The organism is Mesorhizobium sp. M0698, assembly GCF_040320455.1.
Classification (GTDB): domain Bacteria; phylum Pseudomonadota; class Alphaproteobacteria; order Rhizobiales; family Rhizobiaceae; genus Mesorhizobium.
Genome location: NZ_JAMYPQ010000004.1, coordinates 115,344 through 343,474 on the forward strand (window position 1 = coordinate 115,344; position 228,131 = coordinate 343,474).

209 protein-coding genes and 2 pseudogenes (2 of these 211 cut by a window edge) are annotated in these 228,131 nt (G+C 63.3%); 97 read left to right on the forward strand and 114 right to left on the reverse strand.

The window, feature by feature from the left end; genetic code table 11:
* The 8 genes from NKI16_RS10925 to NKI16_RS10960 all read right to left on the reverse strand — a co-directional run.
* Positions 1-597 carry the 5' portion of a dihydrodipicolinate synthase family protein gene (locus tag NKI16_RS10925; protein WP_031211068.1) on the reverse strand. 288 nt of this gene lie to the left of the window's left edge, so only the first 597 of its 885 coding nucleotides appear in the window; its start codon is at positions 595-597; its stop codon lies beyond the left edge, outside the window.
* A 204-nt stretch (positions 598-801) separates the two neighbouring features.
* A complete protein-coding gene (locus NKI16_RS10930; protein WP_352678213.1) occupies positions 802-2,598 on the reverse strand; it encodes an ABC transporter ATP-binding protein in 1,797 nt (598 codons plus the stop codon).
* Entirely contained in the window at positions 2,595-3,539 is a 945-nt protein-coding gene (locus NKI16_RS10935) for an acetamidase/formamidase family protein (protein ID WP_352692173.1), read from the reverse strand. The genes NKI16_RS10930 and NKI16_RS10935 overlap by 4 nt, the downstream gene beginning before the upstream one ends.
* Complete coding sequence (locus NKI16_RS10940; RefSeq protein ID WP_352922729.1) at positions 3,529-5,172, reverse strand: ABC transporter substrate-binding protein; 1,644 nt, start codon at positions 5,170-5,172, stop codon at positions 3,529-3,531. The genes NKI16_RS10935 and NKI16_RS10940 overlap by 11 nt, the downstream gene beginning before the upstream one ends.
* A gap of 32 nt (positions 5,173-5,204) precedes the next feature.
* Positions 5,205-6,125 (reverse strand): ABC transporter permease, encoded by a 921-nt coding sequence (locus tag NKI16_RS10945; protein ID WP_352635303.1) that lies wholly within the window; start codon positions 6,123-6,125, stop codon positions 5,205-5,207.
* Entirely contained in the window at positions 6,122-6,988 is an 867-nt protein-coding gene (locus NKI16_RS10950) for an ABC transporter permease (protein WP_198023515.1), read from the reverse strand. Before NKI16_RS10950 ends, NKI16_RS10945 begins: the two co-directional genes overlap by 4 nt.
* Positions 6,989-7,007: 19 nt before the next feature.
* Positions 7,008-7,610: an ANTAR domain-containing response regulator gene (locus NKI16_RS10955; RefSeq protein ID WP_352839492.1), complete on the reverse strand. Its 603-nt coding sequence runs from the start codon at positions 7,608-7,610 to the stop codon at positions 7,008-7,010.
* Positions 7,607-8,734, reverse strand: a complete 1,128-nt coding sequence (locus tag NKI16_RS10960) for a transporter substrate-binding protein (RefSeq protein WP_352678202.1) — start codon at positions 8,732-8,734, stop codon at positions 7,607-7,609. The genes NKI16_RS10955 and NKI16_RS10960 overlap by 4 nt, the downstream gene beginning before the upstream one ends.
* Positions 8,735-9,256: 522 nt before the next feature.
* Here NKI16_RS10960 and NKI16_RS10965 point away from each other — a divergent pair.
* Both NKI16_RS10965 and NKI16_RS10970 read left to right on the forward strand, forming a co-directional pair.
* The gene (locus NKI16_RS10965) at positions 9,257-10,372 is read left to right on the forward strand and encodes a hypothetical protein (protein ID WP_352839495.1); all 1,116 of its coding nucleotides are present in this window, start codon (positions 9,257-9,259) and stop codon (positions 10,370-10,372) included.
* A gap of 306 nt (positions 10,373-10,678) precedes the next feature.
* Entirely contained in the window at positions 10,679-12,436 is a 1,758-nt protein-coding gene (locus NKI16_RS10970; protein ID WP_352839498.1) for an adenylate/guanylate cyclase domain-containing protein, read from the forward strand.
* Positions 12,437-12,713: 277 nt separating this feature from the next.
* Here the strand turns inward: NKI16_RS10970 and nadE are convergent, their stop codons facing one another.
* The 8 genes from nadE to NKI16_RS11010 form a co-directional block, all read right to left on the reverse strand.
* Complete coding sequence (gene nadE / locus NKI16_RS10975) at positions 12,714-13,721, reverse strand: NAD(+) synthase (RefSeq protein ID WP_352839500.1); 1,008 nt, start codon at positions 13,719-13,721, stop codon at positions 12,714-12,716.
* Positions 13,718-15,265 (reverse strand): class I adenylate-forming enzyme family protein, encoded by a 1,548-nt coding sequence (locus NKI16_RS10980; protein WP_352922732.1) that lies wholly within the window; start codon positions 15,263-15,265, stop codon positions 13,718-13,720. The genes nadE and NKI16_RS10980 overlap by 4 nt, the downstream gene beginning before the upstream one ends.
* Positions 15,266-15,287: 22 nt before the next feature.
* Positions 15,288-15,551: an acyl carrier protein gene (locus NKI16_RS10985; protein ID WP_352724307.1), complete on the reverse strand. Its 264-nt coding sequence runs from the start codon at positions 15,549-15,551 to the stop codon at positions 15,288-15,290.
* 19 nt (positions 15,552-15,570) lie between these two features.
* Positions 15,571-17,508 carry an asparagine synthase (glutamine-hydrolyzing) gene (gene asnB / locus NKI16_RS10990; RefSeq protein WP_352571383.1) on the reverse strand — a complete coding sequence of 646 codons (1,938 nt, stop codon included), beginning with the start codon at positions 17,506-17,508 and terminating at the stop codon, positions 15,571-15,573.
* A 186-nt stretch (positions 17,509-17,694) separates the two neighbouring features.
* Positions 17,695-18,666 (reverse strand): NAD-dependent epimerase/dehydratase family protein, encoded by a 972-nt coding sequence (locus NKI16_RS10995; protein WP_352455763.1) that lies wholly within the window; start codon positions 18,664-18,666, stop codon positions 17,695-17,697.
* 109 nt (positions 18,667-18,775) lie between these two features.
* Entirely contained in the window at positions 18,776-22,234 is a 3,459-nt protein-coding gene (gene smc, locus NKI16_RS11000) for a chromosome segregation protein SMC (RefSeq protein ID WP_023674159.1), read from the reverse strand.
* 117 nt (positions 22,235-22,351) lie between these two features.
* Positions 22,352-23,077: a DsbA family protein gene (locus NKI16_RS11005; protein WP_352571386.1), complete on the reverse strand. Its 726-nt coding sequence runs from the start codon at positions 23,075-23,077 to the stop codon at positions 22,352-22,354.
* Between the two features lie 129 nt (positions 23,078-23,206).
* The gene (locus NKI16_RS11010) at positions 23,207-23,707 is read right to left on the reverse strand and encodes a DUF721 domain-containing protein (RefSeq protein ID WP_023674157.1); all 501 of its coding nucleotides are present in this window, start codon (positions 23,705-23,707) and stop codon (positions 23,207-23,209) included.
* 49 nt (positions 23,708-23,756) lie between these two features.
* Between NKI16_RS11010 and mutY the strand changes: the two genes are divergently transcribed.
* Positions 23,757-24,869 carry an A/G-specific adenine glycosylase gene (gene mutY / locus NKI16_RS11015; protein WP_023674156.1) on the forward strand — a complete coding sequence of 371 codons (1,113 nt, stop codon included), beginning with the start codon at positions 23,757-23,759 and terminating at the stop codon, positions 24,867-24,869.
* Between the two features lie 11 nt (positions 24,870-24,880).
* Positions 24,881-25,492 carry an HAD family hydrolase gene (locus tag NKI16_RS11020; RefSeq protein ID WP_023674155.1) on the forward strand — a complete coding sequence of 204 codons (612 nt, stop codon included), beginning with the start codon at positions 24,881-24,883 and terminating at the stop codon, positions 25,490-25,492.
* A gap of 65 nt (positions 25,493-25,557) precedes the next feature.
* Here the strand turns inward: NKI16_RS11020 and NKI16_RS11025 are convergent, their stop codons facing one another.
* Positions 25,558-26,691 (reverse strand): site-specific DNA-methyltransferase, encoded by a 1,134-nt coding sequence (locus tag NKI16_RS11025; protein WP_023674154.1) that lies wholly within the window; start codon positions 26,689-26,691, stop codon positions 25,558-25,560.
* A gap of 180 nt (positions 26,692-26,871) precedes the next feature.
* Between NKI16_RS11025 and NKI16_RS11030 the strand changes: the two genes are divergently transcribed.
* Entirely contained in the window at positions 26,872-27,561 is a 690-nt protein-coding gene (locus NKI16_RS11030) for an HAD family hydrolase (RefSeq protein WP_023674153.1), read from the forward strand.
* A gap of 38 nt (positions 27,562-27,599) precedes the next feature.
* Here NKI16_RS11030 and NKI16_RS11035 read toward each other — a convergent pair whose 3' ends face one another.
* The gene (locus NKI16_RS11035; RefSeq protein WP_023674152.1) at positions 27,600-28,298 is read right to left on the reverse strand and encodes a hypothetical protein; all 699 of its coding nucleotides are present in this window, start codon (positions 28,296-28,298) and stop codon (positions 27,600-27,602) included.
* Between the two features lie 128 nt (positions 28,299-28,426).
* Between NKI16_RS11035 and thrC the strand changes: the two genes are divergently transcribed.
* Genes thrC through NKI16_RS11055 form a run of 4 tightly spaced genes read left to right on the forward strand, consistent with a single transcriptional unit; the run spans position 28,427 to position 34,634 of the window.
* Positions 28,427-29,824 (forward strand): threonine synthase, encoded by a 1,398-nt coding sequence (gene thrC, locus NKI16_RS11040; RefSeq protein ID WP_023674151.1) that lies wholly within the window; start codon positions 28,427-28,429, stop codon positions 29,822-29,824.
* Positions 29,825-29,838: 14 nt separating this feature from the next.
* Entirely contained in the window at positions 29,839-31,131 is a 1,293-nt protein-coding gene (locus NKI16_RS11045) for a M16 family metallopeptidase (protein ID WP_352922736.1), read from the forward strand.
* Positions 31,132-31,146: 15 nt separating this feature from the next.
* Positions 31,147-31,743 (forward strand): GNAT family N-acetyltransferase, encoded by a 597-nt coding sequence (locus NKI16_RS11050; RefSeq protein WP_254818464.1) that lies wholly within the window; start codon positions 31,147-31,149, stop codon positions 31,741-31,743.
* 2 nt (positions 31,744-31,745) lie between these two features.
* Positions 31,746-34,634, forward strand: a complete 2,889-nt coding sequence (locus NKI16_RS11055; RefSeq protein WP_023674148.1) for an EAL domain-containing protein — start codon at positions 31,746-31,748, stop codon at positions 34,632-34,634.
* Positions 34,635-34,658: 24 nt separating this feature from the next.
* On the opposite strand, the gene NKI16_RS11060 is transcribed toward NKI16_RS11055, so the two are convergent.
* A complete protein-coding gene (locus NKI16_RS11060; protein ID WP_031211061.1) occupies positions 34,659-35,267 on the reverse strand; it encodes a YqgE/AlgH family protein in 609 nt (202 codons plus the stop codon).
* A gap of 147 nt (positions 35,268-35,414) precedes the next feature.
* Here NKI16_RS11060 and NKI16_RS11065 point away from each other — a divergent pair, with 147 nt between their 5' ends.
* The 3 genes from NKI16_RS11065 (at position 35,415) to NKI16_RS11075 (ending at position 37,431) form a co-directional block, all read left to right on the forward strand.
* The gene (locus NKI16_RS11065) at positions 35,415-36,221 is read left to right on the forward strand and encodes a protein-disulfide reductase DsbD domain-containing protein (protein ID WP_352456894.1); all 807 of its coding nucleotides are present in this window, start codon (positions 35,415-35,417) and stop codon (positions 36,219-36,221) included.
* A gap of 82 nt (positions 36,222-36,303) precedes the next feature.
* Positions 36,304-36,804 carry a peroxiredoxin gene (locus NKI16_RS11070; RefSeq protein WP_352922739.1) on the forward strand — a complete coding sequence of 167 codons (501 nt, stop codon included), beginning with the start codon at positions 36,304-36,306 and terminating at the stop codon, positions 36,802-36,804.
* A 147-nt stretch (positions 36,805-36,951) separates the two neighbouring features.
* Positions 36,952-37,431 carry a DUF2938 domain-containing protein gene (locus NKI16_RS11075; RefSeq protein ID WP_352578603.1) on the forward strand — a complete coding sequence of 160 codons (480 nt, stop codon included), beginning with the start codon at positions 36,952-36,954 and terminating at the stop codon, positions 37,429-37,431.
* A 4-nt stretch (positions 37,432-37,435) separates the two neighbouring features.
* On the opposite strand, the gene NKI16_RS11080 is transcribed toward NKI16_RS11075, so the two are convergent.
* The 12 genes from NKI16_RS11080 to coxB form a co-directional block, all read right to left on the reverse strand.
* On the reverse strand, positions 37,436-38,029 hold the full coding sequence (locus NKI16_RS11080) for a histidine phosphatase family protein (protein WP_352456891.1): 594 nt from the start codon (positions 38,027-38,029) through the stop codon (positions 37,436-37,438).
* A gap of 43 nt (positions 38,030-38,072) precedes the next feature.
* Complete coding sequence (gene rnhA / locus NKI16_RS11085; RefSeq protein ID WP_023674142.1) at positions 38,073-38,600, reverse strand: ribonuclease HI; 528 nt, start codon at positions 38,598-38,600, stop codon at positions 38,073-38,075.
* The gene (locus NKI16_RS11090; protein WP_352839507.1) at positions 38,597-39,559 is read right to left on the reverse strand and encodes a homoserine kinase; all 963 of its coding nucleotides are present in this window, start codon (positions 39,557-39,559) and stop codon (positions 38,597-38,599) included. The genes rnhA and NKI16_RS11090 overlap by 4 nt, the downstream gene beginning before the upstream one ends.
* Before the next feature lie 5 nt (positions 39,560-39,564).
* The gene (gene ispH / locus NKI16_RS11095) at positions 39,565-40,569 is read right to left on the reverse strand and encodes a 4-hydroxy-3-methylbut-2-enyl diphosphate reductase (RefSeq protein WP_254818458.1); all 1,005 of its coding nucleotides are present in this window, start codon (positions 40,567-40,569) and stop codon (positions 39,565-39,567) included.
* A 107-nt stretch (positions 40,570-40,676) separates the two neighbouring features.
* On the reverse strand, positions 40,677-41,432 hold the full coding sequence (locus tag NKI16_RS11100; protein ID WP_352593365.1) for an SURF1 family protein: 756 nt from the start codon (positions 41,430-41,432) through the stop codon (positions 40,677-40,679).
* Positions 41,429-41,815 (reverse strand): DUF983 domain-containing protein, encoded by a 387-nt coding sequence (locus NKI16_RS11105; protein WP_352621654.1) that lies wholly within the window; start codon positions 41,813-41,815, stop codon positions 41,429-41,431. Before NKI16_RS11105 ends, NKI16_RS11100 begins: the two co-directional genes overlap by 4 nt.
* Before the next feature lie 83 nt (positions 41,816-41,898).
* Positions 41,899-42,780, reverse strand: coding sequence for a cytochrome c oxidase subunit 3 (locus NKI16_RS11110; protein ID WP_023674137.1), 882 nt, complete (start codon positions 42,778-42,780; stop codon positions 41,899-41,901).
* A gap of 1 nt (position 42,781) precedes the next feature.
* Complete coding sequence (locus tag NKI16_RS11115; RefSeq protein WP_023674136.1) at positions 42,782-43,414, reverse strand: cytochrome c oxidase assembly protein; 633 nt, start codon at positions 43,412-43,414, stop codon at positions 42,782-42,784.
* A gap of 7 nt (positions 43,415-43,421) precedes the next feature.
* Positions 43,422-43,589 carry a cytochrome c oxidase system small membrane protein gene (locus tag NKI16_RS11120; RefSeq protein ID WP_502896658.1) on the reverse strand — a complete coding sequence of 56 codons (168 nt, stop codon included), beginning with the start codon at positions 43,587-43,589 and terminating at the stop codon, positions 43,422-43,424.
* The gene (locus NKI16_RS11125; RefSeq protein WP_352449885.1) at positions 43,586-44,530 is read right to left on the reverse strand and encodes a heme o synthase; all 945 of its coding nucleotides are present in this window, start codon (positions 44,528-44,530) and stop codon (positions 43,586-43,588) included. Before NKI16_RS11125 ends, NKI16_RS11120 begins: the two co-directional genes overlap by 4 nt.
* A 75-nt stretch (positions 44,531-44,605) precedes the next feature.
* Positions 44,606-46,258 carry a cytochrome c oxidase subunit I gene (ctaD, locus tag NKI16_RS11130; RefSeq protein ID WP_031211058.1) on the reverse strand — a complete coding sequence of 551 codons (1,653 nt, stop codon included), beginning with the start codon at positions 46,256-46,258 and terminating at the stop codon, positions 44,606-44,608.
* A gap of 38 nt (positions 46,259-46,296) precedes the next feature.
* Entirely contained in the window at positions 46,297-47,175 is an 879-nt protein-coding gene (gene coxB, locus NKI16_RS11135) for a cytochrome c oxidase subunit II (RefSeq protein WP_352456886.1), read from the reverse strand.
* A gap of 371 nt (positions 47,176-47,546) precedes the next feature.
* Here coxB and NKI16_RS11140 point away from each other — a divergent pair, with 371 nt between their 5' ends.
* The 3 genes from NKI16_RS11140 (at position 47,547) to NKI16_RS11150 (ending at position 50,386) form a co-directional block, all read left to right on the forward strand.
* Entirely contained in the window at positions 47,547-48,071 is a 525-nt protein-coding gene (locus NKI16_RS11140) for an invasion associated locus B family protein (protein WP_023674131.1), read from the forward strand.
* Positions 48,072-48,199: 128 nt separating this feature from the next.
* Complete coding sequence (gene tldD / locus NKI16_RS11145) at positions 48,200-49,612, forward strand: metalloprotease TldD (RefSeq protein ID WP_352839511.1); 1,413 nt, start codon at positions 48,200-48,202, stop codon at positions 49,610-49,612.
* A 66-nt stretch (positions 49,613-49,678) separates the two neighbouring features.
* Entirely contained in the window at positions 49,679-50,386 is a 708-nt protein-coding gene (locus NKI16_RS11150; RefSeq protein ID WP_352635330.1) for an NAD-dependent deacylase, read from the forward strand.
* 248 nt (positions 50,387-50,634) lie between these two features.
* Here NKI16_RS11150 and NKI16_RS11155 read toward each other — a convergent pair whose 3' ends face one another.
* The 4 genes from NKI16_RS11155 to NKI16_RS11170 form a co-directional block, all read right to left on the reverse strand.
* Positions 50,635-51,162 (reverse strand): RES family NAD+ phosphorylase, encoded by a 528-nt coding sequence (locus NKI16_RS11155; RefSeq protein WP_502897587.1) that lies wholly within the window; start codon positions 51,160-51,162, stop codon positions 50,635-50,637.
* The gene (locus NKI16_RS11160; RefSeq protein ID WP_352578613.1) at positions 51,128-51,499 is read right to left on the reverse strand and encodes an antitoxin Xre/MbcA/ParS toxin-binding domain-containing protein; all 372 of its coding nucleotides are present in this window, start codon (positions 51,497-51,499) and stop codon (positions 51,128-51,130) included. Before NKI16_RS11160 ends, NKI16_RS11155 begins: the two co-directional genes overlap by 35 nt.
* Positions 51,500-51,574: 75 nt before the next feature.
* On the reverse strand, positions 51,575-52,816 hold the full coding sequence (locus NKI16_RS11165) for a class I SAM-dependent RNA methyltransferase (RefSeq protein ID WP_352578614.1): 1,242 nt from the start codon (positions 52,814-52,816) through the stop codon (positions 51,575-51,577).
* Positions 52,813-53,592, reverse strand: coding sequence for a TlyA family RNA methyltransferase (locus tag NKI16_RS11170; protein WP_352635338.1), 780 nt, complete (start codon positions 53,590-53,592; stop codon positions 52,813-52,815). Before NKI16_RS11170 ends, NKI16_RS11165 begins: the two co-directional genes overlap by 4 nt.
* 175 nt (positions 53,593-53,767) lie before the next feature.
* Between NKI16_RS11170 and NKI16_RS11175 the strand changes: the two genes are divergently transcribed.
* Positions 53,768-54,169: a GFA family protein gene (locus tag NKI16_RS11175; protein WP_352839517.1), complete on the forward strand. Its 402-nt coding sequence runs from the start codon at positions 53,768-53,770 to the stop codon at positions 54,167-54,169.
* Between the two features lie 27 nt (positions 54,170-54,196).
* On the opposite strand, the gene NKI16_RS11180 is transcribed toward NKI16_RS11175, so the two are convergent.
* The 7 genes from NKI16_RS11180 to NKI16_RS11210 all read right to left on the reverse strand — a co-directional run bounded on the left by NKI16_RS11180 (position 54,197) and on the right by NKI16_RS11210 (position 59,970).
* Complete coding sequence (locus tag NKI16_RS11180; protein WP_352922745.1) at positions 54,197-54,490, reverse strand: hypothetical protein; 294 nt, start codon at positions 54,488-54,490, stop codon at positions 54,197-54,199.
* A gap of 210 nt (positions 54,491-54,700) precedes the next feature.
* On the reverse strand, positions 54,701-56,614 hold the full coding sequence (dxs, locus tag NKI16_RS11185) for a 1-deoxy-D-xylulose-5-phosphate synthase (protein ID WP_352635342.1): 1,914 nt from the start codon (positions 56,612-56,614) through the stop codon (positions 54,701-54,703).
* Positions 56,615-56,695: 81 nt separating this feature from the next.
* Positions 56,696-57,616 (reverse strand): pirin family protein, encoded by a 921-nt coding sequence (locus NKI16_RS11190; RefSeq protein ID WP_023674119.1) that lies wholly within the window; start codon positions 57,614-57,616, stop codon positions 56,696-56,698.
* 9 nt (positions 57,617-57,625) lie between these two features.
* Positions 57,626-57,892: a DUF2277 domain-containing protein gene (locus NKI16_RS11195; protein WP_023716908.1), complete on the reverse strand. Its 267-nt coding sequence runs from the start codon at positions 57,890-57,892 to the stop codon at positions 57,626-57,628.
* 109 nt (positions 57,893-58,001) lie between these two features.
* Positions 58,002-58,253 (reverse strand): exodeoxyribonuclease VII small subunit, encoded by a 252-nt coding sequence (locus tag NKI16_RS11200; RefSeq protein ID WP_352593338.1) that lies wholly within the window; start codon positions 58,251-58,253, stop codon positions 58,002-58,004.
* 3 nt (positions 58,254-58,256) lie between these two features.
* Positions 58,257-59,183, reverse strand: coding sequence for a histone deacetylase family protein (locus NKI16_RS11205; protein WP_352456880.1), 927 nt, complete (start codon positions 59,181-59,183; stop codon positions 58,257-58,259).
* Between the two features lie 133 nt (positions 59,184-59,316).
* Positions 59,317-59,970, reverse strand: coding sequence for a TetR/AcrR family transcriptional regulator (locus tag NKI16_RS11210; protein WP_352615266.1), 654 nt, complete (start codon positions 59,968-59,970; stop codon positions 59,317-59,319).
* Between the two features lie 118 nt (positions 59,971-60,088).
* Here NKI16_RS11210 and NKI16_RS11215 point away from each other — a divergent pair, with 118 nt between their 5' ends.
* Positions 60,089-61,312 (forward strand): MFS transporter, encoded by a 1,224-nt coding sequence (locus NKI16_RS11215; RefSeq protein ID WP_352922748.1) that lies wholly within the window; start codon positions 60,089-60,091, stop codon positions 61,310-61,312.
* Between the two features lie 59 nt (positions 61,313-61,371).
* On the opposite strand, the gene ribB is transcribed toward NKI16_RS11215, so the two are convergent.
* Positions 61,372-62,472 carry a 3,4-dihydroxy-2-butanone-4-phosphate synthase gene (ribB, locus tag NKI16_RS11220; protein WP_352839527.1) on the reverse strand — a complete coding sequence of 367 codons (1,101 nt, stop codon included), beginning with the start codon at positions 62,470-62,472 and terminating at the stop codon, positions 61,372-61,374.
* Positions 62,473-62,577: 105 nt separating this feature from the next.
* On the reverse strand, positions 62,578-63,687 hold the full coding sequence (aroC, locus tag NKI16_RS11225; protein ID WP_352839530.1) for a chorismate synthase: 1,110 nt from the start codon (positions 63,685-63,687) through the stop codon (positions 62,578-62,580).
* A 275-nt stretch (positions 63,688-63,962) separates the two neighbouring features.
* Here aroC and NKI16_RS11230 point away from each other — a divergent pair, with 275 nt between their 5' ends.
* Positions 63,963-64,226, forward strand: a complete 264-nt coding sequence (locus NKI16_RS11230; RefSeq protein WP_023716902.1) for a DUF1344 domain-containing protein — start codon at positions 63,963-63,965, stop codon at positions 64,224-64,226.
* A gap of 63 nt (positions 64,227-64,289) precedes the next feature.
* Here the strand turns inward: NKI16_RS11230 and NKI16_RS11235 are convergent, their stop codons facing one another.
* From NKI16_RS11235 to NKI16_RS11250, 4 genes are all read right to left on the reverse strand, one after another.
* The gene (locus tag NKI16_RS11235) at positions 64,290-64,877 is read right to left on the reverse strand and encodes a histidine phosphatase family protein (RefSeq protein WP_352839533.1); all 588 of its coding nucleotides are present in this window, start codon (positions 64,875-64,877) and stop codon (positions 64,290-64,292) included.
* 31 nt (positions 64,878-64,908) lie between these two features.
* Positions 64,909-65,727, reverse strand: a complete 819-nt coding sequence (gene fabI / locus NKI16_RS11240; protein ID WP_031211054.1) for an enoyl-ACP reductase FabI — start codon at positions 65,725-65,727, stop codon at positions 64,909-64,911.
* A 524-nt stretch (positions 65,728-66,251) separates the two neighbouring features.
* Positions 66,252-67,409, reverse strand: a complete 1,158-nt coding sequence (locus tag NKI16_RS11245) for a DUF1501 domain-containing protein (RefSeq protein WP_352635352.1) — start codon at positions 67,407-67,409, stop codon at positions 66,252-66,254.
* Entirely contained in the window at positions 67,400-68,767 is a 1,368-nt protein-coding gene (locus NKI16_RS11250; RefSeq protein WP_023674107.1) for a S8 family serine peptidase, read from the reverse strand. Before NKI16_RS11250 ends, NKI16_RS11245 begins: the two co-directional genes overlap by 10 nt.
* A 173-nt stretch (positions 68,768-68,940) precedes the next feature.
* Between NKI16_RS11250 and NKI16_RS11255 the strand changes: the two genes are divergently transcribed.
* Positions 68,941-69,519 (forward strand): hypothetical protein, encoded by a 579-nt coding sequence (locus tag NKI16_RS11255; protein WP_023674106.1) that lies wholly within the window; start codon positions 68,941-68,943, stop codon positions 69,517-69,519.
* A 10-nt stretch (positions 69,520-69,529) separates the two neighbouring features.
* On the opposite strand, the gene NKI16_RS11260 is transcribed toward NKI16_RS11255, so the two are convergent.
* Positions 69,530-71,260 (reverse strand): adenylate/guanylate cyclase domain-containing protein, encoded by a 1,731-nt coding sequence (locus tag NKI16_RS11260; protein WP_031211050.1) that lies wholly within the window; start codon positions 71,258-71,260, stop codon positions 69,530-69,532.
* Between the two features lie 232 nt (positions 71,261-71,492).
* Between NKI16_RS11260 and NKI16_RS11265 the strand changes: the two genes are divergently transcribed.
* Positions 71,493-72,668 carry a YcaO-like family protein gene (locus NKI16_RS11265; protein ID WP_352922751.1) on the forward strand — a complete coding sequence of 392 codons (1,176 nt, stop codon included), beginning with the start codon at positions 71,493-71,495 and terminating at the stop codon, positions 72,666-72,668.
* A 77-nt stretch (positions 72,669-72,745) separates the two neighbouring features.
* Here the strand turns inward: NKI16_RS11265 and NKI16_RS11270 are convergent, their stop codons facing one another.
* Positions 72,746-73,675, reverse strand: coding sequence for a DnaJ C-terminal domain-containing protein (locus tag NKI16_RS11270; protein ID WP_023674103.1), 930 nt, complete (start codon positions 73,673-73,675; stop codon positions 72,746-72,748).
* A gap of 100 nt (positions 73,676-73,775) precedes the next feature.
* A complete protein-coding gene (locus tag NKI16_RS11275) occupies positions 73,776-74,237 on the reverse strand; it encodes an RT0821/Lpp0805 family surface protein (RefSeq protein WP_023674102.1) in 462 nt (153 codons plus the stop codon).
* A 39-nt stretch (positions 74,238-74,276) separates the two neighbouring features.
* Here NKI16_RS11275 and pdxH point away from each other — a divergent pair, with 39 nt between their 5' ends.
* Both pdxH and NKI16_RS11285 read left to right on the forward strand, forming a co-directional pair.
* On the forward strand, positions 74,277-74,894 hold the full coding sequence (pdxH, locus tag NKI16_RS11280) for a pyridoxamine 5'-phosphate oxidase (protein ID WP_023674101.1): 618 nt from the start codon (positions 74,277-74,279) through the stop codon (positions 74,892-74,894).
* Positions 74,895-75,150: 256 nt separating this feature from the next.
* Complete coding sequence (locus NKI16_RS11285; RefSeq protein ID WP_023674100.1) at positions 75,151-75,426, forward strand: hypothetical protein; 276 nt, start codon at positions 75,151-75,153, stop codon at positions 75,424-75,426.
* A gap of 72 nt (positions 75,427-75,498) precedes the next feature.
* Here the strand turns inward: NKI16_RS11285 and NKI16_RS11290 are convergent, their stop codons facing one another.
* The gene (locus NKI16_RS11290; RefSeq protein WP_023674099.1) at positions 75,499-76,251 is read right to left on the reverse strand and encodes a crotonase/enoyl-CoA hydratase family protein; all 753 of its coding nucleotides are present in this window, start codon (positions 76,249-76,251) and stop codon (positions 75,499-75,501) included.
* A gap of 53 nt (positions 76,252-76,304) precedes the next feature.
* Positions 76,305-78,068: an acyl-CoA dehydrogenase family protein gene (locus NKI16_RS11295; protein ID WP_352692192.1), complete on the reverse strand. Its 1,764-nt coding sequence runs from the start codon at positions 78,066-78,068 to the stop codon at positions 76,305-76,307.
* A 159-nt stretch (positions 78,069-78,227) separates the two neighbouring features.
* On the opposite strand from NKI16_RS11295, the gene NKI16_RS11300 reads away from it, so the two are divergent.
* The 3 genes from NKI16_RS11300 (at position 78,228) to NKI16_RS11310 (ending at position 80,404) form a co-directional block, all read left to right on the forward strand.
* Positions 78,228-78,608: a type II toxin-antitoxin system TacA family antitoxin gene (locus NKI16_RS11300; RefSeq protein ID WP_352692193.1), complete on the forward strand. Its 381-nt coding sequence runs from the start codon at positions 78,228-78,230 to the stop codon at positions 78,606-78,608.
* Complete coding sequence (locus tag NKI16_RS11305) at positions 78,605-79,108, forward strand: GNAT family N-acetyltransferase (RefSeq protein WP_352635365.1); 504 nt, start codon at positions 78,605-78,607, stop codon at positions 79,106-79,108. Before NKI16_RS11300 ends, NKI16_RS11305 begins: the two co-directional genes overlap by 4 nt.
* 138 nt (positions 79,109-79,246) lie before the next feature.
* Positions 79,247-80,404: a glycoside hydrolase family 25 protein gene (locus NKI16_RS11310; protein ID WP_502897580.1), complete on the forward strand. Its 1,158-nt coding sequence runs from the start codon at positions 79,247-79,249 to the stop codon at positions 80,402-80,404.
* Between the two features lie 22 nt (positions 80,405-80,426).
* Here the strand turns inward: NKI16_RS11310 and purD are convergent, their stop codons facing one another.
* Entirely contained in the window at positions 80,427-81,704 is a 1,278-nt protein-coding gene (gene purD / locus NKI16_RS11315) for a phosphoribosylamine--glycine ligase (protein WP_352692195.1), read from the reverse strand.
* 156 nt (positions 81,705-81,860) lie between these two features.
* On the opposite strand from purD, the gene ubiA reads away from it, so the two are divergent.
* A complete protein-coding gene (gene ubiA, locus NKI16_RS11320; protein WP_352692205.1) occupies positions 81,861-82,844 on the forward strand; it encodes a 4-hydroxybenzoate octaprenyltransferase in 984 nt (327 codons plus the stop codon).
* A gap of 172 nt (positions 82,845-83,016) precedes the next feature.
* Here ubiA and NKI16_RS11325 read toward each other — a convergent pair whose 3' ends face one another.
* From NKI16_RS11325 to NKI16_RS11335, 3 genes are all read right to left on the reverse strand, one after another.
* The gene (locus NKI16_RS11325; RefSeq protein ID WP_352692664.1) at positions 83,017-83,586 is read right to left on the reverse strand and encodes a DUF6101 family protein; all 570 of its coding nucleotides are present in this window, start codon (positions 83,584-83,586) and stop codon (positions 83,017-83,019) included.
* A gap of 186 nt (positions 83,587-83,772) precedes the next feature.
* On the reverse strand, positions 83,773-85,203 hold the full coding sequence (locus NKI16_RS11330) for an FAD-binding oxidoreductase (RefSeq protein ID WP_352839545.1): 1,431 nt from the start codon (positions 85,201-85,203) through the stop codon (positions 83,773-83,775).
* 9 nt (positions 85,204-85,212) lie between these two features.
* Positions 85,213-86,184 (reverse strand): L-threonylcarbamoyladenylate synthase, encoded by a 972-nt coding sequence (locus NKI16_RS11335; RefSeq protein ID WP_352839547.1) that lies wholly within the window; start codon positions 86,182-86,184, stop codon positions 85,213-85,215.
* A gap of 201 nt (positions 86,185-86,385) precedes the next feature.
* Between NKI16_RS11335 and NKI16_RS11340 the strand changes: the two genes are divergently transcribed.
* Positions 86,386-86,766, forward strand: coding sequence for a hypothetical protein (locus NKI16_RS11340; RefSeq protein ID WP_352839549.1), 381 nt, complete (start codon positions 86,386-86,388; stop codon positions 86,764-86,766).
* 29 nt (positions 86,767-86,795) lie between these two features.
* Here the strand turns inward: NKI16_RS11340 and NKI16_RS11345 are convergent, their stop codons facing one another.
* Positions 86,796-89,561 carry a glycine--tRNA ligase subunit beta gene (locus NKI16_RS11345; protein WP_352922755.1) on the reverse strand — a complete coding sequence of 922 codons (2,766 nt, stop codon included), beginning with the start codon at positions 89,559-89,561 and terminating at the stop codon, positions 86,796-86,798.
* A gap of 277 nt (positions 89,562-89,838) precedes the next feature.
* On the opposite strand from NKI16_RS11345, the gene NKI16_RS11350 reads away from it, so the two are divergent.
* Complete coding sequence (locus tag NKI16_RS11350) at positions 89,839-90,012, forward strand: hypothetical protein (protein WP_352724058.1); 174 nt, start codon at positions 89,839-89,841, stop codon at positions 90,010-90,012.
* Here the strand turns inward: NKI16_RS11350 and NKI16_RS11355 are convergent.
* Entirely contained in the window at positions 90,009-91,073 is a 1,065-nt protein-coding gene (locus tag NKI16_RS11355) for a glycine--tRNA ligase subunit alpha (protein ID WP_352724056.1), read from the reverse strand. The genes NKI16_RS11350 and NKI16_RS11355 overlap by 4 nt on opposite strands.
* A gap of 303 nt (positions 91,074-91,376) precedes the next feature.
* Complete coding sequence (locus tag NKI16_RS11360; protein WP_031211039.1) at positions 91,377-93,152, reverse strand: tetratricopeptide repeat protein; 1,776 nt, start codon at positions 93,150-93,152, stop codon at positions 91,377-91,379.
* Between the two features lie 334 nt (positions 93,153-93,486).
* Between NKI16_RS11360 and NKI16_RS11365 the strand changes: the two genes are divergently transcribed.
* From NKI16_RS11365 to NKI16_RS11375, 3 genes are all read left to right on the forward strand, one after another.
* Positions 93,487-94,578 carry a helix-turn-helix transcriptional regulator gene (locus NKI16_RS11365; RefSeq protein ID WP_352839553.1) on the forward strand — a complete coding sequence of 364 codons (1,092 nt, stop codon included), beginning with the start codon at positions 93,487-93,489 and terminating at the stop codon, positions 94,576-94,578.
* A gap of 472 nt (positions 94,579-95,050) precedes the next feature.
* On the forward strand, positions 95,051-95,929 hold the full coding sequence (locus NKI16_RS11370; RefSeq protein WP_352839555.1) for a YadA-like family protein: 879 nt from the start codon (positions 95,051-95,053) through the stop codon (positions 95,927-95,929).
* A gap of 52 nt (positions 95,930-95,981) precedes the next feature.
* Positions 95,982-96,572: a hypothetical protein gene (locus NKI16_RS11375; protein ID WP_352839557.1), complete on the forward strand. Its 591-nt coding sequence runs from the start codon at positions 95,982-95,984 to the stop codon at positions 96,570-96,572.
* A 25-nt stretch (positions 96,573-96,597) separates the two neighbouring features.
* On the opposite strand, the gene NKI16_RS11380 is transcribed toward NKI16_RS11375, so the two are convergent.
* Entirely contained in the window at positions 96,598-96,786 is a 189-nt protein-coding gene (locus tag NKI16_RS11380; protein WP_352922758.1) for a hypothetical protein, read from the reverse strand.
* 33 nt (positions 96,787-96,819) lie between these two features.
* On the opposite strand from NKI16_RS11380, the gene NKI16_RS11385 reads away from it, so the two are divergent.
* On the forward strand, positions 96,820-98,214 hold the full coding sequence (locus NKI16_RS11385) for an MFS transporter (protein WP_352839561.1): 1,395 nt from the start codon (positions 96,820-96,822) through the stop codon (positions 98,212-98,214).
* A 26-nt stretch (positions 98,215-98,240) separates the two neighbouring features.
* On the opposite strand, the gene NKI16_RS11390 is transcribed toward NKI16_RS11385, so the two are convergent.
* Positions 98,241-99,257, reverse strand: a complete 1,017-nt coding sequence (locus NKI16_RS11390) for a polyprenyl synthetase family protein (protein WP_292663011.1) — start codon at positions 99,255-99,257, stop codon at positions 98,241-98,243.
* A 160-nt stretch (positions 99,258-99,417) separates the two neighbouring features.
* Here NKI16_RS11390 and NKI16_RS11395 point away from each other — a divergent pair, with 160 nt between their 5' ends.
* From NKI16_RS11395 to moaB, 6 genes are all read left to right on the forward strand, one after another.
* Positions 99,418-99,642 (forward strand): putative signal transducing protein, encoded by a 225-nt coding sequence (locus NKI16_RS11395; protein WP_023674082.1) that lies wholly within the window; start codon positions 99,418-99,420, stop codon positions 99,640-99,642.
* Entirely contained in the window at positions 99,642-100,442 is an 801-nt protein-coding gene (locus NKI16_RS11400) for a tRNA1(Val) (adenine(37)-N6)-methyltransferase (protein WP_352571417.1), read from the forward strand. The genes NKI16_RS11395 and NKI16_RS11400 overlap by 1 nt, the downstream gene beginning before the upstream one ends.
* An 87-nt stretch (positions 100,443-100,529) precedes the next feature.
* Positions 100,530-101,387, forward strand: a complete 858-nt coding sequence (locus NKI16_RS11405) for a S49 family peptidase (RefSeq protein ID WP_352456850.1) — start codon at positions 100,530-100,532, stop codon at positions 101,385-101,387.
* Between the two features lie 81 nt (positions 101,388-101,468).
* On the forward strand, positions 101,469-101,654 hold the full coding sequence (locus NKI16_RS11410; protein ID WP_023674078.1) for a membrane protein: 186 nt from the start codon (positions 101,469-101,471) through the stop codon (positions 101,652-101,654).
* 26 nt (positions 101,655-101,680) lie between these two features.
* A complete protein-coding gene (locus tag NKI16_RS11415) occupies positions 101,681-102,583 on the forward strand; it encodes a 4-(cytidine 5'-diphospho)-2-C-methyl-D-erythritol kinase (protein WP_352571430.1) in 903 nt (300 codons plus the stop codon).
* Positions 102,570-103,112, forward strand: a complete 543-nt coding sequence (gene moaB / locus NKI16_RS11420) for a molybdenum cofactor biosynthesis protein B (protein ID WP_352540121.1) — start codon at positions 102,570-102,572, stop codon at positions 103,110-103,112. The genes NKI16_RS11415 and moaB overlap by 14 nt, the downstream gene beginning before the upstream one ends.
* 33 nt (positions 103,113-103,145) lie before the next feature.
* Here moaB and NKI16_RS11425 read toward each other — a convergent pair whose 3' ends face one another.
* Positions 103,146-104,120 (reverse strand): phytanoyl-CoA dioxygenase family protein, encoded by a 975-nt coding sequence (locus tag NKI16_RS11425; protein ID WP_352571418.1) that lies wholly within the window; start codon positions 104,118-104,120, stop codon positions 103,146-103,148.
* 188 nt (positions 104,121-104,308) lie between these two features.
* Positions 104,309-104,812: a glycosyltransferase gene (locus NKI16_RS11430; RefSeq protein ID WP_352839565.1), complete on the reverse strand. Its 504-nt coding sequence runs from the start codon at positions 104,810-104,812 to the stop codon at positions 104,309-104,311.
* Between the two features lie 151 nt (positions 104,813-104,963).
* Between NKI16_RS11430 and NKI16_RS11435 the strand changes: the two genes are divergently transcribed.
* Positions 104,964-106,118, forward strand: coding sequence for a PA0069 family radical SAM protein (locus NKI16_RS11435; RefSeq protein WP_254818651.1), 1,155 nt, complete (start codon positions 104,964-104,966; stop codon positions 106,116-106,118).
* Positions 106,119-106,285: 167 nt separating this feature from the next.
* Positions 106,286-106,981, forward strand: a complete 696-nt coding sequence (rnhB, locus tag NKI16_RS11440; RefSeq protein ID WP_352839567.1) for a ribonuclease HII — start codon at positions 106,286-106,288, stop codon at positions 106,979-106,981.
* Positions 106,982-107,228: 247 nt separating this feature from the next.
* On the opposite strand, the gene NKI16_RS11445 is transcribed toward rnhB, so the two are convergent.
* The 7 genes from NKI16_RS11445 to NKI16_RS11475 form a co-directional block, all read right to left on the reverse strand.
* A complete protein-coding gene (locus NKI16_RS11445) occupies positions 107,229-107,720 on the reverse strand; it encodes a F0F1 ATP synthase subunit B (RefSeq protein ID WP_023674071.1) in 492 nt (163 codons plus the stop codon).
* A 10-nt stretch (positions 107,721-107,730) separates the two neighbouring features.
* Positions 107,731-108,306, reverse strand: a complete 576-nt coding sequence (locus tag NKI16_RS11450; RefSeq protein ID WP_352839569.1) for a F0F1 ATP synthase subunit B — start codon at positions 108,304-108,306, stop codon at positions 107,731-107,733.
* 63 nt (positions 108,307-108,369) lie between these two features.
* Positions 108,370-108,594 carry a F0F1 ATP synthase subunit C gene (locus NKI16_RS11455; RefSeq protein ID WP_006206606.1) on the reverse strand — a complete coding sequence of 75 codons (225 nt, stop codon included), beginning with the start codon at positions 108,592-108,594 and terminating at the stop codon, positions 108,370-108,372.
* A gap of 66 nt (positions 108,595-108,660) precedes the next feature.
* Positions 108,661-109,419, reverse strand: coding sequence for a F0F1 ATP synthase subunit A (locus NKI16_RS11460; RefSeq protein ID WP_352635390.1), 759 nt, complete (start codon positions 109,417-109,419; stop codon positions 108,661-108,663).
* A gap of 70 nt (positions 109,420-109,489) precedes the next feature.
* Positions 109,490-109,888 carry an AtpZ/AtpI family protein gene (locus NKI16_RS11465; protein WP_352635392.1) on the reverse strand — a complete coding sequence of 133 codons (399 nt, stop codon included), beginning with the start codon at positions 109,886-109,888 and terminating at the stop codon, positions 109,490-109,492.
* A 255-nt stretch (positions 109,889-110,143) separates the two neighbouring features.
* Positions 110,144-111,328, reverse strand: coding sequence for a cell wall hydrolase (locus tag NKI16_RS11470; protein ID WP_352635394.1), 1,185 nt, complete (start codon positions 111,326-111,328; stop codon positions 110,144-110,146).
* 107 nt (positions 111,329-111,435) lie between these two features.
* The gene (locus tag NKI16_RS11475) at positions 111,436-112,755 is read right to left on the reverse strand and encodes an MFS transporter (protein ID WP_352839571.1); all 1,320 of its coding nucleotides are present in this window, start codon (positions 112,753-112,755) and stop codon (positions 111,436-111,438) included.
* A 120-nt stretch (positions 112,756-112,875) separates the two neighbouring features.
* Here NKI16_RS11475 and NKI16_RS11480 point away from each other — a divergent pair, with 120 nt between their 5' ends.
* Positions 112,876-113,793, forward strand: a complete 918-nt coding sequence (locus tag NKI16_RS11480) for a LysR substrate-binding domain-containing protein (protein ID WP_352635398.1) — start codon at positions 112,876-112,878, stop codon at positions 113,791-113,793.
* A 10-nt stretch (positions 113,794-113,803) separates the two neighbouring features.
* Here the strand turns inward: NKI16_RS11480 and der are convergent, their stop codons facing one another.
* Complete coding sequence (gene der, locus NKI16_RS11485; RefSeq protein ID WP_352839573.1) at positions 113,804-115,237, reverse strand: ribosome biogenesis GTPase Der; 1,434 nt, start codon at positions 115,235-115,237, stop codon at positions 113,804-113,806.
* Positions 115,238-115,243: 6 nt separating this feature from the next.
* Positions 115,244-115,909 carry a tetratricopeptide repeat protein gene (locus tag NKI16_RS11490; RefSeq protein ID WP_023674063.1) on the reverse strand — a complete coding sequence of 222 codons (666 nt, stop codon included), beginning with the start codon at positions 115,907-115,909 and terminating at the stop codon, positions 115,244-115,246.
* A 204-nt stretch (positions 115,910-116,113) separates the two neighbouring features.
* Between NKI16_RS11490 and NKI16_RS11495 the strand changes: the two genes are divergently transcribed.
* Positions 116,114-117,106, forward strand: coding sequence for a polysaccharide deacetylase family protein (locus NKI16_RS11495; protein WP_352839760.1), 993 nt, complete (start codon positions 116,114-116,116; stop codon positions 117,104-117,106).
* Between the two features lie 27 nt (positions 117,107-117,133).
* Here the strand turns inward: NKI16_RS11495 and sbmA are convergent, their stop codons facing one another.
* The 3 genes from sbmA to NKI16_RS11510 form a co-directional block, all read right to left on the reverse strand.
* Positions 117,134-118,411 carry a peptide antibiotic transporter SbmA gene (gene sbmA, locus NKI16_RS11500; RefSeq protein WP_031211034.1) on the reverse strand — a complete coding sequence of 426 codons (1,278 nt, stop codon included), beginning with the start codon at positions 118,409-118,411 and terminating at the stop codon, positions 117,134-117,136.
* 114 nt (positions 118,412-118,525) lie between these two features.
* Positions 118,526-119,641, reverse strand: coding sequence for a YbfB/YjiJ family MFS transporter (locus tag NKI16_RS11505; protein ID WP_352635431.1), 1,116 nt, complete (start codon positions 119,639-119,641; stop codon positions 118,526-118,528).
* A gap of 152 nt (positions 119,642-119,793) precedes the next feature.
* Positions 119,794-120,000 carry a hypothetical protein gene (locus NKI16_RS11510; protein WP_023674059.1) on the reverse strand — a complete coding sequence of 69 codons (207 nt, stop codon included), beginning with the start codon at positions 119,998-120,000 and terminating at the stop codon, positions 119,794-119,796.
* Positions 120,001-120,097: 97 nt separating this feature from the next.
* Between NKI16_RS11510 and NKI16_RS11515 the strand changes: the two genes are divergently transcribed.
* From NKI16_RS11515 to NKI16_RS11525, 3 genes are all read left to right on the forward strand, one after another.
* Positions 120,098-121,012: a LysR substrate-binding domain-containing protein gene (locus NKI16_RS11515; RefSeq protein WP_352569433.1), complete on the forward strand. Its 915-nt coding sequence runs from the start codon at positions 120,098-120,100 to the stop codon at positions 121,010-121,012.
* 80 nt (positions 121,013-121,092) lie between these two features.
* Positions 121,093-122,349: an aminopeptidase gene (locus NKI16_RS11520; protein ID WP_352569432.1), complete on the forward strand. Its 1,257-nt coding sequence runs from the start codon at positions 121,093-121,095 to the stop codon at positions 122,347-122,349.
* 57 nt (positions 122,350-122,406) lie between these two features.
* On the forward strand, positions 122,407-122,763 hold the full coding sequence (locus NKI16_RS11525) for a DUF488 domain-containing protein (protein ID WP_352569431.1): 357 nt from the start codon (positions 122,407-122,409) through the stop codon (positions 122,761-122,763).
* Between the two features lie 191 nt (positions 122,764-122,954).
* On the opposite strand, the gene NKI16_RS11530 is transcribed toward NKI16_RS11525, so the two are convergent.
* Positions 122,955-123,308 carry an ArsC family reductase gene (locus tag NKI16_RS11530; RefSeq protein WP_352569430.1) on the reverse strand — a complete coding sequence of 118 codons (354 nt, stop codon included), beginning with the start codon at positions 123,306-123,308 and terminating at the stop codon, positions 122,955-122,957.
* A 169-nt stretch (positions 123,309-123,477) separates the two neighbouring features.
* On the opposite strand from NKI16_RS11530, the gene NKI16_RS11535 reads away from it, so the two are divergent.
* Both NKI16_RS11535 and NKI16_RS11540 read left to right on the forward strand, forming a co-directional pair.
* Positions 123,478-123,828: an ArsR/SmtB family transcription factor gene (locus NKI16_RS11535; protein ID WP_352569429.1), complete on the forward strand. Its 351-nt coding sequence runs from the start codon at positions 123,478-123,480 to the stop codon at positions 123,826-123,828.
* A complete protein-coding gene (locus tag NKI16_RS11540; protein ID WP_502896663.1) occupies positions 123,825-124,310 on the forward strand; it encodes an SRPBCC family protein in 486 nt (161 codons plus the stop codon). Before NKI16_RS11535 ends, NKI16_RS11540 begins: the two co-directional genes overlap by 4 nt.
* 128 nt (positions 124,311-124,438) lie before the next feature.
* Here NKI16_RS11540 and NKI16_RS11545 read toward each other — a convergent pair whose 3' ends face one another.
* The 7 genes from NKI16_RS11545 to NKI16_RS11575 all read right to left on the reverse strand — a co-directional run bounded on the left by NKI16_RS11545 (position 124,439) and on the right by NKI16_RS11575 (position 131,975).
* Entirely contained in the window at positions 124,439-125,866 is a 1,428-nt protein-coding gene (locus NKI16_RS11545) for an aldehyde dehydrogenase family protein (RefSeq protein ID WP_352569428.1), read from the reverse strand.
* A gap of 34 nt (positions 125,867-125,900) precedes the next feature.
* Complete coding sequence (locus tag NKI16_RS11550; protein ID WP_352569426.1) at positions 125,901-126,986, reverse strand: ABC transporter ATP-binding protein; 1,086 nt, start codon at positions 126,984-126,986, stop codon at positions 125,901-125,903.
* Positions 126,976-127,584 carry a cupin domain-containing protein gene (locus tag NKI16_RS11555; RefSeq protein ID WP_352569425.1) on the reverse strand — a complete coding sequence of 203 codons (609 nt, stop codon included), beginning with the start codon at positions 127,582-127,584 and terminating at the stop codon, positions 126,976-126,978. The genes NKI16_RS11550 and NKI16_RS11555 overlap by 11 nt, the downstream gene beginning before the upstream one ends.
* A gap of 205 nt (positions 127,585-127,789) precedes the next feature.
* Positions 127,790-128,860, reverse strand: a complete 1,071-nt coding sequence (locus tag NKI16_RS11560) for an ABC transporter substrate-binding protein (RefSeq protein ID WP_352922762.1) — start codon at positions 128,858-128,860, stop codon at positions 127,790-127,792.
* A complete protein-coding gene (locus NKI16_RS11565; RefSeq protein ID WP_352569421.1) occupies positions 128,845-129,723 on the reverse strand; it encodes an ABC transporter permease in 879 nt (292 codons plus the stop codon). Before NKI16_RS11565 ends, NKI16_RS11560 begins: the two co-directional genes overlap by 16 nt.
* Positions 129,720-130,607 carry an ABC transporter permease gene (locus NKI16_RS11570; protein WP_352569420.1) on the reverse strand — a complete coding sequence of 296 codons (888 nt, stop codon included), beginning with the start codon at positions 130,605-130,607 and terminating at the stop codon, positions 129,720-129,722. The genes NKI16_RS11565 and NKI16_RS11570 overlap by 4 nt, the downstream gene beginning before the upstream one ends.
* An 84-nt stretch (positions 130,608-130,691) precedes the next feature.
* Entirely contained in the window at positions 130,692-131,975 is a 1,284-nt protein-coding gene (locus NKI16_RS11575) for an NAD(P)/FAD-dependent oxidoreductase (protein ID WP_352634349.1), read from the reverse strand.
* Positions 131,976-132,200: 225 nt separating this feature from the next.
* Between NKI16_RS11575 and NKI16_RS11580 the strand changes: the two genes are divergently transcribed.
* The 6 genes from NKI16_RS11580 to NKI16_RS11605 all read left to right on the forward strand — a co-directional run bounded on the left by NKI16_RS11580 (position 132,201) and on the right by NKI16_RS11605 (position 138,386).
* Positions 132,201-133,358 carry a fumarylacetoacetate hydrolase family protein gene (locus tag NKI16_RS11580; RefSeq protein WP_352621196.1) on the forward strand — a complete coding sequence of 386 codons (1,158 nt, stop codon included), beginning with the start codon at positions 132,201-132,203 and terminating at the stop codon, positions 133,356-133,358.
* 76 nt (positions 133,359-133,434) lie between these two features.
* Positions 133,435-134,229 (forward strand): SDR family oxidoreductase, encoded by a 795-nt coding sequence (locus NKI16_RS11585; protein WP_352569416.1) that lies wholly within the window; start codon positions 133,435-133,437, stop codon positions 134,227-134,229.
* 250 nt (positions 134,230-134,479) lie between these two features.
* On the forward strand, positions 134,480-135,412 hold the full coding sequence (locus NKI16_RS11590) for a substrate-binding domain-containing protein (protein ID WP_352839581.1): 933 nt from the start codon (positions 134,480-134,482) through the stop codon (positions 135,410-135,412).
* 107 nt (positions 135,413-135,519) lie between these two features.
* Positions 135,520-136,506 (forward strand): ABC transporter permease, encoded by a 987-nt coding sequence (locus NKI16_RS11595; protein ID WP_023674041.1) that lies wholly within the window; start codon positions 135,520-135,522, stop codon positions 136,504-136,506.
* A gap of 3 nt (positions 136,507-136,509) precedes the next feature.
* Positions 136,510-137,304, forward strand: coding sequence for an ATP-binding cassette domain-containing protein (locus NKI16_RS11600; protein ID WP_352569415.1), 795 nt, complete (start codon positions 136,510-136,512; stop codon positions 137,302-137,304).
* A 59-nt stretch (positions 137,305-137,363) separates the two neighbouring features.
* The gene (locus NKI16_RS11605; RefSeq protein WP_352569413.1) at positions 137,364-138,386 is read left to right on the forward strand and encodes a LacI family DNA-binding transcriptional regulator; all 1,023 of its coding nucleotides are present in this window, start codon (positions 137,364-137,366) and stop codon (positions 138,384-138,386) included.
* Positions 138,387-138,935: 549 nt separating this feature from the next.
* Here the strand turns inward: NKI16_RS11605 and NKI16_RS11610 are convergent.
* Positions 138,936-139,517 (reverse strand): TetR/AcrR family transcriptional regulator, encoded by a 582-nt coding sequence (locus NKI16_RS11610; RefSeq protein WP_352569411.1) that lies wholly within the window; start codon positions 139,515-139,517, stop codon positions 138,936-138,938.
* 252 nt (positions 139,518-139,769) lie between these two features.
* Here NKI16_RS11610 and NKI16_RS11615 point away from each other — a divergent pair, with 252 nt between their 5' ends.
* From NKI16_RS11615 to NKI16_RS11625, 3 genes are read left to right on the forward strand one after another with little or no spacing between them, the layout of a single operon-like run.
* Positions 139,770-140,042, forward strand: a complete 273-nt coding sequence (locus NKI16_RS11615) for a hypothetical protein (RefSeq protein WP_352569409.1) — start codon at positions 139,770-139,772, stop codon at positions 140,040-140,042.
* Positions 140,036-143,215 (forward strand): efflux RND transporter permease subunit, encoded by a 3,180-nt coding sequence (locus NKI16_RS11620; protein WP_352615187.1) that lies wholly within the window; start codon positions 140,036-140,038, stop codon positions 143,213-143,215. Before NKI16_RS11615 ends, NKI16_RS11620 begins: the two co-directional genes overlap by 7 nt.
* 16 nt (positions 143,216-143,231) lie before the next feature.
* Positions 143,232-144,386, forward strand: coding sequence for an efflux RND transporter periplasmic adaptor subunit (locus NKI16_RS11625; protein ID WP_352634353.1), 1,155 nt, complete (start codon positions 143,232-143,234; stop codon positions 144,384-144,386).
* A 320-nt stretch (positions 144,387-144,706) separates the two neighbouring features.
* On the opposite strand, the gene NKI16_RS11630 is transcribed toward NKI16_RS11625, so the two are convergent.
* Together NKI16_RS11630 and NKI16_RS11635 are read right to left on the reverse strand one after the other, a co-directional pair.
* Positions 144,707-145,180 (reverse strand): cupin domain-containing protein, encoded by a 474-nt coding sequence (locus tag NKI16_RS11630; protein ID WP_352590118.1) that lies wholly within the window; start codon positions 145,178-145,180, stop codon positions 144,707-144,709.
* On the reverse strand, positions 145,167-145,802 hold the full coding sequence (locus NKI16_RS11635) for a TetR/AcrR family transcriptional regulator (RefSeq protein ID WP_036237918.1): 636 nt from the start codon (positions 145,800-145,802) through the stop codon (positions 145,167-145,169). Before NKI16_RS11635 ends, NKI16_RS11630 begins: the two co-directional genes overlap by 14 nt.
* Before the next feature lie 236 nt (positions 145,803-146,038).
* Between NKI16_RS11635 and NKI16_RS11640 the strand changes: the two genes are divergently transcribed.
* The 4 genes from NKI16_RS11640 (at position 146,039) to NKI16_RS11655 (ending at position 150,971) form a co-directional block, all read left to right on the forward strand.
* Positions 146,039-146,764 carry a GntR family transcriptional regulator gene (locus NKI16_RS11640; RefSeq protein ID WP_023674032.1) on the forward strand — a complete coding sequence of 242 codons (726 nt, stop codon included), beginning with the start codon at positions 146,039-146,041 and terminating at the stop codon, positions 146,762-146,764.
* Positions 146,765-146,814: 50 nt separating this feature from the next.
* Complete coding sequence (locus tag NKI16_RS11645; protein ID WP_352839585.1) at positions 146,815-147,921, forward strand: mandelate racemase/muconate lactonizing enzyme family protein; 1,107 nt, start codon at positions 146,815-146,817, stop codon at positions 147,919-147,921.
* A gap of 213 nt (positions 147,922-148,134) precedes the next feature.
* Complete coding sequence (locus NKI16_RS11650) at positions 148,135-149,457, forward strand: NAD(P)H-dependent oxidoreductase (protein ID WP_352590126.1); 1,323 nt, start codon at positions 148,135-148,137, stop codon at positions 149,455-149,457.
* Positions 149,458-149,477: 20 nt separating this feature from the next.
* Entirely contained in the window at positions 149,478-150,971 is a 1,494-nt protein-coding gene (locus tag NKI16_RS11655; protein WP_352692642.1) for a xylulokinase, read from the forward strand.
* Here the strand turns inward: NKI16_RS11655 and NKI16_RS11660 are convergent.
* Positions 150,968-151,930 (reverse strand): sugar-binding transcriptional regulator, encoded by a 963-nt coding sequence (locus NKI16_RS11660; protein ID WP_352621190.1) that lies wholly within the window; start codon positions 151,928-151,930, stop codon positions 150,968-150,970. The two genes, NKI16_RS11655 and NKI16_RS11660, sit on opposite strands and share 4 nt — an antisense overlap.
* Before the next feature lie 308 nt (positions 151,931-152,238).
* Between NKI16_RS11660 and NKI16_RS11665 the strand changes: the two genes are divergently transcribed.
* The 5 genes from NKI16_RS11665 (at position 152,239) to NKI16_RS11685 (ending at position 157,539) form a co-directional block, all read left to right on the forward strand.
* On the forward strand, positions 152,239-153,222 hold the full coding sequence (locus tag NKI16_RS11665; RefSeq protein WP_502897588.1) for an ABC transporter permease: 984 nt from the start codon (positions 152,239-152,241) through the stop codon (positions 153,220-153,222).
* A gap of 150 nt (positions 153,223-153,372) precedes the next feature.
* A complete protein-coding gene (locus tag NKI16_RS11670) occupies positions 153,373-154,311 on the forward strand; it encodes a sugar ABC transporter substrate-binding protein (protein ID WP_254820381.1) in 939 nt (312 codons plus the stop codon).
* A gap of 33 nt (positions 154,312-154,344) precedes the next feature.
* The gene (locus tag NKI16_RS11675) at positions 154,345-155,853 is read left to right on the forward strand and encodes a sugar ABC transporter ATP-binding protein (RefSeq protein ID WP_352621184.1); all 1,509 of its coding nucleotides are present in this window, start codon (positions 154,345-154,347) and stop codon (positions 155,851-155,853) included.
* A gap of 127 nt (positions 155,854-155,980) precedes the next feature.
* A complete protein-coding gene (locus tag NKI16_RS11680; protein WP_352590138.1) occupies positions 155,981-156,745 on the forward strand; it encodes an SDR family oxidoreductase in 765 nt (254 codons plus the stop codon).
* Positions 156,746-156,753: 8 nt separating this feature from the next.
* Positions 156,754-157,539 carry an SDR family oxidoreductase gene (locus NKI16_RS11685; RefSeq protein WP_352590141.1) on the forward strand — a complete coding sequence of 262 codons (786 nt, stop codon included), beginning with the start codon at positions 156,754-156,756 and terminating at the stop codon, positions 157,537-157,539.
* 52 nt (positions 157,540-157,591) lie between these two features.
* Here the strand turns inward: NKI16_RS11685 and NKI16_RS11690 are convergent, their stop codons facing one another.
* On the reverse strand, positions 157,592-158,668 hold the full coding sequence (locus NKI16_RS11690; RefSeq protein WP_352590425.1) for a D-alanine--D-alanine ligase family protein: 1,077 nt from the start codon (positions 158,666-158,668) through the stop codon (positions 157,592-157,594).
* Between the two features lie 560 nt (positions 158,669-159,228).
* Here NKI16_RS11690 and NKI16_RS11695 point away from each other — a divergent pair.
* The 4 genes from NKI16_RS11695 (at position 159,229) to NKI16_RS11710 (ending at position 165,099) form a co-directional block, all read left to right on the forward strand.
* A complete protein-coding gene (locus tag NKI16_RS11695) occupies positions 159,229-160,200 on the forward strand; it encodes an ABC transporter substrate-binding protein (protein WP_352839589.1) in 972 nt (323 codons plus the stop codon).
* Positions 160,201-160,274: 74 nt separating this feature from the next.
* Complete coding sequence (locus tag NKI16_RS11700) at positions 160,275-161,351, forward strand: quaternary amine ABC transporter ATP-binding protein (protein ID WP_031211022.1); 1,077 nt, start codon at positions 160,275-160,277, stop codon at positions 161,349-161,351.
* Positions 161,348-163,330: an ABC transporter permease gene (locus NKI16_RS11705; RefSeq protein ID WP_023674018.1), complete on the forward strand. Its 1,983-nt coding sequence runs from the start codon at positions 161,348-161,350 to the stop codon at positions 163,328-163,330. Before NKI16_RS11700 ends, NKI16_RS11705 begins: the two co-directional genes overlap by 4 nt.
* Positions 163,331-163,488: 158 nt before the next feature.
* Positions 163,489-165,099, forward strand: a complete 1,611-nt coding sequence (locus NKI16_RS11710) for an autotransporter outer membrane beta-barrel domain-containing protein (protein ID WP_352922768.1) — start codon at positions 163,489-163,491, stop codon at positions 165,097-165,099.
* Between the two features lie 69 nt (positions 165,100-165,168).
* On the opposite strand, the gene NKI16_RS11715 is transcribed toward NKI16_RS11710, so the two are convergent.
* The 5 genes from NKI16_RS11715 to NKI16_RS11735 form a co-directional block, all read right to left on the reverse strand.
* Positions 165,169-166,350 (reverse strand): M20 aminoacylase family protein, encoded by a 1,182-nt coding sequence (locus NKI16_RS11715; RefSeq protein WP_352455185.1) that lies wholly within the window; start codon positions 166,348-166,350, stop codon positions 165,169-165,171.
* Between the two features lie 45 nt (positions 166,351-166,395).
* Positions 166,396-167,169 carry an amino acid ABC transporter ATP-binding protein gene (locus NKI16_RS11720; protein ID WP_023674014.1) on the reverse strand — a complete coding sequence of 258 codons (774 nt, stop codon included), beginning with the start codon at positions 167,167-167,169 and terminating at the stop codon, positions 166,396-166,398.
* A complete protein-coding gene (locus NKI16_RS11725) occupies positions 167,156-168,076 on the reverse strand; it encodes an amino acid ABC transporter permease (RefSeq protein WP_352452533.1) in 921 nt (306 codons plus the stop codon). Before NKI16_RS11725 ends, NKI16_RS11720 begins: the two co-directional genes overlap by 14 nt.
* Before the next feature lie 8 nt (positions 168,077-168,084).
* Positions 168,085-168,915, reverse strand: coding sequence for an ABC transporter substrate-binding protein (locus NKI16_RS11730; protein WP_502897589.1), 831 nt, complete (start codon positions 168,913-168,915; stop codon positions 168,085-168,087).
* A gap of 72 nt (positions 168,916-168,987) precedes the next feature.
* The gene (locus tag NKI16_RS11735; RefSeq protein ID WP_352569383.1) at positions 168,988-169,962 is read right to left on the reverse strand and encodes a substrate-binding domain-containing protein; all 975 of its coding nucleotides are present in this window, start codon (positions 169,960-169,962) and stop codon (positions 168,988-168,990) included.
* 109 nt (positions 169,963-170,071) lie between these two features.
* Here NKI16_RS11735 and NKI16_RS11740 point away from each other — a divergent pair, with 109 nt between their 5' ends.
* The 4 genes from NKI16_RS11740 to NKI16_RS11755 all read left to right on the forward strand — a co-directional run bounded on the left by NKI16_RS11740 (position 170,072) and on the right by NKI16_RS11755 (position 179,547).
* Positions 170,072-171,409 carry an aminotransferase-like domain-containing protein gene (locus tag NKI16_RS11740; RefSeq protein ID WP_352569381.1) on the forward strand — a complete coding sequence of 446 codons (1,338 nt, stop codon included), beginning with the start codon at positions 170,072-170,074 and terminating at the stop codon, positions 171,407-171,409.
* Positions 171,410-171,703: 294 nt separating this feature from the next.
* A complete protein-coding gene (locus tag NKI16_RS11745) occupies positions 171,704-172,978 on the forward strand; it encodes an MFS transporter (protein WP_352697860.1) in 1,275 nt (424 codons plus the stop codon).
* A gap of 121 nt (positions 172,979-173,099) precedes the next feature.
* Positions 173,100-174,593, forward strand: a complete 1,494-nt coding sequence (gene cysK, locus NKI16_RS11750) for a cysteine synthase A (protein WP_352569378.1) — start codon at positions 173,100-173,102, stop codon at positions 174,591-174,593.
* 520 nt (positions 174,594-175,113) lie between these two features.
* Positions 175,114-179,547: an alpha/beta fold hydrolase gene (locus NKI16_RS11755; protein ID WP_352839599.1), complete on the forward strand. Its 4,434-nt coding sequence runs from the start codon at positions 175,114-175,116 to the stop codon at positions 179,545-179,547.
* Between the two features lie 63 nt (positions 179,548-179,610).
* On the opposite strand, the gene NKI16_RS11760 is transcribed toward NKI16_RS11755, so the two are convergent.
* The 4 genes from NKI16_RS11760 to NKI16_RS11775 all read right to left on the reverse strand — a co-directional run bounded on the left by NKI16_RS11760 (position 179,611) and on the right by NKI16_RS11775 (position 182,735).
* Positions 179,611-180,441 (reverse strand): alpha/beta fold hydrolase, encoded by an 831-nt coding sequence (locus NKI16_RS11760; protein ID WP_352621159.1) that lies wholly within the window; start codon positions 180,439-180,441, stop codon positions 179,611-179,613.
* Complete coding sequence (locus NKI16_RS11765) at positions 180,438-180,695, reverse strand: YjiS-like domain-containing protein (protein ID WP_198023510.1); 258 nt, start codon at positions 180,693-180,695, stop codon at positions 180,438-180,440. The genes NKI16_RS11760 and NKI16_RS11765 overlap by 4 nt, the downstream gene beginning before the upstream one ends.
* A 124-nt stretch (positions 180,696-180,819) precedes the next feature.
* Positions 180,820-182,046, reverse strand: a complete 1,227-nt coding sequence (locus tag NKI16_RS11770; protein WP_352922772.1) for an NAD(P)-binding domain-containing protein — start codon at positions 182,044-182,046, stop codon at positions 180,820-180,822.
* 104 nt (positions 182,047-182,150) lie between these two features.
* Positions 182,151-182,735 (reverse strand): OsmC family protein, encoded by a 585-nt coding sequence (locus NKI16_RS11775; protein WP_352922775.1) that lies wholly within the window; start codon positions 182,733-182,735, stop codon positions 182,151-182,153.
* Positions 182,736-183,217: 482 nt separating this feature from the next.
* Here NKI16_RS11775 and NKI16_RS11780 point away from each other — a divergent pair, with 482 nt between their 5' ends.
* A complete protein-coding gene (locus NKI16_RS11780) occupies positions 183,218-183,397 on the forward strand; it encodes a hypothetical protein (RefSeq protein ID WP_352922778.1) in 180 nt (59 codons plus the stop codon).
* 25 nt (positions 183,398-183,422) lie between these two features.
* On the opposite strand, the gene NKI16_RS11785 is transcribed toward NKI16_RS11780, so the two are convergent.
* Complete coding sequence (locus NKI16_RS11785) at positions 183,423-184,781, reverse strand: trimethylamine monooxygenase (protein WP_352922781.1); 1,359 nt, start codon at positions 184,779-184,781, stop codon at positions 183,423-183,425.
* Between the two features lie 260 nt (positions 184,782-185,041).
* Here NKI16_RS11785 and NKI16_RS11790 point away from each other — a divergent pair, with 260 nt between their 5' ends.
* Both NKI16_RS11790 and NKI16_RS11795 read left to right on the forward strand, forming a co-directional pair.
* On the forward strand, positions 185,042-185,758 hold the full coding sequence (locus tag NKI16_RS11790) for a helix-turn-helix domain-containing protein (RefSeq protein WP_352922783.1): 717 nt from the start codon (positions 185,042-185,044) through the stop codon (positions 185,756-185,758).
* A gap of 159 nt (positions 185,759-185,917) precedes the next feature.
* Positions 185,918-186,283, forward strand: a pseudogene (locus NKI16_RS11795) (endonuclease domain-containing protein); the annotation flags it as partial.
* Positions 186,284-186,425: 142 nt separating this feature from the next.
* Here NKI16_RS11795 and NKI16_RS11800 read toward each other — a convergent pair.
* From NKI16_RS11800 to NKI16_RS11815, 4 genes are read right to left on the reverse strand one after another with little or no spacing between them, the layout of a single operon-like run.
* Positions 186,426-187,466 (reverse strand): heme-dependent oxidative N-demethylase family protein, encoded by a 1,041-nt coding sequence (locus tag NKI16_RS11800; protein WP_352922786.1) that lies wholly within the window; start codon positions 187,464-187,466, stop codon positions 186,426-186,428.
* 9 nt (positions 187,467-187,475) lie between these two features.
* Positions 187,476-188,441: a PDR/VanB family oxidoreductase gene (locus tag NKI16_RS11805; RefSeq protein ID WP_023673996.1), complete on the reverse strand. Its 966-nt coding sequence runs from the start codon at positions 188,439-188,441 to the stop codon at positions 187,476-187,478.
* Positions 188,438-189,034, reverse strand: a complete 597-nt coding sequence (locus NKI16_RS11810; protein ID WP_023673995.1) for a dimethylamine monooxygenase subunit DmmA family protein — start codon at positions 189,032-189,034, stop codon at positions 188,438-188,440. Before NKI16_RS11810 ends, NKI16_RS11805 begins: the two co-directional genes overlap by 4 nt.
* 14 nt (positions 189,035-189,048) lie before the next feature.
* Positions 189,049-190,182 (reverse strand): aminomethyl transferase family protein, encoded by a 1,134-nt coding sequence (locus NKI16_RS11815; protein WP_023673994.1) that lies wholly within the window; start codon positions 190,180-190,182, stop codon positions 189,049-189,051.
* Positions 190,183-190,468: 286 nt separating this feature from the next.
* Between NKI16_RS11815 and NKI16_RS11820 the strand changes: the two genes are divergently transcribed.
* The 16 genes from NKI16_RS11820 to NKI16_RS11895 all read left to right on the forward strand — a co-directional run bounded on the left by NKI16_RS11820 (position 190,469) and on the right by NKI16_RS11895 (position 208,216).
* Entirely contained in the window at positions 190,469-190,756 is a 288-nt protein-coding gene (locus tag NKI16_RS11820; protein ID WP_023673993.1) for a hypothetical protein, read from the forward strand.
* A 10-nt stretch (positions 190,757-190,766) separates the two neighbouring features.
* Complete coding sequence (locus NKI16_RS11825) at positions 190,767-191,144, forward strand: hypothetical protein (protein ID WP_023673992.1); 378 nt, start codon at positions 190,767-190,769, stop codon at positions 191,142-191,144.
* 16 nt (positions 191,145-191,160) lie between these two features.
* Positions 191,161-191,322: a hypothetical protein gene (locus tag NKI16_RS11830; RefSeq protein ID WP_023673991.1), complete on the forward strand. Its 162-nt coding sequence runs from the start codon at positions 191,161-191,163 to the stop codon at positions 191,320-191,322.
* Between the two features lie 15 nt (positions 191,323-191,337).
* A complete protein-coding gene (locus NKI16_RS11835) occupies positions 191,338-192,738 on the forward strand; it encodes an APC family permease (RefSeq protein WP_292653875.1) in 1,401 nt (466 codons plus the stop codon).
* A 291-nt stretch (positions 192,739-193,029) separates the two neighbouring features.
* The gene (locus NKI16_RS11840; RefSeq protein WP_031211010.1) at positions 193,030-193,719 is read left to right on the forward strand and encodes a hypothetical protein; all 690 of its coding nucleotides are present in this window, start codon (positions 193,030-193,032) and stop codon (positions 193,717-193,719) included.
* Positions 193,716-194,048: a hypothetical protein gene (locus NKI16_RS11845; protein WP_023673987.1), complete on the forward strand. Its 333-nt coding sequence runs from the start codon at positions 193,716-193,718 to the stop codon at positions 194,046-194,048. Before NKI16_RS11840 ends, NKI16_RS11845 begins: the two co-directional genes overlap by 4 nt.
* Positions 194,049-194,132: 84 nt before the next feature.
* On the forward strand, positions 194,133-195,026 hold the full coding sequence (locus NKI16_RS11850) for a class II glutamine amidotransferase (protein WP_023673986.1): 894 nt from the start codon (positions 194,133-194,135) through the stop codon (positions 195,024-195,026).
* A gap of 94 nt (positions 195,027-195,120) precedes the next feature.
* Positions 195,121-195,783 carry a GltB/FmdC/FwdC-like GXGXG domain-containing protein gene (locus NKI16_RS11855; RefSeq protein WP_245274607.1) on the forward strand — a complete coding sequence of 221 codons (663 nt, stop codon included), beginning with the start codon at positions 195,121-195,123 and terminating at the stop codon, positions 195,781-195,783.
* 6 nt (positions 195,784-195,789) lie between these two features.
* Positions 195,790-197,118 (forward strand): FMN-binding glutamate synthase family protein, encoded by a 1,329-nt coding sequence (locus tag NKI16_RS11860; RefSeq protein ID WP_023673984.1) that lies wholly within the window; start codon positions 195,790-195,792, stop codon positions 197,116-197,118.
* A gap of 33 nt (positions 197,119-197,151) precedes the next feature.
* Positions 197,152-198,459: a type III glutamate--ammonia ligase gene (glnT, locus tag NKI16_RS11865; RefSeq protein WP_352634393.1), complete on the forward strand. Its 1,308-nt coding sequence runs from the start codon at positions 197,152-197,154 to the stop codon at positions 198,457-198,459.
* Between the two features lie 35 nt (positions 198,460-198,494).
* Positions 198,495-199,748 carry a sarcosine oxidase subunit beta family protein gene (locus tag NKI16_RS11870; RefSeq protein WP_023673982.1) on the forward strand — a complete coding sequence of 418 codons (1,254 nt, stop codon included), beginning with the start codon at positions 198,495-198,497 and terminating at the stop codon, positions 199,746-199,748.
* A gap of 17 nt (positions 199,749-199,765) precedes the next feature.
* A complete protein-coding gene (locus tag NKI16_RS11875; RefSeq protein WP_352839607.1) occupies positions 199,766-200,041 on the forward strand; it encodes a sarcosine oxidase subunit delta in 276 nt (91 codons plus the stop codon).
* The gene (locus NKI16_RS11880) at positions 200,041-203,025 is read left to right on the forward strand and encodes a sarcosine oxidase subunit alpha (RefSeq protein ID WP_352569360.1); all 2,985 of its coding nucleotides are present in this window, start codon (positions 200,041-200,043) and stop codon (positions 203,023-203,025) included. Before NKI16_RS11875 ends, NKI16_RS11880 begins: the two co-directional genes overlap by 1 nt.
* On the forward strand, positions 203,018-203,647 hold the full coding sequence (locus NKI16_RS11885) for a sarcosine oxidase subunit gamma (RefSeq protein WP_352569359.1): 630 nt from the start codon (positions 203,018-203,020) through the stop codon (positions 203,645-203,647). Before NKI16_RS11880 ends, NKI16_RS11885 begins: the two co-directional genes overlap by 8 nt.
* A gap of 273 nt (positions 203,648-203,920) precedes the next feature.
* Positions 203,921-206,290, forward strand: a complete 2,370-nt coding sequence (locus tag NKI16_RS11890; RefSeq protein ID WP_352569358.1) for a trimethylamine N-oxide demethylase — start codon at positions 203,921-203,923, stop codon at positions 206,288-206,290.
* 216 nt (positions 206,291-206,506) lie between these two features.
* Positions 206,507-208,216: a trimethylamine N-oxide permease gene (locus tag NKI16_RS11895; protein WP_352569356.1), complete on the forward strand. Its 1,710-nt coding sequence runs from the start codon at positions 206,507-206,509 to the stop codon at positions 208,214-208,216.
* A 147-nt stretch (positions 208,217-208,363) separates the two neighbouring features.
* On the opposite strand, the gene msuE is transcribed toward NKI16_RS11895, so the two are convergent.
* The 7 genes from msuE to NKI16_RS11930 all read right to left on the reverse strand — a co-directional run bounded on the left by msuE (position 208,364) and on the right by NKI16_RS11930 (position 219,138).
* Positions 208,364-208,924 (reverse strand): FMN reductase, encoded by a 561-nt coding sequence (msuE, locus tag NKI16_RS11900; RefSeq protein ID WP_352569355.1) that lies wholly within the window; start codon positions 208,922-208,924, stop codon positions 208,364-208,366.
* Positions 208,925-209,039: 115 nt separating this feature from the next.
* Positions 209,040-210,395, reverse strand: coding sequence for an LLM class flavin-dependent oxidoreductase (locus tag NKI16_RS11905; protein ID WP_352569354.1), 1,356 nt, complete (start codon positions 210,393-210,395; stop codon positions 209,040-209,042).
* 133 nt (positions 210,396-210,528) lie between these two features.
* On the reverse strand, positions 210,529-212,022 hold the full coding sequence (locus NKI16_RS11910; RefSeq protein WP_352590229.1) for an aldehyde dehydrogenase family protein: 1,494 nt from the start codon (positions 212,020-212,022) through the stop codon (positions 210,529-210,531).
* 70 nt (positions 212,023-212,092) lie between these two features.
* The gene (locus tag NKI16_RS11915; RefSeq protein WP_352839611.1) at positions 212,093-215,233 is read right to left on the reverse strand and encodes an efflux RND transporter permease subunit; all 3,141 of its coding nucleotides are present in this window, start codon (positions 215,231-215,233) and stop codon (positions 212,093-212,095) included.
* Between the two features lie 208 nt (positions 215,234-215,441).
* Positions 215,442-216,590 (reverse strand): efflux RND transporter periplasmic adaptor subunit, encoded by a 1,149-nt coding sequence (locus NKI16_RS11920; protein ID WP_352828075.1) that lies wholly within the window; start codon positions 216,588-216,590, stop codon positions 215,442-215,444.
* A 62-nt stretch (positions 216,591-216,652) separates the two neighbouring features.
* Entirely contained in the window at positions 216,653-217,261 is a 609-nt protein-coding gene (locus NKI16_RS11925) for a TetR/AcrR family transcriptional regulator (RefSeq protein ID WP_352466058.1), read from the reverse strand.
* 236 nt (positions 217,262-217,497) lie between these two features.
* Positions 217,498-219,138, reverse strand: a complete 1,641-nt coding sequence (locus NKI16_RS11930) for an acyl-CoA synthetase (RefSeq protein ID WP_352824771.1) — start codon at positions 219,136-219,138, stop codon at positions 217,498-217,500.
* Between the two features lie 188 nt (positions 219,139-219,326).
* Here NKI16_RS11930 and NKI16_RS11935 point away from each other — a divergent pair, with 188 nt between their 5' ends.
* The 4 genes from NKI16_RS11935 (at position 219,327) to NKI16_RS11950 (ending at position 223,038) form a co-directional block, all read left to right on the forward strand.
* Positions 219,327-220,292, forward strand: a complete 966-nt coding sequence (locus NKI16_RS11935) for a sugar-binding transcriptional regulator (protein ID WP_352839614.1) — start codon at positions 219,327-219,329, stop codon at positions 220,290-220,292.
* Between the two features lie 85 nt (positions 220,293-220,377).
* A complete protein-coding gene (locus tag NKI16_RS11940; RefSeq protein WP_352697891.1) occupies positions 220,378-222,432 on the forward strand; it encodes a bifunctional aldolase/short-chain dehydrogenase in 2,055 nt (684 codons plus the stop codon).
* A 74-nt stretch (positions 222,433-222,506) separates the two neighbouring features.
* Positions 222,507-222,764 carry a type II toxin-antitoxin system RelB/DinJ family antitoxin gene (locus NKI16_RS11945; RefSeq protein WP_352697893.1) on the forward strand — a complete coding sequence of 86 codons (258 nt, stop codon included), beginning with the start codon at positions 222,507-222,509 and terminating at the stop codon, positions 222,762-222,764.
* A 1-nt stretch (position 222,765) separates the two neighbouring features.
* Positions 222,766-223,038 (forward strand): type II toxin-antitoxin system YafQ family toxin, encoded by a 273-nt coding sequence (locus tag NKI16_RS11950; RefSeq protein ID WP_352575597.1) that lies wholly within the window; start codon positions 222,766-222,768, stop codon positions 223,036-223,038.
* Between the two features lie 28 nt (positions 223,039-223,066).
* Here the strand turns inward: NKI16_RS11950 and NKI16_RS11955 are convergent.
* From NKI16_RS11955 to NKI16_RS11970, 4 genes and pseudogenes are all read right to left on the reverse strand, one after another.
* Positions 223,067-223,908: pseudogene (locus tag NKI16_RS11955) on the reverse strand (acyl-CoA thioester hydrolase/BAAT C-terminal domain-containing protein).
* A gap of 157 nt (positions 223,909-224,065) precedes the next feature.
* Entirely contained in the window at positions 224,066-225,121 is a 1,056-nt protein-coding gene (locus NKI16_RS11960; RefSeq protein WP_352839616.1) for a substrate-binding domain-containing protein, read from the reverse strand.
* A gap of 46 nt (positions 225,122-225,167) precedes the next feature.
* Positions 225,168-226,163 (reverse strand): ABC transporter permease, encoded by a 996-nt coding sequence (locus NKI16_RS11965; RefSeq protein ID WP_352575593.1) that lies wholly within the window; start codon positions 226,161-226,163, stop codon positions 225,168-225,170.
* Positions 226,164-226,246: 83 nt separating this feature from the next.
* Positions 226,247-227,758, reverse strand: coding sequence for a sugar ABC transporter ATP-binding protein (locus NKI16_RS11970; protein WP_352839617.1), 1,512 nt, complete (start codon positions 227,756-227,758; stop codon positions 226,247-226,249).
* A gap of 135 nt (positions 227,759-227,893) precedes the next feature.
* Between NKI16_RS11970 and mtnK the strand changes: the two genes are divergently transcribed.
* Positions 227,894-228,131, forward strand: the beginning of a protein-coding gene (mtnK, locus tag NKI16_RS11975; protein ID WP_352839619.1) for an S-methyl-5-thioribose kinase. Its footprint extends 1,034 nt past the window's final position; the window shows 238 of its 1,272 coding nt (coding positions 1-238); the start codon lies at positions 227,894-227,896; its stop codon lies beyond the right edge, outside the window.

Consider the following 228,131-nt stretch of genomic DNA (forward strand, 5'->3'; position numbering starts at 1 on the left):
CGCCAGATGCCGTTCGTCGCCGATGAGGATCACCAGATCGCCGTGCGCCTCAAGCAGCGCCTCACTGTAGCTCCAGTCCCCGCCGGAATCCTTCACCCCGGCCACCACAGCGGGAAAAGCGGCGCGCAGCCGGCCGATCAGCCCAAGCGGGAGCGGCACCATGGTGACTGAGGGGATGTTATAGAGCAGCACGTCGCGCGCCAGCGGACCGAGTGCGGCGAAGACGGCGGAAAACCATCCGAACAGCCCGTCCTCGCCGACATTCTTGAAGTAGCTCGGCGGAGCGAGCAGAATGTTGCGAACGCCGCGCTGCAAAGCGTGCCGGGCCTGATCGGCGGCATCTTCGGCTGCATCGACCAGCACTCCGGCGACGAGCTGATGTGGCGGAATACCGGCCGCCAGCATGGCCTCGGTGACGATCCGTCGCTCGTCGGTGCCGACCGAGGCTCCTTCGCCGGTGGTGCCGAACAGCGTCGCGCTGCTGCAGCCGGCGCCAAGGCAGGCTCGGGCATGCGCGATCATCGGCGCGAGCGCTATCTGCCCCGACGGGTCGAAGGGTGTGGTCAGGGCAACCGAAAGACCAAAGCGGGAAGCCAATGCGATCTCCGTTGAAATCAATGTGGACGTAGCGTTAGCACGCTAACATGTCAGATGTAAACGGGTGATCTTGCCAACTCGGCATCGCCGAACGGCGCTGCCGCCGGCAGCGCCATCGCCGATCATTTTCGCCGCTCGAACATCACATATGCAGCTGTCCCCGAGCCTCTGCGGGATTGGCTGGACGAGGCAGCCTTAGCTCGATCAAGTGGCGACGAGGTGGCCGTCGCCAACATCTTCGAGCTTGAGTTTCCGAGGCTCGTCACCGATGCGCCGCACAGCGCTTGGAATTTCGCTGTCCAAACGGGCGAACCTGGCGCGGCGCCGGCCTGGATCGGGAACCGGAACGGCTTCGATCAGCCGCTTTGTGTAAGGATGGCGCGGGTTGGAGAAGATCTGGTCGCGGGTGCCCATCTCGACGATCTGCCCCAGATACATTACCGCCACGCGATCGGAGATGTTCTCGACCACCGCCATGTCGTGCGAGATGAAGAGATATGCGACGCCGAATTCGCGCTGCAGCTCCTTCAGCAATCTTAACACGCGCGCCTGCACCGACACGTCGAGAGCAGAGACGCTCTCGTCGGCAATGATCAGCTTTGGTCGCAGCGCCAGCGCCCGTGCAATGCAGATTCGCTGGCGCTGCCCGCCGGAAAATTCGTGGGGATAGCGCTCCATCTGGTCAGCGGAGAGGCCGACGCGTTCGAACAGAGCGGCGATCTGGGCATGCCGTTGCTCTCTGTCGCCGAGGCCGTGGATCAGCAGAGGCTCGGCGACGAGATCGCCGACCCGCATGCGCGGGTCGAGGGACGCGAAGGGATCCTGAAAGATCATCTGCACATTGCGGCGGACAGCCTTGCGCTCCTTGCGGCTGAGCGCCGACAGGTCGTGGCCGCCGATTGAAATGCTGCCGGTGAAGGGCACCAGTCCGGCGATCGCCTTGGCCGTCGTCGACTTGCCGCAGCCCGATTCGCCGACCAGCGACAGGGTTTCGTGCAGCGCGATCGAGAAACTCACGCCTTCGACCGCGTGCACCCTGCGGTCAACGCGGCCGAAGAAGCCGCCGTGCAGGTCGAAGCGGACGTGAAGATCGCTGACAGATACAAGCTCGGCCGGCATGTTGGCGGCATCTTGTCGGTCTTCGGCCGTCCGTCCGCCGCCGATACGCGGCACGGCGGCCAGAAGCTCGCGTGTATAGTCGGCCTGCGGGCGATTGAAGATGTCAGCCGCCCTGCCCTGCTCGACCATCCGGCCGTCGCGCATGATGATGACGCGGTCCGCCATCTCGGCGACGACGCCCATGTCGTGCGTGATCAGGATAACACTGGTGCCGTGCTCGCGCTGCAGGTCGCGCAGCAGCTCCAGCACCTCGCCCTGAACCGTAACATCGAGGGCGGTCGTCGGCTCATCGGCGATCAGCACGTCCGGGTTCAGGGCCAGAGCCATGGCAATCATCACGCGCTGGCGCATGCCGCCTGAGAGTTCGTGCGGATAGTGCTCGAGCCGCCGTTCGGCATCCGGAATTCGGACTGCCTTCAGCGCCTCGAGCGCCCTCAGCCGCGAGTTGGAGCGCGACATCGAGGTGTGTGCCTCGATCGCCTCCGTGAGCTGACGGCCGACGGACAGAACCGGATTGAGCGACGTCATCGGTTCCTGAAAGATCATGGCAATACGGTTGCCGCGGATGGGGCGCATGCGGCTCTCGCTGAGAGCCGCGAGATCCTGATCGCCGAGTCGGATGGAGCCTGATCTGATGCGTGCCGCCGGCTGCGGCAGCAAGCCCATGATGGCCAGCGCCGTCATCGACTTGCCGGAACCGGACTCGCCGGCGATGCAAAGCGTTTCGCCGCGCATCAGGCCGAATGTCAGGTCGGAAACGACGTCGCGCTCGCCCTCCTCGCCGCGCACGGCGACGCTCAGACCTGAGACGCTGAGTACCGGTCTGACAGAGCCACTCTCCGCGGCGGCCTGCCCGGATCGTTTGATGTCCTCCACCTTCATTCAAAGACGCAGCGGGGGAAGTAGAACGAAACCACCCAGTTGGGCATGTCGACGATCTCGCTGATGCGCAGGTCACCGCAAACCGAGACGAGCATATAGGCATCTACCGGATCCATCCCGTAGCGGCCGGAGAGCAGGTCGATCATCTGGGAAACGGCGCTCCTGGCGCCGTGCATCAGATCCGGCCCGATACCGGTTGTCACCTCATAGCCCTTGGCGTCGAGATGCCGCGACACCGGACCAGGCGTTGTGAAACGCGGCGTCCGCAGCCGGGCATCCTTGACCAGATCGAGCGTCAGCACGGCGTTCATGGGGCTCTCGATCGCCGTGCCGCAGACCTCGCCGTCACCCTGCGCGGCGTGCGTGTCGCCGACCGAGAACAACGCTCCCGCGACCTCCACGGGCAGGTAGAGAACCGTGCCGGCGGCGAGATCGCGGATGTCCAGATTGCCGCCCACGCGCCGCGGCGGGACCACCGAATGCAGACCCGGCTCAGCCGGGGCACTGCCGATGGTGCCGGCGAAGGGCTTGAGCGGCACCCGGCCGCTCTTGCCGAACAGCGCCGGTTCGAGCGAGGCGGCGTCGTACTTCCAGATATTCAGTGCCGGTTGAGTGAAGTCATCCGCCAGCAGACCGAATCCCGGGATATTCGCCGTCCAGCCGAAGCCGGACGGCTTGAACGCCTCGATGGTGATTTTCAGGGCATCGCCCGGCTCTGCCCCTTCGACATAGATTGGCCCAGTGACCGGGTTCACCTTGGCAAAATCGAGCAAAGCAACGTCGTCGACGGTGCTCTCCATCGTCAGCTGCCCGCCGGACGAGTCCAGGCACTGGAACTCGATCGTCGACCCTGGCGCCACGCGTTCGGTCGGGACAAAGGAATTGTCCCAGCCGAAATGATGGTGGCGCCCGTGGATGGTGTAGTCGCAGTTATTGCACATCGGTCACATACACATTGTCGTAGTTGATCGGGATGTGGACCGGGTCGACATAGAGGTTGTCGGCACCACCCATGCGGGTTGATTTCATAGTGAAACGCTGCTCGTTGAAGACCGGTGCCCAAGGCGCGTCTTCCATGATCTTGCCGTAGATCTCGCTCCACATCTTGGCGCGTTCGCCAGCCTTGGCCGGGTCGACGATGGAGTCGGCCTCGGCCGCCTTGGCGTCGAGCTCCTTGTTGCAATACCACGACCAGTTCCAGCCGCCCGGGACGGCACCAGCGCAGCCGAGGATCGGGCCGTAGAAGTTCGACGGATCGGGGAAGTCGGCGATCCAGGCCATGCCGCCGGACCAGATCATCGGCGCACCGGCCTTGTCGCCGCCGGCGGCGATGACGTTGGCCTGCGCGAGCGACTGGATGCTGGCCTTGATGCCGACCGCCGCCAGATCCTGCTGAATGGCCTGCGCGATGCGCGGGTTGGGATCGGTGTTCATGGCAAACAGCTGCGTGTCAAATCCGTCGGGATGCCCGGCCTCGGCAAGCAAGGCCTTGGCCTTGGCCAAGTCATAGGGATAGCCCTTGAATTCCTTGTCATAGCCAGGCATCGACGGCGGCAACGGCTGATTGGCCGGCACCGCACGGTTGTTGATCAGCTGGACGATGCGGTCCTTGTTGATCGCCATGTTCACCGCCTGCCGCACCTTCACGTTGTCGAAGGGCGCCATGGTGGTATTCATGGTGATATAGCCGGTGTGCAACTGGCCGCCCTCGACGACACGGGCCTTCTGCTCGGGATCGGCCATCACCTCCTGGAATTTCGCCGGCGGAATGCCGTCGCCGGGAACGTCGATCTCGCCTTTCTGGAGCCGCAGCAGCGCCACGATCGGCTCCTGGCCGATCTCAAAGGTGATCTTGTCGAGATGCGGCAGACCCTTGTGCCAGTAATCCGGGTTGCGCTCGAAGACCACGCGCTGGCCGAGCGTCCATTCGGCGAGCTTGAAGGCGCCGGTTCCGACCGGATGTTTGCCGAAGTCCGCGCCGTATTTTTCGACTTCTTCCTTCGGCACGACATGCGAGAAATTGATCGCCATGACATGCAGGAAGGTGGCGTCGGGCCGGGTCAGCTCGAACTTGATCGTGTAGGGATCGACGACGGTTATGCCCGCCAGGCTTTCCGCCTTGCCGGCAGCGACGTTGTCATAGCCTTTGATCGAGCCGAAGAAGCCGGCACCCGGGCTCTGTGTCTTTGGACTGGTGACCCGGTCGAGCGAATATTTCACGTCGTCGGCGGTCATCTCGCGGCCATTGTGGAACTTCACTCCGTGGCGCAGCTTGAAGGTGAAGGTCTTGCCGTCGGGCGCAATCTCGTAGCTCTCGGCAAGGTCGGGCCGTAGGTTGGTGGTGCCCGGCTCGTAGTCCATCAGCCCGTCGAACAGGCTCTTGATCATCGACCAGTTCTGCCAGTCATAGCCGATGGCCGGATCGAGCGTGGCGACGTCGTCCTTGTAGGTGATGGTGATCGCGCCGCCCTGCTTGGCATTCGGATCGACGGCGTCTTCGGCGCGTACGCTTGTCATGCCAAGCACCAGCGCAAGCGCCGATGCCGCCACAGTCGATATCAGATATTTTCTCATGTCATGTTCCCTTTCTCTGGTTTTCTTGGTTTTCATCTGAGCTTGATGCGTGGATCGATGAACGGTGCGACAGTGTCGGCCAGGAGATTGCCGAGCACGATGGCAAAGGCCGAAACCAGGGTGACCCCCATGATGATCGGAATATCGATGCGCTGAATGGCCTGCCAGGCTAGCTGGCCGATGCCTGGCCAGCCGAACACGCTTTCGACAACCACGATGCCGCCCATGAAGATGCCGATGTCGATGCCGATCATGGCGATGACCGGCAGGATGGCGTTGGGCAGCGCGTGCCGGAAGATAATGGCGCTGCGTGCAAGACCCTTGGCACGCGCGGTACGCACGTAATCCTGGCGCAGCACGTCGATCATCGACGAGCGCATCATGCGGGCGTACCAGCCGGCACCGAGAATTCCCATGGTCAGCGACGGCAGCACCAGATGACGCCAGGTGCCGTAACCGCCGATCGGGAACCAACCGAGCCGCACCGCGAACACATAAAGCAGCAGCAGGCCGACAACGAATTGCGGCGCCGAGACGCCGACGAAGGAGGCGACCATCAGCGACTGGTCGGTGGCGGTGCCACGCTTGACGGCGGCGATGAGGCCCATCGTCAGCCCGATCACGACTTCGCAAGCAATGGCGCCGAGCATCAGCAGCAGGCTTGCCGGCAGCCGCGAGACGATAAGCTCCGTGACCTCCGAGCGCTGGATGTAGGAGCGCCCCAGATCGCCGCTGAGCAGACTGATCAGATAGTGCCAGTACTGGACGACGAAGGGCTGATCGAGGCCGAGCTGCCGGCGGATGTTTTCGACCGTCTCGGGCGTGGCGCTGCGGCCGGCGATCTGGCGGACGGGATCGGCGGGCAGCAGATAGAGCAACGCAAAGGTGATCAGGGAGACGCCGAGCAAGATGAGCACGGACTGGACAACGCGGCGGCCGAGATAGGCGATCATGCCCGCCCCCTTTGCGTCGGATCGAGGATGTCGCGCAGCGCATCGCCGACAAGGTTAAAGGCTAGCGCCAGCGCCAGGATCGCCGCACCCGGAAAGAAAACCAGCCAGGGCGCTGCCTGAAAATAGGTTTGGTTTTCGAAGATGATGTTGCCCCAGGAAGCAGTCGGCGGCTGCACGCCGATGCCGAGATAGCTGAGCGTCGCTTCAAGAAGCACCGTCGTCGAGATGCCGAGCGTGCCCCAGACGATGATCGTCGGCAAAAGGTGCGGCAGGATATGACGAAACAGGATGCGCGGGGCGCTTGCGCCGATGGTGCGCTCGGCATCGATGAACTCGCGCTCGGAGAGCGAACTTGTCTCGGTGTAGATGACGCGGGCGGTCTGCACCCAGTTCACCAATGCGATCACCATGGCGACGATCCATAGGCTCGGCTGGAGCACCGCCGCCAGGCAGATGGCGAGCAGCAGCGCCGGGAAAGCCATCATCAGATCGGTGAAGCGCATAAGCGCGCTGCCGATCCAGCCGCGGAAATAGCCGGCGGTGATGCCGACCAGCGTGCCGATCAGAAGCGCCACGCCATTGGCGACGATGCCGATGATCAGCGACGTGCGCGCGCCGAAGAGGAGACGGGTCAGCAGGTCGCGGCCAAGCAGGTCGGTGCCCAGCCAGAATTGGGCCCCCGGCGGCAGTGGCGCGCCTTCAAGCGTGAGCCCGTCGAACATCTGCTCGTTTGGATCGTAGCCTGTCAGCCACGGCGCAAGAATGGCGCCGGCCAAGACAACGGCAATAATCCCGAGGCCGAGCAAAGCGAGAGGCCGTTTTAGCAGACGTCGCCAGACGCCGGCGCGAGGCTTGGCTGGCATACGCCCGGCGGCTGAAAGCTCAGGCGCGATCGGATTGGTCATCGTCGCCTTCTTCTTGTGTCATCGCCACGATCCTGCGCGCGGCTTCCTCGACACTGATTTGCCAGCTCATCGCCAGCGAGCGGAGCTGCGCATAGGCACGGCCGTCCTCGGCGCCCTTCGACAAGACCTCCACCGCGCGTACGATGGTCCGGCGCTCCGCGACCCGCTGACGAAGCGAGGCAATCTCGCTGGCCAGAAGCTTGCGCGCCTCGAAACTCTGCCTTGCGATCAAAAGCGCGCTATAGACGCCGGCATTGCCGACCGGTTTCAGCAACTGCGCATCGGCCTTGTGCGACAATGCCCATTCGACGCGCCCCGGCGCCTCGGAGCCGATCAGTGCTATCAGCGGCATCGGTGCCTCGCCCGGCTTCCACGGAAATTGCTCGTCAAAGCCGAGATCGACGTCGAAGAAGACGAAGTCCGCCGCCAAGGCTTCGGCCGGCAGTTCCGGCCAGAAGCCAATCGCCTCAAGGCCGATGGCCGACAATTGCCTTGTGATCGCCTGCACGGTCGGATGTGGACGATGCAGGACAAAAGCCCTGGCGCCTCCAAGGTTCGGGATACGCGCCATCTTGCTCACGACACCACCCGCAGGCGTGGCCGCCCGAACGTCTCCGTCCGGTCATAGCGGGAAAGGTAGGGATCGGGTGCCACGCCCTTCGTCAGCGTGACCGTTTTGAACGATGTTCCATCGATACGTCCGATTAGCACCGGCAAGGTAGCATGCTGGGTTTGCGGGTCGATGGCGATGTCGCCCAGTGGCGTTCGAAATGATGTTTCGGTAAAGACCTTGGGAAGGTCCGTCCATTGTGCACCGGGGTTGCGGGTGAGGATCTCGGCGAGCATGCGCACCGAGGCATAAGCCGCCGCCTCGAAGGATGAGGCCGGCATGACGGAAGGCACTGGAGCCGCACCGCGATCCACCCCCGAGATGTCGTGAAAATAGGGCCCAACGGAAAGATGACCATCGCCTGCCCCGTTGAGCGCCGGCAATTCGCATTCCGTGAGATTGCAGGACAGGATCGGGCAACGCTCCGCCCTGAAATGCGGGTCGCGCCGGCCAAGCTCGGCATAGGCCGCGATGAAGGCATAAGAAGAAGGGCCGATGAGATTGTTCAGAATGAAATCAGGTCTCGTCGCCTGTATCTCCGCGATCAGCCGCGCAACATCGACCTCGCCGAGCGGCAGATAGCGTTCGCCCAGCACCTTGCCGCCGGCGTCCGCAATCAGGTCGCGCGCCACGCGGTTGGTCTCCCAACCCCAGATGTAGTTGGAACCGAGCAGGAAGCCGTCGGCGCCGAAACGAGGCACAACATAGGCAAGCAGCGGTACGAGATGCTGATTGGGGCAGGCGTGTGTGTAGACGACATGCTCGTTGGCTTCGAAGCCCTCGTACGGGCAGGCGTACCACAGCGTGCCGCCTGCCCTCTCCAGGATTGGAATGACCTCCTTGCGGCTCCACGAGGTGACGCAGCCAATGATGTGACGCGCGCCGCTGTTGGCGAGAATGTCCGCGCAGCCGCTTGCATAGCGATCGATGTTGCCCTGCGGGTCGCGCTCGACCGGGACGAATTCGAATGGGATAGCGGGATCGGCGTTGACGTCGGCGATGGCGTTCATCGCACCCGCACGGCAGGATTCGGACACCAGCCGGTAGTTGCCGGACCGCGAATAGAGAATGCCGATCTCGATATGCCGTTTCAAGCAATGCCTCAAAATGACAATGCCCCGCAGCCACCGCCGCCAGGCGAGAGCATACGAGGCATTCTTGCCGCCCGGCGGTCAGAGCCGGTATTTGTCCTCACCGTATTACGCCCGCGCTCCCAGTCAAGAGCCGCCACGCGAAACTTTGGCCAGCCGAAACGGTTCGGCGCGGAGCACGCAACCCATGCCGCTGGTCGTGTAGAGTCCGCCAGGAACCAAAATTGCTGATGTCCAGGTATGGGCCCGGACAAACCCGGTTCGCTACCATTCAAAGCAACGACTTTAATATCGGTTTACCTGAATCTGCTAGCAGCAATGACGCCGGTTTTTCGTCGGTCAAGCAAAGGGTTCCACCTTGCCGCAGCAATTCAGCACTCCGTTCGGTCACCGGGGCGATCGCAACTGGCCGAGGTTGCACGGCTTCATGGGCGTCGAGTTGGAACGCGCGCCCGATGTTCTCGTGCCTCGCGTCGCCCTGGCCCGGAAGCTCGGTGGATGGGACTTTGGTGGCGGGAGCCGGGCTTGAGCGTCATTCGCGCCTTGCAAGGCGCCGACCTCCCGGCAGTTGCGAACATGTTTCAGCGCGTGCTGTTGAAGGAGAGGACCGAAGCGCCGGCCTCTCTCGTGGAATACATGAAACGGTTTTATCTGGATGCGCCCGGTTGCGCAGACAACCTCCGGTCGCTTGTCCATGTCAACGACGCCGGTCGCGTCTCCGGATTTGTCGGCGTCCACGTCCTGCCTATGACGTTCAACGGCCGACAACTACGCGCGGCCATCTGTAGCTCGCTCATGGTCGAGGACCATGAGCACGACCCGCTGGCCGGCGCCCGCTTGCTGAAAGCTTACCTGGATGGTCCGCAGGACATCTCCTTCAGCGAGACGGCCAACGATATTTCCGTGAAATTGTGGACCCGGCTGCGCGGCGTGGTCCTGCCGCAATACAGCCTTGACTGGGTCCGCGTGATGCGCCCCGCGGCCTTCATGCTCAGCCTTTCCGCCAATCGCATGGCGCTTGCGCGAATGCTCAATCCGCTGGCGCGTACAGTCGACCGATTTTACTGCAGAAGGATGACGTCCAGCGAACGACGTTGGTCGGGTGTGGCGGTGGACGGGGCAGGCCACGGAGCATTTCGTACATCCGAAATCGACAGCCACGCATTTGCCAGGCTCATCGAACCGTTTACCGCTCAATTCGCCCTGCGCCCAGATTGGACGAAAGGCCAACTCGACCACATCCTGACCGATGCGGCACAAAAGCCGGATCTGGGCGAGCTTGTCTACGTTTGTGTGACGTCGCCAGTCGGCACCAATGTCGGCGCTTTCGCCTATTACGCACGAAAGTATGAAATTGGTCGCGTGCTGCAGATCTTCGCCCTCCCCGGCCAGGCGGGCCCGGTGATTGACTGCCTGATCGATCACGCCGCCGCGCGCGGCGTCAGCGGCCTGCGCGGACGTATTCAACCTGCGCTTCTGGAGGCGATGCTTGGACGACGCATTGCTTTCCTGACCGTTGCTTCAACGGTGGTGCATTCACGTGATCCAGAGCTTTTGGACGCGATGAAGAACTCGCAGGCCTTCCTGAACGGTCTTGCCGGCGAGCAGTGGAGCCGACTTATCGGCAGCCGTTTCAGCTAGAGCGGGATGCGTTCAAGTTGAACCGAGCATTCCGCTCTACGCATTTATTTTAGACGCGTTTTTCCGCTTGGCTGCAAAATGCTTGGGTCAAAACCCAATCACTCTGAACGACCGAGTTCGACCCTTTGCCGTCATCCAGTTGGGAGCGTCGCATGACGCGATCTGACCCTTGTCCGACATTCGGGCTCTCATGCAGCAAGGTACACAGACCCGAAAAGCTGTCTTTCAGGGGCGGCGGCAATGGCATCAACCTGCGACCTGCTGTAAGCTTGGAAAGCGGGTAACAATCCGCGAAGGATTGGGGGGATGGAACGTCATCTCGCAGCCGTCCTGATTGCCGATGTCGTCGGCTATGGCCGCTTGAGCCAGATCGACGACGAGGGTACGCGTGCGCTTTTCCGAACCGACCTGAACGAAGTATTCGAGCCAAGGATCGCTGCGCACCATGGTCGACTGGTGAAAACCATGGGAGATGGGATGCTGGTCGAGTTCCACAGTGTGGTCGACGCCCTACGCTGCGCGGTCGAAATCCAGCAACAGAAGGCGGAGGTGAACGTTCTCACGCAGCCAGAACGGCGGCTTGATTTCCGCATCGGCATCAATCTGGGCGATGTTATCGTTGAGGGTGACGACATCCACGGCGATGCGGTGAACATCGCCGATCGGCTGCAAGGGCTGGCTGAACCTGGAGGAATCGCGATTTCCGCCACCGCCTGCGACCATGTGAGGGGAAAGGTGCCGATCGGCTTTGCCTCACTCGGCGAGCAGAAAATGAAAAGTATCGCCGAACCGGTTCGCGTGTACCGTGTCTTGATCGACCCCGCTACTGCGGGCAAGATCGTCGGTGCCAAACCAGGCCTTTCTGCCGGCGACGACAGTAAGCCGCCGGTAATTGCGGTTTTGCCGTTCGAAAACCTGAGCGCCGACGACGGCTGGACGCGGCTGGCAGACGGCCTGTCGGCCGACATGATCGGCGACCTAGCGCGCTATCCCGACCTTGCGGTCATTTCGCGCCAGACCATGCAGTCCTATCGGGGACGGGCGAGCGACACACGCTCGGTTGGACGGGAACTGAACGCCGATTACCTGCTGGAAGGCACCCTCCAGGCGATCGGACAGCGTGTCCGCGTCGCGGTGCAGCTGGTCGACACCCGGACCGGAGCCAACCTTTGGTCGGCGCGGTTCGACGAGTCGACCGATGATTTTTTTCTCATGCAGGACGGCATCACACAGAACGTCATCAATGCCCTGGCAGGCACTTTCGGCAAGCTCGCCAATCTCGGGCGTGAGGTGGCTCGGCGGAAGCCTCCCTCGAGCCTGGGTGCTTACGACTGCTATCTACTCGGGGTGGAACTGCACGACAGATTCACGACCGATGCGAGGGCAGAAGCCATACGCATGCTGTCCCGCGCCGTGGAACTCGACCCCGGCTTCGCGCGGGCCTGGATGACCTTGGGATTGGCACATGCGGTCGATGCCTTCAATGCCTTCACGCCAGATTCAGCCGCTTCGGTCGAGCGCTGGCGAGAATGCGTGGAAAAGGCTCTGGCGCTCGACCCTACCGATCCGATGACGCGCCTTTACATGGGCGCTCTCCGCGCCATTGACGGCGATATCAGCGGGGCCGCAGAGGAATACGACCGGGCGCTGGCCCTGGCACCCAATGACGCCGATGTGCTGTCGATGCTTGCCTCAAGCCGAGCTCTCGTGTGTGGAAATCCGGAAGAAGGCTGTGCTCTTGCCGAACGGGCGCTTCGCCTCAATCCGCAGGCTCCGAGTTGGTACTACGCGCAGCTCGCCCGGGCGCGGTTCGTCGCCGGTCGCTATGCCGACAGTCTGTCGTCGCTGTGCCAAAGTCCGCCGGATATTCCCGTCACTCTGATGTTCCGTGCCCTGTGTCACGCGCTGCTCGAAGAGCCGGCGCAGGCGCAGTCGATCGCCAGGCGGATTGCCGTCGAGTTTCCAAGGTTCACCGTCGAGAACTTCATCCGAACCTATCCCGTCACCAATCCTCTGGCCCTCGCTGCGATCAAGGAAGGGGCTCGTCGCGCAGGTATAGCGTAGAGCCGAAAACGGTGCCAAGCTGAGGAGGGGGACGCGCTTCCTGGATATGCCACTTGGTAAGCCGGGCCCCGCTTCCGGCACAGGCGGAAGGTCTGCTTCGTAGCGCTAACTGGGCGCTGGCGTGACCCCTGCTAAGCTTCCGCTCCTGGCGCAACGTGCTCGTCTGGCAGATGAGACGAACGGCAACTTCCCGCCCATCTCGGCCATTGGCCGCAGCCTGCTGATTGAGTTTTGACCCTAAGGCGCTTTTTGGGACGTGTGGCGGTCTCGAAGCAGGTCAGGTACCGAGTTCTTCGACTTCCTCGACGAGTTGCGGACGCATGTGCAGATAACGTGTCGCCTTGCGTTTGGCGATGACATCGGCCCAGACGCGTTCCACTTGTGTAGCGGCCAACCCCGCCGCCTGCCCCACCACCTCAGCCGCCACGCCGTTGTTGAGACCGTAAAGGCAAAGATCCATACGGTCATAGGGAAGCGAGAAGTAGAACTCCTCCTGGGTCTGCGCCAGCGAGTAGGTATCGGTGGTCGGAGGCCGGTTCCGGATTTCTTCCGGAACACCGAGATGAGCCGCCAGCGCATAGACCTGCGTTTTATAGAGGTGGGCAATCGGCTTGACGTCCGCGGCGCCGTCACCGTTCTTCACGAAGAAACCCTGATCGTATTCCAGCCGGTTCGGTGTTCCAAGAACGGCGAAGTTCAGACGATCGGCATGATAGTATTCAATCTGCTTGCGGGTGCGCTGCTTCATATTGGTAGCGGCGACGACGCCGAGATAGACAGGCAACGGCATTCTCAGTTTCGTCTGCTTGCCTTCGGGATCCTGCACCACCAGCGACGAGATATTATAGCCTTGGCCCTCGAGCGCGTTCGCGATCACGATCTTCGAGGCCCAGCCTTCGCCGTATTCCGGGACCAATTCGCGGATGAAGGCGTCGCGGCGCTGGTAGCAGCCCATCGCGCGCAAGGCCGGCCCGATATCCTCCGTCACAGCCTCGACACCAAAAGTTTCGGCGACGAGGCGGCCGAGCCGCAGGCTTTCGGGATCAGAATCGCTTTCCGGCATGAACAGGCAAAGCACATTCCGCGGACCGACGGCACGTGCGGCCAACGCGACCGACACGCTCGAATCGATCCCGCCCGAAAGACCGAGCACAAGGCCCCGCTTGCGAAGCCCGCGCAACTGCTGGCGCAAGGCCGTTACGATACGGTCCGTTTCGGTGATCAGGTCGATTGCCAGAGCCTGCGCCAGAAAGGTCCGCGCATCCTCGATCGGGCGAACATTCATTGCGCGGCCTCCATGGTTTCTGCCGCAAGCCGACGGCTGACCTTGCCGGTATCGGTCTTCGGCAGCTCGCGGCGGAACTCGACGATCTTGGGCACCATGAAGTCCTCAAGATGACGTGCACAGTGACGAACGACATCTTTTTCGCCAAGCGCTGGGTCGGACCGTACGACAAATGCGCCGATCGCATGCCCAAGCACAGGATCCGGCACGCCGAAGACAACCGCTTCCGCGATGCCCGGATGAGCGTGAAGCACGGCTTCCACTTCCTTGGGCGCCACCTTCTCTCCCCGTGTCTTTATGATGTCGTCCTTGCGGCCGACGAAATAAAGAAAGCCTTCCTCATCGGCCCTGAACAGATCGCCGGTGTAGAGGACCTTCTCCCAAGGGTTCGGACCCGGGCGCAAGGCTCGTGTCGTCGCAGCTTCGTTTCGCCAATAACCCTGCATGACGTGCGGCCCGCGAATGACCAGCTCACCTGCTACGCCCGGCGGCACCCGTTGCCCCTCGTCGTCGACGACAAAGGCTTCGGTGTTCGGAATGGCTATTCCGACCGACCCCGGCCGGCGGTCTACCTCCTCGGGCGGCAGATAGGTGCAGCGCTTGCATTCCGTCAGGCCATACATCGAATAGAGCCTGACACCGGGGAAAAGGAACCGAAGGCGTTCTATGTGAGGCGGCGGCAAGGCAGCCGCCGTGTTGGAAATATAGCGAAGGCTGGGCAGGAAGCCCGGCGCCAGGTCCCTCATCTGCAGGATCATCGCTGCCATCGTGGGCACGAGCGGAAGCCCGGTGACGCCTTCCTGGCGGATGCGTTCAAAGACCGCCTGGGGAAAAGCGAAGGACTTCTCGAGCACGAGCGTGGCGCCGAGCCTGACAGCCATCAGCAACTGATAGAGGCCGTAGTCGAAAGCGAGGGGCAGAACATTCAAGATGATGTCGTCTGGGGAGTTGCGCAGATAAGTGATGATGGAGCCCGCCGCCGCGTCGCAATTGCGGTGCGTCATCATCACGCCCTTGGGCCGGCCGGTCGAGCCCGAGGTGTAGATCAACATCGCAAGATCGACGTCAACGCCGCGGTGGTCAATCTCCCTGGCTTGGAGCGTCAAGCAATCCGCCAGGGATGTGGCCCCTGCCGGGCATTGGTTATCGGCACCAACGGTGGAGGCCACGAAGATGCCGGTCTTGCCGGACGATCCGCACGCCTCGGCGACCACGGGCATCAGTTTTGCTTGCGTGAGGATCGCAGCTGCGTCGCAATCGGCGATGATATAGGCCAGCTTTTCGGCCTTGGTGGATGCGTTGATCGGACTGAAAGTCGCGCCTGCTTTAAGAACTGCGAAAATCGAAACCGCAGCCTCCCAGCAATTGTCCATGAAGATAAGGACCCGGTCGTCGCGACTGACGCCATTCATGAAAAGGGCGGCGGCCAGACGGCTCGAAAGATCGTCCAGCTCTTCATAGCACAGCCTTTTGTGCTCGGTGATCAATGCCGTTTTGGCTGGATGGGCAGCGGCCTTCGCCGTCAGAAAATGTTCGATCCGCACGGACGCTCCTCGCCGATGGCGCCTACGCTGCCAGCGCTTCTGCCTTTGCCTTGATGAAGGCTGAGATGCGGTCAATCGAATCCAGATTGGCCGGTACGATGTCGGCATCGACCATCGCTATGCCGAAATCATCCTCTATGAATGCCACGAGCTCCAACACGGCCGTCGAGTCGATGATGCCGTTCTCGATCAGTGATACGGAGTCTGCAAGCTCGTAGGACGTGTCCCCGAACAGGAAGTTGTCGACGATAAAGGTTTTGACCTTGTCCTTGACTGCTATCATGATTTTTCATTCCCTCGATTTCTCAGGCCGCTCGTGCTGCACCGACCTTTTCGCCGGTGAAAATCTTCTGCCACAGTTGCGTCGACAAAATGCCGACGAAAGCCGCATTGTCGCGGAATCCGGACGCTGGCTGCAAGCGGCATTTCTCGTGCAGGTTCGCCACCGCCTTGGCGTTGAATAGTCCGCCGGCGGCGATGCTCGCTTCGCTCAGTGAGTCGCGTACGTAGTCCAGTTCTCCCGCTCCAACGAAGGAGCGGGCTTCCGGTGCCCGGTAAGGCTGTTTGGTGCGCTCGCGGATGGCCGTCGGAAGCAGGTGCTTGGCAGCTTTGCGCAATATGTGTTTTTCCACCAGTCCCTTCAGCTTCATCTCCGGCGGAAGTCTGGCCGCAAACTCCACCAAGCGATGGTCAAGGAAGGGGAAACGCCCTTCGATACCGTGCGCCATGGCCATGCGATCGCCCTGGCTAGAGAGGATGTAGCCCGGCAGGAGAAAGCGGGTTTCGAGATATTGCGCCTGATGCAGCGGATGCCACCGGGAAAATGCCTCAGGCAACCGGCTGGCCAGGTCCTCGGCTGCGTCATACCCCTTCAATGTCGCGCGCAGGTCACCGGAAAAGAACATCTTCGCCGCTGATGTGGTCTTGAAACGCGGCCGATGCGAGAACAGCGGATCGTCCAGGGCAGCGCTGCCGGTTCCGAAGAACGCAGCCAGGTACTCCACGGACTGCTGTTGCAGGCCCGGCAGATAGGGATAAAGCTTGCGGAACAGTTGTGGCCTGATGCGCGATGCCGGCTGTCGCGCGCAGAAACGGCGAACCCGCGCTTCCTTGAAGACATCATAACCGGCAAAGACCTCGTCGGCGCCTTCGCCTGTCAGCACCACTTTCAAACCGGCCTGGCGAACGAGGCCAGACAATTGATAGAGGGGGGCCGGGGCGGTGCGGATGATCGGCCGCTCGGTAAAGCGGATGACTTCGGGAAACACACCGGCGATATCGCCGGCACGACACGCAATGGTTCGATGGCGCGTGCCAAGTGCTGACGCCATTTCGGTCTGGAAGGCGCTTTCGTCATGCTCGGCGCTGTCGAACGTCACGGAAAATGTCTGCAGCTTAAGAGGAGTCATGCCGGCCGCGAGTGCCGAAACGAGGGATGAATCGAGCCCGCCCGAAAGGTAGGAACCGACCGGCACGTCGGCGCGCATGCGAAGCCTCACCGCGTCGGTCAAAAGGGCCTGCAGTTCCTCGGCCGCGTCGTCCTCATTGGTGATCTTCGATGGCGTATCCGGATACGGGTAGTCTAGGTGCCAATATGGTTTGACCGTGACTTGCCCCTGTGTCGCGATCATCACGCTTGCCGGCTCCAGCTCGTGGATGTTGCGGAAAGCCGTGCGTGGAGCGATCGGCGCCCACAGCGTAAAGATCTGGTCGAGTGCAATCGGATCGATTTCGGCCGAGACGCCGGGTACCTTCAGGAGGGCCTTTATCTCCGACGCAAAGTAGAGCACCCCGTCCTTGCTGGTGTAGAACAGCGGCCGAACACCCATGCGGTCTCTTGCAAGCACCATCCGCCGCCGCCGGTTATCCCAAATCGCGAAGGCGAAATCACCGTTCAGGAGCGACAGGCAGTCTTCGCCCATCTCGTCATACAGCTGCAGGAGAACTTCGGTATCGCTCGACGTGCGGAAGCGTCGGCCCTTGGCCAGCAGCCCTTCGCGCAATTCCACGTAGTTGAAGATCTCGCCGTTGAACGCAATCGTCAAATTGCCGGTTTCGTCGGACATCGGCTGCTGGCCATCACCAATTCCAATCACCGACAGCCGCGCATGCCCAAGCCCAGCCTCGGGCGCTACGAATTTCCCTTGTTCATCCGGCCCGCGATGGGCGATCGCAGACGTCATGCGCGCAAGCAAAGCTTCCGCATCCCGGACTGAACCGAAATAGCCCCCGAATCCGCACATCCACACAGCTCATACTGAACAGCAAGCCACGAAACATAGCGGTCATAAGCGCCTCAAAGGTTAATCGGATACTTTTCAGCAAGCATGTGGTTAACAGGATGTTAGGACAAAATGGTGCTTTTGCGGACCGACTTGCGCCCCACTCCAAGGTGTCACGCTTGAAGGCGTCACGGCGAGCGATGCAAATCACTGCTTCGAGTACGGCCGGTACCAGTCAACAAACTTCTTCAGCCCGTCCTCTATCGAAACGCTAGGCCTGAAGCCGAAATTCCGCTCCAGCGCGGTCATGTCGGCGTAAGTCTTCTCGACGTCGCTCGCCTGCATCGGCTCGTTGTGGCGGATTGCCTTGACCTCGAGCAGCCTTTCCAGAATGTCGATGAAGTCGCCCAGCCGCACCGGCCGGTTGTTGCCGACATTGTAGAGCCTGTTCGGCGGAACGTCAGCCGCCGGCGGCTTGTCGAGCACGGCGACAACCGCCTTCACAACATCGTCTATGTAGGTGAAATCGCGCCACATTTCGCCATTGTTGAAGACCCGGATCGGCTTGCCCTCGAGCATCGCCTGGGTGAACATCCAATAGGCCATGTCGGGACGGCCCCAGGGACCGTAGACCGTGAAAAACCGCAGGCCGGTCTGCGGTATGCCGAACAGATGGGCGTAGGTGTGGCTCATCAACTCATCGGTTTTCTTGGTGGCAGCGTAAAGCGAAACGGGCTTGTCGACCTGATCGGCTTCGCTGAACGGCACGCTGCGGTTGCCGCCATACACCGAGCTCGACGAGGCATAGACCAGATGCTCGAATGCCGGTTCGGCGCGACAGAATTCGAGCACTTCGAGGTGGCCCATGACATTGGAGCGGATATAGAGCCGCGGATTGTCGAGTGAGTGGCGCACGCCCGCCTGCGCTGCAAGGTGCACGATCCTAACGATGCCTTGCCCGGCCAAAGCGGCTGCAAGCGCGCCCTGTTCGGCAATATCGATCTGGTGGAACGAAAAATCCTTATGGGGCAGAAGGCGGGCAAGCCGCCCCTTTTTGAGCGCCAGGTCGTAATAGTCGTTCATGTTGTCGACGCCGACGACCGCTTCTCCCCGGTCGAGCAGATGGTGGCAAACGTGGCTGCCAATGAATCCCGCGGCTCCGGTGACAAGTATAGGCAACAAGCTTCTCCACGCGCATAGCCGGGCCGGTATCTGGAGCGGCAGATCCGGCCCATTTTGTCGTGCTATAGTCGAAAGCCGAGGTGGAGACCACCATTAAGCTGATGCGTCAGCTTGCCTCGCGCATGGCTTCGGCCGCCTGCAGGTCAACCGACACCAGTTGGCTGACGCCTTGTTCGGCCATGGTCACCCCAAACAGCCGGTCCATGCGCGCCATGGTGATCGGGTTGTGTGTGATGATGACGAAGCGCGTTTCGGTGGTTGCGGCCATTTCGTCCATCAGATTGCAGAAACGCTCGACATTGTGGTCGTCGAGCGGCGCGTCGACTTCGTCGAGCACGCAGATCGGCGCCGGATTGGTCAGGAACACGGCGAAGATCAGCGACATCGCCGTCAACGCCTGCTCGCCGCCGGACAGCAGCGTCATCGTCTGCGGCTTCTTGCCGGGCGGGCGCGCCAGGATCTCGAGCCCCGCTTCGAGCGGATCGTCGGACTCGATCAGTTGCAGCTCGGCGGTGCCGCCGCCGAACAGATGCGAAAACAACCGTTGAAAATGGCCGTTGACCACCTCGAAGGCGGCGAGCAGCCGCTCGCGGCCTTCGCGGTTCAGGCTATGGATCGCCTGCCGCAGCTTGCGGATCGCCTCGATGATGTCGTCGCGCTCGGAGACGATGGTCTCCAGCCGGTCCGACAGTTCCTTCTGCTCCTCCTCGGCGCGCAGATTGACGGCACCGAGCCGTTCGCGTTCGACCTTCAGCCGGTCGAGCTGACGCTCGATCTCGGCCATTTCGGGCATCGGGCTGTCGGATTCGAGGCCGGTGTGGCGGATCACCAGATGCGGCGGCGTGTTCAGCGTTTCCTGGATGCGCGCCTCGACTTCCAGCCGACGCTCGTCGGCGGCGGTCAGCCGCTCTTCGGCGCGAACGCGGGATTCGCGCGCCTCGGCCAGCGACTGGATGGCAGCAGTCGCAGCCTTGTCCAGCTCGGACTGCCGGTTCTCCGCTTCCTGCAAGCGGTCGCCCGCTGCCTTGCGCAGGCTTTCGGCCTCGGCGAGCTGCGACAGCAGGGCGCGCCGCTTGGCGTCAATCTCGTCGGGAGCGTCGGCCAGTTGCTCGCGCTCGGCCTCGGCCTCTGCCTTGCGTTCGCCGAGCGCCGCGATCTGCGTCGAGGCGTTTTCGGCGCGCTCGACCCAGTTGCGCCGTTCAACGCTGATGGCGTCGAGCCGGCGCGCACGTGCCTCGGCTTCCCGCCTCAGGCCCTCGTGAACGGCACGCGCATCGGCAAGGGCGGCGCGGTCGCGGGCGACGTTGGCGGCCGACTGCTCGAGCTGCAATTGCAGATCGCCGAGATCGGGCGCGTCCTGCAGCAGCATTTCCGCCTCGACGAATGCCGCCGCCGTTTCCTCATGGCTGTCGACAATGCGTGCGCGCGCCTCGTCAAGTGCTGCACGCCGGCTCGACAGCTCGCCGCCGGCTTTTTCGGCCTCGGCCAGCGTATTGCGGGCAGCGTCGAGCCCGTGCTGGGCGTCGCGCCCGGCCTGTCGGGCGTTGCGTTCGGCCTCGCTCGCCTGGGCAAGCGCCTGTTCGGCCTGGGCAAGGGCTTGTTCAGCTTCGCGCAGGGTGCGCGTGGCATGGACTGCTTCGGCATCGAGCTCGGCCAGCCGGTTTTTCTGCGCCAGCCGCTGCGCGGCGGCGGTCGGGGCATCGGCGCTGGCGGTGAAGCCGTCCCAACGCCAGAGCGCGCCTTCGCGGCTGACTAGCCGTTGACCGGGAGCAAGCAGCGTCTGCAGCCGTCTTCCGTCGGCGGCTTCGACAATGCCGATCTGGGCCAGCCTGCGGGCCAGCTGTGCCGGCGCACGCACAACGCTGGCGAGGCTCCTTATGCCTTCGGGCAATGCGGCGTCGGCAGGCTGGATTTCGCTCTGGCCCCAATGTACCGGCGCACTGCGGTCGAGCGGCACGTCGAGATCTTCGCCAAGCGCGGCACCCAGCGCCGTCTCGTAGCCGCGCTCGACGCTGATCTGCTCCAGCACCGAGGGAAATAGATCGCCGCTGGCGGCGTTGAGGATCTTGGCCAGCGTGCGGGCCTCGGTTTCGATCCGCGCCAGCTCGGCCTTTGCGTCCTGAACCGGTGGGCGGCCAGCACTTTCGCCTGCACGCGCCTCGGCGACCGCCTGTTCGGCGGCAATGGCGGCTGCCTCAGCCTCTTCGAGCAGCGCCAGCGCCTGATCGACCAGCAGCCGCTTCTCGGCGGGATCGGGCAGGCCGGCGACTCTGGAGACGATCTCCGACAGTTCGCGGTCGACATCGGCAAGCTGGCGGGCAAAGCGGTCGCGGCGCTCAGCGGTGTCGCGCAGCGTCCGTTCGATCTGGTTGCGCGAGGCGGCAGCCTCCGCCCGTTCGGCGGTCAGCGCGGCGAGCCTGGCCTCGCTCGAGGCAAGCGTCGATGCCGCCTGCTCGAAAGCCGCGCGGGTGCTGGCCTCGCGCTCGGCGGCGCCGGCGTTTTCGGCGTTGAGCGCGGCTTCTTCGGCGGCGAGGCGTTCGAGGATATCCGCATTGTCGCGGACCATGCGCTCCTCGCGGGCAAGGTCGCCATCGAGCTGTTGCAGTCGGCGGTCGAGCTCAGCCTGGCGGGCGCGGATGCGGCCTGCCTCTTCCTCGATCTGCGCCTTGGCGATCGATAGACGCTGGAAGGCGGCGGCGGCAGCGGCTTCCGCATCGCGCAGGTCCGGCAGCCGGTGGGCGTTGATGCCTTGTTCCCTGGCGGCAGCCATCTGGGCGGCGGCACGGTCGCCGACCAGCGCGGTGGCAATCGCCAGCGCCGAACGCGCTTCGCCTTCCTGCGTCTTGGCCAGCGTCCAGCGCAGATGCAGCAGCGTCGCTTCGGCCTTGCGGATGTCGGCCGACAGGTTCTTGAAGCGCGAGGCCTGGCGGGCCTGGCGTTTCAGGCTTTCGATCTGACCCTCCAGCTCGCCGACGACGTCGTCCAGCCTTTCGAGGTTCTGTTCCGCCGCCTTCAGCCGCAGCTCGGCTTCGTGGCGCCGTGTGTGCAAGCCGGAAATGCCGGCCGCCTCCTCCAGCAGCGCGCGGCGCGCCTGCGGCTTTGCCTGGATCAGCTCGCCGATGCGGCCCTGGCCGACCATCGAGGGCGAGCGGGCGCCGGTCGACTGGTCAGCGAACAGCAGCTGAACGTCCTTGGCGCGAGCCTCCTTGCCGTTGATGCGGTAGAGCGAGCCGGCCTCGCGCTCGATGCGGCGCGAGACCTGCAATTCGTCGGCGTCGTTGAAGGCGGACGGCGCGGTGCGGTCGCTATTGTCGAGGAACAGCGTGACTTCGGCGGTGTTGCGGGCCGGACGCGTTCCCGAGCCGGAAAAGATGACGTCGTCCATGCCGGACGCACGCATGTTCTTGTAGGAGCTTTCGCCCATGACCCAGCGCAGCGCCTCGACCAGGTTCGACTTGCCGCAGCCGTTCGGCCCGACGATGCCGGTCAGACCGCGTTCGATGACGAACTCGCCGGGTTCGACGAAGGATTTGAAGCCGAGGAGGCGAAGGCGCGAGAACTTCATTCGCGCCGGCCCATAGCCAAGTTTCGCAAAACTGTGCCGCGGTTTTGCAAGGAGAACCCGCGGCAAGACAAAGAAGTGCGCACGCCGAAGCTACGCCGCTTCGGCGCTGCCGAAACGTCAGAGCAGAGGGTCGATGATGGCCGACATTTCCGCAATCGACATCGCCCCTTTGTAGGTCTTTCCGTTGATGAAAAAGGTCGGTGTGGAATCGACCTTGAATTCGTCGGCGCCGCGCTTCTGGACAGATCTCACATCGTCCAGAAGTTTCTGGTCCGTCAAGCAGGCCTCGAAGGACTCCTGTGTAAAACCGGCAAGCTTGGCGATTTGCAGCAGTGCGTCCTTGGTATTGTTCACACCAACCCAGTTCGCCTGCTGCCTGAACAGTACGTCGACCATCGGGAAATAGTTGTCCTTGGAGCAGCGCGCCAGCATGAAACCGGCCTCGGCGCTGGGATCGAACGGAAACTCGCGCAGTATGTAACGGGCCTTGCCGGTGTCGATATATTTCGTCTTCAGCTCCGGAAAAGTGGTCTCGGCGAAATGCGCGCAATGCGGGCAGGTCATCGATGCATATTCGACGATAGTGACCTTTGCATCGTGCTTGCCGAGCTGCATGTCGGGCAATGCGCCGGGCTTCAGCAGTGCCGCCATATCGACCGTGCCCTGAGCCTCCGGCGCCGCCGCGGCGGCCGGAGCGGCCGGCTTCGCAGGTTCCGGAGCCGCAGGCTTCACATCCTGCGCCTCGGCTTTCTCGCCCGAGTCGCTGCAGGCGGCAAGCAGCGCCACCGCTGGTATTGCGGCCAGCGAAGTCAAAAGGTTTCTGCGGGACAAGGAACGGATCATACGAATCACCTGGCAATAGTTGGATTTTGCAATGCAAAGTCTACAAAAAGCGAGAGTTGGCGCGAATTAAGGCATTACCGCCCCTATTCCAATCGCCAAATCCGGGCATACCATCACGATAGCGCGAGATCACGGTTTCTTTTGACCGAGAATGGTGGCGCCAAGCCGCTCCAGCGAGGCGCGCAGCCCGCCGTCCTCGATCAAACCAACGGTGCCCGACAGCTTCGCTTTCTCGGCCGCAGTCAGCGGCCGCAAACTGGGTTTCGGCTTGTCCTTGCCCGCCATTACCGGCTTCTGCACGATCCTGATCCGGCCGATCGCATTGAAACCGAGGAAGGCATTGACCCGGTTGATGATCTCGCCGGTCTCGTGCTGCAGATGCAGTGCCGCTACACCCTCGCAGGCAATCACCAGCACCGCCGGTTCGAAAGGATCGTCCTCATGCATGCGGCGCGGCCACTGGATCTTTTCCGGGCGCGAGCGGCCGGCAAGCCGCGGCCCGGCAATTTCTTCCCATGACTGGACCAGTCCGATCGACATACCGGCCCGCTTGCGCAGCACCGGGTCGAGGATCTCGGTTGCGAGATCGCTCACCGGAACGGGATTGCCGAAGGGCCTTTTCCCTGCCATGTGCGTTCTCCAGCTTCAGCACCAATGGATTAGGGCCGACCCTCGATCAATGGCACTGCACGACCAGACCCGCAAGGCCGTATCCGGAGACAATGTCGAGATCGCCTCCCGGCTGCTTGCCTGGTACGACGCGCATCACCGCGACCTGCCCTGGCGCGTTTCGCCGCGCGCGCTGGCGGGCGGGGCGCGGCCCGATCCCTATCTGGTCTGGCTTTCCGAGGTGATGCTGCAGCAAACCACGGTCGAGGCGGTAAAATCCTATTTTCAGGCGTTCATGCAGAAATGGCCAACGGTCCAGGCGCTGGCGGCGGCACCGACCCAAGACGTCATGAAGGCCTGGGCCGGGCTCGGCTATTATTCCCGCGCCCGTAACCTCAAAGCCTGTGCCGATCTCGTCGCGCGGCAAGGCGGCCGCTTTCCGGACAGCGAGTCCGGCTTGAAGGAACTGCCCGGCATCGGCGCCTATACGGCGGCGGCGATCGCAGCGATCGCCTTCGACCGACCAGCCGCGGTCGTCGACGGCAATGTCGAACGGGTCGTCTCACGGCTGTTTTCGATCGCCACGCCGCTGGGCGAAGCCAAGGGCGAGATACGCGGCCAGGTCGAACGCATGGTTCCCCTGACAAGGCCCGGCGACTTCGCGCAGGCGATGATGGACCTGGGCGCGACGATCTGCACGCCGCGCCGGCCCCGCTGCATTCTGTGCCCCGTTCGCGTGGACTGCAGCGCCACGATCTCGGGCGACCCCGAACGCTTTCCGGTCCGCCTGCCCAAGGCCGAAAGACCCTTACGCCGCGGTGCCGCCTTCGTTGCCGTCAGGTGCGACGGCGCCATCCTTCTGCGCAAGCGCGCGGACAAAGGCCTGCTCGGCGGCATGACTGAGGTGCCGACGACCGGCTGGACGGCGCGCATAGACGGCGCCACCACGGAAGCGGCGGCCCCGCTCCCCGGCAACTGGCAGCAGGCCGGACGCATCGGCCATATCTTTACCCATTTTGCGCTTGAACTCGACGTGTTCAAGGCGGAGACCGACGTTGCCGCCCCGGTCGGGCATTTCTGGTCGCTGGCCCATGAAATTTCCGGGGAAGCGCTGCCGAGCGTCATGAAAAAGGTAATCGAAGCGGCGATGCCGGGCGCGACGAAAAAGCAGCGGCCGCGTTGAAAGAGAGAAGAATGACTGAAATCCGCCACATCGTTTTCGACATCGGCAAAGTGCTGATCCACTATGATCCGGACCTGCCCTTCAGTCGCTTGATCCCCGATCCCGACGAACGGAAATGGTTCTTCGACAATGTCTGCACGCATGATTGGAACATCGAGCAGGATCGCGGCCGCAGTTGGGAAGAGGCCGAAGCGCTGGCGATCGCGCAATATCCCGAGCACGCCGAAAATATCCGCAATTTCCGCCGGCACTGGCACGAGATGGTGCCTCACGCCTATGAGGACAGCGTCGCCATCATGATCGGCCTGATCGACAGCGGCCATGACGTGACGATGCTCACCAATTTCGCTGCGGATACGCTCGCCGAGGCCCGCGAGCGCTTCGATTTCCTCAATCGGCCGCGCGGCGTCACCGTTTCCGGCGACATCCGCCAGATCAAGCCGGATCGCGCCATCTATGACCACCACGTCGCCGCGTTCAGCCTCGAACCGTCAGCGACGCTGTTCATCGACGACAGCCAGAAGAACGTCGACGGCGCCAAGGCGGCGGGCTGGCAGTCGGTGCTGTTCACCGATGCAAAGACGCTCAGGGCGGACCTTGAGCGCCTTGGGATCAAAGTGTGATTTGAATCGGTTCCAGGAGTTGGTTGAGCCTTCGCATTAACCGATCTGTCGCAACTCGGAAGCCGTCAGGCGCCCGCCCGCTCCATGCCTAGCCGAGCAATGCGGCGAAGCTCGTCGATCGGGGTCAGGCCGCCGCTGCGCTCATAATGCCAGAAGGTCCATCCGTTGCAGGCGTCCAGCCCCTGCACCTCGGCGCCGATCTTGTGGATCGACCCGGCACTGTCGCCGATCGCCAGCGTGCCGTCGGCGCGCACTTTTGCCGCCCAGCGCTTCTTGGCGTCGTAAAGCGTGGCGCCTGGCGCCACCAGGCCATTGTCGAGAAGCGTGACGAAGGCGACGCGCGGCTCAGCGCGCTTGCCGGTCAGTACCGTCAAATTGGCGCCTTCCAGCGGCCGGACCGCATCGATACGTTCCATGGCGGCATCGATATAGGTTTGTTCGCGCTCGATGCCGACGAAGTGGCGGCCAAGCCGCTTGGCCACAGCCCCGGTGGTTCCTGAACCGAAGAACGGGTCGAGCACGATGTCGCCCGGCCTGGTCGATGCCGTCATGACGCGGGCAAGCAACGCTTCCGGCTTCTGCGTCGGATGCAATTTGTCACCATTGTCGTTCTTCAGGCGCTCGCCGCCGGTGCAGATCGGAAACAGCCAGTCCGAGCGCATCTGGACGTCGTCGTTCGATGCCTTCAGCGCCTCGTAGTTGAAAGTGTAGCCCTTGCCCTTCTGGTCGCGCGATGCCCAGATCATCGTCTCATGCGCGTTCTGGAAACGGCGGCCACGGAAATTGGGCATTGGATTGGTCTTGCGCCAGACGACGTCGTTGAGGATCCAGAAGCCCAGGTCCTGCATCTTTGCCCCGACCCTGAAAATATTGTGGTAGGAGCCGATAACCCAGATCGTGCCGTTGGGCTTCAACACACGGCGCGCCGCCAGCAGCCAGGCGCGGGTGAAGGCGTCGTAGGCCTCAAAACTGTCGAACTGGTCCCAATGGTCGTCGACGGCATCGACCTTGGATTGGTCGGGCCGGTGCAGATCGCCATCGAGCTGCAAATTATAGGGCGGATCGGCGAAGATCACGTCGATCGACTTTTCCGGCAGCCGTTCGAGCGCGGCGACGCAGTCGCCCTTCAGGATCGTATCCAGCCACTCGGATTGCTGGGGAGCATCGGAAAGCTCGTCGAGAAGACGCACGGCAGACATTGTGACACCCAAGGCACGCGTTACTGTTTACTGTCCGTTATGGTTACCGATCAGCGTAAATATTCAGTGAAGCAGCCCGCCGAATTTGCGAAGCCCGGCCTGTTGGTGTATGCCGCGCCGCCTGAGCCGTTTGGACCAAAGGGCCCTCGGCATTCCCCTCATCCCGCTTTCCGGATCACCATGCCCCAGCCAGACCTTGTCATCTTCGATTGCGACGGCGTGCTCGTCGATTCCGAAATCATCGCCGCGCGGATCGATGCCGAGCTGTTGACCTCGGCCGGCTACGAGATATCGGCCGAGGAGATTTCCGAGGTCTATGCCGGGTTGACTTTCAAGGACATCATGATGCGGGTCGAGGAAAAGTCCCGGATCCCGTTCCAGGCCTCGCTGATCGACAAGGAGGAACAGCTGGTCGATCGTCGGCTGCGCAGCGACGTGCGTGCCATCGACGGGGCGCACGAGGCTGTCGCCGCGGTAGCAGTGCCGCGCTGCGTCTGTTCGAATTCGCGTTCGGAGCGAATCGAATTCATGCTGGAGAAGGTGCAGCTTTTGCCGTTCTTTGCCGGCCGTATCTTTTCCTCGCTGGAAACCCCGACCGGGAAATCCAAGCCGGCGCCGGACGTGTTTCGGTTCGCCGCGGAAAAGCTCAAGGCCGATCCTGCGAACACCTTTGTCATCGAGGATTCGGTGCATGGCGTCACCGGCGCCAAGACGGCGGGAATGCGCGTCATCGGCTTCACCGGCGCGGCGCACAGCTATCCCGGCCACGCCGATGCGCTGACCGAGGCCGGCGCGGAAACGGTCATCCGCCGCTGGGCGGAACTGAAAAGCGTGATCGCCGCGCTGTCGGAATGGTCGGCGGACGCCTGAGAGGCCGCCTCCAACCGCCGTGGCGCGAATGCAGCGGCTCAGTTGGTCGCGGCGGCTTTCTTCTTCCTCGGCTTGTCTGTCGCTACTTTCGGAGCGCCCTCGTCATACCCGGCATATGCCTGGTAGTCCTTCGCCGTCGGCTCCGGAACGACGACGTTGGAATCGGTGAAGACGAACTGCGTGGCACTCGAAGGATCGGTAACCTGGACCTGATAGGAGTGAAGCTGCGAATAGAGAACTTCGGTGCCGTGCATCACCGCGATGCGGATCGGCATGGTGATGGTGCCGGGGGTGAACATCGGGCCAGGCACGACCTTGCCGGCGACGGCTATCTTCATCGACAAGGAGCCGTTGGCGCGGCTGCAGTCGCGGGTCACATCGGTGATCGAAGCCTGATAGATGATCTTGGCGGAATCGTCCGGCTGATCGGCGCCAGCCGCGTCCGCTGCCGGCTGGGCGGCTTCCTCGGCGGCAACATCGGTTTTTTTCTTCGGCTTCGGACCGCTCTTGGCGTAGGTATTGAAGAAGGCAGTGCCGTCACGCAACGTCACTTTCGGGCAATAGGCCTGCAGCTGGCTGGAAAGCACCTTGGGATCGGGTGGCGGTGGCGGTGTCGTATCCTTTTTGCCGAAGCCGAGAATTCCATTGTCGCTCGATTGGCAACCTGCGGCGGCAAGCATAAAGCCGGCGAGCGCCAGACCCGCGACAAAACGACCGTTGAATGAATGAAACGCCATGAACTGCACTTCCCTCTCGCAAAGCCGGTGACGTATATCAACCGCGCGGCAAAAATGCGACTGAGCCTGCGCAGAAATCCACCACCTCGCGGCGGGCGAAAATTCCCGGCAGCAATGGAAACGTGACGATGCAATATGTGAGTACCCGCGGGGAAGCGCCCGCGCTTGGATTTTCCGACGCGGTGCTGGCCGGACTGGCGCGCGACGGCGGGCTCTACCTGCCGAGCGCCTGGCCGCATTTTTCCGCAGCCGAGATCCGCGCCATGCGCGGCCTTGCCTATCCCGATCTTGCCATCCGTGTGCTGTCGCCGTTCCTCGGCGGCGAGATCGCGGCGCCGGTGTTCGAACGGCTGGTGCGCGAAGCCTATGCGACCTTCCGCCATGAGGCCGTCTGCCCGCTCGTGCAGACCGGGCCGAACAGCTTCGTGCTCGAGCTGTTCCACGGCCCGACGCTCGCGTTCAAGGACGTGGCGATGCAGCTTCTTGCGCGGCTGATGGACCATGTGCTGGCCGAGCGCGACCAGCGCGCCACCATTGTCGGTGCCACCTCCGGCGACACCGGAGGGGCCGCCATCGATGCCTTTGCCGGGCGCAACCGCACCGACATCTTCGTGCTTTTCCCGCACGGCCGCGTCTCGCCGGTACAGCAGCGGCAGATGACGACCTCGACCGCCGCAAACGTCCATGCGTTGGCGATCGAAGGCAATTTCGACGACTGCCAGGGCCTGGTAAAGGCCATGTTCAACGACCACGGTTTTCGCGACCGGGTATCGCTGTCCGGCGTCAACTCGATCAACTGGGCCCGCATCATGGCCCAGATCGTCTATTATTTCTCGTCCGGCCTGTCGCTCGGCGCGCCCGACAGGCCGGTTTCCTTCACCGTGCCGACCGGCAATTTCGGCGACATCTTCGCCGGCTATGCCGCCAAGAAGATGGGGCTGCCGATCGAACGGCTGATCATCGCCACCAACGACAACGATATTCTGGCGCGCACGCTGGCGACCGGCGAATACCGCATGAAGGGGGTCTTTTCGACCACGTCGCCCTCGATGGACATCCAGGTGTCTTCGAACTTCGAACGCTTGCTGTTCGAGGCGTCCGGCCGCGATGCCTCGACCGTGCGGCGCTACATGGACGGGCTCAAGCAGTCCGGCGCCTTCACCATCGAGGCCGGGGAAATCGCCAGGATCCGCTCCGAATTCGACGCCGGCCGCGCCACCATGGACGAGGTCGCCGCCACCATCCGCACCACACTTGCGGCGAGCGGCTATCTGCTCGACCCGCATACGGCCGCGGCCGTGCATGTGGCCGCCGGCAAGGCTGCGGGTGAGGTGCCGATGGTGGTGCTGGGCACTGCGCACCCGGCAAAGTTTCCCGCCGCCGTCGAAGCCGCCAGCGGCGTGTCGCCTGCCCTGCCTGCATGGCTAGGCGGGTTGATGAGCGCCGAGGAAAAATACACGGTACTTCCATCCGACCTGAAAATGGTGGAAGATTATCTCGGCCGCCACACGCGGGCGGCGCGTTAGGGAGTAATTGCCATATGGGTGTTGAGGTAAGCCGTCTGTCGAACGGCCTGACAGTCGCCACCGAAACCCTTCCAAGCCTCGAATCTGTTGCCCTTGGCGCCTGGGTCAAATCGGGCGCACGCAACGAGCGTGACGAAGAGCACGGAATGGCGCACTTGCTCGAGCACATGGCTTTCAAGGGCACCAGGCGGCGAAGCGCCTTCGAGATTGCCTCGGAGATCGAGGACGTCGGCGGCGAGATCAATGCCGCCACCAGCGTCGAGACGACCTCCTATTATGCAAGGGTTCTGAGCGACGACGTGCCGCTGGCCGTCGATATCCTTTCCGACATCCTGCAGGAATCCGAATTCGATCCGCAGGAGTTGGAACGAGAGCAGCATGTGATTCTGCAGGAGATCGGCGCCGCGCACGATACGCCCGACGACGTCGTTTTCGATCACTTTACCGAGACCGCCTTCCGCCACCAGACTATCGGCCGCTCGATTCTTGGCACGCCGGAAACCATCAAATCCTTCACTTCGAAGCAGCTGCACGACTTCATCGAACGACAGTACGGTGCCGAGAACATGGTGATGGTGGCGGCCGGCGATATCAAGCACGACGATTTCGTGCGGGAAGTCGAAAAGCGTCTCGGCAGCTTCCGCGGCAAGGCCGACGGCACCATCCCGCAATATGCGCAGTATGTCGGCGGCGATTTTCGCGAGGACCGCGACCTGATGGACGCCCAGATCGTGCTGGGTTTCGAGGGCCGCGCCTATCACGTCCGCGATTTCTATGCCTCCCAGGTCCTGTCGATGATCCTGGGCGGCGGCATGTCGTCGCGACTTTTCCAGGAAGTCCGCGAAAAACGCGGCCTGTGCTATTCGGTCTATGCCTTCCATTGGGGTTTTTCCGACACCGGCGTCTTCGGGGTCCATGCGGCGACCGGACAAAGCGATATTGCCGAGCTGGTGCCTGTGATCATTGACGAGCTGCAAAAGGCCGGTGAAAACATCCTGCAGGAGGAGCTTGACCGCGCGCGTGCCCAATACCGCGCCGGGCTGATCATGTCGGCCGAGAGCCCGGCCAGCCGCGCCTCCCAGATCGCCAGGCAGTTGCTTCTGTTCGGCAGGCCGATCGCCAAGGAAGAGCTGATGGAGCGGCTGGCGGCGTTGACTGTCGAGCGGCTGACGGATCTGTCGTCCCGGCTTTTTTCGACCAAGCCGACGCTTACAGCCGTCGGGCCGGTGGGTACGCTCGCGCCCTATGAGGCAATCCTCGATTCGCTTTCGGGCACGCAGACCACTGCCCGTAAGCTTGCCGTCTAAGCCTATTCGAGCGTCGTGTTCGCGCTCCCTTTCTTTCGCCGCGACCTGCCGGCACTGAAGGGCGAGCTTGTCACGCTGCGCGTACCGCTGACCAACGACTATCGCGAGTGGTCGGTGCTGCGCAGTGAAAGCCGCGCTTTTCTTGAGCCGTGGGAGCCGCGATGGACCCCTGACGAACTCGACCGCACGGCGTGGCGGCATCGTATCGGGCGCTACCGCGAGGACTACGCGCAGGGGACGGCGATCGCCTTCTTCATCTTCGAGAAAAGCAGCGGCAAGCTGGCCGGCGGTATCACCCTCGGCAATATCCGCCACGGGGTCGCCCAAAGCGGCCATATCGGCTACTGGATCGGCGAGCGCTTCAGCGGACGCGGCCTGATGACCGATGCCGTCAAGGTGGTGACGCGTTTCGCCTTCGAAACGCTGCGATTGCACCGGATCGAAGCTGCCTGTATTCCCGACAACGCCCGGTCGATCCGCGTGCTTGAAAAAGCCGGATTCCGGCGCGAAGGACTGCTACGATCCTATCTCAGGATCAACGGCATCTGGCAGGACCATTACCTATACGCCCGAATCGCGGACGATCCGCCGGGCGTTGGAACAAAGGACTGATTTTGACGAATTTTCTGCGCAAGGGGTCGCTGCTTGCCTTTATGCTGGCGGCAATCGTCACGCTCTGCGCGGCATCCTCGGCGTTTGCCGTAGAACCGATCAAGATCGCCCGCGACGACGTTGCGCTCGATCTTTCGGGGGCCGTCTCGATCTACCGGAACCAGGGCGAGAATTTTCAGGTGTCGACCGCGCCAGGCCCGGACGGCATCGTGCGGCGCATCGAGGTCGAGGCAAATGATGCGCGCTCGACCGGTGACTGGGCGGTGTTCGCGCTCGCTAATACCACCGACCAGCAGCTCGACAGGCTGATTGTCGCACCGCATTTCCGGCTGGTGAATTCCGGCCTGTTCTGGCCGGATCTCGGCTCGACCCGTATCGCTGCGATCACGCCCAGCGAAGGCTTTGCGCTCGACCGTCAGACCAGCCCCGACGCCGACGTGTTCCGGGTGACGTTGAACCCCGGAACGGTGATTACCTTCATCGCCGAGCTCGCCTCGCCCAAGCTGCCGCAGGTCTATCTGTGGGATCCTGAATCCTACAAGGACTCGGTCAATTCCTACACGCTGTTTCGTGGCATCGTCATCGGCATCGCCGGCCTGCTGGCGCTGTTCCTGACCATTCTTTTCGTCGTCAAGGGGACCTCGATGTTCCCGGCAACGGCGGCCCTAGCCTGGGCGGTGCTTGCCTATATCTGCGTCGATTTCGGCTTTCTCAACAAGATCATAGAGATCTCACCGGGCAATGAGCAGATGTGGCGCGCCGGAACGGAGGTGGCGCTCGCGGCGACCTTCGTGGTGTTCCTGTTTGCCTATCTCAACCTCAACCGGTGGCACGGCCATTTCAGCTACGGCGCACTGGTCTGGATTCTCGGGCTGGTGCTGATCGCCGGTGTCGCCATCATCGATCCGGCGGTTGCCGCCGGCATTGCCAGGCTGTCCTTCGCCGCCACCGCGCTGACCGGGCTCGGCCTGATCATCTTCCTCGGTATCCGCGGTTACGACCGCGCCATCATGCTGGTGCCCAGTTGGGTGATGGTTCTGCTGTGGCTATGCGGATCGTGGATGGCAATCACCGGCATGCTGGACAACGATATCGCTCAGCCGGCGCTGGGCGGTGGGCTGATCCTCATCATCCTGCTGATCGGCTTCACCGTGATGCAGCACGCTTTTGCCGGCGGCGCGCTGCATCAGGGCCTGTTCTCCGACCTTGAGCGGCAGGCGCTGGCGGTTGCCGGATCGGGCGATACTGTGTGGGACTGGGACGTGCTGCGCGACCGCGTCGTCACTCGTCCCGACGTCAGCATTCAGCTCGGTCTTGCCCCCAACAGCCTCGGCGGCCCTGCCCGCAACTGGCTGCCGGTGCTGCATGCCGACGACCGCGACACGTTTCGCACGACACTCGACGTGGTGCTCGAGCACCGGCGCGGCCGGGTGTCGCAAAACTTCCGCCTGCGCGGCGCCGACGGGCACTATCACTGGTTTTCGTTGCGCGCCCGGCCGGTGATCGGCTCGGACGGCGAGGTCATCCGCTGCGTCGGCACCATGGTCGACGTGACGGAGCAGAAGAAGTCCGAGGAACGGCTGCTGCATGACGCCGTACATGACAATCTGACCGGCCTGCCTAACCGCGAGCTGTTCATGAACCGGCTGGAGGCGATCATTTCGATCGCCCGCACCGAAGAGAAGGTGCGCCCGACCGTCTTCGTCATCGACATCGACCGCTTCAAGCAGGTCAATGACGGGCTCGGCATCTCGGCCGGCGATACCATCCTTTTGACCATCGCGCGGCGGCTGCACCGGCTGCTCAAGCCGAAGGATTCGCTGTCGCGCTTTGCCGGCGACCAGTTCGCGCTGATGCTTTTGTCGGAGCAGGATCCGGCCCGCATCGCGGCCATTGCCGATGCCATCAAGCACGCCATCAACAACCCGATCACCTTCGCCAAGCGCGAGATCGTGCTGACGGCCTCGATCGGTCTGATCACCTGGACCGCCACGCAGACCTCGGCCGAGGACATGGTCAAGGATGCCGAGCTTGCCATGCATCAGGCCAAGCGCTTCGGCGGCGACCGGATCGAACCATTCCGTCCCGCCTTCCGCACCGTCGGCACCGACCGGCTGCAGTTCGAGTCCGATCTGCGCCGCGCCATCGAACGACGCGAATTCACGCTTGCCTACCAGCCGATCGTGCGGCTGGAGGACGGCAGCGTCGCAGGCTTCGAAGCGCTGCTGCGCTGGGACCATCCGCGGCGCGGCATGATCCCGCCGGCGGATTTCATTCCGGTTGCCGAAAACTGCGGCCTGATCGTGCAGCTTGGGCTGTTCGCCATGCAGCAGGCTGCCGAAGACCTGGCGGGATGGCAAAAGCAGATCGGCGATGCGCCGCTGTCAGTCTCGGTCAATCTGTCCAGCCGCCAGCTCATCCGCCGCGACCTGGTCAGCGACGTCCGCTCGGTGATCGCGCGAGCCAACCTGAAACCGCGCTGCTTCCGGCTCGAACTCACCGAATCGCTGGTGATGGACAATCCCGAGCAGACCGCCCATGTGCTGACCAAGCTGAAGCAGCTTGGCATCGGCCTGTCGCTGGATGATTTCGGCACCGGCTATTCATCGCTGGCCTATCTGACGCGCTTTCCGTTCGACACCATCAAGATCGACAAGAGCTTCGTCGACGACGCGACGCCGAAACGCGCGGTGCTGCTCAAATCAATGGTCAACATGGCGCATGAGCTCGGCCTGTCGGTCGTTGCCGAAGGCATTTCGGACGAAAGCGATGCGCTAGAGCTGCGGCAGATGGGCTGCGAATACGTGCAGAGCTTCATGTTCGGCGCGCCGATGCCCGGCGACCAGGTGCTGAAGACGCTGAAGGAACAGTATCCGTTGACTCAAGCGTGACAAGTTTCGGGGACGTGATGAGGCTCAGGCGTGACCGGCAGCCAGGCTGAGATGCGCGAGATCGATGCCGATCGAGGCAAGGATCCGGTCGTATTTGCGGTCGATGTCGGCGTCGAACAGAAGCTCGGCACTTGCCGGGCAAGTCAGCCAGCCATTCTCGACGATCTCGTTTTCAAGCTGGCCCGCACCCCAGCCGGCATAGCCGAGCGCCATCAGAGCCCGCCGGGGTCCGCGGCCGGAGGAGATGGCGCGCAATATGTCGACGGTCGCGGTCAGACAGACATCATCGGACACGGCGAGCGAGGATTCCACCCGGTAGTCGCCCGAATGCAGAACGAAGCCGCGGCTGCGATCCACCGGTCCGCCATTGCGCACGACGAAGTCGCGCGCCGGCGGCGGCAGGCGAATTGCCTCCAGCTCGTTCATGATGCCGAGTTGCACGAGCAGGTCCGGAAACAGCATCTGCTGCGTCTGGTTGATGATCAGCCCCATCGCGCCTTCGTCGCTGTGCGCGCAAATGTAGATGACAGAGCGCGTGAAGCGGTCATCCTTCATGCCGGGCATGGCAATCAGGAACTGATCGTCGAGAAAGCCGGGTCCTGCGGCCGTCCTTTTATGGCGCAACAAATCCATGGCCACAGGGTAACGCGTTTCCGGGGCGTCGAAAAGATGGGCGGCGCCCGATTTGATCAGGCTCGTAAATCGAAGGTCACGCAAATATGATGCTGGCGGCGTCATGAAATCATTGTGCGGCCATCAACAGACGATCAAATCATCGCCATGCAAAGCTTGAAAATCCTGCTGCTTGGTGTGGCCATTGGATCGGCGACCGGCCTCCCCGCCTCAGCCTCCTCATCGGCCTGGTACAACAGCGAAGGCGGCAGGGTGCGGCTGGTAACAAGCGGCAAAGCCGACGAGGCCGGACGTCTCCAGGGCGTCCTCGACATTGCGCTGAAGCCGGGCTGGAAGACCTATTGGCGCGATCCGGGTGATGCGGGCGTGCCGCCACAGATCGACGTCTCGGCCAGCACCAACATTGCCGACGCGACGCTTTCGTTTCCGCCGCCGCAGCGCCACGATGACGGCTATGGCAAATGGGCCGGCTACGACCACCCGGTTTCGTTGCCGGTGACGTTCACGCTTGCCGCGCCCGGCCAGCCGGCCGTCATCGATGCGGACATCTTCCTCGGCATTTGCGAAACCATCTGCATCCCGGTGCAGACAAGGCTGACCGTCGATCCCGGCGCCGATCCCGACAACGCCGAGGATGCGGCACTGGTCAAGGCGGGCCTTGCAACCCTGCCCGCCACGGCAACGCCCGATTTCGGCATAAACGTACTGCCGGGCGACCACGAAACGCTGATTGTCGAAGCGAGCTTTCCGGGCAGCCCCGAGGGCGCCGACTTCTTCGTTGCCGGCGAACGCGACTACATGTTCGGTGCCCCGGCACGCAGCGAAAAGGATGGCAAGCTGATCTTTACGGTGCCGATCCTCGACAGGCCGTCGACAACGCCAACCGATGGCGGCCTGCACTACACACTGACAAGTGCCGCAGGCGCGGTCGAAGGCCTGTTGCCATTCCCGTGATGCCAACGTCTGGACGGTTGCCGGGCGCGCCTTAATTCGCTATCGCAAGGACACTCCCTTCCATTTCCAAGCGAGGACCATCATGACGATCTCCGTTGGCGACAAACTGCCCGATGCGACCTTCAAGACAATGACCGCCGACGGTGCAAGGCCGATCACGACGGGCGAGATATTCTCAGGAAAGAAGGTCGTGCTGTTTGGCGTTCCAGGCGCCTTCACGCCGACCTGCAGCAACAATCATCTGCCCGGCTTCCTGGACAATTACGACGCCATCCTGGCGCGCGGCGTCGACACTATCGCCGTTGTCTCGGTCAACGATGTTCACGTCATGGGGGCTTGGGCCCGCTTCAGCGGCGGTGAAGGCAAAATCCTTTATCTTGCCGATGGCAATGGCGATTTCGCCAAATCGGTCGGCCTCGACGCCGACCTCTCCAGCGGCGGCATGGGGCTACGCTCGAAGCGTTTTTCGATGATCGTCGATGACGGCAAGGTCACCGCACTCAATGTCGAGACAAAGCCCGGCGTCGACGAATCCGGTGCGGCTCACATTCTCGGACAGCTTTCCGTCCTGGCGACAGCCTAGGCCAGGCACGGCAAAGGGCGCCTTCGAGCGCTCAACGTCCAAAGGACGCTGACTTTTGCATCGGCGCATGATCCTTCCGAAAGCCGACCCGGTTTTCGGGGCCATGTGTCGGCCCTTCGGGACTGCTTGCTTTTGGGGACCTCGATTATGTCTGACATCGTCTGGCGCAGCGTCGCGATCGGCATCGGCGCAACCGCGCTTATGGATGTCTGGGCGATTTTCCTGAGCAAGGCCTTTGCCCAACCGCGACCGAACTGGGGGCTGGTCGGCCGCTGGGTCTGGCATCTCAGGGAAGGCAAGGTCTTCCATGACGACATTGGCGAGGCCTCGCCCTACCCGCATGAATCAGTACTTGGCTGGGCCTTTCATTATGCTGTCGGTATCGTCTACGGCATCATACTGGTCGTGCTGGCCGGAACGGCCTGGCTCACCGCGCCGACCTTCCTGCCGGCCTTTGCCCTCGGCATCGTCACCGTCGGCGCCGGCTGGTTTCTGCTGGCGCCCGGCATGGGTGCCGGCTGGGCCGCTTCGAGGCGCCCCAATCCGATGCAGGTCCGCGCCCTCAATCTTGTGTCGCACACGGTGTTCGCGCTCGGACTGTTCGGCACCGCCCTGCTGATCCGATAGGTAATTAACCGTCGCGGCGCTGCGTCGGCCTGTCGATCGGCTGCCATCCATGGATAACGCGACGCGCGCTGATATCGTATGCGAAGTAGTTCCCACCGCCCGCTGGCTGATCCGCCTCGCGGCTGATTTCCCGACCGCTCAAAGAGAGCAGCAGGAGCGTTCCGACACCTCCGTGACCTATGAAAGCAACGTCGACGGCGGCGTCGGTGCGTAGCACAGTGTCTACCTCGCTTAGAATACGACGCTGGGCTTCGATAGCTCGCTCCCATCCACGAATGCTGCTGTTTGGATTGGCGAAGAATTGGTCGGCGACCGCCTCGAACTCCGATGGCGGCAGGAAACCGGTTGCCGATCGGTCATTCTCATGCATCCGTTCCCTCACCTCGACTGCAAGGCGGAGATGCCTTCCGAGTATCCCGGCGGTTTCTATCGCCTTGCGTTCACCCGACGACACGATCCGCCGGATCGACCCAACCCACGGCTGATCGAGCATTGCAGATGTTCTCGCTCGCCCGATGTCGGACAGTCCCCACTCCGGCACTGGAACGTTGGCATCGACCTGAACCTGGGGATGCGTGATGTAGTATGCAATCGGCATGATAACAGCTCTTCCTGCCAGAGAGCGGACCCGCAGCCGGAATTCAATAGCTTTGCGTCGAGCGCCGCGCCTTTGTGGCCGCCGGCTGCTTTGACTGCGAACCTGGTTCTGGCGCCGCAGTCTTGACGAGGCCTTTCTTGAAAGGCGCCATGCCGAGCCGCGCCAATTCGTCGGCGCGCTCGTTCTCAGGATGGCCGGCATGGCCCTTGACCCAATGCCAGGTGACCTGATGGCGGTTACGCGCCGCGTCGAGCTGCTGCCACAGCTCGGCATTCTTCACCGGCTGCCTGGCGGCCGTCTTCCAGCCGTTGCGCTTCCAGCCGTCGATCCAGCTGAAAATACCGTCCTTGACATAGTTGCTGTCGGTATAAAGATCGACGGCGCAGGGCTCCTTGAGCGCATTAAGCGCCGAGATGGCCGCCAACAGTTCCATACGGTTGTTGGTGGTGGCAGCCTCGCCACCATGGAGCTCCTTGATTGCGCCGTTGAAGCGCAGGATTGCGCCCCAGCCGCCAGGCCCGGGATTGCCCGAACAGGCACCATCGGTGAAGATTTCAACGCGCTTGGTCATGTCAGTCCATATTCGGAAGGAGAGTTGATCGCCCGGTGGAAGCGCATCCGGCGGATATACTCGGTCGGGTCGCGTTTCATCACCAGCCCGCCGTCCGGGACCGTCAGCCAGTCATAGAGCCGGGTCAGCATGAAGCGCAGCGCCGAACCGCGCGCCAGCATCGGCAGCGCAGCTTTCTCGTCACTGCTCAACGGCCGCACGCTTTGGTAGCCGGCAAGCAACGCCGTGCCCTTGGTCAGATTGAAAGAAAAATCCTTCTCGAAGCACCAGGCGTTGAGGCACGTGGCAACGTCATAGGCGTAGAGGTCGTTGCAGGCGAAGTAGAAGTCGATCAGCCCGGACAGTTTCTCGCCGAGGAAGAACACATTGTCCGGGAAAAGATCGGCATGGATGATGCCCTGCGGCAGACCGTTCGGCCAGTTCCGCTCGAAATCGGCGAAATCGGCATCGACCTCGGCCGCCAGTCCCGGCTCGACCTCGTCGGCGCGGGCGCGGGCGGCATTCCACAGCTTGCGCCAGCCATCCATGGCAAGGGCGTTGGGGCGGGTCATCGGAAAATCCGCGCCGGCGAGATGCAGTGCCGCCAGCGCCTTGCCGACCTCGCCGCAATGCGCAGCCGTCGGCCGCCGCAGCGACAGGCCTTCGAGAAAGGTGATGATGACCGCCGGCCGGCCGGCAAGTGTTCCGATCACACCGCCATCATGTGCGGTGACCGGGAGCGGGCACGAAATGCCCTTTCTGGCGAGGTGGGCCATAAGGCCGAGAAAGAACGGCAGGTCAGCCTTGTCGACGCGCTTCTCGTAAAGCGTCAGGATGTAGGAGCCGCTGCTGGTGTGCAGAAGAAAATTCGAGTTTTCGGTGCCTTCGGCGATGCCCTTGTAGGACAAGAGGTCGCCGACCGGATAGTTCCTGAGGAATGCGCCGAGCTCGCCCTCGTTGACGTCGGTGTAGACCGCCATCGTTGCTACGCGGCCCCGTTGACGAAGGCCATGTCGGCAGCCGTCAGTTCGACATCGCGCAACACCCGCATCACCGGAAAGTCCTCCGTCTCCGTCGCCGTCACGGCCAGCTCGATGGTCACGTCGAAGCGCTGCCTGAACGCATCGACGATCTCGTCGACGATGATCTCCGGCGCCGAGGCGCCCGCCGACAGGCCGAGCGTCGAAATGCCGGCAATCTCATTCCACGGAATTTCGGAGGCGCGCTGCACGAGAAGCGACATCGAGGCGCCGGCGCGCTCGGCCACTTCGACCAGGCGCCGCGAGTTGGAGGAGTTAGGTGCGCCGACAACCAGGAAGAGATCGGCGCCGGCCGCTGTTTCCTTGACCGCTTCCTGGCGATTGGTGGTGGCATAACAGATCGATTCCGCCGCCGGCGCGTGCAGCTCGGGAAAACGCTGCTGCAGGGCGCGGATGATACCGGCGGTGTCCTCGACCGACAGCGTCGTCTGGGTGACGAAGCCGAGCGCTTGCGGGTCTGCAGGCACGAAGCTTGCGGCGTCGGCCTCGGTCTCGATCAGAGTGACCGCGCCGTCCGGCAACTGGCCCATTGTGCCGATCACCTCCGGATGCCCGGCATGGCCGATCAAGAGCACGTGGCGGCCAAGCCGCTGATGGCGCATCGCCTGCTTATGGACTTTCGAGACCAGCGGGCAAGTCGCGTCGAGATAGAACAGGTTGCGGGACTGGGCGTCGGCCGGCACCGATTTCGGCACGCCATGCGCCGAAAAGACGACCGGGCTCTGGCGATGCTCGGGCGGGATCTCGGAGAGCTCCTCGATGAACACCGCGCCGAGGCTTTGCAGCCCTTCGACGACGTAGCGGTTGTGCACGATCTCGTGGCGGACATAGACCGGCGCGCCGTATTTCTTCAGCGCCAGCACGACGATCTGGATGGCACGGTCAACGCCCGCACAGAAACCGCGGGGCTGGCAGAGCCGGATGGTCAGCGGCGGCTTTGTGTGAAGCATGATTGCATCTTACGCTGATTGTAGGCCGGTTGATCGGACTATGACTTCTGAGCTCAAGGCGCGAAATGAGGTGCGCGGCCCTGCCCTGTCAAGGGTAGTGGCGGCGATCATTGGTCTTTCGCCGGGCGGCGGAGCCAGGAGATCAGGACGCCGGCAAGGGCGGCGGCAAGGCCGTACCAGGTTATCGCATATTGCAGATGGCTGTTCGGCAGGTCGATGACGGTGACACCGCCAACTGGCAGCCCGCCGGGGTTGGGCGTGGCGTTCGCATCGATGAAGATCGGCACCAGCGCCGCACCTGTCGGCAGGCCGGCGCTCGAGGCCATCGCGTCACGATCTTTCCAGTAGAAGATATTCTTCTGTGGATCATTGTCGGGAAGCATCATCGAGGGCTTGGCCGGCAGCGGGTTGCGGGCGAGCCCCGTCACCGTCACTTTGCCCGTTACCTGCCCCTGCGGCCGCTTGGCTGGATCCTTGAAATCGTAAGGCACGAAGCCGCGGTTGATCAGCACGAAACGGCCATCGTCGAGCTGTAGCGGCGTGAAGACGTCGAAACCGGACTGGCCTTCCCAGGTGGCGAGGAAATGCCGCTCGTCTTGATGCAGGAAAGTGCCGGTCACTATCACCGGCGTGTAGTCCACGTCGCCGGCGGCAGCAAACCGCTTTTCGAGCTCGGCCAATGGCACAGGCGCCGAATGCGTGCGCTGGTCTATCGTCTGGAGAAGGCCCTCTTTCCAGTGCAGGCGCTGAACCTGCCAGGTGCCGAGCGCCAGCAGGATCAAAAACACGACGATACCCAGGCCGAGCGCCAATGCGCGCTTCGGCCGCGACCGGCCGGCCACCAAACCGGATGCCTCGCTCATTCGCCGCGGTCCAGCCGGCCCTCGGCCGCCTTGTTGCGGTATTGCAGCGTCAGCAGCACGCCCTTGATCAGCCGGAGCGCCGCCAGGCAAAGCACCAGCGTCAGCGGAATCCACAGCAGCAGATGCAGCCAGAGCGGCGGATTGAGCGTCACCTCCATCCACAACGCCAGGCCGACGACGATAAAGCCGATGATCAGGATAACGAACACCGCCGGCCCGTCGCCGGCATCGGCGAAGGAATAATCGAGGCCGCAATTGGAGCAGCGATCACCGACCGTGAGGAACCCGGAGAACAGCTTGCCCTCGCCACAGCGGGGGCAGCGGCCATGCAAGCCGGCCGAGATCGGATCGATTGGTGGCCAGATCGCCTTGTCGTCGCTCATGAGGTCCATCCTAGGAGCATTTGCCGCAAAAGATAAGGCGGCCACGTCGCCGCAGCCGCCTTGTCGATTTCCTCAGCTCGATCTCAGTGCGGTTCGATCATCGCGCCGTTCGATGCCCAGACGTAGATCGAGGCAAACAGGAACAGCCACACCACGTCGACGAAGTGCCAATACCAGGCGGCGGCCTCGAAGCCGAAATGCTGCTTGGGCGTGAAGTCGCCCTTCATGGCGCGGATCAGGCAGACCAACAGGAAGATCGTGCCGATGATGACGTGGAAACCATGGAAGCCGGTCGCCATGAAGAAGGTGGCGCCGTAGATCGAATCCCTGAAGCCGAACGGCGCGTGCATGTACTCGTAGGCCTGCACCATGGTGAACAGCATGCCGAGGCCGACGGTCAGCACCAAGCCATTGATCAGGCCCTTGCGGTCGCCGTGGATGAGCGAGTGGTGCGCCCAGGTCACCGTGGTACCTGACAGAAGCAGGATGACGGTGTTGTAGAGCGGCAGATGGAAAGGGTCGAGAACCTCGAGGCCCTTGGGTGGCCAGACGCCGCCGGTGAAGGCGGTACGGGCGTATTGATGGACCTCGCCCGGAAACAGGCTGGCGTCGAAGAAGGCCCAGAACCAGGCGACGAAGAACATCACCTCGGAGGCGATGAACATGATCATGCCGTAGCGCAGATGCAGCGACACGACACGGGTGTGGTGTCCCTCATGCGCTTCCTTGATCGTATCCGACCACCAGGCGAACATCGTGTAGATGACGATCAGCAGGCCGATGAAGAACAGCCATGGATTGGCGACATTGAAACCGAAGATCGGGAAATCGCCGCCCTTGAGGTATTGCATGTAACAGACGCCGCCGAACGCGGTCACCAGCGCCCCGACGGAGCCCAGGAAAGGCCACGGGCTCGGGTCGACAAGGTGGTAGTCATGTTGTGGTTTTGCGTGTGCGTCTGCCATATCAACCCCCGAGGCTTGCTTCGGTATCTGAAATCTTGTTGCGGCGGCCGTCGGCCGGCACCGATGATGCGACCGGCTTGGTCTTGTCGACCGGGAACATCGTGTAGGACAGGGTAATCGTCGTCAGATCCTTCAATTCCGGCGCGTTGACGATGTCGGGATCGACATAGAAGACGACCGGCATGTCCAGTGTCTCGCCCGGCTTCAGCGTCGTGTCGGTGAAGCAGAAACACTCGACCTTGTTGAAGTAAGGTCCGGCCAGTTCCGGCTGCACGTTGAAGGTGGCGCGTCCAGTGATGGGACGGTTGAATTTGTTGGTCGCGCTGAAATGCGCCTCGGCGGTTTCGCCGATCTTGATGGTGATCGAGCGGGCGACCGGCTGGAATTGCCAGGGAACGCCGGCGGTGTTGGCGTCGAAGCGGATGGTGATGTCGCGATCGAGCACCCGATCGGCATATTGCTGGGTCGCCCGTTTGACGGTGCCGCCGTAGCCTGTCGCCTGGCAGAACATCGCATAGAGTGGTACCGCGGCGTAGGCCATGCCGATCATGCCGCCGAAAAACGCGATGCAGACGCCAGCGACGACGCGGTTCGTGTTTTTCTTCGTAGGATCGGTGACTGTTTGCCTGGTCATGTTCAGCTCACATCGAGCCGGTGAGGCTGTGACCAAATTTCACGATGGTCGCGACGTAGAATATGACGACCAGCGCCGCCAGCGCGAAACCGATTGCGGCCGATCGATTGCGGCGGGCCTTCTGCTGACGTTCGGTCAGCGTGACCAGTTCAAGCTTCTTTTCGATCATGCTCATGCTCCACCGATGGTCAGCGCGCGCGCGACGACGCAATCGCCAAGGTAGGCGGCGAAGATGGCGAAGAGATAGAGCAGCGAATAGCCGAACAAGGCCTTGGCCGGCTTCATCGCCCGGTCGTCATCGGCCATTTGCAGCACCTTCCACGCATACCAGACGAAGCCGGCGCCGAGCAGCAATGCAACGATGCCATAGACCGGCGTGGTGAACCCGAGAACCCAGGGCAGCACGCCAACCGGCGCGAGGACCAGCGCATAGGCAAAGATCTGGCGTCTGGTCGAGGCCTGGCCGGCGACATTCGGCATCATCGGAATGCCTGCCTTCGCATAGTCCTCCGACTTGAACAGCGCGAGCGCCCAGAAATGTGGCGGCGTCCACAGGAAGATGACCAGGAACAGCACCAAGCTTTCGAGGCTGACCGATCCGGTTACCGCCGCCCAGCCTATGACCGGCGGAATGGCACCGGCAGCCCCGCCGATGACGATGTTCTGCGGCGTCCAGCGCTTCAGCCACATCGTATAGATGACCGCATAGAAAAAGATGGTGAAGGCCAGAAGCGATGCTGCCAACCAGTTGACCAGCACGCCGAGCGTCATCACCGACAGAACCGACAGCACCAGCCCGAAACTCAATGCCTCGCCTGGCCGGATGCGGCCGGCCGGCACGGGACGGCCGGCGGTGCGCGTCATCACCGCATCGATGTCTGCGTCATACCACATGTTGAGCGCACCGGAGGCGCCGGCGCCGATGGCAATAGCCAGGATCGCGATCACCGCCAGCAGCGGATTGATGGTCACCGGGGCGGCGACCATGCCGACAAACGCAGTGAACACCACCAGCGACATGACGCGCGGCTTCAGCAGGGCGAAGAAATCGCCCGCCGTCGCTTCCGACATGCGGAAGCCCGGCTCGTCAATCAGTCTGTCTTCGGCAAGGGCCATGCGTACTTAAAGTCCATCATTCCGTTGGCCAAAACCGCCGGCCGGCCGGCGGTTCCGTATTAAGGAGGCAACCGCCTATTTGATCTTCGGCAACTGTTCCCACTGGTGGAACGGCGGCGGCGAAGGCAGCTGCCATTCCAGCGTGGTCGCACCCTCGCCCCAAGGATTGGCGCCGGCGACCCGCTTCTTCTGGAACGCCTCGAAGACGCCGAACAGGAAGATGACGACGCCGACAGCCGAGATGTACGAGCCGTAGGACGACACCATATTCCAGCCGGCGAAGGCATCCGGATAGTCGATATAACGACGCGGCATACCGGAGAGACCGAGGAAGTGCTGCGGGAAAAAGACCAGGTTGACGCCGACGAAAGTGACCCAGAAGTGGGTGTTGGCGATCACCGGCGAATACATGTAGCCGGTCATCTTCGGGAACCAGTAGTACCAGCCGGCGAAGATCGCGAAGACCGCGCCCAGCGACAGCACGTAGTGGAAGTGCGCGACCACGAAATAGGTGTCGTGCAGCGGGCGGTCGAGGCCGGCATTGGCCAGCTGCACGCCGGTGACGCCGCCAACAGTGAACAGGAAGATGAAGCCGATCGCCCACAGCATCGGGGTCTTGAGCGAAATCGACCCGCCCCACATAGTGGCGATCCACGAGAAGATCTTCACACCCGTCGGCACCGCGATGACCATGGTGGCGAAGACGAAATAGCGCTGGGTGTCGAGCGATAGGCCCGTCGTGTACATGTGGTGGGCCCAGACGATGAAGCCCACCGCGCCGATGGCAACCATCGCATAGGCCATGCCGAGATAGCCAAACACCGGCTTCCTCGAAAAGGTCGAGATGATATGGCTGATGATACCGAAACCCGGCAGGATCAGGATGTAGACCTCCGGATGGCCGAAGAACCAGAACAGGTGCTGGAACAGGATCGGATCGCCGCCGCCGTCCGGGGCGAAGAAGGTGGTGCCGAAATTGCGGTCGGTCAAAAGCATGGTGATGCCGCCGGCCAGCACCGGCAACGACAGAAGCAGCAGGAAGGCGGTAATCAGCACAGACCAGGCGAACAGCGGCATCTTGTGCATGGTCATGCCGGGCGCGCGCATGTTGAAGATGGTGGTGATGAAGTTGATGGCGCCAAGAATCGAGGAGGCGCCGGCGATGTGGATTGACAGGATCGCCAGGTCCATGGCCGGTCCGGGCTGGCCCGATGTCGACAGAGGCGGATAAAGCGTCCAGCCGCCGCCGACGCCGTAGGCGCCGGGCGCACTCGGAACGAAGGCCGAGAAAATCAGCAGGATGAAAGCCGGCGGCAGCAGCCAGAACGAGACGTTGTTCATGCGCGGGAAGGCCATATCCGGCGCGCCGATCATGATCGGCACCATCCAGTTGGCAAAGCCGCCGATCAGCGCCGGCATCACCATGAAGAAGATCATGATCAGCGCATGCGCGGTGGTGAAAGCATTGTACATGCTCTTGCCCCCGTCGATGGCGGCGTCGCCATTCATGCCGTAGACCATCTGCGCCAGGCCAGTGAATATCTGGATGCCCGGCTCCTGCAATTCCATGCGCATGACGACCGACAAGGCGCCACCGATGCAGCCCGCCATGATCGCGAAGATCAGATAAAGCGTACCGATGTCCTTGTGGTTGGTCGAATACACCCACCGGACCCAGCCATGATACGGCTTGTGGTCGTGGTCGTCGTGAGCTGCAGCGTGCGCCATGGTCGGCTCCGTTCCCTGAATCTTTTCTGGTCGCGGCATCAATTGCCGGCGGCCGCTACCTTGTTCGTGCCATCGACCTCGGCCATCAGCGCCTTGTTGGCGCCGGGAAGGTCGGTTTTGGCTGCCGCCAGCCAGGTCTTGTATTGTGCATCGGAGACGACGCGAATGGCGATCGGCATGAAGGCGTGGTCCTTGCCGCAGAGTTCCGAGCACTGGCCGTAATAGAGGCCTTCCTTGTCGGCCTTGAACCAGACCTCGTTGATGCGGCCCGGCACCGCGTCGGTCTTGATGCCGAAGGACGGCATGGCAAAGGCGTGAATGACGTCGGTCGCCGTCACCAGCACGCGGGTCATGGTGCTGACCGGCACCACCATCTCATTGTCGACGGCGAGCAGGCGCGGATACTCGGCGCGATCTTCCTTGCCGGCAGCAGCCCTGTCGGCATCCTGAAGGATCGCGGAATTAAAGGAAAGCGTGTTGTCGACCTGGTATTCGTAGTCCCAGTTCCACTGATTGCCGGTCGCCTTGACGGTCAGCTTGGCTTCTTCCGGCGGCGTGTATTGCGCGGTCAGCAGCTGGAACGAGGGAATGGCGAGACAGAGCAGGATGACCACGGGACCGACAGTCCAGATGACCTCGATCAGCGTGTTGTGGCTGGTGCGCGACGGCGTCGGGTTGACGCTCGCCCGGAACCGCAAAATGCAGTAGGCGATCAGGAAAAGCACCAAGGCGGTGATCACAATGATGAACGCGAAAGAGTAGTTCCCGAACCACTCGATCTGCCGCATAATGTCGGTTGCCGGAGGCTGAAAACTGGTTTCCCAAGGTTGGGGCTGGGCTGCATGAGCGGATGCAGCGGCAAACAACGTGGCGGCGGCACTAGCTACGATTTTGGCGGTTGCCAGGAATTTTCTCATCGCCCTCGTCATCTCCCAGTTCCTCGCGATCGGACCGCAAGAATGTCGAACAATGCCGGGACGGGAATCCCGGACAATTCAAGGCTGGTTCAAACCATACTCTATTTGCCTCCGCAAGAAAGGAGCGCCGGAACCCGTGCGGCATTTTTGCGCGCAAGCGCGGCTGTGGCTTCGTGCGGTGACTGCTTGCCGCGAATCACCGGAGCGGCATCCGGGTAGAATGAGCCGCGCGGCGTGCGGAGCCGTCGCAATTAGGGCGAAATTGGCACTGAAAAGCGCATTGTCGCCTGTGTCGGGGCAGATCGCTGGGGTCTCGTCCTTTACTTGGGTTTAGTGCGGCTTAAAGTGCCGTGATTCGCAATGGAGCCGTCATGAACCCTTGGCTTTCGAGAACCTTGGCGAAGGTCATCTTTGTTGCCGCCGCAATAGCCTTGTCCGGCGCCGGCCTGGCCAATGCCGCGCAGCCAAGCGGCACGGTGAAGTCAACGCATGGGGCGTGGTCGATCATCTGCGATACGCCCGCCGGTGCTACATCCGAACAATGCGTGATGATGCAGAACGTCGTCGCCGAGGACCGTCCGGAAATGGGTCTTTCCGTTGTCGTGCTGCGCACAGCCGACAACAAGGCCGAAATCCTGCGTGTGCTGGCGCCGCTCGGCGTGCTGTTGCCCAACGGCCTCGGCCTCAATGTCGACGGCAAGGATATCGGCCGCGCCTATTTCGTGCGCTGTTTCCAGGACGGCTGCTATGCCGAGGTCATCCTGGAAAAGCCGCTGCTCGACACGCTGAAGACCGGTACGTCCGCCACCTTCATCGTCTTCCAGACGCCGGAAGAGGGCATCGGCATTCCCGTCGACCTCAAGGGTTTCGCCGACGGCTTCGCCGCCCTGCCTTGAGACTGGGTCTTGTAGCATGATCCAGTGATGTTGACCGGCCGAGGTCACGGCAAATCTCATTTCAGATTGTCTGTGCGGGCCTTCGCGCCTACATCGTGGGAAACAATCCTCCTGCGAATGGACCTGCCATGAACAGCCTGATCGGCCAATTTGACATTTCCGACGATCGCATCAAGCAAATCGTTGCCGAGACTATTAACGGCGCCGACGACGGCGAACTGTTTCTCGAATATAGCGAAAGCGAATCGCTGATGTTCGACAATGGCAAGCTGAAGACCGCGAATTTCAACACCGACCAGGGTTTCGGCCTGCGCGCCGTCGCCGGCGAAGCCAGCGGCTACGCCCATTCCAGCGATCTCTCCGAAGCCTCGTTGCTGCGCGCCGCCGATGCCGTTTCGACGGTGAAGAGCGGCTATTCCGGTACGCTTGCCGCAGCGCCTGCCCGCACCAACCGCCATCTCTACGGCGACGGAAACCCTATCCCCTCGCCTTCCTTCGAGGCCAAGGCCAAGCTGCTTCAGGAAATCGATGCATGGCTGCGGGCCGAGGATCCGCGCGTCAGGCAGGTGACGGCGTCGCTCGCCGCCTCCTGGCAGCATGTCGAGATTGTGCGCGCCGACGGCCAGATGGTGCGCGACATCCGTCCGCTGGTCAGGATCAACGTGTCGGTGGTGGTCGGCGACGGCGACCGCCAGGAGAGCGGCTCCTACGGCATGGGAGGCCGCAAGGATTTTGGTGAATTCCTGATCGAGGACAGCTGGCGGCACGCGGCCAAGGAGGCATTGCGGCAAGCGCTGGTCAATCTCGAAGCGGTTCCAGCACCTGCCGGCACTTTCGACATCGTGCTGTCGAGCGGCTGGCCGGGCGTCATGTTGCACGAGGCCGTCGGCCACGGGCTGGAAGGCGATTTCAACCGCAAGAAGACGTCGGCCTTCGCCGGCCTGCTTGGCCAGCAGGTGGCAGCGAAAGGCGTCACCGTCGTTGATGACGGCACCATGCCCGAGCGGCGTGGCTCGCTTACCGTCGACGATGAGGGCACGCCATCGGCCCATAACGTGCTGATCGACGATGGCAAGCTGGTCGGCTACATGCAGGACCGCCAGAACGCCCGGCTGATGGACATGAAAGCCACCGGCAACGGGCGACGCCAAGGTTACGCGCACGAGCCTATGCCGCGCATGACCAACACCTACATGACAGCAGGCGACATGGAGCCGGACGAGATCATCGCCTCGGTCAAGAACGGCATCTATGCCGTGTCGTTCGGTGGCGGCCAGGTCGACATCACTTCGGGCAAGTTCGTGTTCGGCTGCACCGAAGCCTACATGATCGAGAACGGCAAGGTGACGCAACCGATCAAGGGCGCCATGCTGATCGGCAACGGGCCGGATGCCATGCATCGTGTGGCGATGATCGGCAACGACATGAAGCTCGACACCGGCATCGGCATGTGCGGCAAGGCCGGACAGGGCGTGCCGGTCGGCGTCGGCCAGCCGCATCTCAGGATGAACCAAATGACAGTCGGCGGCACCAGGGTTTGATGCGGCTGGCGCGTTCCGGTAACATCGCCTTCTAAATGATGTTCCGAATGCCCGGTGTCTTCGACCATGTCCAAAGCCAAAATCGTCATCCTGACAGGCGCCGGCATTTCCGCGGAATCGGGCGTCGCCACGTTCCGGGATCCCGACGGGGTCTGGGCGAAATACGACCTGCAGGACGTGGCCACGCCGCAAGGTTTTGTGCGCGACCCCGTAAAGGTGCAGGATTTCTACAATATGCGCCGGCGGCAGATGGGCAGCGTCGAGCCGAATGCGGCACACGCCGCGCTGGCCAAGCTCGAGCAGAAATTCCCAGGCGACGTCCTCGTCGTCACGCAGAATATCGACGACCTGCATGAGCGCGCCGGTTCGCGCAAACTGATCCATATGCATGGAGAACTGGGCCATGCCCTTTGCCTGAGCTGCGGGCAAAGCAGCACCTGGGCTGACGACATCGCTGCCCATTCGGCCTGTCCAGCGTGTGGTGCAAAAGGTCAATTGAGGCCTGACGTGGTCTGGTTCGGCGAAATGCCTTACCGCATGGAGGAGATCGGCGAAGCGCTGAGGCGCTGCGACCTGTTCGTGGCCATCGGCACCAGTGGGAGTGTCTACCCGGCAGCAGGTTTCGTGGAGGAGGCACGCGCGGCCGGAGCCCTAACAGCCGAACTCAATCTGAAATGCGCCGGCTGGGCCTCCCGTTTCGACGAGCAGATGGAAGGGCCGGCGACACAAGTGGTGCCCGCCTTCGTCGAGCGCGTCCTTTCAGGCGCAGGCTAGCACCGTCTGGCTATGCAGCCTTGAATTCAGCGCGCGATCAGCATCTTTGTTATGTCGGGAGAGGAACTGTGACCGCTGCCGGAGAAAAGCTAGAAGTCACCAGTTCGACCGACGATCAAGTCGTACTGCCTGTTCCAGTCTTGCCTTTAACGCGGCCAGAGGACGTGTTTGGATCCCTGCCCCACAAAGGCAGGCCGAAGACGTTGGAAGAGATGGAGGCGGGTGTGCTCGCCGCGGCTCGAACTGCCCTAAAGCCATGAAGCCGCTGTTTTCGGCAGGCGATGGTCGGGATCGATGATTTCAAGACCTGGAGCATCGTTTTCGCTCCAGCGCCACAGCGCGACGCATGTGCCGCCGGGCGACATGAAGGACGGGTAGATCACGCCGTGCAGCCCGTCGGCAAGCAAGCGGTCTCTCAGCTGGTGCGTCTCGGGCACAAAGCCTCTATCCAGCATGTCGCGCCATTCGCATCGGTGAATGTCGGCCGTTACACCAAGCTTCGCCAGCGTATCGGCGTCTGTCAGGTCGGCCAGCCGGGCGCCTGATAGTTCCAACTGTGCAATCAGCGCCGGATGCTGGACGAAACCCTGATTGTACTCGGCCCAAGCCGTGGACAGTTCCCGGGCGGCGTAGATCGCCGGCGCGCCAATCGGATTCCAGCGGCCGCCGAAGCGGGCCGCGCCGTCACTCGGCAGATGTGCCCAGCGCGGCACAAAAGCGCGCCACAGGGTCAGCCTGGTTTCAGGCATAGATGCCGGAGCGGACTGCCTCCAGATAGGCAAGCACCTTGTCCGTCTTGCCTTCGCGAACCAGATCGTAGGCGGTCTTTCCGGCCCAACCGGGGATCGGCTGATGCTTGAACCAGATCGCCGCACGATGTTCATCACCGGCCATCTCGCCGGCCATCGCCAGGATACGGACGATGGGACTCAATGCAGCGTCGACCTTGCGCGCACCGGACTTGGCGGCAAGCGTGTTGCGCGCGAGACCGGTCAGCCCCGCCAGTTCTGTCATATTAACCCCTAGCAGTTCAGCGACCCGCCTTGGCGAGAGAAACGGCGCCCGCTCCTCGCCGAAGCGCCATGCCGAAATTTCGAAGGCTGCGGTGCTCATGGCAATTCCCTAGCACAGTCTGAACGACGTGCGTTCAAAATGTGCTTTTTTGGTGCGCGTTTCAGGCCCTGGCTGCTAGCGCCTTCGTCTCGGCTTCTCCAACAGCGCCACGACCTCGACATGCGGCGACCACAGGAACTGGTCGATCGGCGTCACGCTCTTCAGGGCGTAGCCGCCGTCCATGAGGATGCGTAGGTCCCGCGCGAGCGTTACCGGATTGCAAGACACCGCGGCGACGAGCGGCACGTCGGAGCGCGCGATCTGCTTCGACTGGTCCTCGGCGCCGGCGCGAGGCGGGTCGAAGACAACGCCGTCAAAGGCATTCAACTCCTTGAATGTGAGCGGCCTCCGGAACAGGTCGCGACGTTCGCCGGTCACCCGCTTCAGGCCGCTGGCGAAACGGAATGCCCGGTCGAGCGCCGCGAGTGCTGCCGCATCGCCTTCCACCGCATGAACCTCCGATCTTGCGGCTAGGCGCAGCGCGAAGCTGCCGCAGCCGGCGAAGAGATCGGCGACCTTTTTGGCGCGCGCGAAATGCTGGACGACAATGTTGGCCATCGCCTGTTCGGCAGCCTCGGTCGCCTGCAGGAAAGCGCCCGGAGGCACTGCGACGGCGACGCCACCAAACAGGACGACCGGTTTGTTTGGTTCGATAATGACCTCGCCGTCGACCGACAGCCTGGCTAGCCGCTCGGCGATGACGAAGTTGGAAGCGACGCGGCGCTGGTTCTCGCCGAGCTTGCCGGAATCGTGAACCGCGACATCGAGGCCGGAACCGGTCACCGTCACCGCCATGTGGAACGATTTGGTCGTGGTGCAGATCAGTCCGGCAAGCATCCTCAAACGGTCGAGCGCAGCGACGATCTGCGGCAGCGAGATCGGGCATTCCTCGATCGAGATGATCTCGGATGACAGCGCGCGAACGAAGCCGAACTGCATTCCCGCCTCGCTCCGCCGGGCGGTGAAGACGACGCGGCGGCGCGTGTGCGGCGCGCACGGCACCAGCGCCCCGACATCGCAAGCGATGCCCTTGCTCTTCAGCGCATGCACGACCTTTTCGCGCTTCCACCGGTGATAGGCTTCAGTCTCGAGATGCTGGACGGCGCAGCCGCCGCACGCGCCGAAATGCCGGCACGGCGGATCGACCCGCAACGGCGAAGCCTCAAGGACCGACATCAAGGTGGCGCGATCTTTCTCCCGCGCGGCGGTGACGACCTCTCCCGGCAGCGCGAACGGAATGAAAACCTCGCCGGTTTCTGTCTCGGCGATGCCGTCGCCCTGCGAGCCCAACCTTGCGATCGTGAAACGGGTGCTCATCGCTTCTGGGTCTCGACGTCCTTGATGCCGCCGAGCAGGAACTCGCGGTTGCCGTCGCCGCCCTCTATCGGTGACAGATGAAGCCCCAGCGAGCGCCAGCCGGGAATGGCATCGAGCCAGTCCTGCATCAGGCCGGCAATGCGCGCCGCATCATAGGGGTCCTTCAGCAGGCCGCCCTTGCCGATCGCCTCGCGGCCGGCCTCGAATTGCGGCTTGACCAGAAACACAGCTTTTGCGCTATTCCTGGCCAAGGCAAGCGCCGGCGGCAGCGCCAGTTTCAGCGATATGAAGCTGACATCCGAGACGATGAAATCCGGCACACGGCCGCCGAGATCGGCGGCCGACAGTTCGCGCGCATTCAGGCCTTCAATTACCGTCACGCGCGGATCGCCGGCGATGTTGGAGTGCATCTGGCCGTGCCCGACATCGATCGCCGTGACATGCGCCGCGCCGCGTTCGAGCAGCACCTGCGTGAAGCCGCCGGTCGAGGCGCCGACATCGAGCGCTTCGCTGCCGGTGGGGTCGAGGGCGAAATGGTCGAGACCAGCCTTCAGCTTCAGTGCAGCGCGCGACACGTAACCTTGCGCCGGATCGTCAACGACGATGTTGCACTCAAGCAGAACGGCCTGGCCCGGCTTGAGGGCGACGATGCCATCGACCGTCACGGTGCCGCGCTCGACCGCGTCGCGGGCACGCGAGCGGCTGGCAAACAGGCCGCGCTGGACGAGCAATTCGTCGAGCCGCTGGCGTATGCTGGCTGGCGGAAGGGAAGTCATCGGCCTTCATGGCGAAAGCCAACGATGATGGCAAGGAATTTGGCGATCAGACAAGGCATAGTTGGAAAGGCGGTGAGCGCATCAAGCCGCTGCGCTGTTTGTCGAGCCTCGCACGAGACCCGACGCAATGCTAAGAAAGAGATGCCGTTTAGCCGTCGAAACGTGGAGGAGGAACATGCTGACGGGAACCTGCCACTGCGGCGCAGCCCACTGGACCCTGGAGGGCGATCCCGGTTCGATCACTGCCTGCAATTGCACACTTTGCCGTCGCTACGGCACGCTCTGGGCTTACGACTATGTCGACGAACGCATCCGCCTTGCCGGGCCCGTAAGCGCCTATCGGCGCGTCGGAAAGGCTCATCCTTCGCTTGAGATTCTCTTCTGCCCAACCTGCGCTTGCGTCCTGGCCTGGCGCGGTTTGCATCCCGCGGCGGCTGGGCGCTACCGCATCGCCGTCAATGTGAGGCTTGCGCCGCCCGAGGCCGTCGCCGATCTCCCGATCGACCATTTCGAGGGTCTCGATACATTCGAGGATTTGCCGAGAGATGGTCGCTGTGTGCGGGACATGTGGTTCTAGTTTCTAGAGTCTCTTCGGGATCATGCTTTAGAATATGGTCCGCGAAACCCGCCGTTCGACGGCCGGCGTCAGATCGTCGCTGCTGTCGCCGGACACCTGTGTGCGCGGTCGGTCAGCGGAACTGGACGCCTTCGGCGAGGTATCTGGCATGACGACAAATTGCGGCGCCTGCTTGTAGGAAAAGCCGCCACGGATCTCGCCGATCTTGCCGGCGACGATGCCCATCACCGCCTTTTCGAGTTTGCGGTCGTAGCGCGTTTCGGCTGTAGCCGACAAGACGAAGATGGCCGCAAGCGCGATGCCGCCCAAAAGCGATCTCATTGTTCTGCTTTCCGCTGCCTGGTTGCCTTCTAGCAGGGCGGCGTTGAAAAACGGCCAAAGGACACGGTAAGCAGATCACCAAACGGCAGCGTAAACAGCATCTTACGACTGTTCGCCGGCAATTTGATTCAAGCAGTTGAGAATTTGATTCAGACTGGCATCTTGCAGCCAAGTTGAATCGCGTCGGCGTCGCGGGAATGCGTCTAAAAGCTAGGCGCGCTGGGCCTGCGCGGTATGCCCCAGCGCCACGAACACGGTGCGCACGATGCCGGCGCTGTCCAGCCCGGCATCGGCATACATCTTTTCCGGCTTGGCATGGTCGACAAATGTATCGGGCAGCACCAGCGGGCGCACCTTCAGGCCGCTCTCCAGCAGCCCTTCATGGGCCAGGAACTGCAGCACATGGCTGGCGAAGCCGCCGACCGCGCCCTCTTCCACCGTCACCAGTATCTCGTGCGAACGGGCCAGCCGCCGGATCAGGTCCTCGTCGAGCGGCTTGGCAAAACGGGCATCGGCGACCGTGGTCGAAAGCCCGGCCGCGCCAAGCTCCTCGGCCGCGGCCAGGCAATCCTGCAGCCTGGTGCCGAAGGAAAGCAGCGCAACCTTGGTGCCTTCCCTGACGATCCGGCCCTTGCCGATCTCCAATACCGAGCCGCGTTGCGGCATCTCGACACCAACGCCGTTACCGCGCGGGTAGCGGAAGGCGATCGGGCCGTCATCGTAGCTTGCAGCGGTGCGTACCATGTGGCGCAGCTCGGCCTCATCGGCCGCGGCCATGACGACGAAACCGGGCAGCGTCGCCAGGAAGGTCGTGTCGAAGGCGCCGCAATGGGTGGCACCATCGGCGCCGACGAAGCCGGCGCGATCGATCGGAAAGCGCACCGGCAATTTCTGGATCGCCACGTCGTGGACGACCTGGTCGTAGGCGCGCTGCAGGAAGGTCGAGTAGATCGCCGCGAAAGGCCTGAAGCCTTCCGTGGCAAGGCCGGCGGCGAAGGTCACCGCATGTTGCTCGGCGATGCCGACATCGAAGGTCCTCGCCGGAAACGCTTCGCCGAACAGGTCAAGCCCGGTGCCGTTCGGCATGGCGGCGGTGATGGCGACGATGCGGTCGTCCTCTCGGGCCTCCTGGATCAGGCTTTCGGCAAACACCTTGGTGTAGCTCGGCGCATTGGCGGGCGCCTTGGCCTGGGCGCCGGTGATGACGTCGAATTTGTTGACGCCATGATATTTGTCGGCCGCCGCCTCGGCCGGGGCGTAGCCCTTGCCCTTCTGGGTCACGACGTGGATCAGCACCGGGCCGTCGGCATTGTCGCGGACGTTCTTCAGCACCGGGATCAGGTGCTCGAGGTTGTGACCGTCGATCGGGCCGATGTGGTAGAACCCCATTTCCTCGAACAACGTGCCGCCGGTGACGTAACCGCGCGCATGCTCGACCGCTCGCTTGATGGCGCGATCGGCGCGCTCGCCGAGATACGACGTCAGCTTCTTGCCGAAATCGCGCAAGCCCAGATAGGTCTTGCCCGACGCCAGACGGGCCAGATAGGCGCTCATTGCGCCGGTCGGCGGAGCGATCGACATATCGTTGTCGTTCAAGATGACGATCAGCCGGGCATCGAGTGCGCCGGCATTGTTCATCGCCTCATAGGCCATGCCGGCCGACATGGCGCCGTCGCCGATGACGGCAATGACATTGTTGCGGCCATCGGACAGATCGCGCGCCATCGCCATGCCGAGGCCGGCTGAAATCGAGGTCGAGGAGTGGGCTGCGCCGAACGGATCGTATTCGCTCTCGACGCGACGCGTGAAGCCGGACAGGCCGCCCTCCTGCCGCAGCGTGCGGATGCGGTCGCGGCGGCCGGTCAGGATCTTGTGCGGATAGGCCTGGTGGCCGACGTCCCAGATCAGCCGGTCGTCCGGCGTGTTGAAGACGTAGTGCAGCGCGACGGTCAGTTCGACGACGCCAAGGCCGGCGCCGAGGTGGCCGCCGGTGTGGGAAACGACGTCGATCAGTTCGGCGCGAAGCTCTGACGCCAGCTGCGGCAGGTCGCCTTCGGCAAGCGTGCGCAAATCGGCTGGGACGCGGACCTTGTCGAGAAGCGGCGTATCGGGCTTTGCGTTCACTGTTTGCGAGCCTGGTCAGATTTTCTGTTCATCGTGAAATATGCCGCTGGCCGGCGAATGTAAATGTGGCGGTAACGCGCATCAGCTTTCGGGCAGCGGGATGAACTCTTGCTCGTCTCCAGGAACGATATCGAAGCGGCCTGTCTTCCATTCTTCTTTCGCCTGCTCGATGCGTTCCTTTGAGGACGATACGAAATTCCACCAGATATAGCGTTTCGAACCGAGCGAGGCGCCGCCAAACAGCATGAAATGGGCGCCGCGTTCCGATGAGACAACGATCTCATCGCCGGGCCGGAAAACCAGCAGCCGCTCGGCCGGGAAGCGGTCACCGGATATCGAAACCTCGCCTTCCAGCGTATAGATGGCGCGCTCCTCGGCATCGGCCGGGATTTTCACGCTGGCACCCGGCGCCAGCCTGAGATCGGCATAAAGCGTGTCCGAAGCGGTGGCGACCGGGGAGCGCAGTCCGGAAAACGCACCGATGATCACACGGCCGCTAACGCCCTCCGCATCGATTTCGGGCAGGCGCAGGGCCGCGGTGTTCTCGAAGACCGGCGCGACTTCTTCCTTGCCGTCCGGCAGCGCCAGCCATGTCTGCAGGCCGGAAACCGACATCGGCGCGCCGCGCAGTTCTTCCGGCGTGCGCTCCGAATGGACGATGCCACGGCCGGCGGTCATCAAATTCACGTCGCCGGGCTGGATTACCATCTCGGTGCCGAGCGAATCGCGATGCCTGATCTTGCCGTCGAACAGGTAAGTCACCGTAGACAGGCCGATATGTGGGTGCGGACGCACGTCGAGCGCCTGGCCCGCTCGCAGAACGGCTGGACCCATGCGGTCGAAGAAGATGAAGGGTCCGACCAGCCGGCGCCTGGCCGTCGGCAAGGCGCGGCGAACCTGAAATCCGCCAATATCCTTGGCGTTCGGAATGACCATCAGCTCGATCTGATCGCTGGCGAAGGCATCGCCCATCTGCGGATCGTTTCCGGGAAAGAAGCTCACGCGGTCCCCTCAGGCGAAGCGAAGTGCAGATTTGGCCTTCGCCTTGGCCGCCACCTCTTCGCGATTGCGCGGATGCTGCGTCGTCTCGAGGCTGTCGAGCAATTCGCGCGCCGAGGCGGCAATGGCCTCGACGGCATGGTCGAACGCATGCTGGTTCTGTTTCGACGGCCGCGTCGTTCCGCTCAGCTTGCGGACGAACTGAAGCGCGGCGTCGCGGACCTCGTCATTGGTTGCCGGCGGATCGAAATTGAACAGGGTTTTGATGTTTCTGCACATCGTTCGCAATCTCCTCTCGTCCTGGAGCCGTTTCAAACGGGATGAGTTTTATCCTCAATCGTGATGATGTCCAAAGCCGGTAAGCAAAATTGTCGTTCGAGGCCGCGCCTCAATCCGCGTCCAACGGCTCTGTCCCCGCCGGCTTGCCGTCACGCGACAGCCTGATTTTCTCGACCTTGTCCTCGGCCGCCTTCAGCAGCCGGTCGCAATGCGCCTTCAGCGCCTCGCCGCGCTCGTAGATGCGGATCGACTGGTCGAGCGGAACGTCGCCGCGCTCCAGATCGTCGACGATCCTCTCCAGCGCCTCGAGCGCCTGCTCGAAGCTCATCGCCTTGACATCTTCGTTGGTCTCACCAGCCATCGTCTATCCCTTCATCAGCCGCCCGACATGGGCGGCGACTGAAAATGCCAATCCCTGCAGATCGTAGCCGCCCTCGAGCACGCTGACGAGCCGGTTGCGGCTATGGCGCCCGGCTCGTTCGAGCAACTGGCCGGTCGCCCAGTCGAAATCATCCTCAGTCAGGTTGATCTCGGCCAGCGGATCGCGGTGGTGGGCATCGAAACCGGCGGAGATGATGATGAGGTCGGGCGCAAAATTGTCGAGCGCCGGCAGGATGCGCGACAGAAAGGCGTCGCGGAAACTATCGCTGCCGCTCTGCGGCGCCAGCGGCGCGTTGACGATGTTGCCGGCGCCGGTTTCGCTCACGGCCCCGGTTCCCGGGTAAAGCGGCATCTGGTGTGTCGAGCAATAGAGCACCGATGGATCGTCCCAGAAAATGTCCTGCGTGCCGTTGCCGTGATGCACATCCCAGTCGACGACGGCGACGCGGTCGGCGCCATGGTTCTTCTGCGCGTAGCGTGCCGCGATCGCGGCGGTGTTGAACAGGCAAAAACCCATGGAGGTGGTCTTTTCGGCATGATGGCCGGGCGGCCGTGCGGCGACGAAGACGTTTTCGGCACGGTCGGTGAAGACGTCGTCGACCGCGGCGTTGGCTGCGCCGATCGCGGTCACGGCCGCCTGCCAGCTCTTTGGGCTGGCGGTGGTATCGGCGTCGATACGGGCGATGCCGGTGTCCGGTATCGCTGCGCGGACACGTTCGACGAATTCGGGCGGATGCGCGTAGAGGATGGTTGCCTCGTCGCCTTCGGGCGCCTGGACGCGATCGAGCGCCGCGAAGGCCTCGTCGTCAAGCACACGCTCTATGGCGCGCAAACGGTCCGGCCGCTCCGGATGACCGGGCGGTGTTATGTGCTCGAGGAAAATCGGGTGGGTGTAAAGTCTCGTGACCATGCCCCGATATAGGCGCGCCTCGCCGCTTTGGCCATGTTTTCGCGCGCTGGTGAGGCGATGTTCAACAGGGTTTAGGCAACCGGCGTCGGCTGAACCCACCGCGAGCCGCCTGGGATCGGCGAAAAGAATGATCTCAGGCCGGTGATCGGTCAATCTGGGGCTGCTTCGCTGACGATCGATCAGGCTTAGGCAGCTTGCCGGTGCGATTGAGCAGCCCTTCCAGAAGAACCTTGAACGCCTTCACTGCCTTCTTCGACGTCGCTTCGGGATCGTTCGAATTTGCGATCCACTGCGCCGCATGCAACGAGGCGCCGCTGACCAGCCTTGCCGCGGCTTCGGGATCGACGGCGAGAATTGTCCCCTCGTCGCTCAGTCTTTGCAGGCTCTCTGTCATCGAGCGGATGCATGTGCTCTGGCTTGGCCATTGCGATGGATCGCCGAGCACCGCCGGCCCGTCACGAAGCACGATACGCTGGATCTCCGGCTCCAGCGCCATCTCGATATAGGCGGTGCATTCGTCGACAAAGCCCTGCCAGAGATTGTCCGGCTTGGCCGAAACGACCTTCAGCCGGGCCGACATTTCGGCATCGATCTCGGCGATGACCGCCTGGAGTAGGCCCTTCTTGTCGCCGAAGTGATGATAGAGCGCACCGCGCGTCAGCCCGGCCGATGCCGTGAAGTCATCCATCGAGGCTTCGGCATAGCCGAGCGTGCCGAAGGCCTGGCGCGCCGCCCCGATCAGCTTTGCGCGGGTTTCGGCAATCATCTCCTTGCGTGGTCTATGCATGCTCTGGCCCTATTAACATACGTCTCGTATGCCAATTGACATACGCCGCGTATGATCTATTTAATCTCATACGCCACGTATGTAATCGCCGAACCGGCCGTTGTCGAGGAGCCAGACCATGCAAAATCCCTATTCCCAGATCTTTCGCGCGCCCAGCGCCAAGGGCTTTGCCGCGGCCGGCTTCGTTGCCCGGCTGCCGATGGCCATGGCTCCGATCGGGATCGTCGCGATGCTCTCGCAGACCGATGGCGAATACTGGCTGGCCGGTGCCGTCTCCGCGACATATGCGCTGGCCAACGCTTTCGTCGCCCCGCAGGTATCGCGACTGGTGGACCGCCTCGGCCAGACGCGGATTGTGGTGCCGACCACCATGATTTCCACGGTCGCTTTCGCGATCCTGATTGCAGCGGCCAATCAGCATTGGCCGATATGGACGCTATTCGTCTCGGCGCTGCTCGCCGCCGTCATGCCCAGCATCCCGGCAATGGTGCGCGCACGCTGGACCGAGATTTTTCGCAACCGCCCCGAGTTGAACACGGCGTTCGCCTTCGAGTCGGCGGCGGACGAACTGGTCTACATCGCCGGCGCATCGCTGTCGGTAGGGCTGAGCGTCGCGCTTTTCCCGGAAGCGGGAGTGCTCGCGAGCACGTTGTTCCTCGCCTTCGGTTCGACGGCCTTCATCCTGCAGCGCTCGACCGAACCGCGAGCCCGACCGGTGGAACATGGTTCAGGCGGCTCGGCAATCCGCCTGCGGCCGGTCCAAATCATCACCTTGGCCCTGATCTTCATCGGCGCGACCTTCGCAACCACGGAGGTGAGCACGGTGGCGATCACCAAGGAGCTTGGCCAGCCGGGCGCCGCCAGCTTCGTCATCGGCGTTTACGCGCTCGGATCGTTCGTCGTCGGCATCATCATCGGCGCCCTGAACCTGAAAGTGCCGCTGCAAATTCAGCTTGCCGTCGCAATGGCCATCATTGCGCTTACCACGCTGCCGCTGCTCGTCGCCGACACCGTGCCGCTGCTGGCACTGGCCGTCTTCGTCAGCGGCGTGGCGATTTCGCCGACCTTCATCACCGCATTCGGCCTGATCGAGCGGCGCGTGCCCGAGGCGGTGCTGACCGAAGGCGTGACCTGGGTGATGACCGGCATCGGCATTGGCATGGCGCTCGGCTCGTTCGCCGCCGGCTGGGTGGTGGACGCTTTCGGCGCGCAGAACGGGTTCTGGGTATCGGTGGCATCGGGCACAATCGCGCTGGTCATCGTGCTCGCCGGCCAGCGCAGCCTTGTCGCGCCGGACTGCGACATGGCTGCATGCGACGCAGCCGCGGTCGCTGCGGAATAGTTTCCGGCGCGTCCGGTCCCGAGGCGGGGCCGGACGCATACCAGCATCGTGAGAATGGCCTAAAGAATCTCGGTCTTGGCGATGTGGATGCCAAAGCCTTCGAGGCCGACATAATGGCGCTCGCGCGAGGCGATCAGGTTTATCGAGGAAATGCCGAGATCCTTGAGGATTTGCGCGCCGAGGCCGATCTCGCGCCATTCGTTTTCGCGGCGGCGAGCCTCTTCGTGATCCTCGCGGTCGCCGGGAGCCGGGCGCTTGCGCTCCTGATGGGCGACGCCGACCGAGCCTTCGCGCAGATAGACGATGACGCCGCGCTGGCGCTCGCCCATCGCCTTCATGATGGCGTCCAGCCTGTGGCTGGTGCCGAAGACGTCGCTGACCACGTCCTCGGAATGAAGGCGCACCGGCACCTCGACGCCGTCGCGGATATCGCCAAAGACGACCGCCACGTGATGCATGGAATCCCAGGGCAGCGTGTACGTGAAGACCTGTGCCTTGCCGCCGGGCGTCTCGATGTCCGAACAGGCGACGCGCTCGACCAGCGTTTCCTTGCGTTGCCGGTAGCCGATAAGGTCGGCAACCGAGATCTGCTTCAACCCGTGCTTTTCAGCGAAGGCCTGCACCTGCGGGCCACGCATAACGGTGCCGTCATCATTGACCAGCTCGGAAATGACGCCGACCGACGGCAGGCCGGCGAGCTTGCAGAGGTCGACAGCGGCTTCGGTATGGCCCGAACGCATCAGCACGCCGCCTTCACGCGCGATCAGCGGAAAGATGTGGCCGGGGCGGACGAAATCGGAGGCGCCGACATTGCCGTTGGCGAGATTGCGCACTGTCAGCGTGCGGTCGTCCGCCGAAATGCCGGTCGTGGTACCATGCTTGAAGTCGACGCTGACAGTGAAGGCAGTGGTGTGGGCGGAATCATTGTCGGCCACCATCGGCGACAGGTTGAGCCGCTTTGCTTCCTCGCGCGGCATCGGCGTGCAGACGATGCCCGACGTGTTGCGAACGATGAACGCCATCTTTTCCGGCGTGCAATGGACGGCGGCGACGATCAGGTCGCCCTCGTTCTCGCGGCCGTCATCGTCCATAACGACGACGATCTCGCCGCGCTCGAAGGCGCGCAGGGCTTCGACGATTTTCTTCTGGTCGTAAGGCATAAGTGCTCGCTTCGCTCGCAGGGAATAGGGGAGTAGGGCAGTACGGGAGTAGGGGAAAGGAAAAAATGCTGTTGTGGGAGTTGCGTAACCTACTCCCCTACTCCCCTACTCCCCTACTCCCCTACCTGTCTGTCCCCGATGACGCAGATAATGATCGGCAATGGCGCAGGCAACCATCGCCTCGCCGATCGGCACGGCGCGGATGCCGACGCATGGATCGTGGCGGCCCTTGGTCATGATCTCGACGTCGTTACCGTCCTTGTCGATCGACTTTCGCGGCGTCAAGATCGACGAGGTCGGCTTGACGGCGAAACGCGCGACGATCGCCTGGCCGGTCGAGATGCCGCCGAGGATGCCGCCGGCATTGTTGGACAGGAAGACCGGCTTGCCGTCATTGCCCATGCGCATCTCATCGGCATTCTCCTCGCCGGTGATGCGGGCGGCCTCGAAACCGTTGCCGATCTCGACGCCCTTGACGGCGTTGATCGACATCAGGCCGGCGGCGATGTCCTGGTCGAGCTTGGCATAGATCGGCGCGCCAAGCCCCGCCGGCACGCCGTCGGCGACGATCTCGATGACCGCACCGACCGAGGAGCCCGCCTTGCGAATGCCGTCCAGATATTTGGTGAAAACGGCGACGGACGCCGGATCGGGAGTGAAGAATGGGTTTTCGGCGTCGCCGACGAAATTCCAGTTCCAATTGGCGCGATCGATCGATTTATCGCCCATCGACACCAGCGCGCCGCGCACCACCATGCCGGGCACGACCTTGCGGGCAAGCGCTCCGGCCGCCACCCGCGCCGCCGTCTCACGCGCCGAGGAGCGGCCGCCGCCGCGGTAATCGCGCAGGCCGTATTTGACCTCGTAAGTGTAATCGGCGTGGCCCGGCCGGAACTGGCGGGCGATGTCGCCATAATCCTTGGAGCGCTGGTCGACATTGTCGATCAGCATCGACACCGGCGTGCCGGTGGTGATCATCGTCTCGCCGTCCTCATCGAGGATGAAGCCGGACAGGACCTTGACCTCGTCAGGTTCGCGACGCTGCGTCACAAAACGTGACTGGCCGGGGCGGCGCTTGTCGAGTTCGGCCTGGATCTGGTCGCGAGTGAAGCGGATGCCTGGCGGACAGCCGTCGACGACGCAGCCCAGCGCCGGCCCATGGCTTTCGCCCCAGGTGGTGACGCGGAAAAGATGGCCGAATGTGTTGTGCGACATGGAACCAGCCCTGCCGGCGTCGGAGCCGGCTCAGCGCATGACCCCGAAAATCGGAGCGATTTTCGGAAAGGATCATACACAAAAACAAAAGTGCTACAGCGTCCTTTGCGCGTCCAGGAGGACGCGCGGCGCTGTCGCCTGCCTTCTATTGGCGTTTTCCACAGTGGTCAAACTGTGATCCCGCGGATTTAGTTTTGACACATTCGATTGATTTCTGCTCAGTTCCGTTCCGTTGGACCGAGCCGCTGTACCGGCAATAATTAAAGAGGACGATGATGCGTATCCTGATTGGCGCTGTTGCCGCCACGCTGTTGATTTCCACCGCCGCCTTCGCCGGCCAGACCGAAGGCCTGATCAAGAAGGTCGACAAGGATGCGCTGACGCTGACGCTGGACGACGGCAAGTCCTACAAGCTGAACGCCGAAACCGACCTCGATGCACTGAAGCCAGGCATGGACATCGTCCTCGCCTATGACGTGACGAATGGCGAGAACGTCGTCACCGACATGGAACTGCCGGACACCGGATCGACCGAGTAGGACGCGTCGATATTCAGCTGAGGCCGGCCCGACCTGATCTCAACATAGGCTACGTCATCGGTCTCAAAGCCACTCCAGGCGCCGGCCGTCCAGCCTGAGCACGCGGTCCTGCGGCACTTCCATGCTGACCGCATCTTGTTCGGACATCCCCAGCACGAAGCGGAACAGCGCGCGCATGACACCACCATGGGTCACGCAGACCGTCTGGCGATCGAGCGCGTCGAACCACGGCTTCACCCGTTCGAGCAGCATCTGATAGCTTTCGGCGCCTTCGCCGGGCGGCTGGAAGTTCCATTTATCGAGGCGTCGGTGCCTGGTCGAACCGGGATCGTTCGCCTCGAGTTCGGCAAAGGTGAAACCCTGCCAGTCGCCAAAGCTCAATTCTACGAGCAGCGACTCGGTACGATAGGCGTGCGGATCGAGCTTCATCGCCGCGCGCAGGCGCTCCATCGTCTCGCGCGTGCGCCGCATCGGGCTGGCGACAAAGTCGAAATCTTCGGGCTTGTCGATGAGTTCGGCCAGCCTGCGCCCGTTGTGGCTAGCCTGCTCGCGGCCAAGCTCGTTGAGGTCGGTATCGGCCTGCCCCTGCAGCCGGGCCTCGGCGTTCCACGCCGTCTGGCCGTGGCGCACGATATAGACGAGCGGGTACATCAGGTCTTCCGGAAGAGGTCAGGCGGTGGCGTCAGTCCTTGACCGTCGAAATATCCGGCGCGTCAACGGCCTTCATACCGACGACATGATAGCCGGAATCGACATGATGGATCTCGCCGGTGACGCCGCGCGAAAGGTCTGACAGGAAATAGACGCCGGAATCGCCAACCTCCTCCTGCGTAACCGTCTGCTTCAACGGCGAATTGTATTCGTTCCATTTCAGGATATAGCGGAAATCGCCGATGCCGGATGCGGCAAGCGTCTTGATCGGGCCGGCGGAGATCGCGTTGACGCGGATCTTCTTGGCGCCGAGGTCGACGGCCAGATAGCGCACGCTGGCTTCGAGTGCCGCCTTGGCGACGCCCATGACGTTGTAGTGCGGCATCACCTTTTCCGCGCCGTAATAGGTCAGCGTCAGCAGCGAGCCGCCGTCGGTCATCAGCGCCTCGGCACGTTTGGCGATGGTCGTGAAGGAATAGACCGAAATATCCATGGTGCGCAGGAAATTGTCGCGCGTCGTCTCGACATAGCGGCCGGTCAGTTCGTCCTTGTCGGAAAAGGCGATGGCGTGGACGAGGAAATCGAGCTTGCCCCAATGGCTGGCGATATCGGCGAACACCGCATCGAGGCTGGCCGGGTCGGTCACATCACAATGGCCGGCGACATGCGCGCCCAGTTCCGCCGCGAGCGGCTCGACGCGTTTCTTGAACGCCTCGCCCTGATAGGTCAGCGCGATCTCGGCGCCGTGATCGACACAGGCCTTGGCGATGCCGTAAGCGATCGAGCGATTGTTGGCGATGCCAAGGATAAGGCCGCGCTTGCCGGCCATAAGGCCCCGTCCACCCGCCATGTCAGCGCTCTCCGCAAGGTTCTCTACTTTGTGGAGTGCCTATCGCACAGCCACAGTGCCCCTTCAAGCGTTCAAAGCGGACAGTTCGGGGGACAAAGCGGTTGCTCAACAGCGCCGCGCGTCCTTTGGGCGCGCAAAGGACGCTGTAGCGCCTTGACCTTGCGGTCGTGGGCCAGTGGAAAAATCCGACACTGGTGTCGGTGTGGCACGGCGGAAGATGACCCTTTGGCGGAAGTTTCGTTGGCCAGCGGCCGAAGTCACGCTCATGACCCCGAGCCGACTTCCATACTTTGGGCCGTTGGCGACCGCTTTGCGCCTCATCTCGGCCATTCAAGTTAGCTCGGCCATTGCCTTAAACCGGACATTATAGGCGACCGCGCTGGGAGGCCGGCATTCGAAACCCTTCACAATAGCCGTGATTCCGGAAGCTTCTTAGAAGCGGCCACTTAAGATTAGGCGTCCGCCTATTGCAGTCCGATGCGTCCCGTAGCCGACGCGGATAAGAAGCTAAACCGCGCTGGAGATCACATCGAAGCCAGTCGACCTCCGCCTGGACAACGGCTCCCGATAAACAGTCCACGCACCGCCGGTATCCCGGCAGCGCCTGGGAAAATTTCAGCCATTGCTCGGTCAGGAAGACGCAGGTGTTCCGTCAGCACGCCCTTTATGATCGATCGTACGTCCGTCGTAGCAGCCAAGTCTGTTCCGCCATGAAGCAGGTCTCGAGCAAGACCGGGCCAGCGATTGCCTACTCGCCCGCCGGCAACGGCGCCACCCATTAACAAGGTGACACTCGCGACGCCGTGATCAGTGCCGCCGTCGGTGTTGGGCACCACGGAACGGCCGAACTCCGTGACCACCAGCACCGCCGTCCTGTTCCAGGCAGGCCCGGACGCTTGGGCAAATGCAATGAGGCCCCGCGCCAGCCCATTCAAACTCCGCGCCAGCCTTCCGAAGTCCGCTCCCTGCGCCACATGCGTGTCGAAGCCGGCCACCTCGAGCATCGCGATCCGCGGTCCGCCCGTAGCTGACAGGGCAAGCGCCGCGCTCCTGGCCGCGTCGCCGAAGCGAGCCGCGTCGCATGCGGCATGTTGTTCCAGCAGGCTTTCGCTGCCTTTTGCGCCGGACGGCCAAGTGCCCTCGGCGTAGAGGCGGACGAGTTCGAGCCGAGGATTGGCCAGCGCAAGATGGGCCAGCATGTCCATCGATCGATCGGCCGGTCTGCCCCGCCACACCGCCTTCTGCCGGCCCGACAGTACAGAAGAAGCCCGGTCGAGCCATCCGGCGCTGCCGCCGTCGATATCGCCGTCGAACAGCGCCGCCTGGGCGGCCGCGTGGGACCGGCCCACATCCGGAATGGCGGTCGCGGGCACGATCAGCAACTCGCCGCACGAGTAGTGGGGCAGGAGAGACCCGAGCGCCGGATGAAGCGCGAAGAGCCCGTCGAGCTTGAGCATCTCGGCGACGCCAGAGTTCGGGAAAGGCACGAGGGGCCCGCGCGCCGAGGCAAAATGCGGATCGCCGTAGGGCGGCACGGCAGCTAGTGCATCGAGTCCGCCACGCACGTGGACGAGCAGAAGGCGAGGATCTTCGTCCACAAGCGAGGCACCGGCCAGACGCACGCTACCGAACGCGGACGCCAAGGCCAAACCTTGCAGCGCTGCCCTTCGGGTCAGTTGCATTTAGGCTCGTCCGAACTTGGGTTCACCGGCGTACCCGCGGTCATATACCCTAGCAGATCCGTATTCGGGCTAAGACTTCCCGTTGTCAGAGCCTTGTTAGTCGGCTGCGCGTTGCGAACCAAAAGGCCGGCAAGTGCCGGGGCTGCGAAAGATGTGCCCGAACAGATGTTCCTCCGGAGCTTGCCGTTCTTTCGGCTCTTCCACAGTGACAGGACATTGACGCCCGGTTCGGCATAGGACGCGCCGAACGCCCCCCCGCGCCATAGCGTGTCGCACCAGGCGTTGCTGATGCCTTGGCATTTCCCAGGAGTTGCCACCTGAATATATTCGCTGTTGGAAGCCGAAGCGCTGTATATCGCTCCCACCTTGTTTCCTGTCGTCACAGGCGAAAAATAAGTCGCCGCATTGGCCGGGAAATAAGACTGTACCCAAGGGCCCTCTTCGTCTTCCCGGGGGTTGCCCGCAGCTACCACAACGCGCACCTGACGGTCGGCGATCTGATAAAGAAGGGCGTCGAGAAATTTAAGATCTTGCAACGTGCTTCCGCGTCTGGTGCTCTCCAGATATAATGCACCCCAACTCAAGTTCAGAATATCCCCAGCGACCGCGTTGTCCCGAACATGGCGAAGCGCGAGAAGAGGCGGGCCGAAAATTTCGGTCTTCAGCTTACTGAAGGCCTTTACGATCTTGAGCGGGGCGTCGGGGCTGACACCAACCAGACCTATATACTGGTCGCCCTGCTTGACACGCTTTCCGCCGATAACTGCTGCCACCATCGTCCCGTGCCCTACTGTGTCGTCGAGGCTCGACACGGTCTGGCATGGGCTGCTCGTGCAATCGATGGCTTCCTGAACCTTGAGGAGCCCGGCGGTGACAACGCTCCAATCCACTCCGCTGTCGATGATCCATACGGTGGGCGATCCTGAAGCCACCGGCTGTGGTGACCCGACGACCCTGCAGACGCTGGGAGGGACAACATCCGCAGTCGGCGAGATGCCCAGGAGTTCCGGCCCCTCGCAGGTGGCACCATCGAACAGGTTCACCACGAAAGGATCCGGCTCCTCATATCCCCTGGAGCGCAGCTCTTCGATCTCGCTCTCGGAAAAGGTCCCCGTCACGATGCTGATACCGATATCCGGCATGTCCACCGCTTCCAGCTTGCCCTTGCCTGCGATGAACTTGTTTAGCGCGCCGATATCCTTGCGTAACTCCGCCGCCCTGGCGATGTCGACGATGAAAGTCTTTTCGATGTCACCGCTGTCGGTGAAGCCCTCCTCGCCTGACGCTTCCGGTCTCGCTGTTCCGACAACGGCGAGGAGACAGCCGAGCAACAGCACACGAAGTTGAGCAAGTATCATTCGTACACCCTCCGGCTGTCGTTACTGATACCGCGAGGATCAGAATGCTCCCAATACGGCTTTCTGTCCATGAAAACATCGAGTCGATGCGAGCATGCCGCCTGCGCATTGCTTGCGACAGATGCAAAATGCGTTTAGGCTATTTGCATTGACCTCGGAGGGGAGCCTCGGCGATGCCCAGGGCAGAATTGAAGCCAGGTCGGCAAGTCCAAGAGATCGGCGCAGCGATCGTAGGGGCCTGGCTCAAGCTTTTGCCGGCCTCGTCACGTATCTTGTCCATGGATTCAACAGATCCCCTAACAATTACCATTGATCGGCAGATTTTCGCCGTCGGTGATACTATCAGACTTCGGCCGGAAGCAGGCCGTGCTATCGGCAACATCAGGGTCCGGACCGCCGCCGCCGGAACAGCGCCACATTCGCAGACACTAACGATAGAAGATCTGAATGGGCAGCCCATAAAATACGAGGATGACCCTCTCGACGGGGGCGACGCGATCCCGGATGCTGCCGCCTATGCGGACCTGAAGCGTGATCTCAAAATGGTGCTGGAAGACATCGTGGAAACGGGAGTGTCTGTCGAAGTTCACGTGGACGAACCGAACTTGATCAATGTGGTGGTGCCCCAGGTGCCGAGGGGGGTCCTGACCCGCAGCGATCTGATCGATTATCTCCACGACTACCACAAATACGCCCAGGGCAGGCACTACCATGACGAGCTCGCCACGGCCGTGCTCTTCGGCTGCAGATAGTCGCCAGTCCCTACTCGGGCAATCCCGCTTCCCGCATGCCGTTGAGCAGCGTGTTACGGTCACCCTCCAGCTTGTAAGGTTCCTTGGTGGCGAACCGCCGCCCGGAGAACTCCGGTGCGCCACGCAGAACCAGATACGTGTAGCTCTTCGCCTCTTCGTTTCGGCCAAGCAGGGCGTTCGCTGCAGCCAGATAGACCTTAACCCAGGTCGGCATGGTGGACGAGCGGCCCAGATCGACGACTGCCTTATCCGGACGGTGGGCAATGAAATGGGCAAGACCGCGGAACGGCCAATACCATGAAGGCTCGTATAGGGGATCGAGCACTCGCGCCCGTTCGAACCAGTCCAAGGCACTTTGGGGCTCGCCGGCAAATGTTTGATAAGTCCCTTGATAGGAGACCTGCTCGGGATCGTGCGGATTGAGTTCGAGCGCGCGTGTGTATAGCTGAGATGCGACGTCGAAATCACGACGGTGGAGGAGCACCCAGCCCAGTATGTTCAGGCAGACTGGATCATTGGGGGAAAGCGCCACCGCTTTTTTGGCGATGTCATAAGCCTCGGCAAGCACCGCATCCGACGGCCCCATGTCGCGAAACCATTCAAGCTGCTTATAGTGGGCGAGCTTGGCGTACGCGCGCCCGTAGGATGGATCGAGCTCGATCGCTCGCTGATACCACTGTCGAGCCTCCATTTCGGCCGCGATGTCGCCCAGGGGCAGGGCATTGCCCCGGAGCACGCACTCATAGGCCGCGAGATTGGCAGGTGGTTTACGCCGCGCCTTCTCGGCGCCTGCGGCCGTAAGACGGCCGATAACGGTCCCGACGATCTTCCCGATCAGTTCGTCCTGGACATCGAAGATGTCCTGCTCGTCCCCGTCGTAGCGCTCGGCCCACAAGCACTCACCCGAGGTTGCGTCGACCAGCTCGCATGTAATGCGCATTCGCCGGCCCATGCGGCGGATCCCGCCTTCGATGACGAAATCCACGCCGTTATCCGCGACCAGGTCCACATCCTTGAGCCGCGTCGACGTATAATGGGACGCAACCGTAAGCTGAGTAAAGCGCGTCAGTTCCGTGACGATGTCTTCGGTGAAGCCGCCACTGAAATAGGGTTGGACGTCGCCCGCGCTCTTGAACGGGCGAACGAGGATGGAGGGCTTGCTCGGACCAGCCACCTGCGCAGTCGATGCAGGTGGCAGCCCTTTGGGCTTTTGGAACAACGAGTATACGGGAATCGGGCGTGGAATGTTCTTGAGATGCTGTTCGCCGCAATATTCAAACGGAAGATTAAATTTGTCGCGAACTTCGTCGTGTACCTTTCCGGAAAGGCAGATACCGCCCGGGCTGGCGAACTGTTCCAGGCGCGCGGCTATGTTGACGGTATCTCCAAACACATCGCCATCGGTATCGACAATAATATCACCGAAGTTGATCCCAATCCGGAGAAAAATTTCCTGGCTGGCCTTCCCCGAAGACTGGCCGACAAGCAGTTCCTGGACTTCCACTGCTGACTGCACGGCTCCGAAAGCGCTTGGAAACTCGGCGAGCATCCCGTCTCCGGTCGTTCTCACAACCCGTCCCCGGTGCTGCGTGATCCTAGGCTCTATTTCGTCCTGCATGAGATGTTTGACGAGCGCGAAGGTGCGCTCTTCGTCGCGGGCCATCAGCGACGAGTAACCGACCATGTCAGCAGCCAGGATAGCCGTCAGACGTCGCTGAAGATTGCTGTCGCCCGCGTTCATTCTCTCCCTCGGCGGGTTATATTATGTTCGACGTCGGCTTGACGATATCAAAGCGTCTCGCAGGAGTTTGCATCATACTCCAGTGCGTGTCAGCGTGCGAATGAGCAATTGGTGCCGATACTGTAGAGGATTGAACATGTGAGGGCCGTGCTTGGGTGAAGGGTCCATAATGCCGGAGCGGCGGGCGTCCGAGGCAGGGGCCGGCGGGTCAAGCCTGGTTTACGGCCCCATCGTGATCACCGATCCCACGCTCAGATGCCCGATCACGGTCGCGGTCGGCCCCGTCCGAGGGGCCAGACCTTCTCGTTTTGTGTCAGGGTGGGGCAACACCACCAAGGAGGCGGCAACCGCCTGCGGGTATGAGGCCGATGAAACCTATTTCGCCCAGATGATCCCTCATGAGCGACTCTCACGCGCCCGCGCCGGCGAATTGCGCGGGCGCGTGATCGAGCCGCCTGCACTCACACTTTTCAGTGATGCGCAGTATTGCGAGGGGCTGCATTGGAACAAAAACGTCGATGATAGCCGCGCGGTCCCGATCCGCTGGCGCAGGTCGCAGCCGCTGGACTGGATCCGGAGCGATCCGCGCTTCAGCACGAGCGAGGCCTGGGTGCCTGCGGGATTGTGCTTTCTCGGGTATCCCAACGATGAGTCATCAGGTCTGCCCCCGGCGGACTCCAATGGTCTTGCGAGGGGATCGAGCATAGAGGACGCGGTCGTGCGCGGCTTCTGCGAAGTCGTGGAGCGCGATGCAACAGCCATATGGTGGTACAATCGGCTGGTTCTGCCTCGGATAGACCTGACTTCGCTGTCGGATGGACTGGCGTCCCAGTACGCCGATTGGCTGCTGACGCAGAACCGCGAATTGCGGCTTCTGCTCCTGACGCTTGACCTGCCCATCCCCATTGTCGCTGCAATTTCTCATCACGTGGGCGGTGACGCGATTGCGTTCGGATTCGCGGCCGGACGATCCATGTCGGAGGCGGCCCGGCGCGCGGTGGGGGAACTTGCAGAATGTGAGGCGAACCTTACCCTGCTCAAACGGAACGCCGATACGTCCGGCACGGCGGCCTTCACCCCCGGCGCGCTGCACCTCTATCGGTGGCACATGGACGAGAACATTCATCGCCTTCCTCACCTTTCCGGCAATTCAGCAGTTCAGGCCTCGTCGGCCGAGTTGCGACTGGATTGGAACTATTGCCTCGACATCTGCCACGAGCAGGAACTTGAGATCTTCGCGGTCAACCTGACGCACAACGCCGAATCGCCTGTTGCACGAGTGTTTGTACCTGGACTTCGTCCTACCAAGCCCCGGTTGGGCGGCGGCAGGCTCTATGATGTTCCTGTGCGCCTAGGTTTGAAGCCATCAGTTTCCCAGGCCATCAACGAGGTTCCCTTTCCATTGTGATCCGGATGGTCGCGGGCATGCCCACCCCGGAGTGCCCGCTTTACACACACGGCATTAAGCGCCAGCCTTTTCGACCGTCAGCCCTTTCTACGGCGCATCAGCGCCTCGAGCTCGGCGTCGCCGCCTTCCGGCAGCATCAGCCGCACGTGTGCGTAGAGGTCGCCGTGACCGCCGGCCTTTTCCGGTAGGCCCCTGCCCTTCAGCCGCAGAACCTTGTCCGAGCTCGACCAAGGGGGGACGTTGACCGCAATCCTGCCGGTCGGGGTTTCGACCGCCACCTTGGCGCCATGCACCGCATCGGCCAGTTCCACCGGCAGGTCGACATGCAGGTCGCGGCCCTCGACGCGGTAGCGCGGGTGCCGGCGGAAACGGATTTTAACCAGCGCATCGCCCGGCTGCCCCGGTCCTTGCTCACCCTGGCCTTTCAACCGGATGGTCTGGCCGTCCTCGACATAGGCCGGCAACTTGACCGCCATCTTGCGGCCGTCGGGGAACATCGCCGTCACCTTCTCCGCGGTGGCGGCCTCCTCGATGGTGACGTCCAGCGTCACGTTGAGATCGGCGGCGGTCGGGGCCTGACGGCGGCCGCCGGTGCCGGCGCCGCGCTGCTGGCTGAAAGCATCGCCGAAGATCTGGCTGAAGATGTCGCTGTTGCCGTCGAACGGATCGCCGCCGGGACGGCCCGTGCGGAATTCGAAATGCGCGCCGCCCGGCCCTTGCTGCCGGCGGAAACCGGCGAAAGGATCGGCGCCGCCGGCCGCGCCTTCGAAACCCTGGAAACGCTGTTTGCCGTCGGCGTCGATCTCGCCGCGATCGAATGCCGCCCGGTTCTTCTCGTCGCCGACGATCTCGTAAGCCTGGTTGGCGGCGGCAAAACGGTCCTTCGCCTTGGGATCATCCGGATTCTGGTCCGGATGATACTTCTTGGCGAGCTTCCGGTATGCGGATTTTATGTCCTTGGCCGATGCGTTCTTGGCAACGCCCAGCACCTCATAGGGGTCGCGCATGCTTACTGCCCTGGAGAAGGAGTGAGTCCATAATCGCCTCCTATATGCGCTCGCATAGGAAGGAATTCCAGTGGCTTACCACCATGTTGCCGGCGGAAAATCAGAGCGCCTTGAAGTCCTGTATGCGCCAGATGCTGCCGCCGGCCAGGCATATTTCGCCTTTGAACAGCGCGACGCCGTCGAAGCTTTCGCGCGATGCGGTGAAGCGACGACATGTCTCGCCGTTAGCCCTGAATTCCGCCAGCTCGGTGATGGAGCCGCGCGAGCCGGTGTCGGCATTCGCCCAGCGAACGGCCTGCCCAGCCAGTTGCTCGACGTCAGCGGAGGACACGGCGTTGCGGATCGTGGCCTGATCGGAGGCGCGGTCTTGATCGAGCGACATGACTGAGGCCGGCGTGCTCGCGGTCAGCACCGAGCGGTCGACCTCCGCCTGCTCCAGGCTGAAGCCGCCGCCACCACAGGCGGCAAGCGGCAGGACGATTATCACGATCATGGCTTTGGCGCTGGCCGAAGCGATAACGCTCCATTGCCCACTGTCAAAAGCTTGCGCGATACGCGACAATCGGCAATCTCCCCAGCCGGCGACAAATTTGGGAAAACTATGAGCGAAACCGGGTTAACAAGCGGTGACTTTACCGAGGCGGCGGAGCCGTTCCGGCTCTTTGCGGCGTGGCTCGACGACGCGACGAAGAGCGAGATCAACGACCCCAACAGCGTGGCGCTGGCGACCGTTGATGCCGAAGGCATGCCGAATGTGCGTATGGTGCTGCTTAAGGGGTTCGATGAGGGCGGCTTTGTCTTCTACACGAACTTCGAGAGTGCCAAGGGCCGTGAGATTCTTGGCAGCATGAAAGCGGCGATGTGCTTCCACTGGAAATCGCTGCGCCGGCAGGTGCGAGCGCGCGGCCCGGTGGAGATCGTCACCGACGCCGAAGCCGACGCCTATTACGTGACGCGTCCGCGCGGCAGCCGCATCGGCGCCTGGGCCTCCAAACAGTCGCGGCCGCTGGAGAGCCGCTTCGCGCTAGAAAAAGCGGTCGCCGAATACACGGCGCGCCACGCGATCGGCGACATCCCGCGGCCAAAACACTGGTCAGGCTTCCGCATCGTGCCGCAGACCATCGAGTTCTGGCACGACCGTCCGTTCCGGCTGCACGACCGTGTGGTGTTTTCGCGCAACGCCGAGGGCGGTTGGGACAAGGTGAGGCTTTATCCGTAGGGCACGACGGTGGAGCGCCGATCTCCCCCACAAGGGGGAGATCGGCAGCTTCCGCACCGGCGCCCATTTTTTCAGCCCTTCTTCCCGGTCATGAAGGCGGCCAAGGCCGGGCCGCTTCTGCCGGATTTCCAATTCCCACTATCACGATCTCGTGTGCGTGAAACGTTCCAGCTTGCCGGAACGAACCAGGGAAGGGCTCAACGCGCCGCCGGCGCAAATTCAGGAGGAAGCAATGCATTCACTCAGGTTGGTCACGATGGCCGGTCTTGCCTGCCTTTTCGCTTCGCAAGCCTTTGCGGAGGACGCGATGGGGACAATGACGGTGATGAAGGGTGGGGAGGTCATGGCGATCATGCCCGATGGGCATATGGGCACCATGATGCCCGACGCGAAGATGAGCGCCGAAATGATGAAAATGGCGAAACCGATCAAGCATTGCATGATGTTGATGACCGACGCCAAAGGCAAGACATTCATGATCGACACGTCTTCGGCAAAGGCCCAGGCCGAATGTAAAAAAATGGCGATGTGACAAAGAGATCATGGCAAGAAAACCCGCCGGTTGCTGCCGGCGGGTCCACGATGCGAGACAAGGCCAGAAGGTCTAGGCCTTCTTCCTGGTCATGAAGGCCGTCAAGGCTGCGCGGGCCTCGTCGGATTTGAGCCGCTCGCGGAAATGCTGGCTTTCCTGGCCGATGCGCTCGACAAGGGCGTCGCGCGAGCCGCGCATCAGGTCGCGCGCGATCTTCAGCGCTTGCGGCGGTTTGGCGGCGATCTGGCCCGCCGCCGCCAATACCGATGCTTCGAGTTCCCTCTCCTCGACCACTTCGTAGATCAGCCCGGCGGCCTTCGCCCTCTCGGCCGAAAAGCCCTCGCCGAGGCCAAGCAGCGCGAAGGCGCCTTGGCGGCCGAGGATCTGCGGTGCGAGCAGGCTCGATCCTGCCTCCGGCACAAGGCCGAGATCGACGAAGGGCGTTCGGAACATTGTGCGCGGCGTGGCGAAGGTCAGGTCGCAATGCAGGTTGAGCGTGGTGCCGATACCGACCGCAATGCCGTCGACACCGGAAACCATCGGCTTTTCCACCTTGGCCAGCGCCATCAGGAAATCCCAGACCTCGGTACCGCCTTCACCGCCCGAGGCGACAATCATGAAATCGGCAAGGTCGTTGCCGGACGAGAAGGCACCGGGCACGCCGAGAAAGACATGGACGCGGATCGCCGGATCCGCGTCGCCGCCGGCAAGAGCCGCCGACATCGTCGCGTACATGGCGCGGGTCAGCGCGTTCTTCTTGTCCGGACGATTGATGCGGATGATCTGGATGGCGCCCTGGCGCTCGACGAGGATGTGGTCTGTCACGGATTCGTCCTTTGTGAATTTCGGGCCTTTGTGAATATCGGCGCGTGCGAACGTCAGGCTGAAATCAGCGCCTTGCCGGCAACGGCAAGGCTGTCGGCGCCGCCGACGACGCGCTCCTTGAGCGCGCCCACTTCGCCAAGCAGGTTCTCGGCGAAGAACCGGCAAAGCGCGATGCGGCTTTGGTCGGCAAGCGCGCCGCGCGCCAGATAGGCCCCGCCCGCGGCAAGCGAGATCAGCCTGAGATAAGGTGTGGCGCCGGCCAGAGCCTCGTCCGAACGGCCTTCGGGCTGCAGGTCTTGCAGGAAACGAGTTGCCTGGGAGAGCTCGTCGAGCGCCTGGTCGAGGCGATCGGCGGTGCGGCCGAAGCCTTCAAGGTTCGACGCTCGCACCGCATCGGCGACGGCCTTGAGCTCGGCGATGTAGCCATGCACATGCCGGCCGCCGCCGAGCGGCAGCTTGCGTGTCACCAGATCGATCGCCTGGATGCCATTGGTGCCTTCGTAAATGGGCGCGATGCGCGCGTCGCGATAAAGTGCTGCGGCGCCTGTCTCCTCGATGAACCCCATGCCGCCATGCACCTGCAGCCCAAGCGAGGCGACCTCGACGCCAACATCGGTCGAAAAGGCCTTGGCCAGCGGCGTCAACAGATTGGCGCGCTCCTGCCAGTGCTTTGCATCTTCGCTCTGTGACGCGAGATCGATGGCGTGGGCGCAGGAATAGCAGATGGCACGGGCAATCTGGGTCAGCGCCTTCATGGTCAGAAGACTGCGCTGGATGTCGGGGTGATGCACGATCGGCGCCATGCCGGCACCGCGGCAGCTTCCCGCTTTGCCTTGCCGGCGGTCGTTTGCATACGCGAGCGCCTTCTGCGTCGCCGCCTCGGCGACCGCGACGCCCTGCATGCCGACGGCAAGGCGCGCATTGTTCATCATGGTGAACATGCAGGCGAGGCCCTTGTTCTCCTCGCCGACCAGCCAGCCGATCGCGCCGGGCCTGCTGCCTTCGAAGCCATCGCCATAAATCATCGTGCAGGTCGGCGAAGCGTGGATGCCCAGTTTGTGCTCCAGCCCGGAGCAGAAGACGTCGTTGCGCCTGCCCAGCGCGCCATCGTCTCCGACGAGGAATTTCGGCACCAGGAACAAAGACAGGCCGCGCGTGCCGGCCGGCGCGTCCGGCAGCCGCGCCAGCACCAGATGGATGATGTTGTCGGTGAAATCGTGCTCGCCATAGGTGATGAATATCTTTTGCCCGAAGATGCGGTAGGTGCCGTCGCCGGCCGGTTCGGCGCGGGTTCGCAAGGCATTCAGGTCCGAGCCTGCCTGCGGCTCGGTCAGGTTCATGGTGCCCATCCATTCGCCGGAGACCAGTTTTTCCAGATATTTGACCTTGAGTGCCTTCGAGCCATGCTTGTCGAGTGCTTCGACCGCGGCCATGGTCAGCGTCGGGGCGATGCCGAACGCCATCGAGGCGGAGTTCCACATTTCGAGCGCGGCGACGCCGAGCATGGCCGGCAGCGCCTGGCCGCCATACGCTTCCGGCGCGGACAGCGCATTCCAGCCGCCGCCGATCCAGCGGCGATAAAGTTCCTTCCAGCCGGGCGGGGTAGTGACGGCAGCGCCGTTGAGCACCGCGCCGTGCTGGTCGCCGACCGTGTAGAGCGGCGCCACCTCCTCGCTGGCGAAGCGGCCGGCCTCGGCCAGAATGGCGTCGACAAGGTCCTCGCCGAGTTCGCCAAAATTGCCTGCATCGAGCGCCGGCTTCAAGCCGGCGACATGCTTCAGGGTGAAGGCGATCTCCTCGACCGGTGCCCGATACATGGCGTTCGCTCCTCCTCAGCCCGGCCCTCCCCAGTCTGGCCCTCCCCAGTCTGGCAGGTCTACTTAAGACCTGTGCCGATGCAAAATCATCTGCTTTCGGAGTTCCCTGTCCATCTTCTTTTTACGTAAACGTCAAACTTTGTCACGCGGATTTTGCAATTGCTGGCTCGTATGCAAAATTACTTAGAGCCGGACGACGCACTTGTTTTGTACGGTTATTTCCCGTACAAGGCAGCATCAGGGATGACGATAATGCCAAACCAACAGACCCGCACCGCCCGTCTCGAAGCCCGTATTTCGCCGGATATGCTGGACGTGGTGAAACGTGCCGCCGAAATCCAGGGCCGCAGCGTCAGCGACTTCGTGGTCGCCGCCGCTCAAGAGGCGGCGCAGCGTACTATCGAGAACACCACCATCCTGCGTATTTCCGTCGAGGATCAGCGCGCCATGATGGAGGCGATTCTCAATCCGCCCGAGCCCAATGAAGCACTGCGCAAGGCCGCCGACGCCCACAAACGGCTTGTCGTCGAATCCCGGTGAATTTCACCATCATCATCGAACCGCTCGGCGGATCGCATGATCGCAAGGCGTTCAGCTGCGGGGTGTCGGCGCTCGACCGCTATATACGGGAGCAAGCCAGCCAGGATGTCAAACGCCGAGTCGGCAACTGCTTCGTTGCCGTGGATCACGATGTCGGCGCGATCGCCGGATATTACACTTTGGCGGCGTCGAGCATACCGATCGCGTCCTTGCCTGACGAACAGACAAAACATCTGCCACGCTACCCGGTTCTGCCCGCGATATTGGTCGGCAGGCTGGCCGTCGATGCCCGATACCAGCGGCGGCGGGTCGGGTCGGCGCTGATCGTGGATGCGCTGCGACGCAGCGTTAGCGCTGCCCCAGCAGCCTTCGCGTTGATTGTCGATGCCAAGGATGACCAGGCGGTCGCGTATTATCGCAAGCATGGCTTCACCCCATTTCAGAGCCGCCCGCTATCACTGTTCCTGCCCATAGCAACAGCGTTGAAACTATTTGGCTAATAATCGCAACCATCGCCTTGCTCTTGAGGAGCACCAAGGGTCGTTTCGCCAGCGCTCCAACTCGCCCCTTCGGCACCCGAAGCATTTCCTTAACCATGGCGGTTCAGGATTTGGCTTTGGCCAGCAAGGATCTGCTGTTTGAAAACGCCGGCGCGCCCCCTTGTCCGCTCAGCGCTTCTCCTTGTCGCGGCCGCGATGACCCTGATGCTGACGCCGGCAAAGGCCTCGGATTTCTCCGAACCGTGGAAGGATGCCGACCGGGCGCTGGTCGTCGACGCCTACGAATACAATTCCATCGACTGGACCAGGCTTGCCACCGACAAGCGTCTTGTCGGCTTCATCAACAAGGCATCCGACGGAATGCCGCCACCCTATTTCTGTTTCGGCGACGAGACCGAGGTGCGGCTGTGCAAGACGCTTTGGAAGCGCCATGCGGTGGCGCGTGAGTTGTTCCAGACGCGCAAGGTTGTGGCCAAGGCGCTTGGCTTGAAATGGGGCGCCTATCACCTCGCCCGCCCCGGCAACCCGGTCGGCCAGGCCAATCATTTCATCGAGTTCGCCGAACTCGGGCCGGACGACCTGCTTGCCCTCGACATCGAGGACGACGATCCGACGCAGTGGATGTCGCTGGACGACGCCGAAGAATTCGTCCGCCAGGTGCATCGGCGGCTCGGCCGCTTTCCAGTGCTCTACACCAATGGAACGACCGCCCGGCACATCGCCGACAACAGATACAAATACCAGCTGCTGTCGCGGCTGCCGCTGTGGTATGCGCGCTACAAGCCCGACATCGACGTGCATTTTCCGATGGGCAACTGGCAGGGTTATGCGCTCTGGCAGTTTTCGGCGCGAGCAAATTGCGGCCGGTTCCGCTGCCCTTACAGGGTCGCGGGCACACCCAACGATATCGACGTCAGCGTCGCGCCGATGAACGCCACGGAATTGCGCGCGCAGTGGCCGTTCGGCGGCCTGATCGACGTGCAGCCGGATTATCTCACCTCGATACCGGTGCCGCTCTCACGCGAAGCCGGGCTCGCCGGCGGCACCATCGCTTACGCTAGCGTGACGCCAGCAAGCTTCGAGGAGATGGTCGCGGTATTCAGGGCGCGCCTAGCCAGGTTCAGCAGCGGCTTTCAAATGCCTGCGGCGAAAGCGGCGCCGGGCCTTCCGCGCGGGATTGCCGAATATGTCGCCTGGACGCGAAACGAAAAGCGTGCGGCATCGGTGCCAGGATTTGTCTCCACCGCCGATGCGGTCAGCAGCGTCTCGACCGAATTCGATCACGGCTTGCGCTGAGGCCGAAGGCCCGCCCGAAGCATCAGTTCGCCTGCTCGCGCGCCACCGCCAGCCAGCCAATGTCGCGGCGGCAAAAGCCTTGCGGCCAGTCGATCCGGTCTAGCGCGGCGTAGGCCTTCTTCTGCGCCTCGCCGACGGTGCGGCCGGTCGCCGTGATGTTGAGCACGCGACCGCCATTGGCGACGAGTGCGCCGCCGTTGATGGCGGTGCCGGCGTGAAAGATCTCGACGCCGTCGCCTGCCGCTGCCTCGACGCCGCGGATGACCGAGCCCTTTTCCGGCGTGCCGGGATAGCCCCTGGCCGCCATCACCACGGTGAGCGCCGCCTCGTCGCGCCAGCGCACCGAGGTGTGCGCCAGCTGGCCGTCGGCGGCTGCGTTGAGCAGGACGAGCAGATCGTCCTTCAGCCGCATCATCAGCACCTGGCATTCCGGGTCGCCGAAACGGGTGTTGTATTCGATCAGCTTCGGCCCCTTGTCAGTGATCATCAGCCCGGCGAACAGCACGCCGGAAAACGGCGCGCCTGTTTCAGCCATGCCGCGCATGGTCGGCTCGACGATCTCGCGCATGGTCCGGTCGATCATCTCCGGCGTCATCACCGGGGCCGGCGAATAGGCGCCCATGCCGCCGGTGTTCGGGCCGGTGTCGCCGTCACTGAGGCGCTTATGGTCCTGCGCGGTGCCGAAGGGCAGCGCGGTGGTGCCGTCGCAAAGGCAGAAGAAGCTTGCCTCTTCACCGACGAGAAACTCCTCGACCACCACTTCCGCCCCGGCCTGGCCGAAGGAGCCGTCGAAACAGGCCTCGAGCGCGGCCAGCGCCTGGTCAAGCGTCATGGCGACGGTGACGCCCTTGCCGGCAGCGAGCCCGTCGGCCTTGATGACGATCGGCGCACCCGTCTTCTCGACATAGGCCCTGGCCGAAGCCAGATCGTCGAAGCGGCCATAGGCGGCGGTCGGAATGCCGTATCTGGCGCAGAGATCCTTGGTGAAACCCTTTGATCCTTCCAGCCGTGCCGCCGCTTTTGACGGGCCGAAGACGCGGATGCCCTCGGCGCGGAGGTCGTCGGCGATGCCGGCGACCAGCGGCCCTTCCGGCCCGACCACGACGAGGTCTATTTCATTCTCGCTGCAAAACCGGACCACCGCTGCGCGATCGGCAGTATCGAGCCTCACCAGTTCGGCTTCGTGGCCGATGCCCGGATTGCCGGGCGCCGCGTAGAGCCTGGTCAGCAGCGGCGACGCCGCGATCTTCCAGGCAAGCGCATGTTCGCGTCCGCCGGAGCCGATCAACAAAACACGCATGCCCAGATTCCTCACCGTTCCACGACCAGGACTGCGCTATTGCGCCACGCGCGACGGGTCAAGACATTTGGCTGCCGAAGCGCCGATTGTGCGTGGCGAGCGTGCGAGGGCTGCTTGACGCTTGACGGCATTCGCCTCTGCTGCCACTCCAGCAAAATGGAAACCGTCCAGTCGAAAGCGGCCCAGGGCCGCGTCGCCGATGCGCCGAGCGGCCACTGGGTCTATCGCGCGCTGCCGCGGCGGTTGTGGCCCTATGCGCAGCTTGCCCGGTGGGACCGGCCGATCGGCTGGCAATTGCTGCTATGGCCATGCTGGTGGTCGGCTGCACTTGCCGCGAGCGCCTATCCGCGTCCGTCGGATCCGCTGCTCTCGCTGCTGCCGTCGCCGTGGTATCTGCTGCTGTTTTTTCTTGGCGCGTTCGCCATGCGCGGTGCCGGCTGCACCTACAATGATTTGGTCGACGAGAACATCGACAACCAGGTGGAACGCACGCGCTCGCGGCCGCTGCCGGCCGGCAAGGTCACGCGCCGGCAGGCCTGGATGTTTGTTGTCCTGCAGGCACTGGTCGGCCTCGCCGTGCTTTTGCAGTTCAACAGCTTCGCCATCTCGCTCGGCATCGGCTCGCTGGTCATCGTCGCCGTCTACCCATTCATGAAGCGATACACCAATTGGCCGCAACTCGTTCTTGGCCTTGCCTTTTCCTGGGGTGCGCTGATGGGATGGGCGGTCGAGTTCGGCGATCTCGATGGGCCGCCAATCATGCTCTATATCGGCTCGATCCTGTGGGTGATCGGCTACGACACGATCTATGCGCATCAGGACAAGGAAGACGACGCCATCGTCGGTGTGCGCTCGACGGCGCGCCTGTTCGGCGACAACACCAAAGCCTGGCTGGCCGGACTTTATGGCGGAGCGCTGGTCTGCTTCGCCATTGCTTTCGCCTCGGCACAGGCACCGGTACCGGCGCTCGCCGGGCTGATCGCCGCCGGCGCCCATATGGCACGGCAGATCGCCGTGCTCGACATCGACGATCCGGACCAGTGCCTAAGGCTGTTCAGATCGAACAACCAGGTCGGCTGGCTGATCTTCCTCGGCCTGATCGGCGGCGCGGCTTGGGTGGCGCTGAAGCCGCTGGTTTAGCGGCCTGTTCCCTTCTCCCCTTGTGGGAGAAGGTGGATTGGCGCACAGCGCCAAGACGGTTGAGGGGTGTTGGACGGATCGCCGTTGGTGCCAAGCTGGAACACCCCTCATCCGACCGAGCTGCGCTCGGCCACCTTCTCCCACAACAAGGGGAGAAGGAGAGCGCTCACCACTACTCGTCGCGCGAAATAAGCTCCTCGCCGCCGATGACCAGCCTGAGGCCGAGGTCGCCGGCGCGGCGGCGGGCGAGGAAGCGCGGGCGGCGCATGGTCGAGACGCGACCTTTGCGGCGGTCCTGCGCCGGCAGCGCCTTGATGGCGGCACCGAGCGATTCTTCCAGCGTGCGGGCAATGCCGTCGGCCTCGATCAGCAGCATCGGCAGCCGGTAGGCGTCGGCCCAGGCGCGCCAGTCGGCGGCGACATCGTCGAGATCGTCGGCCACCAGCAGCGGCACCGACAGCATCGGGTCGTTGTGCAGAAGCTCAAGTGTCACCGTGACATTGCCATCCGGATCCTCCATCGCGCGGGCGGCGACGCCGCGAAACGCGTTGGCGGGCAGAGCGATGATCGCCGGCACGCCGCTCATCCCCAGCGTGCGGCGGATGACCGCCCCGCGCTGGTCGATGGTGAAGGTAACGTCGCCATAGTCGTCGCGCGTGGCGTAGCTCACCACCTGCGGCAGGCGGAATGGGTCGAGACGCATATTGCGGCCGGCCCAGACTGGCTTCAGTCCAGTGTTCATATCGTGCCTTTCCTGTTTCTCCTGAGAGCCGGTGTTTCCGGTTCTCCGGGCCGGTTTTCCCAGCCTCGTTTGTGGAGAAACATTAGCGCGAGCTTCTTATCCTCGCGCTTAAGAAAGTCGGTTAAATTTTGCTGATCCGAGGCAGATGGTTATCGGAATGCGAACCGGCGCAGGCCGGCGAAAGGATCAGATAACCTTACCCGGATTCATGATGCCGGCCGGGTCGAACGCGGCCTTCACCCTGCGCATCAGCTCGATCGCCATCGGCGGTGCCGTCGCGATCAATTCGTCCCGCTTCAACTGGCCGATGCCGTGCTCGGCCGAGATCGAGCCATGAAACGAGCGCACGACGTCGTGCACGGCCTTGTTCATGACGTGGTAAAGGCCGAGAAACGCCTCGTCATCGCCGTCGACCGGCCGGGAGATGTTGTAGTGCAGATTGCCGTCGCCCATGTGGCCGAAGCAGACGACGCGCGCGCCGGGACTGACCGATTGCACGGCGCCGGCGGCCTTTTCGATGAATGGCGGGATTGACGCCACCGGCACCGAGATGTCGTGCTTGATCGAGGCACCTTCCGGCTTCTGCGCCTCGGGCAGCACCTCGCGGAAATTCCAGAACGCATCGCCCTGGGCCATGCTTGCCGCGATCACCGCATCGCCGACGATGCCTTGCTCGAGGCCTGCCTCCAGCACCTCCTCGATCAGGGCCCTGGCATCGTCGGCCGAACGGCCCGACGAGATCTGCATCAGCACATACCACGGCCAATCGCCGGCCAGCGGCCGCACCACGCCTTGCGCGTGGGCAAGCGTGAAGTCGTAGGGCCTCTGGCCGATCAGCTCGAAGGCGGTGAGCGCTGCCCCTGCACGGTCCATCGCGAGGCTGAACAGCGACAGTGCCGCCTCCGGCGATGACAGGCCGGCAAACGCCACCTCGCGCCCCTTGGGCTTGGGGAACAGCTTGAGCACGGCGGCGGTGATGATGCCGAGCGTACCCTCGGCGCCGACGAACAGGTTCTTCAAATCGTAGCCGGTATTGTCCTTTTTCAGCTTGCGCAGATCGTCGAACACTTCACCGGTCGGCAGCACCACTTCGACGCCGAGGCAGAGCTCGCGCGCATTGCCGTAGGCAAGCACGCCGGTGCCGCCGGCGTTGGACGAGAGATTGCCGCCGATCTGGCAGGAGCCTTGCGCGGCAAGCGACAGCGGAAACAGCCGGTCGGCGGCATCGGCCGCTTCCTGCAGCGTCTGCAGGATGACGCCGGTTTCGACCGTGACCGTGTTGGACAGCGTATCGATTTCGCGGATGCGGTTCAGCCGCGACAGCGACAGCACGATCTCGCGGCCGGATGCGTCCGGCACCTGGGCGCCGACCAGCCCGGTGTTGCCGCTTTGCGGCACGATGGGCGTGCCGGTTTCGGTCGCCAGCCGCATGATGCTGCTGACCTCCTCGACGGTCCCCGGCCTCAGCACCAAAGCCGTCCTGCCGTGCCAAAGTCCGCGCCGCTCGGTGAGGTAAGGCGCGATGTCCTGCTGGTCGCGCAGCGCATATTTGTCGCCGACGATTGCCGCAAAGCGCGCGACGACGGCGGGGTCGAGATCGGGGGAAATGTCGTTCATGGGTCGAAACTATGGTGCTCGGTCGATCTTGTCACGCGGGGCGGCGGCGCGCGAAAGCCGGTCGTTGATCGCCTCGCCCAGCCCGTCGAACGGGATCGGTTCGACGGCGATGGTTTTGGCGCCACTGCCATCGAGATCCTGCAGATGGGCGAAGAGATTGCTTGCCGCCTCGCGCAGGTCGCCGGTCTCCGACAAGTTGCGCAGGGCGGCTGCATCGCGCCAGCCTTCGGCGCGGCTGCGGCCGAAGGCCAGCAAGGCTTCCCCCGGTGCGACCTCCGCAGCATTGAGGCGCACCGCCGCACCCGGCGCATAATGCGAGGCGAGCATGCCGGGCGCCTCGATGCCCGAAGCGCCGCGCAGCAACTTTGACCCGGCCACCGCTTCGATCTCTTCGGCGGCAATGCCGCCCGGCCGCAGCAGCCGCAGCTTTCCAGCTTCGACCTTGACGATGGTCGATTCCAGCCCGACCGGCGTCGCGCCGCCATCGACCACAAGCTTGATTCGGGGACCGAGATCGGCGGCCACGGCCTCGGCCGTCGTGGCGCTGATCCTGCCCGAGGAATTGGCGCTGGGCGCCGCCAGCGCGCGGCCGAACCTGGCGATCAGCTCGCCGCCAAAGCCTTTCGGCATGCGCAGCGCGATCGTTTCCAGACCGGCGGTGACCAGCGGATGAATGCCGTTGCCGGGCCGTTGCGGCAGCACCAACGTCAGCGGCCCCGGCCAGAATGCCTGCGCCAATCTTTCCGACAGCGGGTCGAACAGCGCGATGCGCTCGGCCATCGCCGCGTCGGCTATGTGGGCGATCAGCGGGTTGAAGCGAGGTCGGCCCTTGGCTTCGAAGATGCGGGCCACGGCAACGCCGTTGGTCGCGTCGCCGGCCAGCCCATAGACGGTCTCGGTCGGGATGGCGACGACATCGCCGCTCTCGAGCAGCGCCAACGCCCTTTCCATCGCCTCGCCGACGGCACGAATTTCAGCCACTGTCGTCACCTCACGGATGCGGGTGCCTAATACGCTGACGCCGGGCGAGCAAGCCCAGGCATTGGCGAATCGCAAATCGCTAAAATGCTATGTTTCCCCGCAAGCCGGCATCAACTGCCCTTGGCTAGGGTGCCGTCTTGTTGGGCAAGGGGAATTATCATGCTTTCGATGCCTATCCTTGGAGCGCTTGGTTTGGCGTTTATGGCCGGCACGGCACAGGCCTCGTCGCTGGTTTTTGTCGGGCAAACGACGGCGACGCCTTCGGTTGTAAGTAGCAGCGCGGTCGAGGGGGCGAAGACACCGTCGATCGTCGCGCTTGGCGAGAAGTTGCCCAACGTCAATGAAAACGTCACCGAGGAAAAGGTCGCGGCAATCCCGAGCCAGCCGAGTCATGGCTTCGCCGGAAGCCCGATGATCATTCGCGGCGGTATCGTCGGCGATGCCTTTGCAACGCCCGCGCCCAAAGCCGCGCCGGCCACCGCTGCCGCGCCCGCCGCGGACAGTAAGGCCGATCCAAAGGTCGCCAGCAAAACCCCTGAACCAGCTGCGCAGCCGCTAGCAGCTCCCGACCAGCCGAAATAGCGCCACAAGCGATGATTTTTTCGCGAATGTCAGCCGGCTATCTTGGAGAAATCCGCGACCCGGTCGGTCGCCGCGCGGATGCGGGCGAGCAATGCCAGGCGATTGGCGCGCACCGCCTGGTCCTCGTCGTTTACCAGGACTTTCTCAAAGAATGAATCAACCGGCTCGCGCAACACGCTAAGCGCCAGCATGGCGGCGGAAAAGTCGTTTTGAATTGCTTCGCCGGCTTGCCTCTCGGCCTGATTCACCGCCGCGAACAAGGTTTTTTCGGCGTCCTCCCGGAACAGAGCCGGCTCAACATGGTCGGCGATCGTCGTTTTCTTCTTCTCTTCGGCAGCCACGATGTTGGCCGCGCGCTTGGTGCCGGCAAGCAGGTTCTTGCCGTCCTCGGTGTCGAGGAAGGAACCGAGCGCTTCGACGCGGCGGACGATTTGAAGGAGATCGTCGTTCTGGCCGATCTCCCCCCTAGAGGGGGAGATGCCCGGCAGGGCAGAGGGGCGCGCCGTAGAGCGCACTTCCTCGACAGAAGCTTGAGACGCCGGCGGGACAGCGCCCCCCTCTGTCGCCTTCGGCGACATCTCCCCCTCTAGGGGGGAGATTGGGCGCGAGCCCGCCGCCAGTACGGCGTCGATGAGATCATGCCGCGCGCCCTGGTCGCGGAGATAGACTTTTAGGCGGTCGTGGAAGAAGGACAGGAGGTCGACAATTATCTCAGCCGCGGAATGGTCTGGTAGTTCGACGCCTGGTACCTCTGAGGACAGCGAACCTGCTCGTTCACTGATCAAATCATCGGCTGATCCAACACCAGTAGTGAAATCACCCCCGTCGTCCGCTCGCCAGACCACCGAAAACCGGTGGCCGCGATTGTAGGTAAGTCCGAATAATGCGTTTAGAAATTGGCGCTGGAGCGGCAGCCTCACCCCGCTCTCGACCAAAATCCTGACCACCCCCAGCGCCGCTCTTCTGAGCGCATAGGGGTCCTTCGATCCGGTCGGCTTTTCATCAATGGCCCAAAACCCGACCAGCGTATCAAGCTTGTCAGCAAGCGCCACGGCCACCGACACCGGATCGGTCGGCACGCGATCGGACGGGCCTTGCGGCTTGTAGTGCTCCTCGATCGCGGCGGCGACCGAAGGATGCTCGCCCTGCAGCAGCGCGTATTTGCGGCCCATGGCGCCTTGCAGTTCCGGGAACTCGCCGACCACCTCGGTGGTGAGGTCGGCCTTGGCGAGGACGGCAGCACGGCGTGCGAGCGCGGTAATCTCCCCCCTCGAGGGGGAGATGTCGCCGAAGGCGACAGAGGGGGTCGTCTCGCGTGGAGCGCCAACTTCCTCTTGCTTCGAAACGTCAGGTCGCGTCGCGCCAGCCGAGGCGACCCCCTCTGGCCTGCCGGCCATCTCCCCCTCAAGGGGGGAGATCGACTGCGCCACGATTGGTGCCAGTTCTTCGGCCAACCTGGCAATCCGCTCCACTCGCTCGCCTTGCGTGCCGAGCTTGGCATGAAACGTCACATTGAGATGGTCGAGGCGGGCCATGCGCTGGTCGAGCGGCTTTTTGAGATCAAGTCTGAACTTTTGCGCCGATGCCTGCAACTGGTCGAGATCCGGCAGGTCGCCGTGGTCGGACTTCCAGAAATAGAGCGCGTCGGACAGGCGGGCACGCACCACCTTGCCGTTGCCGTGGGCGATCTCCTTGCCGCCATCCTTGGCCTCGATGTTGGCGGTCAGGATAAAGCGGTTGGAGAGCGGCGATTGGCTGATCTCCCCCCTTGAGGGGGAGATGGCCGGTAGGCCAGAGGGGGTCGGCACGACCTGACGCGACTCCCTATCGCGGACAGGGGATGCCGGCGCTTCACGCGAGGCGACCCCCTCTGTCGCCTGCGGCGACATCTCCCCCTCGAGGGGGGAGATCTGGCGCGTCGTCACAAAACACTTCTGGTTGGCGCGGATGGTGAGCCTGATCACCTCGGCCGGAATGGCCAGAAAATCCTGTTCGAATTCGCCCATCAGCACGACAGGCCATTCGACCAGGCCCGACACTTCCTCCAGCAGCCCCTCGTCCTCGACGAGGTCGAGCCCGCTGGCGAAGGCGAGGTTCCTGGCATCGGCAAGAATGATCTCCTTGCGTCTGTCGGCATCGAGCACGACCTTGGCCGCCTCCAGCTTGGCGACATAATCGTCAAAGCGGCGCACCGTGATGGCGCCCGGCGCATGAAAACGGTGGCCGTAGGTGACATTGCCTGAGCGGATGCCGTCGATCTCGAAATCGACGACCACCGGCTCCTCGGTTTCTGGGCCGAAGGTGCACAGGATCGATTGCAGCGGCCGCACCCAGCGCAGCGAGCCGGGCTTGGCCGAAGCCGGCCCCCAGCGCATCGATTTCGGCCAGGGGAAGTTGCGGATGATGCCCGGCACCAGCTCGGCGATGATTTGCTCCGCCGGCCTGCCCGGCCTGGAAATATGGGCGACATAGAAGTCGCCCTTCTTCGAATCGGAATGAACATGCGCCTCGGCAATCGAGGCAAGGCCGGCCTTGCGCAGAAAGCCTTGCACCGCCTGCTCGGGCGCCTTGGTCGAGGGTCCCTTGATCTCCTCGCTGATGTCCTTCGAGCGCGCGGTCAGGCCGCGAATGTCGAGCGCCAACCGGCGCGGCGTCCAATATTCGCGCGCCGCCTCATAGGTCAGCCCGGCTTCGACCAGATCGTCGGTCAAAAGCTTCTTCAGGTCGCCGGCCGCCTTGCGCTGCATGCGAGCGGGGATTTCTTCGGAACGAAGTTCTAGAAGCAGGTCAGGCATTGAAAGAGCTCACGCGACAAGAAACAGCCGCCGCTTCGCGGCGTCCTCCCCCATCGAGGCGGAGGTAAGCGGGGCATAGCAACTCGGTCGGCTGCTGTCACCCTTCCCAGCAAGATCGGGCCAGCACGATCAAGGCGTCCAACGGCGATTTCCGGAAAAATTCAGCCGCCTGTCGGACACGAGCCGGTCCGCCCGTCCTTGGAGCAAAGATTTCCATGAACCGAACGCAGCGCTGAAGCGACCAACGCTCAGGCAGAGAGCTATTGGCTGAACGACCATGAAAACGGCATCGACATTCCTGCAGATCCTCGCGCTCAGCGCCTGTTTCGCGGCGCAGGCTCATGGCACGTTCTCGATGCCCGGCGTCAGGCAAGCGCTGCGGACAATGGCCGGCTCCAGCGGCCAGGGTGCGTTACAAATCAGCACTCCTGCCGAATTCGCCTTGAGCTAGGCCGCCAGCCCGCCCGCCTGCGTCAGCAGAAACGCCTCGCCGCAGGCTTTGGCCAGATTGCGCACCCGCAAAATATAACTCTGGCGCTCGGTGACCGAAATGACGCCGCGTGCGTCGAGCAGGTTGAAGACGTGGCTGGCCTTGATGCACTGGTCGTAGGCTGGGAAGACCATGCGGTGGTATCCCTCCCCCTTGAGGGGAGAGTGGCCAGACAAGGTCTGGCCGGGAGGGGTCGCTCGTGCAGTGCTCGACGCCTGACCTGCGGTGCCTTCTGAGGCGACCCCCTCTGCCCGCTTCGCGGGCTCCCCCTCAAGGGGGAAGATGGGCGCGCCGGCTTGTAGCAACGCCTTGCACTCGGCTTCGGCGTCTTCGAAATGGCGCAGCAACATCGCGGTGTTGGCAAATTCGAAATTATGGCGCGAATATTCCTGCTCGGCCTGCAGGAAGACGTCGCCGTAGGTCACCTTGTCGGCGCCTTCACGACCGTTGAAGTTGAGGTCGTAGACATTGTCGACGCCCTGCACATACATGGCCAGCCGTTCCAGCCCGTAAGTGAGCTCGCCCGCCACCGGTGCGCATTCGATGCCGCAGACCTGCTGGAAATAGGTGAACTGCGAGACCTCCATGCCGTCGCACCAGCACTCCCAGCCCAGCCCCCAGGCGCCGAGCGTCGGGCTTTCCCAGTCGTCCTCGACGAAGCGGATGTCATGCAGCAGCGGATCGATGCCGATCGCGGCCAGCGAGCCGAGGTAAAGCTCCTGCAGATTGGGTGGATTGGGCTTCAGGATCACCTGGTATTGGTAATAGTGCTGCAGCCGGTTCGGGTTCTCGCCATAGCGGCCGTCCTTGGGGCGGCGCGAGGGCTGGACATAGGCCGCGTTCCAGCGTTTTGGGCCGAGCGCGCGCAACGTCGTTGCCGGATGGAAGGTGCCGGCGCCGACTTCCATGTCGTAAGGCTGGAGGACGACGCAGCCATAGTCCGCCCAGTAGTTATGCAAGGTCAGGATCAGCCCCTGGAACGAGCGGCTGGGGTGCATGTGGGCAGGGATATCAACGGTCACGGCGGCCTCCGGCGGGGATGCGGCACCTCGTAGATGCCCGACCTCCGAGCGTCAAGGCGACAGGTTACCCCTTCGGGCAATCACTTCAGACCAGTTATCGATCTCGGCGCCGCCCCTCATCTGCCTGCCGGCATCTTCTCCCCGTATAGTGACGGGGAGAAGGGGCTGGCCGCGACCTCGGTACTCGTTCTGCAACGCTGGAGATTGGCGAAATCCTTTGCGAAGGCGTCCTTCTCCCCGTCACCATACGGGGAGAAGTGCCCGGCAGGGCGATGAGGGGCGGCGCAAACCTGCAGCGATTGATCACCCCTTCGGCGCGGGCGCCGGCACGGGCTTTACGTTCGGGGTTTCCTGCGCCGTGTTGGATTCGATCGGCGGCAGGCCTTTCATCAGCTTTTGCTGCAAGGCGGCAAGCACGTCCGGGTCCGGCTTCAGGTCGCGGGCCTGGTTCCACTGGAAGGTGGCTTCCAGCTTGCGGCCGACGCGCCAGTAGACGTCGCCGAGGTGATCGTTGAGCACCGGATCCTCCGGCTTCAACGAAACGGCGCGTTCCATTTCGCGCACCGCATCGTCGAACTGGCCAAGGCGGTAATAGGCCCAGCCCAGCGAATCGACGATGTAGCCGTCGCTCGGCCTCAGGTCGACGGCCTTCTGGATCATCGCGAGGCCTTCCTTGAGGTTCATGTTCTTGTCGACCCAGGAATAGCCGAGATAGTTCAGAACCTGCGGCTGGTCGGGGTAGAGCTCCAGCGCCTTGCGGAAATTCGGCTCGGCCTTCGGCCATTCCTTCAGTCGCTCATAGGCGATGCCGCGCTGGTAGAAAATGTTCCAGTTGGCGGCGGTCGGCGTCTTCAGCACCTCGACTGCCTTGTCGTAAAGATTGGCGGCGGAGCGGAAATCCTCCTTCGAGGAATAGACGCCGCCGAGCGCCAGATAGGCGCGCATGTCGTCTGGATGCGCATCGACGATGGCCTTGAGGTGAGCGATCGCCTCGTCGTTGCGGTCGAGATCGGCAAGGTTGAGGCCAAGCTGCAGGTCCGAAAGCTCCTTCAGCGGCGAGCCAGCGGGAATGCGGCGATAGAGCGCGATGGCGCCCTCGCCGTCCTTCAACTGCTCGGCAACGGCGGCAAGCTGAACGAGCGCCGCGTCGTTGTCGGGCCGCAGCGCCAGGGCATATTGCAGATAAAGCCGCACGAATGGCTCGCCGCCGCCGCGGTTGAGCGCGGTGGCGAGATCGAGCAGGATTTCCGAGGCGCCGTCCGACGGACCGGCAACGAAGGGCTCGATCTTTTCGCCCTTGTTGATCTTGTCGCGAAGCGCCGCAATCTCGACCTTGCCGGGCGCAAACGCCTCGGCCTTGTCGAGCACCGACAGCGCCTTGGCCTTGTCGCCTTTGCGGGCGAGGAAAGAGGCGTAGGCCTGCGCGTTGCGCATCCATGTTTCGGGGGCCGCACCGCCGGCGGCCGTGTCCTGCACGGTGGCGGTGTAGAGCGCATCCGCCCTGTCGGGCAGGCCGGAGGCGTCGGCAATCAAGGCGCGGTGGAAGGACTTGAACAGGCTGAACCAGTCGGGGCCTTGCAGCTTGTCGATGGAAGCCATGGCCTCGCCGGCGTCACCCGCACCTTGCTTGGCCCAGCCGGTCATGACGCCGGAGATCAGCCGGTCGAGATCGGATTCGAGCGACAGCTTGAGCCAGTATTCGGCCTTGGAGAAATCCTTCTTGTGGAAGGAATCGATGGCCAGAGCCAGGCGCGAGAAGCGCTCGACGTCGGGAACCGCCTTGAGCTTGTCGGCATAGACCAGGGATTCATCGAAGCGCCCCTGCGCGATCAGCGACAGCATCAGGCTCTGCTGCAGTCCCGTATCGTTCGGATCGAAGGCAAGCGCCTGCTTGTAATAGGAAATGGCGCTGTCGAGGTCGTTGTCGCCGTCAGCAATCCTGGCGGCGAGATAGGCCCCCGAGAAGGATGTGATCCTGACCGGCTCGGCGGTCTGTTTGGCATGCGCCGGCAAAGCCGAGATCGCCATGCCCGTCGCGATTGCCAGCCCCGTCAGCCAGCGCGCATATCCTTGCCGCATCATATCCCTTTCAGCCAAACGCCATCTCCGCGTCAGCGGGATCGCCGTAGACTCGATCTTTACAGGTAAAGCATGGCCTTTTTGGGGTCGTGCTTCAACCCGGCCCGAATTCACAATCGGGTCAAGCAATTAATAAACCATGCCGAAAGGGCCTGAACTGCGACTCTTGACCGCGTGGCGTCCGCTTTGGCGGTGCCTGCGCGGTGCTATTTCCCGACGCCGTAAGCGATCCATAAGCGCCAGCGGTTGAAAGCTTCCGCCATGCAACTTTGCGTGGCAAGATGTGCCCTCAGTTCTTGCCTCGCCAGTCGTCAGGGGGGTGCCGATGCTGGAAATGCCGCGAAACGAAGAAGCCTTCGCCATCGTCGATCGCATCTACGAAGCGGCGTTCGCCGCCGAGCTATGGCCGAATGCATTGGAGGCAACCAGTGCGATCTCGCGCTCGGCGGGCGGTGCGATCTTCATGATCAACGACCATTTGCCGCTTCGCGCCATTGGCAATGCGCATCTCCAGCCGCTGCTCGACGAGTTCATGGCTGGAGACAACTGGAACTTATCCGAGGGCGTGCAGCGAACCTGCAGCACCCAGCCCGCAGGTTTTGTGCGGATCGACGATCTCATGACCGGCGAAGAGATAGAGCGCGATCCGGTTGATGCACGCGCAAGAAGGTTCGGCGTCACATCGCCTGTCTTCACGTCGATTTCCATGCCCAGCGGAGAGCTTGTACTGCTCGCCTTCCCGCGCTGGCTGAAGGACGAGAAGCATGATCGGGCCGCGATCGAGCTGCTGAACGGGCTGCGGCCGCATTTTGCGCGGGCCGGCCTTGTCGCCGGGCGGCTCGGTCTGGAGCGGGCCAAGACCGCCGTGTCCATTCTGAGCGAAATCGGGCTGCCGGCGGCGGTCATGAGCGGATCGGGCCGCGTGCTGACGGCCAACCCCCTTCTGGAAGACATGGCTGACGCGTTCGTTGCCTTGGCCCATGGGGGCATGGCACTTGCGGATGGACCGGCAAACGCGCTTTTCCAACAGGCCGTTGCGCACAACCAGGACAACCGCGTCGTGCGGTCCATCCCGGTTCCGGCCAGGAAGGGGCGGCCGGCCCTGATCGTCCACCTTTTGCCGCTGCGCGGCGCCGCGCATGACATTTTTTCGGGCGCCGATATTCTCGTCGCGGCAACCGTCGTCGGCATCGGCGCGACCGGCCCCTCGCCCAGCATTCTTTCCGGCCTGTTCGACCTGACGCCGGCGGAAGCCCGGCTCGCCACCGCGCTTGCTTCGGGCCGTTCCGTGCAGGAAGCGGCCATTGAAATCGGCATCGCCGTCAAATCGGCCCGTACCTATCTCGAACGTATCCATCGAAAAACCGGAACCAACCGCCAAAGCCAACTGATGGCCTTGCTGAAAAGCGCGAGGCCATTCCCGTGATCGCGGTCAGCCGACCGGTTCTGATGTTGCAAGACTGCAACAGCCAGGACTGGAACCGCTGCAACAACAGGGATTTTTCGATGAACTGTAGGCATTTTCCGACTGTCCGAAGCGCGCCGGTTCCATGCAGTCTCTGATCCATTGATGACAGACTTTGGAAACGCGCTCGGCGCGGCCGGCGAAAAGGGGATTGATTGCGATGCAGGCTTATGCGCGAAAGAGCATTGGACGAATGTCGGCCATCTGCGTGCCCGTCGCCGGGAGCGTAGTCGTCACGGCAGCCCTCTGCCTGGCCTTTGCTCCGACACCGGCAAGCGCCTTTGTATGCGAGGAGGTAGGCGGTGGCGGTGACGGCGCTACAGCTCCAGCGCTAGGCATGGCGTGCGGCTCCGCCGCCCACGCCGATGGCATCTTGGCTACTGCGGTCGGAGTTACTGCCCGTTCTTATGGACAGTCCAGCACCGCTGTTGGCGTGGGGGCACAGGCCGGCTATATCGTCAACCATGATAATCCAGGTACAACGGCGATCGGCGCCCATGCTGAGGCTGGCGCGGGAGGCCCGAACCAGGCCGGTGCCACTGCGCTTGGCACCAACGCCAAGGCGAATGCGGAGAATGCCATAGCGCTCGGCAATCACGCAGAGGCCAACTTTTCCGACTCAGTCGCCATAGGCCAGGGTGTCACCACGACACGCGCCAATCAGGTGGCTATCGGCAACAGCAGCGCCACCTACACGCTCGCGGGCGTCAGCAGTCAGGCCAGCAAGGACGCACAGAGCGGAACAAAGTACCTGGTGACGTCCGACGCGGCAGGCAATCTGGCGACGGCCTCCGTCAACATCGATGAGATCGAAGGGCTGGTCGACGACGTTGCAGCCCACACCACCCAGATCGCGGCGCTCAACACCACGGTAAGCGGTCACACGGCACAGCTCGCCGATCACGAGACCCGTATCACCGACAACACCAACATGCTCAACCTGCACACCGCGCAGATCTTCAGCCTCGACAGCCGCACCACGATCAACGAGACCAACATCGCCTTGCTCGACGGCCGTGTCGGTGCGCTGGAGGGCGGCTTGCAGGATCTTGGCGAGCAGGTCAGCGAAAACCGCTCGGAAGCCCGCGCCGGAACAGCGCTTGCCCTGGCGACGGCGGGACTGCGTTACGACGACAGGCCCGGCAAACTGTCGCTGGCCGGCGGCTTTGGCCATTTCAAGGGCCAGTCGGGCCTGGCGCTCGGTTTCGGCTATAGCACGAGCCTGGATTTCCGCGTCAACGCCGCCGTGTCGGCCTCGACAAACCGCGGCGATGTCGGCGTCAGCGTCGGCGCATCGTGGACACTCAACTGATGCAGCCCGCATGAGCCCAATGCTGCCGGGATCGGTTCGATCGGCAGGCGGAATGTTGCTGGCAGCCTTCGTGCTGGCGACGGCCGTTCCGCTGCTTGTCCCGCCTGCCCTGGCGCAAACGTCGAAAAGCCAGAAATCCGCCAAGCCGCAAACGCCGAAGCCGGCCAATATCGACCGCAACGGCGTGCTGATCCTGGTGCGCACCTCGCTGCTGGCGCTCGACCAGGCCAACAAAACCGGCAATTATACGGTGCTGCGCGATCTTGGCGCGCCGGGCTTCCAGACCAACAATGCGGCCAAGCTTGCCGAGATCTTCGCCGGCCACCGCAATGACGGCATCGACCTCGGCGGCGTCGCGGTGCTGGAGCCGCAATTGACGCGGCTGCCGCAGATCGAGCCCAACGGCATGCTGCATATGGCCGGTTTCTTTCCCTCGGTGCCGATGCAGGTCAATTTCGAGCTGTTGTTTGCGCCGGTCGAACGGCAATGGAAGGTGTTCGGCATCTCGGTCGCGCTCAGCAAGGCCGGCCCGGAAGCGCCGGCAACCGAGCCGGAACCGCCGAAAGCTGTCGCTGCCGAACCACCCGAGCCGCCGACGGCGGCGGTCAATCCCAAGAAAGCCGCCGAGAAATCCGGCAAGTGAGGACCAAGCGTCACGGCCCGGAACCTCAGGACGCTTGCGAAAGGCTTGCGTCGAGCGCCTGCATGGCGACGGTGACAAGATCGTGCAGCCGCTTTTTCGGCACGCCGTCGCGTGCTTGCACCGAAAGGCCGTGCATCAGCGTGGCGTAATAGTCACCCAGCGCCTCGGCATCGGTATCCGGCTTCAATTCGCCATCGCGCACGGCCTTTTTCAATCGCTCGACGATCGACGCGGTACGCGCCAGCCGATGCAGGGAGCAAGCAGGGCGAAACATGGCGCAACGCTGGCGTTGCTCGCCTTCGCGCAGCTCATCATCTCGCTCGACCTCAACATCGTCTTCGTGGCGCTGCCGGAGATCGGCGCTGGCCTCGGATTTTCAGGCCAGACCCTGCAGTGGGTGGTCAGCGCCTACACCGTGTTCACCGGCGGCTTCCTGCTGTTCGGCGGCCGGGCCGCCGACCTGATCGGCCAGCGCCGCGTCTTCATCTTCGCGCTCTGGCTCTACGCACTTTCGTCCCTCGTCGGTGGCCTGGCCTGGTCGCCGGAAATCATCATCGCGGCACGCGCCGTGCAAGGCATCGGCGCCGCGTTCCTGTTTCCGGCGACGCTGTCGCTGATCAACCGCCTGTTCGCCGAAGGGCCGGAACGCAACCGGGCGCTCGCCGTCTGGGGCGGCGCGGGCGCCAGCGGCCTGACGCTCGGTTCGCTTGCCGGCGGGTTTCTGACCAGCGCCTTCGGCTGGCCGTCGGTCTTCTACGTCAACGTGCTGCTGGCCGGGATCGCCATCATCGCGGCTTTCGCCATCATCCCGCGCGATCGCAAGCGGCACGAGCACCGCAGCTTCGATCTGCCCGGCGCACTGACCGTCACCGCCGGCGCGACGCTGCTTGTCTTCACCCTGGTTCAGGGACCTGAATATGGCTGGGGCTCTGGCGCAATCATCGCCAGCGCGGCACTGGCGGCATTCTTCCTGATCGCCTTCACCGTGATCGAGGCCAACAGCGCCGATCCGCTGATGCCGCTGCGCCTGTTCCACAATCGCAGCCTCGTCGCCGGCATGACGATAACCTTCCTCTACATGGGCACTTTCGGCGCGCTGCCCTACTTCCTCACCGTGCTGCTGCAGAACGTGCACGGCTTCACTGCCTTGCAGACGGGCCTCGCCTTTCTCGTGCCGTCGGTCGCCATCGCCACCGGCACGCAAGCCGGCGAGCGTCTGGCGACGCGCTTTTCGACGCGCAGCACCCTGGTCGGCGGCATGATGGTCGGCGCGGTCGGCACAGCATTGATGGTATCAGGCGCGACCGCAGAGAGCAGCTATCTGGCCCTCGTACCTGGCCTGATCGTCTCCGGCGTCGGACAAGGCATCGTCTGGACCGCAATGTGGATTGCCGCCGCTTCCGGCGTTGCCCATGACCAGCAAGGCGTCGCCTCGGGGATGGCTTCGACGACGCTCAATGTCGGCAACGCCATCGGCGTGGCCGTGCTGATTGCGATTGCGAACAGCCAAATCGGCGAATTGTCCGGCGATGCGTTGAAAATTGCCGTCGCCGACGGCATCCAGGTTGCCTTCTGGCTCGCGGCGGCGGGCATCGTCGTCAGTCTGCTGGCAGCAATGGTGCTTCCGGCAAAGGCGCGATGAGAACAAGCGCGGGGCGCCGATGCCTCTCAATTCACCCGGCTGATGCAGAAATCGATGACGTCGATCAGCGCCGATTTCTGCGGCGTCGCCTCGAGCGGCGCCAGCGCGTCGCGGGCGATCTCGCCGAAATGGCGGGCGCGCCCGATGGTGTCGGCAATCGCGCCGTGGCGGAGCATCAGGCCGATGGCCTTCTCCAGCCCGGCATCGTCGGCGGCATTGTCCTCGATGGCGCGTTTCCAGAAGCTGCGCTCGGCCTTGGTGCCGCGCCGATAGGCGAGGATCACCGGCAGCGTGACCTTGCCCTCGCGGAAATCGTCGCCGACATTCTTGCCGAGGTCCTTGCTGGTGCCGCCGTAATCCAGCGCGTCATCGATCAGCTGGAAGGCAAGGCCGAGATTCATGCCGTAGGAGCGGAGTGCTGCGCGATCATTGCGCGTCGCCTGAGCGATGACGGGGCCGACCTCGGCGGCGGCCGAAAACAGCGCCGCGGTCTTGGCCTTGATCACCGCGAAATGCTCATCCTCGGTGGTCTCGAGGTTTTTTGCGGCAGCGAGCTGCATCACCTCGCCTTCGGCGATGACCGAGGCCGCGCTCGACAGGATATCGAGCGCTTCAAGCGAGCCGACATCGACCATCATGCGAAAGGCTTGGCCGAGCAGGAAATCACCGACCAGAACACTGGCCTGGTTGCCCCAGATCATACGCGCCGTCTTCTTGCCGCGCCGCATGCCGCTTTCGTCGACGACGTCGTCGTGGAGAAGTGTCGCGGTATGCATGAATTCGACCGATGTGGCGAGCTTGACATGGCCGTCGCCGGAATAGCCGAACATCTGGGCCGCGGCGAGCGTCAGCATCGGCCGCAGCCGTTTGCCGCCCGACGAGATCAGATGGTTGGCTATCTCCGGAATCATCTCGACATCGGAGCCGGCCTTCGACAGGATCAATTTGTTGACGCGCCCCATGTCGGCCGCGGTCAGGTCGATGAGGTCCTTTATCGAGGCGGCTTCGCGCTTCCCGTTTTCAATGTTGAGAACGACACCCACGGCAAAACTCCCAACCTCGATATGCACGACGGCAACATGGTCCCTGGACAGACTCTAGGGTGTCACCCACCGGCGCGGCAAGAGGCGAATTGGCGCGCCGGCTCTGGTACATGATCACGCCTACGTTTACATCAACGCCGCAAACTGCGAGTTTCATCCGATGATAGAGCTCATCCGCACCAACGACGCCGTCATCATTTCGTTTGTCGAATCGCTGATGCGCGATGCCGGCATCGGCTGTTTCGTCGCCGACCAGAATATGAGCGTCCTCGACGGCTCGATCGGCATCCTGCCCCGCCGTGTCATGGTGGACGCCGACAAGGCCGATGCGGCGCGGCGCATCCTGACGGATGCCGGCATCGCCAACGAGATCCGCCAAAAATAATGTCCGCGTCGCCCGCTGCCCTTGTCCCGGACATGCCGGCTCATACGGTCGACGCCTTTCATCGCGGTCGCTTCTGGCTGGTGCAGCCGAGAAAGGCGGGCCACCGCGCCGGCATGGATGCGATGATGCTGGCGGCTGCCGTGCCGTCCTCGTTCGCCGGGCGGCTTGCTGATTTTGGCGCGGGTGCCGGTGCCGCCGGCCTGGCGGTCCTGTCGCGCTGCCCCGGTGCCGCGGCCGTGCTCGTCGAGCGTTCCCCGGAAATGGCGGCCTTCGCCACCACCACGCTTGCCCATCCCGGCAATGCGCATCTCAGCGACCGCGCCTCGGTGCTTGTCGCCGATGTCGCGCTGTCGGGCCGGGCGCGAGCGGCCGCCGGCCTCGAGGACAACAGCTTCGATTTCGTCGTCATGAACCCGCCGTTCAATGCCGCCGAGGATCGCGCGACGCCCGATCCGCTGAGAAAGGCCGCGCATGTCTCGGAGGATGGATTGTTCGACAGCTGGGTCCGCAGCGCGGCCGCGGTGGTCAGGCCGGGCGGCGGGCTGGCCGTCATCGCCAGGCCGGAACAGCTCGGCGCCATCCTCGATGCCATTGCCGGCCGCTTCGGCGACGCCGAGATGCTGGCCGTCCACCCTCGCCCCGAGGCGGCAGCGATCCGCATCGTCGTCCGGGCAATTCTCGGCGCACGCGGCAAACTGTCGATCCGGCCGCCGCTGATGCTGCATGCCTATTCAGGCAATGGCCCCTCGGAACGGGCGGAGCTGATCAATAACGGGCTGGCGTCGCTGTTCGGAGACTGATCCATTTTGATTGCCGGGGTGACGGCATTGCCGTTGGCCGGCGAATTCCTACATGCCTCAAGCATATCGACCGGAGACAGCCCCCTCGTGAAACGCCTTTTCAACCGCCTGCTGCCGAAGTCCTGGCGCTCCACCGTCGTCACCATTCCGGTCATCCGGCTGCACGGCACGATCATGCCCGGCGGCGGCCAGTTCCGGCCGAGCTTGTCGCTCGCTTCCACCGCCGGCCTTCTCGAAAAGCTGTTTTCCTTCGACGCGCCGGCGGTCGCCATCTCGATCAATTCGCCAGGTGGCTCGCCGGTGCAGTCGCGGCTGATCTTCAGGCGCATCCGCGACCTGGCGAGCGAGAAGAACAAGAAAGTCCTGGTTTTCGTCGAGGACGTGGCGGCATCGGGTGGCTACATGATCGCGGTCGCCGGCGACGAGATCTTTGCCGACCCGTCCTCCATCGTCGGCTCGATCGGCGTGGTGTCGGCCTCGTTCGGCTTTCCGGAGCTGTTGAAGAAGATCGGTGTCGAGCGCCGCGTCCACACCGCCGGCCAGAACAAGGCGGTGCTCGACCCGTTCAAGCCGGAAAAGAAGGAAGACGTCGAGCGCCTGAAGGCGCTGCAGCTCGAGGTCCACGAGACCTTCATCGACCTCGTCAAGGACAGGCGCGGCAGCAAGCTCAAGGACGATCCCGACCTGTTCACTGGCCTGTTCTGGACGGCCAAAAAAGGGCTAGAGCTCGGGCTGGTCGATGCGCTCGGCGACATGCGCAGCGTGCTGAAGAGCCGTTTCGGGCCGAAAACCCAGCTCAAGCTGATCACCGCGCCGCGCGGCCTGTTCGGCCGCTTCGGCCTGTTCGGCTCGAGCTTTTCGGCGCCCGATATCGCCGCCGCCGCGGCAAGCGGCGTCATCGATGCGGCGGAAGAGCGCGCGCTGTGGGCGCGCTTCGGGCTTTGAAAAGCTGGTGAAAGCGTCTAGCATAAATCATCAACCGACCCGACCGGCCGCCTTGCCGGCCTTGCGAGGGAGGAGTTTGACATGCCGCAGATCATTTTCTTCGCCGTCGTCGGCATTGCCGCCTATTTCGGCTACCGCTCCTTCGTCAGGGAAGCCGAGCGTGTGACCGCCAAGGTGCGGCGTACCGAAAAGCAGGCCGCCAACGGTACAATGGGAACATTGGTCAAGGACCCGAAGACCGGCGAATACCGTCTGGCCAAGGATTGACCGTCGTCCCCCTCGCGGCCGAGCCAGTGAACGCCGAGGCCAGCATCCGGGCGTCGCATGCGCACGCCAAGATAAATCTCGCGCTGCACGTCACCGGCCAGCGCGCCGACGGTTATCACACGATCGAAAGCCTGGCTGTGTTCACGCGCTTCGGCGATCGCATCGAGACGGAACTTGCCGACAGCGATGGGTTTTCCGTGTCTGGCAAATACGCCTCCGCGGTGCCGGTCGACGACAATAATCTGGTGGTGAGAGCGCGCGATGCACTGCGGCGCGAGGCCGGTCCCCAGCACGCACCGGCTGTCGCCATCAGGCTCGAAAAGAACCTGCCGGTCGCGTCCGGTGTCGGCGGCGGGTCGAGCGATGCGGCGGCTGTGCTGCGCGCCCTGGTCCAGACCTGGGGACTTGATGTCGGCGATGCCGAACTGGCGCGGATCGGCCTGTCGCTCGGCGCCGACGTGCCGATGTGCCTCGCTGCCAAGCCGCTGATAGCCCGCGGCGTCGGCGACGAGCTGACGCTCGTGCCGGGTTTCCCGGCGCTGGGTCTGGTGCTCGTCAATCCCGGCACTGCCGTCTCGACGGCCGACGTGTTCGAGGCGCTTGGCCGCCGCGACAATGCGGGGCTGCCGCCGCTGCCGCACAGCCTCGACTTCCACAGCATCCGCAACTGGCTGGAGATCACCCGCAACGATCTCGAGCCTGCGGCGCGTGCAATCCAGCCCGCCATCGGCAAGGCGCTTTCCGTGCTGAACAAGGCCGGAGCCGGTTTTGCCAGGATGTCCGGCTCCGGCGCCACCTGCTTCGGGCTGTTCGAGACCGGCAATGTGGCCAAGCGCGCGGCCGTCGATATCCGCGGCCGCCATCCCGACTGGTTTGTCGCCGCGACGCGAAGCGTGACATCGGAGGTTGATGCCCATGGCCAGGATTGACGAGAGCCGCCCCTTCGTTCCCGTGCACATCGCAGTACTGACCGTTTCCGATACGCGCAGCCTCGCCGACGACAAATCCGGGCAGACGCTGGCCGACCGCATTGCCGAGGCCGGCCATGTCCTGGCCGCCCGCGACATCGTCACCGACGACCGCGACAAGATCCGCGACAAGGTCCTGGGTTGGTCAAGGGACGAAGCGATCGATGTCGTCATCACCACCGGCGGCACCGGCTTCACCGGCCGCGACGTGACGCCGGAAGCGCTGGAGCCGATCTTCGAAAAGCGCATGGACGGCTTTTCCGAAGTGTTCCACCGCATCTCCTACGACAAGATCGGCACTTCGACGATCCAGAGCCGAGCAACCGGCGGCGTCGTCAACGCCACCTTCGTTTTCGTGCTGCCGGGCTCGCCCGGCGCCTGCAAGGACGCCTGGGACGGCATCTTGAAGCCGCAGCTCGACTATCGGCACATGCCCTGCAACTTCGTCGAGATCATGCCGCGGCTGGACGAGCATTTGCGGCGCGGCTGAGACGAACCGAGGTATCAGCCAAGCGACCTCGGTTTAGCGAATGACCGGCTCGCCGTGAAAACGCCGGCGCGACGGCGGCGACACGCCGAAGCCAACCTCCATCATCAGCCGCGGCGTGCGCGTCGGCACGGTGCCCATATGGAAGCCGAACGGATCCTCGACAAAGCCGAGGCCGGCCGGCCCGGTCAGCGTGACCGGGCTCTGCTCGCCGTAGACGCCCAGCACCTCTTCCGCCGAATGGCCGACCAGCAGCGTCAGCTGATGCTTCAGGATGCGGCGGTTATGGGAGCCGCGGACATAGACATGCGGCCCAGTGTCGGCGTCGACCGGCACCAGGTAGAAAAAGAACTTCAGCATGCGCCAGTCGTCGAGGTCGAAATGGTATTTGCCGAGCGAGGCCATGTTCTTGTCGGCGTCCGAGACGCCACCGGTCGGAAAGCTCCACCAGACACGGGTGGTGATCAGCTTGGCCTGACTGCCGAGATAGTGCGCCGCGATGTCGAGAAGCAGCGGATCGCGCTGCACGGCGACCGCCGCGCTGCAGTCGAGGACCCGCTCGAAATAATGGCCGCTGAGCAGCGGACGGCCGAAATGCTTTTCGGCATCGGCGTGTTTTTCGGGCAGGAATTCCAGCCGGCGGTCGAAATTGCCGAAGCATGGCGTGCGCTCGGCGAAGCGGGCGATCTCCTCATGGATGGCGGCCGGCAGCATCAGGCCCGAATAGAGCCCCTCCGTCCGCAGCGCGCCGACGACGGCATCGCGGTCGACGCCGGCGAACATCGTTTCACCGACGTTGCGCGCCGGCCGAACAGGCTTTGCACCGCGCCAGTGCAGCCGCCGCGCCGGCATGGTGCGGGCCAGCATGAACATCGGCAGCCATGCCGGATTCTCGCGAAGGTCGGAAAGATAGGTCGGGATGCGGGCGGCGATGCGGCGCAGCGTGCCGCCGTTGCGCGCGATCGCCTCGAGGCTTGCAGCGCCGGACTTGTCAGGGCTTGAAAGGGTCATCGGGGTCCTCAAAATGTCGAGGGAACAGCATCGACGTTAGTCGTCGCCGCTCCGGCACACCCCAAACCCTATTCGCCCATATCGCTGGGAATGGTAACCCCCGGCCAGATTTTGTGCAATGCACAATAAACCACGACCCGCCAGAAAATTTGTTTGGGCGGGGTTCCCTGAACCGGCACGGTAAGCCGTCACTTCCGCGGCGCGACCCAGATCTCGGCGTGGAGCCTCCTGGTCGCCAGGCCGCGGGCGATCGCTTCGGCGCTGCGGGCATTCTTCGACAGCGCGGCGGCCTGACGCTTGCTGATCACCAGGCCTTCGGCGAGAGCGCGATTTCCGGCAAAGACGCGCGACAGGAACGGCGCGCGGCTGCCGCGTGCCCGCGAGAACCGCGCCGCCATGGTTTGACTGGCGGTATGGGCGACGACCTCGTCGATCCAGCCCTCTCCCAGCCGCGCGCCCGGTTCCAGCAAAAGCAGCCAGTCGCCCTTGGCCTGCCTGATGCCGGCGGCGATGCCGCCGCTGACATAGTGGCACCCGGCATGTTCGGCGACGCGGTGCGTCTGATCGGTCGAGCCGGTATCGCAGACGAGAACGTCGCGCACCACGCCTTCGACCGCGCCGCCGATCAGCGAGGCGAGCGTGCGGGCAAGGCCCTCCTCGTCATTCAGGGTTTCGATCAGGACGCTGAGCATGTTTAGCCGAATAGCGGAAAGCGGTGGGCAGCGCCAGTTTTTGCGGCGCGCCGCGAGAAAGTTCTTGCTTTGTTCTCGTCAATGCGATAGGAATACATTCATGAGCAGAGCGATTCGACAGCGGGCGGACAGTCCCTGGGAAAGGGCCAAAATGGAACAGATCGTGCGTGCCGATATTGCAGCCTTCGGCGCTGGCAGGGCCGAGATGGCGAATGCGATGATCGAGCAGAGCGGCATGCGCGTCCGTCCCGACCGCAATCGCGGCAGGTCGGCGGGCATCAATCCGTCCGGCCGTTTCGAGCCGGTCAGCCGGCATGTGTTCGATGACGGCTGGAATTCGCTGGAGGAGCTGCCGCCCTTCAAGACCGAGGTACAGGTCGAGAAGCCGCGCACCATCATCACCCGCAACGAATCGCCCGATATCTCCTTCGACCGCTCGATCAATCCCTATCGCGGCTGCGAACATGGCTGCGTCTATTGTTTCGCGCGGCCGACGCACAGCTTCATGGGGCTGTCGCCGGGGCTGGATTTCGAATCGAAGCTGTTTGCCAAGCCGGATGCGGCCCGGCTGCTCGACAAGGAATTGTCCAGGGACAATTACCAGCCGCGCACCATCGCCATCGGCACCAACACCGATCCCTATCAGCCGATCGAGAAGCAATACCGGATCATGCGCGAGATCCTCGAAGTGCTGGAGGCGCGCGGGCACCCGGTCGGCATCGTCACCAAATCGGCGCTGGTGACGCGTGACATCGACATTCTGTCGCGCATGGCCGAACGCGGGCTGGCCAAGGTGGCATTGTCGGTGACGACGCTCGACCGCATGCTGGCGCGCACCATGGAGCCACGCGCGTCGACGCCGACCAAGCGGCTGGAGGCGATCAGGCAGCTTTCGGACGCCGGCATTCCGGCCTCGGTGATGGTCGCGCCGATCATCCCCGGACTGACCGACCCGGAAATGGAGCGCATCCTCGATTCGGCGCAGGCAGCGGGCGCGCGTGAAGCCGGCTATGTGCTGCTGCGCCTGCCGCTGGAGGTCGCGCCAATCTTCAAGGACTGGCTGCTGCGCCACTATCCCGACCGCTATCGCCACGTCATGTCGCTGATCCGTTCGATGCGCGACGGCAAGGACTACGATTCGGAATGGGGCAAGCGCATGAAAGGCTCCGGCCCGTATGCCTGGCAGATCGGCCGGCGCTTCGAGATCGCCGCCAAACGGCTCGGCCTCAATGCCGAGCGGCGCTCGCTCAGGACCGACCAGTTCGTCCCCGCTGCCAAGGCAACCGAGCAGCTGATGCTGCTGTGACAAAGCGTCTCGCGCCAGCCGCTTGAAGTGGCCGCAGCAGGCGAAAAATCCCGTCCGGCCTGTCCTGTCCCCGGGCTTGCAGACGGTAGCCCCCTCCTGGTCCGGTGCCCCGCCCGACCCGGAGGGGACTTGCGGAGAATCGGAGCCGATGCGAACCTCGCCGCACCATGGCTCGCCCGCGTTCCGATTCTCCGCTTCTCTTCGAAATCGTCGAGAAACCCGACTTCTCGTTCGAGACGAGGGCGATGGCCGAAGGCCTTTGGCCGGTGGCGGGGATGGACGAGGCCGGCCGCGGCCCGCTCGCCGGGCCGGTGGTGGCGGCAGCGGTGGTGCTCGATCCCGCCAACATCCCCGATGGCCTCAATGATTCCAAGCGGCTGACGCATTTGCAGCGTGAGGCGCTGTTCCTGAAAATCCTCGGCTCCGCGCTCGCCGTAACGATGGCGTCGGTCAGCGCCGAAGGCATCGATGCCAGCAACATCCTCAAGGCCAGCCTGGAGGCGATGCGCCGTGCAGTGGCCGGCCTGTCAATCCGGCCGAAGCTGGCACTGGCCGACGGCCGCGACGTGCCGCCCGGCCTGCCCTGCGAGGGCAAAGCACTGATCAAGGGCGACCAGCGCTCGCAGTCGATCGCCGCAGCCTCGATCGTCGCCAAGGTGATGCGCGACCGCATGATGTGCGGCTGCGGCAGCCATCATGCGCATTACGGCTTCGAGTTGCATATGGGCTACGCCACTGTGCGCCATCGCACGGCGATCGATCTGCATGGACCAGTGGCGCGGCTGCACCGCGCCTCCTTCGCGCCGTTCCGGTTCGGCGGCACCGAGGTGCTGGAGGAAGAGGGTTTTTCGGGTTTGGATTGAGCGATTCGGTGTGATCTCCCCCCTCGAGGGGGAGATGTCGCCAAAGGCGACAGAGGGGGTCGGTACGTCCTGGCGCGACGCCATGCGGGACGAAAGAGAAGGGCTGGCGCCTCACGCGCGGCTACCCCCTCTGGCCTGCCGGCCATCTCCCCCTCGAGGGGGGAGATTACGCGCTTGGCCGCTTTCGCTAACAAAAAAGCCGCCAGGTTTCCCGGGCGGCTTTCGATGAATTTCTCGATGAAGTCGCTTAATTCAGCTTCGACTTCAAATCCTGCAGGGAGGCGTTGAACAGGTCGGCGCCGGCCTTGGCGTCGATCTTGCCGGCCAGCAGCGCGCGCGCGGCTTCGACCGCGATATCGACGGCGCTGGCGCGCACTTCGCCGATTGCCTCGCGCTCGGCCTGGCCGATCTTCTGCTCGGCCAAGGCGGTGCGCCGGGCGACATAGTCCTCGGTCTTCTTGTGCGCCTCGGCGGCAAGCATGTCGGCTTCACGCTTGGCGGCGGCAACGATGGCCGCGGCCTCCTGCTCGGCTTCCTTGCGCTTGCGCTGGTATTGGCCAAGCAGCTGCTGGGCTTCTTCGCGCAACCGGCGCGCTTCCTCGAGCTCGCTGCTGATCTTGTCGGCGCGGGCATCGAGCGCCTTGGCGATCATGCCCGGCACCTTGATGTAGATGGCAATGCCGAGGAAGATTACGAGGGCAACGGTTGCCCAAAGCGTCGCGAGAGATGTGGCGTCCATGATGCGCTCCTCACCCGGCCACGGATTTGACCGCGGCCGCGATTTCGGCCTTGCTGGCCTTGCCGCCGACAAGCGCCTCGACGATGGCTGAAGCGGTATCCTCGGCGATCGTGCCGACTTCCTTCATGGCATTGGCCTTGATGGAAGAAATACGCGCCTCGGCCTCGCCAAGCTTCTGGTCGAGGGCGGCTTCGATCGTCTTGCGGGCAGCTTCGGCTTCCGCCTTGGCCGCATCGTTGGCCTGCTGGCCGATCGCATTGGCCTTGCCCTTGGCTTCCGTCAATTCCTGCTCATAGGCGGCAACGGCGGCATCGGCCTCGCTTTTCAGCCGGGCAGCATGGTCGAGATCCTGCGTAATGCGGTCGTTGCGCACGTCGATGATGCCACCAACGCGCGGCATCACCACCCGTTTCAAGAAGAGATAAAACAGCCCGAAGGTGATTGCCAGCCATAGAAGCTGCGAGGGGTACGTCGCCGGATTGAATGGCGGGAACGTGCCGTGCGCCTCGGCAGGCACGCCGGTGCCAGCGCTGCCGCCTTCGACGGCGGGCGCGGTCTCTTGCGCAAAGGCAGATGTCACGAACATGGACTATCCCCGAAATTCAGGCCCGCCGCAGCATCGCGGCCGGCCTGTTCAATTCTTCAATGTTCAGCCGAACAGAGCGAGAAGCGCGATGAGAAGCGAGAAAATACCCAGCGCTTCGGTCACGGCGAAGCCGAAAATCAGGCGGCCGAACTGGCCGTCGGCGGCCGACGGGTTGCGCAGCGCGCCCGCCAGATAGCTGCCGAAAATGTTGCCGAGGCCAATGCCCGCGCCGCCCATGCCGAGGCATGCGATGCCGGCGCCGATGTACTTTGCTGCTTCTGCGTCCATTTGTTCAACTCCTTTGGATCTAAAATTCCGTTGCGATTCCATCCGGCGGCAATGCCGGAAATCCAATTAGTGCGAGGGATGCAATGCGTCGTTCAGATACATGCAGGTCAGCACGGCAAAGACGTAGGCCTGCAAGAGCGCTACGAGCAACTCCAGAGCCGTCAACGCCACGGCCATCGCCAGCGGCAGGATCGAACCTGCGATACCAAGCGTGCCGAGTGCGCTCAGGCTGACGACAAATCCCGAAAACACTTTCAGCGTGATGTGGCCGGCGAGCATGTTAGCGAACAGACGAACCGAGAGGCTGACCGGCCGCGAGACGAAGGAAATCACCTCGATCGGAACGACCAGCAACATCATGACGATCGGCACGCCTTTCGGTACGAACAGCTTCAGGAAGCCAAGGCCATGTTTCATGAAGCCGTAGACGATCACGGTTCCGATCACCAGCGCCGCAAGGCCGAAAGTGACGATGATGTGGCTGGTGACGGTGAAGAAATACGGGAACAGGCCAAGCAGGTTGGCGACAAGCACGAACATGAACAGCGAGAACACGAAGGGGAAGAACTTCATGCCTTGCGTGCCCGCGGCGTCCCTCAGCATATTGCCGACAAATTCATAGGCCATTTCCGAGACCGACTGAAGGCGGCCCGGGACGAGGCTGCGGCTCGACGTGCTGAGGTAGAGAAACGCCGATGCGACAGCAACCGTCGCAAGCATGAACAGAGCCGAATTGGTGAAAGACAGGTCGTAGCCGCCGATGTGAATCGGAATGATCGGATGGATCTGGAATTGGTGGATCGGATCGACCTTGTCAGCAGCCACTTTAAATCCCCATCAAAGCCGCAGACGGCTTCAGTATCCTGTTCAATGCGCCGGCATGCGGCGCCTCAATTCATTCTTTCGGATCGCGCGGCTTGTCGCCCGTTCCGAATTCCGACACAAGCCCGGCTGAACGCAGGACATTGAGCACGCCGGCGCCAAAACCCAGCAGCAGCCCGACTATCAGACCCCATGGCGATGTCCCCGCCACGCGATCGATAAACCAGCCGAGAGCCGCACCGACCACTATCCCGGCGATGAACTCGCTGGACAGCTTGAGCGCCTGGCCGTACCCGGCCGCACTGCCCGCTTTCGCGTCGTCTTTCCCCTCGAGCCGGTCCGGCCGCCTTGCCGCAAGCGATGCTTCAAGGTCGCGCCGGCGGCGCTCAAGATCCTCGTCGCGGATATCGGCTTCATGCTGCTTGCCGCGGCCGGTTTTTCCGGTTCCGTCTGGCCCATTCTTGTCGGCCACGCAACCCCCCTGCCCGGTCAGACCGTCACCGTCCGTCCGCTTCTTAAAGTCGCCGGCAACATAGTTAGAGGGTCCGCGCCCGTCAAGTCACGGGCGGACGTTCAAGCTCAAGTATTTTTTCGTTATAAATCAGTTACTTGCCTGGGTGCGACATCGTGCCCGACACAGTCTCTGGCGGGCCGTGGCCGAATCCCCGCGGCGATGGGTCTTCGATCGGCCGCTCTCGTGGGAAAGATGCAAGGGCTGCCCGAGCGCTCAGCTCCAGCCGCCGCCATAGGTGCGGTAGAAGATGTGCAGGCCGATCCTGGTCATTTTCTTCATCGTCCGCGCCCAGCCCGGATGGACGTAGTTGGCATAATAATGGGTCGACGAGCCGACTTCCGGAATGAAGATCTTGCCGGCTGTGACGGCCATGGCGACATCCTGTGCAGTCTGGTAGGCAGCGGGGTTGTCGATGCGCTTCTTCCTGCCGTCGCAGGCGAAGGAAAACTGGCAGCGGTTGAACCAATTGTCGTTCTGGTAGACGACGCCGCAGATCGAGTTCGGATAGGCGGGGTTGCGGACGCGGTTGAGGATGACCTGGGCAACGGCGGCCTGGCCGCGCACGGTCTCGCCGCGCGCCTCGAAATAGATGCCGTTGGCGAGACAGGCCTGCTCCGGTTTGGAAAAGACGCTCGCCGGCAGCGGCGTCTGCATCCAAAAATGATCGCCCTTGCTCAGCGGCGGAATGAACCGGCCATCGTTCGGGTCCTCGTCCTGCAGCAAGGCCTCGAAGGGCGACGCCTGTGCATAATCGGGAGCGGACGAGGCGTAGGCGGTCGCCAGCACGTCGGGATGATCGTTGTTGACCAGCGCGGCAAGCATCGCCGGCACGCCGGGATCCGGCTTCTTGTCGACGCGCGTGTGGAAGGCGGCGGCGATCTGGATTTCCTTGCCTTTGATCTCGGGCTTGGCGAAGGCCATCCTCAGGCCGCTGTCCATGCTTGGGCGGAGCAGCGAGGAGGTGCGCTCGAAGATAGAGCCGGCGTTGAAGTTCTTCGGCGGCGAGACGGGCGAGACCTGGATGATGCGGCCCTTCTTGTCGGCACGCGTGATGCGGTTCTCGTCCGGCGTCGTGCCGGCGATGCCGCCCTTGCCGCGAAAGGAGACGGCGCCGACGCCCGGCAACTGGACACCGGAGCCGGAGAGCGAGCCGGTGCTGCTGGAATCGAGGAAGGGCATTTCGGCGGCGTGAACGGAGCCTGCGACGGATTTCTCGACATAGGCGTTCCAGCGGACGCTCGGCGCCTCCAGGCCGGAGACCAGGCTGGTCATGTCCTGATAGGCAGCGACCGTCGGAAAGCCGATCCAGATGCCAAGGCCAATAATGAACGGAGACAGGAAGGAACGCTTTTTCTCACCGGCGGCGGCGACAAGCCGCGTCAAAATACGTCGATGCACGGAACTCTCCAGAAACGCAACGGACCCCACTGGAGAGCTACAATGATGCATTAACCTTGATGGGGCGTTAACAGCTTAGAACGTTGTTTTCCCATCTCGTGTCGAAGTCAGGCGCTTTTGCGGCCGTCGCTTGACGGAAGAAAGATCGGCCAGGCGATCAGCGCGCAAATAGCCGCACCCAGCCAGACGCCTGCCCACGAGCAGAGCACGAGAAGCCCGGGAATGGCGATCGGCACCAGGAAGAAGGCGATGAAGACCAGGCTGTTGGCAAGGCCGAGCGCCGTTCCGGCCTGGCTGGCGCCGGCCAGCGTCGCAAGCTCGGTGTAGGCAACGCCGTGCCAGGAGGAGACGCAGATACCGGCCACGACCAGCATCGCGACCATCGCCGGCGACAGCATCGGCGCTTGGCCTGACAAGAATTGGGCCGCCAACAAGACGAGCGCGGCAAGCACGGTGAAGGCGACCACGCTCAACAGGCTGCACAGACGCAGGAACGACCGGCGGTTGCCGTGACGGTCGGTGTAGCGGCCGCTCCAGACGCGCATGACCATGGCGCCGACCTGCACGGCAGCCAGGCTAGCGCTGACCACGGCTGTTCCCATGCCGGCGAAATCATGCAGAAACACGGAAGCAAAGGTGAGCACCGCCACCTGCGGAAAGCAAAGCAGGCCGATGGCTGTTGCGATGCGCCAGACGGCCGGGTTGCGCAGCGGCGCCGGGCCGGCCGACAATGCCATGCTGCCCGAATTGGCATCGTCATGCGCCGGCGGCTGATGCAGCCAGCGCCAGGCGAGCGAGGTCGAGACCGCGGATGCAGCCGCCAGAAGTCCGAAGACTGCCGTGAAGCCATGGGCTGAAGCGAGCGATGGCAGCACGAGCGCGCCAAGCCCGCCGCCAAGCGGCACCGCCGTCTGCCTGATGCTCATGGCAAAGCCGCGCTCGCCTTCGCCGAACCAGGCCATGATGGCGCGGCCGCTGGAGCCGTTGACGCTGCCGCCGAGCAATCCGGTGACCAGCAGGGCAGCGGCGAGAAGCGCGATGCCGGGAATATGGGCCGGTGACGGCACGACCAGCGCGGCCATGACAAGCAGCCATAGCGCGGTTGCGCCGAGCCCGGTCAGCAGCACGCGGCGGTCGCCCCAGCGATCGGTCAGCAGCCCCCACGGCAATTCGCTCAGCGCCACGCCCAGGCCGAGAAGGCCAAGCACCAGGCCGAGTTCGCCATTGGAGAGATGGTAGCCCGAGCGCAGGAACACCGCCGTCGCCGGAATGCCGGAGAAGGTCGCGGAAAAGCAGGCATTGGCGGCGACGCCGATGCCCAGCACCTTCCAGCGATGATTGGCTCGAAGTGCCGCCGCCTCTGACGGGGTGGTAACGGCGGCCGTGCGAAGCGGTTTGCATTCTGCTCGTGTGGCGACAGCGGACATGGTTCAGCTCCTGCATGGGTCGGCTGCATTCGGTCTTGACGCGCTCTCTCTACCGCCATAGCTTCGTACTGAATATCAGGAAGTTTTTGACATAATGTCCCGAATATCAGGATTATTGGCATGCGACGCGTGACATTCGATCTCGACGTCCTGCGCAGCTTCGTCACCGGCATGGAGCTGGGCAGCTTCGCCAAGGCCGCCGACCGGCTCGGCCGCTCGACCTCGGCAATCAGTGCGCAATTGAAGAAGCTGGAGGAGCAGGCGGCGACGCCGATCTTCCGCAAATCTGGGCGTGGCCTGGCGCTGACGGACGCGGGCGAGACCATGCTCGGCTACGCGCGGCGGCTGATCGAGCTCAATGACGAGGCCGCCTCCGCCATCCACGATGTCGAGCTGGAGGGTTGGGTGCGGCTTGGGCTACAGGAGGATTTCGGCGAGGCGGTGCTGCCGGAGGTGCTCGGGCGCTTCGCCCGCGCCCATCCCAAGGTCAAGATCGAGGCCAGGATCGCACGCAGCCATGAGCTTGCCGAACGGATCATTTCGGGCAGCCTCGATATCGCGCTTGCCTGGCACAATGGCGCGACGCTGCCCTGCAGCCGGCATGTCGCCGACGTCCAGATGCGCTGGATCGGCCCGGCAAAACAGATCGAGACCAGCCTGCGCGATGGCGAGGCGTTGCCGCTGGTGGCGCTCGAAGCGCCGTGCCTGCTGCGCAGTGTGGCGACCGAAACGCTCGACCGCGCCGGCCTGGCATGGCGGATGGCCTTCTCCAGCCCGAGCCTTGGCGGCATCTGGGCAGCCGTCGCCGCCGGGCTCGGACTGACGATCCGCACCGATATCGGCCTGCCGGCCACCGTCAGGGCGATGACGCCGGAGATCGCCGGGCTGCCCGCCTTGCCCAAGATGGCGCTGTTCCTGCATCGCAAGGAGGCCGAGCCCGACCCCGTGGCAGCGCGGCTTGGCGACATCCTGCTGCAGGCAGCGCTTGAAGCCTTGCCGCAGACGCAACCGGCGCCCGTTCTGCGCAACGTAGCGTAAAGGCAGAGGCTCAGTGGCGCTTCTTTGCCTTGCCGGCGAAAGGATTGTCCGAGGTGCGCAAGGCGATGCGGATCGGCACGCCGGGCATGTCGAAAGCCTCGCGCAGGCTGTTCGAGAGATAGCGGACGTAGGATTGCGGCATCGCATCCGGCCGTGAGCAGGAGACGACGAAGCCCGGCGGCCGCGTCTTGGCCTGCGTGACATATTTGATCTTCAGCCGACGCCCGGCGACAGCGGGCGGCGGATGATGCGCCAGGATGCCTTCCAGCCAGCGGTTGAGCTTGCCGGTCGACACACGGCTGTTCCAAACTCGATGCGTCCTGATGACAGCGTCCATCAGCTTGTCGAGGCCACGCCCGGTCTCGGCCGACACCGGCACCGCCTGCATGCCGCGCGCTTGCGGCAGCAGCCGCTCGGTTTTTTCGCGCAGCTCGGCCAGCAACTCCTGGGGATGATCGACAAGGTCCCATTTGTTGAAGGCGATCACCGGGGCACGGCCCTCGCGGATGATCAGGTCGGCGATCTGCAGATCCTGCTTCTCGAAGGGAATGGTGGCGTCGAGCACGATGATGACGATCTCGGCAAAGCGGATGGCGCGCAAGCCGTCCTGCACCGACATCACTTCGAGCTTTTCGTGGATCCTGGCCTTGCGGCGCATGCCGGCGGTGTCGAACAATTTTAAGCGGCGGCCATGCCAGTCCCAGTCGACCGAGATGGAATCGCGAGTGATGCCGGCCTCAGGACCGGTCAACAGCCGCTCTTCGCCGATCAGTGCGTTGATCAGCGTCGACTTGCCGGCGTTGGGGCGGCCGACGACGGCGATGCGCATCGGCTTGGTGTCGTCATAGCCCGGCTCGGCGTCCGGGTCGGTGATGTCCTCGCCGATCAGCACCTCGCTGGCGGCGACCTCATCCTCGCCGGCCTCTTCGTCCTCGCCGAAGACGCGCGCCTCGCCAAGTGCTGCGATCACCGCGTCGCGCAAATCGGGCAGGCCCTGGCCGTGTTCGGCCGAGACCGGGATCGGTTCGCCAAGGCCGAGCTCCCAGGCCTCCAGCATGCCGCCCTGGGCGCCGCGCGCCTCAGCCTTGTTGGCAACGACGACAACCGGCTTGCCGGACTTGCGCACGATCTCGGCGAACGTCTTGTCGTCGGGCATCAGCCCGGACTTGGCATCGATCGTAAAAAAGATCAGGTCGGCCTCGCGGATGGCGATCTCGGTCTGGGCGCGCATGCGGCCGGGCAGCGTCGAGGCAGCCGCATCCTCGAAGCCGGCGGTGTCGATGACGTCGAAATGCAGGTCGTAGAGCTTTGCGGCATGGACGCGGCGATCGCGAGTGACGCCGGGCGTATCATCGACAAGCGCCAGCTTCCTTCCCACCAGCCGATTGAAAAGGGTCGATTTGCCGACGTTAGGCCGGCCGATGATGGCGACTTTGAAGGTCATGGACTATCACGACACGCCGCCCGAGCCGCGGATCAGCTCGGACATCAAAGTCGCCCGCTCGCGCGTGTTGCGCGGGGCGCCGTCATCCGCGGCGATCTGGTCGAACAGCTTCAATGCATCGGCCGCCTTGCCTTCCTTCCAGGCGGCAAGGCCAAGCGCCTCGCGCGCCGTATGGCGCAGCGTGTTGGTGTCGGCGGTGAGCGCCTCGACGCGGCTGGAGACATCGGCGAAAGAGCCGTGGTCGACCAGAAGCAGCGCTGCCCTGAGACGAGCCATGTCGCGAATGCCGGAGGGGATCTTGGTGTCGGCGGCGACCTCGTCGAAATCCTTGACGGCGGCGTCGACGTCGCCCTTGTCCGCCTTGACGGTTGCCGCGCGCATGCGGGCGAGCAGCGGATAGGCGCCGTAGCCGTCCTTCTCCAACGCCTCCAGAGCGGCAAGCGCCTCGTCGTTCTTCCCGTCATTGGCAAGCTTGAGCGCCTGCGAAAAAGCATCGCCCGAGCGGTTGGCGCGAGTTTCGTCCCAATAGCGGTAGCCGACGACAGCGGCAGTGCCGAGCACCACCAGCACAGCCAGCACAAGCAAGGCGGGACCGAAACGATCCCACAGCGCATGCGCCTGGTCGCGACGAATCTCTTCGTTGACTTCGCGGATAAAACTGTCGTCCGACATGGATCAAAACCATTCATGCCCCGGCCGGGGCGGTTGATGAGCCCGCGTTTTAGCGAAATTTTGCCGGCATGGAAGGGGTTCGGCAGGAAAATCGCCTATTCACGAGGCAGTCGCGGCCAACGGCGGCCGTACAGGTCGATCCTACCCGTGCCATATTTCACCGGTAGGCGTCGCTTCTACATTCCTTGATCCGGTCAGATGCCTTTGCCCCGTTTGTCCCGCGTTATTGCGTTTTCCATTGCCGTGTTTGCTGCCGGCGCGGCTTGCGCCGACCCGCCGGCGGCGCCGGCAAAGCCGAAACAGGTCGTGATCATCTCATTCGACAGCGCCCGCGACATTTCGCAGTGGCAGCGCAGCCGGGCGCTGGCCGCGCGCACAGGTGCGCACTTCACCTATTTTGTCTCCTGCGTGTTCCTGCTGTCGCCCGAGACGCGCAAGGAATACACCGCACCCGGCAAGACAGCCGGCAAATCAAACATCGGCTTTGCCGCCTCCAAACAGGAAATCGCCGAGCGCCTCGAGCAGATCAACCTTGCGGCGTCGGAAGGCCACGACATCGGCAGCCATGGCTGTGGGCACTTCGACGGCAAGGACTGGAGCAAGGCCGACTGGCTGAGCGAGTTCGGCTCGTTCAAGCACATTCTCCAAAACGCCTATTTGATCAACGGCATCGCTCCCGAACCGAAGGGCTGGCGCGATTTCGCCCGCAAATCGGTGGTCGGCTTCCGCGCGCCTTATCTGTCGGCAAACAAGGCGCTCTACGAGGCGCTGCCCGCGGCCGGTTTCCTGCTCGACGCAAGCGGCGTCTCGCGTGGGCCGGTCGAGCCGCCAACCGTCAACGGCATCACGCGCTTTTCGCTGCCGCAGATCCCGGAAGGGCCGAACTCAAGGCGTGTGATCGCCATGGACTACAATCTCTATGTCAGGCATTCCGGCGGCTTCGAGCGGCCGAGCATGGCAGAAGAGTTTGCCGACCGGACCTATAAGGCCTTTCGCGCCGCCTTCGACGCGCAATACCAGGGCAAGCGCATTCCGCTTGAGCTCGGCTTCCATTTCACGCTGATGAACGACGGCGCCTACTGGAACGCGCTGGAACGCTTTGCCGGCGAGGTCTGCACCAGGTCCGATGTCGAGTGCATCAGTTTTCGCGACTACGTTTCGCGGCGAGGCGAAAGACAGGCAGCGGTGGGCGGCTGAGCCGCAAGTGATCGCCGCTGCCCCATCTCAGCTTGCCGGCTGATCCTCCGGACGCAAGCCGGCTTGCTCACGTTCGAGATAACGCTGGTCGATTTCCGGCAGCGGCTCGCCTTCGAGCGTGGCCTCGAAGGCGCGCAAGCGTTTGTAGATCGAGATCAGTTCCACGACCGTCGGCCAGGCATTGACCAGATACTGAAATGAAGATCGGACCTGCTCAAAGGAGTTGAGAATCTGGTTCAGAGCGCCGAGCTTGATCTTTCCCGCGACCATCGTAGGGACAAGAACAATATATGGAAATATATTGTCGATCTGTAGATAGAATATTCTAGCGACGTTAAAATATAAGTAGTGGAAGTATTTACGAAAATAGATGCTTCTTACACTTCTAAAAAGGTCAGCGACAGTTGGCGGTTGGGCGCGATCTGCATCGTCCTCACCATAGACCAATTCTTTGCGGTAGGCTGCCTCGACACGTTGGGTGCGGAATTCGAGACCCGGCAGTTTGATTCCTACCGCAGCTAAGAAAGTAGTTCCGAAGGCCGACCAAAGGATTGCTACAACGACCAGGGAGTAAGGCACCGTGCCGACAATCGGCAGTTCCGTGACGTTTTCAGAGAGATGCAGCAGCACGGGAAGGAACGCTATCAGTGTCATGATGGACCCGACTAAGCTTACGCCCAGATCCTCCATCGTGCTGGAGAAGCGCATCGTGTCTTCTTGAACACGCTGGGACGCACCTTCGATGCGCCTCAATCTTTCCCAGTTGGTCATGTAGTATTCGTTCATTGCGGTGCGCCAACGAAATATCCAATGACTTACAAAAAACCGGTTGAGGGCGCCAACGGTCACAGCCAGAAGCGCAATCCACATGATTGTCAGCAGTTGGATATAGAAGTCCCACGGCGTCGTAGAGTACGGTGTGCCTAAAGCCTTCTGAATAAGATCGTAGAAAGGGCCATACCAGTCATTGAAGGCGACATTTACCTGCACCTGGTAATAGATCACAAAGAGAATCAGTGAGGTGCCAAGGATCGACCAATTCCGCCATGGATGAGGTCGGTACCAGGCCCAAAAGCCGTAGAAGATGAGGACGACAGCCGCAAAATATATATAGAACCAGAGAAATGGCTTCGACCAAAAGAGCGACACGCCAATGATCTTGTCGACGCCGGCGGCCATCGGGGGCAGTCCAAACACTGCTCCAAGTTGCTCTCCTCCAAAAAACCAAAACAGAACGGCCGCGAGGCTCCAGACGGCGACCGAACTGAAGAACAGCTTCGGCTGCGGAAAAAACGATACGAACACTGTGGCGAAATCCTCGGTCGATGCGCAAATCAGCGGGTTCAGCGGGCATAAAGTCACACATTAGCGGGAAAGAAAATGCCCGTGCCCAACGCCCGGCGCCGAGCAAGACCATAATCATGGCGATTTTGGCGCAGCCGACCAGGCGATCGCACCCGAGGCGAGCAGGACGGCGGCGGCCACGATCGAGGCAAGGAAAAAGTTACCCGAGGCCTGCGCAAGCAGACCGGCGACGATCGGGCCAATGATCTGGCCGAGGCCGAAGGCGGCCGTCATCACCGCCAGCATCCGGCGTGGTGCTTGCGGGGCAAGCTGCCGTCCGGCCTGGAGGCCAAGCGCGGTTATGGCGATGAAGGTGCCGCCGACAAGAAGGCCGCCGAGCAGCGGCCCGGTGCGCCCGCCCATGACGACACTGGCGCTGACGCCGACCACCTCGACCAGGCACCCCAGGGCGTAGGTGGCATAGAGCCCGATTTTAGCCGTAAGCTTCTGCCACAGCCAGACCGATGGGAAACCGGCAAGTCCGGTGACCATCCAGACCACGGCCTCGAAGACGCGGCCGCCGCCGCCCTGGCGGACGATGGCGACCAGGAACGTTGCCGTGACGATGTAGCCGAAGCCGAACAGGCCGTAGGCGACGATGATCTTCACCAGCGACCGGTCTTTCGGCAGTGCCGGCTCGCTCTCGGTGGTGCTGTTCGCGGCCGAGGTGCCGCCGGCCAGCAAGGCGACGACGGCAAAGCCGCAGGCCGAAATCACCGCGGACCACAGCCAGCCCGCCGCCCAGCCGGCATGTTCGGTGACGAGGACTGCCAACAGCGCCGAGGACGCCGCGATGCCGAGGCCGACACCGCCGAAATACAGCGCCTGCAGGTCGTTTCGCCCGGCCGCGGCGAGATGACCGAAAACGATGCTGGTCATGAAGACCAGCACGAAGGCGCTGGCGAGGCCGGCAAGAAAGCGGATGAGGAGAAAGCCGGGCATGGTGCCGCTCAGGCCCATCAGGCCGGCGAGGATCGCGGTGGCGGCAAGGCCGGCCAGCATCAGCTGGCGCTCGCGGCCTTGCGCCCAGCCGCCGGTGGCGGCAAGCGCGCCGACGAGATAGCCGAGATAATTGGCCGATGCGATCCAGCCGGCATCAGCCGGCGACAGGCCGAGCTCTTCCATCATGCCAGGCAGGATCGGCGTATAGACGAAGCGGCCGATTCCCATGGCGACGGCCAGGGCAATCATGCCGGCGATTGCCAGGCGCAAGGGCGAAGCGGCTTTCATCGCGATGCACAATAGGTGCGCCTGCCGGTCAGACAATCCGCCTTTTGTTGGGCCAGAAGGGTTGCGCAGCCGCGTCGGCGGCCGGCTCACCTGAAGTGCCAGCAAGTCCTTGTTCAGCCGCAGCAGGTCCTTGGCGCCGTCTCGAAGCGGGTACGACACGCGGTCAGCCTGAATGGCATGTCGGCGAGTTCGCGCTCCGACATGGTGTCGAGCACCGGATGCGACAGCGGATCGGTCACCCAGCTGGTGGCCTGGCTGTCATCCCGGTGCGGCTGCGCCCCGATCGGGGAAAAGGCGCCAAGCCATGACAAAATCTTCATCGGATTTGCCTCCTCACTCTGAGTAGCCCACTTAGAATCCGCCGTTCCTTAGCGTCTGGCAATTGAGATTTCAGCCGCTCCAGTTTAGAAAAACTGTATGGCTACTCTGAACCGCGTCCATCTCAACGGCTTGCGCGCCGTGGAAACTGTTGCCCGCCTGGGCTCGCTCGCGGCGGCGGCCGGCGAGCTCAACGTCTCGGTCAGCGCCGTCAGCCAGCAGATCAACCGAACAGAAAAGCAGCTCGGCCGGGCGCTATTCGAACGAACGCCAGCTGGCCTGGTGGCGACGGAATTCGGCACCGTCTTTACCGCGCGGCTCAGCGCAGGCTTCCGCGAACTCGCACAGGCGGTGGCGCTTGCCGATGAAAGCTCGGAGTGCACGCTGGTGGTTTCGGTGGCGCCGGCTTTCGCCTCGAAATGGCTGCTGCCGCGGCTGTCGCGGCATTTCGCCCGGCATCCGAACGTGCTTCTGCGCATCGATGCCTCGGTGCGGCTTGCCGATCTCGATCGTTCGGACATCGACGTCGCCATTCGGCTCGGCGACGGCAAATGGCCGGGCGGGCGGGCCGAATTGCTGCTGGCGCAGGAGGTGTTTCCGGTCTGTGCACCGGTGATCGCCAGCAAGCTGAAATCGATCGAGGACCTTGCTTTGACCTGTGCGATCACGGACGAAAGATCGATGATCAGTTGGGAGAGCTGGTTCGAAGCGGCCGGAGTGGAGCCTGTCACCTTCATGAAGGGCGCGCGCTTCACCGATCCGATGCTGTGCCTGGAATCGGCGATTGCCGGCCACGGCGTCATGCTCGGCTGGCAGTTGCTGGCCGCCGACGCGCTGGCCGACGGCCGTCTCGTTGCGCCGTTCGGCATACGCGCCCAGAGCGGGCTCGGCTATTGGCTGGTGACCTCGGCCATCAAGAGCGAAAGCCGTAAGGTCAGGGATTTCAAGACCTGGATCCGCGAAGAGATCGAGGCGACGATGGCGCAGTTCAGGTCGCTCGAGAGCACGCGCTAAACCTGCCGGCACATCACAGTGGAAAGGTCGGCAGCGCCGGTCTATGTAAGAAACAGTCCCCAATCACGGCAGGCAGGATCATGACCACACATTCGCGCGGCGTTTCCGCAAGCATCGACCCGGTGAAGCTCGACAGGCTGGCGGAGGTCGCCGTCAAGGTCGGGCTGCAATTGCAGCCGGGGCAGGATCTGGTGCTGACCTCGTCTATTGCCGCGCTGCCTTTGACGCGGCGGATCGTCGAGCACGCCTACAAGGCAGGCGCGGGCCTGGTGACGCCGATCTTCAACGACGATGAGATCACTCTCGCGCGCTTCCGCTACGGCGCCGACGCCGGCTTCGACCGCGCCGCCGGCTGGCTCTATGAAGGCATGACAAAAGCCTTCGCCAACAATGCGGCGAGGCTTGCCGTGCGCGGCGAGGATCCGTCGCTGCTTTCGGCGCAGGACCCGGCAAAGGTGGCGCGTGCCAACAAGGCGAATTCGATGGCTTACCAGCCGGCGCTGGAGAAGATCACCGGCTTCGACATCAACTGGAACATCGTCGCTTATCCCGATGAGGCCTGGGCCAAGCAGGTATTTCCGGACGATGCCGAAGACGTCGCCGTGGCCAAGCTCGCCGACGCTATCTTTGCCGCCTCGCGCGTGGATGTCGAAGACCCGATCGGCAACTGGACGGCGCACAATGCGGCGTTGAAGAGCCGCACCGAATGGCTGAACGGCCACAATTTCCACGCACTGCATTTCACCGGCCCCGGCACCGACCTGACCGTCGGGCTGGCCGACGGCCACGAGTGGATGGGCGGCGCCTCGACCGCCAAGAACGGCATCACCTGCAACCCCAACATCCCGACCGAAGAGGTTTTCACCACGCCGCATGCAAGGCGCGTCGAAGGCCATGTCACCAGCACCAAGCCGCTGTCCTATCAGGGTACCCTGATCGACGGCATTGCGGTGCGTTTCGAGGCGGGCCGCATTGTCGAGGCCAAGGCCACGAAGGGCGAGGATGTGCTGCAAAAGGTGCTCGATACCGACGAAGGCTCGCGCCGTCTCGGCGAGGTGGCGCTGGTGCCGCATTCCTCGCCGATCGCCAAGAGCGGGCTGCTGTTTTTCAACACGCTGTTCGACGAGAACGCCGCCTGCCACATCGCGCTCGGCCAGTGCTATTCGAAGTGCTTCGTCGACGGCGCCTCGCTCAGCCAGGACGAGATCGCGGCGCGCGGCGGCAACAAGAGTTTCATCCACATCGACTGGATGATCGGCTCGGACAAGATCGACATAGACGGTGTCCATAAGGACGGCAGCCGCGTGCCGGTGATGCGCAAGGGCGAGTGGGTTTAGGCCCGGGATCTCTAAACGAAGGCCAGCAAGCAGCGGCGCCTGCTGGCCCATGCGGAGTTGGCAATGGAGCTCGCGGTCAAGCGCATCTATGAGCCGCCGGCGCCCGATGACGGGCAGCGGGTGCTCGTCGACCGCATATGGCCTCGCGGCGTCCGCAAAGAGGACGCGGCGCTGACGCTCTGGCTAAAGGACATCGCGCCAAGCAATGGGTTGCGCAAATGGTTCGGCCATGAGCCGGCGCGCTGGGCGGAGTTCCAGCGGCGATACCGCGATGAGCTCGACCGGAACGGCGAGGCGGTGGCGGAACTACGTGCCTTGCTCCGTGAAGGCAAGGTGACGCTGCTCTACGGCGCCCATGACGAGGCGCACAACAATGCGGTGGCACTGGCGAGCTATTTACGTGGGATCAATTAGCCACGCCGGCGGGACAGCGCCCCCCTCTGGCCTGCCGGCCATCTCCCCCTCAAGGGGGGAGATTGGCAGCTTCGCCGAAAGCGCCCTTCTTTGGAGACTAGCAAAAGCCGAAGTGACATCCAATCTCCCCACCAGAGGGGGAGATGTCCGGCAGGACAGAGGGGGGCGCGACGGATCGCGGCGGGTCGGTTCTACTTCCCACTCACCGCCTGCTGATAAACATCGGGCTTGAACCCGACGAGAACCCTGTCGCCAAGTTCCAGCACCGGACGCTTGATCATCGTCGGTTTGGCCAGCATCAGCGCCTTGGCCTTCTTCTCGTCCAGGCCCAGTCTGTCCTCGTCCGACAGTTCACGGAACGTTGTGCTCGCCTTGTTGAGCAGAATTTCCCAGCCGACCTTGCCTGACCAGCCGTTCAGCCGATCCGCGTCAAGGCCGTCTGCCCTGTAGTCGTGAAAGCGATAGGCAACATCGTGGCTCGCCAGCCAGGAACGCGCCTTCTTGACCGTATCGCAATTGGTGATGCCGTACATGGTGATCGTCAAAACGCGTCCTCGGACCAGTCGAATCTGACGGCACCCTAAAACCGCGCCTCTCACTTTTCCAGCGGCCTCGCCGGCCGTCTGCGATTTTCGCGCTTGCCAATAGTAAGGAATCTTCCTAACTATTTCCCGAGCTAATTTTCTCACGAAATAGCCGATGCAAGGAAACGACATGACGGGCCTGCAGACCGAAAGCCCCCCGCCCATTGACGGCATTTTCCGGGCGCTCGCCGATCCGACCCGGCGACGCGTGGTCGAGCGACTGAACCGAAGCCCCGCCTCGGTCAGCGAGCTTGCCCGGCCGTTCGAGATGGCCCTGCCATCCTTCATCGAGCACCTCAGGGTTCTGGAAGGCTGCGGGCTGGTGCATTCGGAAAAGGCCGGCCGCGTCAGGACCTACCGGCTCGCGCCGGAGCCGTTGAAGCTCGCGGAAAACTGGTTGGCCGAGCAGCGTGCGCTGTGGGAGCGCCGTCTCGACCAGTTCGACGACTACGTGCTGAAACTCAAGGAGACAGACAGATGAATATGGTCCCGTTGTTCCAACCCGATCCGAAGCTCGACCTCGTGCTCCAACGGACGATCGAGGCGCCGCGAGAACTGCTGTGGATGGCCCTGACGAGACCCGAGCATGTCAGCCAATGGTTCACGCCGAAGCCGTGGATCATCACCGATTGCGAGATCGACCTGCGGCCCGGCGGCCTGTTCCGCACCCGCATGCAGTCGCCCGACGGCAAGGAGGTCAACGATAGGCGTTGCTGCTACCTCGAGATCGTCCAGGACGAGCGGCTGGTGTGGACCGATGCGCTGCTGCCCGGCTACCGGCCGTCAGGCGACCCATTCATCACAGCCGTCATAGCGCTGCAATCGCATGGCGAGACGACGCGCTACACCGCCACCGCCATCCACCGCGACGAAGCCACGCGCAACAGCCACGAGGAGATGGGCTTCTACGACGGCTGGGGCACGGTGGCGGATCAGTTGGCCGGCTATCTCAAGACGATCTGAGGCGACCCTGCTTCGCACTCACATTGCGGCCACGCAATCGTTGTGGCCGTTCAGCCGAACGCCGGTGCCGAAGGCACCAACGCTCGGAACAAATTTCGATGGTTGGCGCAATGCCAGATGTCGAAGGCTCAGGCGCCGTAGCCGATGATGCCCTTGATCTCGAGGAAGTCGTGGATCGCCCAGTCGGCGTATTCGCGGCCGTTGCCGGACTGCTTGTAGCCGCCGAAGGGCGCGAACGTATCCCATTCCGGATAGTTGATCGACACCTGCCCGGCGCGCAGCCGGCTGGCAATCTTGCGGGCGTGGTCGATATCCCCGGACTGCACATAGGCAGCCAGGCCATAGACGGTGTCGTTGGCGATCTTCACCGCATCATCATCGTCATCGTAGGAGATGACCGACAGGACCGGCCCGAAAATCTCCTCCTTCTCGATGGTCATGCCAGGCCTGACGTGGCCGAAAACGGTCGGTCGCACATAGTAGCCACGGTTGAGGTGCTCCGGCCGGCCGGGGCCGCCGGTGACCAGCGTCGCACCCTCGGCGATACCGGCCTCGATCAACCGCTGGATCTTGTCGAACTGGATGTTGCTGACCACCGGCCCGAGCTTGGTCTCCTCCGAGCGCGGGTCGCCGACCTTGTGCCGTTCGGCGGCCTTCCTGGCGATCGTCAGCGCCTCGTCGTGACGGGCGGCCGGCACCAGCATGCGGGTCGGCGCATCGCAGGACTGGCCGCTATTGCCGAAGCAGGCGTTGACACCCTTGCGCACCGCCGTCTCGAAGTCAGCGTCGGGCAACACGATGTTGGCCGATTTGCCGCCCAGCTCCTGCGCCACGCGCTTGACGGTCTCGGCCGCCGTCTTGGCGACGATGATGCCGGCCCGGGTCGACCCGGTGAACGAGACCATGTCGACGTCGGGATGGCCAGCCATGACCTGGCCGACATCCGGACCGGTGCCATTCACCATATTGTAGACGCCCTTCGGCGTGCCGGCGGCGTCCATCACCTCGGAAAAGATGATGCCGCTGATCGGCGCGATTTCGGAAGGCTTTAAAACGACGGTGCAGCCGGCGGCGATGGCCGGCGCCACCTTGCAGACTATCTGGTTGAGCGGCCAGTTCCACGGTGTAATCAGCGCGCAGACGCCGATCGGCTCCTTGACCACCATGGTGGTGCCGCGCTTCTCGCTGAACTCGTAATCCTCCAGCGCCTTGATAGTGGCTTCCATGTGCGCCCTGCCCGCCCAGGCCTGCGCCTCGCGCGCCCACCTGATCGGCGCACCCATTTCCTGGCTGACCGCCTGGGCGATGTCCTCGTAGCGCTCATTGTAGACTTCGAGGATACGCTTCAGCAGCTTCAGGCGCTCGGCCTTGGTCGTTTGCGAAAAGGCCGGGAATGCCGCCTTGGCTGCAGCCACGGCCTTGTCGACATCGGCTTTCGAGCCGACCGAGATTTTGGTGTAGGCCTCTTCAGTGGACGGATCGATCACATCCAGCGTTGCCGGAACCACGGGGCCGACCCATTTGCCGCCGATGAAAAAATTGAGATGATTGCTCATGGGCCGTGCTCCGGTTTTCTGGAAATGAGTGAGACTAGCTAGGCAGCATAGGGCAGTTGGCACCACGGCGCAGGCTGATATGCGCCACGTCGCCGACGCTGAATTGAAAACCCTCTGTCCGGCGCGGCGCGTCGATCACCACCTGTGTCCCCTGCCCCAACTCTGCATGAAGGCGCAAGGTGCGGCCGTGAAAGACGATGCTGTTCACCCGCACCGGTGCAGTACCGGCCGCCGCCTCGGTCGTGGCCAAAAGGTCCTCCGGACGCACGCCAATGGTGCGCACCGTGCCCTCGCCAGGCAGCTCGCCTTTATCCGAAATCGCTTCCAGCGGCAGAGCGCCGGCGATGAACCGCAAGCGCTCGCCGTCACGGCCGACAAAGCGCGACTGCAGAAGGTTCATGGTGCCGATGAAGCTGGCGACGAATTTGGTGGCGGGTCGATCGTAAAGGGTCGCCGGCGGCGCAATCTGCTCTATGCGGCCCTTGTTCATGACGACAATGCGGTCTGAGATCGACAGCGCCTCGGTCTGGTCGTGCGTGACCATGACGAAAGTGGTGCCAAGCCGCGACTGCAGTCGCTTCAGTTCGACCTGCATCTGCTCGCGCAGATGCGCGTCGAGCGCCGACAGCGGCTCGTCGAGCAGCAGCACACGCGGCTCGCAGACGATCGCGCGGGCAAGCGCGACGCGCTGGCGCTGGCCACCCGACAATTCCGACACGCGGGCGCCGAGCTTTTCAGCAAGGCCGACCATGTCGAGCGCTGCGCCGACGCGCTTTGCCTGTTCGGCACCGGAGAGCTTGCGCAGCGACAGGCCGAAGCAGACATTTTCGGCAACGTTCATGTGTGGGAACAGCGCGTAGTCCTGGAACACGGTATTGACGGGACGGCCGAAGGGCCTGAGCGCCGTGATGTCGCGGCCTTCGAGCAGGACCCTGCCGTTCGACGGGCTCTCGAAGCCGGCGATGACACGCAGGCTGGTGGTCTTGCCGCAGCCGGACGGTCCGAGCAAGGTCAGGAACTCGCCGCGGGCAATGTCAAGATCGACGGCGTCGAGCCCGATGATGCCGCCGGGGAAAATCTTGGAGACCTTGTCCAGCCGGACGAGCGGATCAGGCGCCATCGCGAACCTCGGACGGTTTGGTCGTGTTGACCCACAGGATCTGGCAGCGCTCGCTGCCCGGATTGCGGAAGGCATGCAGCAACGTGCTCTTGAAGGCGAAGCTGTCGCCGGCCTTCAGCCCGTACCTGGTCGAATCGACCACCAGCTCGACCTCGCCGGACAGGACGAAGCCGAATTCATGGCCGGCATGAGCGTAGGCTTCGGCGGTGCCGCCACCGGCTTCCACGGTCACCAGCATGCCGGTCAGCGTGGCGGCCGGCGGCGACAGCAGCGCCTTGGCGATGCCTTCCGACTTGACCGGGATCTGACGCCGGCTGTTGGCGCGCACACAATAAAGATCGTTGCCGACATCATTGCCGTCGGCGATCAGCGCCGACGGCTCTACATCGAGGGCGGCGGCAAGCGGCCAGATCACGCGGACCCGCAATGACGACATGCCGCGCTCGATCTGGCTTAGCGCACCTATCGAGACACCGGCTTTGGCGGCAAGTTCGGCCAGCGAGAGATTGCGCTCCAGCCTGAGCGCCCGCACGCGCCGGCCGACCCTGACGTCGGCGTCGTCCTTCGGCTTCTCAGCCGCTTCGTCCAGCATGTCCATTCGTTCGTCCTTGTTACAGTATTTTTGGCCGGCGCCGCGCGGTCTTTCCTTCTCCCCCTTGTGGGAGAAGGTGGCCGAGCGAAGCTCGGTCGGATGAGGGGTGTTCCAGAAAACACCAACGCCTCATTCCTTCCAACACCCCTCAACCGTCTTGGCGCTGCGCGCCAATCCACCTTCTCCCACAAGGGGAGAAGGAAGAGCGAACTCAGCCGCCTGCCTTGACCTTCTCGAACATCTTGGCGAGTTCGTCATTCTGTTTCATCGGCCCGGTGAAGATCGTGGTCTTCAGCATCACCTCGGGATCGGACGGCAGCTGCAGTTTCTCCAACTCCTCCTTTGGCACGGCGGCGAAAGCCGAGCTGGTCGAGCTGCCATAGCCGTAGGCCTGGATCAGATACTTTCCGGAATCCGTCTCCAGCCGGCTGTTGATGAAGTCATAGGCTAGGTCGACGTTCTTGGCGTCCTTGAGCATGACGAAGCCGCAAGCCCAGGTCAGCATGCCTTCTTTCGGCTTCATGAACTCGACAGGCACGCCCTGCTTCTTCAGCGAGGTGGCCGAGGCGTTCCAGGTCATGGCCGCGACCAGCTGGCCGCTCGCCAGTGCCTGTTCGACCGCGGTCATGTCGGTGGTGTAGTTCGAGAGCAGCGGGCGCTGCTCGCGCAGTTTCTCCGCCACCTTGTCCATCTGTTCCGGTGTCATGTCGAATGGATTGACGCCGGCCAGAAGGGCCGCCACCACCGGTGTGTCGTGGACGGCATCGATGGTCGCCATGCGCCCGGCATATTGCTTGTCCCAGAGCAGATTCCAGCTGGCTTCCGGGTTCTTCACCAGATCGGTGCGGTAGAGGATCGAGGTATTGCCCCAGTCCCACGGCACCATCCAGACCTTGCCGTCGCCGGCCTGCAGGTCGGGCAGGTTCTTGAAGACCGGGAAGATCGAATCCCAGTTCTTGATGCGCTTGGTGTCGATCGGCTGCAGCAGGCCTTCCTTGTTCCAGCGCGCCACCTTGTCATAGCAAGGGTGCGCGACATCGGGGCGGAAGCCGGCCTTGACCTTGGTGAAGGCGTCATCGTCGTCGCCAAACATCGAGGCTTCGACGCCATCAGGGTGCGCGGCGAGGAAGCTCTTGTTGAAGTCGGGCAGCTCGTAACCCGACCAGGTGAAATATTGCAGCTTGTCGCCGGCAAAGGCGACAGTCGATGCAAGCGCCAGCGCGAAGGCGGCCAGTCCGGTTTTCGCTGTCTTTGTCGTTATCGATTTCAAGTCGAATGCCATTGCAGTTCTCCTCTTTCGGTTTCTTCTGGTTTTGACAGGCTGGCGGGCGCTGGCCGCTGAGCGGCGGCAAGCCCGCGATGGCGCAGGATTTCGGCGAGTGCGGCGATGACGAACGACACGGCCAGGATCGCCGTGCCGAGCGCCATGACGGTCGGCAGCGATTTCGGGAAGCGCAGCTGGCTCCAGATATAAAGCGGCAGCGTCGGCTCGGTGCCGGCAAGGAAGAAGGCGACGATGAACTCGTCGAACGAGGTCAGGAAGGCCAGCATGAACGCCGAAATAATGGCGGGCAGGCTGAGCGGCAGCATCACCCGTCTGAAGGTCGTCCAGTCCGAGGCGCCGAGGTCGAGCGCTGCCTCGCGGATGGTCTTCGGGATGGCGGCGAAGCGGCTGCGCATGACCACCACCGTCGTCGGCAGCGCCACCAATACATGGCCGAGCACAATGGCAATGCGTGACGGCCCGAAACCGGCGAGATTGACCAGGATCAACAGCGAGATGCCGACGATGACGCCGGGGATCAGGATGGGCAGCCGCGCAATGGCACTGATCGTGGCGGCCAGCGGCGAGCGGCCGTAGAGGTCCATATAGGACACGGTGATGCCGCAGAGTGTTGCGCCGGTGGCGGCAATGGCGCCGATGACGAGGCTGGTGGCAAGCGCACCGGACAGCGCCGAATTGCCGACCAGCGTGCCGTACCATTCCAGCGTGAAGCCTTGCAGCGGAAATGCCGCCTGGATCGAATTGTTGAATGAAAACAGCGGGATCAGCAATATCGGCAGATACAGAAACACCAGATAGGCAAGGACGTAGGCTCCGAGCCAGCCGCCGCCTTGCTTTGCGTCCAGGCGCGCCGTGTTCATGTGCGGCTGCCGTATCGCCGGTCGGCGAAGCGCACCACCAGCACCACGGCGAGAATGACCAGCATGACGGCGACGGCGAGTGCGGCGCCGAACGGCCAGTCATTGGCCTTGCCGAACTCGGCCTGGATCAGTGTGCCGATCATTGTACTGGCAGGGCCGCCGACCAGCGCCGGCGTCACATAATCGCCGACGGTCGGCACGAAGACGACGAGAGCGGCCGCCAGCACGCCCGGCATCGAATTGGGCAGCACGATGCGGCGGAAACTGGTGAATGGTTTTGCGCCGAGATCGGAAGCGGCCTCGAGCAGCGATTTCGGGATGGTGTCCAGCGCCACATAGATGGGCAGGATGGCGAACGGCGCATAGGCGTGGGCAAGCGTGACGACGACCGCTGCCGGCGTATTCAAGAACGCCAATGTCGGCTCCGACCAGATGCCGCTTTCGATCAGCGCCGAGTTCAGCACGCCATTATAGGCAAGCACGATCTTCCAGGCGAAGACGCGCAGCAGATAGCTGGTCCAGAACGGCAGGGTCAGCAGGAACAGCAGCAGCCCACGCCGCCGCCCGGCATGGAAAGCCAGATAGTAGGCAACGGGATAGGCGGTGACGACGGTTGCCAGCGTCACCAGCCCGGCGATGCCCAGCGAGCGCAGCGTCACCGTCCAGTACAGCGGATCGGTGGCCACAGTGACGAAATTCGCAAGGGTGAAACCAGCCCCCAGCAGCGAGCCGTCATTGCCGCGAAAGGCGAGAAAGAACACCAGGCCGAGGGCGAAAAGGATCAGCAAGAAGGTGACCAACCCGCCGGGCAGCAGCATGGCGAAGCGAAAACCCGGCGAAGACCGGGTTTCCGGCAGCGGCTGCGTTGCGGCGATGGTCGACATCGACTACCCATCATAATTTGAAATCGACTAAACTTTTTTCATATTCGTGAAGCTGTCAAGCTGTTTCACGCTTGGGCATGAACGTCAGCGTTCGAAGGCGTCCAGCATCCGGTACCAGGCGATCGTCGCGGCAACGCCGACCTGCCGAAACGCATGAAACGGGATCGGCCGGATCGGCGAGACCGGGAACGGCAATTGCCTGGTGTCGCCGCTCGACAAATAGGAGGCGATGCGCTCGCCAAGCGCGGTCATCAGGCCGATGCCGCGGCCCTGGCAACCGACGACCGCCAGCAGGCCCTTCTCTGGCTCGTGGATATGCGGGAGATGGTCCGGCGTCATTGCCACCCGGCCGAACCAGCGCTTTTCAATGGCAATGTCTGACAGCGCCGGATAAAGCCGCAGCAGCGCGCGTTCCAGATGCGCCCAGTCGGCCGGGCCGTTCGGCAAAGCCATGCGGCCGCGCCCGCCGAGCACCAGCCGGCCGTCGGCACTCTTGCGATAATAGACGAGGATGCGGCGCGAATCCGACACCGCCTGCCCTTCCGGCAGGATCGCCGCCGCGAGATTGGACGATAGCGGCGCTGTCGCGATCTGAAAGGAATGCAGCGGCACGATCGTCTCGGCGAGGCCGGGGAGCAGGTCGCCGGTATAGGCGTTGGTCGCCAGAACGACCGCCTTGGCCTGGAGTTCGGCGCCGCTTTCCGTAGAAACGTGCCAAAAGCCAGCATTCTTGCTGATCTGCATCACGTTCTGGCGCTCGGCGATCTTTACGCCCGCCGCTGCAGCGACGCGCGCCAGTTCCGACGTGTAGGCGAGCGGATCGATGACACCGGCGCGGCGATCGAGCCAGCCGCCGAGATAGCCTTGCGCGCCGGTCATCGTCGCGATCTCCGTCCCGCTCAGCAGCCGGACATCGGCGCCGCGGGCGCGCCACTGCCGATCCCGGTTCGCCGCCGCTTTCAGCGCGGTCTCGGTATGCGCGGCCTGGATCCAGCCATTGCGGACGAACGGCACCGCCAGTCTTTCGTCGCGGATCAATTCGAAGACGGTGTCAGCGGTCGAGGCGGCAAAGTTGACGAGCGCTTCGCCGCGTTCGAGACCAAAATGCTCCAGCAGCCAATCCGGATCGTATTTCAGGCCGGGAATGACCTGACCGCCGTTCAGGCCGGATGCGCCATTGCCAATTTCGCCGGCCTCCAGCACCTGGACAGCAAGGCCGAACCGGGCAGCGTGCAAGGCTGTCGACAGCCCCATGATACCGCCGCCGACGATAACGACATCGACGCATTGGCCGGCGGGAAAAAGCGACTGGAACGCGGTGGCTGTCCGCGGCTTCTGCCAGATTGGATCGGAAAACCGTACGGGCAAGCGTCACCTGGAGATTTCAGTAGGTGAAAACCCTAGCGACGGTTTCATTATTTTGAAAGAGCGTTTTCCGTCGCCGTTGGCGCACGTCAGGCTCGATCAAGGTCCAGCGATGCGAAGACCGCTTGAAAGAATTGACAAAGCTCGCCCTGCAAGCGGGATAGACCTTTGGCGGGAATTTGTTGAAAGTGCCGCGGCCGAAGGACAAGACAACAGGAAATGTAAGCCATGACGAACGCCACACATTTGCCCGCCGAAGGCCTCTTCGTGGGCCGCGCCCGGGCGAGCGATGCTTCCCATCCGCTGGTGGTCACGGTGCGTGACGGCACGGTCTTCGACATCACGTCAAATGTGGCGCCGACCGTGCGCGACGTTTGCGAATTGCCGGATCCGGCGGGGCACGTCCGCTCGGCCAAGGGGCGGCCGATCGGCCCGCTCGATGCCATTGCCGCTAACAGTTTCGAGACAGCGCGCGATCCGGGGAAACCGTATCTGCTGTCCCCCGTCGACCTGCAGGCGATCAAGGCATCTGGCGTCACCTTTGTCGTCAGCCTGCTCGAACGGGTGATCGAGGAGCAGGCGCGCGGTTCGGCGGAAAAGGCCGACGCCATTCGCGCCGACATCGCCGGGCTGATCGGCCACGATCTGTCGAAGCTCAAGCCCGGCTCGCCGGAAGCGATGGAGATCAAGGCCAAGCTGATTGCGCGCGGCGCCTGGTCGCAATATCTGGAAGTCGGCATCGGCCCCGATGCCGAGATCTTCACCAAGTGCCAGCCGATGGCCTCGGTCGGCTTCGGCGCCGATGTCGGCCTGCATCCGGTTTCGACATGGAACAATCCGGAGCCGGAGATCGCCATGATTGCCGCCGGCAGCGGCAGGATTGTCGGGGCGACGATCGGCAACGACGTCAATCTGCGCGACGTCGAGGGGCGCTCGGCGCTGCTGCTCGGCAAAGCCAAGGACAACAACGCTTCGGCAGCACTTGGCCCCTTTATCCGGCTGTTCGATGAGACATTTTCCATTGGCGACGTGAAGCAGGCGATCGTACGGTTGAAAGTCGAAGGCGAGGATGGGTTCTCGCTGGAGGGCGCCAGTTCGATGGCCGAGATCAGCCGCTCGCCGGAAGAGTTGGTCGCCGCCGCCATGGGGCCACATCATCAATACCCCGACGGGCTGGCGCTTTATCTCGGCACCATGTTCGTGCCGTCGAAGGATCGGGGCGAAACAGGCAAGGGCTTTACCCACAAGGTCGGCGACATCGTCACCATCTCGTCGGAGAAATTCGGCGCCTTGGTCAACCGCGTGCGGCTGTCGCCCGACTGCCCACACTGGACCTACGGCGCCAGCCACCTGATGCGTGACCTCGCAAGGGCCGACCTCATCTAGTCCCGCAGCCTAACATCCGATAGATTCTAGAATTCTCTGATTGGAATACCTGCTCGTCGGCATTCGGGAGAGTCCATTGATCGTCGCTCTTGAGGGCAAGACCCTTGTCGTTACCGGCGGAACGCAAGGGCTTGGCGAGACCATCGCCCGGCTGGCCTCAGCCGACGGCGGCGAAGGGATCGCCATTGTCGGCCGCAATGCCGAGCGTGGCAGACGCATCGCCGAAGAGCTTTCACGACCAAGCCGGCCCGTCGTCTTCATCCAGGCCGACCTTGGAGATCCGGCCGCGCCTGCAGCTGTCATGGCGGAAGCGATCAAAAGACTCGGCCGCATCGATTGTCTGGTGAACGCCGCGGCCCTCACCGACCGGGCCTCGCTGGAAACTGGCACAATCGACGACTGGGACAGGTTGTTTTCCGTCAATGCGCGCGCGCCGTTCTTCCTCATGCAGGCGGCCGTAGCCGACATGAAGACACGGCGGGCGGCGGGCGCCATCGTCAACATACTGTCGGTGAATGCGCATTGCGGTGCGCCGGACCTTGCCATCTATTCCGCAACCAAGGGCGCGCTTTCGACGCTGACCAGAAACATTGCCAACGCGCATCTTTCCGATCGCATCCGCGTCAACGGCATCAACATGGGCTGGGTAGCGACGCCGGCCGAACAAGAGATGCAGGCGCGCACGCTGGGCAAGGGCGAAAACTGGGCAAAGATTGCCGCCGCCGGCCTGCCGCTTGGTCGATTGCTGACCATGGACGAAGTCGCCCAGCTAACGCTGTTCCTGCTCAGCGACGCCTCCGGGCTGATGACCGGGACGCTTATCGACCTAGAGCAATACGTGCTCGGCGCGCCGCCGCGCAGCATTGCATGACGGTCGCAAGGCCGATCGTCGGCCGCCTGGAAAATATCAGCCAAACTGATGCAATCTGATGGGATTGCTGATGGCGTGGTGCCTTGCGCCAACGTCCATTGGCAATCGAGGCTTGCCATCGATCGAAAAAGGGAATGCTCTAATGCGCCCAGGTCGACGCTGGCAAATGCGATCACGGCTTTGGCCGCGCACGGTTTTTGGCCGCGATCGTCGTCGGAGGAGGAGTTCGGTTCAAATGGGAGGAAATCAAATGCTGACGAGGCTAAGACTGCTTGTACTTGGCTTGATGGTGGCGCTGGCCATTCCGGCCGCGGCACAGGCCAAGACGTTCTACTGGATTTCGCATGGCGGCCCGGCCGATCCGGTCTGGACATACTTCCTTGCCGGCGCCAAGCAATGGGCGGCGGACACCGGCAACACCGTCAACACGTCGTTCCACAATGGCGACGTGGCGTCGCAGCAGGAGGCTGTTCGCGCCGCGATTTCCGCCAAGGCCGACGGCATCACCACGACCAGCCCTGATCCGGGCAGCCTTGTCGAGATCGCCAAGGAAGCGCGGGCGGCGAACATCCCGATCATCAACTTCAACACGCCCGACCCGAAGGCGGACTTCAACGCCTATGTCGGCGGCGACAACGTCACCTTCGGCAAACATTGGGCGCAGTATCTGGTCGACAAGGGCCTTGTGAAGAAGGGCGACTTCGTCTGGATGCCGGTCGAAATTCCCGGTGCCACCTATGGCGTCCAGGAAGAGGAAGGCATCAAGAGCGTGTTCGAGCCGCTCGGCATCACCTACGAAATCACCGAAGCGACGCTCGACCAGGCCGAAGTGATCAACCGCATGGTCGATTACCTCACCGCCAACAGGGCCAAGGTCAAGGCGGTTATCGGTCTCGGCGATCTTGTCACCGGCTCGATCAAGCGGGTGTTCAACCAGGTCGGCGTCAAGCCGGGCGAAATCCCGGTCGTCGGCTGGGGCAACTCGCTCGACACCACCCAGGAAGTGCTGAACGGCTACGTCAATGCCGCGCAGTGGCAGGATCCGCAGGCGACCAGCTACGTCGCGCTCTCGCTCGCCAACATGGCGGCGAGCGGTATTCCGCCCGGCTTCGACGTGATCACCGGCGCGCTCTACGAGAAGGACACCGCGGCAGTCTACGACAAGATCCTGTCCGGCAAATAAATCCGCGATCGAGTTGGTCACGGCCGCTTCGGCGGCCGTGACTGTCTCATCATTCCGCCGAAGCCGGTTGCGGTCGCGGCCAAATCCAATCCTATCGCGGGTCCAAGGTGGAAAATCGTTCTCTTATCCAACGCTCGATCGCGCGGCCCGAGTTCGGGCCGTTTGTGCTGCTCGTCGTCGAGATCGCCGTGTTCTGGGGCATCAACCACGACTTCCTGTCGCCGCAAAACATCTCGAACACGCTGGCCTTCACGGTCGAGCTCGGGCTGATCGCGCTGGCGATGACGCTGTTGATGACATCAGGCGAATTCGATCTCTCGGTCGGCTCGGTGTTCGGCTTCTCGCCGGTCCTGATGTGGACGTTGTTCAACAGCGGCGTCGCCTCGCTGGAAGCCGCCTTCGTCATTGCGCTGGTGGTCGCTGCGTTCATTGGACTGGTCAACGGCTGGTTCGTGACGCAGCTCAAGATCCCGTCCTTCCTGGTGACGCTGGGCATGCTGCTGGTGGTGCGCGGCACCGCTTTGTTCGTCACCAACGGGTTTCCGCAGCGGACCTGGAGCGCCGAGGGCAGCTGGCTGGCAGAAGCGCTGGTCGGCGATTTCTTCATCGGGCCGTTCCGTATCTACATGTCGCTGTTCTGGTTCATCGCCGCCGCAATCGCGCTCGGTTACGTGCTGACGCAGAGCCGGACAGGCAACTGGATCCAGGCGGCCGGCGGCAACCCGAGTGCTGCAAGGGCGCGCGGCGTCAATGTCAGCGGCGTCAAGATCGGCCTGTTCATCCTGTCGTCGATCCTGGCCTCGCTGGCCGGCGTCATCTCCTCGCTGCGCACCTCGGCGGCCAACCCCAACAGCGGCACCGGCTACGAGCTCGAAGTCATCGCCATGGTGGTGATCGGCGGCACGGCGCTGACCGGCGGGCGCGGCACAATCATCGGCACGGTGCTCGGTATCCTGATCCTGCGCGTGATGCGCAACGGCATCGTGCTGATCGGTGTGCCGGGCCTTGCCTATAATATTTTCATCGGCGCCATCATCCTCGGCATGATGGCGCTCCATTCATGGCTGGAACGCCGGCATCAGGCAGGGACTTGAACCATGGCCGAACCGCTTGTCCGCATGGAAAATATCCGCAAGTCCTATGGGCGCGTGCAGGCGCTGGTTGATGCCAATTTCCATGTCAACGAAAGGGAGATCGTCGGCCTGCTCGGCGACAACGGCGCCGGCAAGTCGACGCTGATCAAAGTGCTGTCGGGCGCGGTCCCGCTGACCAGCGGCGACATCTTCATCCGCGGCAAGAAGGTGAATTTGCGCAGTACCAGCGACGCCATCGCCCATGGCATCGAGACGATCTACCAGGACTCGGCGCTGGTGACGCAGCTGTCGATCGCCCGCAACCTGTTCCTCGGACGCGAGCCGATCAAGCCGCCGCGTTTCCTCAACCGCATGGACCAGGAGGCGATGAACGTGGTTGCCCGTGACCTGCTCAAGCAGGTCGGCATCTCGAAGAACATCCCGCCGACGACGCCGATCGGCTCGCTCTCCGGCGGCGAGCGGCAGGCGGTGGCGATTGCGCGCGCCATGCATTTCGACAGCGATCTCATCATCCTCGACGAGCCGACCAACAATCTCGGCGTCGCCGAAACGCAAGGCGTGCTGAGCTTCGTGCGCAGTGCCCGCGATTCCGGCCATTCCTGCATCTTCATCGCCCACAACATCCATCATGTCTTCCAGGTGGTCGACCGCATCGTCGTCATGCGCCGCGGCAAGGTGGTCGCCGACGATATCGACCCGAAGAAGACCAGCGTCGCCGAAGTCGAACGCGTCATCACCGGCATGTCGGACAAGGAGATCCATGACGCGCTGGTCGAGGGCACGCAACGGCCCAGCTGAGCAGCCGGGGGTCGGCCTGATCGTCGAGGCACTGGATCGCATCGCCACATGGTTGCGCCATGAAAGCCACCGTTTCGGATATTGCCAGGAGCTGCGGCCTGTCGACCGCGACGGTCGATCGTGTGCTCAACAACCGGCCGGGAGCCAGTGCCGCCAACCGGCAGCGCGTAATGGAGGCGGCCAAGCAGCTCGGCTATCTGCCGGTCGTCGACCAGGTTGCGTTGCCCTCGCGGCCGGCGCATCTCGAATTCTTCCTGCCGATAGGCAGCAATGCCTTCATGGCCGATCTGGCCAGGCACATCGAGGATTATGCGGCGCGCCTGCCGCTGGTCGCCTCCTGCCGCATCCACAAGCTCGCCGGCATCTCGCCGAGTGCCTTGCAGGCGGCCGTCGAAAACCTCTCGCTCAAGGCCAACGGTGTCGGCGTCATCGCCATCGATCACCCGAGAACGCGCAACATCTTGCGCGAGATCGTCGAGGCCGGCATCCGCCTGGTCACACTGGTGTCCGATGTTCCGGGCGCGCCCCGCTCGGCCTATGTCGGCATCGACAACCGGGTGGCCGGCCGTACGGCGGCGCTGCTGATGGGACGGTTCCTCGGCGGCCGCCAGGGCCATCTGGCGATGGTCGTCGGTTCACGCTCCTACCGCGGCCATGAGGAACGCGAGATGGGCTTTCGCTCCGTGCTCGGCGAGGAGTTCCCCAACCTAACCGTCACCAGCGCCGTGGAGATCAACGACGAGCCGGAGGCCAGTTATACCGCGACCATGAAGGCGCTGCACAACGAGCCGGAGCTGCTCGGCATCTATTGTATCGGCGCCGGGCGCTCGGGCGTGGCAAAAGCATTGCTCGAAGTCAGGCCGCAGACGAAGCCGGTGTTCATCTGCCATGATCTGACGCGCGAGACGCGCGGCTATCTCGTCGACGATCTGCTCGACGTCGTCATCGACCAGAATGCGCGGCTGATCGCCGAACAGTCGGTCATTCGCCTGCTCGGCTCGATCGCCTCGTCGGCGCCCTATCTGACGCGGAAATTCATCGAGCCGCGCCTGATCTTCAAGGAAAATGTCCCGGTGCAGTGATGTCGCGCGAGGCGATGGTCGCTCGGGCCTCGATCGTTAAAATTCGGTTGATACCGCAAATCTGCACATCACCTATGCAACTTTTGTGGTTGCCGAATCATTGGGCAATCGATAGTTTCGCAGGTGTCGGCCATCTACTCCTCCCAGATGCGATGCCGACGCTGAGTGCGGTACACCTCCTCCCGTGCCGTATTCGAAATCGAGCCCGCTGCCACCTCCTCCCGGCAGCGGGCTTTTTTTGTTTCGGCTCCGGGATAGCGGCCAATGCTTGCGGTCGGGACAGCACCGGACACGTTTGCTGATCCGCGGATCGATGAGCTTCGCTGCGACCGCCGCGGCTTTGTCGGGCAGAATCCTGTCACACTTGTCACTCTCACCGGTTCGCCGGCGGCCCTATCCTGCCTCACGACCAGCAATCAACGCCGCGCCGGCCATGGTGCGGAGGATCGGCACAGGAGACGCGAGATGGCACATCGCGATGGGACGAGACATCACCCGGCGGCGCGGCCCGCAATCGAAACGCCACGTATCGTTTCGCCGCTTGCGAGACTATCTGGCCCTGAAAGACGTGATCAGGCCTTCCGCCATGCGGACGAACTGCGCGCTCGGGCCCTCGGCGCCGACGCTTTGCAGGCTGACGCGGGCGCCCTCGAGCAACAGCGACAGCGTGTCCGCAAGAAGCTCGGCCTGTCCGATGCCGGCATCGCGACACAGCGAAACCAGCCGCTCGCGCTGCGCTTCCTTGAGTTCCTTGATCACTTGCCTTGCCGGATGATCCGCCTCGCTCAGCTCGATGGCGGCGTTGGCCATGTCGCAACCGCGGCGGTCCGACATCAGGCAATCGGCCGCCATCCGGACCCAGGCATGCAGCTGCGCCAGCTTGTCGCCCGGATTCTCAGCCTCGAACTTTTCCCACATCGCGTTGGCGCTGCAGGCGGTTGCCCGCAGACATTCGATGATCAGGTCGTCCTTGGACTCGAAATGCCGGTAGAGCGTCATCTTGTTGGTGCCGGCGGCCTCGGTGATGGCGTCGATGCCGACGCCGCGAATGCCATGCTTGTGAAACATGTCCCGTGCCGTCTCCAGGATCCTGTCCCGGGGGCGAACACGCTCCACAACAACGTCTGTCATCAAAACCTCCGTGATTGCGTTTCCCGAAATTCCCTCGGTGCACCTCTTGACTAGGGTGTTACCGGTCTGTAACGTTAGAGATGTTACTTACCTGTAACACCCGCATTGCATCATGTCAAACTCGCAAGTGCCGGCCATCAGCCCTGCCCCGATCGGCAAGGGGACGAACCGCACCTCACGGCCTCGGCCGGCGAGCAAGAAAACACCAGATCCGCGGCTTGCCGCGGATACCAAAAACCAGGAGCCGCTTCGATGTCGCAGCGCAATGATCTGACGATCGATGAAGTCGTAAGGGATCCGATGATCCGCATGCTGATGAGGGCCGACCGCGTCGACCCGCGGTCCTTCGAGGCGATGCTGCGTGCGCTGGCGGACGAACAGGCCGAGCGCCGCAATGCGCCGCGCCGCCTTGAAGATTTCGGCTTTCTCGAAGATTCCGGCTCAACACGCAGCCGGCGGCTTTCCAGGGTAGCCAGGGCGTTTGGCCGGGCCAGAGCATCGGGCGAGGCGTGCATATCATGGTAAACTTCTTCATTCATCGTCCGATCTTTGCGTCGGCTATCGCCATCATCATGGTGCTCGCCGGAGCGATCTGTTATTTCCTCCTGCCCGTCTCGCAGTTTCCCGACATCACGCCGCCCCAGGTCGTGGTCAGCGCCCATTACCCGGGCGCCAGCGCGCAGGTCGTCGCCGACACGGTGACGACGCCGCTCGAACAGCAGATCAACGGCGTCCAGGGGATGACCTATATGTCGTCGTCGAGCTCCAATGACGGCTCCTCGACGATCACCATCACCTTCGACGTCGGCTACGATCTGAGCACGGCGGCCGTCGACGTCCAGAACCGCGTTTCGCAGGCGGCTTCCTCGTTGCCGGCCATCGTCAATCAGGGCGGCGTGACGATCAAGAAGCAGAACCCGAACTTCGTCCTGATCGTCGACCTCACCTCGCCGGACGGTTCCGTCAACCCGGTCGCGCTGAGCAATCTCGCCTATCTGCAGGTGGTCGATCCGCTGAAGCGCCTGCCCGGCGTCGGCGACGTGCAGATCTTCGGCGAGCGGCGCTATTCGATGCGCATCTGGCTCGACCCCGACAAGCTCGCCAATCTCGGCATTACTGCCGTCGACGTGCAGAACGCCGTCGCCGAGCAGAACGTCCAGGTGGCGGCCGGCAAGATCGGGCAGTCGCCGGCTCCGGCCGGCACCGCCTTCGAGATGCAGGTCAACGCCGTCGGCAGGCTGAGCGATCCCAAGGAGTTCGGCGACATCGTCGTGCGGGCCAATACCGCCAACGGCTCACTGGTCAGGCTGCGCGACGTTGCGCGCATCGAGCTCGGTGCGCTGCAATATTCGTCGTCGGCCTTCTTCGGCAAGGACCCGACGGTGGTGCTCGCGGTCTACCAGATGCCGGGGTCCAACGCGCTCGATCTGCAGCAGCGCGTCAAGGACAAGATGCAGGAGCTGTCGGCCCGTTTCCCGAAGGGCGTCAGCTACGCCATGCATTACGATACGACACGTTTCGTTTCGGCCTCAATGCACGACGTGCTGATCACGCTCGGCGAAGCGCTGGTCCTGGTCGTCGCCGTGGTGTTCATCTTCCTGCAAAGCTGGCGCACCACGATCATCCCGACGATCGCAATTCCGGTGTCGCTGGTGGCGACGCTGGCCGTCATGCACATGCTTGGCTTCTCACTGAACATGCTCAGCCTGCTCGGCATGGTGCTGGCGATCGGCCTCGTCGTCGACGACGCCATCGTCGTCGTCGAGAATGTCGAACGCCAACTTGAGGCCGGCCTCAAACCGCTGGCTGCCACGCGAACGGCGATGGCCGAGGTCACTGGCCCGATCATCGCCACGACCGCCGTGCTGATGGCTGTGTTCGTGCCGGTTGCCTTCATTCCCGGCGTGTCCGGCCGGCTCTACAACCAGTTCGCCCTGACGGTGGCGATCTCCTTCGGCATCTCGGCCTTCGTCTCGCTGACGCTTACCCCGTCGCTCAGCGCGGCCTTCCTGCGCCACCGGCCGGAAACACAGTTCGTGCTGTTCCGCTGGTTCAACATGGGCTTCGAACGGCTGGCGCATGCCTATGCGAATGGGGTCCGTATTCTCATCCGCCTGCGCTGGATCATGCTCGGCGTGTTCGCGGCCGGACTTGTCGCGACCTATTTCGTCTGGCAGCGCCTGCCCTCGACCTTCCTTCCGGTCGAGGACCAGGGCTATTTCTTCGTCGTCATCCAGCTCCCCGACGGGGCCTCGCTGGAACGCACCGACGCGGTGGCGCAAAAGGCACGCGACATCCTGCAGAACACGCCCGGCGTCGACATCGTCGGCTCGATCAGCGGCTTGAACTTCCTGACCAGTGCCGCGCAGTCGAATTCGGCGGTCGAATTCGCTATCCTGAAGCCATGGGACGAACGCGGCCCCGATCAGAGCGCGTCTAAGCTCGTCGCCGACGTGCGCAACAAGCTGCTGCAAATTCCGGAGGCTTTTGCGCTGAGCTTCGACCCGCCGTCGATCCCGGGCATCGGCACCACCGGTGGCTTCGAGTTCCAGGTCGAGGACCTGACCGGGCGCGGCAGCGTGGCGCTCAACGATGCGACGCAAGCCGTGATTGCCGAGGCGCGCAAGCAGCCGGAGCTCAACCCGCAGCAATTGTTCTCGTCCTTCTCGACCTCGACGCCGCAGTTCAACTACGATCTCGATCGCGCCAAGGCGAAGCTGCTCGGGCTCAACCTGCCGGACGTGTTCAATACGCTGCAGATCTATCTCGGCTCGCTCTACGTGAACGATTTCAACCTGTTCGGCCGCACCTTCCGGGTGACGATCCAGGCCGACAAGGACTCTCGCGCCGGTCCGGCCGACATATCGCGGCTCTATGTCCGCAATGCGTCGGGTGGCATGGTGCCGCTGAGCACGCTGGGCAAGCTTGTGCCCGTCGTCGGCCCCGAGACCGTGCCGCACTACAACAACAATGCGTCGGCCCTGATCAATGGCGGCGCCGCGCCCGGCTTTTCGTCCGGCCAGGCGGTGGCGGCAATGGAACGTGCCGCTGCCACGGCATTGCCGAGAGATTTCGGCTACGAATGGACCGGTATCACCTATCAGGAGCTCAAGGCAGGATCGATCGCATCCGTCGTCTTTGGTCTCGCGATCGTCTTCGTCTTCCTGATCCTCGCCGCGCAATATGAGAGCTGGGCGATGCCGTTCATGGTGCTGCTGGCGGTGCCGCTCGCACTGTTCGGTGCATTCGTCGTGCTGTGGCTGCGCGGCATGCAGATCGACGTCTATTCGCAGATAGGCTTCGTCATGCTGATCGGACTGGCGGCCAAGAACGCGATTCTGATCGTCGAGTTTGCCCGGCGCCGGCGCGAAGAAGGCCTCAGCATCGTCGACGCCGCGATGGAAGCGGCGCGGCTTCGGCTGCGACCGATCCTGATGACCGCCTTCGCCTTCATCCTCGGCGTGCTGCCGCTGATGTTCGCTACAGGTGCAGGTGCGGCGAGCCGGCAGTCGATCGGCACCACCGTCTTTGGCGGCATGGTCGCGGCGACGATCCTGTCGCTGGTGTTCGTGCCGGTCTTCTATGCGGTGATCGAGCAGCTGCGCGAGCGCCGCAGCGAGAGCGAACCGGTTTCCGAAGCGACCGAACAACCAACTGCCGAACCCGCCTTCGAGCCATTGGCCGAAGCGGCTGAATAGGACTGGAGAATTGATCATGCGTAAATGGAAAATCGCGCTGGGAACGGCCGTCGCCCTTGGGGCAATTTCGGTGGCGAGCGTTCACCTGCTCGACATGGGCAGCCTCAGCCTCAACGCCGGCACAGCCGGGGCGGCAACCCCCAAGCCGGAAGCCTTTGTCATGCCGGTGCCGGTGGTGAGCGTCGTCAAGAAGACGATCCCGATCTATCTCGACTACGCCGCCCGGGTGGAGTCGATCCGCAGCATCACGCTGCAGGCGCGCGTGCCGGGTTATCTGCAGGAGCAGGTCGCCACCGACGGCAGCGACGTTGCGAAGGGCGACCTTCTCTACAAGATCGCGCCGGAGGATTTCCAGGCTGCCCTCGAGCAGGCGAAGGCGCTTATCCAGCGCGACACGGCGACGCTCGATTATGCGCGCTCCAATCTCGGGCGCGGCAGCGAACTCGTCAAGAGCGGCTATCTCGCCAAGGACGTGTTCGACCAGCGCACCAGCACCTTGCGTGAGGCTCAGGCCTCGCTTGCCGTGAACCAGGCCGCCTTGCGGACCGCCGAGCTCAATTTGAGCTATACCGAAATCCGTGCCCCGTTCGCGGGACGCATCGGACGCAGCCAAGCATCCGTTGGAACGCTGGTCAGCGTCGCCGGCACGGTGCTCAATTCGCTGGTGCAGCTCGATCCGATCTACGTCACCTTCAATCCGAGCGAAACGGACCTGACACAGATCGAGGAAGCCCGGGCCGCGGGACCGATCAGTGTCGACGTCCTGCTTCCCGGTGAAACGGAACCGCGCCAGAAGGGCGATCTTACCTTCATAGACAACACGATCGATCGCTCGACCGGCACGATCACGGCACGGGCGACGGTCGGCAACGGCAAGTTCACGCTGCTGCCCGGCCAATATGTCCGCGTCCGGCTGCACGTCAAAGAGCAGCCCGATGCGCTGATGGTACCGCAGACGGCACTCGGCTCAGGCCAGCTCGGCAAATATCTCTATGTCGTCGGCAAGGACAACACGGTCGACCAGCGTATCGTTTCGCTCGGACCGACCAATGGCGATCAGGTCGCCATCTTGAGCGGTGTGGCCGAAGGCGACCGGGTGATTACCGGCAATCTGCAGAAGATCGGCCCGGGAATGCCGATCTCGCCGCTGCCCGAGAAACCGGCCACCTGATAACCCCCATCAGGTTCCGGTCCCGCGGCGCCCTCGGCTCCCACGCCAAGGGCGCCGTTTTTGCTGATGTTTTCGACACGGTCGATTCAAGCCGTTGTGCGAACGGCGGCTCTGGCGACGATGGCAGCATAGAGGCGCTCTCCAACTGTGAAGGCAGTTTGTGGATCAGCAAACGAGACATCCATCCAGCCGACGGCTTGTCGCGGCTACACGTATCACTCGCGCGAACGCCCGCTTCGACCTGGAGGGATGGACTGCTGGATTTAGGCGGCATAAGGCACCGTCTTCCAGGTCAAATCCTGGCGCAACGGTTTCGCCGGTCAGGCCGCCTGCAGGATCCGGATCCCGTGGCGTCCGGTAAGCTCGATCACGCGGTTAATCATGCCAGCGGTCGGCGGGCCGGAGGGCGCGTCCTTGGATGCAGCCTCTTCGAAGAATGCGATCATCTCGTCGTCGACGATCGCCATGAAAATAACCGGCACGGGACCAGCATTGCGATAGCCATGGGGCGCGTTGCCCGGAATGGTGACGACATCACCGGGTTCCACCTCATATTCTTGCGCGACCCCATCGATCATTGTCCATATCGTGAGGGTGCCCTCGAGAATGCGGAAAATTTCCGCGGAAGGATGCGTGTGGGGCGGCGTGCCGCTTCCAGGAGGTACCGTGACGTCGATCACGTTGAGTGCCGTCCCAGCGAGCTTTGCCCGGACAGCGACCTGATCGCCCATTACCCAGAAGCCTTGAACCGAATCGGCCGGATGGACCGTCGCTTTGGTCTTATGCCAAGTCACTTGCTTTTTCCTTTCGAACAGCGCCTTGCTGCGATTTTGCCGCATTGAGCAAGGCGCGAATTGCCCAGGCGGCTGCCTCTCCGGCCTCACGGCCGGTAAGACCCCAGTAGTCTTTCATCGTCTGCCAGGCAGTGGCGCTGAACAGGAGCTGGATCACGGCCTCAAGCTGGCGCGCCGCCTTCGGGTCCATTCCGTTTGCGACTTGCGAAAGGCTGCTCTGAAAGGCACGTTGCCGCTCACCATTGGCTTGCAGGCGCATCTCGCGCCCGGTAGCGCTCGCATGCGAGGCTCTGACTACGCCTTCGATTGCGTCCAACGAGGCGAAAAGGTCGGGAGGAAGATCGATCAGATCCTGCTCCCGCTCAGGCCAGAACCGCACTCCCAGAGAGGCATTGGTGCTGGCCCAAAAGGCTTCCAAAAGCGCTTCCTTCGTCGGGAAATGGCGGAAGATGGTCCGTCGGTTTACGCCCGAAATCTCGGCAACCTCATCGAAGCCAAGGAGGCTGTACGGATTTTGCTCCAGAATCGTTCGAATGGACGCGAGGATGCGCTCGCGCGTGGCCTGCGCCTGCTCTGCCCGCAGCGGGCTCTCGTATTTCTGAGTCATCGTTTGTGAATTCATGTCACTGCTAGTGACACAAACCTTCCCAGTCGTCAATGGACATTGCGAAGGCTACGCACCAGGTTGTTTCCCGCTGCGAGAAGCCAGCTGACGCTCAGCGGCCGGGACCTGGTCGGCTTGCATGGTCAGGCTGGCCGAGGCCGGAAGGGCGCCAATGTCTCCAGGATCGAGAATCCAGCTCTTGTAAGATTGTCGACAATCTGCTTGTCTTGCTTTCGGTTCCCTGGAGCAGCCGAATGGCAAAGCTGGATTTCAGTCCGATCGCGGATACGACACGCAGGGCCGAGATCGTGGGGCTGCTCCGGCGGGCGATCCTGACCGGCCGGCTGGAACCGGGACAGAAGCTCAACGAACTCAGGATTTCCGAGCAGATGCGGGTGAGCCGCGCGCCGCTGCGCGAGGCAATGCGCGAGCTGGTGCAGGAAGGCATCCTGACCAGCATCCCCTACGCCGGAACCTTCGTCATCAACGTCACCGCCAAGGACATCGACGACGCCTATTCGCTCAACAAGGTGCTCGACGAGTTCGCCATCGAGCGGACCTGGCCGCTTCGCGACCAGCGCTTCTTCGACGAGCTTGACCGGCGCCATGCGGCGGTGAAGCAGGCGACGCGCGACCTGGACACGACGCGGCAGATCGAAACAGCGCTGCAACTGCATGGCCTGATCCACGAATGGGCCGACAATTCGGTGCTGCTGGAAACCTGGCAGCGGCTGACCAGCCGGCTGCAGATGTATTTCGCGCTGCACCAGCGGGCGCGCAACGAGCCGGTGCCTGCCGTAGATGCTCACGAGACCTATGTACGGCTGCTCAAGGGCAGCGACATGCGCGCCGCACAGCGCCACGCCAAGGACCATATCGACCTGGATTTCGAAGAACTGCTCGCCTATGCGCGCGGGCTGGAACAGCGCGGCTCAAAGGGCGCCGGCGCCGATCGTGCCGGCCGACCTAAAGGCGGCTGAGCCCGACAAATTTGACGGACATCCCGGAACACAGACAACGGACAGAAAACGTGCAGATCAAAACCATCAAGGCCTACCATGTCGTGCAGCCCTTCGTGGACGGGCCCTACCGCATGTCCAAGGGGCGTGTCGCCGATGCGTTCGGCGCGGTGATCGTCGCCGTCACCGCCGATAGCGGGCTCACCGGCTGGGGCGAGATGGCGCCGCTTGGCAATTTCTATTCGCCTGCCTTCGCTGCGGGTACTCGCGCCGGCGTCGTCGAGATCGCGCCGCATCTCATTGGCCATGACCCACGCGGGCTTGCCAGTATCAACAGGTTGATGGACACGGTGTTCAAGGGCCATCCCTACATCAAGTCGGCGCTCGACATGGCATGCTCGGATCTCGCGGCGCGCGCCGCCGACGTGCCGCTGGTCACGTTGCTTGGCGGCCGCGAGAGCGAGACGGCGGAACTCTACAAGGTCGTCACCCACGGCACGGTCGACGCGATGGCCGCACTTGCCAAGCACATCGTCGGGAAAGGATTTCAACGGCTGCAGGTCAAGGTCGGCGGCAACGTCCATGACGACATCGAACGCGTCACAGCCGTTGCCGCCGCGGTGCCGAAGGGCACCGTCATCTTCTGCGACGCCAATGCCGGCTGGACCCCTTACGAGGCGCGCCAGTTCGTGGATGCGACGCGCACCATCGACTACACGTTCGAGCAGCCCTGCACGACGATCGACGAATGCCTGTCGGTGCGCCGCTCGCTCGACAAGCCGATGGTGCTCGACGAATCCGTCGCCTCGTTGGACGATATGCTCGACATCCACCGCAAGGGCGCGGCCGACGGGCTGACGCTGAAGATCTCGCGCCTCGGCGGCGTCACCAAAACGCGCCAGATCCGCGACCTTGCCGTCGACCTCGGCTTCATGATCACGGTCGAAGACACTGGCGGCGCCGAGATCGACACATCGGCCATGGCGCATCTGTCGCTGTCGACGCCGGAGGAGCGCCGGCTGCACGCCATCGCCTTCCACGAATGGGTGACGGTGCGCACCGCATCCAACATGCCGCCGGTTTCGGGAAGCCGTATGGGCATTCCGGATGGGCCGGGCCTCGGCATCGATGTCGTTCCCGGCCTGCTTGGTGCGCCCTTCTTCGAAATCGGCAGCTGAGCTACAACAAGGCTGCACCCAATCAACCTGAATATGCCGCGTCCTTCTGACTGCGGAGGCACGGCCGTGTGGATGACCGCTCCTCCAATCGTCTTCGGCCGATTGCAGAGCGACAATGCCCAATTGCCGGTTGAAATATTTTTCATTTGCAAATAGAAATGTTCAAACCGTTGATTTGGACGCTGCGGCGCGTCAGGAACTGGAGGAAGCGACATGTCCCATCCGCAATTTGCAGCGGAACTTCTGCAGCGCGCTGAACAGCAGGGGCCGATCACCATCGGGCTTGCCGGCGCCGGACAGATGGGCACCGACATCGTCGTCCAGGTCGCGCTGATGCCGGGCATGCGGATCGGCGCCATTTCCGAAGTCAGGCCGCAGGCAGCGATCGACGCGGCGCTGCTCGCTGGCCATGACCGTTCCGACATCGTCCATGCCGGCAATGCGGCCGCGATCGACCGCGCCATCGAGGCCGGCAAGATCGCGGTGACCGAAGATTTGCATGCGCTGGCGGCGGCCGGCCGGATCGACGTCATCATCGACGCAACGGGTAATCCCAATATCGGCACGCTGTTTGCGCTCGAAGTGATGAAGAACGGCAAGCATATCGTCATGCTCAATGTCGAGGCCGACATCACCATCGGCCGCTTCCTCAAGGAGGAGGCACGCAAGGCCGGCGTCGTCTATACCGGTGCCGCCGGCGACGAGCCCGCCTGCACGCTGGAGATCATCGGCTTTGCCAAAAGCCTCGGCTTCAACATCATCGCCGCCGGCAAGGGCAAGAACAATCCGCTGAAGATCGACGCCATGCCGGCCGACTACGAGAAGGAGGCGGCCGAGCGCAACATGAATGCGCGCATGCTGGTCGAATTCGTCGACGGCTCGAAGACGGCGATCGAGATGGTGGCGATCGCCAATGCGACCGGCCTGGTGCCCGACGTGCCGGGCATGCACGGCCCGACCGCGACGCTGGAGGAGTTGGCCAGCGTGCTTTGCCCGCGCGAGGATGGCGGCGTGCTGCATCGCAAGGGCGTGGTCGATTACTCGATCGGCAAGGGAGTGGCGCCCGGCGTGTTCTGCATCATCGAGACCCGGCATCCGCGTGTGCTGGAGCGCATGATCGACCTCAAGGTCGGCAAGGGCCCCTATTTCACGATCTTCCGGCCCTATCATCTGACCAGCCTGGAAGTGCCGCTGTCGGCGGCGCGCGCCGTGGTCTACAAGCGGGCCGACATGGAGCCGCTCGACCATCCTGTGGCCGAGGCGGTGGCGGTCGCCAAGAGCGATCTTGGCGTTGGCCAGTCGCTCGGCATGATCGGCGAGAACGACTATCGCGGCTTCGCCATGACCTGGGGGGATGCGCGCGCCCGCGGCGCCCTGCCGCTCGGCCTTGCCGAACGCGCCAAGGTGGTCAAGCCGCTCAAGACCGGCGACTTCCTGACCTACGAAAATTGTGTACCCGACGATTCGATGGTGATAACCCAGATCCGCCGCCGTCTCGACCAGTCGGACGGACGGTTCGTTACAAACGCAGCCTGACCCCGCCGGATCTCCGCCTGATGGACGATGTCGTAATCGGGATCGACGCCTCGACCACGGCCGTGAAGGCGATTGCCTTCGCGCGCGACGGCGAGGAGCTGTTCCAGGCGCGCGAGCCGTACCCGCTTTCAAATCCGAAGCCCGGCCATTTCGAGCAGGACGCCGAACATTGGTGGACGGCGCTGCTTGGCGCATTGAAGCAGGTCACCGAGGCGGTCGGCGCTACGCGGGTGGCGGCGATCTGCATCGCTCACCAGCGAGAGACCTTCACGCTGGTGGACAGCGCCGGCAAAGCACTCATGCCGGCGATCCTGTGGCTCGACGAACGCGCCCGGCCGCAGGTTATCAGGCTTTCGGCCGAACTCGGCCGCGAGGCGATCCGCGACTGGAGCGGCAAGCCCCCGGACCCGACGCCGGCGCTCTACGCCATTGCCTGGCTTGCCGAGCACCAGCCGCAAGTGCTTCGCCAGGCAGCGGCACTGGTCGACGTGCACGGTTTCTTCGTCCAGCGGCTGACCGGGCGATTGGTCACCAGCACCGCAAGTGCGGATCCGCTCGGGCTGCTCGACGTCGAGAAAGGTACCTGGCATCCCCGCCTCGTTGCGGCCGCCGGACTGCAGATGGAGCAATTGCCCGAGCTGGTCGCGCCGGGCGTGGTCTGCGGCAGTCTTTCCGCAAGCATAGCGCAGCTGACCGGCCTGAGGGCCGGCACGCCGGTCGTTGCCGGCGCTGGGGACGGCCAGGCGATGGGCCTCGGCATGGGCGTCTACGGCGAGGGCAAGAGCTATCTCTCGCTCGGCTCCGGCGTGGTCAGCGGCTGCTATTCCGGCAAGGTGAAAACCTCGGACGCCTTTCGCACGCTGGTCTCGCCGACCGGCTCCGGATTCATGCTGGAGACCGTGCTGCGATCGGGCATGCAGCTGGTCGACTGGATCGTGCGAACCACCGGTTCGCCCTCGGCGGCAGCGCTGGAGAAAGTGGCGCTGGATGTTGCCGCGGGCAGCGAGGGCCTGCTCATCATGCCCTATTGGGCCGGCGTCATGAGCCCGTATTGGGACGGTGCGGCGCGCGGCGCCATTGTCGGCCTGTCGCTCGATCACCGGCCGGAGCATCTCTTCCGCGCTGTCCTGGAAGGCATCGCCTTCGAGCAGGCCGTCGCCACCGAGGCCATGGAAGCCCAGGCCGGCGGACCGGCGGCGATGATTGCCGCCGGCGGCGGCACCAATTGCGCGCTGCTAATGCAGATCATGGCAAGCGTGCTCGAGCGGCCGCTCTCGGTTTCGCCGGTCAACGAAGCCGCCGCACTCGGCGCTGCCATGCTGGCGGCAGCGGCTGTCGGCTGGTTTGCCTCGCCGGAAGCCGCAGCAGAGGTAATGGCTGCCGCTCCCACCAGGCATGTCGATCCGGTCGACGGGCTTGTCGCCGCCTATCGCAGCCGCAAGGAAATCTACCGCGACCTTTATCAGGCGACGCGCGACATCCACACCCGCCTCGGCGCTCTCGACGAAATCTAGCGGTTGAGCAGCCCCTTGGCCGCATCCTCGTCGGTGATCAGAACCGATACCTTGGTGTTGGCCAGCGCCGCCCGCATGATGGCAATCTTTTCCTGCCCTCCCGAAACCAGGATTATGCTAGGAATATCCGACAGATCCTGCAGCGGATAGGCACAGACGCGGCGGTTGACCTCGTGGTCGACCGGGCGGCCCTCGGCGTCGATGAAATGACACAGAATATCGCCGACGGCACCGGCCGCCTGCAGTTCCTCGAGTTCACTTGGCTTGATGAAGCCGTAATTGGCGATCGGGCTGTCGCTGGAAAACGAGCCGACGCTGAGCACGGCGATGTTTGCCCGGCGCGCGCGGAAAACAACATCCTGAACGCTGCGCTGGCTCATGAAAGCATCGCGCTGCTCCGGCCTGTCGGCATAGACCGGCACCGGCAGCAGGAAACACTCCGCACCGATCTTCTCGGCGAAATCCCAGGCGCTTTCGGTCGGGTTGAGCGGCTGTGCATGGGTGAGGCCGCCAAGCATCGAAACCACCGTTGTCCTGGCGATCGGCCGCCGTGGCAATTCATTGATGGCGAATTTCAGCGTCCGCCCCCAGCCCAGCGCGATGACATCGCCGGCGTTCACATGGTCGGCCAGGTAGGCGGCGGCGGCGTGGCCGATCATCAGCGGCGCGTTGCTTCGGTCGGCCGCCGACGGTACCACAACAGCCTGGCTGAGCCCGAAGCGCTGCTTGAGGCTTTCCTCCAGGATCACGCATTCGACAACGCTGTCGCGGATGCGGAACTGGACGACACCCTCTTCGCGGGCGGCCGAGAGAATGCGATGCACCTTGATGCGGCCGACGCCGAGAATTTCGGAAATCCGCTCCTGCGTAAGACCCTCGACATAATAGTGCCAGGCGGCGCGGGCCTTGAGTTCGGCGTCGGGGAAGCGCGAGGCTCTTTCGTTCTCTATGATCGTCATCTGTTTGCCTTGCCGCAGTCGCCGGCTCTGCTCATGATATTCCAATCCGGCGACTTCGAAATGCCCAAGATTTCCGAGACATTGCGTAAGGCAAACCGGCGAACAGCGCAAACCGTGCTCGAATGAAGCGGGCAGGTCTTGACAATTTTCCGACGAACAGTTTAGCTGAACAAAATTGCATGTTAAAGATAAATTGTTCATAGGGAGGGGCCTGGTGAACAAAGTGGCCCGGTGATGCAGCGCCGGATTGCTGTGGAGGAGACAAAGTGGCTGTGAGCAACGACGCAAGCAATTTGAAGGCAGGCGAGTTGAAGGCAGGCTCTGGCGCGCAGGCTACGGCGGGCGCAAGGTTTTCGGCTGTCTTTGCCGGAACCATGGGCCCGCTGATCGGGCTGGTTCTGCTGTGCGTGGCGCTCTCGCTAACCACCGACACCTTCCTGACTTTCCGCAACATCCTCAACGTTCTCGACCAGGTCACCGTGCTCGGCATCATGGCGATCGGCATGACGCTGGTCATCCTGATCGGCGGCATCGACCTGTCCGTCGGCTCGGTACTGGCGCTGGCTTCCATGGTGATGGGCTTCGTCGCCCATCCGGACTATCTCAATCTCGGCCTGCCGGCCGGCATCGCCGCAGCCCTCGTCGTCGCCGGCCTTTGCGGGCTGGTTTCGGGCCTGCTGGTGACGGTCACCAAGCTGCCGCCCTTCATCGCCACGTTGGCGATGATGTCGGTGGCGCGCGGCCTCGCCAACATGATCACCGACGGCTCGCAGATCGTCGGCTTTCCCGACTGGTTCACCAGCCTGTCGATAATCCGCCATTTCGGATTCCTCTCGGTCACCGTCGGGCTGATGATCGTGCTTGCCGTCATTTTCGCGATCTTCCTGAATTATCGCGCTACCGGCCGTAGCCTGTACGCGATCGGCGGCAGCGCCGAAGTCGCCCGGCTGTCCGGCATACCAGTCAAGTCGCTGACCAACTGGGTCTATGCGATCTGCGCCGTGCTGGCCGGTCTCGCCGGCATCGTGCTTGCCGCCCGGCTCGATTCCGTCCAGCCGAGCTCCGGCCTTGGCTACGAACTCGACACCATCGCGGCGGTGGTGATCGGCGGCGCCAGCCTGTCGGGCGGCGTCGGTTCGATCGGCGGCACAGCCATCGGCGTCCTCATCATCGGCGTGCTGCGCAACGGGCTGAACCTGCTCGGTGTCTCGCCCTTCATCCAGCAAGTGGTTATCGGCGTGGTGATCGCGCTGGCGGTGGCCACCGACACGTGGCGGCGCCGAGCACAATGAAGAATGGGGCACAATGAAGAATTGGGCTCAATGAGATTCGCCCCGATATTCGGGCGAAAACGGATCGGTGATCCGAAACTGGGAGTTGTTCGGCCAAGGGGCGCCGCGATGCGCGGGCAGGACAGATTGAACATCAACGGAGGAATAAACATGCTGACCAAACGTTCATTGCTGCTTGCCGCCGCGGCCGTCATCCCGCTGCTTGGCCTGTCCGACATGGCCTCGGCCAAGGAGGCCAAAAAGCTCGGCCTCGCCGTCGCCAATCTGCAGGCCGACTTCTTCAATCAGATCAAGCAGTCCGTCGAAGCCTACGGCAAGGAAAAGGGCATAGAGGTCGTTACCGTCGATGCCAAGGGCGATTCGGCGACCCAGGTCAGCCAGGTACAGGACCTGATCACGCAAAACATCGACGCGCTGATCTACATTCCGGCCGGCGCCACCGCCGCCACCGTGCCGACCAAGACCGCCAAGGCTGCCGGCATCCCAGTCATCAATGTCGACCGCAACGCCGACGGCGCGCCCGGCGACACCTTCATCGCCACCAACAGCGTGGCATCGGCCAAGGCGGTTTGCGACTACATCGCCAAGCAGGCCGGCGGCAAGGGCGAGTTGATCATCATCCACGGCCAGAAGGGCACGACGCCCGAGGTCGACCGCTCGAAGGGCTGCGGCGAAGCGCTGAAAGGCTATCCCGACATCAAGGTTGTCGGCGAATTGTGGAGCGAAGGCTGGCACCAGGACGAAGGCTTCAAGCTGACGCAGGATCTGTTGCAGTCGCACCCCGACGTGTCGATCGTCATCGGCCAGGCCGACGCGCTGGCGCTCGGTGCGGCGCAGGCCGTCAAGGTCGCCAATCCCGGCCACAAGGTCTGGGTTGCCGGCTTTGACGGCGACGTGGCGGCGCTCAAGGCACTGAAGGACGGCGTCTTCGACGTGACCGCGACGCAGCAGACCCAGGGCATGGGCCGGCTCGCCGTCGATGCAGCAATCAAGCTGGTGGCCGGCGAGACCATTCCCGCCGAACAGCTGCAGGATGCGACGCTGACCACCAAGGACAATGTCGAACAGTTCATCGCCAAGCATCCCTGATTGAGACCAGTCCGGCAATCGACGAGCGCAACGATGTCCACCGATCCTCGCCACACGCACAGCCCCCATAACGGGCTCGTCGTCAGCGGCCTCTGCAAAAGCTACGGGCCGGTGCAGGTCCTGGCCGATGCGAGCTTCGAGGTGCGGCCGGGCGAGGTCGTGGCGCTGCTTGGCGAAAACGGCGCCGGCAAGTCGACTGTCTCGAACATCATCGCCGGGTCGACGAAACCCGATGCCGGCACCATCACCTGGCGGGGGAACGCTTATTCCCCCGCCAATCCTGCCGCGGCGATCGACGTCGGCATCGGCATGATCCACCAGGAGCTGAAGCTCTTGCCCGATCTGTCGGTCGCCGAAAACGTCTATGTCGGGCGCCTGCCGATGCGTGGCGGCCGCATCGACCGCGCGGCAATGAATGCGCGGGCATCGGCCCAGTTGAAGCGCCTCGGCCTCGATGTCTCGCCCGAGCGCAAGGTGCGCACGCTGCGTATCGCCGCCCAGCAGCAGGTCGAGATCGCCAAGGCGCTGACGCTCAATGCCGAGCTGCTGATCTTCGACGAACCAACCGCAGCCCTTGGCGGCGAGGAAACGGAGCTCCTGTTCCAGCAGATCCGCAAGCTCAAGGCGGAAGGCATGTCCTTCATCTATATCAGCCACCGGCTGGACGAGATCGCCCAGATCGCCGATCGCGTGGTGGTGATGCGCGACGGGCGCATCGTCGCCCGGCACGAGCGCGCCGACATTCCGGTGCGCACTGTCGTCGAGCAAATGGTCGGCCGCAGTGTCGAGCGGATGTTCCCTACGGTATCGGCGCCGGGCAACGACACGCTGCTCGAGGTCGAGAACCTGTCCTCGCCGGAACGCAGCTTTCAAAATGTCAGCTTTTCAGTGCGGGCCGGCGAAATCCTCGGCATTGCCGGGCTGATCGGCGCCGGACGCACGGAGCTGGTGCGGGCGATCGCCGGTGCCGATCCGATCTCATCGGGATCGGTGCGCGTCGCCGGCAAGCCGGTGCATCTCAATGGCCCGGCGGCGGCGATCAAGGCCGGCGTCGTCCTGGTACCGGAAGACCGCAAGGCGCAGGGCGTGGTGCTCGACCAGACGATCGGCGAGAACCTGGCGATCGGCAATTTCGACCATGTCGCGCCGAATGGCTGGGTGTTCCCGAAGGCGGTGCAGAAATTCGCCGAGGCCGGCATTCGCCGGCTCGGCGTCAAGGGCCGGCCGAACCAGGCGGTCAGCAAGCTTTCCGGCGGCAACCAGCAGAAAGTGATCATCGCCAAATGGGTGTCGCGCCCGCCCAAGGTATTCATCCTGGACGAGCCGACGCGCGGCATCGACGTCGGTGCACGCGCCGCGATCTATGATGTCATCGCCGACCTTGCCCGCTCCGGCATGGCGGTGGTGGTGGTGAGCTCCGACCTCGAGGAAGTTCTCGGCCTGTCGCATCGCGTGCTGGTGGTGAGCCGCGGCCGGCAACGCGGCATTCTCGACCGCAGCGAAGCAAGCAATATCGCCGTGATGGAACTCGCCACGAGCTAGGAACAGCCCATCGAAACAAAGCGCAGCAGGTGGTATCCTCCCGGGCACCAGACCGCGCGGGGCGCCAGCAACAGAGTTGGCGCCCCTTTATTTCCGGAGGACGGCGGTTGGAGCAGAGGGACCGACGATGAAATTATTCGACCTTCATGGTGACGTGGCACTTGTGACAGGCGCCGGCAGCGGCATCGGGCAGGCAATCGCCATTGGGCTGGCCGAGGCCGGCGCCGACATAGCCTGCTTCGGCCACGCCTCGAAAGGCGGGCTGGAGGAGACCGCGCACCGGATCACGGCACTCGGCCGCAAGGCGCTGGTGCTGAACGGCACGGTGACTTCAGAGGCCGATCTCGCGGCCGCGATCGAGCGTACGGAGATGGAACTCGGCGCGTTGACCATCGCCGTCAATAATGCCGGCGTCGCCGGAGCTGAACCGGCAGAGATGCTGTCGCTGGAGAAATGGCAGAAGCTCTATGACGTCAATGTCAGCGGCGTGTTCCTGTCCTGCCAGGCCGAGGCCCGCGCCATGCTGACGCGGCGCAATGGCTCGATCATCAACATCGCGTCGATGTCGGGCTCGATCGTCAATCGCGGCCTGACCCAGGCGCATTACAATTCGTCGAAGGCCGCGGTGATCCACATGTCGAAGAGCCTCGCCATGGAATGGGCCGATCGCGGCCTGCGCGTCAATGTCGTCAGCCCCGGCTACACGCTGACGCCGATGAACAAGCGGCCGGAGGTCGCCGACCAGGTCAAAATCTTCGAGCGCGACACGCCGATGGGCCGCATGGCGGCGCCGGAGGAGATGGTCGGCCCGACCGTGTTCCTGGCCAGCCGCGCCTCGAGTTTCGTCACCGGCATCGACCTGATCGTCGATGGCGGCTTCGTCTGCTGGTAGGAGAAAAAATGCAGATGCGATTCCAGGGAAAAACGGCGGTCATCACCGGCGCCAGCGGCGGCATTGGTGCGGCAATGGCCAGGCGCTTCGCGGCGGAAGGTGCCGCGGTCGTCGTCAGCGCCATCGACGCGCGCGTCGACGAGGTCGCCGCCGATCTCAAGGCTGCGGGCGCCAGGGTCGCATCGCTGCGCATGGACGTGACCAAAAAGGACGAGGTCGTCGCCCTTTATGACCTGGCCGAGCAACAATTCGGCCGCATCGACATCTCCGTGCAGAATGCCGGTGTCATCACCATCGCCAGGATCGAGGCGATAACCGAGGCCGAATGGGACAAGGTGATGGCGGTCAACACCAAGGGCGTGTTCCTGTGCTGCCAGGAGGCGATCGCGCGCATCCGCAAGCATGGCGATGGCGGCCGGCTGATCAACACCGCATCCGGCCAGGCGCGGCAGGGCTTTATCTACACGCCGCATTATGCGGCCTCGAAATTCGGCGTCGTCGGCGTCACCCAGAGCCTGGCCAAGGAAGTGGCCAAGGAGAAGATCACCGTCAACGCGATCTGCCCCGGCATCATCGACACCGATATGTGGGCCTATAACGACGCCGCATGGGGCAAGTTGATGGGCGACTACAAGCCCGGCGAGCTGATGGCCGAATGGGTGAAGAACATCCCGATGGGCCGCGCCGGCAGCGGCGAGGATGTCTCCGGCCTGGTCAGCTTTCTCGCCAGCGAAGATGCGGCCTACATCACCGGCCAGACCATCAATGTCGATGGCGGCCTGATCATGTCGTGAGCGGCGCGGGCCGACGTACCATCCACCGGATATGAAAGCCGCTTCGCTGCGTTCAGCCTGGTCGGCCGGCCCGTGCCAATCCATGCTCCACGAGCCGGTCGATGATTTCGGAATAGCTGACGCCGCTCGCCGCCATTGCCTTGGAATACATGCTGATATCGGTGAAGCCGGGGATGGTGTTGATTTCATTGACCAGGAATTGCATGTCCGGTGTCAGGAAAAAGTCGACGCGCGCCATCCCGTCACAGCCGACGGCTCTGAAAGCCCTTGCGGCCACGTCCCGCATGGCTGCCTCGACCTCCGGCGGCAGTTCGGCCGGCACTTTAAGTGCCGCGCCGTTCTCGTCGATGTATTTGGCATCGTAGCTGTAGAAATCGTGGCTTTCGGCCGGCACGATCTCGCCTGGCCGCGAGACGAACAGGTCGCCTGCCGGGTCCTCCAACACGCTATATTCGATCTCGCGCCCACGAATGAATTCCTCGGCCAACAGCTTGCAATCGTGCCGGAAGGCTTCAGCAAGCGCTCCATCGAATTCCTGGCTGGCATGGACTTTTCCGACGCCGACAGACGATCCCTGACGCGCCGGTTTGATGAAGAACGGCAGGCCGAGTTCGCTTTCCAGTGCAGCGAGGGCGGGCGCCGCACCTTCATGGATCGTCACTGAGCGCGCGATTGGCAGCCCCGCCGCTTCCAGGAGCCGTTTGGCGATGTCCTTGTCCAGCGCGGTTGCCGAACCCAGGATGCCGCAGCCGGCGAGCGGCACCCGAGCCACCTCGGCCACCCCCTGTACCGAGCCGTCTTCGCCATGAGGGCCGTGCAGGACAGGAAACAGGATGTCGATCTTCGGCAGATCATAGGGCGTGCCGTCGGCCGGGATCGCCATCATCCGTCCGCGCCCGCCCGGAACCAGGCAAACTTCCATGCCGGCCGCAGGTTTTGCGAGCGTACCATCCTGGAAGCTGCTCAGCAGCCACTGTCCTTCGCTCGTGACGAAGATTGGGAGGGCATCGTATTTGGCGGACAGCAGCGCACGCATGACATTGGTTGCTGAAAGCACCGAAACGTCATGTTCGGCGGAACGTCCGCCAAAGAGCACGGCAATTCGCAGTCTGTTCAAGGAAGAGGTCATGAAAGCCTCGGATATGATCTGGTGTTGAAAGGTCACAAGCCGGCGGCGATCCCGCGGTTGGCGAAGAAGTAAGGCATTTTGGTCTGCTGCATTGTATCGGTACCCTGTCCTCGCGGCTCGCATACGGGATGACCGGCAACCTTGGCTTTTTTCGAACCGATCTGCGGGTCCATGTAAAAAGACGGGCCGTGAAATTGGCACCGGCGTTAATCGTTGCGCGACGTGAACGTTGGTATATATAATTTCATCCCATGAAAGTGGCTCTGGCGAGTTGCCGAGCCAACAGCCGAGATCATGGGACTTTGATGGTTTGCCCCTCAAGACCGGCGATCGATCCGTGGATGACTGCCTTGGCAGCAATCCTTCGGCAGTCATGACGCGGCCGGTCCCGCCACATCTTCACCAATTTGGGCACCACCCCCGTTTTGCGCCGGCATCCGCTTCGGCAGCATTGTGGCGCCTACGGCCTTGCGCAACGACCAGCTGTTCCAACACAATCAAAAAAGACGCAAGAAGGGAACTAACGATAACGTCCACCAGAGCTTGACAGGAGAACAAGCATGTCACTTCGGAGCATGATTTCGAATTTCTCAATGGGAGCCTTAACACTTGCCGCAGCCGCACTGACATCTTCGGCCTATGCGGCAGCGCCGGAATCCAACGACCCGATCAAGATCGCACTGTTCGATTGGACCAGCGTCAATCTGAACGCCAAGATCCTCGGCGGCATCCTCGAAAAGCTCGGCTATACCGTCGAGTATCCGACCGCCGACTATCTCTCCAGCCTGACCACCGGCCTGACCAATGGCGACATCGATGTCGGCCTGGAATTCTGGGACACGACGGCCGGCGAGGCGATGAAGGCCTCGGACGCGACGGGCCAGACCGAACGCCTCGGCAAGCTCGGACCCAAGGCCAAGGAAGAATGGTGGTTTCCCGAATATATGAAAGAGAAATGCCCCGGCCTGCCGAACTGGGAAGCGCTGAAAGATCCGAAATGCGCCGAGGCCTTTTCGACGGCCGAAACCACACCGAAGGGGCGCTATCTCGGCGGCCCGGTGACATGGGAAGGTTTTGACGACGAACGCGTCGAGGCGCTGAAACTGCCCTTCATCGTCATCCATGCCGGAACCGATGCGGCGATGTTCGCCGAACTGGACTCGGCCTATCAGCGCAAGGCGCCGATCATGCTGTGGATCTATTCGCCGCATTGGGCGCCGGCCAAATACAAGGGCGAATGGGTCGAATTCCCCGACTATACGACAGAGTGCTACACCGACCCGAAATGGGGTGTGAACCCCGACGCGAAATATGACTGCGGCAAGCCGCATGGCGAGATCTGGAAATATTCCTGGGCCGGCATGAAGGACAAATGGCCTGTCGCCTACAAGGTCGCGAAAAACTACACGGTCGACACCGACGAGCTCAACAAGATGAGCGGCGAGATCGATCTCGAAGGCAAGACGCCGGAAGACGTCGCCGCCGCCTGGATCGCCGCCCACGAAGCCGACTGGAAAGCCTGGGCCGAGTGACCGTCTGACTGGAAATCCGACGACCCGGCCATCCGTGGCCGGGTCTCGATCCCGTGTTCCAGAAGGACGATCGCATGACCGATACGATTGAACAGGCGGCGAAAGCGGGCAACGACGCCCGCCCGATAAAGCTTGCCTGTCGCAATGTCTGGAAGCTGTTCGGGGCGGACGCGGCCGATTTCATCCGCCGGCGCGACGGCAAGGCCAGCCTGGCGGACATCGCCGCTGCCGGACTGGTTGGCGCGGTGCGCGCCGTCGATCTCGAAATCCGCCAGGGCGAGATCTTCATCATCATGGGACTTTCGGGGTCAGGCAAGTCGACGCTGGTGCGCTGCATGTCGCGGCTGATCGAGCCGACCCACGGCAAGGTCGAGTTTGAAGGCAAGGACCTGCTCAAGATTTCCGATGCCGCGCTGATCGAGCTGCGACGCCACCGCATGGGCATGGTGTTCCAGAATTTTGCCTTGCTGCCGCATCTCAACGTACTGGAGAACATTGCCTTCCCCCTCGGCATCCAGGGGCAGGACCGGCCGACGCGCGAGGCGCGCGCGCGGGAAGTGATCGAGCTGGTCGGCTTGCGCGGTCGCGAGCATTTCTATCCGCGCGAGCTTTCCGGCGGCCAGCAGCAGCGCGTCGGCATCGCCCGCAGCCTCGCCACAAAGCCGGAAATCTGGTTCCTCGACGAGCCGTTCTCGGCCCTCGATCCGCTGATCCGCCGTGAGATGCAGGACGAGCTGATGCGGCTGCAGACCATGCTGCACAAGACCATCGTCTTCATTACCCATGATTTCGACGAGGCCATCCGGCTGGCCGACCGGATCGCCATCATGAAGGACGGCGAGGTCATCCAGATCGGCACGCCGGAAGAGCTGGTGGTCAATCCGGCGACCGACTATGTCGCCGAATTCACCCGCGATGTCGATCGCGCCAAGGTGATATCGGCGCGCAGCCTGATGCGCGCCTGCGACGGCGCCGAGTACGGCGGCACGGTCGCGCCGGATGCCAAGATATCAAGTTTTTCGGCTGATATCGTCTCTGCCGGCAAGCCCTTCGCGGTGGTCAACGGCACCGGCAAGCCGATCGGCTTAGTCACGCCGCAGGCAGTGATCGATCTTCTCGCCGGCATAGAACGTCGTGGGGCTGGCGCATGACGGTCACGGCAAGCGGCAGCGCAGCGAGGCCCCGGCCGGTTCAAACCTGGCTGGCGATCTGGGCCTGCGCGCTCGCCGCCGTGCTTATCGTCTTCCTGCTGCAGGAAAGCCTGCCCTGGGCGGTCAATTACCCGGCCGGCGCGATCGTTCCTGTCGCAGACTGGGTCGGTGCGCTGATGAACTGGGTGAAGTCGAACTTCTCCTGGCTGACCCGCTCGATCACCGCGGTGCTCGGCGTGCCGCTCGATTTCGCGCTCGGTCTTCTGGCCAAGAATTTCAAGATCGGCCATGGCGCGGATATGATCGTCTTGCCGCGCCTGTCCTGGGTCGGCGTCTGCGCTGCCGCCTACCTTGCCGGACGCGCCGCCGGCGGCTGGAAGCTGGGTGCGCTGGCCGGCGGCTGTTTTCTCTACATCGCGCTGTTCGGGCAGTGGACCAGCGCCATGCTGACGCTGGGCTTGATCTCGATCGCCGTGCCGTTTTGCATTGTCACCGGGCTGTTCGCCGGCATCTGGGCATGGCGCAAGCCTTGGGCGGAGAGGTTGTTGATCTCCCCTGCCCTCGATCTGATGCAGACGATCCCGACCTTCGCCTATCTGATCCCGATGCTGCTTCTGTTCGGCAACAGCCCGGTCTCGGCAATGATCGCGACGGCAATTTTCGCGACGCCGCCAATGGTGCGGGCGACGATGCTCGGCCTGTCGCGGGTGCCGTCGGAGATCGACGATTTCAGCGAGATGGCCGGCTGCACGGCACGGCAAAAGCTGTGGCGGGTGCTGTTGCCGTCGGCGCGGCCGACATTGATGGTCGGCGTCAACCAGGTCATCATGCTGGCGCTCAATATGGTGATCATCGCCTCGATGATCGGTGCCGGTGGGCTCGGCTATGACGTGCTTTTGGCGTTGCGCGCGCTCAAGGTCGGCGAGGCGATGGAAGCTGGCCTCGCCATCGTCGCACTGGCAATTGCACTCGACCGGCTGAGCCAGGCGATCGCGCACAATCACGCCAAGGGCAATGTCCGCCATCAGGCCAGCACGAGTTTCTGGCGGCGCTATCCCAATCTGACGCTGGCCGTTGCCATCCTCGCCGTCGCCACGCTGCTCGGCCTGTTCGTGCCGGCGTTCGCCGCGGTGCCGAAAGCGATCACCTTCACCACCGCGCCTTTGTGGAAGGCGGCGGTGAACTGGATCACCATCAACTTCTTCGACACGATCGAAGCGTTCCGCGTGGCGCTTATCCTCAATGTGCTCAACCCGGTGCGCGCCTTCTGCGAGGGCTTTCCGTGGCTGGGCGCGGTGTGTCTCCTCGGCCTTGCCGGCTACCAGCTCGGCGGCTTGCGCCTCGCCGCCCTGGTCGCGGCATTGACAGCGTTCTGCGCCGCCACCGGACTTTGGGAAAAGACCATGGCGACGGTCTATTTGTGCGGCATCTCGGCCTTTATCGCCTGCCTGATCGGCATCCCGATCGGGCTGATGGCATCGCGCAGCGACCGCTTCGAAAAGATCGTCACGCCGGTCATCGACACGCTGCAGGTGCTGCCGTCGTTCTGCTTCATCATTCCGGTGGTCATGCTGTTCAGGGTCGGCGACGTCACCGCGATGATCGCCACCGTCGCGTTCGCCGTGGTGCCGGCCATCCGCTATACCAATCACGGCATCCGGCAGGTGCCGCCGGCGCTGATCGAGGCGGCGAAGGTTTCGGGCTGCACCAGGCGCCAGACCTTCTTTCGCGTGCAGCTGCCGCTGGCGTTGCCCGAGATTATGCTCGGCGTCAACCAGACCATCCTGATGGCGCTGGCGATGATCATCATCTGCGCCATGGTCGGCACGCGCGATCTCGGCCAGGAGGTGTTCATCGCCCTGTCCAAGGCCGATTCCGGTCGCGGCATCGTCGCCGGCCTGGCCATCGCCTTCATCGGCATCGTCGCAGACCGGCTGTTCAACGCCTGGACGGCGAAGGCTCGGGCAAGGCTGGGATAGTCCGGAATAGGACGGCCTCAGGAAGCTGCCGCCAAGCGCGCCGTTAACGAGGCACCGATCCCTACGCCTAAAGACATAGCCATTCGGGATTATTGCTCGTTTTTGCCTCACATCGTACGGCTGCCATGGGACGGGCAGGCTCAACAGGAGAGCGGATAATGTCTACACGCGTTCCCTTTACTACCGGTGATCTAGCAGATCATCAGCGGGGTATCGATGACGCCCTCACAGGCGATCCGAATACGAATATCTTGACCGGCGACGCTGGCGGCAGCCTGCTCGATTTCTCAAGAGGCGGCAACGACACCTTTACGGAAACCGCACCGTCGACCTACACCTTCTACGGCGACGCGGCTCGGAGCTTGTTCAATTTTGCTCGGGGCGGTGACGATACCTTCACCACGGGGCTGTCATCCTCCACCACTACTGCCTTTGGTGACGCGGGCGACGATATGTCGGACCATAGCAGGGGCGGCAACGATACCTTCAACAGTGGCGTGGCAAGGCAGGTAGTCGATACCTTCTACGCCGGCGGCAAGATGTTCGGCTATGCCCGGGGCGGGGATGACACTTTCCTGACCAGCACTGTACAAGGAGCTACCCACACCTTCTACGGTGATGCGGGCGGCGAAATGTCGGATCACAGCAAGGGCGGCAACGACACCTTCCAGGGCTCCAGGCAGGCCACGAACACCTTCTTCGGTGACTCCGGCAGCAACATGTCCGGCAATGCCCAGGGCGGCGACGACAGCTATACGAGCCGGACCGACTCGCTCAACACTTTCTACGGCGATGCCGGCGGCGATATGTCGGGCAACAGCAAGGGCGGCAACGACACGTTCACGGGCGCGTTCTTTTCCACCAGCACTTTCTTCGGCGATGCCGGCGGTGACATGTCGGACCATGCTCAGGGCGGCGACGACCGTTACACAGACCTAGGTGGGGCGATCCCGAGCAAAACTCTTTATGGCGATGCGGGCGGCGATCTTTCCGGTTTTGCCGCGGGCGGCAACGACAACTTCACGAGCGCGGGTGGCTCGGAGATAACTTTCTACGGCGACGCGGGCGGCAGTATGTTCGACCATGCGCTTGGGGGCGATGATGTGGCCGTGCTGCACGGCACCCATAATTTGGGGTATGGCGACGCTGTCACGATGCTCGGCAGCGCTGTGGGCGGCAATGACACCCTGACCGGCGGGGACAAAAGCGCCTTTCCTGATGTTCTAAACGAGTTGTACGGCGACGCATTCGCTATGTCGGAGTCCGCCACGGGCGGCAACGACATTCTTACCGGGGGCCACAACAGCGAAAGCGGCCAGGTCCGTAACTTCTTGTGCGGCGACGCTCTGCAGATGTCCGGTTCGGCCACGGGCGGCAACGATACCCTGTACGCCGGGAGCGCGGCACCCGGCTGTACGGTCATCAATGACATGTGGGGGGATGGGCAACTGAGCGAGTTGGCTCAGGGCGGCCGAGACCAATTCATATTCAAGGACGATGGTTCAATGACGGTCGGAACCCAAAACACCATCTACGACTTCAACCAGACCCAAGGCGACACCATCGTGTTTAGTGGCGTGGGGGCGTGCAATCGTTCGATGATCTCACAATTGCGCAAAGTGGAACCAGCACCATCATTACAGCGGGAGACGATCAAGTTACTCTCGCAAATTTTACGAGCCCGCTGGCAGCGAGTGACTTTCTGTTCGTCTGAGAGAGCGAAACCCTACCCTGTTCGAATGAACTGGAATGCGGTGAGAGTTCGTTGAAGATCGTCGCGGCCGGTCGCCCCAATAATGCTCGACCGGCCGATCGACAATTCCAGCCGCAGTCATGGATCAGGCGGCCAGGAATCTCTCGGTCAAACGAGCCCAGAGCGCTGCGCCGACGGTCAGATTGCCGTCGTTGAAATCATATTTCGAGCTGTGCAGGATGGCTGAATCCTCGCCGTTTCCGAGGCGCAGGAAGCAACCGGGTTTGTGTTCGAGGAAATAAGAAAAATCTTCGCTGCCGGGGATCAACGGGCAGACGGACACCTTGTCCTGACCGACGAGTTCGACAGCGATGTCTGTCGCAAAGGACGTCTCGCGCTCGGAATTGACCACCACCGGGTAGCCGCGCTCGTAATCGATCTCGACCGTTGCGCCATGCGCCTGCGCCACAAGTGCTGCGATATTGCGAATACGCTGCTCGAGCGTGTCGCGGATCTCGGCCGAGAAGGAGCGGACGCTCAGCGTGATTTCGGCGTGTTCCGGGATGACGTTGGAGGCCGTGCCTCCGTGAATCGTGCCGACGGTGACGACAGCCGTCTCGATCGGGTTGACGTTGCGCGACACAACCGTCTGCAGGGTCATGACGATGTTGGCGGCAGCGACGATCGGGTCGACCGTCAGGTGCGGACGCGAGGCGTGGCCGCCACGCCCGGCGATCCTGATGGTGACGGTATCGCTCGCCGCCATCAGCGGCCCGGCGCGCATCAGGAACGAACCCGTCGGCGCGCCCGGGTGGTTGTGCAGCCCGAATATCGCATCGCAGGGAAAGCGCTCGAACAGGCCGTCGGCGATCATCGCCTGCGCCCCGCTTCCCTTGCCGGCTTCCTCGGCCGGCTGGAAGATAAGGTTCACCGTGCCGTTGAAATGCCGTGTGCGCGCCAGGTATTCGGCGGCGCCGAGCAGCATCGTGGTGTGGCCGTCATGACCGCAGGCGTGCATCTTGCCGCTGGCCTGGCTGGCATAAGGGAGATTGGTCGCTTCGGTGATCGGCAGGGCGTCCATGTCGGCACGGATGGCGATGCTGCGGCCGCTGCCCTGGCGCAGGCGGCCGACGACCCCGAGCCCGCCGACATTGCGCGTCACCTCATAGCCCCAGCTTTCGAGCCGTTCGGCAACGTATGCAGCCGTTTCGTGCTCCTGGAATGAAAGCTCGGGATGCGCGTGCAGGTGCTGGCGGGCCGCTGCAAGCTCGGCGGCCTTGTCGGCGAAGTCGGAAATGTCGGCGAACTGGTTGGAGGTCTTTGGCATGGGAGGTCCTTTGCCGGCCGAGCAGGTGCCGCGCCGGCTTTGCTTTTAGATGAAACGGCTTAAGAAAGCCCGCGTGCGCGGGTGCCTGGGTTTAGCGAGAACCTCGTCCGGAGGTCCGGCCTCGATCACATTACCGTCGTCCATGAACACCACCCGATCCGCCGCTTCGCGGGCGAACCCGATCTCATGCGTGACCACGATCATGGTCAAGCCCTGCCTGGCGAGATCGCGCATGGTGGCGAGCACCTCGCCGACCAGCTCCGGATCGAGCGCCGACGTCGGCTCGTCGAAGAGCATCAATTTCGGGCGGATGGCGAGCGCACGGGCGATGGCGACGCGCTGCTGCTGGCCGCCTGAAAGCTGGCGCGGATAGGCGTCGATCTTGTCGGCAAGACCGACACGGGTCAGCAGTTCGCGGGCGTAGCCGATCGCCTCCTTGCGGTTCTCCCGGTGAACGCCGACCGGAGCCTCGATGACGTTCTGCAGGGTCGTCATGTGCGGATAGAGATTGAACTGCTGGAACACCATGCCGATCTTGCGCCGCTGCGCGGCGATCGCGCGGTCGGAAAGCTTGTCGAGGCGGCCGTCGTGCAACCGGTAACCGATCTGCTCGCCGTCCACCTCGATCGACCCCTGGTCGATCGCCTCGAGATGATTGATGCATCGCAGGAAGGTCGACTTTCCGGAGCCGGACGGTCCGAGAATGACCACCACCTCGCCAGGCGCGACGTCCAGATCGATGCCCTTCAGCACCTCGAGCGGGCCGAAGGCCTTGTGAACGTTGCGCGCCCGGACCAGGGGCGTGTCATGCGCGCTCATTGGCGGCCTCCAGGGTGGCGGTCGCCGTCTTCTCGCGCGCGCCGCGGTCGCCGCGGCTGTAGTGGCGTTCGATCGCGCCTTGCGCGACATTGAGGACCGAGGTGATCAGCAGGTACCACAGCACTGCAACCATCAGCAGCGGAATGATTTCGAAGGTGCGGTTGTAGATCGACTGCACCGAGTAGAGCAGGTCGGCCATGGCGATGACGCTGACAAGCGACGTCGCCTTGATCATGCTGATCAGCTGATTGCCGGTCGGCGGCACGATCGACCGCATCGCCTGCGGGATGATGATGCGCCGCAAGGCCCGCGCGCGGGTCATGCCGAAGGCTTCAGCCGTTTCGGCCTGTCCCTTGTCCACCGACAGCAGCCCGCCACGGATGATCTCGGCCATGTAGGCGGCCTCGTTCAGCGCCAGACCAAGAACGGCGGCCGTCAAAGGCGTGATCAGGTCGTTGGTGTTCCAACTGGCGAAGCCAATGGAAATGCGCGGAAACAGCGTCGAAAGGTTGTACCACAGGATCAATTGCACCAGCAGCGGCGTTCCCCGGAAGAACCAGATGAACAGGCCGGAGAGAAGGGATGCCAGCCTGTCGTTCGACATGCGCGCGATGGCGAGCAGCAGGCCGAGCACGATACCCAGGATCATCGCCACGACCGTCAGGCCGAGCGTTACGGAAAGCCCCTGCATGACCGTCGGATCGAAGAAATACTGGGCGACGACCGGCCAGCCGAAATTCGGGTTGACCGCAACGATATAGGCGAAGCCGGCTGCCACGGCGACGGTGAACGCCCAGAGCGCCAGCCGGACGAGCGGAAACGGCCGGTGGGCTCGTTTGACGTCGCGCAGCGCGTCGTCGGGATGTCGCGGCAGCCCGGCCGCGTAGGCAGCGGTGGCGTCGGTCATGGCAGCCTCTACTGGCCCTGGTTGATGCCTGGCGCATCGAGCATGTTCTTCTCGAGACCCCACTTCTTCATGACCGCGGCGTAGGTGCCGTTCTTCATCAGGATCTTGAACGCGTCGAGCAGCACGCCGCCCAGCGGCGAGCCCTTCTTGACGACGGCGCCTTGATAGATGTCCTTGAAGCCGTTGGCCTGGCCGACCCCGGCGAGTTCCAGCTGGCCCTTCGCCTGCTCGACGAAATAGGTCAGCGGCGCCTGCGAGGAGAAGAATGCGTCGGAGCGTTTCGACCGGACGGCCAGTATCGAGCTCGGCTGGTCGGTGAAGGATTGCACCTCGACGGCCGGCTTGCCCCCCTCGGTGCATTTCTGCGCCTGCTGCTTGATGACCTTTTCGGCCGAGCCACCCGACATGACGGCGATGCGCTTGCCGCACGCGGTGTCGAGCGAGGTGATGCCTTCCGGGTTGCCCTTCTCGACGGCGAAGACGACGTATTCGCGCACCCAATCGATGAAGTCGTTGGATTTCTGCCGGTCGGGATAGTCGCCGACAGGCCCCATCGCGAACTGATAACGGCCGGCATTGATGCCGCTCAGCAAAGCCGGCAGGCCGGCGACCGAGGCATGATCGATCTCGACACCGAGCAGCAGGCCGATGGCGTCGGAAATGTCCTTGGTCGCCCCCGACAGTTCGGTGCCGGTGACGATCTCATAGGGCGGGAACGAGCCGTTGTTGACGGCTGTGATCTTTCCCGCCGCGCGGATCTCTTCCGGCAGCCGGGCCCGCAAATCCTCGTTCACCGATTGCTTCTGGATATCCTGGGCAAAGCTGGCCTGCGCCAGCATGGTGACGAGCGAGGCGAATATGAAGCTGATTGTCCTCATGGCATTCTCCTTCGTGTTCTTCGTTGTGCGTTCTCAGGCTGCGGTGGCCCGCGATCTGGCCTCGAAAGGAAACAAGGCTTCGGCGGAAATCGGTTCCGCCAGAATGCCCTGGGCATGGAGCTCGGTGACGAAATCCTCGATCATGCGCCGGTTGGCCGGCAGGCCGCTGGCGTTCCAGGAGGCAGGCAGGTCGCGCCCCGCATGAAGCAGCTCCTCGAGGATCCAGGGCGAGGTATCGGCATATTTTCGGCGCTTTGCCGTCCAGACGCGCTGGCTTTCGTTGATCAGCCTGGCGAGTTCCTGCGGCAGCCAGGGGTGCTCCCTGACTAGCGCGGCCTTGACAGCGACCAGATGCATGCCCGGGACATAACCGACGTCGGCGAAATAGGCGCGTTCGGCCGCGCGAAAATCGCGCAGCACTTGCCGGAAGCCGGAAGCCGGGCCGAAAAAGCCGTCCGGCATGAAGGGCGTGAAAACGGCGTCGAGCTCGCCTTGCGCCAGCAGCTCCATCATCGGGCGCTCGCCTGGTGCTGCTTCGATGCGCCCCGGCCTGCCGAATCCGTCGAGGCGGTCGGCGATCGGGTGCCCCGATGTCAGCCTGCCGGCGAACCAATAGGCATCCTCGACGCCGACGCCTCCCCGGCGAAGTGCTGCGCGCGTCCATGTGTTGCCGGAATCGCGCCAGCCGGTCACGCCGATGCGTTTGCCGGCAAGGTCGGAAAGCCGTTCCAGCGGGCTGGTCTCGACCGTTATGATGCAGCGATGGCGAAAGCCGCGCATGATGAAGCACGGTAGTCCAACCACCGTATCGACGCCCGAAGCCATGGCCGACACATAACGGCTGAATGAGACCTCCGCCGCATCGTAGTGCGGATCGGTACCGAGGTCCGGAATGAGCGTGGCGACGCGATCAACCTTCACCGACAAGCGGCTCGAAGTAACGTCACCCAGCACCAAAGGGGTGAGATAGTCCCAATCGCGGGTGGCTACAGTGATGGAAACGGGCATCGGCATGAACTTCAACGCTATGTTTGACCGGCGATTGGTAAATGTTTATTTTTGGCCGATCAAATGTTATTATGTTATTGAACATTAGCTTTAATGGTCGCGGGTGCCGATGGATTTCGATGCAGGATGGTTCGCTGATCGCCTTGGCGACCGCACGATGCGCGGCATCGCGCGCGAGACCAGTGCGCTGATCAGAAGCGGCGCGCTGCCTGTCGGCGCAAAGCTTCCGCCGGTGCGCGATCTGGCCTATGTGCTTGGCGTCAGCCCGGCGACGGTCTCGCAGGCGTGGAGCGAGTTGCGGCGCTACAAGATCATCGGCGGCCGCGGACGCAACGGCACCTGGATCATGGGCAACCGCTTTGCCGCCCGGCCCGAGCGCCACATGAGCGGCGGCAATTACGGACAGGATGTTCTGAACCTGGCGATCGCGGAGCCCGATGTGAGGCTCTTGCCGCCGCTCGACATCGCGCTGGCGCATGGTGCGCGCGCCGAAAAGCTCAACAGCTACGAGCGGGTGCGCATCCTGCCCGAGCTGGAGGCCGCAGTGCGCCCGTCATGGCCGTACGATCCCGGCGCGTTCCTGGCCACCAATGGCGGTTACAACGCCATCTACACCTTGCTGCATGCGCTGGTCCCGCCGGGGGCGCCGGTGGCCATCGAGAACCCGACGGCGCTTCGCCTGCTCGACATCCTCGAGGATCTCGATGTGCCGATCATCCCGGTAGACGGCGACGGTGACGGTCCCTTGCCGGATGCACTTGCCAACGCTCTGCGGCAGCGGCCCGTCGCGTTCCTGTTCCAGCCGCGCGTCCATTCGGTTACCGGCGCCTGCATGTCGTCGGCGCGGCTGGAAGTCATCGGCGACCTGCTCGCCGGCACCGACGTGCTGATTGTCGAAGATGACGGCGTCGGCGATATTGCCTCGGCGCCGCGCATTTCGCTTGGCCGGCGTTTTCCCGATCGCGTCGTCCATATCCTGTCCTATTCCAAGACCCACGGCCCGGATCTGCGGCTCGCTGTGCTGTCCGGATCGGCGACGATCGTCGAGCAGATCCAGTCCTACCGCAGCTTCAGCTCGGGATGGACCAGCCGCATCCTGCAGGCAGCCACCGCCTGGCTGCTGCAAGACCCGGCCACGGCCGCCCTGGTGGAGCAGGCGAAGGAGGTATACCGCGGCCGTCGCGAACGGCTCGCTGGCGAACTGGCCAAACGCAATGTCGATATCGACGCCGGACACGGTCTCAGCGTCCTCATTCCGGTTGCTTCGGAACCTTACGCGATGGTCACGCTGGCCGCCCACGGCATCGCGGTCCATGCCGGAGCGAAGTTTTCGACGGGAAAAACGAACGCTGTCCGCGTCGCGACCAGCATTCTGGACGAGGAGCACCTCGAGCACGTCGCAAATTCCCTGGCGCTGGCAGCCGATCCGGCGCGGGAGGTTAGCTAAAGGGTCAGCTGCTCCGACGGATAGTTGGCGACCGGCCATATACAGACCCTGTCTTCTTTCGCGTTCAACTGCCGCTGGCCGGTCCCGAGATCATGCTCGGCGTCAACCAGTCCGTCATGGTGGCGCTGGCGATGATCATAAGATCTCCCTGATCCGCCGTTCACCGAGAGGAGGCTGCAAGTTTAGGCGGGGCGTTTCCACGGCCCGCGTTGGAGCTTTCCACGCTGACGCACACGCCTGCTTCCATACCGCTGGCCGATGACAGCTTCGAAGAGGTCCTTCGAGGTCAGAAACATGTCGAATCGTCAGGTATCACCAACTGGAGGCAGGGAGGTTCGGGACGGCGCAATACGGCTGCGCGGCCTGTTGGCTGCGGCCGGTGCCACAACCGCCATGGCGTTCGGATTTGGCAGCCTGGCGCTGACATCCGTCTTCATCAGACCGCTTGAGGCGGAGTTTGGCTGGTCGCGAGCCGACATCAGCCTTGCCTACACGCTATCAAGCGTCGGCATGGCGTTGGGCGGGCTGTTCTGGGGCCGGCTGTCGGACCGCCTGAATGTCAAAAGCCTGCTATTCATCGGCTCGGCTGGCATGGTGATCGCGCTCGCCGCGCTTTCCTCCGCCACTTCGCTCTGGCAGATCTATGCGGCCAACTTCGCTTTGGGCGGGCTAGGCTTTGCCTGTCTGTACGCGCCGGTACTTGCAGTGACCGGACTCTGGTTCGACCGCCGCCGCGGCCTGGCGATAGGGATCGTCACAGCAGGCGGAGCCCTAGGCCAAGGCATAATGCCCTACGCCGCAAATGCCTTGATTGACGGCGTCGGCTGGCGCCTCGCATACGCGATCATGGCGGCGGGGACGATGGCTGCGCTGGCGATCTCCATGCCGGCGGTTCAGGCGCCGCCCGTCAGTGAGGTCCTTCCCGCGCCGGTGCGTTTTTTAGCAAAGCCAGGGTTCCAAAGTGGCCGGCTTTCTCCGGTGGCGCTGCTATCAGCTGCAGCCTTCCTTTGCTGCGCCTGCATGGGCGTCCCGCTGATGCACCTCACGAGCTTCGTCACGGCTGTGTGCGGGTCTTCGGATGTCGGATCGCTCAGCCTGCTGACCGCCATGCTGTTCGGCGCCGTCGGGCGGATCGCGTTCGGGCTCCTCGCCGACCGGGCAAGCAATCTTGCCGCCTATGCCCTGGCGTCGTTTATTCAGACGGCATGCGTTGCGATTTTTCCCGCGCTGGACCAGCAGCTGAGCCTGCTGGCGCTGTCGGCGGTTTTCGGCTTCGGCTTCGCCGGAAACATGACGTGCCTGATCCTTTGCGTGCGCCAGTTTGCGCCAGCCGAACGCTTTGGCCAGTCACTCGGCATCGTCATGCTGATCGCCTGGCTGGGCATGGGGGTGGCCGGTTATTTCGGCGGTTTCGTCTATGACAGCTTCGGCAGCTATGGGCGTGCTTTCCTGGTGGCATTTGTCGCTGGCGCGGCCAATCTCGTGGTTCTGGGCGTATTGGCGGCGTCATCCGGCGCGAGAGCGCAGGTCCCATGCGGCCGCCTTCCGGACCCTGCGATGAGCCGCTGATTCAAACGTCGAAATCCATTTGATTCCACGTTGGTTCGAACGCTGCAAACCACGGCCTTCCTGCCAACCTCAGAGATCGAAGAGGGCGGAGCACCGTCATCACCAGGCAAGGACAGCTGAGATGAGCAGTATCTACGACAGCATTCTCGACACGATCGGCGATACGCCGGTCGTCCGTCTTTCCCGCATCAACAACGGCGCCGCTTCGCTCTATGCCAAGCTCGAGGCGTTCAATCCTGGCGGCTCGGTCAAGGACCGGCTTGCCGCCGCGCTCATCGAAGAAGCGGAGAGTTCCGGGGCACTTCGGCCTGGCCAGACGGTGATCGAGGCGACGAGCGGCAACACTGGCATAGGACTCGCCATGGTTTGCGCGAGGAAAGGCTATCCTCTCGTCATCGTAATGCCGGAGAACGCCAGCCTCGAACGCCGCAAGCTGATGCGTTTCTTCGGTGCCAAGGTCGTGTTGACCCCTGCCGTCGAGCGCGGCAGCGGCATGCTCGCCAAGGCGGTCGAGCTGGCCGGAGCGCACGGCTGGTTCCTCTGCCGGCAATTCGAGACGCCCGTCAACGCCGATGTCCATGCCCGCACGACAGCGCTCGAAATCCTCGCGGCGTTCCAGGACCGTCCACTCGATTACTGGGTCACCGGCACCGGGACCGGCGGAACGCTGGCCGGTGTGGCGCGAGTACTCAAGCGCGAGCGCCCGGAAACGCGGATCATCGTCTGCGAGCCCGACAATTCGGCGCTGCTGTCGAGTGGCATTCCCCAAACTTTCGACGAACACGGACTGCCCACTCGGGCGCACACTCGCTTCCGGCCACACCCGATGCAGGGCTGGAGCCCTGATTTCATTCCGCAGATCGTCGGCAACGCGATGGCTGACGATCTTGTGGACGAAATCTTGCCGGTTTCAGGCGCCAGCGCTTTGGAAGCTGCGCGCCGGCTTGCGACGGAAGAAGGAATACTGGCGGGGATCTCCGGCGGGGCTACCTTGAGCGGGGCACTGGAAATCGCTGGACGCGTCGGACCGGAGCGGAACGTGCTCTGTATGTTGCCTGACACGGGCGAGCGGTATCTCAGCACGATCCTGTTCGATCACATCAGCGAGGAAATGTCGCCAGCCGAAGAGGCGATCTCTCGCTCCACACCCGGCTACCGCTTCGACCGGCCGCCGTCCTTCGCCCTTTCATCGGCGCCCGTGAACGAAATCCAAATCGATCAGTCGGCGCATGCGTTTGTCGATGAGGCGATCTATGATCCGGAGCATCCGGTGGTCATATTCGCCCTGACATGGTGCGAATTCTGCTGGACGGTAAGAAAGCTTTTCGACCGTGCCGGAATCGCCTACAGGTCCATCGACATCGATGCTCCGGAATTCCAGAAGAACGGCCGGGACGGGGAAATCCGCAAGGCTCTGAGGGCCCGGATCGGTTCGCCTACAATTCCGCAGGTCTTTGTCGGCGGCGAGCATATCGGTGGCTGCATGGATACGCTTGCGGCCTGGCGGGACGGCACGCTCGCCGCCCGGCTGGAGTTCGTTGGCGCAAACTACACGCCCGGCGCATGCGCAAATCCCGAGAGCCTGCTGCCCCGATGGGTGCGCGCGGCAGCGTGAGACCCCGCCTCCGGGCCTTTCAGAGTGCCGTCGGCACCATCAAAGCGAGCCGGAACGGGCGTGATCCCGTTCCGGCTCGGCATTCATGTGGACTTGTCCGTGTCGGCCTTCCCACGAAGGGAAGGCAAATCAGAGCGCAGGCGGAAACCTCACGCTTCCGGAAACGAAAGCTTTCGGCAACGGCACGGACTTGATACAATCCATGGCTAATTTAGCAGCGACTGGGATTGGCAAAGTGTCGCTCGAAATTCGCGTTCTCGGAGATCTGACCGTTCTTCGCCTTGGCGAGGTCGTTTCCTTGCCGCCTTCGAAAAAGACGCGGGCGCTACTGGCCTATCTTGCGCTCGTAGAGCGCCCGCAGCGGCGCGAGCGCCTTTGCGAAATGTTTTGGGAGGTACCGGACGATCCTCGCGGCGCCCTGCGCTGGAGTCTCTCGAAGATCCGACAGGTCGTCGACCTCGGGAACGGCGAGATCCTGCAAGCCGACCGCAACGCAGTTCGCCTGAACACCAGCGAAGTCGTGCTGGACATCGCGCCGCTCCGGGGCCTCGGCGGTCGTGACATAGAGGCTCTCGAACCGGAGAAACTGGAGGCCCTCGCCGGAGCGTTCCGCGGCCGTTTCCTGGATGATCTTTCACTGCCGCGCTGTCCGGAATTCGAAGCCTGGCGCCTTGCGACCGCCGACGAACTGCACGTGACGCATCTGCGCATCCTTCGGGTGCTCGTCGACCGGCTTGAGCCGGCGCGGGCACTTCCGTACGCGCATGTCCTGGACGGGTTGGAGCCTGGGGACGAGGCTCTTCGAGCGGACATCCGCCGGCTGAGCGAGGCAGCACGGCAATCCGCCATGGTCCAAAGCCGCGCTTCGAGAACCGACATCGAGGTCGCTCCCGCCGATGAGACCGTCCCTCCGACTCGTGTTTTGCCTGCGTCGGAGATACAGCTTGCCTCTCCGCCGGAGCGAACCCTGGCGCAGGAGATTCGCCGGTGCACGACGCCCGACGGCGCGCGCTTGGCCTATTCCTTGAGTGGTCAAGGCCCCCCTTTGGTAAGGGCCGCCCACTGGATGTCCCATCTCGAGCTCGAATGGGACAGTCCGGTGTGGAAGCATTGGATCGAGGGCCTCTCCGCGCACTACCAGCTGATACGCTACGACCAGCGCGGCAACGGCCTGTCGGACCGGTATCCCGCCGACCTGTCCTTCGAGGCCATGGTTGCCGACCTGGAGAGCATCATCGATGCCGCTGGTCTGCGCCGCGTTTCCCTGCTTGGCATTTCCCAGGGGTGCGCCGTTTCGATAGCCTATGCCGTCCGGCATCCAGAGCGTGTGGCGGGGATGGTGCTGTATGGCGGATTCACCAAAGGTTGGCGCAAACGGGGCAATCAGCGCGAAATAGCGCGCCGCGAAGCGATGGGAGCGCTGATACAGGAAGGCTGGGGCCAAGACGACCCGGTGTTCCGGCAAATGTTCACCTCCCTCTTCATTCCGGAAGCAACGCCGGAACAGAGGAATTGGTACAACGAGCTGCAACGCAATACCGTCTCGCCGGAAATTGCCCATCGCATTTTCGAGGAAGGCGCCGTCATTGACGTTGACGAGCTGTTACCGCGGGTCCGCGTCCCGACCCTGGTGATGCATGCTACGGGGGACGCGGTCATTCCGTTCGATCATGGCCAGGCGATGGCTGGGAAAATCCCCGGCGCGCGTTTCGTTGCGCTAGACGGCGTCAACCACGTGCTGCTTGGCCACGAACCGGCATTCGCGACCTTCGTCGACGAAACGCGTCGTTTCCTTGCCGACCCCGAACAGACGCAGCAACTGGCAGGCCCTCCGGCGTCCTTGGGAATCAACCGCTCTCGGCAATACATAACAGTGCTGGCCGCGGAAGTGGTCAGTCCCATGCATCTCCTCGAAACGGAGGATCCCGAAGTGGCGATCCGCGAATTCCAGCCCGTCGAGGATCGGGTGGTAGAAGTCGTGGAGAGCCATGGCGGCGTCGTCACGTCGGCTGCTGACGGGACAATCACCGCAGCATTCGGCCTCGCTCGCGCCACCGAGGATCACGCTTATCTTGCATGCCGCGCCGCGCTTGCGGCCAAGCTGGCAGTGGAGGAGCTTTCCCAGGGCGGGATCCAGTTGAGGGCCGGAATAGACACCGGCGAGGTGATCGTACGGCAGCAATGGACGACCAAAGCCAGCAAGGTTGAACTGGCCGGAGCCGCGCCGCGTGCGGCCAACCGGCTGATGCGTGCCTTGCACCGTGCGACGATCGCCGCGACAGGCCGGGCGCGCGCAGCCGCCGGCGGCTATGTGCAGATGCACCGCTTAGCGCATTCGGAGCATCCGCAACTTGGCCACGAGGAACGCATTTACGAGCTGTTGGGCGAAAATCACGCTTTGTCGCGCTGGCACCTGAGGGCCAATCGCGGCCTCACCGGACTGGTGGCGCGCGAGCTCGAGCTGAAAATCCTGCTTGCAACCTGGCGCCGGGTCAGGGAGGGCCACGGCCAGGTCGCCGGGATCGTCGCCGACGCCGGCATGGGCAAGTCGAGGCTTGCCCATGAATTTCTCTCCCTCGACGAGGTGGCCGGTTTTACTGTGCTTGAATGTGGCGGTCTGGAGTTTGATTCATCAGTTACTCTGGGTGCTGTAAAGAAGCTGCTGCTCTCGGCTTGTGGCATTCGTGGCGAAGACGGCTTGGCGGAAGCCCAGCGCCTGTTTGCATTCAAACGGGCTGAACTGGACCTGGATCCAAGTCATACGGCGCCGCTTTCCTTCCTCGCGGACCTGCCGGTCGACGATTCTTCCTGGTGGCATCTCGATGCGCGGGAGCGGACCTCACGGGTATCCGAGGCGATGAGCGCATTTCTCGTTGCCTTGAGCCGGGCCTCGCCCGTAGCCGTGCTTATCGAGGATCTGCACTGGATCGATGCCGAGAGCGAGGCCGTAATGAACAGGCTGGTCGAGGTCATGGGCGCCAACCGTATCATGCTGCTCGCCACCTACAGGCCGCAGTACCGACACGAATGGAACCGCCGCGGCTATTTCCAGCAGATAAGGTTGGAGCGGTTCGCGCGGGACGAAATGGAGCAGTTCCTCACCGAATTGCTGGGATCCGATCCCAGCTTGGGGGAACTGCGGCAATCGCTTGCCGAGCGGGCCGAGGGCACGCCGCTATTCCTGGAAGAAATGGTGCGCGGATTGGTTGCGGACGGTGCACTTGCCGGCCAGTCCGGCCGCTACGAGCTCAAGAGGCCAGTGGATTCCATCACCATCCCGTCGACAGTTCAATCGCTCATCGCCGCACGTATCCAGCAGCTGGGTGACTCGGAAAGGCAGGCACTCCAACTCGCTTCGGTTATCGGCAAGAATGTTCCGTATCCCCTGCTGAGGGCGCTCTCGCCGCTCTCGGAGGCGGAGCTGGGGGTATGCCTGGCCAAACTGCAGAGTTTGGAATTCCTGTTCGAGGTCCAGAGCTATCCTCACGTGGAGTATACGTTCAAGCACGCGTTGACGCTCAAGGTGACCTACGAATCTCTCCTGGCGGAGGACCGAAAAAGGCTGCATCGGGCTGCATTGGTTGCGATGGACAGACTCTATGCCGGATCGCTGAACCACCACATCGAGGAACTGGCCGAACACGCGCTTCGTGCCGAGGCTTGGGAACCGGCCGCGGATTATCTGCTGCAAGCGGCGGGCCGGGCCGAGGAACGCTCGGCCTATTCCGCCGCGGTCCAGTTCCTCGAAAACGCCCGCAAAGCAGTCGCCGCGCTGCCCCGAAATCCGAAAACCCTCGCCCAGGCGATCAACCTGCGGGTGCGGATGCGGCCCGCCTACGGCGCCCTGGGTGCCTATCGGAAGGCGCTGCCGCAGCTATTGGAAGCGCGCGAACTGGCCATGGAACTGGGCGATCCGCAACTCATCTCCGACGTGTTGCTCCACTTGAGCTATCTCAACAGCTCCCACGGCCGCTACGAGGAGGCGCTGGAACCGGCCGACACACTCAAGCGCGGCGCGACGGCAAATGGCGTGCAGCGCTGCATAAGCGAGTCGGACCTGGCCGCCTCACAGGCGCTTCTGATCCGCAGCGAGGCGCGGCAGGTGCTGGAGCGGCTTGTTCCGCATGAGGAGAGGTTCACCAAAGCTTGGCGTCTGGAGCGTTTCGGACAGCTCGGTGCGCGTGCGGTTTGGTACCTGGGGCACCGCGCGCAGGCGGAAGCACGCCTTGGCCGGTTCGATGATGCGGAACGTTCGCTTGCCGAACTGCAGAAGGTCGCCGCCGAAGTGGCGCGCCCGATCGATAGCTGCGCGGCCGCCTATTTCACCGGTGTGGTGGGCGTCCTGCGCGGCCCCGAGCCGGCGCTTGTCGAGGCGCTGCAATTGTGGTCCTCCGAAGCCGCTACCAGCGCATCTATCCTACTCCGGCCATGGCTGTTGACCGTGCTCGGGCATGCGGAATTCCTGCTCGGCCGCAACCACGACGCGGGCGCCACCTTGGAAATGGCGGTGACCGAGGCTGAGCGGCTCGATCTTGCCCAGTTCGAATGTCACGCGCGCGCGGTGCTCGCATGCGTGCGTGCGCGCCTGTATGAGCCGGAAGCTGCGGCCAATCTCGGCCATGCGCTCGAGCTTGCGCGGGGACGCGGCGATCCGTGGAGCGAGATCATCGTACTGCGCGGCCTTGCCGAGCTGAAGCCTTCCAGATCGGCCATTGGCTGGCTCGAACAGGCCTGCAATCTTGCCAGGCGGGTTGAATTGCGGCCGGAGCTTGCCCGCTCCTTGCTAGCTCTCGGGCTCGCGAAGCGGCGCGGCAAGATTGCTGGCGCGGATGCAACTCTCGCGCAAGCGGCCAAGCTCTACACAGAAATGCAGATGCGGGAGGATTTCTCCGGCATGGAGGAGCCGACCGGAAGTGTCCTGCCCGATCGCGTTCCCATGGCGGTTACGGCTTGATCCCTCCGCATCCAGGGATCTGCTTCGAAGGTTTGCGCTGCCTGTAGGGCAAGCAAGCCGCGGTCACGCAGCTCGCGACCCCGCGGTGTCATGGAACGATATCTGCCGGACCAAACGATCCGCCACCACGTCTGCGTGGGTCAGCGGTCCCATATGTCCGGCGCCAGGAACAATCGCCCCGATTGCGGCCGGAACGCGGGAAACGAGTTCGCGGGCGATGAGCCGCGTCGGAACTGGTGCAAATTCGCCGCGCAATACCAAGACCGGAAAGCCAAATCGGGCATATTCGCTTGCTGGCGTCGATTCATGGATCAATGCGTGGAAGTCCAGGCTGGCCTTCGGCAGAAACCGCACGAGTGCAGCCTGAAGTTCCGGCTTCATCGCGGCGAAGATGCCGGCCCCACCCCAGTAGTCGATGAAATGAGCTGTCGCGGTCAGGTAACTGCCGTTGATCAGGCCGTCATGGACGGTGCCTGCGATCGCCAAGACTTCGCCGAGCGCCTCGTGGCCCTCACAGTCCAGCTCGCGCAGCAGGTGAAAGGCAGACGGCTCATAAAGGGAGAGGCTGGCCAGCCGGTCTGGACGCACCGCTGCTATATGCAGGGCCAATCCACCACCATAGGAATGGCCAACAAGATGCACAGGCCCGTCATGGTGGTCGATCATCTCCAGGATACCGGCGGCTTCGTCGGTCAGATGGAAAGCGCCGGCACCAGTCCAGGTGCCGCCGCCCGGCGCCCCGATCAGATCGGGTGCGATGAGCCGGTAGCTGTCATCGAGCCGCTCCGCCAGGCTGCGCCATTGCCGTCCGCTGCCGCCTGAGCAGTGCAGGGCGATGACAAGCGGTGCCTGGCACGCCCTATGCGAGACGTGGGACGTCGATGCGGCAATCATCGAGCCCCGCCCTCCTCCGCCCTCAAAAAACGCGTGCGGCGGCTGGGATCACGCCCGGCAAACGAAGTGATCCAGTTGATCTCGAAGCGGGTGATGCCGATGTCGCGCAAGATGTAGTCCGGCAACTCATAAAGCTGTCTACGGTCCCGTTGGATACGAATGAAACGCCAGACTGCGGCCAACATTGTTCCGCCAGCCCAGCGCAAACCTCGCGTTCTGGTGAGGCACAGGGATGGGTTCACCATTTCACTCATTTTGATTTTCTCCATGGTTGCGGGCGCTGACTACGGCGCCAGTGGAGCCCTTGTCGTTGTCCGCCGTGAGCTTCATCGTTGAAGGCAACGTCGATTTTTGCCGCGCTAGCGTTGTATTCGGCGGTCAGGCCGCTGCTCGGCGGGAGACGTCGAGAAACATTGCCAGGTGAGCCGCCAGCGCCTCCGCATCGCGGCCGACGCCGTCGAGGAAGCTGGAGCTTCGATGGCGCATGAAATTGAGGCCGAGCACGTAGAGTCCCGGATACGCGCAGACGCCGCCATCGTTCAGGATTTCGCCCCGGGCGTCGAACACATCCAGCTTCAGCCATGGGTATTCCCGGCGATAGCCGGTAGCCCATATGATCGTCTGGATACCCTGGTCGATGAGGTCGATTTCGGTCGCCTCGGCGCTCAGGATCAGGCTCGGAATGGAACCGGGATCGATCGAGTAGAGGCCATCGCCGGCGGCCGCGCGGTCTATATTGGCCAGCACGCGCCTCAGCCTGCGTTCCGCCGCCATGGTCGTTTCGGCGAGATCGCCGTTGAACCGAATGCGTGTATCGCAGGCGGCAGCCGCTCGACCGACAAGACGAATGCCTTGCTCCCGAAGACCGGCAAGGTCGAGCGTCCTGCGCTCGGGTGTGCCTATCAGCTGCAGGGAGGGCTGCCGCCGTGCCGCGGTGAGTTCCGGAACTTCAGCGACAGGCTTGGCAAGCATTCCCAGCCGGTCGAGCCACCACAGGATGTCGTGCCCGCGGTAAAGCCTCGGTAGGCGTGTATGACTGCCGACCGACAGGGTCACCGGGCGTCCGGAGCGATTGATCTCCTCCGCAAGTTGTATGCCGGTCGCCGAGGCCCCGGCCACGAGAACGCCACCCTGGGGCAGTTGCTGAGGATTGCGATAGTCCCGCGGCACGACCTGCCTGATCCGGGAGGAGATCTGCTTTGCTAGTGGCGGAATGCGTGGCCGGTCGCTGTATCCGGTCGCGACCACGACCGCACGCACGCTCCATTGGCCGCGATCGGTCAGCAGCCGGAAGCCTCCGTCGACCCTTTCGGTCGAAAGCACCTCCACACCGTCCTCCACCGGTGCGGTGATCGAGCACGCGTAATCCTCTAGGAACCCCACCGTCTCGGCCATTGTCATGAAGCCGTCGGGATTGGCTCCGCGATAACCGCCGCCGGGCAGGCGTGTCATCCAGTTGGGCGTCAGCAGGCGCAGCGAATCCCACCGTTCGCTGCGCCAGCGCTCCGCGATCCGGCCGCGCTCCAGCACGACGTGGTAGACCCCGCGCTCGGACAGGCACCGGCTCATGGCTAAACCCGCCTGTCCGGCGCCGATAACGGCCACGTCTGTGCGTCGCATGGAATTCGCGCCTTGTAAGCAGGGGCAATAGATCGCCGGCGCCATCCTTTTCAGGACGAGGCCGGCGATATTGCTCTTGCGGACCGAAGTCAGCCTTTCACGGCAACCGAGACCGGCACGCCGTTGGTCAGCACGTCGAACACCGCGGAACGGGCGCGCGACTGCATTACGATTTCCTCGAGCTTCTCAGCCGAAGCATCGCCCTTGATCTTGAAGGAGATACGGATGCCCTGGTAGCCGTTGCGGACTTCGTTAGAGATGCCGAGGATGCCTCGAAGGTCGATGTCGCCTTCGACGGTCGATTCCACCTCATGCAGCGTCACGCCGCGCGCGGCCGCGATGTTCGCGATGCCGGCGGTGAGGCAGGAAGCAAGCGCGTGGAGGAGGTATTCGACCGGCGTCGGGCCGTTGTCTTCGCCGCACAGGACCGCCGGATGGTCGCTGTCAGCCTGGTAGGCCATCGTGTGAGACTGGTCGGCGCCAGCGCCGAAGAAGTTGGCCATCGTGCTGCGGCTGTGCGTGCCGGTGATCCAGCGGCTCTTGGCCCGGAACTGGAACTTGGCAAGCTCCGGCTGGCCCGCGACGGCATTGATGGTGGCCAGAAGGGTGGGCGTATTGACGCCGTTCCTCGGCTCCCGCGGCGCCTTCTTAACGGAAGCCTTTTCCATGACCATTGTATCGTCCTGCATGTCATTTACTCCTGGGTTCGGACGTTGCGCGACCGGGATCGCCCCGGACGGCTAAACCTCGGCCGGCAGCGTTTGACGTGCAGTGGGAACAACAGTGGGAAAACGAGAGGTTTTTTTGCGTCAACCAGTCGTGAACAGCGCCAGATCCGCAATCAGCGAAACGGCGGGCCTTCAAACGCTTTGCTTCCTCGCGCGGTGCGATCTCCCGTAAGCGCCGAGAACGCTTCGCAACCGAAACCACAGGAGATCAGACCATGTCTCGTTCATTTGGAAAGGATACCCGCCCGTCCTCAACCGACTGGGCTGTCATAGCTCGCGGGCCAAGCAAGGCCGAGGTGCTCGCCCATATCGCGAAGATTCACACATACGCGAGCACCCTAAATCGGCCCGGCCGCGAGGAAACCACATGAGGCTTGTTGCGGCGGGAGTGCCGATCGGCCCCCCCTTCGACAACACTTGTCGGGATAATGTTTTCGGTCGACGCCCAGCTGGCCGCACACGGCATCGCGGTCCATGCCGGAGCGAAGTTTTCGACGGGAAAAACGAACGCTGTCCGCGTCGCGACCAGCATTCTGGACGAGGAGCACCTCGAGCACGTCGCAAATTCCCTGGCGCTGGCAGCCGACCCGGCGCGGGAAGTTGTCTGAGGCAAGTCAATCGCCGTTCGGACTGCTACTCCGCCGCCACGCCCTTCACCTCGAGATAGCTTTCCATTGAATCGTCCATCGCCTGCAGCCAGGGCGTATGGTGCAGCGGCGCCATCGTGCCGGTCATCAGCGAGCGATAGGAATGGTCGCGGAAGCCCATAATGTCTTGCGCCTTATGGTGCTCCCATTCCATGAAGGTCTGATTGACGGCCTCGACATCGAAGCCGGGATAGTCGGTCTGCTCCATCAGCTCCCTGGTGTAGTCGCCCTGGAACCAGATCATCTGCTCGGCGTCTTCCAGCGTTTCCTCGCGTGCCCGCCATTTCCGGCCGTGCTCGGCCATCGCTTCGGCCGACGGCAGCTTGATGCGGCCCATGATGACGTCGCGGGCGAACCAGGCCTGCGCGTCGAACATGTTGAAGGTGTAGAACTGGTCCTGCATGCCGATATAGGACAGCTTCGGGTTTTTCTCCCAGACGACGCCCTCGTAGAGCCCGTCCGGCCACATACGGTTGGCGGTCTTCAGCTTCAAATCCTCGGTGAGGAACGGGAAGGAATGGAGGTAGCCGGTGCACAGGATGATGGCGTCGACGTCTTTGGTGCTGCCGTCCTTGAAATGCGCCGTCTTGCCGACGACCCTCTGCAGAAGCGGCACTTCCTTCCAGTTCTCCGGCCATTTGAAGCCCATCGGCTTCGAGCGGTAGCTGGAGGTGATCGATCTGGCGCCGTATTTGTAGCATTGCGAGCCGATGTCCTCGGCTGAATAGGAGCGGCCGATGATCAATATGTCCTTGCCCTTGAATTCCATCGCGTCGCGGAAATCGTGGCTGTGCAGGATACGGCCGTTGAAGGTCGAAAAGCCCTCGAAATAGGGAACGTTGGGCACGGAGAAATGCCCCGAAGCGACGACGACATTGTCGAACTCTTCCGAATAGGTGACGTCGTTGGTGCGGTCATGCGCGGTGACGGTGAATTTTTTTGTTGTTTCGGAGAAGGTGACCATGCGCACCGGGCTGTTGAAGCGCACCCATTGGCGCACGCCGGATTTTTCGACGCGGCCCTTGATGTAGTCCCACAGCACGGCGCGTGGCGGATAGGAGCCGATCGGCCGGCCGAAATGCTCCTCGAAGGTATAGTCGGCGAATTCGAGGCATTCCTTCGGCCCGTTCGACCAGAGATAGCGGTACATCGAGCCGTGCACCGGATCGCCGTGCTCGTCGAGGCCGGTGCGCCAGGTGTAGTTCCACAGGCCGCCCCAGTCGGACTGCTTTTCGAAGCAGACGATTTCGGGAATGTCGGCGCCCTTGTCGGCAGCCGACTTGAAGGCCCTGAGCTGGGCCATGCCGGACGGCCCGGCTCCGATGACGGCAACACGATCTTTCATTGCGAGCCTCCCGATCTCATTTCCCTAACGAAACAAATTTCACTGACAGGACAGTAATTGCCCCTTCGATGCTGTCAACAGGGCTTGTCGCGAAACCGCGTTTCGCCCAGCTGGATTTCCAAGCGACGCAGTAGCTCGGGGCGAAATCCGGACATTGCGCAATTCGACACGGGTGGCTTGCCGTGGCAGTTGCACTTCTGTATCGGCACCGAATATGTTCACCGTGAGTGAAATGAATCGGCAAGGTCCGGGGTGGCAACATGGCGAAAAAAGCATCCAGTCTAAAGCCCGCTGCGGCCGTCGCGGGCAAAGCCAAGCCGTCGGTTGCCGCAATCGATCCGCGCAAGATACGCGCGCCGCTCACCCAGAACCCGCACGCCATTCGCGACACCCGCGAAAAAGTGCTGGAGGTCGCCATCGGCCGCGAGGTGCGGGCATTCCGCAAGAAGCTCGGCATCACCGTCGCCGATCTGGCTGCCGCCACCGACATTTCGCTTGGCATGCTGTCGAAGATCGAGAACGGCATCACCTCGCCATCGCTGACCACGTTGCAGGCGCTGTCACGGGCGCTCGGCGTTCCCGTCACCGCATTCTTCCGCCGCTTCGAGGAAGAGCGCAGTGCCGTCTTCGTCAAGGCCGGCGAAGGCCTCGACGTCGAACGCCGCGGCACGCGCGCCGGCCACCAGTACAATCTGCTCGGCCATATCGGCTCCAACACCAGCGGCGTCGTCGTCGAACCCTATCTGATCACGCTGACCGAGGATTCCGACGTGTTCCCGACCTTCCAGCATGAAGGCATGGAATTCCTCTATATGCTCGAGGGCGAGGTGGTTTACCGGCACGGCAGCAATCTCTACCCGATGAGGCCTGGCGACAGCCTGTTCTTCGACGCCGATGCGCCGCACGGACCGGAAGTGCTGAGCGTCCTGCCGATGCGCTATCTGTCGATCATCTGCTACCCGCAAAGCGCGGGGTGAGAGCGCGATCTCGCCCCTTGTGGACCTCGTGGGGGAGATCGGCAGCTTCGCCGACGGCGCCTCTTTTGCAGCGTTGGTGATTAGCGAAAGCTGAGGTGACATCCAATCTCCCCCCTTGAGGGGGAGATGTCCGGCAGGACAGAGGGGGGGCGAACCGCGATGACGCATAATCCAGTACCCGCCAACAATCGCCGCAATGCGCGCAGGATGCGCAAGGTGATGACCGATGCCGAACTGAAGCTCTGGAACGAGATCAGGGAGCACAGGCTGATGGGACTGGGGTTTCGGCGCCAGATGCCTATCGCCGGCTATATCGTCGACTTTGCATGCCCGGACAAAAAGCTGATCGTCGAGCTCGACGGTTCCCAGCACGCCCAGGCCGAATCGTCGGAATTGGACGCCGCAAGGACCGCAAAGCTCGAAGCGCTGGGCTGGACTATCCTGCGCTTCTGGAACGACGACGTCATTCGCGATATCGACAATGTCTGCCAGCATATCGTGATTGTGGCTGGGCTGGCTGGCGCGTCGTGGTCTTCGCCGAAGCGGTGGAGTGGGCATTGTGGGAAGGCCGGCGCTCTACGGCGCCCCCTCTGCCTGCCGGGCATCTCCCCCTCTTGGGGGGAGATTGGCAGCTTGAGAGGGCAGCGCAAATATCAGCAGGAAAAACTCAATCAGGCCCAAAACCCGCTGACGTCGCATTCCCATCATCCAGCTTCGACAGCCATTCGACCAGCGTCGGCCGATAGCGCGTCAGGCCCTTGTAGGTGGCGAGTTCCTCGGGCAGGTCGCGGATGACGCGGTGCAGCCGCCGTGCCCATTTCGGCTGCGTCACCAGCTCGTCCATCTTGATCAGATAGCAGCGGATCGGGAAGACGATCGCATTCGAGCGCGGCAGCCGCCAGAAGCTCTGCAGCTCGACGCGCAGATGAACCTTGTCGCCGACGTTTTCCGGCGTCACCGTGGCGCGGTCCGGACCCCATTTGTGGTAATTTTCCGGGCTGGTATCGAGGCGCGGATTGATGGTCATCGTCCAGTTCAGCCGGCGCGCCGGCTTGCCCTGCTGGATGTTGGTGAGGAATTTCAGCGCCCGGACGAAGATGCCCTTCTCATGCGCCAGCGGCACCGGCGCGTGCCATTCGAAGAAGTTCATGCCGATGTCGAAATCGAGCGACCAGTCGGCCTGGGTGGTGACCATGCCGGCATCCATCCACAGATTGCCGTCGCGCTGGTCGAGGATGCAGAAATCGCCCTGGCTCTGGCGGGTGATGTATTCCATCGGCCCATAGGGCAGCGTCGAGACATCGCCGAAGGTGAAGCTGTCGTCGATGCCGAGCGGCCGGTTGATCCAGCGCCAGCGGTCGCCGTCGCGGATCAGCGTGAAATGCTCGGGATAGCCCAGCGCCTGCTGCTCCATCAAAAGCTCGAGCAGATCCCAGCCGGCCAGCGTCATGTGCGGCAGCGACTGGCAGCGCAACGGGTCCTCGGCCAACACCAAAGCGCGGTCCTGCATCTCGGCGACATAGTGCTCGTCGACGTCGATCAGGTTCTCCAGCACGCTGCCCTTCGGCCCGACGACATGCGGCTCGATGTTGACGGCATACATGTAGCTGTCTTCATGGAACGGGAACGGGAACCGCCTGATGTGCTCGGGGCTGTTCCTGAAGGTGAAGTCGTCGCGGAACGTTTCCTTGCGAAAGGTGATGCCCAAGCTCGCCTCCTATCTTTCCAGCACCAGCGACCTGCCCTCGAAGCGTGAGACGCAGGGCATGATCTTGCAGCCCGAACGGTGGTCTTCCTCGCTCAGCCAGTGGTCGTTGTGGATGAATTTGCCGTCATGCGAAATGACGTTGGTCTCGCACTGGCCGCAGACGCCACCGCGGCAGAGATAGGGCGGATCGACGCCGGCCGCCTCGATCGCCTCGAGCAGGCTCTGCTGCTCGTCGACACGGATTGTCTTGCCGCTGAGCGCCAGCGTCACGTCGAAGGGCGCGCCGGGCTGCGGGGCCGCGAAATGCTCGAAATGCACGGTCTCGGGAGGCCAGCCGAGGGCGGCGGCACGCTCGCGCACCCAGCCGATCATGCCGGACGGGCCGCAGACATAGAGATGCGTGCCGAGCGGCTGCGACGACAGCAGCCGGTCGAGATCGACGCGCTCGTCGCGGTCGTCGTGATAGAGCCTGACCCGGCGGTCGTAGCGCTCTCTCAGCAGGTCGGCATAGGTGCCGAGCGAGGCGGTGCGGCAGGTGTAATGCAGTTCGAAATTGCCGCCTTCCGCCGCCAGCTGCGCGGTCTGCGCCATGAACGGGGTGATGCCGATGCCGCCGGCCAGCATCAGATGCTTCCTGGCGCGCAGATCGAGCGAGAACAGGTTGACAGGATAGCTGACCACCATCTCCGTGCCCGGCCTGACCTGCCTGTGCATGAACAGCGAGCCGCCGCGGCCGGCGTCGTCGCGGCGCACCGAGATGGTGTATTCGCGGGTGTCGAGCGGCGAGCCCATCAGCGAATAGGGATTGAGCCTGGTGCGTTCGCCATCGCGCATCTCGACGACGACATGGGCGCCGCCGGAGAAGGTCGGCAAAAGCTCGCCGTCGCGCCGGCGGAAATGAAAGCGCGTCACCAGCTCGTTGACCGGGACGACATCGCTGACGAGGACATCGAGCTTGGTGGTGCCGGTGCTCATCGAAAGACCTCCTCGATCGGAGGAATTTCGCTGCGGTCCTCGGCATTGATGCAGACGCCCTGGAAGGCGGCGAGCCGCCGCGAATAATGATCGCGCACCAGAAGCAGCAGGCCGCAATGCGAACAGGTCGCCGGCTGCGTCGTCACGTTCTCGGTGATGCCCTTGCAGTGGACGCATTGCATGCGGCGCGCCAGCGAGCCGCGATGCTCGGTCTGGATCGAGGTGTGGTCGATGCCGGCTTCGAGCGCCGCCTGCATGGCCTGTCCGATCAGCCCTTCGGTGCCGGCAAGGTAGAGCCTGAGGCCCATATGCGCGTTGGCCAGCGTCTGCTTCAGCCGCGGCAGGGCGCTGGCGAAGGAATGGCCGAGGTAGAACTGCGCCGGCTTCAGGGCTTCGAGCGCATCGGCGTATTTGCCGTCGCGGCCGGGAATGAAGATGATGTGGGCGCCGCCGAAGAAATCCGCCGGTGCCTTGGCGGCCAGATCGGCAATCGCCAGCGCTCCTTCTGCATCCGCTATGAAAAGATGATGCTTGCCAGGCTGCGGAGACAGGGTCCCATAGACCGGGCGGCTGATGATGCTTTTCGCTGCCATACCCGCAGTATGCCTCAGCCTTTCGCCGTGCGCTTGGTCTTCTTCGGATCATCGAAAGGAAGCGGCTCGGCGATTGCGCTGATGGCGCCGCTCTTGTTGCGGATCTCGAGCCTGGTGCCCTGCACCGCGCAGTCGACCTCGAGCCGGGCGATGCCCATCGATTTTTTGACAAGCGGCGAATACATGGCGCAGGTCACCACGCCGACCTTTTTGCCGTCGCGATAGACCGGTGCGCCCTCGTCGGCCGGCTCCTTGCCTTCGAGCAGCACGCCGAAGATCTTGAAGCGCTCCTTGCCCTTGAGGCGATAGTGCTCCTCGGCACCGCGAAAGCCTGTCTTGCCGGGGCTGACGGTGAAGTCGAGACCAAGCTCCCACAGCGTGTCGCCCGGGCCTTCGTTCTCAAACGGGTATTTCTGCGAATTGTCGTAGGGGTAAAACAGCAGGTAGCTCTCGACGCGCAGCATGTCGAGCGTGGTGAAGCGGCACGGGATGATGCCGGCGCTCTTGCCCTCGTCGAGGATCCTGTCCCAGATCGTTCCGGCGTCCTGGCCACGGCAGAAAATCTCGTAGCCGCGTTCGCCGGTATAGCCGGTGCGAGAGATCATCACGGGAAAGCCGAACAGCTGCGTCTGCATGTGGTGGAAATAATTGAGGTCGCGAATGCCGGGCACATGCCTTGCAAGATAATCCACGGCTAGCGGCCCCTGCAGCGAAAGGTCGTGCAGATTGTCATCGAAGCGCAGCGACACGTCACGACCGACCGAAGCGCGTTGCAGCTCTTCATGGCCGGTGCCCGAGCCATGCACGACCATCCAGGAATTCGGGCCGGTGCGGTAGAGGATGCAGTCGTCGGTGAACTTGCCGGCCTCGTTGAGCATGCAGGCATAGGCCGACTTGCCGGGATAGATCTTTTCGACGTCGCGCGTCGTCGCCAGATCGATCAGGTGCGAGGCGTGCGGCCCGGTGATGTGGACCTTCTTCAAGCCGGACACGTCCATCAGGCCGGCCTTGGTGCGGATGGCGATATACTCTTCGTCGGCGTCCTTGTCGTAGGTCCAGGCGGTACCCATGCCGCTCCAGTCCTCGAGCTTCGAGCCGAGCGCGCGATGGCGGTCCGCAAGCGTCGAAAATCTCCAGGATGCCGTCATCCGCTGTCCTCCGTTCGAAAGAAACCTTTTTGCTTTCCCCTGCTCCCTGCACACAGGCGGGAGCGTTGCCTTGAATATTGACCGCAAACGCAGGGAGCCTGCAATACCCGTAAGCAAATAATTTCATTGTCAGGCAAATCCGACGAGCCCAAACAAACGGTTAACGTCGCGTAAAATCGTCTTGACAATTCCAGAATTCGGCCGGATTTTATGAAAAAAATTTCACTCTCTTGAAAGAGGGCAATGACCGGCCAATCCGGACCGGCGTTGAAAAAGGGGAAAGCCGATGTCCGACCTGCAACAGCGCGTGGAAGCGTTGTACCGTTCCGACGTGCGTGGATCCATGCTCCTGATCGTCTGCCTGTGGGCGACGATCCTCTTTGTCCTGTTCATGACATGGCCATACGTCCCCGACGCCGGCATCAAGCTCGTCGTCGCGGTCGCCGCCGCCGCCGTGCTGATCTTCAACACGGCCGCGATCCTGGCGATGGTCAACCACTACAAGGAAGACAAGGACTTCATCTACGGCCTCGACATCAAGAACGCCGACGCCTACCGCAACCGCAAGTCCTGAGGGGAGACGCATGGCCCGCTATACACCGCCCGAACAGAGCAAGGCCGGACAGGTTTTCGATATCGCCGTCGTCGTGGTCGCGATTTTCGTCGCGCTGTGGCTGCCGCTGAAACTAGGGCTGGCAGGGGCGGCAAAATCCATCGACGCGCTTGACGCCAAGACGTGGGAAGCGCTCGGACAAAACCCGACCATGGCCTCGATCTGGGAAAAGCTCGGCTACACGCCGGAAACCGCGCACGACATCATCCAGAACCGGTTCCACTACATCATCGACTGGCCGACGCTGATCATCATGGCGGCGGTGCTGATCGGCTATTTCATCTTTCTGTTCCGCGCATCGGACCGCGAATACCGCGACGTCATCGACGAAAAGTTCGGCGACAAATAGATAGGGAAGCATCGTCATGTGGGTGGCACTCTCTTACGCATGCTGGGGCATCTCGATCGTGCTCGCGCTGTGGATGCTCTACGACTGGTTCAAGATCGACACGACCTATTCCGAAGAGATGCTGACCTCGTCCAGGGAAGGCGAACTTGAAGCCGTGTCCGAAAAACACCGGATCTGAGTGGGGGATTGAACGATGACGATCACGGCTGAACCAGCGGTGCAAGTGCAAGGCGACAGGGTTTCACTGCTCAGGGTGCTCGGCCCCGCCCATGTCTGGGCGCTCGGTGTCGGCATCGTTCTGGTCGGCGAATTCACCGGCTGGAATTTCGCGGCGGACAAGGGCGGCGCGCTGGCGGCGCTGATCGTCTGCTGGATCGTCGGGCTGCTCTACACGTCGGTCGCGATGATCGATTCCGAAGTTACCTCGACGGTTGCCGCCGCCGGCGGCCAATATGCCCAGGCCAAGCACATTGTCGGGCCGCTGATGGCCTTCAACGTCGCGCTGTTCCTGGTCTTTGCCTACACCATGCTCGAAGTGTCGGACGCGATCCTGCTCGGCGACACCATCGTCGCCAAGGCTGGCGTCGAGGGCCTCAACCACAATTCCTTCATCGCCGCGACCATCGTCGTGCTGGCATGGCTGAACTATCGCGGCGTGCTGATGACGCTCAACGTCAACTTCGTCATCACCGCCATCGCCTATGTCTCGATCGTCATCCTGTTCTTCTCGGTCAGCCCGTGGACGCAAGGCGCCGTGCTCAAGCTCAACGAGTTGGTGACCCCGGGCAACGCCCTGCCCTATGGCTGGATCGGCGTCATCGCCGCCTTCCAGTTCGGCATCTGGTACTATCTCGGCATCGAGGGCACCACGCAGGCGGCCGAGGAAGTGCGCTCGCCGGCGCGCTCGCTGCCCTACGGCACGATGGCCGGCATGATCACGCTTCTGATCGCGGCCGCCATGACCTGGTATGTCTGCGCCTCTCTGATGCCCTGGGAATATCTCGGCATCACCTACTATCCGCTGTGGGACGCAGGCAAACTGACCGGCAGTGCGCTGCTGGAAAACCTGTTGTTCATCGCGACGCTGCTTGCCGCGCTCGCCTCCGCCAATGGCTGCATCAACGACGCCGCGCGCGCCTGGTTTTCGCTCGGCCGCGACCGCTATCTGCCGACCTGGTTCTCGGCGGTGCATCCGAAATACCGCACGCCCTATCGCTCGATCCTGTTTCTGCTGCCGATCGCGCTCGCCTTCGCCTTCATCGCCGACCTCAACCAGGCGATCACCTTCTCGATCCTGTCGGGCGTGCTGCAATACACCTTCATGAGCATCAACATCATCATGTTCAGGAAAAAGTGGCCGCTCGGCTCGATCCGCCGCGGCTACACCCATCCGTTCCATCCGCTGCCGGCGATCGTCTTGTTCTGCCTTTGCGTCGTCACTTTCTTTGCGATCTTCCTCGGCTTTGGTTCGCAGCTGATCGCCATGGTCGCTTTCTACTTCCTGATCTCGCTGTGGTTCCACTTCTACCGCTACAAATTCGTGCGCCGTGGTGCCCAGTTCACCATGCCGTGGCCGAAGCCGCAGGGCTACTGACAGGAGTAAAGGAGGCTCACCCCAAAACGCAGCGCAATCGCATATGGGAAAGTGCCCCCTCACCCGGATTGCCAACCGAATTGCGAAGGGCAATTCGGGGCAATCCGACCTCTCCCCGAGGGGAGAGGAGATCGCCGGCGTTGATGCCAGCCTCTTCTCCCCAACGGGGAGAAGGTGGCCGCCCACGGGTCTTGCCTCCGGCAAGCCCGAGGACAGGCTCCGCGGCCGGATGAGGGGGACTTCCTATACAAGAGCCCTGCCCCAGAATGGGGCGCGCCTGTGCATGATGAGATGTCTGAAATGATCTCAGCGTCACTCGCCGGGGCGGTTGCCCTGGCTCTCGTCCTCCATATAGCCTGGCTTGCGCGGGCCAGCCGCACCAAGGCTTCGACCGGGCTTGCCGCCGACGAAGCCGGCGTCCGCGCCGTCATCCCCGACGCGGCCAACGTCTCGGACGGCACTGCCGGCGTGGTCACCTTCGCCGGCTCGTGGAACGGCCGGCGGGTGCAGGTGCGGACCATCGTCGACACGCTGGCGATCAGGAAGCTGCCGGCGCGCTGGCTGAGCGTTTCGATCACCGAAAAGGTCGCGATACCAGGCACTTTCGATATGATGATGCGGCCGGGATCGCCGACGACCTTTTCCAATTTCGATCATCTCGACCATACGCTGCCGAAGGCGGCGGGATTTCCGGCCGAGGCGGTGCTGCGGAGCGACCGCAAGGGCGTGCGCTTCCCCGAAACCGTCATCGCCGGCCACCTCGATATCTTTGCTGAGGAGCGCGCCAAGGAATTGTTGATCACGCCGAACGGCGTGCGCATCGTCTGGCTTCTGGCCGAGGCCGAGCGGGCGCGCTACGGCGTATTCCGGCAAGCCGAATTCGGCACGGTCAGGCTCGATCCGGTGCTGATCGAGAGGCTGCTGTCGTCGGCTTCGGCGCTGCGCGATGCCATCAATCAAAGCGAACGGCAAGCGGCATGACCAGCCAGATCACCACCTCCCCCGCACCACCGAGCCCCTATCTGGTTCTGGGCGCTGCGATTGTCTTGCCGGCGAGCGGGCATGTCGTGCTCGGCGTGCCGGTGCGCGGCCTGCAATTCCTGTTCTTCATGGTGATCCTCGCCTGGGTCACCGCCAAGATCGCGCCGCCAGACGCCAGCTTCGTCGGACGCCATGCCGGCGGCTTCCTGATCTATGCCCTGTCGATCCTGGATGCCTACAAGATCGCCCGCATCCGCTATGCCAAATGGGTTCACAATGGCGGCCAGCGCAGCGATAGTGCGGCCGGCGGCGCCTCAGCCGAAATATAACGACAGGAAAATTTTTTTCATACCAATTGAATTCTCGGGACTCATTCGATACATCTCGGAGGGAACAAACTCGCGGAGGCTGACATGTGCGGAATCGTCGGACTGTTTTTGAAGGACAAGTCGCTCGAGCCCCAGCTTGGCGCGATGCTGTCGGAGATGCTGATCTCGCTCAGCGATCGCGGTCCCGACAGCGCCGGCATCGCCATCTATGGCGCGCCCTCCAGTGAAGCCAAGATCACCATCCAGTCGGCCAAGCCGGAGCGCGATTTCCGCGGCCTCGACGCCGAACTCGCCAAGGCAATCGGCGCGCCGGTGAGCATTGCTGCGAAGTCGACGCATGCGGTGGTCCGGACGACGCCTGCCAAGATCGACGAAGCGCGCGAGGCGATCCAGACGCTGCGCCCCGACATCCGCATCATGGGCGCCGGCGACGTCGTCGAAATCTACAAGGAAGTCGGCTTGCCCGAAGCGGTCGTCGACCGTTTCGGCGTCCGCGAGATGACCGGCACCCACGGCATCGGCCATACCCGCATGGCGACCGAATCGGCGGTGACGACGATGGGCGCGCATCCGTTCTCGACCGGCGCCGACCAGTGCCTGGTGCATAATGGCTCGCTGTCCAACCACAACAATGTCCGCCGCGAGCTGATCCGCGAAGGCATGACATTCGAGACCGAGAACGACACCGAGGTCGCTGCCGCCTATCTCTCCTCGCAGATGGCGCATGGCAAGAATCTGGGCGAGGCGCTGGAAGGCACGCTGAGCGATCTCGACGGCTTTTTCACCTTCGTCGTCGGCACCAAGAACGGCTTCGGCGTGGTGCGCGATCCGATCGCCTGCAAGCCCGCCGTAATGGCCGAAACCGACCAGTATGTCGCCTTCGGCTCGGAATATCGTGCGCTCACCAAACTGCCCGGCATAGACAATGCGAAGGTCTGGGAACCCGAGCCCGCAACCGTCTATTTCTGGGAGCATTGAACCAATGCCGGCAAGCAATGCCTTCAATACGGGCAACCTCTCCAAGGCCGCGCGCGAGCTGGGCCAGGCATCGCGGGTCTTCGACCTGGCCGAAATGTCGCTGCGCGAGCTCAACCAGGCGCTGCACGATCTGGCGCCCGGTTCGAACGAGACCGCCTGGGAGGTGCTCCACCCGCGAGGCAGCCATTCGGTCGCTGTCGGCGTCGACCAGCCGGTCGCCATCGATGTGCGCGGCAGCGTCGGCTATTATTGCGGCGGCATGAACGACGGCGGCACCATCACCGTGCATGGCTCGGCCGGGCCCGGCGTCGGCGAGAACATGATGTCCGGCCAGATCGTCGTCAAAGGCGATGCCAGCCAGTACGCCGGCGCCACCGGCCGGGGCGGGTTGCTCGTCATCGAAGGCAACGCGTCGTCGCGCTGCGGCATCTCGATGAAAGGCATCGACATCGTCGTCCATGGCAATATCGGCCACATGTCGGCCTTCATGGCGCAGTCCGGCAACCTCGTGGTGCTAGGCGACGCCGGCGATGCGCTCGGCGATTCCATTTACGAGGCGCGGCTTTTCGTGCGCGGCAAGGTCGAAAGCCTCGGCGCCGACTGCATCGCCAAGGAGATGCGGCCCGAGCATCTCGAATTGCTGCAAGGCTTGCTCGACCGCGCCGGCGTGACCGGCGTCAAGGCGGCGGAGTTCAAGCGCTACGGCTCGGCTCGTACCCTCTACAATTTCAATATCGACAACGCCGACGCGTATTGAGGCTCAATGACCTATCGCAACCCGCCGACGACGCCGCGCAAATCCGCGACCTTCGACGACTACACGCTTTCCGAGATCCGCCGCGCCGCGGCGACCGGCATCTATGACATCCGCGGCGCCGGCGCCAAGCGCAAGCTGCCGCATTTCGACGACCTTCTGTTCCTCGGTGCTTCGATCTCGCGCTATCCGCTCGAAGGCTATCGCGAGCGCTGCGACACCAGCGTCGTGCTCGGCTCGCGCTATGCGAAAAAACCGATCGAATTGAAAATCCCGATCACCATTGCCGGCATGAGCTTCGGCTCGCTGTCCGGCCCGGCGAAGGAAGCGCTCGGCCGTGGCGCGACGCTGTCGGGCACCTCGACGACCACCGGCGACGGCGGCATGACCGAGGAAGAGCGCGGCCATTCGAAGACGCTGGTCTACCAGTATCTGCCGTCGCGCTACGGCATGAACCCGCGCGATCTGCGCCGTGCCGACGCGATCGAGGTTGTCGTCGGCCAGGGCGCCAAGCCAGGCGGCGGCGGCATGCTGCTCGGCCAGAAGATCTCCGACCGCGTCGCCGAAATGCGCACGCTGCCGAAAGGCATCGACCAGCGCTCGGCCTCGCGCCACCCCGACTGGACCGGGCCGGACGACCTCGAGATCAAGATCCTCGAACTGCGCGAAATCACCGACTGGGAAAAGCCGATCTACGTCAAGGTCGGCGGCGCGCGGCCCTATTACGATACCGCGCTTGCGGTGAAATCGGGCGCCGATGTCGTCGTCGTCGACGGCATGCAGGGCGGCACTGCGGCGACCCAGGAAGTGTTCATTGAAAATGTCGGCCAGCCGACGCTTGCCTGTATCAGGCCGGCGGTGCAGGCGCTGCAGGATCTCGGCATGCACCGCAAGGTGCAGCTGATCGTCTCAGGCGGCATACGCAACGGGGCCGACGTCGCCAAGGCGCTGGCGCTGGGCGTCGACGCGGTGTCGATCGGCACGGCAGCGCTTGTCGCGCTCGGCGACAACGACCCGCGCTGGGAGGCGGAATACAACGAGCTCGGCACCACCGCCGGCGCCTATGACGACTGGCACGAGGGTCGCGACCCGGCCGGCATCACCACGCAGGATCCCGAGCTAATGAAACGGGTCGATCCGATTGCGGCCGGACGGCGGCTGGCGAATTATCTTAAGGTGATGACACTTGAGGCTCAGACAATCGCACGCGCCTGCGGCAAGAACAGCCTGCACAATCTCGAGCCCGAGGATCTTGTCGCCTTGACGATCGAAGCCGCCGCCATGGCCGGCGTGCCGCTGGCCGGCACCAACTGGATACCGGGCAAGAACGGCTTCTAAAACAAACCAAATGCCAGTAAGCGAGGAACTATAATGGGGAACGATCTCGCCGCCTTCGCCAAGGAGAAGGGCGTCAAATATTTCATGATATCCTACACCGACCTGTTCGGTGGGCAACGCGCCAAGCTGGTGCCGGCGCAGGCGATCGCCGACATGCAGCGGGACGGTGCCGGCTTTGCCGGCTTTGCCACCTGGCTCGACCTGACGCCGGCGCATCCCGACATGCTGGCGGTGCCGGATCCGGCCTCGGTGATCCAGTTGCCTTGGAAGCCGGAGGTCGCCTGGGTCGCCGCCAACTGCATCATGGACGACAAATCGGTCGAGCAGGCGCCGCGCAACACGCTGAAGCGGTTGATCGCGGAGGCGGCCGGCGACGGCATGCACATCAAGACCGGCGTCGAGGCCGAATTCTTCCTGATCTCGCCGGATGGCAAGACGATTTCCGACGAATACGACACGGCGTCGAAGCCCTGCTACGACCAGCAGGCGGTGATGCGCCGCTACGATGTGATCGCCGAGATCTGCGACCACATGCTGGCGCTCGGCTGGGGCGCCTACCAGAACGACCACGAGGACGCCAACGGCCAGTTCGAGATGAACTGGGCCTTCGACGATGCGCTGGCGACCGCCGACAAGCATTCCTTCTTCAAATTCATGGTGAAATCGGTCGCCGAAAAGCACGGCCTGCGCGCAACCTTCATGCCTAAACCCTTCCAGGGCCTGACCGGCAATGGCTGCCATGCGCATATCTCGGTGTGGGACAAAGACGGCAAGACCAATGTCTTTGCCGATAATGCGATGGAGCTCGGCCTGTCGGCCAAGGGCAGGAATTTCCTCGGCGGCATCATGAAACATGCGTCCGCGCTTGCCGCCATCACCAACCCGACGGTCAATTCCTACAAGCGCATCAACGCACCGCGCACCATCTCCGGCGCCACCTGGGCGCCGAACACGGTGACCTGGACGGGCAACAACCGCACCCACATGGTGCGCGTACCCGGCCCCGGCCGCTTCGAGCTGCGCCTGCCCGACGGCGCGGCGAACCCGTATCTGCTGCAGGCGGTGATCATCGCCGCCGGGCTCGACGGTATCCGCTCGAAGGCCGATCCCGGCCGGCGCTACGACATCGACATGTACCAGTTCGGCCATACGGTCGAAGGGGCGCCGAAGCTGCCGCTCAACCTGCTCGACGCATTGCGCGAGTTCGACAACGACAAATCGCTCAAGGCGGCGCTGGGTGAGGAATTCTCGTCGGCCTATCTAAAGCTCAAGCAGCAGGAATGGAATTCCTATGCTTCCCACTTCACCCAGTGGGAGCGCGACCACACGCTCGACATCTGATCCGGAATTGTTGCACGCCGGCGCGAAACAGGTTCATGAAATACTCGATCTTCTCCCTCGCCCGGGCGGCATTTTCCGGCCATAAGAACTGGCAGCGCACTTGGCGCGACGCCAGCCCAAAGAGCCACTACGACGTGGTGATCATCGGCGGCGGCGGCCATGGCCTGGCGACGGCATGGTTCCTCGCCAGCGAATACGGCATCAGGAATGTCGCCGTGCTGGAAAAGGGCTGGATCGGCTCCGGCAATGCCGGCCGCAACACCACCATCATCCGCTCCAATTACGGGCTGCCCGGCAATACCGGCTTCTACGAGCTGTCGATGAAGCTGTGGGAGCGGATGGAGCAGGACCTAAACTACAACACCATGGTCAGCCAGCGCGGCGTCATCAACCTCTACCATTCCGACGCGCAGCGCGACGCCTATGCGCGGCGCGGCAACACCATGCGCATCAACGGCATCGATGCCGAACTGCTCGATCTGGCGGCGGTCAGGAAGATGATGCCGTTCCTGAACTTCGACGATGCGCGCTTTCCAGTGCAAGGCGGGCTTTTGCAGCGGCGCGGCGGCACGGCGCGCCACGACGCCGTGGTCTGGGGCTATGCGCATGCGGCGAGTGCGCTCGGCGTCGACATCATCCAGAACTGCGAGGTGACCGGCTTTGTCCGCGATGGAAGCGGCAAGGTGACCGGCGTCGAGACGAGCCGCGGCAGGATCGGCGCGGCCAAGGTCGGCATGGCGGTCGCCGGCTCCTCGTCGCGCGTCGCGGCGATGGCCGGCATGCGGCTGCCGATCGAAAGCCATGTGCTGCAGGCCTTCGTCTCCGAGGCGATCAAGCCGCTGATCCCCAATGTCATGACGTTCGGCGCCGGCCATTTCTACGTCAGCCAGTCCGACAAGGGCGGCCTGGTCTTCGGCGGCGATATAGACGGCTACAATTCCTACGCCCAGCGCGGCAATCTGCCTGTCATGGAAGACGTCTGCGAAGGCGGCATGGCGCTGATGCCGATGATCGGCCGGATACGGCTTCTGCGTCAGTGGGGCGGCATCATGGACATGTCGATGGACGGCTCGCCGATCATCGACAAAACACCGGTCGACGGGCTCTATCTCAACGCCGGCTGGTGCTATGGCGGCTTCAAGGCGACGCCCGGCTCCGGCCTGGTCTTTGCTCATCTGCTGGCGCGCGACGAGCCGCACAAGGAGGCTGCCCGCTTTCGTCTCGACCGCTTCCGGCGAGGTGCGATGATCGACGAAAAGGGCCAGGGCGCCCAACCGAACCTGCATTGAAGGCTGGCTGAAGAAGCATGCGCATTGTCTGTCCCTTCTGCGGCGAACGCGAACTCGGCGAGTTCACCTATCTGGGCGACGCCAAGCCGACGCGTCCGGCGGCCGGCGCCACCGAAGACGAGGTCTTCGACTACGTCTATCTGCGCGACAACATCGCCGGGCCGATGAGCGAATACTGGTACCATGGCGGCGGCTGCCGGGCCTGGCTGAAGGTCGCCCGCAACACGCTGACGCATGAGATTTCCTCCGTTCAGCCGGCTGCGGGCGTTGGTGCCGCCAAGGTTGGCGCCTGATGGTTGGCCCTGCGCAGACACACCGGCTGGAGAGCGGCGGTCTCATCGATCGCGCCGCGCCGCTGGCCTTCCGCTTCGACGGCAAGAGCTTTGCCGGCTTCCAAGGCGACACGCTGGCCTCGGCGCTGATCGCCAATGGCGTCAAGCTGGTCGGCCGCTCTTTCAAATACCATCGACCGCGCGGCATCCTGACCGCTGGATCCGAAGAGCCCAACGCGCTGGTCGAACTGCGCAGCGGAGCGCGGCGCGAGCCGAACACCAAGGCGACCACGGCCGAACTCTATGACGGGCTCGAAGCCGCCAGCCAGAACCGCTGGCCGTCGCTGCGCCACGATCTGATGGCGGTCAATCAGCTGTTCGCGCCGATCTTCGTCGCCGGCTTCTACTACAAGACCTTCATGTGGCCGGCGAAATTCTGGGAAACGATCTACGAGCCAACGATTCGCCGCGCCGCCGGCCTCGGCCGCGCTGCAGGCGTCGCCGATCCCGACCATTACGACAAGGCGTGGGCGCATTGCGACGTGCTGATTGCCGGGTCCGGCCCGGCCGGGCTGGCTGCGGCATTGGCGGCTGGGCGCGGCGGCGCCCGCGTCATCCTGTGCGAGGAAGATTTTGCGCTTGGCGGCCGCCTGCTCGCCGACGGCGGCATGATCGACGGCGCGCCGGCGGCCGAATGGATTACGCGCACGCTGGCCGAACTCGCCGCACTGCCCGATGTCCGCATCATGACCCGCACGACATTGTTCGGCGTCTATGATGGCGGCACCTATGGCGCGATCGAGCGGGTCAACGACCACCTGCCCTCGCCGCCCGAGCACCAGGTGCGCCAGCGGCTGTGGCGGATCGTGGCGAAGCGCTCAATTGTTGCCGCTGGCGCCATCGAGCGGCCGATCGTCTTTGCCGGTAACGACACGCCGGGCGTGATGATGGCTTCGGCTATGCGGACTTATGTCGCGCGCTACGCGGTTACCCCTGCCAAGAGGATCGCGCTGTTCACCAACAATGAGGATGGCTGGCGCACGGTCGAGACCGCGCTTGGCGCCGGTTTGCAGATCGCGGCGGTCGTCGATGCGCGCCCGGACGTCTCCGCCGCGCATCGCGCGCTTGCCGCCAAAGGCGGCTTTGCCGTGCTCAACGGCTCGGTCAGCGGGGTCGAAGGCGGCAAGGACGGGCTCCGGAAAATCGTGGTGGCGCTGACCGGCGGCGCACGGGCGGAAGTCGAAGTCGACGGGCTTGCCGTGTCCGGCGGCTGGAATCCGGCGGTCGGGCTGACCTCCTATCATCGCGGCCGGCCGAAATGGCAGGACGATATCGCAGCCTTCGTACCGGATGGTGCGCCGCCCGGCATGGTGGCCGTCGGCGCCGCCAACGGCGCCTTCGGGCTGGGCGACTGCCTGCGCCAGGGCTTTGCCGCGGGTGCTGCGGCAGCGCAGGGTGCTGGACGCAGCGGCAATGCCGGCACATCGCCGGTCGCCGACAGCGAGGCGTTTTCGCTGACGCCGCTTTGGTATGTGGCCGGCAAAGGGAAAGCCTTCGTCGATTACCAGCATGACGTGACCGCGTCCGATATCGAACTGGCGCAGCGCGAAGGTTTCGAATCGGTCGAGCATCTCAAGCGCTATACGACGCTCGGCATGGCCACCGACCAGGGCAAGACCTCGAACGTCGCCGGTCTCGCCATCATGGCGGCAATCAGCGGCAAATCGATCCCCGAAACCGGCACGACGATCTACCGCCCGCCCTATGTGCCGGTCGCCATCGGCGCCTTCGCCGGCCATCATCGCGACGAAGACTTCCATGCGACGAGGCTGACGCCGTCGCATCACTGGGCAGCCGAACAGGGCGCGGTGTTCGTCGACACCGGCCTGTGGAAGCGGGCGCAATGGTATCCGCGCGCCGGCGAAAAGGACTGGCTGGAATCGGTCACCCGCGAGGTCAAGGCGGTGCGCTCCGGCGTCGGCTTCTGCGATGTCTCGACGCTCGGCAAGATCGACGTGCACGGCCCGGATGCCGGCGCCTTTCTCGACCGCGTCTACATCAACACCTTCTCCAGTCTCGCCGTCGGCAAAGCCCGCTACGGGCTGATGCTGCGCGAGGACGGCATCGTCTATGACGACGGCACGACGTCGCGGCTGGCCGAGGATCATTATTTCCTGACCACCACCACCGCCAAGGCCGGGCTGGTGATGCAGCATCTCGAATTCTGCCGGCAGGTGCTGTTCCCGGAATTCGACGTGCAGTTGACCTCGGTCTCCGACCAGTGGGCGCAATTCTCGATCGCCGGGCCGAAGACCCGGGACCTGCTTCGGGAAATGGTCGATCCGGCGGAGGATTTGTCGAACGAAGGCTTTCCCTTCATGGGGGCGCGGGAAGTTGCGCTTCGCGGTGGCATCAAGGCGCGGCTGTTCCGCATCTCGTTTTCGGGCGAAATGGCGTTCGAGATTTCGGTTCCCGCCCGCTATGGCGAGGCGCTGGTGCGCAATTTGATGCTGGCCGGCAAGCCGTTCGGCGTTACGCCCTACGGTACCGAGGCGCTCGGCGTCATGCGCATCGAAAAGGGCCATGTCGCCGGACCGGAGCTGAACGGCACGACGACGGCCGCCGACCTCGGCCTTGGCAAGATGATGTCGACCAAAAAAGATTTCATCGGCCGCGTCATGGCCGGCCGCGAGGCGCTGATTGCCCCGGACCGGCAGGTCGTCGTCGGCATCAAGCCCGTCGACAAGACGCGCCGCCTGCGCTCCGGCGCGCATATCATTCCGAAGGGCGAGACGCCCGGCCCCGATAACGACCAGGGCTACGTCACCTCGGTCTGCTTCTCGCCCATGCTCGACCAGTGGATCGGGCTGGCGCTTGTTGAGCGTGGCCGCGAGCGCATCGGCGAGATCGTCCATGCGCACGATCCGCTACGCGGCGAAGACTACGACGTCGAGCTGTGCAGCCCGGTCTTATACGATCCGGATGGAGGGCGCCAGCGTGGCTGAGTTTTCCTGGATTGCCCGCAGTCCGCTGGAGAAAGCGCTTGTTGTCGGCGCCTATGGCGCGCGCGGCACGGCGGCCGGCGTATCGCTCACCGAGATCCGCAATTTCGACCTGATCCAGGTGATGGCGCGGCGCGGCAAAGCGGCAGAACTGGCGAAGGCCGCCGAAACCCGCTTCGGCGTTGCCGCCCCGGAAACGCCCAAGGCGACCCGAACTCCCGACGCTAGGCTGATCTGGTCGGGACCGGATCAGTTCCTGGTCCTGTCCAATGGCGGCAAGCACGCGAGCGAACCGCTGAGCCAGGCGTTTGCGCAATCCGCCTCGTTGTCCGACCAGTCGCATGCGCGCGCGCTGATCAGCGTTTCCGGAGAAAAGGCGCGCGCGATGCTGGCCAAACTGTCGTCGCTAGACCTGCACCCCGCGGCGTTCCCGGCCGGCACCGCTGCGGCGACCTCGGTCGATCACACCAGCATCAATCTCTGGCGCGCCAATGACCGGCCGAACGGACAGGCGGTGTTCAATCTTCTGGTGTTCGCCACCTTCGCGGAAAGCCTGTGGCATACGATGCTGGACGCTGCCGCCGAGTATGGCGTCGAGATCGGGCATTCCGAGGAATTGGGGTAGGATTGTGCGCCACCTTCCCTTCTCCCCCTGTGGGAGAAGGTGGCCGAGCGAAGCTCGGTCGGATGAGGGGTGCTCCAGCTTGGCTATGACGGCACTCCGTCCAACACCCCTCAACCGTCTCGGCGCTGCGCGCCGATCCACCTTCTCCCACAAGGAGAGAAGGAAGAGGCGCGCGCGCCGCCTTCACTTGCCAACTCCGGCTCTTCTATCCTATTCTTCCCGCTAAAATAATTTCACACACAGGCAAACTTGTTTCTCGAAACCAAGGTTGAGATGAGCCAGTCGCCCTACCCCGCCGTCGTCGCCGGACCGCCCCGGCCGAGCCTGATCCTGCGGCCAGGCCAGATTACGCTGCCGGCCGGGATGGAGCGCTACTCGGTTCAGGGCAATGGTGCGGTGCTGATCGAGGTCGAGGCCGGCGACATTGTCACCGTGCGCGATGTCGAGGGCGGGCAGGCCTGCGAGCTGCTGGCATGGGACAGCAGCGACGCGACCGATCCCGGCATTCTCGGCGAGAAATCGAACAGCAATGCCGCCGGCATCAAGGCGCTGCTGGCCGAAGGCGACGACAGCCTCGCATCCTTGCGCCGGGGGCTCGAGCGGCGCCAGGTGCAGATCGACCAGGCGAAGGCGGTTCGCGTTTTCGGCGGCGCCACCCCTGCCGGTACCGAACAGGCTTTTACCGTCGCCCGCGATGGGTCGATGCTGATTGCCGCGCCCGGCGGGCCGATGCTGGTCGACGGCCACGATACGGCGACGCCGGTTAGCGTCATCGTCCGCCGCGCCACCATCCGCCCGGCGGCAAAATCCGGGCTTGCCGACCCGCTGGCCGATCCCGTGCTCGACCTGCGCGTCCATTCGGCGACGGCGGAGGCCTACTTCGTCAAGGCGGGCGACTATCTGCAGATCATCGATGTCGACGGGCGTCAATGCACCGACTTCCAGTGCTTTTCGGCGCGCAAGCTGGACAAGGGCCGCGATCATCCGCTCGACGTGACGACGACGCGCACGCTGATGGGTTCGAGCTATCCGATGCCCGGTCTGCACTCGAAATACTACGACCAGGACATGGAGCCGCTGGTCGAGGTTGTGCAGGACACTTGCGGCCGCCACGATGCATTCGCGCTCGCCTGCGCGGCCAAATATTACGACGACATCGGTTATCCCGGCCATCCCAACTGCTCGGAGAATTTCAACCGCGCGCTGGCCGACAAGGGTGTCACGCCTCGCGCCGGCTGGATGGCGATCAACTTCTTCTTCAACACGGCCATCGACGCGCATGGCGTCGTGGTATCGGACGAGCCGTGGTCGCGGCCGGGCGACTATGTGCTACTCAGGGCGCTCACGGACATCGTCTGCGTCTCGTCCGCCTGCCCCGACGATACGACGCCGGCCAATGGCTGGAACCTGACCGACATCCATGTGCGAACCTATTCCGGCCAGCACAAATTCTCGCGAGCGATCGCCAGACGCATGACGCCCGATTCGGAACCGAAAATGACCCGCGAGACCGCCTTTCATTCGAGCTTTGCCAAGCACACCCGCAACTTCGTCGAGTACAAGGGCTATTGGCTGGCCAATTCCTTCGCCAGGCAAGGCCCGATCGATGAATACTGGGCCTGCCGGCAGGACGCCGTGATCATGGACCTGTCGCCGCTGCGCAAGTTCGAGGTCACCGGGCCGGACTCCGAGGCGCTGCTGCAATACACGCTGACCCGCGACATCAAGAAGCTCGGCGTCGGCCAGATCGTCTATTCCGCCATGTGCTACGAGCATGGCGGCATGATCGACGACGGCACACTGCTCAGGCTCGGCAAGGATAATTTCCGCTGGGTCGGCGGCGACGATCTATCCGGCGAATGGCTGCGGGAAACGGCGCAAAAACTCGGCCTCACCGTGCTGGTGCGCTCCTCGACCGACCAGATGCACAATGTTGCCGTGCAGGGACCGAAAAGCCGCGACATCCTGCGGCAGATCATCTGGACCTCGCCGCTACAGCCGTCGATCGACGAGCTCGAATGGTTCCGTTTCGCCGTCGCCCGCATCGGCGGCGGCAACGGCATTCCCGTCGTGGTGTCGCGCACCGGCTACACCGGCGAGCTCGGCTATGAGATCTGGTGCCATCCGCGCGACGCCGAAAAGGTGTTCGACGCGATCTGGCAGGCCGGCCAGCCGCACGGCCTGAAGCCGATGGGGCTGCAGGCGCTCGATATGGTACGCATCGAGGCCGGGCTGATCTTTGCCGGCTACGAGTTTTCCGACCAGACGGATCCGTTCGAGGCCGGCATCGGCTTCACCGTACCGCTGAAGACCAAGAGCGACGATTTCATCGGCCGCGAGGCGCTGATCCGGCGCAAGGAAAACCCGCAGAAGAAGCTGGTCGGCCTCGACATCGACGCCAATGTCGCCGTCGGTCACGGCGATTGCGTGCATGTCGGCCGGGCCCAGATCGGCGTCGTCACCTCGGGCATGCGCTCGCCGGTGCTGAACAAGACTATCGCGCTGGCCAGGCTCGACGTCGCGCATTCGGCGATCGGCACCGAGGTCGAAATCGGCAAGCTCGACGGCCACAGCAAGCGGCTACCGGCGCGCGTCGTCGCCTTCGCCCATTACGACCCGCAAAAGACCAGGCCGCGCTCGTGATCGACGCTGCCTGGTTCTTCCCTTCTCACACAAGCGCAATGTGCACAGCGTCACAAAGCGCTTGACGTGAAAGCGCGTTGGGTCAATCTTCACTGCTAAGAAAAAAATACTACTGAGCGGAAAACGCCTGGGGCCGTTCAACGTGAGCGTCGATGACGCCTCGCGAGATTGCGGCTGTTGCCGATGGGGAACATCAAAAATGGGGAATCCACGTAAATGAGCACGATAGTCACCACCTTGGTGCCGCCTGCCGAAGGGCAGCTGCACCGGAACATCGATTGGCGCGGCGCCTTCTGGGTGGCAAGCGGCGTTCCGGCCCTTGTCCTGTTTTCGATCGGCGGCATCGCCGGCACCACCGGAACACTGGCCTTCCTGATCTGGGCCGTATCCATGGTCATGGGCTTCCTGCAGTCCTTCACCTATGCGGAGATCGCCGGGCTGTTCCCGAACAAATCCGGCGGCGCCTCGGTCTACGGCGCCACCGCGTGGCTGCGCTATTCGAAATTCATCGCGCCGCTTTCGGTGTGGTGCAACTGGTTCGCCTGGTCGCCGGTGCTGTCGCTCGGCTGCTCGATCGCCGCCGCCTATATCCTCAACGCACTGGCGCCGGTGCCGCTGTTCACCGACACCTCGCCGGAAGTCGCCGCCTATATTGCGGCCCATGCCGGAACCAGCGCCGCTGACGCCATCACCGCGGTCACCGCGGCGGCGACGCCGGCGATCCGTAACTGGACGCTCTACGGTCACACGCTTGGCCCGGTTTCCTTCACCTTCAACGCAACCTTCTTCATCGGCGCGGTGCTGATGCTGATCATCTTCTCGATCCAGCATCGCGGCATCCTGGGCACGGCCAACGTGCAGAAATATATCGGCCTGCTGGTGATCATCCCGATGCTCATCGTCGGCGTGGTGCCGATCGTCACCGGCCAGATCAACTGGGCAAACTTCTCGCCGCTGGTGCCGCTCGCGGCAGCCTATGCGCCGGAGCCCGGCGCATGGAACATCGCCGGCTGGACGCTGGTGCTCGGCGGCATGTTCATCGCGGCATGGTCGACCTACGGCTTCGAGACCGCGGTCTGCTACACCTCCGAGTTCAAAAACCCGGGCACCGATACCTTCAAGGCGATCTTCTACTCCGGCCTGCTATGCATGCTGCTGTTCATCCTGGTGCCGTTCACCTTCCAGGGCGTGCTCGGCTTGAACGGCATGCTGGCGACGCCGATCGTCGACGGCTCCGGCGTTGCCGATGCGCTGGCCGGCATGGTCGGCGGCGGACAGCTGATCCACAGCCTGCTGGTGATGCTGATGATCCTGGCCCTGGTGCTCTGCATCATGACGGCGATGGCCGGCTCCTCGCGCACGCTCTATCAAGGTTCGGTCGACGGCTGGCTGCCGCGCTATCTCAGCCATGTCAACGAGCACGGCGCCCCGACGCGGGCGATGTGGACCGACCTGATCTTCAACCTGATCGTGCTGGCCATCGCCTCGGCCGACGCAACGAGCTTCTTCTTCATCCTCGCCGTGTCGAATTGCGGCTACATCATCTTCAACTTCCTTAACCTCAATGCCGGCTGGATTCACCGCATCGACAATGGCCACATCGCGCGGCCATGGAAGGCGCCGAGCTGGCTGCTCGGCCTCGGCGCGATCTTTGCCTACGTCAACGCGGTCTTCATGGGCGCCGGCGCCAAGGTGTGGAACCCGATGGCATTGTGGGCCGGGCTGATCACGGCAGCCTTGATCATCCCGGTGTTCTGCTTCCGGCACTACATCCAGGACAAGGGCAGATTCCCCGACCACATGCTGGCCGATCTCGGCATGAGCTCGTCCGACCTTGCGGTGAAAAAGGCGGGGATGCTGCCCTATCTGACGCTGGTCGCCGGCGTCGTGGTGATGCTGCTCGCCAACTGGCTGTTCGTCATCTGACGGCTTGCCTTGAGAATCGGGCGCGCAAGGCGCGCTCGATCCCTGCATTTTGTTCTTGCTTTGTGCCGGCAGCTATGCTACTAACTTCGGTATGGTGCTGATTCGCCCCGAGACCCGCCGCCGAGGCGGGTTTTTTCTTTTTAGGGGCTATTCGGCAGCGGTGCCAGCGCGGGAGCGACCGCCAAGCGCTGCACCGATATCCTCGATCACCTGTCCGACGCGCGCCTGGATCGTCTCGGACGCAAGCACGCCGTCGATGAAATCCCTGTCCGAAGCGTAGATCGCGGTCGGCAGCGTAAAGGCCTCGAAGAAGCCGAACAGCGGTCTCAGCTGGTGCTCGATGATCAGCGCATGCCGGTCGCCGCCGCCGGTCGCCAGCAGCACCACCGGCTTGCCCCTGAGCGCCGTTGGGTCGACAAGATCGAAGAAGTGCTTGAACAGGCCGGTATAGCTGCCCTTGTAGGTGGGCGAGCCAACGACGAGCACGTCCGCCGCGACGACGCGCTTGAGGATATCGCCCGCTTGCGCATCCAGTTCACGCGCCCATTTGGCGCCACCGAGGCTGGGGCCGAGGTCGACGACGTCATGCGTGCTGGCGGCCAGGCCATATCTGCCGGCTACCTCGTTCACGATACGATCGACGAAGCCGCGCGTCTTGGACGGCCGGGTGAAATTGCCTGAGAAACCGACAACGGCCGGATTGGTCATGATGCAAAGCCCTCGCGATGATTTCGGGCTGCCAGCCCGCTGCTCATGACCCTATGGACATTCGGACCGAACGAAAAGAACGGATGCTTGCCACGGTCTAAAATCATTACCGGTTCTAACCAGCTTTGCGGATCGCTGCCGTCTCAGGTTGGAAGAACCGGTTTGGCGGCCGCTTCAGGCCAAGATTTTCGCGCAGGGTCGATCCTTCGTATTCGCTCCTGAAAATGCCGCGCCGCTGCAATTCGGGCACGATTTTCTCGACGAAATCATCCAATCCGGCGGGAAGATAGGGGAACATGACGTTGAACCCGTCCGAGCCTTCGGTGACCAGCCATTCCTCCATCTCGTCGGCGATGGTTTTCGAAGTGCCGACGAAGGCAAGACCGGAATAGCCGCCCAGCCGCTGCGCAAGCTGCCTGACGGTCAGGTTTTCCTTGCGCGCCAGTTCGATGACGCGCTCGCGGCCGCTCTTGCTGGCGTTGCTTTCCGGGATTTCGGGCAAGACTGAATCCGGATCGAACCGCGACGCGTCGTGGCCGAGCGCGATCGACAGCGAGGCGACGCCGCTCTCGTAATAGACGAGGCTGTCGAGCTTGGCCCGCTTCGTCTGCGCCTCCTCGACGGTCTCGCCGACAATGACGAAGGCGCCGGGCAGGATCTTGATGTCGTCGCGCGACCGGCCAAGTTTTTGCGCACGTTTCTTGACGTCGGCAAAGAAGCGCTGCCCCGAGGCGAGATCGGCATGGGCGGCGAAGATCACCTCGGCCGTTTCCGCGGCGAGCTGCCGTCCGGCCTCCGACGCGCCGGCCTGCACGATGACCGGCCAGCCCTGCACCGGCCGCGCGATATTGAGCGGTCCCCGCACCGAAAGATATTCGCCCTTGTGGTCGAGCACATGCAGCTTCGCCGGATCGAAATAGAGCCCGCTTTCGGCGTCGCGGATGAAGGCATCGTCGGCAAAACTGTCCCACAGGCCGGTGACGACATCGTAAAACTCCCGCGCCCGGCGATAACGCTCGTCGTGCTCGACATGCTCGTCGAAGCCGAAATTCAGCGCGGCGTCGGGATTGGATGTGGTGACGATATTCCAGCCGGCGCGCCCGCCGCTGATATGGTCGAGAGAGGCGAAACGACGGGCGATGTGGTACGGCGCGTCGAACGTCGTCGAGGCGGTTGCGATCAGCCCGATACGATCGGTGACGGCGGCAAGCGCCGACAACAGCGTGAACGGCTCGAAGGACGTGACCGTGTGGCTGCGCCGCAGCGCCTCGATCGGCATGTTGAGCACGGCCAGGTGGTCGGCCATGAAGAAGGCGTCGAACTTCGCCGCTTCCAGCCTTTGCGCGAAGTGCTTGAGATGCGCGAAATTGAAGTTGGCGTCGGGATAGGCGCCCGGGTAGCGCCAGGCGCCGGTATGAAGGCTGACGGGCCGCATGAAAGCGCCAAGCCGCAATTGTCGATTTTCTGCCATGGAAAAACGCACCGATGACGACGAGCGTAACGCTCCAATTGCTCGAGCATGGGATGGCTTTGCGGCCATGGGAAGGAATTCTGTTTTGCAAAACCGGCGTCGGGGAGCATTTTTTGTGCGGGCGGCGGACCGATCAATCGATCTTGATGAACACGCCCTTGGTGTTGAGATATTCGGCGAGGTGCTCGGCGCCGCCCTCGCGGCCGTAGCCGCTCATCTTGTAGCCACCGAAGGGCACGGCCGGATCGATCGCGTGATAGGTGTTGACCCAGACCGAGCCGGCGCGGATCTTTCGCGACAGCTGGTGGGCGGTGGCGAGATTTTGGGTGCAGACCCCTGCAGCCAGGCCGTAAGGCGTGTTGTTGGCCCGCTCGACCGCCTCGTCCAGAGCATCGAACGGCAAGGCTGAAATCACCGGCCCGAATATCTCCTCACGGGCGATCTTCATGTCGTCCGAGACGCCGGCAAAGACAGTCGGCGCGACGAAATTGCCGGCGGCAAGTGCGCCTTCCACAAGCCGGGTGCCTCCGGTGACGAGTTTCGCCCCTTCCGCGGTGCCGGCCTCGAGGTAACCGGTGACCCGTTGCAGCTGCTTTTCGGAGACGAGCGGACCGATCTCGGTCGCCGGGTCGATGCCGTCGCCGACCCTGAGACCCTTGGCGTATGCCGCGAGCCGCTCGACGAACTCGTCATGGACGGCGCGTTCGACGAAAAGGCGCGAACCGGCGATGCAGATCTGGCCGGAATTGGCGAACACCGACATCGCCGCCACCGGCACCGCCTTGTCGAGATCGGCATCGGCGCAGACGATGACCGGCGACTTGCCGCCGAGCTCCAGCGAGACGCGCTTGAGGTTGCCGGCCGAGGCCCGCACGATCGACTGGCCGGTCGCCGTCGAGCCGGTGAAGACGATCTTGTCGACGCCCATATGCTCGGCGAGTGCGGCACCTGCCTCGGTGCCGGTGCCGGTGACGATGTTGACGACGCCTTCCGGAACGCCGGCCTCGTTCATGATGTCGGCGATCAAAAGCGGCGTCAGCGGCGCCTCTTCCGATGGTTTCAGCACGATGGTGCAACCGGTCGCCAGCGCCGGGCCGATCTTCCAGATCGACGCCGCCGTTGGCGCGTTCCAGGGAATGATGGCGCCGACGACGCCGACCGGCTCCTTGCGGGTGAAAGAGACGATTTCGCCGGGCAGCGAGTTGTCGATCGTCTCGCCGTGCAGCGCCGTCGCCATGCCGGCATAGTAGCGCAGCATGCCGATGACGCGGTTGCGATTGGCGCGGGTGCGTATGATCGGCATGCCCATGTCGGTGGTGTCGGAGCGGCTGATCTCTTCCCAGTGCTTTTCGAAGAGGTCGGCGATCCTCAGCAGCAGCACCTGCCGCTCATAAGGCTTGAACCGGCTCCACGGGCCCTCGAACGCCTTGCGCGCAGCAGTCACCGCCAAGTCGATGTCCTGGCGGTCGGCGCGCGGCACCGTGGCGATGACCGCGCCGGTGGCGGGATTGCGGCTCTCCATGGTCCGGCCGGAGCGGGCATCGACCCAGCCGCCGCCGATGAACATCTGGCGATGGCGCCCGTCGATCGGCAGCCGCAGCGGTGCCTTTGTCTGAGCCATGGTCATGACCGTCCTCCTCCGGCGCCTACGCCTGGTGGGCGGATTAAACCGCCGGAGGTCACATTTGCCAACAGCTCTATTCGGCCGCCAGGGCCAGTTGCGGCCTTTCGCTTTCTTCTGCCACCTTGGCCGCCTCTTCCGTTGCCACCACCTTCTTGCGCTCCCTGCCGAAGAACAGCGCATAGGCTGCCGGCAGGACAAGGATGGTCAGCACCGTGGCGACGAGAATGCCGCCCATCATGGCGTAGGCGAGCGGCCCCCAGAAGACGCCGCGCGAGATCGGGATCAGCGCCAGCACCGCCGTCAGCGCCGTCAGCACGATCGGCCGGAACCGGCGCACCGCCGAGCCGATGATGGCCTCGGAACGCTCTACGCCGGCGGCGATGTCCTGATCGATCTGATCGACCAGGATGATCGAGTTGCGCATGATGATGCCGAGCAGGGCGATGACACCGAGGATGGCGACGAAGCCGAACGGCGCGCCGCTGATCAAAAGTGCCGCCGCCGCGCCGATGATGCCGAGCGGACCGGTCGCCAGCACCAGCATGGCCTTGCCGAAATGCTGCAGCTGGATCATCAGCAGCACGACGATGACGGCCAGCATGATCGGCGCTTTCGCCGCAATCGAGGCCTGGCTTTCGGCCGCATCCTCGGCGCCGCCCTGGATCTCGATCTTGTAGCCGGGGGCGAGGCTGGCGCGCAGGCCCTGCATGTCGCTGTACATCTTCATGGCGACATCGTTCGGCTGCACGCCGTCCGGCAGCGTGGCGCGTACGCTGATGGTCGGCAAGCGGTCGCGCCGCCATTCGACGCCTTGCTCCAGCACCGGGACCACCTTGGCGACCTGCGACAGCGGCACGGAGCCACCGAAATCGGTCGGGATGTAGACGGAGTCGACCGCCGACAGCAGGTGACGGCTTGCCTCCGGCTCACGGGCGACGATCGAAACCGTCTCCTCGCCGTCGCGGAAGTCATCGAGCGGCGCTCCCGACATGGCCGCCTGCAGCATCTGGCGGATGCGCTGCGAGGTGACGCCGAGAGCACGGGCGCGATCCTGGTCGATCACCAGCTTCATCGTCGGCACCGGCTCCAGCCAGTCGTCGTGGATGGCGCCGAGCAGCGGATTTGCCTGGAACTTCGCCTTCACCTCGTCGGCGATGCGGCGCACCTCCTGGCGATCCGGACCCATGACGCGCATCTGCACCGGCCAGCCGGTCGGCGGACCGAGGAACAGGCGGTCGACCTTGGCGCGGATCGATGGGAAATCCTCGGCCAGGATGGTGCGCAGCTTGACGATCAGCCGCTCGCGGGCCGGTTCGTCATTGGCCATCACCAGAAGCTGGGCGAAGTTCGGGTTGCGAAGCTGCTGGTCGAGCGGCAGGAAGAAGCGCGGCGCGCCTTCGCCGACATAGGTGGCGATGAAGCGCTTGTCCTTGTCGTCCATCATCCTGGCTTCGAGCGCCTTGGCCTGGGTCTCGACTTCCTTGATGCTGGTGCCTTCCGGCAGCCAGAGGTCGACAAGGATTTCCGGGCGCGACGATTGCGGGAAGAAATTCTGCGGGATGAACTGGAACGCCCACAGGCTGGTGGCAAACGTCATCAGCGTCATTACCAGCACGATGATGCGGTGGCGCACCGCCCATGCAACGGTCGAGCGAAGACGGCGGTAGAAGCGCGTGTCGAAGACATCGTGATGGTTGCCGGCGTGCTTGCGCTGCTTCAGGATCATGTGGCCGAGCCATGGCGTGAAATAGACCGCCGCGAACCAGGACACGATCAGCGCGATGCCGACGACGTAAAACAGGGTGCGCACATATTCGCCGGCGGTCGAGGCAGCGAACCCGACGGGGATGAAGCCTGCCGTCGTGATCAGCGTGCCGGTCAGCATCGGGAAAGCGGTCGAGGAGTAGGCGAAGCTCGCCGCCTCGACCTTGACCAAGCCTTCCTCTAGTTTTCGCTCCATCATTTCGACGACGATCATCGCGTCGTCGACCAAGAGCCCAAGAGCGATGATCAGCGCGCCGAGCGAAATGCGCTGCAGGTCGATGCCGAGCTCGTACATTATGGCGAACGTGGCCGCCAGGACCAGCGGAATGACGATCGCGATCACCAGGCCCGAGCGCCAGCCGATCGACAGGAACGATACGAAAAGCACGATCAGCAGCGCTTCGCCGAGCGCTTCCATGAACTCGCTCACCGCCTCCTTCACGACATGCGGCTGGTCGGAAATCTGATCGACCGAAACGCCATAGGGCAGCGCCTCTTCGAAGCGCTTGTAGGTCGCTTCGACGTCCTTGCCGACGTCGGTGACGTTGAAGCCCTTGGCCATGACGACGCCGAGCTGGACGCTGTCGTGTCCGTTGAAACGGTACTTGCGCTGGTACGGATCCTCGAGGCCCGAGGTCACGGTGGCGATGTCGCCGAGGCGCGTCACCTGGTTGCCGGCGCGCAGGCGAAGCTCGCGGATGTCGGCCGCCCTGGTGACATCGCCCTCGACCGAAATGCGCACCGAACGCTGGCCGGTGTCGACCGAACCTGCCGGATCGACATTGTTCTGGCCTCGGATCGCATTCTGCAGGTCGGTCAACGTCAGGCCACGTTCGGCAAGCGCCTCGGATGAAACGTCGATGTAGAGTTTTTCCGGCTGGTCGCCGATGATCACGGCCTTCTCGACACCGGGCGTCGTCAGCAGCATGTCACGCGCCTGGATGGCGAATTTCTTCAGCTCGGGATAGCTGTAGCCGTCGCCGCTGATCGAATGCAGGGTGATGAACGTGTCGCCGAATTCGTCATTGAAGTAGGGCCCGAGCAGCCCCTGCGGCAGCTCATTGGCGATATCGCCGACCTTCTTGCGCACCTGATAGAAAGCATCGGCGACCTGCGCCGGATTGGTGTCGCCCTTGACCTGCAAGGTGATGATGGCGCTGCCGGCGCGGGTGTAGGAGCGGACGAAATCGAGGTGCGGCGTTTCCTGCAGCTTGCGCTCGATCTTGTTGACGACCTGGTCCTCCATCTCCTTGATCGAGGAGCCTGGCCAGATCGCCTGGACGACCATGACGCGGAAGGTGAAATCGGGGTCTTCCTTTTGGCCCATGCGCATCAGGCCGAGCGCACCGGCGACGATGATCAGCCCGAACAGGAAGCGGGCAATGCTCGGATGGCCGATTGCCCAGCGCGAAAGATTGAAAGACCGCTTTTCATTGGTGTCGATAGTCATCGGCGTCAGTCCGTTTCAATTTTATCAACAGAGCACGCGCTTTCGCATGCCCAAGGAACTTCCGATGTGGGCTTCCGGGCGGCGTGGCTTTCCGAGTTGAGAGATCTACATCGCGGTGGGACGCGAGGATCGACGTGGGGGTTACATCGACCTGAGATCTCGAAAATCGGGGGCGCCTGCCGCCCGGAAACCGTGAATTGCCTGGCCGTCAGCGCAAGCGCCTTGCAGCGTCATCGGCCGACGCCGACTGTTGCGCCGCATCACCGGTCAGCTTGACTTTCAGATTCTCGGTCATGAACTGCGTGCCGGCGGCGACGACGACGTCACCCGGCTTCAGCCCATCGGCGACGCTGACGCCGTCGGGGGTGAAGGCGGCGACCTTGACCGGATGCGCATGGACGGTCCCGCCGTTGCGGTCGACTGTCCAGACGATCGATTGGCTGTCCTTTTGCGCCAACGCGGCCAGCGGGATCGACACCAGCTGCTGCCGGTTGTCCGCCGCGGCTTCGATGGAGGCGGTCATGCCTAGCAGCACGCGAGGATCGTTGGGCAGGCTGACGCGAACGGCAAAAGTGCGCGACTGCGGATCGGCGCTGCCGGCGACTTCGCGGACCTTGCCGTCGAGCGTCAGCGCCTCATCGGACCAGAAGCCAGCCTTGACGGTCTTGCCCGGCTTGAATTCGGCGATATCGGTTTCCGGAACAGCGATCAGGACTTCCTTCTCGCCGTCGATGGCAACGGTCACCACCGGCGTGCCGGAGCCGACCACCTGGCCGACATCGGCGGCAACGGCAGTGACGATGCCGTTCTTGTCCGCCTTGAGATCGGTATAGCGGACCTGGTTCTGTGCCTGGGCAAGCTGCGAGCGGGCGGAGTCTCGCGTGGCGACCGCCTGATTATAGGCGAGCGTCGCCTGCTCGAGCTGCGACTTCGGCGCGAAATTCTTGGCGTAGAGCTGTTCGGCCCGCTTGCGCGTAAGCTCGACTGTCTCGACCTGACGGTCGGCAGCATCGAGGCTGGCCTGAGCGCTTCTCACCGAAAGCTCGTAGTCGGTGGGATCGATGCGGGCGAGAACGTCGCCCGGCTTGACGCGGTCACCGATGTCGACAAGGCGCTCGGTGATCTTGCCGTTGATGCGAAAACCGAGATTCATCTCGGTGCGGGCACGCACCGATCCGGAATAGGAAAGCTGACGGGTATCGCTCGCCTTAGCGATCTCGACCACCTTGACCGGGCGGATGATCTCGGTGACCTCGGCTTTCTCCTGCGAGCAGCCGGCGAGGCCGAGAGCGACAACCATAATCAATGCTAGGCCGGCGGCCGGTCGCCTGTAGGTGATGGACTTGGACAAAGACACTTTTCGTACTCCCGAACTGTGGGGATGAATTGCCGGTATCGCCGCCCGACGGGCGGCAACGGTCATTTCTTCAAGGCTCTGATGGCAAACTCGGTAAGCTCGTCCGGCGTCGCCCGGTTCTTCTTGGCGAGGCACTGGGCCATCATCTGCGGATGACAGAGGCTGATAATGGCAGCGCCGAAGCACCGGGAAGCGATCACCGGATCCTGATCGACGAACTCGCCGGTAGCGATTCCCTCGCGGATCACTTCCGCGACCAGTTCATGGATGCTGTCGATGTGCTTTTCGATGACGTGCCAGTCGCGCTCGATGGCGACGATGACCATCTCGTGCACCTTCTCCTGGTCGATCATGGTCTCGAGCGTCCACTGGTAGTGCGTATGCACGTAGCGGCGGAGCTTTTCGCTGGCGGTGCCGGGGCTATGGCAGGCTTCGTAGGTCAACCGGTAGCAGGTCTCGAGCATACGGCCGCAAACCGCCTGGTGGATTTCCACCTTGGAGGCGAAGAAGCGGTAGATGTTGGCGGTCGACATGCCGAGTTCGCGCGCTATGTCGGCGACGTTGGTCTTGCCGTAGCCGTAGTGGCGAAACAATCGCTCCGCGCAATCCAGGATGCGCGTGACATTTTCCTGGCGGGCGGAATCGGCGGTGGTGTCTAGGGTTTCAAGCATCTCGTTGGCCAATTTACGACTGACGAATTTAGAATTTCGTCACTCGTAAATTGAAAACCATCACCTGTCAAGGCACGATTTTGGCTGCTGATGACAGATGGTGACATCCCTGGACGGAGTTGGCCCATGAAACGCATGTGGTTTCCGCCGGGCGAGCCTGCAACGCCGCCCCGTTTTTTTTGCGAAGGATCTTGAAAAGATGCTTTCCGAAATCGGTTCCGTTTTCGGATCAGGCCCTAAGGCTGCTTTGCCATCTCCCGCAGCCGGAACTTCTGGATCTTGCCCGTCGAAGTCTTCGGGATTTCCGCGAAGATCACCGCTTTCGGCACCTTGAAGCGGGCGAGCAGCGCGCGGCAGTGCTCGATTACCTCCGCCTCGGTCGCCGCCTTGCCCGGCTTCAGCTCGACATAGGCGACCGGCACCTCGCCCCATTTGTCGTCGGATCGGGCGACAACGCCGCAAGAAGCGACGGCGGGATGCTTGTACAGCGCCTCCTCGACCTCGATCGAGGAGATGTTTTCGCCGCCGGAGATGATGATGTCCTTGGAACGGTCCTTGAGCTGGATGTAGCCGTCCGGATGGATGACGCCGAGGTCGCCCGAATGGAACCAGCCGCCGGCAAAGGCCTCGTCGCTCGCCTTGCGGTTCTTGAGATAGCCTTTCATGACGATGTTGCCGCGGAACATCACCTCGCCGATGGTCTCGCCGTCGGCCGGCGTCTCTTGCATCGTCTGCGGGTCCATCACAGTCAGGCCTTCGAGCGCGGCGTAGCGCACGCCTTGCCTGGCCTTCTTCGCCGCCCTCGCCCCTTTCTCCAGCCGGTCCCACTCGCCATGCCATTCGTTGACGACGGCCGGGCCATAGGTTTCGGTCAGGCCGTAGAGATGGGTGACGGCAAAGCCCGCATCGGCCATGCCCGACAGCACCGCCTCAGGCGGCGGCGCCGCGGCGGTGTTGAAGGTGACGGTCTGCGGGAACTGCCGCTTGTCCTCGTCCCTGGCGTTGATCAGCACCGACATGACGATGGGTGCACCGCACAGATGGGTGACGCCGTGATCGGCGATGGCGTCGTAGATCGGCTTCGGCCGCACCCAGCGCAGGCAGACATGCGTGCCGCCCTGCACGGCAAGCGTCCAGGGAAAGCACCAGCCGTTGCAGTGGAACATCGGCAATGTCCACAGATAGACGGGGTGCTTGCCCATGCCGGCATGGATGGTGTTGGCATAGGCCATCAATGCCGCGCCCCGATGATGGCAGACGACGCCCTTCGGATTGCCTGTCGTGCCGGAGGTGTAGTTGAGCGAAATGGCATCCCATTCGTCGTCCGGCATCGACCAGGCGAAATCCTCGTCGCCGCCGGCGACAAACGCCTCATAGTCCAGCGTGCCGATCCGCTCGCCCTTGGGATAGGGCGCATCGGCGGCATAGTCGGGATCGTCGTAATCGATCAGCAGCGGCCTGACCTTGGCCAGCGTCAGCGCTTGCCGAACCACGCCGGCGAATTCGCGGTCGACGATCAGCACCTTGGTTTCGGCGTGATCGAGCTGGAAGGCAATGACGGCGGCGTCGAGGCGGGTGTTGAGCGAGTGCAGCACCGCCTTGGTCATCGGCACGCCGAAATGCGCCTCCAGCATCGGCGGTGTGTTGGACAGCATGACGGTGACGGTGTCGCCCTTGCCGATACCGCGCTTCGCCAGTGCCGAGGCAAGCCTCAGCGAGCGCTTCCAGAAATCGCGATAGGTCGTGCGCTGGCGGCCATGGATGATGGCGATCTGGTCGGGAAAGGTTTTTGCCGCCCGCTCGAAATAGGTCAGCGGCGTCAGCGGCTGATGGTTGGCCGGGTTTCGATCGAGGTCCTGTTCGTAGGGATTGCCCATCCCGTCCTCCGCGCAATGTGTTCGTCGAGAACTTTAGCTACCGGCTTCCGGCCCGTCACCACCAACGATGCCATCATAGACCGCGTGTGGCACAAGAATGGTCTAGATTCGGCGGCGAAAGCGCATCTATTCCTTCCTCCAATTTGACTTTTGTCGAGAGCCGTGAATAATGTCAGCGAGGAGATGGCATGGCGATCCGACCGGCAGAACAGCTTATCCACAAGGCCGCCTGGCTTTACTATGCACACGGCCTGCGCCAGGACCAGGTGGCCAGCCAGCTCAAGATTTCCCGTGCCTCGGTGGCGATGTATCTGCGCAAGGCGCGCGAGACCGGCATCGTCAACATCTCGACCTCGACCCAGCTTTTCACCGACGACGTGCTGGCGCGCAAGCTGGAAGACGCGCTGAAGCTCGACGCGGTCTGGATCGCGCCGGAAAACGGCTATGTCGCCGACCCCTCGACCGACATCGCGGTGCTGGCGGCAAGCGTCTTTCTCGAGCTGATCAGGAAAGGCGACCGCATCGGCGTCGCCTGGGGACGGACGGTCTACACCATCGCCGACATCATGTCCTATGCCGATCTGCAGGACGTCACCGTGGTGCAGCTCTGCGGCAATCTGGGAGCCCCCTATTCGTACCGGCCGGACCAATGCACGATGGAAATCGCGCGCCGGCTCAATGCCAAGGGGCTGAATTTCTACGCGCCGCTGGTGCTGACGACGGAAGAACTGGCACGCGGCCTGCGCGCCGAGCCGGTGATCCGCGAGCAATTGTCGGGCATCGGCGAATGCGGCCTGGCGCTGTATTCGGTAGGCTCGGTGGACACCGACAGCCATCTGGTCAAATGCGGCGCGCTGACGCCAAGCGAAATGGCTGTATTGCGCAAGGCGGGTGCGGCCGGCGTCATTGCCGGGCAGATCATCGACGCCCGAGGCCAGGCGCTCGACTGCAGCTACAACCGCCGGCTGATTTCGGCAGAGCTGTCATCGCTGCGCCAGATCGGAAAGCGCCTTGTGGTGGTGCAGGAAGAGAGCAAGTTCGAACCGCTCGTCGCGGCGATCGCCGGCGGGCTCTGCACCCATCTCGTCGTAGGCGCGCGCATGGCGCGACGGCTGCTCGACCATGCCGGAGCAGCAGCAGAAGAGGTCGCCTGATACCTAGTTTCAGCCGCCGACGCATTGTCATCAAGGCGTCGCGGTATTCCTGTTCACAACAAAAGAGAAATCGGACGAAGCTGACATGAAGAACCTGTGGAATGACGGCGAGGCGGAGAAGCTGGTCGCCGACTATGCAAAGAAGGGTGTGGCCCGCGACCTGGCGCTGCGCGTCTACACGACCAGGCTGCTGGGCGGCGAGCCGCGGCTCGTCCTGCATGGCGGCGGCAACACCTCGTGCAAGACCAGGGCCACCGATCTCGTCGGCGACGAATGGGACGTGCTCTGCGTCAAGGGCAGCGGCTGGGACATGGGCGTCATCGAGCCGCAGGGCCTGCCGGCGGTCAAGCTCGGCGCGCTGTTGAAGGCGCGGTCGCTCAAGAAGCTCTCCGACGAGGACATGGTCGCGCTGCAGCGGGCGAACCTCATCGATCCGTCCTCGCCCAATCCGTCGGTCGAGACGCTGCTGCACGCCTTCCTGCCGCACAAATTCGTCGACCACACGCATTCGACGGCGATCCTCGCCATCGTCGACCAGGAGGACAGCGAGGCGCTGAGCCGGAAGGTGTTCGGCGAAAAGATGGGCTTCGTGCCTTACATCATGCCGGGCTTCGATCTGGCCAAGGCGGCCGCCGACGTATTCGACGCCGATCCGACGGTCGAAGGCCTGATCCTAGACAAGCACGGCATCTTCACCTTCGGCGACGATGCCAGGCAGGCCTATGACCGGATGATCCATTATGTGAACGTCGCCGAGGATTTCATCGCCGGGAACGGCAAGCCGCGCACCGAAAAAGTGGCACTGCCGGCCAGGCTGGCGAAGCCTGCGGAGATTGCGCCGATGCTGCGCGGCGCGGTGGCGGTGGCACGCGGCGAAGGCCGCTTCGATCGGATGATCAGCGATTTCCGCACCTCGGATGCGATCGTCGATTTCATCAATTCGGCAAAAATTGCCGACTATGCCGGGCGCGGCGTGTCGACACCCGACCTGTCGATCCGCATCAAAACCGGACCGATGGCACTGCCGGCGCCCGACGCGGACAAGGTCGGCGACTACAAATCCGTCATCCGCCAGCATGTCGAGAAATTCGCCAAGGACTATCGCGCCTATTTCGAAACCAATGATGCGCTCGACGACGTGAAGCGCACCATGCTCGACCCGATGCCGCGGCTGACGCTGGTGCCCGGCCTCGGCATGTTCGGCCACGGCCGCACGCTGAAGGATGCGAAGATCGCCTCGGACGTCGGCGAAATGTGGATCGAGGCGGTACGCGGCGCCGAAGCCGTCGGCGATTTCCGCCCGCTCTCCAAAGCCGACCTGTTCCCGCTCGAATACTGGTCGCTCGAACAGGCCAAGCTCGCCGCCAACAAGCCGAAGCCGCTGACCGGCCAGGTGATGCTGGTCACCGGCGGCGCCGGCGCGATCGGTGCTGCCACGGCAAAGCTGTTCGCCGACAACGGTGCCCATGCGGTCGTCGTCGATCTCGATGCGGCAAGGGCTGCCGAGGCGGCAAAAAAGGCCGGTAACAATTCGATCGGCATTGGCGCCGACATCACCGATCCGGCGCAGATGCGCGCCGCCTTCGACAAAGCGGTCGACGTCTACGGCGGCCTCGACATTCTCGTGTCCAATGCCGGTGCTGCCTGGGAGGGCCGGATCGGCGAGCTCGACGACGCCACCTTGCGCAAAAGCTTCGAACTCAATTTCTTCGCCCATCAGTCGGCGGCGCAGAATGCCGTGCGCATCATGCTGGAACAGGGCACCGGCGGCGTGCTGTTGTTCAACACCTCCAAGCAGGCGGTCAATCCGGGGCCGAAGTTCGGCGCCTATGGCATTCCCAAGGCGGCAACGCTGTTCCTGTCCAGGCAATATGCGCTCGACTACGGCGCGCATGGCATCCGCTCCAATGCCGTCAACGCCGACCGCATCCGTTCGGGGCTGTTGACCGATGCCATGATCACCAGCCGCTCGGGCGCGCGCGGCGTGTCGGCGAAGGAGTACATGTCCGGCAACCTGCTCGGGCAGGAAGTGACGGCCGAAGACGTCGCCCAAGCCTTCCTGCATCAGGCGCTGGCCGAGCGGACCACCGCCGATGTGACGACAGTCGATGGCGGCAACATCGCGGCGGCGCTGCGGTAGGCGTGATCGGGGATCACACTTGCGAAATTGGTATTTTGTAGCTACATTGTGGCCAAACCTCAAGGAGTCACGATATGGCAACGGGTACCGTCGTCCGTGCTCGGATCGATACGGCGACAAAGGATCAGGCAACGGAAGCGTTGGCGGCGATGGGATTGTCCGTTTCCGACGCCATCCGTCTGCTGCTGGTCCGCGTCGCCGCCGACAAGGAGTTTCCCTTTCCGGTGAAAGTGCCGAACGCAACCACTCGGAAGGCGATGACGGAATTGGAGCGTGGCAAGGGCAAGCGCTTCGCCTCGGCCGATGAGTTGTTCAAGGATCTGGGCATCTGACGTGCTGACGCCCGTTCGCTCCGGGCAATTCCGCCGGGACGTGAAACGTGCGGAGAAGCGCGGCAAAGACCTTGGTAAATTGCGCGAACTGCTAGGCCTTCTGCTCGCCGAGAATGATCTACCGGCGACTTACAAGGACCACCCCCTCAAGGGCGATTGGAAAGGCTATCGTGACGCTCACATGGAACCGGACTGGCTCTTGATCTATCGTGTTGCTGGTGACGAGCTACAGCTTGCTCGCACCGGCTCACATTCCGATCTGTTCAACGAGTAGCCGAGACAGGTGCGCATTGAGAATTTTGCTAAAGTAGTTCTCGGATGCCTTCCCAAGCCTTTCGGCCCAGCTTTGAATCGGCCTCGTCATTGCCTCCGTGTGCGTGCAATGTCGAGCGTGGGGTATTTTCGCCTGGCAAGAGAATGCGGTGACCCGCATCCGGCGACGAAATGAGATGAGTGACCTTTCCTGCTTCGCCGCTCCGCCTAACAATATCTCGGGCGAACGATAGGGAAGGCCACAGTGCATCGCCGCCACCGGCGACGAGCAGAAGCTCGGCCGATATGGTCTCAACGGGGATGGTCGCCGCATTCGCTTCCCGCTTGAACGTTTTCAAACAACTTTCGAAAAGCCCCTGTAGGACACCTGGCCATCGACGTACTCTGGTGTCCAATCTGGATCTGTCGGCACAAACGGCAGCGCGATGCCGTCGAGCGACCATGAGGATCGTTCAGGCCAGCTGACACCATCGCGGCCCGCACCGATATTTCCCCAAACTACGGATGACGGGCTAATCGCGACCACTGCATCAATTCGCTGGTCATGGACCGCAGCAAGCAATGACGCCTCGGCCCCCTTTGACGTGCCCACATAGACGATACGACGGCACCCTGTTTCAATGAGATAATCGGTTGCCGCAAAGAACGTTTCCAGGGGAATCTCACATATTCCGGGAACCCGGCCTTCACCGCCAAACCACTGCAGAGCCAAGGCCGATGCACCCGCATTTGCAAAGGGCCGCGCGCGACCGACGTCAACACGGCCGCTCGATCCACCCAACACCACAACGCCCGTGGTGGCCTTCAAGCATCGAAAAAATGTTCCGGCGACGGCGCCGGTAAGACTTTCCTCTACCGCCCGCACCTCCATGTACCCGTCAATCCTGGGTTTCGATTGTCCAATCGGCCCGCAAAACCGGTGGCTGCGACAATTGCAATTCGGCGGTCCGGCACGCCAGACATCTTCGACAAAAAGGCCGCCTGCAACAAGCTGCTGCAGACGGCTATTGTTTTGCTCGTGCCGAAAATTACTTCGCGTTCGGGTTCGGCATCCAGGCCGGCATGGCGACATCGGCATGGGCGAACTGCGGCAGCTTGGCCGAGAGGTCCTCCATGTTCTTGATGTCCTTGTCGAGCAGATCCTTCTGGGTGATCAGCGTCGGCGGCACGATGACGTTGTGGCCGGGATCCTCGCCGGCCAAGAGCTGCGCCAGCGCACGCACCGAGACCTGGCCGACGACGGCCGGGTTGGTGGCGGCGGTTGCCGCCCAGGCGCTGTCCGGCTCGCGCATCGCGGCGATGTCCGAGGTCGAGATGTCGGCCGAATAGATCTTGATGTCCTTGTTCAGCCCGGCCTCGTCGACTGCGATCTTCACGCCCTTGGCGAATTCGTCATAGGGCGCGAACATCACCTTGATGTCGGGATGGGCCGACAACACCGAGCGGGCCTGGTTGGCGACCGAATTGGCGATCGGATTGTCGAGCGTGCCGAACATGGCGGCTTCGTTGATGCCCGAATATTTCTTCTTGAATTCGACCCAGGTCTCGTTGCGGCGATCGAGCGGCGCGATGCCGGCGACATAGACATAGCCGGCCTTCCAGCTCTCGCCATTGTCCTTGACCGCCTGTTCGAGCGCCAGGCGGGCGAGGTCGCGGTCGGATTGCTCGATCTGCGGGATCTTGGGGTTTTCGACATTGACGTCAAAGGCGACGACCTTGATGCCGGCGTCGACCGCGCGCTGGGCGGCGTCCTTCATCGATTCCGTCAGGCCGTGCTGGATGATGATGCCCTGGACGCCGAGCGCGATGGCCTGGTCGACCATATCCGCCTGAAGCGCCGCGTCCTGGCGGCTGTCGAGCACGCGCAGGTCGACGCCGAGTGCCTTGGCCTGCGCCTCGACGCCGGACAAATACGCCTGGAAGAAGTCGCCGGTCGAGAGATAGCGGACCAGCGCTATCTTGACGGCGCCCGGCTTGTCGAACGGCGCCGGCCTGTCCTGCGCCATCGCCGGCAACTGCATCAGCAATGTTGCGCCGGCAAGCCCGAGCGCTGCCTTCCCCAAAAGTCTTCTTGTGATGTTCACGTCGCTTCCTCCACTTGTTGAACCCAAAATGTGACCCGGTCGAACCCTATCTCCTGCCCCTGCCGGACAGGGCGAAGGTAAAGACAAGGGCGACCACGAGAACCACGCCCTTGACGAAATCCTGCGTGTAGTAAGGCGCGTTCATCATCGTCAGGCCCTGCAGCAGCACGCCGACAAACACCGCGCCGACAGCCGTGCCGAAGGCGTTCGGCTTGGCGGCGCCGAGAACCGCGTAACCGATGAGTGCCGCAGCCACCGCGTCGAGCAACAGATTATTACCCGAGGCGATGTCGCCGCGTCCAAGGCGGGCAGCGAGCAAAATGCCGCCGATCGAGGCAAAAACTCCCGAAATCACATAGGCCCAGATTTTGTATGCCTTGACAGGCGCGCCGGCGAGTTCTGCGGCGCGTTCGTTGCTGCCGACCGCATACATCATGCGCCCGAAACGGGTGTATTCGAGAAAGAACCAGATCAGCACCGCCAGCACGAGCAGGACGACGACCGACACCGGAATGAGGTTCGGGATGAAGAAGTCGAAGCGATGGCGGCCAAGCGCCAGGAACGCGGCGCCGAAACTGCCGTTGGCGACCGAGCCGTCGGGCATGGTCATGCCAGTGGCGATCGAACGGCCCTCGGTCGGTATGCGCTGCAGGCCGACAAGCAGGAACATCATGCCGAGCGTCGCCAAAAGGTCCGGCACCCGCATATAGACGATCAGCCAGCCATTGATCAGGCCGACCACGGCGCCGATCACAAGACAGATGACGACGGCCATGACGGCGTTCTGCCCCAGCACCACCATGACATAGGCAGCCGCCATCATGGCGCTGGTGGCGACCGAGCCGATCGACAGGTCGAAGCCGCCGACGACCAGCGTGGCGGTGACGCCGAGCGCCAGAACGCCGGTGATGGCGACCGACTGGAAGATGAAGACAGCACTTTGCGGCGAGACGAAACCATCGGCGGCGGCGGCGAAATAGGCGATCAGCCCGAACAACAGAACGATGAAGCCGTAGCGAATAGCATTGTCGCGCAGGATCATTCAGCGCTCCCGCACGCTGGCACCGTCATTATCCAACCCGAATTCATGCCCTCTCCATTCCAATTCTCATCGTCTTCCCGCTCTCAGGCTGCGCTGTGCAACGGCCCGCCCGCCACTTCGGCCAGCAGACGCTCGAGATCGACATCGGTATTGCGGTGCTCGCCGACGATCGTCTGCTCCGACATCACCAGGATGCGATCGGCCGTCTCCAGGGCTTCGTCGAGTTCGGTGACGAACAGCAGCGTCGCGCGGCCGTGGGCGCTGGCCCGCAGCTTGGCGGCGATGTCGCGCCTGGCCGAGATGTCCACACCTTGAAACGGCTCGTCGAGGATGAAAAGCCTTGCCACCTGCGACATCCAGCGGGCGACCATCACCTTCTGCTGATTGCCACCGGAAAGCGACGCCATCTCGTCCCTCTCGGAGCGGCAGACGATGCCCAACTCCTGGATCTGCTGGCGGGCAACAGCGCGTTCGATACGGCGTTTGAGAACACCGAGACGCGACATGCGGCTGTGGAACGGCAGGCTGATGTTCTCCTGGATGTTGAAGTCGCCGACGATGCCGTTTTCGCCCCGGTCCTTGGCGACGAGAAACACACCGGCGGCAATCGCTTCGCCGGTCAATGCCGGAGCATAAGGTTTCCCGTTCAGCACCATGGTCCCGGACAGCGGCTTGCGCAAACCGAACAGCGTCTCGGCGAGCGCGGTCTTGCCGACGCCGACAAGGCCGGTGATGGCAACGACCTCGCCATCGCCGAGCGTCAGCGAGATCGGCCTGGCGCCTTCAGCAATCCGCAGCGCGTCGGCAGTGAAAATTGCTTTGGCCGAATTCCTGGCGACGATCCGCTCGAGCTGGATCTTACGGCCGAGCATGGCGTTGACCGCACCTTCGTAATCCAGCGGCTTCTTGTCGAAGATGCCTGAGATGACCCCGTCGCGCATCGAAATGATGCGATCGGCAAGCCGCCTGATGTCAGACATACGGTGCGAAATGTAGAGGATGGCCACGCCTTGCTGGCGAAGCCGGTCGAGCAATGCGAACAGCCGGTCGGCCTCGGCGCTGGACAGCGAGGAAGTCGGCTCGTCGAGGATCAGCACTTTCGGCCGGTGCGCCATGGCGCGGGCGATTGCCACCATCTGGCGGTCGGCCAGAGAGAGATCGCTGATCCGGGCCTTGAGGTCGATGGCCAGTCCCATGCGGTCGGCCACCGCCTTTGCCTCGCGACGCACCCGGCCTGGATTGAACAGGGTCGGCACGCCGCTGCCGCTCAGCCTGTCGAGGGTAAGGTTGGTTGCGACGTCGAGGTCGGCGACGACACCGTCGTTGATGTTCTGGTGGACGGTAACGACGCCGGCGCGGATCGCCTCCGCCGGCGTTTTCGGGTCGAAGTCATGACCGGCAAGCGACATCGAGCCGCCGCCATGGTCGTAGACGCCACTGATGATCTTGACGAGGGTGGATTTGCCGGCGCCGTTGGCGCCCATCAGCACGGTCACTTCGCCGGCATGCAATTCGAGCGAGACGCCGCCAAGCACCTCGATATGGCCAAAGGATTTCCTCAGGCCGTCGACGCGGAACACGGCATCATTGCCCATTCGTTCCTCCCTGACCATGACGCTATGGGCTATATCGGCAATTGTCAACACGATTGACAATTGCCAGCAGGCTTCCTAGCTTGGCCCGACCGCGTTGGCTCCGCTATCATCGGAGCACATGAGCGGGAGGTGAGGATGACTGGGAAATCGCCGTTCGAAGCACTGTCGGTCGAGACACTGGCGGGCCGTCTCGGTGCTAACGAGCCCCTGTGTTCGCAGATCGGCAAGGATACGAGCCAGTGGAAGGTTCGTGAAGTCGGCGACGGCAATCTGAACCTTGTGTTCATCGTCGAGGGTGCTGAGGGTGCAGCCGTCGTCAAGCAGGCCCTGCCCTACGTCCGGCTGGTCGGCGACAGCTGGCCGCTGCCGCTAA

Excerpts from the sequence above, each read along its gene's own strand:
- NKI16_RS11505 (WP_352635431.1), bottom strand. The coding sequence starts at position 119,641 with ATGATTGCCCTGGCCGTCGCCATGGGAATCGGCCGCTTCGTCTATACG.
- NKI16_RS10930 (WP_352678213.1), bottom strand. The coding sequence starts at position 2,598 with ATGAAGGTGGAGGACATCAAACGATCCGGGCAGGCCGCCGCGGAGAGT.
- NKI16_RS11035 (WP_023674152.1), bottom strand. The coding sequence starts at position 28,298 with ATGGCGTTTCATTCATTCAACGGTCGTTTTGTCGCGGGTCTGGCGCTC.
- NKI16_RS11340 (WP_352839549.1), top strand. The coding sequence starts at position 86,386 with ATGGCCGGCACGGCACAGGCCTCGTCGCTGGTTTTTGTCGGGCAAACG.
- NKI16_RS11545 (WP_352569428.1), bottom strand. The coding sequence starts at position 125,866 with ATGAGCAATCATCTCAATTTTTTCATCGGCGGCAAATGGGTCGGCCCC.
- NKI16_RS11830 (WP_023673991.1), top strand. The coding sequence starts at position 191,161 with ATGTGGGTGGCACTCTCTTACGCATGCTGGGGCATCTCGATCGTGCTC.
- NKI16_RS11730 (WP_502897589.1), bottom strand. The coding sequence starts at position 168,915 with ATGCTGGCGCAGGCCAGCTTTGCCCAGGATATCCAGAAGCAATCGGTG.
- NKI16_RS11725 (WP_352452533.1), bottom strand. The coding sequence starts at position 168,076 with ATGACCGACGCCACCGCTGCCTACGCGGCCGGGCTGCCGCGACATCCC.
- NKI16_RS11590 (WP_352839581.1), top strand. The coding sequence starts at position 134,480 with ATGCTGACGAGGCTAAGACTGCTTGTACTTGGCTTGATGGTGGCGCTG.
- NKI16_RS11510 (WP_023674059.1), bottom strand. The coding sequence starts at position 120,000 with ATGAAGATTTTGTCATGGCTTGGCGCCTTTTCCCCGATCGGGGCGCAG.
- NKI16_RS11880 (WP_352569360.1), top strand. The coding sequence starts at position 200,041 with ATGGTTGGCCCTGCGCAGACACACCGGCTGGAGAGCGGCGGTCTCATC.
- NKI16_RS11860 (WP_023673984.1), top strand. The coding sequence starts at position 195,790 with ATGACCTATCGCAACCCGCCGACGACGCCGCGCAAATCCGCGACCTTC.
- NKI16_RS11195 (WP_023716908.1), bottom strand. The coding sequence starts at position 57,892 with ATGTGCAGAAACATCAAAACCCTGTTCAATTTCGATCCGCCGGCAACC.
- NKI16_RS11540 (WP_502896663.1), top strand. The coding sequence starts at position 123,825 with ATGAATATGGTCCCGTTGTTCCAACCCGATCCGAAGCTCGACCTCGTG.
- NKI16_RS11515 (WP_352569433.1), top strand. The coding sequence starts at position 120,098 with ATGGCTACTCTGAACCGCGTCCATCTCAACGGCTTGCGCGCCGTGGAA.
- NKI16_RS11030 (WP_023674153.1), top strand. The coding sequence starts at position 26,872 with ATGCCCCAGCCAGACCTTGTCATCTTCGATTGCGACGGCGTGCTCGTC.
- NKI16_RS11970 (WP_352839617.1), bottom strand. The coding sequence starts at position 227,758 with ATGGGCAATGATGCCGTGTTCCGCGTCGACGGCCTGAGGAAATCCTTT.
- NKI16_RS11125 (WP_352449885.1), bottom strand. The coding sequence starts at position 44,530 with ATGGCCCTTGCCGAAGACAGACTGATTGACGAGCCGGGCTTCCGCATG.
- cysK (WP_352569378.1), top strand. The coding sequence starts at position 173,100 with ATGAGCAGTATCTACGACAGCATTCTCGACACGATCGGCGATACGCCG.
- smc (WP_023674159.1), bottom strand. The coding sequence starts at position 22,234 with ATGAAGTTCTCGCGCCTTCGCCTCCTCGGCTTCAAATCCTTCGTCGAA.
- pdxH (WP_023674101.1), top strand. The coding sequence starts at position 74,277 with ATGAGCGAAACCGGGTTAACAAGCGGTGACTTTACCGAGGCGGCGGAG.
- NKI16_RS11875 (WP_352839607.1), top strand. The coding sequence starts at position 199,766 with ATGCGCATTGTCTGTCCCTTCTGCGGCGAACGCGAACTCGGCGAGTTC.
- NKI16_RS11260 (WP_031211050.1), bottom strand. The coding sequence starts at position 71,260 with ATGAACGCGGGCGACAGCAATCTTCAGCGACGTCTGACGGCTATCCTG.
- NKI16_RS11775 (WP_352922775.1), bottom strand. The coding sequence starts at position 182,735 with ATGGTCATGGAAAAGGCTTCCGTTAAGAAGGCGCCGCGGGAGCCGAGG.
- ribB (WP_352839527.1), bottom strand. The coding sequence starts at position 62,472 with ATGCCTTACGACCAGAAGAAAATCGTCGAAGCCCTGCGCGCCTTCGAG.
- NKI16_RS11715 (WP_352455185.1), bottom strand. The coding sequence starts at position 166,350 with ATGCCAAAGACCTCCAACCAGTTCGCCGACATTTCCGACTTCGCCGAC.
- NKI16_RS11480 (WP_352635398.1), top strand. The coding sequence starts at position 112,876 with ATGCGACGCGTGACATTCGATCTCGACGTCCTGCGCAGCTTCGTCACC.
- glnT (WP_352634393.1), top strand. The coding sequence starts at position 197,152 with ATGGGGAACGATCTCGCCGCCTTCGCCAAGGAGAAGGGCGTCAAATAT.
- NKI16_RS11815 (WP_023673994.1), bottom strand. The coding sequence starts at position 190,182 with ATGACGGCATCCTGGAGATTTTCGACGCTTGCGGACCGCCATCGCGCG.
- NKI16_RS11350 (WP_352724058.1), top strand. The coding sequence starts at position 89,839 with ATGAAAACGGCATCGACATTCCTGCAGATCCTCGCGCTCAGCGCCTGT.
- NKI16_RS10950 (WP_198023515.1), bottom strand. The coding sequence starts at position 6,988 with ATGCCAGCCAAGCCTCGCGCCGGCGTCTGGCGACGTCTGCTAAAACGG.
- NKI16_RS11450 (WP_352839569.1), bottom strand. The coding sequence starts at position 108,306 with ATGTTCGTGACATCTGCCTTTGCGCAAGAGACCGCGCCCGCCGTCGAA.
- NKI16_RS11090 (WP_352839507.1), bottom strand. The coding sequence starts at position 39,559 with ATGGCGGTCTACACCGACGTCAACGAGGGCGAGCTCGGCGCATTCCTC.
- NKI16_RS11110 (WP_023674137.1), bottom strand. The coding sequence starts at position 42,780 with ATGGCAGACGCACACGCAAAACCACAACATGACTACCACCTTGTCGAC.
- NKI16_RS11835 (WP_292653875.1), top strand. The coding sequence starts at position 191,338 with ATGACGATCACGGCTGAACCAGCGGTGCAAGTGCAAGGCGACAGGGTT.
- NKI16_RS11760 (WP_352621159.1), bottom strand. The coding sequence starts at position 180,441 with ATGATTGCCGCATCGACGTCCCACGTCTCGCATAGGGCGTGCCAGGCA.
- NKI16_RS11430 (WP_352839565.1), bottom strand. The coding sequence starts at position 104,812 with ATGCTCAGCGTCCTGATCGAAACCCTGAATGACGAGGAGGGCCTTGCC.
- NKI16_RS11435 (WP_254818651.1), top strand. The coding sequence starts at position 104,964 with ATGGAACAGATCGTGCGTGCCGATATTGCAGCCTTCGGCGCTGGCAGG.
- NKI16_RS11550 (WP_352569426.1), bottom strand. The coding sequence starts at position 126,986 with ATGGCGCCTGATCCGCTCGTCCGGCTGGACAAGGTCTCCAAGATTTTC.
- NKI16_RS11425 (WP_352571418.1), bottom strand. The coding sequence starts at position 104,120 with ATGACCCTTTCAAGCCCTGACAAGTCCGGCGCTGCAAGCCTCGAGGCG.
- NKI16_RS11905 (WP_352569354.1), bottom strand. The coding sequence starts at position 210,395 with ATGGCAGAAAATCGACAATTGCGGCTTGGCGCTTTCATGCGGCCCGTC.
- NKI16_RS11010 (WP_023674157.1), bottom strand. The coding sequence starts at position 23,707 with ATGGCAGGGAAAAGGCCCTTCGGCAATCCCGTTCCGGTGAGCGATCTC.
- fabI (WP_031211054.1), bottom strand. The coding sequence starts at position 65,727 with ATGGCGGGTGGACGGGGCCTTATGGCCGGCAAGCGCGGCCTTATCCTT.
- NKI16_RS11740 (WP_352569381.1), top strand. The coding sequence starts at position 170,072 with ATGGATTTCGATGCAGGATGGTTCGCTGATCGCCTTGGCGACCGCACG.
- aroC (WP_352839530.1), bottom strand. The coding sequence starts at position 63,687 with ATGTCGCACAACACATTCGGCCATCTTTTCCGCGTCACCACCTGGGGC.
- NKI16_RS11825 (WP_023673992.1), top strand. The coding sequence starts at position 190,767 with ATGGCCCGCTATACACCGCCCGAACAGAGCAAGGCCGGACAGGTTTTC.
- NKI16_RS11365 (WP_352839553.1), top strand. The coding sequence starts at position 93,487 with ATGCCGCGAAACGAAGAAGCCTTCGCCATCGTCGATCGCATCTACGAA.
- moaB (WP_352540121.1), top strand. The coding sequence starts at position 102,570 with ATGGCCAGGATTGACGAGAGCCGCCCCTTCGTTCCCGTGCACATCGCA.
- NKI16_RS11060 (WP_031211061.1), bottom strand. The coding sequence starts at position 35,267 with ATGGATTTGTTGCGCCATAAAAGGACGGCCGCAGGACCCGGCTTTCTC.
- NKI16_RS11735 (WP_352569383.1), bottom strand. The coding sequence starts at position 169,962 with ATGCCCGTTTCCATCACTGTAGCCACCCGCGATTGGGACTATCTCACC.
- NKI16_RS11935 (WP_352839614.1), top strand. The coding sequence starts at position 219,327 with ATGGCGATCCGACCGGCAGAACAGCTTATCCACAAGGCCGCCTGGCTT.
- NKI16_RS11395 (WP_023674082.1), top strand. The coding sequence starts at position 99,418 with ATGATAGAGCTCATCCGCACCAACGACGCCGTCATCATTTCGTTTGTC.
- NKI16_RS11870 (WP_023673982.1), top strand. The coding sequence starts at position 198,495 with ATGAAATACTCGATCTTCTCCCTCGCCCGGGCGGCATTTTCCGGCCAT.
- NKI16_RS11270 (WP_023674103.1), bottom strand. The coding sequence starts at position 73,675 with ATGCGCGACCCCTATGAGGTGCTGGGCGTTGCCAAGAACGCATCGGCC.
- NKI16_RS11330 (WP_352839545.1), bottom strand. The coding sequence starts at position 85,203 with ATGAACGACATTTCCCCCGATCTCGACCCCGCCGTCGTCGCGCGCTTT.
- NKI16_RS11930 (WP_352824771.1), bottom strand. The coding sequence starts at position 219,138 with ATGGGCAATCCCTACGAACAGGACCTCGATCGAAACCCGGCCAACCAT.
- rnhA (WP_023674142.1), bottom strand. The coding sequence starts at position 38,600 with ATGACCAAGCGCGTTGAAATCTTCACCGATGGTGCCTGTTCGGGCAAT.
- coxB (WP_352456886.1), bottom strand. The coding sequence starts at position 47,175 with ATGAGAAAATTCCTGGCAACCGCCAAAATCGTAGCTAGTGCCGCCGCC.
- NKI16_RS11005 (WP_352571386.1), bottom strand. The coding sequence starts at position 23,077 with ATGATCCGTTCCTTGTCCCGCAGAAACCTTTTGACTTCGCTGGCCGCA.
- NKI16_RS11070 (WP_352922739.1), top strand. The coding sequence starts at position 36,304 with ATGACGATCTCCGTTGGCGACAAACTGCCCGATGCGACCTTCAAGACA.
- NKI16_RS11670 (WP_254820381.1), top strand. The coding sequence starts at position 153,373 with ATGCTGACCAAACGTTCATTGCTGCTTGCCGCCGCGGCCGTCATCCCG.
- NKI16_RS11820 (WP_023673993.1), top strand. The coding sequence starts at position 190,469 with ATGTCCGACCTGCAACAGCGCGTGGAAGCGTTGTACCGTTCCGACGTG.
- NKI16_RS11780 (WP_352922778.1), top strand. The coding sequence starts at position 183,218 with ATGTTTTCGGTCGACGCCCAGCTGGCCGCACACGGCATCGCGGTCCAT.
- NKI16_RS11045 (WP_352922736.1), top strand. The coding sequence starts at position 29,839 with ATGGGTGTTGAGGTAAGCCGTCTGTCGAACGGCCTGACAGTCGCCACC.
- NKI16_RS11205 (WP_352456880.1), bottom strand. The coding sequence starts at position 59,183 with ATGGTCACGAGACTTTACACCCACCCGATTTTCCTCGAGCACATAACA.
- NKI16_RS11700 (WP_031211022.1), top strand. The coding sequence starts at position 160,275 with ATGACCGATACGATTGAACAGGCGGCGAAAGCGGGCAACGACGCCCGC.
- NKI16_RS11200 (WP_352593338.1), bottom strand. The coding sequence starts at position 58,253 with ATGGCTGGTGAGACCAACGAAGATGTCAAGGCGATGAGCTTCGAGCAG.
- NKI16_RS11640 (WP_023674032.1), top strand. The coding sequence starts at position 146,039 with ATGGCAAAGCTGGATTTCAGTCCGATCGCGGATACGACACGCAGGGCC.
- tldD (WP_352839511.1), top strand. The coding sequence starts at position 48,200 with ATGAACAGCCTGATCGGCCAATTTGACATTTCCGACGATCGCATCAAG.
- NKI16_RS11115 (WP_023674136.1), bottom strand. The coding sequence starts at position 43,414 with ATGACCAGGCAAACAGTCACCGATCCTACGAAGAAAAACACGAACCGC.
- NKI16_RS11100 (WP_352593365.1), bottom strand. The coding sequence starts at position 41,432 with ATGAGCGAGGCATCCGGTTTGGTGGCCGGCCGGTCGCGGCCGAAGCGC.
- NKI16_RS11810 (WP_023673995.1), bottom strand. The coding sequence starts at position 189,034 with ATGGCAGCGAAAAGCATCATCAGCCGCCCGGTCTATGGGACCCTGTCT.
- NKI16_RS11580 (WP_352621196.1), top strand. The coding sequence starts at position 132,201 with ATGACGAACGCCACACATTTGCCCGCCGAAGGCCTCTTCGTGGGCCGC.
- NKI16_RS11910 (WP_352590229.1), bottom strand. The coding sequence starts at position 212,022 with ATGACCATGGCTCAGACAAAGGCACCGCTGCGGCTGCCGATCGACGGG.
- NKI16_RS11855 (WP_245274607.1), top strand. The coding sequence starts at position 195,121 with ATGTCGCTGCGCGAGCTCAACCAGGCGCTGCACGATCTGGCGCCCGGT.
- NKI16_RS10935 (WP_352692173.1), bottom strand. The coding sequence starts at position 3,539 with ATGTGCAATAACTGCGACTACACCATCCACGGGCGCCACCATCATTTC.
- NKI16_RS11695 (WP_352839589.1), top strand. The coding sequence starts at position 159,229 with ATGTCACTTCGGAGCATGATTTCGAATTTCTCAATGGGAGCCTTAACA.
- NKI16_RS11915 (WP_352839611.1), bottom strand. The coding sequence starts at position 215,233 with ATGACTATCGACACCAATGAAAAGCGGTCTTTCAATCTTTCGCGCTGG.
- NKI16_RS11615 (WP_352569409.1), top strand. The coding sequence starts at position 139,770 with ATGTCGCAGCGCAATGATCTGACGATCGATGAAGTCGTAAGGGATCCG.
- NKI16_RS11720 (WP_023674014.1), bottom strand. The coding sequence starts at position 167,169 with ATGAGCGCGCATGACACGCCCCTGGTCCGGGCGCGCAACGTTCACAAG.
- NKI16_RS11375 (WP_352839557.1), top strand. The coding sequence starts at position 95,982 with ATGTTGCTGGCAGCCTTCGTGCTGGCGACGGCCGTTCCGCTGCTTGTC.
- NKI16_RS11025 (WP_023674154.1), bottom strand. The coding sequence starts at position 26,691 with ATGTCTGCCGTGCGTCTTCTCGACGAGCTTTCCGATGCTCCCCAGCAA.
- NKI16_RS11210 (WP_352615266.1), bottom strand. The coding sequence starts at position 59,970 with ATGCATAGACCACGCAAGGAGATGATTGCCGAAACCCGCGCAAAGCTG.
- NKI16_RS11170 (WP_352635338.1), bottom strand. The coding sequence starts at position 53,592 with ATGACTTCCCTTCCGCCAGCCAGCATACGCCAGCGGCTCGACGAATTG.
- NKI16_RS11610 (WP_352569411.1), bottom strand. The coding sequence starts at position 139,517 with ATGACAGACGTTGTTGTGGAGCGTGTTCGCCCCCGGGACAGGATCCTG.
- msuE (WP_352569355.1), bottom strand. The coding sequence starts at position 208,924 with ATGACCAATCCGGCCGTTGTCGGTTTCTCAGGCAATTTCACCCGGCCG.
- asnB (WP_352571383.1), bottom strand. The coding sequence starts at position 17,508 with ATGTGCGGATTCGGGGGCTATTTCGGTTCAGTCCGGGATGCGGAAGCT.
- nadE (WP_352839500.1), bottom strand. The coding sequence starts at position 13,721 with ATGAATGTTCGCCCGATCGAGGATGCGCGGACCTTTCTGGCGCAGGCT.
- NKI16_RS11475 (WP_352839571.1), bottom strand. The coding sequence starts at position 112,755 with ATGTCCGCTGTCGCCACACGAGCAGAATGCAAACCGCTTCGCACGGCC.
- NKI16_RS10945 (WP_352635303.1), bottom strand. The coding sequence starts at position 6,125 with ATGATCGCCTATCTCGGCCGCCGCGTTGTCCAGTCCGTGCTCATCTTG.
- NKI16_RS11150 (WP_352635330.1), top strand. The coding sequence starts at position 49,679 with ATGTCCAAAGCCAAAATCGTCATCCTGACAGGCGCCGGCATTTCCGCG.
- NKI16_RS11410 (WP_023674078.1), top strand. The coding sequence starts at position 101,469 with ATGCCGCAGATCATTTTCTTCGCCGTCGTCGGCATTGCCGCCTATTTC.
- ctaD (WP_031211058.1), bottom strand. The coding sequence starts at position 46,258 with ATGGCGCACGCTGCAGCTCACGACGACCACGACCACAAGCCGTATCAT.
- NKI16_RS10940 (WP_352922729.1), bottom strand. The coding sequence starts at position 5,172 with ATGAGAAAATATCTGATATCGACTGTGGCGGCATCGGCGCTTGCGCTG.
- NKI16_RS11565 (WP_352569421.1), bottom strand. The coding sequence starts at position 129,723 with ATGAACACGGCGCGCCTGGACGCAAAGCAAGGCGGCGGCTGGCTCGGA.
- NKI16_RS11895 (WP_352569356.1), top strand. The coding sequence starts at position 206,507 with ATGAGCACGATAGTCACCACCTTGGTGCCGCCTGCCGAAGGGCAGCTG.
- NKI16_RS11385 (WP_352839561.1), top strand. The coding sequence starts at position 96,820 with ATGCAGGGAGCAAGCAGGGCGAAACATGGCGCAACGCTGGCGTTGCTC.
- NKI16_RS11490 (WP_023674063.1), bottom strand. The coding sequence starts at position 115,909 with ATGTCGGACGACAGTTTTATCCGCGAAGTCAACGAAGAGATTCGTCGC.
- NKI16_RS11295 (WP_352692192.1), bottom strand. The coding sequence starts at position 78,068 with ATGTATCGGGCACCGGTCGAGGAGATCGCCTTCACCCTGAAGCATGTC.
- NKI16_RS11105 (WP_352621654.1), bottom strand. The coding sequence starts at position 41,815 with ATGAGCGACGACAAGGCGATCTGGCCACCAATCGATCCGATCTCGGCC.
- NKI16_RS11945 (WP_352697893.1), top strand. The coding sequence starts at position 222,507 with ATGGCAACGGGTACCGTCGTCCGTGCTCGGATCGATACGGCGACAAAG.
- NKI16_RS11850 (WP_023673986.1), top strand. The coding sequence starts at position 194,133 with ATGTGCGGAATCGTCGGACTGTTTTTGAAGGACAAGTCGCTCGAGCCC.
- NKI16_RS11235 (WP_352839533.1), bottom strand. The coding sequence starts at position 64,877 with ATGTACCCGCTCGTCTATATCGTGCGCCACGGCCAGACGGCGTGGAAC.
- NKI16_RS11255 (WP_023674106.1), top strand. The coding sequence starts at position 68,941 with ATGCCCAGGGCAGAATTGAAGCCAGGTCGGCAAGTCCAAGAGATCGGC.
- NKI16_RS11455 (WP_006206606.1), bottom strand. The coding sequence starts at position 108,594 with ATGGACGCAGAAGCAGCAAAGTACATCGGCGCCGGCATCGCATGCCTC.
- NKI16_RS11965 (WP_352575593.1), bottom strand. The coding sequence starts at position 226,163 with ATGATCCTGCGCGACAATGCTATTCGCTACGGCTTCATCGTTCTGTTG.
- NKI16_RS11570 (WP_352569420.1), bottom strand. The coding sequence starts at position 130,607 with ATGTCGACCATCGCCGCAACGCAGCCGCTGCCGGAAACCCGGTCTTCG.
- NKI16_RS11745 (WP_352697860.1), top strand. The coding sequence starts at position 171,704 with ATGTCGAATCGTCAGGTATCACCAACTGGAGGCAGGGAGGTTCGGGAC.
- NKI16_RS11245 (WP_352635352.1), bottom strand. The coding sequence starts at position 67,409 with ATGCAACTGACCCGAAGGGCAGCGCTGCAAGGTTTGGCCTTGGCGTCC.
- NKI16_RS11445 (WP_023674071.1), bottom strand. The coding sequence starts at position 107,720 with ATGGACGCCACATCTCTCGCGACGCTTTGGGCAACCGTTGCCCTCGTA.
- NKI16_RS11180 (WP_352922745.1), bottom strand. The coding sequence starts at position 54,490 with ATGAGATCGCTTTTGGGCGGCATCGCGCTTGCGGCCATCTTCGTCTTG.
- NKI16_RS11625 (WP_352634353.1), top strand. The coding sequence starts at position 143,232 with ATGCGTAAATGGAAAATCGCGCTGGGAACGGCCGTCGCCCTTGGGGCA.
- mutY (WP_023674156.1), top strand. The coding sequence starts at position 23,757 with ATGGCACTGCACGACCAGACCCGCAAGGCCGTATCCGGAGACAATGTC.
- thrC (WP_023674151.1), top strand. The coding sequence starts at position 28,427 with ATGCAATATGTGAGTACCCGCGGGGAAGCGCCCGCGCTTGGATTTTCC.
- NKI16_RS11535 (WP_352569429.1), top strand. The coding sequence starts at position 123,478 with ATGACGGGCCTGCAGACCGAAAGCCCCCCGCCCATTGACGGCATTTTC.
- NKI16_RS11160 (WP_352578613.1), bottom strand. The coding sequence starts at position 51,499 with ATGAGCACCGCAGCCTTCGAAATTTCGGCATGGCGCTTCGGCGAGGAG.
- NKI16_RS11285 (WP_023674100.1), top strand. The coding sequence starts at position 75,151 with ATGGCCGGTCTTGCCTGCCTTTTCGCTTCGCAAGCCTTTGCGGAGGAC.
- NKI16_RS11650 (WP_352590126.1), top strand. The coding sequence starts at position 148,135 with ATGTCCCATCCGCAATTTGCAGCGGAACTTCTGCAGCGCGCTGAACAG.
- NKI16_RS11175 (WP_352839517.1), top strand. The coding sequence starts at position 53,768 with ATGCTGACGGGAACCTGCCACTGCGGCGCAGCCCACTGGACCCTGGAG.
- NKI16_RS11845 (WP_023673987.1), top strand. The coding sequence starts at position 193,716 with ATGACCAGCCAGATCACCACCTCCCCCGCACCACCGAGCCCCTATCTG.
- NKI16_RS11075 (WP_352578603.1), top strand. The coding sequence starts at position 36,952 with ATGTCTGACATCGTCTGGCGCAGCGTCGCGATCGGCATCGGCGCAACC.
- NKI16_RS11555 (WP_352569425.1), bottom strand. The coding sequence starts at position 127,584 with ATGGACATGCTGGACGAAGCGGCTGAGAAGCCGAAGGACGACGCCGAC.
- NKI16_RS11635 (WP_036237918.1), bottom strand. The coding sequence starts at position 145,802 with ATGAATTCACAAACGATGACTCAGAAATACGAGAGCCCGCTGCGGGCA.
- NKI16_RS11065 (WP_352456894.1), top strand. The coding sequence starts at position 35,415 with ATGCAAAGCTTGAAAATCCTGCTGCTTGGTGTGGCCATTGGATCGGCG.
- NKI16_RS11685 (WP_352590141.1), top strand. The coding sequence starts at position 156,754 with ATGCAGATGCGATTCCAGGGAAAAACGGCGGTCATCACCGGCGCCAGC.
- NKI16_RS11840 (WP_031211010.1), top strand. The coding sequence starts at position 193,030 with ATGTCTGAAATGATCTCAGCGTCACTCGCCGGGGCGGTTGCCCTGGCT.
- NKI16_RS11605 (WP_352569413.1), top strand. The coding sequence starts at position 137,364 with ATGAAAGCCACCGTTTCGGATATTGCCAGGAGCTGCGGCCTGTCGACC.
- NKI16_RS11400 (WP_352571417.1), top strand. The coding sequence starts at position 99,642 with ATGTCCGCGTCGCCCGCTGCCCTTGTCCCGGACATGCCGGCTCATACG.
- NKI16_RS10970 (WP_352839498.1), top strand. The coding sequence starts at position 10,679 with ATGGAACGTCATCTCGCAGCCGTCCTGATTGCCGATGTCGTCGGCTAT.
- NKI16_RS11790 (WP_352922783.1), top strand. The coding sequence starts at position 185,042 with ATGGCGAAAAAAGCATCCAGTCTAAAGCCCGCTGCGGCCGTCGCGGGC.
- NKI16_RS11785 (WP_352922781.1), bottom strand. The coding sequence starts at position 184,781 with ATGAAAGATCGTGTTGCCGTCATCGGAGCCGGGCCGTCCGGCATGGCC.
- ispH (WP_254818458.1), bottom strand. The coding sequence starts at position 40,569 with ATGCTTCACACAAAGCCGCCGCTGACCATCCGGCTCTGCCAGCCCCGC.
- NKI16_RS11660 (WP_352621190.1), bottom strand. The coding sequence starts at position 151,930 with ATGACGATCATAGAGAACGAAAGAGCCTCGCGCTTCCCCGACGCCGAA.
- NKI16_RS11165 (WP_352578614.1), bottom strand. The coding sequence starts at position 52,816 with ATGAGCACCCGTTTCACGATCGCAAGGTTGGGCTCGCAGGGCGACGGC.
- NKI16_RS11120 (WP_502896658.1), bottom strand. The coding sequence starts at position 43,589 with ATGAGCATGATCGAAAAGAAGCTTGAACTGGTCACGCTGACCGAACGT.
- NKI16_RS11805 (WP_023673996.1), bottom strand. The coding sequence starts at position 188,441 with ATGAGCACCGGCACCACCAAGCTCGATGTCCTCGTCAGCGATGTCGTC.
- NKI16_RS11710 (WP_352922768.1), top strand. The coding sequence starts at position 163,489 with ATGTCTACACGCGTTCCCTTTACTACCGGTGATCTAGCAGATCATCAG.
- NKI16_RS11140 (WP_023674131.1), top strand. The coding sequence starts at position 47,547 with ATGAACCCTTGGCTTTCGAGAACCTTGGCGAAGGTCATCTTTGTTGCC.
- ubiA (WP_352692205.1), top strand. The coding sequence starts at position 81,861 with ATGGAAACCGTCCAGTCGAAAGCGGCCCAGGGCCGCGTCGCCGATGCG.
- NKI16_RS11560 (WP_352922762.1), bottom strand. The coding sequence starts at position 128,860 with ATGGCATTCGACTTGAAATCGATAACGACAAAGACAGCGAAAACCGGA.
- NKI16_RS11680 (WP_352590138.1), top strand. The coding sequence starts at position 155,981 with ATGAAATTATTCGACCTTCATGGTGACGTGGCACTTGTGACAGGCGCC.
- NKI16_RS11520 (WP_352569432.1), top strand. The coding sequence starts at position 121,093 with ATGACCACACATTCGCGCGGCGTTTCCGCAAGCATCGACCCGGTGAAG.
- rnhB (WP_352839567.1), top strand. The coding sequence starts at position 106,286 with ATGGCTCGCCCGCGTTCCGATTCTCCGCTTCTCTTCGAAATCGTCGAG.
- NKI16_RS11600 (WP_352569415.1), top strand. The coding sequence starts at position 136,510 with ATGGCCGAACCGCTTGTCCGCATGGAAAATATCCGCAAGTCCTATGGG.
- purD (WP_352692195.1), bottom strand. The coding sequence starts at position 81,704 with ATGCGTGTTTTGTTGATCGGCTCCGGCGGACGCGAACATGCGCTTGCC.
- NKI16_RS11655 (WP_352692642.1), top strand. The coding sequence starts at position 149,478 with ATGGACGATGTCGTAATCGGGATCGACGCCTCGACCACGGCCGTGAAG.
- NKI16_RS11705 (WP_023674018.1), top strand. The coding sequence starts at position 161,348 with ATGACGGTCACGGCAAGCGGCAGCGCAGCGAGGCCCCGGCCGGTTCAA.
- NKI16_RS11230 (WP_023716902.1), top strand. The coding sequence starts at position 63,963 with ATGCGTATCCTGATTGGCGCTGTTGCCGCCACGCTGTTGATTTCCACC.
- NKI16_RS11020 (WP_023674155.1), top strand. The coding sequence starts at position 24,881 with ATGACTGAAATCCGCCACATCGTTTTCGACATCGGCAAAGTGCTGATC.
- NKI16_RS11890 (WP_352569358.1), top strand. The coding sequence starts at position 203,921 with ATGAGCCAGTCGCCCTACCCCGCCGTCGTCGCCGGACCGCCCCGGCCG.
- NKI16_RS11925 (WP_352466058.1), bottom strand. The coding sequence starts at position 217,261 with ATGCTTGAAACCCTAGACACCACCGCCGATTCCGCCCGCCAGGAAAAT.
- NKI16_RS11360 (WP_031211039.1), bottom strand. The coding sequence starts at position 93,152 with ATGCGGCAAGGATATGCGCGCTGGCTGACGGGGCTGGCAATCGCGACG.
- NKI16_RS11675 (WP_352621184.1), top strand. The coding sequence starts at position 154,345 with ATGTCCACCGATCCTCGCCACACGCACAGCCCCCATAACGGGCTCGTC.
- NKI16_RS11690 (WP_352590425.1), bottom strand. The coding sequence starts at position 158,668 with ATGACCTCTTCCTTGAACAGACTGCGAATTGCCGTGCTCTTTGGCGGA.
- NKI16_RS11765 (WP_198023510.1), bottom strand. The coding sequence starts at position 180,695 with ATGAGTGAAATGGTGAACCCATCCCTGTGCCTCACCAGAACGCGAGGT.
- NKI16_RS11345 (WP_352922755.1), bottom strand. The coding sequence starts at position 89,561 with ATGCCTGACCTGCTTCTAGAACTTCGTTCCGAAGAAATCCCCGCTCGC.
- NKI16_RS11940 (WP_352697891.1), top strand. The coding sequence starts at position 220,378 with ATGAAGAACCTGTGGAATGACGGCGAGGCGGAGAAGCTGGTCGCCGAC.
- NKI16_RS11250 (WP_023674107.1), bottom strand. The coding sequence starts at position 68,767 with ATGATACTTGCTCAACTTCGTGTGCTGTTGCTCGGCTGTCTCCTCGCC.
- NKI16_RS11620 (WP_352615187.1), top strand. The coding sequence starts at position 140,036 with ATGGTAAACTTCTTCATTCATCGTCCGATCTTTGCGTCGGCTATCGCC.
- NKI16_RS11080 (WP_352456891.1), bottom strand. The coding sequence starts at position 38,029 with ATGCCGATTGCATACTACATCACGCATCCCCAGGTTCAGGTCGATGCC.
- NKI16_RS11325 (WP_352692664.1), bottom strand. The coding sequence starts at position 83,586 with ATGAACACTGGACTGAAGCCAGTCTGGGCCGGCCGCAATATGCGTCTC.
- der (WP_352839573.1), bottom strand. The coding sequence starts at position 115,237 with ATGACCTTCAAAGTCGCCATCATCGGCCGGCCTAACGTCGGCAAATCG.
- NKI16_RS11215 (WP_352922748.1), top strand. The coding sequence starts at position 60,089 with ATGCAAAATCCCTATTCCCAGATCTTTCGCGCGCCCAGCGCCAAGGGC.